This window comes from Treponema sp. OMZ 803 (assembly GCF_024181165.1).
Classification (GTDB): domain Bacteria; phylum Spirochaetota; class Spirochaetia; order Treponematales; family Treponemataceae; genus Treponema.
On sequence record NZ_CP051195.1, the window covers coordinates 749729 to 980414 of the forward strand.

A 230686-nucleotide genomic window follows, 5' to 3' on the forward strand; every position below is an offset into this window, starting at 1 on the left:
TTTTTATTCCCGTGATCCCGTCAAAGCCTTTGCGTATCTTGAACGCTATTTTACGCTCAATATGGGCAGCGGCCGCAGAATGGTGCTTATTATCGATTATGCGGAAACGGTTATCCCTGCGGAGGAAATCGGAAACCTCGATGCGGTTGACCGTTACTGCTTGGTTACCCTGAACCGATGGTCGCATGATCCTCAATTTACCAATGAAGATATTTCGGTTGTCATGCTGACCGAGAACCTTGCCGACGTTAACTCCCGGCTTGTTGCCTCTCCGTCAACAGTAAAAGTTGCTATCCCGCTCCCGTCCGAATCAATCCGTATCCATTTTTTAACGTATTTGCAGAATAAGGAAGAATTGTTGTTGGAGCGGCTTCTCAACGCTGAACGGGTAGGAAAACTGACGTCGGGATTAAATTTATTGAACCTTAATCAGCTGGCAAAAGAGTCGTATAACGAAGACGTACCGATCACGTTTGAATATCTTCGCAAAAAAAAGCAAGAGATTATCGAAAACGAAGCGGGAGGTTTGCTGGAATTTTTGGAAACGGAGCATGACCTCTCGTTTATTGCGGGACATGAATTTGTAAAGAAGCGCTTTAAGTCGATGGCGAAGGCGCTCAAACAAGGAAGAACCGATGTACTTCCGATGGGATATTTAATTTCCGGGCCGATCGGTACGGGGAAGTCCTTCCTTGTTTCGGCATTTGCCGGAGAGATCGGTATCCCGATGGTGCGGCTTAAAAATTTTCATACGCAATGGCAGGGAACAACAGAATCGAACTTGGAAAAAGTGTTGAACATCTTGCGGGCGATGGCACCTGTTGCCGTGATGATCGACGAAGCCGACGCCGTTTTAGGAAACCGTAAAATGCAGGATGGGGCAGGTTCTTCCCGCGTATTTGCGCAAATTGCAAATTTTATGGGCAACACCGATTACCGCGGAAAAATTATCTGGTTTTTGATTACCAGCCGTCCCGATTTGTTGCCGATAGACTTAAAACGGCAGGGGAGAGCAGAGGAGCACTTGGCACTTTTTTACCCCGAAACGCTGGCAGAAAAAGTTGAGATTTTTGAAACGCTGCAACGGAAGCTGAAAATTAAAACAAAAGATATTTCTTTTTCTAATATTATCAACAAAAAACTGAAATTTCCCGTATCCGGTGCGGACATTGAAGCCATTTTGGTTCGGTCGAAAATGAATGCAAGTGCTGACAATCGCATGATGTTGATAACGGAAGATATCGAACAGACAATCGATGATTTTATTCCGCCTTCGTATCCCTATGATATTGAACTACAGAATTTAGTTGCCGTACTCGAATGTACCAGTAAAGAGATGTTACCCAAGCAATATCAAAATATTCCACGTTCAAAACTGGTTGCAGAGATACAGGAATTAAAACAACTCCTTGGAGAAAAATAAAAACCGCTCCGGTCTATTCAAATGGCGAATAGCGTACTCAGAGCGGTTTAAGATGCGTTTCAATAACGCAGCCGTTTGGATTTACATCCAATTATTTACCGGCATTTTGGTCTTCAAGATTCGGCCATGTTAATACTTTTGAACTTAACAATGCGAATTCTTTTGCAGCATTTTTTGCATCGCGAACCGGGATTCCGGCTTCCTTGTTCAATGTCTGTTCAAAGAACAGTTCGATGGATTTAAATACATCCGGGAGTGGGTAAAACAGGAAAGCAAAGTTTATACCTGTAGGTTTTACGATAGTAAATGCAGACAGTGCTTCTTGCGGATCCTTGCTGAAAATAATCTTTGATTGATTCTTTGCAGTGATGATATTTGAATCTTTAAATCGCAGCGGTACCTGAAAGTCACGTTCACGGCAATAGGGTTCCATAGATTTATGCGGATAGTTTTCGGGCTCAACAAACAGGAAAAGCTTTTTCCCGTTTGTTTGGAAAGTTAATCCGTTGCTGGTTAGGTAAATATCCTTTAGGGTCGCATAGGAAACGATCTCGTAAATACTGTACGCAGAATCTTCTTTAAAGAACGATGAAACAATATATCCTTGATCCATCGGTAGCTTCTGTTTTGCATACGCTTCAAAAAGATCCATCGCTTTAACTGTTGCCATACCTGTTCCTCCAAATTATATGCCCTTGTAGATGCAGCATACAATAAAAGTATATGCGATTTTTTTATAAACTGCAACCTTTTGAAAATATGCGATTACGTATCAGACGAGTAAATATAAATCACAAAATCAGGAGATTGGGCAAGCATTTGAACCATCTTCAACTGTTGTACATCCGTATACAACAGTTGAAGGCGAGTTTTGTGAGCGCACAAAACATCGCTGCTACGTGGAACCACCGCCGTCCGTGGCGGTGCTGATACGTTTGTTTTCCTTTCGCACGAAATTTTAGGAAAATTTCGTGCACTTTTATTTCAAAAAAAGGGAAATCGTACCAGACAAATAAAGCAAGAACGCAGAATAATGAGGCTGTGAGACCATTTGAACCGCGAAGAGGTTCAACTCTGGTTGAACAGCCTCATTATTCTGCGGGAATATCAATATAAGCGTCTGGTACGATTTCCCTGTGTTTTACTTCTTCTTCAAATATTTCACGCTGTCGAGGGCGACGGCGGCGATGATGATGAAGCCTTTAAACACGAACTGTAAGTTGGTGTCAATGCCGAGGAAGGTTAAGCAGTACGTTAAACCGGTAAAGATGATAACGCCGAGTACCGCGCCTTCCAGCTTGCCGATACCGCCGTTAAACGAAATACCGCCGACTACGCAGGCCGCGATTGCGTCCAGCTCATACCCCTGTCCGGTACCGGCGCTCGCATTTGCCTTAAACGCCTCGAAGAAAGCTCCGAAGCCGTAGAAAATCCCCGCCATAATAAACACGCTCATCGTTACCTTGAATACACTGATACCGCTCACGCTGGCGGCTTCGGCATTACCGCCGACCGCGTACATATTCTTGCCGAGTACGGTCTTATTCCAGATAAACCACGCAATCGCGATGGCGATAACCGCGGGGATAATCAGCTTGGGGAAGGTTACCAATTCGCCGCCTACAACGCCGAGCTCCCACCGGCCGCCGAAAAAGTCCTTAATACCGGCGTCGATGGAACCGACCGGCGTACCGCTCGTCCCGAAGAACAAAAGACCGTAGATAATCAGCTGCGTCGCGAGCGTCGAAATAAAGGGGTGAATTTTCAGCCATGCCGAAAAGAAGCCCGCAAAGGCGCTGAATATCACGCAGAGGATGATGGAAATTCCGAGCGAAAGCACTACCCGTATCGGCATCGCCAGCGCGGTAAAATCCCACGACCCCATACCGAAGAATGTTACGATGTTCGTTCCCGGATGGAGAATTAAACCGGTAACTACCGCGCCCATCGCGACCATACGCCCGACGCTCAAGTCCGTACCGGCAAGCAAGATAAGTCCCGCAACGCCCAGCGCGTAGAACATACGCACCGAAGATTGCTCCAAAATCGTTAGAATATTGGAAATTGTCAAGAGATTTCCGCTTCCCGACAGCGGAGCCACGATAATACACACCACAAAGAAGATCGCAATCGCAATATACAATCCGTTTGCCAAAAAGAACTGCGCGGGAGTAAACTTATAGGCGTAATCCTTTAAGCCGAGTTTAAAATCCTCGGCAAAATTGGTTTTACTGTTGCGCAAATGGATATTTTTCTGTACCCGATCGACATACACCTGATGTTTTGCCGTTTTACATTTTCCGAGCGCTGCCTCATACTGATTTTTCGCATCAAAAAGCGCGGACTTAAACGCATTGTGTGCAGCGGTCAGTTCCTGCTGCGCTTCCCGCCGTTCTTCCTCGGAGGTTTTGCCCGCAAAAGCGGCGGTAATCTCCTTCTTCTTTTTCTCCGCCGCCTCCGTAATGCTTTGCACCTTCTCCGCGTATTCCTGCTTATACCGCGCCGCCTTTGCATTTTCATTCTTTTTTACTTCCTGCTCAAAGGCATCGGAAAGCGCATTCACCCGCTGTATCGCTTTATGCGTCAGCTCTTTTTCTTCATCTTTATGCCGCGCCGCAACGGTCTTAGCATCTTCAATCTCTTTACGATAGGCTGCAATCCGGGTGCTTTTTTCTTCGGCGCTTATCAATTTATTTTTTCGTACGGCGGCAATTTCCTGCGTCAATGCGGAAACCTGGTTCACTCCGTTTTTGCGCAATGCGTCGAGCCGATCCGTATACTCGGCAAGAACGGCATCTTCCTCCAAGAGCTTTGCCGTATCCGCCTGCGCAATTTGTTCCTGCGTAAACGTGTACTGTGTGCTATTTTCGGGTGTATCTTTCATCCTATCCTCCGGTAAATTTCCGTGTTCAATTATATTTAATGATGTTCAGCTGTCCAATTATAAGTACCGAGCGGAAAGCCGCAGCAGCGCTTCCTGATCGGTGGTAGCGGTATCGACAATACCGGCAAGGCGGTAGTTCGACATAACGGCAATGCGGTTCGTAATGCCTAAGATTTCCGGCATCTCACTCGAAACAACGATAATTGTCTTTCCCGCTTTCGCCATATTGATAATAAGCTGATAAATTTCGTACTTAGCGCCGACGTCGATACCGCGGGTCGGTTCATCCAGCAACAGAATATCGGGCTGGCGTTCAAGCCATTTACCGATAATCACCTTCTGCTGATTCCCCCCGCTCAACGCGCTAATCAGCTCATCCGCAGAAACACACTTTGTGTGCATCGTCTTTATTTCACGGTCGGCGGCCTCCTGCATTTTGCGGTTTGACAGCACACCGAATGTTTTATAGGTTTCAATGTTCGCAATAACGGTATTAAATTTAATGGACGCTTTGGCAAACATCCCGTTGAACTTCCGCTCCTCGGTTACCAGCGCAAAGTTATAGTCCATTGCATCCTTGGAATTGGAAAAATGGAGCTTTTTCCCGGCCAAAAGCATCTCGCCTGATGCAACGGTTCTTAGGCCAAAGATACTTTCCAAAAGCTCGCTCCGTCCCGCACCAACGAGCCCATACAACCCGAAAATTTCTCCCTTTTTTACCGTAAAAGAAATATCCTTTAGCTGAGGTTCATAGCGGGTTGTGATATTCCGCACTTCAAAATAATCCTCCCCAACCTCATTATCCACATCGGGGAAACGCTTTTCCAACGAACGCCCGACCATCGCCGAAATCAATTCATTCATATTCGTGTCATTGATATTCTTTGCCAGCGTCAGCCGCCCGTCACGCAGTACCGCAACCTCGCTGCATATCTGAAAAATCTCATCCATTTTATGAGAGATATATACGAAAGACACACCCTTCTTGCTTAACGACCGTACAATAGAAAACAGTTTAATAACTTCCGGTTCCGTCAAAGAAGAAGTCGGCTCATCCAGCACGATAACCTTCGCGTTATACGAAACAGCCTTCGCAATCTCTACCATCTGCCGCTGCGAAACGGACATTGTACGCATAATCGTGCGTGCATTCACATTCATTTTAAGAGACGCAAACAGCGCATCCGCATCCTTTTGCATCTTCACTTCATTCACCGCACCGAACCGGACAGGATACCTTCCTAAAAAGAGATTATCCATCACAGTACGGTCAAGGCATTGGTTCAGCTCTTGATGCACCATCGCTACGCCGTTTTCCAGCGCATCCTTGGGAGACTTAAAATCGATCAAGTTATTCTCAAGGAAAAAGCGTCCTTCGTCCTTCGCATAAATCCCGAACAGACACTTCATCATCGTCGATTTTCCGGCGCCGTTTTCTCCCATCAGTCCGACAACCGCCCCTCTTTTCACCGTCAAACTGATATTTTCCAACACCTTGTTTTTAGCAAAAGACTTTGAAAGATTTTTAATTTCAAGTACCGTGTCTTCCATAGCTATTCCTTACATGGTTTTTTTCGGTTTCGGAGCGCAAAGCCCCCAGTGCAGTACATTCAACAACTTTTTTCTTCTATATATTTATTAATCTTATTATTTGATAATCTCTGTCAGTACTGATATTCTGTCAGAGAAGTGAGGTTTTGGCTACAGCCAAGCTTACCTGCCCTCCACGGTTTATTTTATTCACTGCAAGGGCATAAAAACAGCGGAGATACTTTATAATGCTTCTACCTCTGCTTTGGAAAGACCAGTCGCTTGGGCAATATTTTCAATGGATAAGCCGAATTGCAGAAGATTCTTTGCTGTCTCGACTTTTGCTTGTCGGGAACCGCGTATTTCGCCTTCAGCAAGTCCGAGGGATTTACCTTCAGCAAGTCCGAGGGATTTACCTTCAGCAAGTCCGAGGGATTTACCTTCAGCAAGTCCATGCGCAACACCCGCTTTCCATCCGTCATTCCGAGCATCTCGTTCAATGGTATTTACTAACATATACTCCCTCCTCAACTCTTCATTTGCTTTTACTTCTTTTATTCGGTGCTCTAACTTTTGGATAAACTCGTCATCGCTGTTCACCTTACCGTTCATGTACTCTAAAAATACTTTCAACTCCTCATTCTTCTCATACGCCGCCGCTTGACTGTTTATAATGATCTTCGTTATTCCATCATCCAATTTTATCAGGTTATCTTCACTACACATCGTTTTAAAGGTATACACCGGTAGCGCTTTTTTGAGATAGTCAAAGGTGCAGAAAAAGAGAATAAACGTATCAGGAAGACTTTCATACGGTTTACTTTTTCCTAATAAGCTCACATCAATCGCTGCTTGGTAGTATCGGATGCGTTTTGCAAGATCTTTTTTATCGAGCGCTTGCATTTCTATGTCATAAATACGTCCGCTGCAATCTTTTGCCCATACGTCAAACCGGACTCCTTTAGCTCGTCCTGCATCGTCAATTGTCTTTTGCAGCTCTATATCGGTGATTGTTTCTACCTTTCCCTGTAACACTCTATTTAACAGCGTCTTACAGATATCCGTGTCTTCCATTACGCGATAGAACATATAGTCATCAGCTATGGTTAGCTCGTCAAAATCTTTTTCCATTGTTTTATTCCCTGTTTTTATTATAGCAAAAAAAGAGGTATGAACAACCTGTCGTGTCCCATTATAAAACAAGTAAGCTGGTCAAAAAACGCTCCTACGCCTTGACTTATCGAGTAATCGTTCCTCCGACTATTTTTACGTCAAGTACCTTGCGCCAGTTTTTTGCAAAACAAAAAAACTCGTGTTCGCCACGGATGCCATCGTTCAGAAACGAACGTCCGTGTACACCTGAAAAGGCCGAGTTTTGGCAAAGCCAAAACTCGCGTCAAAGAATTGACACGGCGGTCAATTCTTTGACAATTATTAATACTTTAGCTTGCCGGTGTAGTCTGCGCCGGAGTTGGTCTTTACCATATTGACGGCGAATGCGTCAAAGTTGTTCAGGTTGGTAAAGCGATCCAGGCAGCTGGACTCGTTTTGTCCGTCGCCCTGTACGATGGTCAGGTCGATGTTCAAAAGCGGAGCGTAGTATTTGAGCGCTGGAACATACGAAGACGAAAGGAAGTTATCGGCAGAGTTGTAGATTGTCAACAATACCTTTTTCTTATCGGCCTGTGTCTGCTTAATGCCCGCATCGCGGCTGCCGCCGGAGTAGTTCTGCCAGTTTTCGGCATTGACGCCTGAGTTTTCCGCCATAACGGCTTTTACGTCTGCCCAGTACTGTACGGGTGCGGTAATCTTATTGCCGTATTTGTCGGCAACGGAGATACCCTTGGTGTATACGTCCTCTCCGGTTAAACCGTCGAGCAAGTTGCGTAATACCTGCAATGTTGCGGTCGCCTGTGCGTCTACGTTCTGAGAAACGGTTCCCGAGAGTTTGCCGTTTCCGATTGCTTCGATCGCGTCTGCGTTTGCATCATAACCGAAAATCGGAACACCTGCCGGGTAGTTTGAAGCCTGTAAACAGCCCATTGCCATACCGTCGTTGTTGGAAACAACCATGTCGATCTGGTCTGCAAATTTGGTTGCCCAGCCGCCCATTGCTTCAGTTGCGGCGTTTGCGTTCCATGTAGAGCCATCGGTTCCGGTCATTGCCTTTCCTTCAAGCTCAACAACTTTTAGGGTCTTTCCTGCGATGGTGATGGAACCTTCCTGCACAACGCCCGGATCGGTGGAACCCGCCCATGTACCGAGTGCCCGTCTGATACCTTCCGTTCTCGCCTTGGAATCGTTATGGCCAACGTCGCCGATGCACAGTACATAGCCTAACACGCCGTCGCCGTTGCGGTCGATCGAAGCGTCAGCCTTTGCAAGAAACTCCACAATCAATGCCCCCTGAACGGCTCCGCCGCCTGCAGCGTCAAAACCGACATAGTAGGTCTTGTCGTTCCAGTTCATCGTCGTCATATCGATTTCACCGGTTGTCGGATCAGACGGCTGCCGGTTAAAGAATACGAGCGGTTTATCCTTGTTGGCAGTAGCAGCGGTTTTTCCGCCGCAGCCTGCAAGAACCAAGAGGCTGCACGCCAGCACAGCCAATACAACTTTGTGAGATACTTTTGAAACATAGTTCATAGATATCTGCCTCCTCAAAATAAGTCGGTATTTAACTTTAACTGTGCTCTTTAAGCAGCAGAAGTTAAATCTCCGTACAATTGCGTATTATACTATATAAGTAGAAAATTTTCAAAACCTTTTTTTTGAAAATAGGCGGGCATCTGCGTTGTCGCTTAACAAAAAACAGTCCTCGACGTACAAAAAGTACGCCTGCGGGTGTTTTTTGTACGCTTCTAGCATCTGCTCCACCTATTTTCAAAAAAGCTAACGGTGAAAGGCTTTTCAGAACGGACAGGGATGTCCGTGAAATTGAGCAGTAGCGAGTTTGCTTGCAAACTCGTAGCCCACAAATGTACACGGATGTACATTCGTGGGCGGGGATGTCGGTGGTTCTAATCAGCAGCGATGTTTTTGCGGCGCAAAAACTCGCGTTCAAAAATTGACAAGGAGGTCAATTTTTGAACGTGCCATGGATGTCGGTGGTTCCCAGCAGAAGCAAGTTTGCTCCTGCAAACTTGTAGCCCAAAAATGAACAAGGATGTTCATTTTTGGGCGTGCCTCGTATCTATCCTGTCTATTTTCAAAAAAGCTAATGGTAAAAGGCTTTTCAGAACCGACAAGGACGTCGGTGGTTCCATACAGAAGCGAGTTTGCTTGCAAACTCGTAGCCCACAAATGTACACGGATGTACATTCGTGGGCGGGGATGTCCGGGGTTCTATACAGTATCGAGTTTTTCGTTTATGAAAAACTCGAAGTTCAGAAATGTACAAGGACGGACATTTCTGAACGATGGCATCCCTGTAGCCCCCTGCTCATGATATTGTCTTTTCTTGTAACTTCTGTCATAGTGCGTATTAAGGAGAAACGCTATGCGTAAGTTTATTACTTTTATAACGGTGATCGGTTTCAGCCTTATCTTTGCCTGTTGTCAGCCGTATGCTGCTGATATTGAGGAGTTTTTAAGTTATTGGTCATCGGAAGCCGCCGTTACCGGTTTTAAGATCAATACGAAATACTATAGAAACGATGTAGGCGTTGCGTGTCTCCCTTCGGATCGTGATGCAACGGTCATACTGACGGTGCGGAATCCCAAAAAATTTAAATTTGTCACGCCGACTACTGTCTTGGATGCGGCAGCCGTTATCCGTTTTCCCGGTCTGCCGTCTCAACCGGTGCCGCGTACGGATTATATACTCAAGCAAAGTGCTCCCGATACCTTGGAGTTGACGTATAAAAGCAGCTTTTTAAAAAAGTATGAATGGGGTACCGCCGATATCGGGCCGGTTATTACGCTAAAAAGCGATGACGGAAGACCGTTCACGCAAACTTTCAAAACAAATATAATGGTCAACACCCTGCCGCCTGAGATTACGAAAATAACCATAGCGAAAACTAAGGGTTCGACCGCATATTATGTCGTGTGCTGTGAAATTGACGGTACCAACATACTTGATCCCGTAAACAGCGGCGACAAGCTGCATGGGGATATCGTTGCGCTTCGCGTTACAAAAGACGGCGGAACGGAAGAGACCATCCCGATAAGCGTAAATGGTACGGGTTTTGACATAACGCATTCAGGCGGAGAACTGTTATCGCGCGCAAACGTCGATCCTTTGTTTTCAGACTCTTCTTACGCGTTGCCATCCCCCGGTTCGAGGTGGGTTGTGTACCTTAAAACGGATATAAAGCCGTATGATCTTACAGCCGCGTCACCGCATACCTACCGCATACGGCTCGCCGATACAAAAAACTTAATGTCGGATGCAAAAGAGACGCGTACGCTCGGATATAGTGTGGACACGAGCGGTTCCTCCAAAGCATGGAAAAAGGTACGGGATGCAGTGGCAAGTGTTGCTGACGGCGGCATGATAACCTTAAGCGGCGGCACTATTAATGCGACAAACGCCCCTGACAACCGTGGACAAATCGAAATATCAAAAAATCTAACCATTCAGGGGGCGCCCGGCAATTCGCCCGTCGTTCTTGACGCGGGGCATCTTGGGCCGACATCGAGTACGAACATTGCAGGTTCGCACCGGATATTCACGGTAAAGGGCGCTGTTGACGTTACACTGCAAAACCTTACGTTAAAGCGCGGCAAGGATGCTGTAGCTGCCAATATAGCGGAATCAGGCGGCGGCGGGATTTGGGCGTCGGCAAACGCAAATCTGACGCTTATCAATGTAACGGTGGAAGACTGTATCAGTAAAGCGCCCGGCGGAGGAATACGATACGACCATGGCACAGGGAACAAGCGCCTTACGATGATAAACTGTATAATCAAAAATAATACCGTTCAAGATGATGGTGACATTGCAGATTCGTCAGGCGGCGGTATCAGTCTGCCGTGGTGCCCCTATACGGCGGTAATCGACGGCGGTACAATCGCTGAGAACATCATCGACATGAGCGGCAAAACCAGTTCGGATTCGCGCTTAGAAGCCAAAGGTTGCGGTTTAGCTTGTAGCGCTACAACCGGCTCTATTACCATTATTAAAGGGCATACGGTAATAGAAAACAATCAATGTGTGCCGTACACGTCGAAATTCTGTGACTGTAAAGGTATGGGTATTTTTTGTGGGGGCGGTCGCTTGACTATCGGAGAAACCGGCAAAAGCGATCCCGAAAGCCCCGAAATACGGTATCATGGAAAACCAATACCCGCAAGAGTAGCTGCTGCCGGAACCGCGTTGTATATAAACGACGGCTATGTTAGCTGGCAGAGAGGCAAGATACACGATAACGGTACCGATCCCAACAATAGTATAAAGAATGTCGGGGGACCCTTTCCAATCTATCGGGAAATAGCCCAAGCTGAACGGGCAGGGATGTCCGTGGGTATAAGCAGTAGCGAGATTTTGCTTTGCAAGAACTCGCCGTTAGCAAATGTACACGGCGGCGTTCATCAAGGTATACTACCAATTGTCGAATATCGTTTACCCCTATAAAGAATCGACACCGATAAAAACACTATGATGCATTTGCTCCCTTATATAACGAAACATCTCGCCGTAAGGCTTTTTGTTGTGGTATACTGCCCCCATGCTGATTGGAGAAATTCAAACGCCCGTGTCAAATCTGTATGGGGCGGGGAAAACAACTGTTGAACAACTGAACCGGCTGGGGGTCTCGACGGTCGGTGATCTACTGCGGCTCTGGCCGCGCGCATGGGAAGATCGCAGCAGGTATAATACGCTCAGCGAATGGAATACATTTCATAAATTGAATGTTCCGGTAACGGTTATGGATCAGCAATGGTTCGGCTACGGGCGTATGAAAACGCTCAAGTTGATTGTCTGCGATTCGGAAGGAACCCGCGGCGAGTTGGCGTGCTTTAATCGACCTTTTTTAGAGAAGTCGTTTCCGGAAGGTACAAAGGCGCTGGTCTACGGAAGTTTTTCCGTTAAATACGGGGCTATCCAATCAAGTTCGTTCGATATAGAACAATACGATACGGCGGAGCGCCGTGTTTTGCCGGTATATCCGCTGACGCAGGGATTAACACAGACAAAACTGCGTAAGCTCATCGAGCAGGCGCTCAATTCGTATGCGCGGGGAATCGATTCCGAGCTTCCCGCCGATGTATTAAACAAATACGGCTACCCCGATAAAAGAACCGTGCTGTTTGCAATGCACCGCCCCGCTTCCATGCAGGAGGCGGAAAACGCCCGCACCGCGCTCATCTTTGAGGAGTTCTTCCTCTACGAAGCGGCTGTCGGTATGCGTGCACTTGAGCGGCGCGGTGTATTGCCGCGTACGCCGGGGGCAAAAGGGCAGGGGAGCGTATTTCCTGCACAGACGGAGAACGGAGACGGTCAAGCAGCAGAAGATGGGCAAGCAACAGCGGTGCAGGCTGGCGCTTCGGAAGGTGCGGTTCAATCGGCGACGGCTCAACCGTCTGCGGAGCCGTTACAGTACACTTACAGCCCGCTGCAAAAGGAGCTGCTCTCGCGTCTGCCGTTTACGCTTACCGCAGACCAGCAAGCCGTTACTGCAGAGATTAACGCCGACCTCGACGGAACGGCGCCCGCCGCCCGCCTTATTCAGGGCGATGTCGGTTCGGGCAAGACCCTTGTTGCATTTTTAGCCTGTTTAAAAGTGATAGAAGGCGGCGGACAGGCGGCGCTGATGGCGCCGACTGAGCTGCTGGCACGGCAGCACGCCGATAACGCAGCAAAGCTTTTGGAACCGCTCGGCGTACGGCTCGCTTTTTTAACCGGCAATCTCAAAGCAGCGGGACGGTCTCAGCTGTTACAGCAGCTTGCTTCCGGTAATATCGACCTCATCATCGGTACGCATGCCCTTTTTTCCGCACAGACGCTGTATAAAAATCTACGGATGGTTGTTATCGACGAACAGCACCGCTTCGGCGTACTCCAGCGCTCTGCAATTATCCAAAAGGGTATCGACAGCGGAAAAAAGGCTCCGCATTTTTTAATGATGAGCGCGACGCCCATTCCGCGGACGCTTGCGCTGTCGATGTTCGGCGACCTCGACATTTCCGTCATCAAAACAATGCCTCCCGGGCGCAAGCCGGTGATTACCTATGTCGCTCCCGAGAGCAAAGCCGAAAAAGTATATTATTTTATCGGACAGGATATCCTTGCCGGGAAGCAAGCCTATTTTGTGTACCCGATTATCGAAGATTCGGAAACGCTCAGCCTTAAATCGGCGGAAGATATGTTCGCGGAGCTGACGCGGGATTTCCCCCATCACCGGCTTGCGCTCCTGCATTCCAAGGTGCCGGAGGACGAAGCGCGGGCTATTATGCAGGAGTTCCGCTCAGGCGCTATTCACATCCTTGTGGCTACCAGCGTTATTGAAGTCGGTGTTGATGTGCCGAACGCGACCTGTATGGTCATCGAACACGCCGACCGCTTCGGCCTTTCGGCGCTGCATCAGCTGCGGGGCAGAATCGGACGGGGCAGCGATCAATCCTATTGTTTTTTGCTCTATGGGAAGAATATTACCGAAACCGGCATGGCGCGGCTCAAGGTGATGGCAAGCACGACTGACGGATTTGTTATTGCGGAAGAAGATTTGAAGCTGCGGGGGCCGGGAGACATCGGCGGCATTGAGCAGTCCGGCTATTGCGGTTTTGAACTTGCCGATCCCATCCGCGACTTTGCGCTATTGGAAAAAGCTCGCATTGCCGCCTTCGAAATGCTTGCCGCGCAGCGCGGATTAACGCAACGGGAAAGCACAAAGACTGCCGAATAAAAAAAGAGCGGCCTTATGGGGACATATAAGACCGCTCAAAAACTTATTTTGGGAGAAATAAATTCCTACTCTTTCTTATTGATAGTCGCAGCTAAAATCAGAGAGTCTGTTCAAAACGTCAGTTTTTGAACAGACCTGTACTTATGTTAGTCTCTCAAAAGTCTGTTTTATATTTAATCGTTCGTTTTAAAGTTATTTTGTCGCTTCTTTTAAAAGCTTACGGCACGTACCGAGTACGCGGGTTGCGACCTGTTCTTCAGAGCTGTCAGCAGGAATACAGGTCGGTTTTGCACCGTCCGTCTTTTCGATTTCGCTCGGTTTCATCCCGTACCACAAATGCATGTGTGCGGGGTTACCGTGCGGTGTTGTCATCGATAAAAAGGCGAATTTTCCCGCTTTCTGCCGGTCGGAAGCAACAAATGCATTTGCCGTAGCGCGCAGTTTATTGGCGCCGTCGCGACTGTAAGCAACTCTCGAAACTTCGGTCATACCCTTCCATACAACCATTTCGTTTTTATCGTTTTCGGTAACGAATTCAAGGTGTGTAAAGTCGGAAGCGGTACCGTAGCTTTTCTTTGCCATCATAATGATTTCTTCTTTGGTAAAGTCGCTGCCGTCTTTCTTGCCGGAAAATTCTTTAATGAGCTTTGCATACGCTTCCTGAACGGCAGGACGAGGATCGTCGTAGATCAGTGCAGTGTTGACCCATTTACCCATATACGGCATAAGGGGCGCTTTCGGCAACATCTCCGCAACTTCCTTAATCGTATCGGTCATTTCTTTTAACAGGCTTTCATGCGAGACTGCCGTATCGGCGTAGGTGGGCCACCAGAGCGGATCGCTTTCTACCAGTGAATTAATGTCTCTGCTACCAAACCGTGCGTGCCAGTGCAATAAGCTGTCTTCGGAATCCCGATGTGGGGGCATGATAATAAGATACTGCGCTTCCGCTAAACCTTGTACCGGTTTTATCGCTTCAAATGCATACCATGAATGGCCTTCAAACCCTTGCATGGGTTTCATTCCGGTATAACGGTATTCGCACGGGATTTGTTTTTCGTTGCCGTCTTTGTCCATTACGGTAAACAGTACGGTGTTGGAACCGTCAAACTTTGCTTTTACGATAGGTGTTGCAAACATATCGGAAACCGCCGCCTTTAATCCGTCTTCGGTATAGTACGGCATCTTTTCCGCCTGCATTCTATATGCGTCGTTCAACTGAGTTGCGCCGGAAATCGCGCTAAAGGATTGCCATTCGCCCTTCCACGCAGAAAGTTCATTTCCCGCTTCGAGCTTTGCAGCTGCGGATGTCGATTTACATCCGGTAAAAAATACGGCAAGCAGCAATACCGCCGCTCCGTATACGATATGTTTTTTAGATAACATCTAAACCTCCTAAAGTTTGCTCATACTGACAAAAATTATCAAAAATGTCAATCTCTTCTAACAATATCTCACGAATAAAATGGGCTATTCTGCCGGTTCCGTTATATTTGGGGCGAGTGTTTCTCCCGTTTCGGGATTGGCAAGTAAAACTATTGCTCTGTGGTTTTCGTACGCACAATGAAACCGCTGCGCAGCGGGATGTTCGTTTCGATAATGCAGGGATGTCCATGGCATACCCAATCGCGGGCGGTGCCGGTTTCGGGGTCGAGCAGGGTGTAATTGCGGTCTTCGATTGCGCAGATGTCGGGGCCGATGTACTCAAGCGGCATATCTGCGGTAATCTTATTCATCGATATGAATTCGTAGCGATTGTTGCCGAGCTCTTTCCCGATGGTACCGGCCATATTATACGGTGACTTGGATTCCCCGCGGGTTGTTTTATTTGCATCATCCTTTGAAAAATAAAAGCCGGTACCGAACGCACGATGCGCCGTATTGTACAACTCTTTCACAAAGGGCTCCGCTTCGGCAGGAGAGATTTTGCCGAATAAGGCGTCGATCCGCTTCCGGTAGGCGCGGGTAACGAGCGCAGTATAATAGAGACTTTTCATTCTTCCTTCTATTTTAAGCGCATCGGCTCCCGCCTTTTTCAGGTCGGTAAGGTAGTCTATCATGCAAAGGTCTTTAGATGAAAAAAGCGCCGTATAGCCGTCGCCCTCTTCTACGGGAAAGTATTCCCCAGGGCGTTCTTTCTCTTCAACGGCAAGCGAATAGTCCCAGCGGCAGGAGTGGGTGCAGGCGCCGGCATTTGCGCTGCGGCCGGTAAGGTATGCACTGATAAGACATCGCCCCGAATACGCAATGCACATCGCGCCGTGCACAAAGCATTCAAGCTCCATCTCCGGTACATGCGCTTTTATTTCGGCAATATCGGCAAGCGAGGCCTCTCTACCGAGTACCACGCGTTTAAACCCCAGATCGCGGTAGATGCGCACCGCTTCATAGTTGATACAGTTTGCCTGTGTACTGAGGTGGAGCGGCGTATCGGGGAAATGTTTGCGCAGTACGGAAACCATTCCGACATCTTGAACAATAAAGGCGTCGATGGGATAAAGCTTAAAATAATCGGCTTCCGCCAAAAAGGCCTTAATGTCTTCATTATGGAAAGAAATATTCAGTGCGCAGAGCAGTTTCTTTGATTTTCCCTGTTTTGCATAATGCTCTTTCAGTGCGCTGATAGTTTTGTATTCGTCGGTAAAAAAATTATCTGCTTTTACCCGTAACGAAAAGTTTTTGAGACCGATATAGGCGGCATCCGCTCCGTATTCCCATGCGTAGTGCAGTTTTTCCAGATTTCCGGCAGGGGCTACCAATTCCATCATTATTCTTCCTCAATAAAAAGAGACTGCACCCATTGCCCCAGTTTTTCTACCGCTAAGTGAGCTTCTTTTGCCTGTGCGTCCATTGCCTGAAAGAAATGCCACATCTCAGGCCATATATCTAACTGCACCTGTCCACCGGCCGCTTCAATCTTCTGTACGAGCGCTTTCGCATCCGCTAAAAAGAGCTCTTTACCGCCGCACTGAATAAAAACCGGCGGAAAATCGGCGAAGGAACCGTACAGCGGGGATACCAGCGGGTTCTGCAAATTATCAGGTGTCGTATAGCGTCCGGCTGCCGCTTGAAACGATTCCTTTAGCAAGAATTTATCGGTTTTCTGTAACGTATGTATTTCTTCGTTTGAGCATGAAACATCCAGCCACGGCGAAATGAGTACGAGTGCGGCAGGCTGCGGCAGTTTTTTCTGTTTTAAATAGTGAACAAGTGCGGCCGCCAAATTTGCTCCCGCCTCGTCCCCTGCAATAACGACCGATTCCGGAGAAAAAGCATATTTTTTCAGCATGCCTCTATATGTAATAAAGATATCTTCCAAACCGGCAGGAAAAGGATATTCCGGCGCACGGCGGTACTCCGGCAAAAACAATGTGCACGCGCATTCATGAGCAAACGAAGCGCAAAAGTTCCTCGAAGCCTTACACGAACCGTTAACAAAAGCACCTCCGTGCGCATAAAGAATGACACGGTTTGCCGCCGCTACCTCCGGCTTTAATATCTCTACCGGCACCGAACCGATTGTCTCGCGTGTTATATCCGTATTGTTTGGTAGATACGGCGTATAAAAAAAGGAGTCGTATTCTTCTCGAATGGTACTCAATGGTATTTTAGGAGAATAAAGAGCCTTTTTGAATGATTTTTGAATCTGTCGCAATGAATTTATCCCATCCATCGGGGTAGTATACAGAATCTTCTTTGATAATGCTAGTCTATATGGCAATTCCTTGGCGTTACTCTGGTTGAACAGCCTCATTATTCTGCGGGATACTCAAAAAAGTGTCTGATGCGTTTGTCTTGGCAGAAAATGTAAAAATATACGGTTTTCCCGGATTTATTGTATAAATATACTTGATATAACGACAAGATTATGTATAATTAAATAATATCACTCACTATAACTTAAAAGGAGAAGTAGAGTATGAAGCACAAGATGATATGCTTATTAGCTGCTTTGATGAGCGTCGCGCTAATTTTAGCAAGCTGCGGCGGTGGGAGCGCTGGACAAAATGCAAGTTCCGGAACCGAGTTTATTATCGGTAACGGCGCAGAGCCGCAGAGCTTGGATCCTGCGAAGATTGAGGGGGTGCCGGAACATCGTATCAATCTGGCCTTGTTTGAAGGTTTGGTAACGTATGACCCCAAAACCGGCAATGCTGTTCCCGGTGTTGCAGAATCGTGGGATATCAGCGAAGACGGTATGACCTATACCTTCCACCTGCGTAAAGCGGAATGGAGTGACGGTACGCCGATTACCGCAAAGACCTTTGTCGATTCATGGCTGCGTACGCTTACCCCTGCGACAGGTTCCCAATATGCCTTTATGATCAATATGGTCATAAAAGGTGCTGAGGATTACAACACCGGTAAAGCGGATGCGTCTGCTGTTGCAATTAAGGCTATCGATGACAACACCTTTGAAGTACAACTGACCGGCCCCGCTCCTTATGCAATCGATGTTATTGCACACTATGCCTTTAATGCCGTACCGCTTCATGTAATTGAAAAATTCGGCACCGACTGGATTAAACCCGGTAACTTCGTCGGAAACGGCCCCTTCGTGCTTGAATCGTGGGTACCGCAGGAGAAAGTTACTGTCGTACCGAACGAAAAGTATTGGAATAAAGAGAACGTCCATCTTTCGCGTATAACATTCTTACCGATCGAAGACAGCAATACGGCGTTTGAAAAGTACAAGGCCGGAGAGATAGATTGGGAAGCCGGTATTCCCGTTCCCCGTATCGATGAAGTAAAGCAGATGCCCGACTATCAGGTTGCGCCTCAGCTTTCTACCTATTACTATATCTTCAACGTAAAGCGCGGCCCGCTGCAGGATGCTCGTGTACGCAAAGCCTTAACGATGGCCTTAGACCGACAGGAATTGGTAGAAAAGGTAACAAAAGGCGGCCAGCTTGCAACCCGATCGATGGTACCTCCGATGGCAGGTTATACACCTGGAGAAGGCGCCGGATTTGATCCTGAACAAGCAAAAAAGCTTCTTGCGGAAGCGGGTTACCCTGACGGAAAAGATTTCCCCGTATTAACGGTTATTTATAACACGCTTGAAGGTCATAAAATGATCGCCGAATATGTGCAGGCGTCATGGAAGCGGAATCTCGGTATCGACATCAAGATTCAGAACTATGAATGGAAAACGTTCCTCGATATGCGTAATCAGCATGATTTCGACATTTCCCGTGCAGGATGGACAGGCGATTATCAGGATCCCAACACTTTCTTGGAGCTCTTTATAACCGGCAGCGGCAATAATGATGGCGAATACAGCAATCCAAAGTTCGATGCATTGATTCGTAAAGCCGCTACAATGAAAGGCGGGGCGGAACGGTTCCAGGTATTGCACGAAGCGGAATCGGTATTCTTGGAAGAAGACCAGGCCATATTGCCGATCTATTCGTATGTCAGCCAGAACCTTATCGATACGGCAAAGTGGGAAGGTTGGTACACCAATCCGCAGAATATTAATCCCTACGTCGGTATCAGAAAAGTAAAATAATGAGACTGTTCTTGGAATCTGAAGTTTCAAGATGTCTCAATAGCATCGGTTGATTTTAGCGGATCATGCCGACGCGGCAGGAGCTTGGGGATGGCGAAAAAGTAAACGACTTTTGAGACATCTCCGAGCTCCTTTAAATTAAAAAATATGAGTGTGGAGTATTGATATCATTCGCAAGGAGACCGGTTTAGCATAATGCATGAAGTAATCGGTGTACTCATTTTTTATCCTATCAATGCTTCCGTAAACATATACAAATTTTGGGGGAAGCATGATTCGATTTATCATACGCCGGTTAATCAGTTTGATACCGACGCTTTTTCTAATTGTAACATTCAGCTTTTTTATCATGAAAGTTGCGCCCGGCGGCCCTTTTTCCGCTGAACGGAATCCTCCGCCTGAGGTGCTCGCAAACATCAATAAAGTCTATCATTTGGATGAACCGCTGCCCAAGCAGTATGTGCGGTATTTGGGGAATATGCTGCGAGGAGACCTCGGCCCGTCGTTCAGATATAAAGATTACACTGTCAATGACTTAATCGGCAACACGATGCCGAATTCGCTTATTCTCGGTATTACCGCTCTTTGCAGCGCTCTTGTGTTCGGCTTGCTGGTAGGACTTGTTTCTGCGGTAAAGCGGAATTCCATTGCCGACTATGCATCGATGTCCATAGCGGTTATCGGTATTTCGGTACCGCTGTTCGTTGTCGGCCCGCTTTTAATGCTCCTTTTTGCAGTAAAACTAAAATGGCTGCCGACTTCCGGTTGGATTACCGGCCGGCAAGGGCTTAAAACGCTTATTATGCCGGCGCTTGCACTGTCATTACCGTATTTTGCATACATTGCCCGCCTTTCCCGCGCCAGCGTGTTGGAGGTACTGCGTTCGGATTATATCCGTACGGCGTATGCAAAGGGACTTTCGTATCCTGTCGTACTCTTTAAGCACGCATTAAAAGGCGCTCTATTGCCGGTTATCAGTTATCTTGGACCGGCTTTTGCGGGTATTATCACCGGTTCCGTTGTTATCGAAAAAATATTCTTGGTTCCCGGACTCGGTACCTTCTTTGTACAGTCAGCGCTTAACCGCGACTATACGCTGATTATGGGAACGGTGGTTATGTATTCCATCATTTTGATTTTGATGAATTTTGTTGTTGATATTCTCTATGCGGTTATCGATCCCCGCATTTCATATAAGTGAGGTTAAGATGGACGTTAAACAAACGGACGGCACAAACCAAACTCAGGAAGCTACACCGGTTAAAACGAAGGGCGGCCTTCCGGTTAATGAATTTAACCAATCGATGAAGCCGATTTCCCTCTGGGATGACGCATGGCGGCGCCTGAAAAAAAATAAAATGGCACTTACCGGATTGTTTATTGTCGGTTTTTATGCAGCGCTTTCGCTTTTAGCGCCGCTTCTGCCGATTTATTCTTATTCCGAACAGACGATTATCCACCAAAACCTGCCGCCTTCTCTTAGTAAGGCCGGGGATACGATGGTGCGCGTCCTTCGTGCGGATATGATGCGTACGGCAAAAAAAGAAGGTCGGGCGGATCTTTCCGAAAAGCAAAAAGAAGAGCTCGCCGCTTTACAGCGGGAAGTAACGAATAATCCGGTACATAACCGCCGCTATCTTTTTGGTACCGATGCACTCGGACGGGATATGTTTGCCCGTGTCGTATACGGCGGACGCATTTCGATTATGATCGGCCTTATCGGTACGATTACCTCGCTTTTTATCGGCGTAATGGTCGGCGCGGTGAGCGGTTATTTCGGCGGCTGGCTCGATAACGTATTGATGCGCTTTGTCGATATTATGTACGGTTTGCCGTATATGCTTGTCGTTATCATTATGATGGCGATCTTGGGGCAAAATATCGTCATCCTGTTTGTCGCAATTGCACTTGTTTCGTGGCTGACCATCGCACGTGTTGTACGCGGGCAGGTTATCAGCTTAAAGAATGCCGAATTCGTCGAAGCCGCCCGTTCGATGGGGGCTTCTACGCCGCGAATTATTTTTAAACATATTTTACCGAACACGCTCGGTATTATCATTATTTACTCGACGCTTTCCATCCCGGGCTTTATTATGAACGAGAGCTTCCTTTCGTTTTTAGGGCTCGGTGTTTCGGCGCCCCGTGCTTCATGGGGTTCGCTTGTGTCCGATGGTGTAAGCGTGATGACGCTCTATCCGTGGCAGCTGTTGGTTCCGGCAATCGCAATGACGGTTTTCTTATTTGCAATGAACTTTCTCGGCGACGGCCTCCGCGATGCCTTCGATCCTCAGAGTAAAAATAGGGTGTAACGATGAATAATCAAAAATCAGACGAGAAGATCTTACAGGTTAAAAATTTACAAACGTGGTTTTGGACTGATGCTGGTATTGTAAAGGCTGTCGACGGCGTTTCTTTCGATTTGCATAAACGCGAAATGCTGGCGATTGTCGGCGAGTCCGGTTCGGGAAAGAGCGTAACCAACTTAGCGATTATGAACCTTATTCCGAATCCTCCGGGGAAAATTATCGGCGGAGAGGTGTGGTTCGGCGGCAAAGACGTGCTCAAAATGGATAAGCAAGAGATTAGGCAGCTGCGGGGAAATAAAATCTCGATGATTTTCCAAGACCCGATGACGAGTCTTAATCCTTTCTTAAAAATCTCGACGCAGATGATAGAAACAATCCGGCTGCATCAGGGCTTATCGAAGAAAGATGCGCGTGACCGGGCAATTGAAATGCTCAAGCTGGTCGGTATCCCCGCAGCGGAGAAGCGGGTTGACTGTTATCCGCACCAGTTTTCCGGCGGTATGCGGCAGCGCGTTATGATTGCGATGGGATTAAGCTGCGACCCTGAGGTACTGATTGCCGACGAGCCGACCAGCGCGTTGGACGTTACCATTCAGGCACAGATTTTGGACTTAATCGGGGACTTGAGCGCCCGGCTCGGCACTGCCGTTATCCTGATTACACACTCGCTCGGATTGGTGGCCGGTATGTGCGACCGCGTATGTGTTATGTATGCGGGGCGTATTGTAGAGCAGGGCGGGGTGGATGAACTGTTTGCAAATCCTGCGCACCCCTATACGCGCGGACTGATTAAATCGGTGCCGCGGATGGACAAGAAAAATACCGGACGACTGTTCTCTATCAGCGGGCAGCCGCCGAATGTTATCGACTTGCCGCCGTGCTGTCCATTCTATCCGCGCTGTAGTGAAGCGATGCCGCAGTGTAAGACGGAGTACCCCGCTTCATACAGTCTTTCGCCCAGTCACCGCACGAGCTGCTGGCTCTATCAGTCGGGAAACAGTGCCAAGGAATCGGCCGCCGTATCGAATAGTGATGCAGCTGAATCTGCGGGAAATAACGAATAGGAGGCGCTTATTATGGAAGAAAAATATAACGAATCGGAAGCATTATTGACCGTCAAGGATTTAAAGATGCATTTTCCGTTTGCGGAAGGCGGCCTCTTCTCACGTAAGAAAGGTGCTATCCGTGCGGTGGATGGTATCAGTTTTTCGGTCAAAAAGGGTGAAACGCTCGGCCTTGTCGGGGAGTCCGGTTGCGGAAAATCAACCGCAGCCCGCGCCATTGCACAGCTGTATACGCCGACGTCGGGTTCCGTCCTGTTTAAGGGGATGGAGCTTGCCGGTTGTTCGCACCATACGCTGATGCAGGCGCGAAAAGATATGCAGATGGTATTTCAAGATCCGTATGCATCGCTGAACCCGCGTATGACGGCAGGAAATATTATCGCAGAGCCGATGCGGATTTTAACGAAGCGCGGCATCCTTTCGTATACTAAAAAAGAAATTGACGACCGTGTCGAGGTGTTAATGGAAAAGGTTGGTCTTTCCCGCTTTTTCCGCAACCGGTACCCGCATGAGTTTTCAGGCGGGCAGCGGCAGCGTATCGGTATTGCCCGTGCGCTTGCGCTTCAGCCGGAGTTAATCCTTGCAGACGAACCGGTCAGTGCGCTCGACGTGTCCATCCAAGCGCAGATTCTTAACCTCTTTAAGGATTTGCAGGATGAGTTCGGGCTTACCTATGTGTTTATCGCGCACGACCTTGCCGTTATCCAGTATATTTCCACGCGGGTTGCGGTTATGTACCTCGGCGTTATCGTAGAAATTGCGAATGCCGAAGAGCTTTACTCAAAGCCGCTGCACCCGTACACGGAAGCGCTCCTCTCCGCAGCGCCCATCCCCGATCCCGAAATTGAACGTAAGCGCAAGCGCATTATCCTGTCGGGTGACGTACCGTCTCCTGCGGAAAAACGCACGGGCTGCTATTTTTACGATCGCTGCCCCAAGCGTATGGAGCACTGCAAAAACACTATCCCGCAGCTGAAAGACAAAGGAAACGGCCACCAAGTTGCTTGCTTCCTCTGCGAATAAGCTGCCGCCGTTTTCGGCGTAGCAGAGCAAGCGCATCAGATGGAATAAATGAGAATCGCAAAATAAATAGGCTGTGAGACCATTTGAACCGCGAAGAAGTTCAATTCCGGTTGAACAGTCTCATTCTTCTGCGGGGTTTTGCAAATCCGTCATGGATGGCGGGGGGATTAAACAGCAGCGAATTTGCTTTATAGCAAATTCGCCATCACTCAATGTACACGGATGTACATTGAGTGATGAAATGTCTGATGCGTTTGCTTGATTTCACTCTTCCGTTGGTGCTTTGATTGGGGTATATACATAAAAGCCTTTTTTTGAGTGCAGTCCGAAAAGCTCGTGCAATACTTGCAGATCGGCGGTTTTATAAAATCGGGCATTTTCTGCGAGCAGCGTTTTTAAGATTTCATCGGCTACGGGCGGCTCTTTATATAAAACCTTTAACGAATACGTTTCTTTTATGCCTGCCTTTGTTGCGGCATAATTGACGGCATCGGTAAAACCACCTAATTCATCAGCGAGCTGCAACTCCTTCGCCTGCGCTCCGGAATAAATTTTCCCTTGAGCTAATTCTTCAACGGTTGCACGCGGGAGATTTCTGCCCTGCGCTACCGTATCTAAAAAGATTGAGTATGTATGCATAACTTCCAATTCCGATTGCGTTTTTTCTGCATCGGTCGGATTGCGGAAAATTGAGTAGGGCATACGGCCGGAAACACTGACTCCGTCTGCGCGGATTCCGAAGTATTCTTGTACCGCTTTTTGAATAGATGGTGAAACGGCAAAGACACCGATTGAACCGGTAATGGTATACGGTGAGCAAAAAATATAGTCGGCGGAAGAAGCAATCCAATATGCTCCCGAGGCTGCTATATCACCCATCGATACAACAACAGGCTTGCCGATTTTTTTCGACAGTCTATCTAAACTTCTCCGTATATCCTCAGAAGCATTCACCTCTCCGCCGCCCGAATCAATCCGTAATACTACTGCTTTAATTGAATCGTCATCAGCAGCTTCGTCGACTAAATCTACGAGGGTAGGACTGTCCGCATTATCGGCAGTATTGCCGGTAGTTCCCGTAATCGAACCGGTTAAATAAATAACCCCGATCCGATTATCCGTTTCTTTCTTTTTAAAAGACTTATTATAGTTATTGTAGTTGATAAAATCCCGTGAAGAAAGGTTGTATGTTTCCTCATCCAATACACCGAGTTCAACGCCGCATTCTTCGTACGTGCCGATATCGGTGATCAGATTTGCATCAAGTGCCGCTTGGGCGCTGTTTCCGTTTACCTTCCGCAGTGCATCGTTATAGTTCACCGTATAGGCTTCAAAGCTATTCGCGTCGGCGGCTCTGTTTGTGGCTATATCCTGTAAGTATGTGTGCCATAAGTCTTTCAGTACGGATAGATTATTGTTACGCACTCCTTCAGACATTTCGGTACGGGTATAAGTTTCCGCCATCGACTTGAAAGCTCCCGCATGGGCAACATTCCATCGAACGCCGAGTTTATGTTCCATTTCTCCGTAGAAAAGCGATTCGGTGTAAAATCCCGATAAGTCTACCTCACCCATAGGATCAAGGTAGATATGGTCGGCAAAAGAGGCAATGTAATAGCGTCCTAATCCGTAGCTTGTTGAAAAAGCATAGAGTGGTTTATTGGACTCTTTATATTCAAGCAATGCCGTCTTTAATTCGGTAAAATGTCCTGTGGAAATACCGTAGAGACCGGTAAGATCGAGTAAAACTCCCGTTATCCGCCGGTCATGTGCGGCGTGGCGTAATGCATCGGTAATATCCGATAATAACACGGCATCGGAAGTTGTGTCTGACAGCAGGTAATTCCGCCAGACAAATTCATCCGGTTTTTCGGTAAGGCGTCCTGCCGGATTAATCAATAAAAGGGAGTCGGCATAAACCGTAATGCGGGTATTTTTTTGTTTCCCCGTGCCGTCATTGTATTTGTAAATACCTGCAATAAATAGAAAAAGCAAAATGAAAAATATAAGATTAAGAATAATGAGGCGAAGAAGATTAAGACCGCGAAAGATCGAACGAAAAAATCCGCGTTTTTTATCTTTCATAGGAAACTCCTTTGATATAGCGCTTTCTAAAAGATTATTTCGGTAAAACTGTATTATCGGTAAAAAAAGCTTATGCGGTGCGGGTTTGAATGAAAAGGGTCATCGGTTATCCGGAGATATCTATTGTATACATTCTGTATCTGACAGAAGGACTGCCCTGGGGGGGACTTGAACCCCCATGCCCGTGAAAGCACTAGTACCTGAAACTAGCGTGTCTACCAATTCCACCACCGGGGCAAAAGCGCATTGCAATGAACACATTATAGATAAAAAGAGGCTTTTGTCAATCGCTTTTTTTTGGTATACTTTCACAAATATGAGTGTATATCCGTCGGACAAACTATTTAAGCTGTTGCGAGGCATTATCATTGTTCTGATTGCGGCTATCATAATCGGAACAGTTATCGCTGTTGTCAAAAAGACAAAAGAACGGGCTTCCGGCCGGCAGGATGAGGAATCGGATGCGGGCGCCGTTTATATTCCTCCTAAGGAATATGCGTTGTATGGAGACCTTGGTCAGCTTCGCGCCGTTACAGCCGATAATCCGCCGATCACTGTTATCCTCAAGCCTTTCCTTGAATATAAGGCTTCGGATACTGCGTTTCAGGAAGAACTGGTTGCACAAAAAGAAGCACTTAAAAAAAGCATACTCGATTGGTTCTCTCTCGAAAGTGCGTATCGGCTCAGCAGTGAATTGCCACAGGATATAAAACGGGCGCTTATGGAACGGATAAATAAGCAGCTCGTATTAGGCTCGATACATAATATCTACTTTGAAGAGTTCGTTATTCTCTATTAGTTAATAAGGAAGGAAGCAGTAAAAATGGTCGCAGTACAGATTATTATCGCCGTTATTCCGATTGTTGGAATTGTGATGGGAAGTGTTTTGGTCTTTTTTTATTTTTTATGGCGGCATAAGCAGATTATGCTTCAAATTAAGACGAACACCTATATCCAACCCGCTGTTAATATCCGCCTTTTTTGCTTGCTGTTAGGTATTATGCTGACCGTTATCGGCAGCGTGTTATTCGGACTATTCTATCTTATTGCCGGTGTCGGTTATATTCTACTTGGCGGGCTTATCCCGCTGGCGCTTGGTATCAGCCTTATTCTTTTTTATACTATTACGCACCGCAGCTGGAATAAAGAAGGGCAAAAATTCGCTGCTTTGCCGGAAGGAAAAACGGAGGGATAGGCGATGAATATGACAACCGATTATGCTGCCGTTTATAAAAAAGAAGGGCTTAATCAAACGCTGCGGGATTACGAGGTGTGCAAAGCGGTATTAAACGGCAATACACAGGCTTTCGCCGTTTTGGCGGCGCAATATCAAAAACGGGTCTATATGCTCGGGTTGAGCTTTTTTGACAACACCGACGATTGTGAAGACTTTGTGCAGGATGTGATGCTAAAGGCATACTCTGCATTGGGAACGTTCCGTGCGGAAGCTTCTTTTGCAACATGGCTGATGCGTATCGCCTATAATACGGCAATTAATTCGGTTAAAAAACGGCGGAGCTATACCTCGCTTGCAGATGGTACTGAAATTGAGTATCGGGGGGATAATCCCGAAGAAAAACATTTGAATGAATGTATTATTTTGTCGGTACGTGAGGCAGTAAGTAATTTACCCGATAGTTACCGTATTTGTATCGACCTCTATTTCTTTTACGATATGAGTTATACCGACATTGCGGCTGTCACCGAACTACCGTTGAACACGATAAAATCCCATATTTTCCGTGCAAAAAAGATTTTACGGGAATATCTTAAAGAAGACCGTGCGGTCTTTGAATACACACATCGGGGATCGAATTTTGCGTATCCGGCCGTTGTACCCCATTAGTAATTATGGATGGAGATTCTATGCATTGTGATATTTTTCAAGATCAGTATCTTTTACTCGATAAACATGAACCGATGCCGACAGGGCTCAAAATGCATCTTTTATGCTGTTCATCGTGTCGGCAAGCCGTTAACCGGATAGCGGCTGCAGAGAATGTTCAACGGCATATACTGCACACACCTATTGCAGCCGATGAGCGGATGCTCAATACTACGATGAGAACAATACACTTGCTGAATAAACAGAGTGCACCGATTGCTGTCCGACAGGAGCAAAACAAAACAATTCTTCCGTGGATCGCGGTTGGCACATTTCTGATACTCGGATTTATTCTCCTTCCATTCAGCGATATGGGTAAAATCGATTTAAGCCAATTCGGCGATTCTTTTTGGATTCCCTTTGCGCTTTTATGTGCCGGCAGTATTGTTACCTATTCTGCAGTATTTCTTGCAAAGAACTTAGTGTTTTTTACCGAAAAATTTACGCCGCAAATCTAAATCAACACCCCCGATGCGAGCGTTGCCGAGGATGACGGGTATTAAACCCTTGCACGAATCAAGTTTCTTTCTGTTCTTCTTTGTATTACCTACAGAGTAGATGTGGTAAGTTGTTGATAATGGGAGAGGTGTTACCCTATCACACTTTTGATGAAAGGCAGTACTGCGATAAACGAAAAAATAAAGATGGCGCTGTAAGCCGCCAGTGAGAGCACTAATGCGGCTGTTTCGGCATATTTTTGCGTTTTGCCGATTCGCTTAAACAAACGCTGCCGTCCCGTCCATGCGAGGTATGCTGCAACGGTGATGGGAATTGCCATGCCCGCCGATATACCGATAACCGCAATGATACCGATACCCGCCGCATCCAACGTAGAAACCAGTACCAGCACGAGTAAGGCTGCGGGGCATGGATACATACCACTGAGTAAAAAAGCACCCCACTGTATATTCCCGGCTGTGTGGCTTTGCGAGCGGTAGTTTTTGTACCGTGCGGAACCGTAGTTGCCTGTGTTATATGCCGGGTTGCTGCTTTGATCGGACGTGAGTGAGCGGCGGCTGAAACGAAGCCGGGGAAACCGATTGGGGAATACACCGGACAACAGATGCAAGATGGAAGCTACGGAAAGCAGCAGCAGAAGAATAAAGGAAAAACCTTCAAGGTAAATTGCTGCAGAGTCGGTATGTGCGGATAACGCGCCGCTCACATTGCGGAAGATTAACAGTAACAAGAGGCTGGTTATGCCGTGCAGTCCCGCTAAGGTGAGGCTGGTTACAGCGGGCTCCCACACGGGGGCTTGCCGAGTCAGATAAAATGAGAACACCAGTGTTTTCCGGTGTCCCGGCCCCAGCGCATGCATAATCCCATAAAAGAAGGCGAGTCCGATAATTGTCCAAAATGCTTGTGCCGAATGTGTCTGCGTCCACTCATAGATGGAATCGCCGAGCTTTGTGTGCAGCTGCGCTTGTCGGTTTACAATAAAATCAGCCGGTTTCTCCGTGCGGACGGGAGCAGGCGTATTTTTTTTGCCGGTAAAGGGGTTTGCCCAGAGAGCGCCGGTTATAATACAGAATACAAACAAGATAACTCCGTATCGCATTCGGTGTTCCTTAGTAGGTAATATGAATTTCTTTTGGGTAGTAGGTTTGCAAACCCGGTTTCCACGAATCATACATGGTTGTCATATCGGCGGTATCGAAAGGGTCGTAGTACACAGGATATTTTTTGTTTTCGGCAATCGTATATCTTGGAGCCGTTTTACCGAAAGACCCGCGAAAGAGTACCGGAGATTTTTCATCATACCGGAAATCACAGAAAAAGCTATAATCGTATACGGCAAAATAAAAATCACCGCTGTATTTTGACAAATCGACATAAAATCGATACGAAGCGATGCCGTCTTTTTGCCATACGGAAAAATCGCTTACCTTTTCGGGGCTATGGCGCTTATCTCCCTGCCGGATAAAGGTAAAATACGAGTAGTTTTTAGTGTTGATAAAAGCATTGTTATAGACATCTTTTGTTTCAGCTTTATCAAAAAGTCCGTCTCGGTTCAGATCATAACCTTGAATAATATCCGCACTGAAAAAACGGTCAAACGTCCATGTTTCATACGCGCCTAAGACTTTTCCTTCATTTAATACAAACTCCGTTTGAGCCGAAATGAAAAGGTGCGGATGGGCTATCAGTTGAAGCGGCGCCGTAAACAGCAAGGTACTTAGCAAAATCGAAATGCATACTATTTTTTTATGTGTATACCGTATCATTCTTTATACCTCAGGTTATATTTTTATACTGGAAAGTCTCACAAAATTTCCATATTTACGTGCTTCTTTTTACACTATAGGGCGGATATAAAAAAAGAGTCCTTACTGAGGACTCTTTTTAGTAAGAATAAAAACGGATATTTAGACTTTCTTAACAACATAGTTGCTCTTTAAGCAGCGGGAACACAGTTTCAATGTTAACGTTCTACCGTCAATTTCCGTTTTTACGTCGATAAGGTTGGGGCGCCATACGCGGCGTTGGTGATTCATTGATTTACTAACCGTATTACCGCTCATCGGCCCTTTCCCACAAATATCGCATCTGCGTGCCATAGTTCACCTTCCTTAGATTTATCTATTCAAAATAAAACGCAGGATAGTATACTGTAAAACGAATGTTATGTCAATCTTGAAACTGAGGGGCAAATGCCGCAACGAACTTAGGTATCAACTGTTCGGCAATCCCTTCTATATAAAGTCCTGCGGCCTGTTTATGCCCGCCGCCGCCGAAAGAGGATGCGATAATACTGACATCGATAGTATCGAGAGATCGGAAGCCGACGCTGCAATGTGTTTCGGTATCCTGCCGTACAATACAAATTGCCTTTACCCCCGCGATGCTCTGAATAAGCTGATATGCCATATCGGAATCCCTGTTCTCGATGCCGATTTCTTGTTTGTCTTGGTACGTTTCATACGAAACGATGAGTCTCCCGTCATAATACGGCTTCATGCGGGCTAATACACGCGAGATAAGTATTCGTGAACCGAAAGATTTACCGCCGTTAATCGCTGCAAATGTATATTTTGGGTTTGCACCTGCCTGTACCAGCCGTGCAGTATGAGCAAAAACCTCGCCGCTCCGTTCATCCAAGTGACGGAAAAAGCCGGTATCGGTACAAAGACCGAAGAACAACATCTCCGCTTCCTCCCGTGTTACGGAGCCGGTCATCTTTTCGATAATTGTTTGGATAATAAATGTTGTTGAAGGAGCTTCCGCATATACAAGCGAGCTTGCTTCATTTGTCGTATTGGTGGCATGATGATCGATACAGATCGAAGGAAAATATGTAAGTTCTTCAGCAATATTGCCCGTTCGGTCTATCCCGGAACAGTCAACAATGATGACACCGGTTTTTTCAGGGTTTTTGATGAGTGATTCCGGCACATGAGCGGAAAAAAGCGGTTCATACATCCGAATTTCCGACCGCTGGAACGGTCCGGCAGAGAGCATCTGCGTCTTTTTTCCCAGTCGTTGTAAAAAAAGTGACATTGCGATACTGCTTCCGATACAATCTCCGTCAGGCTCTTTATGGCCGACTATGAGGAACATCGGATAGAAATGTAAAAAATCGATTAACTTTTGCGGAACGGCAGGTGTAATAATATTATTCATGAATAACCTAAGTTTAAATGGAAAACGGGCACATAGTGTTAAGATGACGGGGAGCTCTGAAAATCAATCGAATTTTTAGAGCTCTTTATGCCCACTTTCGGTATAGATTAGAATTCAAGTGCGAGTGTCTCTACCCCGTCAAATTTATCATTGTACTGTTGGGGATTGGGTAATATACCCCATGTTGAAGTATTTAAATCTTGCCGCGGGGCAGAAATTCTAATGTATTCACATTTTCCGTCACGGATAAAGAAAGACAAATACGGATTAATGCGGGTATTAATGAATGAAATATCCGCTTTGCCTTCTTTCGGGCTAAACCATTCAAACGGGATAAAGGCCTCTCCGGTATTTAAACCTGCTCGCCGATAGATAACATAGTATCCTTTTGGATGGGGAAATATTTTTAAAAGCTGGGTATTAACGTAATACACATCAGCTTCTTTTGATTCGGCAGCAAGCGGAAATACGCTTATAGCTCCAAACAGCAAAACGCAGAGAACAAAATAACGGGATATCTTTTTCATAAGGCTCCTCCACAGAGTATGATGACAAAATTATAGCAACGAACATTAAAAATTGCAAGGCAGCGCATTGCCTCCGACAATTCATACTGTACATATGATACCTTTTGTGATTGTATATTTGTATGAATAAAACCGTTCTCCATAAACCAATAGCACACAACGCCCGCTTCCCTTTTTCATATTCCGGCGGAAACGGCGGGCAAAGGGAAAAAGAGAATCCTAGTATGACAGCCGGAACAAGATGTAAAAAGAAACACAAGCGAGATTTCGAGCGGGAAAAAGTTACAATTCTGTATGAAGATGAGTATCTTGCGGTGATTTACAAGCCGGACGGAATGCTTTCCGTGCCGTATCCGGGGAGCCGTGCGCAGACTGCTCTTGAAATTCTTGAGCGAATAATGCGCAAAAAGGGGACGTATTCTCAAGCTCATAGACCGTTTGCGGTTCACCGCCTTGATCGAGAAACATCAGGGGTAATGATGTTTGCAATGACGGAAAAATCCCAAAAAAAGATTATGGATAATTGGCAGACTCTTGTCACGGGGCGTATTTACCGTGCCGTTGCGGAAAACCCTGCGAAGGAAAATTATGCGCGGAGCACGCTCGGCGTAATTAAGAACAGCGGTACGATTAACGATGAAATTGCATACAATGCGCACAATCGAGGGTTTGTTCCGCATGATAAAGCCCGCTTTAAGACGGTAAGCGCTATAACTCATTACAAAATAATTGAGCGCGGTGTGCATCATACGCTTTTTGAATTAAGCCTTGAAACGGGACGAAAGAATCAAATTCGGGCACATTTGGCATCAAAAGGGTATGTTCTTGCCGGAGATGAAAATTACCGAGCAAAGACCAATCCTTTTGGACGGCTTGCCCTTCATGCGCGGACGCTCGAATTTAATCATCCGTTTACGGGAGAACATTTAACATTTGAAATCCCCGAACCCGAAAAATGGCTTTTATGTGTCAAAAGCGGAGATAGACGTAGTACGGCCAAACGCCCAAGATAAACCGCATCGGAAATATTACCTATAGGGCATTTTTAAGAGCCGTTTTCCGGGCGGCGGCAATGACTTCTTCCGCTTGAGCCTGCGTAATCCGCGCCGCGGCGGCAGCCGCTTCCACGGAAGCGGCCGCAAGCTTTTCAATACTTGAAAAGCTGCGCAGCAAACGCGCAGCCCGTTTTTCCCCGATGTGGGGTAGCTGTTCAAATTGTAAGTGCAGTTCCTCTTTTGAGCGTAACCGGTTGTTGCGAGTGTTGGCAAACCGGTGCGTTTCGTCGCGTACCCGCTGGAGTACCCGTAAGGCTGCGCTCCGCCGCGGCAGTACAATCGGCTTATTGATATGCGGCCGGTAGAGCTCTTCATTTTTTTCTGCAAGTCCCACTAACGGAATGTCAAGCTCCAAGGCATCGAGTACCGCCTTGGCCGCATTGACCTGTCCGATGCCGCCGTCTATCATAATCAGGTCGGGCAGTTCCGCCGCCTCGTTCAGCAAACGGGTATACCGCCGCGCCACCGCTTCCCGCATAGAAGCATAGTCGTCGATAATGCCGTCCGTAGTGCGCAGTCTGAAAATCCGGTAGTTCTTTTTGTCGGGATTGCCGTCCTTAAACGAGATGAGGCTGGCAACGGTGTACTTGCCGTGCAAATGAGCGATATCGAAACCTTCGATGCGGTGGGGAGGCCGGTCAAGCGATAATATTTTTTGGAGCTCTTCCAAGGCGGGGAAGTCTCCCAGCTCCTTTACGCGGCGGGCAGCGTCCTCTTTTGCGTTAAACTGCGCCATTGCAAGCGCCGCTTTATGCCGCCGAAGTATTGCGGCGCCATATACCGGCGTTTTTTCGGCAGCGGCCGTTTCGGTGTTATCAATATGATATGAACGTTCGTTTATAGCGGTGAGGCTTTCCGTATCCGTTGCAGAGGCTTGTTTCCGATCTTCCAACGGAATCGCCGTGATAGTAACTTTGACGCCGAGCTGGTCGGCAAACCATTGCTCTGCGAGTTCATATTCCTGTCCCGCACACACGAAGATATGCGGCGGAGTCTGCTTCGGGTCGGTATAGTATGCGATTAAAAATTCGGGTAATACCTCGGCTTCATCTTTGAGGCTTTCCGTTCGGTATAAGTCCCGTCCGACAACCTTGCCGCCCCGCATTTTAAAAACCGTAAAGGTGATCAGCGCTCCTTCCGCCGCCCAGCCGATATAGTCGCGGGCTTCCGGATCCATATCTTCAACGGAGTTCTGACCTCGAAGCGCCCGTACCGCCTGCATCCCGTCTCTGATACGGGCGGCCTTTTCAAATTCGCGGGCTGCTGCTGCTGCTTTCATTTTTTCCGTTAATTCGGCGAGCGGTTTTTTCAAGTCTCCTTCAAGCAGCAGCGCAATTTCATCAATATCCTTTCGATAGTCGGTTTCGGAAATTTTATCCGCACAGGGCGCACTGCAGCGGCCGATATGGAAATACAGACATGGCTCTCGCTTCTTTAAGCGCTTGCATTGCCGCAGTGTATAGGTCCGTTTAATGAGCGACAAAAAATCATCAACAGCGGGCACATTGGGAAAGGGGCCGAAATATCGGGCGCCGTCGTTTTGTATCCGCCGCGTCCGGTACAGCCGCGGATAGCGTTCATTGGTAATTTTGAGCACGGGATAGGTTTTCCCGTCTTTGAGATTGATATTGTAGCGCGGCTTGTATTTTTTAATCAGATTATTTTCAAGCAGCAGCGCCTCATACTCATTATCGGTTTGAATATACTCGATGCGGCGCGCACGCGAAACGAGGATACGGGTTTTAATATCCCGCTTTGACGCAAAATACGAACTCAACCTATTCTTGAGCGATTTCGCCTTTCCGACATAAATAACGATATCTTTTTCATCCCGCCACAGATACACGCCGCTGGTTTTAGGCGCCGACAGCGCATATTGATGAAGCGCCTCACGCACGTCCGCTTGTTCACTCATATCGTAAGGATAATACTAAGACCGATGCGTAATGGCAATATTGATAGAGCATAACCGGATATTTTTATCATTTATAGACTATGCTAAAGAGTCTGTTAGATTTAATTTAAGAAATGATGAATTTTTCCTGCCATTTTGCTCCAAAAGTCGCATAAGGACTGTAGGAGGTGTGAATGACTAGAAAACCCTTTGAAGAACTAACTATTTCCGATGACTTTATGTTCTGTAAAGTCATGGAACACGAATCGCTGTGCCGGCCGTTTCTTGAAATGCTCTTTAGCGCACAGATCGATAAAATCACATATCTTTCGTCCCAAAATACGGTTACGACTAATTTGGGCGCAAAAACCGTCCGCCTTGATGTACTGGTAAAAGATGAAGACGGTACATCCTACGACATTGAAATGTTTTTTCCGATAGACATCCGTGCCTATCGGAAAAACGAGTTTTGCCTTGTGTCAAAACATCGCTGCTGCATGGAACCAGCGGCATCCGTGCCGCTGCTGAAACAGACTTGTCTAAAAAAGCCTTCGGTTAGCCTTTTGTAAATAGGCGGAGTAGATGCTAGGAGCGTACAAAAAACACCCGCAGGCGTACTTGCTGTACGTCGAGGACTGTTTTTTGTTAAGCGACAACGCAGATACCCGTATATTTTCAAAAGATACAAAAAAGATTATATTGAGAACTCGAAGGCATTTAAAGGAACAGACAATCAAGAGTTACAAGGTTTTTTACAGTATGTGAAAACAGGCAAAGCAACAACCGATTACACGAGGAGGATAGAGCAGATGATACAGACGGTAAAAAGAAACGAATTAGCACGAAAAGAATACCACATATTACCGGCAGCCTTAATGGATGCGATGGATGAAGGTAAATCGCTCGGTCTTGCCGAAGGTTCCCGCCAAAAAGCGCTCGAAACGGCAAAGAACTTATTGCAATTCGGCTTATCCGTACAAAAAATAGCACAGGCAACCGGGCTTACCAAAGAAGATGTTGAAGCACTGTAATCTACCTTTACCTAGTATTGTACATGGCAGCGCGATATTGTAGAGCGGTAATTAAATGTGCTACAATCCGCGGCAACAATTTTTTATAGGAGATGTTATGAAAAAATTGCTCTGTGTTGTATGTGTATCGGCTGCAATGCTGATACCGGTTTTTGCCTCTGCGGGTGCGAAAGAGTATGAATATACCGAACAAGATATATTTATCACCGCAGGAGATCATGAAATTCCTGCTACGCTGACCCTTCCTAAAGGAAAAGCCGACGAAAAGTTTCCCGCAGTGGTGATGCTGCATGGAAACGGTTCAAACCGCCATGAGGCAGGTATGGCCTACGATTACACTGCGCCTGAAATGGCACGTGCCGGTATTGCAACCATTCGGTTCGATTACATTGGAAACGGCGACAGCAAGGGTGATTATATCGACTTTACCTATGATAAAGGCATCGCAGATGCTCTGAGCTGCTATCGATATCTTTGTGCATTGAAGAATATCGATGCAAAAAGAATCGGGATTATGGGATGGAGTCAAGGCGGAAGGCTCGCTCTTTTAGCAGCTGCACGGAATGATGTCTTCAAAAGTGTGCTTACATGGGCAGGTGCCTACGATCAGAAAAGCGGGGAACAAGAACAATACGAAATAGCAAAGAAAAACGGTTATTATGAAGTAACCTATTCATGGCGGCCGCCGCTTAAACAAAGCCCCGCTTATTATGAAAATGCAATGGCAATCAATTATCCGGCGGAACTTGCTGCGATTAAAGCCCCGATTTTAGCCATCGCAGGCTCCAAAGATGATGTAGTGCTGCCTTCCGTAGCACAGACGATAGCAGCCGGCGCCAAGAACAAAAAAAGCCGCGCCCTTATTCTGGAAGGCGCTGATCATACGTTCCTTGTTTTTTCCGGCGACTTAACTATGCTGCATACCCTTACCGGCGAAACGATTGCATGGTTTAAAAAGACTTTATAAACGCATAAAAGCAAAAGGTCGCACAGAATAGGGCAGTCGCATCAGGTAGATTAGATAAGAATCGCAGAATAATTAGGCTGTGAGACCATTTGAACCATCTTCAACGGTTGTACAGCCTCAATTATTCTGCGGGGATATGAAAAACGAGCCTGATGCGGCTGCCCTGTTTGTTAAATGACGGTGTTGTCAGGGATAATTGCGTTTTTGGTGATAACGTAAATGCGGTCAACAACGTGATAATAGCCGTAGTCGCCGTCGGGCGGAATTTCCCCCATACCGATGGATACGTTATGCCCGATTCGTGCATTTTTGTCGATAATCGCTTTTTTAATATGGCAATTTTTCCCGATACCGACACAAGGAATATCGGCTTTTTCATCTCCTGCCTTACTGCTTTCGGATTCGTAGTAGTCCGCTCCCATACAGACAACTCCTTCCAATACGCTGCCGGATTCGATAATGGTTCTAATACCGATTACGGATCGGGTAATTGTCGCATAGGTAATAACACAACCTTCACTACAGGTAACACGATCCAACTGCGCTCCATTAATTTTTGAAGCCGGCAGATTTCGGTAGTGGGTATAAATCGGCGCTTCCGCATCATAAAAGTTAAACTGCGGCGTAATTTCCGTTAAATCGAGGTTTGCTTCGTAGAAGCTGCGAATGGTACCGATGTCTTCCCAATAGCCGTTATGCACAAATGCCGAAACCTTATGATCTTTAATCGAAGCGGGGATAATTTCTTTTCCGAAGTCCGTCATGCTGTTGTTTAAGCAGTCTTCCATCGCCTTTGCATTAAAGATGTAAATACCCATCGAAGCGAGATATTCTTTATCGGGGCTTGCGACCGGAATACCCGACTGTGCAGGAATCTTCCATTCGTCAATATTTTTGTCAGGGCCGGGTTTTTCCATAAAAGCGGTGATATTCGATTGTTTATCGATCTGCATAATACCGAATCCGGAAGCGTCGCGACGGTTGACCGCCGTACACGCGATAGTGATGTCTGCTCCGGAAGCTTCGTGCTGCGCTAAGAAATCTTGTAAATTCATACGATATAATTGATCGCCTGAAAGGATGATATAGTATTTCGGATCTTGCGTTTTAAAGTGCGTAAAATTTTTTCTTACTGCGTCCGCGGTACCTTCGTACCAGCCTGAATGTTCAAACGTTTGCTCTGCAGCAAGAATTTCGACAAAACCGTTTGAAAAACTGTCAAAGCGGTATGCCCGCGCAATGTGCAGATGCAGCGATGCGGAGTTAAATTGAGTCAATACATAAATTTGTCTAAGACCGGAATTGATACAGTTGGAGATAGGTATGTCGACGATACGGTGTTTCCCTCCGAACGGTACGGCCGGCTTTGAACGGGATTGAGTAAGTGGGTATAAACGGGTTCCTTTTCCGCCTCCCAAGATAATCGATAATACTTTCGGCATATATCCTCCTTTTATGATATTTGCAGAGGCGTATTCCGCAAAAACCGAGAGAAGTATCTATGAACACACTGAGATATAAGCGTTGTTCTATTACTATAAGTATAAACGAGGTTTTTATTTTTTGCCATAAAAATAAATAAGAATTATTCTTGGGTATTTTCTAAAAACTTGGTGAGGTTTTTACATGCTGTAACACGCCTGCTTGACAAAGGTCAGAATTGTCAGTATATATTAGGCAATATTTAGTAATATATGCGGTAATCCACCGCTCCCCTAAAAGTCATTTGTAAAAGTAATCGTATAAAAAAAGTTTATCATTAATAACATTAAAGTTCTGAGCTATTGCTGCCGATACGAGAAACGGAATAGCAGAAAGTTGTGCCGGTTATGCGTTACCGTTCAGACGGGAAAGCAAGACGGTGAGGTTCTGCCGCAGAGAAGCGCAGAATAAATTATAGTGCGTTTTTACTACCGGAGTATGTGTGGTAAAAACGCTTGCGAAATGGAGCGGAGAAAAAAGCTTATGAAAAAGATGAATCGCGTAGTATCTGTTGTACTGATTATATTAACTGCTATTGTAGGTTTTACCTGTAAACCGGGCTTAGGCAGCCAAATCGACGTTCTTCCGCCGAGCGGCGAAATCATTTACCCCGATGCGGGCGAAACTCCGATCCGCGGCAGTTTTGTACTCAAGGGAACGGCAAAGGATGACGAGGGTGTACAAGCGGTTTCGATTGTATTTGAAAACATAGAAACGAAAGACCGAACGCGCTCTTATCAGGCGATTCTTACCAAGCCGGGCGCCTACAATACACCGTGGACTGCAGACATAGACAACGAGTCTACGGGGACGGAAGCGCCGCCTCACGAACTCGTAAAGATCTATCCCATCCCCGACGGTGAATATACGGCGATCGTTACCGTTACCGACAACAACGGAAAGACGTCCAAGTTTACAAAGAACTATAAAATCGACAACACGCCTCCCGTGTTCATCGTTTCGCGGCCGTCGACGACTAAACCGGTTTCGACCGATCCTGAAACCGGCGATAAGTACGGGGCGATCTTTTCGGTCGAAGGACAGGCGGGCGAAAGAAACACGGTTTTCAAACTGAGTGTTGAAGTGCCAGAAAAAAGCCTTTCGACAAGCGAAATGTTCGTAGGAAAAAATATCAATGCACAGCTTTTTGCATACGGCGAAGCGGATGCCGCTGCATGGTACGACTATCAAAAAAACGATCTTCACAATAAAGCCATAAAAGCCCAACTGTTTTTGTACGACAATGCGCAGAAATTTTCAGGCGGCGCTCCCGGCACGGAAGGTAATAAATCCGAATTCTTTTATTTACAAGATGATATAAAAAATACCGTTTTAAAAAAAGGTTATATGGAAGAAGTGATCAGCGATTATTTTGCAGGTAAAAGAGGTTCCGATAAAAATGAACACGATAAAAAAATAAAAGCCTTGCGTGAAGACACTATTGCATTAAATGCATTAAAAGAAAACCGCAAAATGATGGACGGTTCTGCAGCGGAACGCAGTACCTTTAAATTGGACCCGAATAAGTCGCCCGGTTATAAAATTATCGGTGTAAAAAATCTTTCAAAAGACGGTTTGGATCTTGCCGCAGCCAGCACAATTGTTTTTAAAAGCGGAAATACCTCCACGCTTTTAGCAGAACTTATTCCCAATAAAGACGGCGACCCTTTGGTTAGTCCTGCTACGGTTGACTCTTATAAAGAAAGCGGCATAAAAATAGTGCTTATGAAATGGGATGGTGCTGTAGGAACAAATGAAACCGACAGTTTTAAAAACGGCACCCATCTTGTGCAAGAAACGGTACTATTGGATTTTGCCAACTTAACTACTCAAGCACAGTTAGACAATGCGGTTACCAAAGAAGGAAGCAATTTACGGGTAAAATTCAATTTACCTACTTCTTTTACCGAAGGAAAACGTGCAATAAAAGTTATCGGCACGGACAGCACAAATCAAGTTTCCAATACCTTTGAAGCGTATGACGATTCGAATTCGGTAAATAACGGTTTATATATTTGTAATTTTATTTCAAGCGGAAGCGGTCCAAGAATCAGACCTGTGCGTATCGAAGGTTTTAAAAATCAAAATTTCGATATTTTTGCCGACATTACCGATTTGGAACCCGGTCATGCATACTATAAAGTGGGCGGTCCCAACGATGAGATAACAATTCCTGATCCTACAAAAGAACTTACAAGACCTGATCCGGTCGGAGCTCCTGCACGATATAAAGCTACCCTTGATATAAGTGCTTTAACTGTGGATAAAGAATATACACTTCACTTTTTGGCTAAAGCAAATAACGGAAGTCAAGATAAAGATAAAATAACTTTTACCGTCGATAAAACACCTCCTACGGTTGCATTAACCTATCCCGAACCTACAGTTGCGCAAGCAGGCGAAGTAAGCTTTACGGGAACTATTTCGGACGCAGGTGCGGGAGTTAAAGCTTCGGCAACCAAGTTTTTAATTGCAAAAAAATCCGTAGGAACGGTAACCCCTGAAACGAGCGGTTGGCAAAACATGGTTACGTCTACGGCGGGCAGTTGGAACTTTAAGTACAACTTCAGTACGATGACTACCCCTTCCGAGTATGGTGATACGAGTACGTCTAACTCCAATTATTTTGACATTCCCATATATATTCTTGCGGAAGACAATATCGGCAACAAAAAAGTACATAAACTTTCTATGATTTTAAATCCTGACGGAACAAAGCCCGTCGTACGTATACTGTCGCCCGTAAACAATGCCGTATTGGGCGGTACTATACAGATTTTCGGTACCACGAGCGTTGCTATCGGTTCTCCGTCAGATATAGGAGAAGCATATATTCAATTTTCCAAAGACGGTTCTTTTAGCGGTACCGCCGATGGAACGTTTAGCGGTATAGACTGGTACAACAGCGGAAACGGTAAAATAGTAGACGATACTACTGCAAACGGTGCGGTACAGTGGACGCAAACGATTAATCAAACCGGATTATTTAATCCTAGTGGAACTAAGTGGACTATATATTTTAGGGTACGTGCCAAGAATAAAAATCCTTTAGTAAACAGACTTGGTGAATGGTCTGAAAAAGTTAAAATCGAAATAGACAAATCTTCGCCGACAATCGGAAGCCCCGAAGCCATTAAAGTAGTTAAAACTGCACCTGCCGTTTCTTTGGACTATGTTCCGCGCATGTGGATAGGTGCCGGTATGGAGCTTACCGGTTCTTTATACGATGAATCAGGGATAAAAAAACTTACTATTTCCGGTGATTTAAAGAACGGAGCGGAATACGATCTTAATCAGGCGCAGACGGCAGGATGGATTACGATAGATACTGCTAATAGCCCTACATCCAGCGAATCCGGAACCGCAAAAAATTATAAGCTTAAAATACCTCTTTCTTTAGATGATTTAAAACCTCAAGCCAAAGCAAAGGGAGAATTTACCGTAAAAATATCTATTACCGAAGATACTGCTAATAATCTGAAGTCCGAAAGAGAATTCACTTTCCGTTTCGATACGGAAAATCCTTCAGGCGGTTTCGGTAACATGCTTTACGTTGCAAATGGTACTTTTGCTGCAACGTCAATTACCGATTCAGCTCTTGCAAATACGATACGAGCAAATCCTGCAGGTTTAAAAATGCTTGTGGGGGGTAAAATCGTAACCGTTCAGAATATTTCAGGCTTTACCGGTAATACGGTAAACTTTACACCTGCTCTTGCTTCTGCAGGAAGATACAATTATGCCGTATACAAACCCGAAATTTTGGTAAAAGCCGTCAGCGGCAACGATTGGGTCGTGCGCGGTGTTGCAAACGACGACGGTTCGGGTGTTAAAGAAGTTACCGCCAAGCTTGAAGTAGGCAGTGCTTCACAAAGCGTAACAATGACCGAGCTTGATCCTTCAAATAAAATATACCGACAGCTGGATGGTTTGTGTAAGTGGGAAGGAAAAATCAATTTATCAAGTATACCTGACGGTAAGGGTAAACTTACCTATACCATAACCGACAACAGCGGTAATGTTTTTAGCGCTCAGGAAGACGTACGGGTAAAAAATAAAGCTTTACGTGTAACCACGGTAAAGCTCAGTACGGATATCGGCGGCACACAAAGCACGTTTGAAAATACAAATGCAAACAATGCACTGGTTGAAACAGTCGATGCAAATTCGGATGCCGGTTTAACTCTTACCAGCAAACGTTTTGCCTTTAAATCTTTGACCGATTCCAAGATCAAAGTGGATTTTACCGGCGGAGAAGAACCGATTAAATATACGCTCAAATATAACGGCAACATATTAACCGGTCACAATATGAAAAATATCAGTTCCGGAGATACTATAGCTTTAACTTCAAGCAATTTGAATACGATAGGCAACAGTACCGGGGGCAACACTAAGGATTTAGTGCTTGAACTGTGGGACAGCGCAGAAGGCTGTACGGCAACGGGAAGTGCTCCTCTTACCAAAAGCTCTTTTGCCGAGGTAACGATCAAAGCCATATTCGATGCCCTGGACGATAAAGTACCTACGGTAGTTATTCTGCCATTCCATTGGAACGGAGAAGGCAAAGACTCAAACAACAATCCGCTGAACTCTCTGTATGAGGGCAGCCGTGCAAACGGGCACGTGGAAATCGCTTCGGTTTCGGGAATGGGCAATACTTATTCTTCCGTTTCGGGCAAGGTAAGCGTAAGCGGTTTTGCGTATGACAATATCAAAATAGATACGCTTGAAGCGAGCCTTCCGAACACAGCGGCGCTTACGGTTAAGGCGACGCGGCAAACTGACGGTACATGGACGTCCGATAAAAATATGGCTTCGCACGGAGCCGTATTGACGGTTGAAACCTTGGGTGCCGACTATCTCGGTTATTACGTCAAATGGCGGCTCGATTGGGATACCGAAAAAGCGGGTGTAGGCGTTGCCAAAAGTATTACGGTAAGCGTTAACGACGGAACGAATACTTCCGCCGCCCTAGACGGCGGTACGTCTCAAAACGCAACGGTAACAAGACAAACGTTAAAGACTGCCGAGGATGCTGTTTTCGCAAATAAAAATCCGGGGCAATTCGTCGTATTCAAAAAGGGCGAAACCCAATACCTTACTCGCATTGAAAGCGTCTCCGGTAACAAGGTAACGCTTGTCGATACCGTTCCCACGGATGCGGACGAAGCGTTTGTGTACGGCTATACCGTAAACAAAGCGAAGATAAATATAAATGTCGTGCCGTATATTACGGGAATAAAGACTGCCTTAACCGGTTCTGCTGGCATTGACTTTGACCGTTCCGCACTCGGTTTTTATCCGGTATATGCGGGTGAAAAGATAATGCTTAAAGGTTTCAATATAGCGTCATCACCGACTGTCAAGCTCGGTACCAAGGATTTGACTTCGAAAGTATCCGCATACAATCAGTCGGACGGTACATTTGCCGTCGAAATTACAGACGCAGCAGATGTTAAAACAGGCAATCTCACGGTAACAGTCGGCACTACGCAGGCGATCAACAACGGCAATAAAAATCCCGTAATCGGTACGGATGGAACGGTTACGGAGGCTGCATACAACTCGTGGAGCAACCGAGCAAATAAACGGCTTGCCGACGATCTCAAGCTTTCGGTATGGAAAGTTGATGCTTTCCATTCAAGTGTTCAAAAAGATATCACGAGCCCGATGCTTAAAATAGCTCCCGACAGTACATGGTATATGAGTTACGGTAACGGTATACCTCACATGGCGGTAAATAAAAATGGAAACCAAACACATGTTGATAAAAGCTTTAACAAGTTCCATAATACTGCTGTTGCGTTTGACTCTACAGGAAATATATATGCTGTAGGAACGAATACAGATCGTATAGACAATAGCTCAGCAAAATTTTCCTTTTATTCACGTGCTGTACCGAAAAGCTCGAGCAATAGTGATTATACAGAAGCATGGACAGGAAAAGCGCGACTGGAAAAGGTACACAATCAAGGTATCTATAATATAAACAGAGTACCACGTCCTAAATTGGTTGTTACCGGAGGTGATAATCCGACGAAAGTGTATATTTCTTACTTTGATGCGAACCATCCCAAAAATCCGGTAAAGTTCCGCTACGGTACAGTTAATAATTCAAATACCTTTACCGACGGTATTGCTGACGGAGGCGGAACTAATACTTCAACAGGGGCGATGGATTCTCTTTCTAACGGTTCAGCCCCCGGCTACCATACTATTGCTGACGATGATTCTCCAAGGTATAAAGGAGGCCCGTATGTCGCGCACGGTGTTACCTCCGGCGGGGTTGCCGTCGTAGCGTGGTATGACGCTACGAATAAATGCCTTGTGTATTCGTACAATACGACACCGCAGACTCCTGCTCAAGGAGGAGTCTGGCAAACCAACGCTCGATTGATCGATGACGATTTTGCCGGCTGGTATGTAGATCTTGCCGTAGATAAAAACAACGGCATACACATAGCATATTACAGCAGCTCCAAAGGCGATCTGAAATACGCTTATCTTCCAAGCTATAACGGTACGCCCACTGTCGTAACGGTCGACAGTTACTTGTCGGTCGGAACGCAGATATCGATTTCAACTCGGGAAGAAAGCGGCAAGATCGTACCGTATATTTCGTACTTCCAGTCCGCATTTACGCAAACGCCGAGTTCCGTACGCGTAGCATGGCGCAACGATTTGACCGGAACGGTAAAAGACGGCGCAAAAGACGAGTTGTTTACCGGTAATTGGGAAGTAATGACCATTCCGATGAAAGGAATTATCCCCAAAGATGAAACCATCTGCAACGGCGTTCCCACTGGCGGAGGTTGGGCAAATACGGTCGTTCTCGGTTTTATGAGCGATAGCGGTTATAAAAAAGCGGTTCTGAAAAAGTAAAAAAAAAGCACAAACAGCCGGTAGGCACTCGCTTGCCGGCTGTTTTTATATGAAAGGTGCGGTGTCCGAGTCGTTCGGATAAAAAGGTTTGCAAAAGTGAAAAAGTAAGGGATAATACAGGGGGGAATATGATAACGGACGGTGTATTGTACTGCGAGGAGAAAAGATGATAGTAAGCGGTAATAATGAGTTACGGGAGGTTTCAGGAATCTCTGCTGATGAAGAAAGAGATATTATAAACTTTCTGCAAGGTGCAGTGTATTGTTGGTGTAAAAATAGAAAAAATGAATGGTTCTCTCTACGTGATTTAATGGGAGGTGATAATTATTACTGGAACGATACACCTATGATTAAATTATGGGAAAAGCATAGTAATTTAAAAAAAGCTGATCCTGTTGATGAAGCCGGAAAAGATGGTGGATGGTTATTAAAAAAAGTAGTGCAGAAAGATAGAAGAAAATTTGAAACAAAAGAAGAAGATAGGATTAGAAAGTATCGGTGGATACAATAAAAAAGCCTCAATACCGATTCAACCTGATGTTAACTTATGGCTTGCTTAGAGAAGATAAGTCTAATCTACCGATTATCTATTTATCCGATTGGTTGTTTTTGATAGAAGCAAAGAGTGTGGCAGGTTGGATGAGAAAATTGGTATGAAATATTGGATGTAACTGCCACAGGGTGGAAAATTAAAACGAAGAAAAGAAATATTGACTTTGTATTTACTATACGCCGATGATTCAGGAGTAACTTCAGACCCAGATGTAAAATACAGTGTTTTGGCAGGTTTTGCAACTTTTGAAAATCAAACATATTGGATTCAGAAAGCTGTAGATGATATTATGCTAAAATATATAGGCAGGGCAGATTTAGAATTACATGCAAGTCCTATAAGAAGCGGAAGAGGGTTTTCCAAAAGAAAATAGAGAATTTGATGCGCCTCATACAAATATTTTAGACTATGAATTAATCTATCATAGGGTAGTAACAGTGATATAATAGTAGCTGAGTTTTTACAGAGATTTAAAAACGACAGAGAATACCTAATAGCAAAGCAAAGTGGCACGGCAACGTATACATCAATACGTGACGTTTGCTCTCATGCAGTATGAACGGCAGCTCCCATCGCTAACCCTACAGTCTTGTTTCCGTATCCCACAGGATAATTGCTTTTACCACAGACTCTTCCGCAGCAATCATACTGTCTTTTGCTTTTCCAGTTAAAAGCTGCATAACGGCTGTTTTTTCTTCCGGGCTATAATCAATTCCTTGTATATAATCTTCAATAGTATGAGTTGTACTGCGGACTTGCTTATCAAACACAACTTCGGGGCAGTAGCCCATAAGCCAGAGTATATTCCACACACCGTAGACATAGTTTTTATCGTTATGCGGTAACCTGAATAATTTCCGCCCAAGGAGCTGCTCTATCGCTTCTTGAACGGAATCTTTTTCATACACAGTCCGCTCCAGCATGCAGTATTTTTTTGAAATCATATTCATCCGCTGTATATGTTCGATGGAGGCGATAGCAGGAGTCATACAGGCGAATACAAAATCGAATTCATTTTCTGTGTTAAAGGTTTCCATCCAGTTTCCATGAATCAGCTTTGCTTGCGGGATATGCTGCAATTTTTCTTGCGCATACGCAAGCATCTTTGAAGAAATATCGATACCGGTAAGGTGCGGAGTATATGCCGCAAATTCAAATAAATGCCGTCCTGTTCCGCAGCCGATATCCAAAATGCGAGTATCCGCTTTGAGCAGTTGCCGGTCTTTTATAAGCCGGAATACAAAACCATTGGCAAACTGTTTTTGTTTTTTTTCGGTGCGTTCATAAAAGTCTTGACTTTTATTATCCCACATCTGTTCGGCACGGGCTTCGTTTTGGTCTTTGTGAATATACTGTTCAAAATCATACATCGTTAGTTCCATAATTATAAATTACACCTTCCTTTCATTAAATTTTTGTAAAAACACCTCAAAATTATGTTTGCGGATTTCTATGTCTTCTTTCCATTCATGTAAATCATCTTTTCCGCTTTGCGTAATCGCATATTTTTTCCGAGCAGCGCCTTCCGGCGGCAATTCCCATTCCATCGTTACCAAGCCTTCTTTTTCCAAACTGCTCAGACAGCGGTACACGGTTGACATATCGATGGTAAAACCGGGAAAATCTTGCAGTAGGATTGAGTGTATATCCCGCGGATTGAGCGGCTGTTTTGCAAGGATAACTAAGATAAATGCCGTCAAATGTTTAAACTTCGATTTTTCATTGATATTCATTCCTCTATGTTCCCCTTGTAGCGGTTACCATCAAACTCAGCAATATACCTCCCCATGATAATCCGCATTATCATTTTTTATAGTGATATCTGAACGAAATAAATACCAGTTGCTTTTCATCCACCTGATACACTATTCGATGTTCCTGATTGATTCTTCTCGACCAATATCCTGATAAAGCATGTTTGAGCGGTTCAGGTTTTCCTTTTCCTGTAAACGGCGTTCGTTCTATTTCTTTTATCAGATCGTTTATTTTTTCCAAAATTTTTTTATCGGTATTAAACCAATAGATATAGTCATTCCATGCTTCATCTGTAAAAAGCTTATTCATTTTCTAAAAGCTCATGGCTGTGCAAATTACCGTTTCTATGCTGTTCAATCGACTTTTTTAGGTGTTCGGCGTTTGCTTCGTTGTGCAGCAGATAATCGGTTTCAACCAGACTGTTGTATTCATGTACCGATAATAGTACAAGATTTTCAGAATTTTTCCGTGCAATCATTAACGGTTCATAATCATAATACACTTTGTCCATATATGTTTTTAAGTTTCGCCGTAAATCGGAATACGTAATAACATCCATAAGTAATGTCTCCTTTATAAGTACAACATATTGTACTTATGGTAAAAAGTCAATTCTCTTTACCAAATACCTTCCTTAAAATGCAACAGTTGAACAAAGTATCAACTTTAGAAACTGTTGCATTAGTGTGCGACAAGCACATACGTCAATAAGCGACGTTTGCGGAAGCAAACTCGCAGTGTTTTTCAGCCGCGTTATTTCAGCGGCTGAAAATAAACCTTCCTTACATTGCCTTCTTCCACAATGCGTCCGGCATCCATACGGTACACATAGTCGGCAACTTTTTTTACAAGATCGATATCGTGTGTAACCAGCAGCATCGAAAAGCCGAGTTCGTATTGCAGCTGTTTTAAAAGCCGCATGATATTCACCTTGGATGAATCGTCGAGCATGGCGTTTATTTCATCTGCAAGCAACAAGACCGGCTGCATCGAAAGCGCTCGTGCAATCGCCGTTTTTTGCCGCTGTCCGCCGGATAGTTCCCGTGCTTTTTTATTCAGCATAGCAGCATCGGCAGGAAGACCGCATAGCTTTGCATACTTCACCGCTGTTTCCGTAAAGGCAGCGGCTCCTTTATGATAGCGGATGACGGAGGGTTCGGCAATAATTTCCTGCACCGTGAGTGCGGTGTTCATTGACGAAAACGCATCCTGTTCTACAATTTGCAGGGCATGTTCCCGTGCAAGCAAATCGTTCTTTTCTATTGCCGTGCCGTTAAACACGATGGAACCTGCATCTTTTTTCAAAAGCCCTGCAATGATATGCAGTACGGTCGTTTTCCCCGATCCGGACTTTCCGAGTAATGCAACGATCTCTCCGTGCCGCACCCGCAGAGAGCAGTCTTTGACGGCTATTGTTTTTTCTTTCCCCGTATCAAACGTCTTTGAAATATTCCGGACGCTTAAAATGGTTTGTATGCCGTTTTTTGCACACGCGCATCCTTCGCTGCATTCCGGCGGTAGATACGGCGTATACGATAAACACTCGCTGCTTTTTTGTGTACACCGCTCATAAAACGGACAGCTTTGGCGTTCATCCGCTTCTTTAATGCCCCACAAATCCTTCCATGGATTTAGATAGGTACTTGATTGCAGCAGCGCAGCGGTGTACGGGTGCTTTGCCTCTTCCAAGATGTTTTTCGTTTTACCTTTTTCGATAATATATCCGTGCAGCAGCACCATCAAATTATCAGTGAGAGTTTCAATCACTTCAAGATCATGGGAAACAATCAGCATTGCCGTACCGTATTCACGGTGAATCCTTTGTAAAAGCTGCAATATCTGTTGCTTTGATGCGGGATCCAACGCGGTTGTCGGCTCGTCGATTAACAGGAGCGGCGGATGCAGACAAATTGCCATTGCGATAAACACCCGCTGCCGCATACCGCCCGAAAGTTCATGCGGATACCGGTTTTTTACACTCGGTTCCAGTCCGACGGAGTGGAGCGTTGCGGCAAGTTCTTGTTCCAGCAGCGTAATATCGGTTATTTCTTTGCGCAGAACTTCGGCAATTTGCTCCCCGACTGTCAGCGCAGGATTGAGCCGCTCATCCTGATTTTGAAAGACCAAACCGATTTCCTTAAAGCGGAGATTCTTCCATTCGGCTTTTCCGGCACTTTGTATTTCCCTGCCGTTATAGATGATCTTGCCCGTTACCTCAGCAGCACTACCGGCGTTGGCAGCTCCGCCGCCGCGCTTTTCTTGCAGTAAGCCCATAATGGCTGAAAGCAATGTGCTTTTCCCGCCGCCGGACTCCCCGATAATGCCGCAAAGTTCTCCCCGCTTTACCGAAAAGCTCACGTTCCGTATGCCGGTTTCGGTTCTATCAGTATCACCGGCGGCAGCCGTTTGTGTCCCCGCCTTGCCTGTATTGCCGGCAGCGTTCGGTTGGTGTGTTTTCCGTTTTGAATCTGCGCTGCGGTATCTTACCGTGAGGTTTTCAACCCTGAGTATTTCGTCCGGTATCATGAGCGGGTACGCCCTCCAATACGCAGCTCCATCCATCTGCCGATTGCAGCAATGGAAAGCACAGTGCATACCATAACAGTAGTGGGGAATACCAGCCACCACTTCCAAAAATCCGTGAGGTAAATATTCGGAAAATCCATTGCGCGGGTAATGGTCATGCCCCAGCTTTTTGACAGCGGATCACCAAGCCCCAAATACGCTAAAGAGGCTTCCGCCAGAATTGCTTTGTTCATAATCTTAATCACGCTCACCAATATAATAGAAAAAAGCGGCTTCCAAAGATGCCACGCAAAGATATGCCAAAAATGTGCGCCGTAGGCGTTTGAAAGCCGGATATAGTTTTCCGTTTTTATTTTCAGCACTTCGCTTCTGACAATTTTCGCAGGCATTATCCACGATACAAGAGAAATAGCAAAGATAATATTCGCCAATCCCGGATCTAAAAAAACGCCGAGCACCACCATGAGCAGCAGATCGGGAATACCGATAAAAAAATCGATGATACTCACGATCAATGTGTCGATAATACCGCCCGCATAGCCTGCAAGCATTCCGATAATACTACCGCCGATTGCTGCAACCACGGCGCTTCCAACCGATAAGAGTAGACTGCTTTTTGCTCCATAACAAACCGATGCAAAAAGATCGATGCCTAAATCATCCGTACCGAACCAATGCTCCTGCGACGGCGGACTGAGTGCTTGTCCGCTGGGTATGGTACCCGATTTCAAAAATGAGAAATGCGGTAAGCAGGCAGCACACACAACGGCACATAAAAAAAGATAGGGCACATACGGCAGTGTATTCCGAGGCTTTCTCACGCTGCGCTCCTGTCAGTCCGCCGGTACACTGCTTCTCCCAATGCACTGATGCACAAAATAAACACGGTAACAACAAAAAAGATGCCTTGCAGCAACAGATAGTCACGGTAAAAGACGGCATCCCTAATCAGTTTGCCGATACCGGGATACTTAAAGACATTTTCTACAATGAGCGCTCCGTTAAACAGCGTTTGCAAGCTGAGTAAGAAACGGGTGATAATCGGATTTGATGCATTCGGTAGGCAGTGTTTTACCGCAATGGTGAAAGCGCCTAAGGATTTTGCCTGCGCGGTTTCTACATATTTTTTTTGTAGCTGCCGCAGCATCGCGCTCCGTGTTACAAAATAAAAATCCGGTGTTTTGAGCAAGGATAAGGTCAGCGCAGGCAGCACGGCGTGTTTGATAATATCAATGATCACAGGCAGGGTAAACTCAAGCGGCAAAAACGGCGTTATACCGCCCGATGTCGGCAATACCCGCCAGCGGATAATAAACAGCATCAGAATAGCGTTTGCCGTTAAGAATGAAGGTATCTCCGATACTGCCGTCATTGTATGATACAAAAAACCGTCAAGCCGCCTTCCGGCAAACCATGCGCTCAGACTTCCCAAACACAGCCCTAACAATAAACTGAACAGCAGGGAAGTACATACAATCCCTGCTGTCCAGATCAGCCGCTTAAAGATAAGGTTGACCACCGAATCCTTAAAATAAATGCTATAGCCTAGATTCCCGGAAGCAATACCGACTAAATACTGCACATACTGCTGCCGCAGCGGCTTGTCTAATCCGTAATACGCTTTATACTTATTGATTTCTTCCTCGCTATAGCTTGCAACCTCCGTTCCGTCTGAGGAGATGAACACAAACGGATCTGCACGCATCAAACGAGGAAGAAAAAAATGAGCCGTAATTAACGCAAAGAATAAAACGGCATATTTTATCCTCATGGACGAATGATATACGAAAGTTTAGGATGATCCAGTTTTGCGTGATCGTACCGTACCGTCCAGCGGTCGTACTTTGCCGGGCGATATACAGTGTTATCCATTTTGCCGTACAACAGCAGCATCGGAATTTCATCCGCTAAGATTTCCTGCACGGAGTATAACAGCTGCTTCCGGGTTTCCGCATTCCGTTCTACCGACTGCCGGTACAATAGGTCATCCAGCTGCGCATTTGCATATCCGGCAAGGTGAGGCTTTTTCATTTTGGAGGAATAAATTTCACGCAGCATATCCGCATCGCCTCCCATACCGCCTGATTCCACAATCGCAGTCTGATAGGTCTTATCCCGGATCATGCCGTCCCGCGCTTTAGAGTCGACACTGACAACATCCAGCGTAATTCCGATATCCGCCAATCTGATTTTAATCAGCTCCGCCATCTTTACCTCTTTGGGTGAACTGCCCACGGTCAGCTGAGCTGAAATCTTTTTGCCCTTCATCAGCTCCTTTGCCTTTTCAGGGTTGAACTCGTACTTAGGAAGATTGGGGTTGTACATCGGGTGCGCAGGGTGCAGATAGCCTTGACTGCCTTCCAGTCCCGAACCGCGTTCAAGTTTTTCAATAAGCTCATGCCGGTCTATAGCATACGCGATTGCCTGACGGACTTCTTTTTCGCGGAAGGCAGGAACCTTATCAAAATTGAAATAGAAACGGAAATCATGTAAACCGAAATTTTTCACGACTTTAAATTCGCTGTTGTTTTCGTAATTTTTTACAAGATCGGCAGGTACGTTGGTAATATCGATTTCGCCATTGTTAAATGCCAAAATAGCATCACTGACAGGAATCCATTCTATTGCGGCAACCGCAGGCTTTAAGCCCCAAAATTCGTCAAACCGTACCATTTTGTACGCGCCCTGTTCGCTCTGATAGGAAGCTAATTTATACGGCCCCGATCCGACAACATCGCCTTCGCCGGAAAATTTTGCAGGGTCTTCGACTTTTTCCCAGACGTGCTTGGGAATGATGCGCATACTGCCGATTTTTTCCAACGCAGTCGGCGTATATTCCGGTATGTGAATTGCAACCGTATTGCCGTTGACGGTAACGGAATCCATCAGATACTTGCCGTGCAGCATCAGCCCTCCGCGCATCGGCGGGTGTGCTTCAAAATACTTGACCGTAAACGCAACGTCTTCCGCCGTCAGCGGCTTTCCGTCATGCCACGTTGCATTATCGACAAGTGTAAACGTATACGTTTGCCCGTCTTCGCTCACCGTCCATTCCTTTGCGAGCCACGGAATAAGTCCTTTTTCATCCTTTTCCAAAAGCGAATCGTAAATCAATTCCATCTTGAAAAAACCAGGCCCGCGGTTTTGGTGCCGGAACGGGTTCGGATAGCCGAAGTCTCCGCCTGCTTCCCGCAGCACAATCTCTGCATCTTGTTTTGCAGCCGGCTTCTGCATAACCTGCATATCCGCACTTTTTTCCTTACTGCACGAAACCGCCAGCATCGCACATAATGCGCACATACCGAGCGTATTGAGTGCACTGAACTTTTTATTCATCGTAACGCCTCCAAATATTCAGTAAGTTAATAATAGCTAACTTCGTCGCGCATATTAGTGCATTATGCACTGGCGTGTCAAGCGATTTTAAATATGTCTTTCAATGTTCTGCTTCATTTTTAGTATCTATTTTAATGCCGTTTTATCTGGGGGGTGTGCAGGGCAACCGCATTAAAAATATTTTTAGCGGTTGCCTTCCTTCTGTGCGAAATTTTGTTTAAAATTTCGCACATTTTTTCTAGCGGACGGGTAAACGCATCAGGTAGAGTAGATAAAAACCGCGGAAAAATTGAGACTGTGAGACCATTTGAACCGCGAAGAGGTTCAACTCTGGTCGAATAGTCTCAATTTTTCCGCGGGGGTGTTAAACAACCGACCTGATGTGTTTACCCTGACTCCTTGGTGCAAAGCTCACTGTAAATGCTTTTCCCAATCGCGCCAACTCACATAGGAAGTACCGTTGATGTCCATACTCATATCGGATAAATAAAACACCGCATTTTTTGCCGTTTCATCATTCAGCAGCTGCAAATATTTTTTTGTGCTGCGCGACAACTTTGCATCCGGGACATTGGAACTTTTTATCTCAATCGCAAAAGTACGGTTCCAATCTGCAATCGTATCTACCTCCAAACCCTTGCTATCCCTAAAAAAGGTCAGATTCGCTTTTTTGCCCTGATTCATGCGATATTTCAGCAATTCCGAAACGGCAAAGGTCTCAACCGCTGCTCCCTTGTATCTGCTCAAGAGTAAATCCTCTTTTGTCTCCAGCCGTAAAAGATGACACATCAGCCCTGAATCAACAAAATAGAGCTTCGGCGTTTTTACAATACTTCTTCCAAGATTATTGGTGTTCGGTTCAAGGAAGTGGATAATAAACGAAGCCTCTAAAATAGAAAGCCAGCTCTTGACCGTCGGTGCGGAAATACCGGTATCCCGCGCAATGCTGTCCATAGAAAGTAGCTGCCCGCTCTGCACCGCGCAGATTTGAACAAACTTCTTAAACAGCGAAATATTACCGGAATTAATCTGATCCCGTATATCCAAGTCCAAGTAGGTATCGATATAATTTTCATACCAATCCTCCGGAATAAAATGCCGGGCAGTATCATAGAGGGGCGGATATTGACCCGAAAAAATCAGCGTATACGGATTGTCCGGCAGCACACCGCCCGTTTGTAACTCGTGAATAGAAAACGGCAACAGCTTCAAAAACGCCGCCCGTCCAGCCAAACTGTCCGTCATATTTGCTTTTAACCGGAGCTGACTGGAACCCGTTACGATAAACGTTCCCGGCGCGCTCTGTTCCCGATCCACATGCAATTTTATCGCATCAAAGATTTCCGGTACTTTCTGCGCCTCATCAATCACCGCACCATCGGGAAACGCCATAATAAAGTCATTCGGATTCGACGCTGCAAGATCCCGCATTGTTCGGTTATCAAACGTCACATATTTTTTATCAGGGAAAACCGCTTTTGCCAGTGTTGATTTCCCGCTCTGCCGCGGCCCGGTTATCCCAATCACCGGAAACTGAGAAGCCAATCGTCGCAACGCCTCTTCCGCTGTCCTTTTAACCATATCGCCGCTCCCTTTTTAATCCGATTACGAGTAAACCTGCTTGCCTCTTCTATTACTGAATAGGTTTAGCATTGCTGGTGATAATCCAAAGTATACTATGGGAGAATCCTAAAGTCAATATTAGGAATAATCCAAAGTTTTATATGGTGATAATCTAAAGTTTTGATAAGTTGTAATCTAAAGTTTTATGTAGTGATAACCTAAGGTCTTGTTTTTATATGGTGGTTCCCTCACTCCGTTCGAGTCGCTACGTTCGCTGTTTCGCTTTCGATCCATTCCTCCGCTTCGTTTCTATACGGACAAGGATGTCCGTGATGTGAATCAGAAGCTCCCATCGCTAATCCTATTGTAGCGGTATACATTATTTCTCTATAGACTAAGGCTATGGGCAGGGGGCGGAACGGTTTGTTACATTATACCGCCCGCCTATGATATTATTTGCTGTACTTTTTTTCTATATCGCCGATCATATTGACGCGTTTTGTGTAGCTGCCGCCTTCAAACTGTGCATCAAAAAAAGCATCGACAATTGCTTTTGCTATTTCAGGACCTACAATACATACCCCCATAGAAACGATATTGATATCACTGTGCTCAACAGCCAATTTTGCGGTGCACGGTTCACTACACGCGGCAGCGCGGATTCCCGGAACCTTATTTGCAGCGAGGGAAATACCGATACCTGATCCGCAGATCAATATGCCTTTTTCAACCTTCTTCGATTTAATTGCCTCAGCAACCTTTAAACCGAATTCGGGATAATCGACCGGAACCTTCGGATCTGTTGTTCCGTAATCGATACATTCATACCCTTTGTTTCGTACATGTTCCATTAAGATATGTTTTAATCCAACCGATGCATGATCGCATCCAAAACCGACCTTCATAGTATGCTCCCTTTGTATCGTAAGATTTTTGATCATTTTCTACAAACCGGAATCTTATAGAAAAGATCGCAATTATTGCAGCTTCTATTGCAGTGCTACAACATAATAACACATTTATAGCGAAAATAAAAATACTATGGATAGGATATCTCTAAAAAACTCACTTAGATTTGTTTCGCGTTCTTCGGAATAGTTCCCTTCATCCCCTTGACACCCACCCCAATCGGTTGTATGTTTATATGCGTTAGCTAACGCTGTACGCAAAAGAAGGAATCCATGCCGAGAGATAAAACCGCCAATCATATAAAAATTATAGCCGCAGCAAAAGCCGAATTTATGGAGATGGGCTTTGATAAGTCTTCTATGCGGAGCATTGCTGAACGCTGCGGTATGACGGCTGCGGGAATATATCGGCATTGTGTGGATAAAGCAGATCTCTTTGATCAAATTGTCGCTCCTGCGGTGGATCGCATAAACGCTTGGTTGGATGCACACGTTGCGCGCTATGTGGATGCAGTTCATCACGAAGAACGTATACAGTGGCGGGATTCTGAAATCGACATGATGCGTGAGATTATCTATCCGAACATGGAAGAATATCATCTATTGCTGGCAAAATCGCGGGGGAGTAAGTACGAGCATTTCCTCCACGATCTTACAGAGGGGCAGCAAGCGCAGCTTTTACAATATATGCCGATGCTGAAAGCGCAGGGCTACGCGGTGAGGGACATTACGTCAAAGGAGCTGCATCTCCTGCTTTCAGCATATACGACCGCGCTCTTTGAACCGGTTATCCATAATTACAGCGTGGAAGAAGCACTCCGCTGCTTAACAACGGTAGAGGCATTCTTTGTTCCGGGCTGGAAGCAGTTATTCGGGTTTTAATAGCTTGCATAATTGAATAGTGTTAAAAGACACACCGCCTCGTGTGTGAAGAGTGGCGATGAGTTTAAGTGAATGTTAGCTAACACTAACTATTATTTGTTAGCTAACAAAAGGAAGTTTGCTTATGAAGGAAAAAGAAAAAAGTCCTTCGCCTATCGCGTGGGCGTTGAGACAAACAGGGGAACACAAAGGACAATATGTTTTGAGTGTTATCCTCGCAGTTATCGGCGTGGCCTTTTCCATCGCACCGTATTTTGTTGTTGCCGGCATCGTACACGGTTTGATGGGCGGAAACAAAGACCTTTCGTATTATATGATACGTTGTCTGATTATCGCAGCGTTCTTGTTTTGCCGTGTACTGTTTCATGCGCTTAGCACATCGACAAGCCATAGGGCAACATTTGCAGTGCTCGCTGAAATCCGAAAACGCTGCACGGAAAAATTGACAAGAATGCCGCTGGGAGCGGTGCTGGAGCAAAGTTCCGGGGCGCTCAAAAATACGCTCATCGAACGTATCGACAGCATTGAAACAACACTGGCGCATATCGTTCCGGAGTTCACCGCAAATTTACTGATCCCCGTCATCATTTTGATCTACATTTTTACCATTGACTGGCGTATGGGATTGGCATCTCTTGGAACGATACCGGTTGGCTTTTTCTGTTACGGTCTTATGATGAAGGGCAGTCCTCAATTCTATCAACGCACGGTTACAGCCACCAAAGCGCTCAATGATACGGCGGTTGAATATATCGGCGGTATTCAAGTCATCAAGGTTTTCGGAAATACAAAAAGTTCCTACGACCGCTTCGTGCATGACGCGTATGAAGCCGCTCACAGCTATATCGATTGGATGCGCTCCTGCATTCTCACCTTTACATTCGCCACCGTAATCATGCCCGCCACAATGGTTTCCGTGCTCCCCATCGGCGGTCTGTTGGTAAAGGGAGGATATCTTTCTCCGCAGAATCTGGTAACAATCATTATTTTGTCTGTCGGCATCATCACACCGCTTATAACCTTGATGAGTTATTCCGACGATTTTCGAACGATGGGAACCATCTTCGGTGAAGTTCAAAGTATTCTGTACGCGCCGGAAATGGAGCGCCCTGTAGACGGAACTGTTCCAAAAGAACACACGCTGAAACTGCAGGATGTTCATTTCTCGTATAAAGAAAAGGAAGTGCTTCACGGCATTTCGATGGAAATCCCGGAGGGCAGCTTTATTGCGCTGGTCGGTCCTTCCGGCAGCGGAAAAAGTACCATTGCGCGCCTCATCGCTTCGCTTTGGGATGTGAGCAGCGGCTCAATTTTGCTGGGGGATACGGACATTCGCGCAATTCCGCAAGAGGCCTATTCGGATAAGATTGCCTTTGTCTCGCAGGACAATTATCTATTCAATATGACGGTCAGGGAAAATATCCGCATTGGACGGGCGGATGCAACTGATGCAGAAGTGGAGGAAGCGGCAAGACACAGCGGTTGCCATGAATTCATTTTGGAGCTGGAGCATGGTTACGATACCGTGGTAGGCACTTCCGGCGGGCATCTTTCCGGCGGCGAGCGGCAGCGTATTTCCATTGCAAGAGCAATGCTGAAAGCGGCACCTATTATCATTTTGGATGAGGCAACCGCATACACCGATCCTGAAAACGAGGCGGTTATTCAGCGCTCTATTTCTAAACTGACGGAGGGGAAGACGCTCATCGTGATTGCGCACCGGCTTTCTACGATTACTGCTGCCGATTGTATTTATGTCATTAAAGACGGTGCCGTTGCAGACAGCGGAACCCATGATGAGCTTCTTTCTCATCACGGGTTATATGAAACGATGTGGAATGCACATATTGAGGTGAAAGATCATGCTTAAAGTTATTAGAAAGTTTTTTGCGTTCTGCGGTGAAGAAAACCGCCGGAAATTTATCACTTCCATTCGGCTCAATGTTATTCAGGCTCTGTTTGAGGCGCTAAAGATTCCGGCGATTGCGGTGATGATTCGGGCGCTGATGAATGGAACGGTAGGCACAAAAGATATCCTGCTCTCGTTAGGGATTATGCTGATCAGCATTGCCGGATCGGGATTGCTAAAATCAAAGGCTGTTATGTTGCAGACCGAAGGAGGCTATGACACTTGTGCGAAAAAACGGGTGGAGATTGCGGAGCATCTGCGGTATCTTCCGATGGGATACTTTAACGCCAACAGCCTCGGGCAGATTACGTCTATCACAACTAATATAATGGAAAGCCTTGAAAATATTGCTACCCGTGTGGTAATGCTTGTCTGCGACGGCTTACTTACAACTTCTCTTATTGTCGTCATGTTGTTTTTCTTCGACTGGAGAATCGCCTGTGTGCTGCTCTGCGGTTTTTCGCTGTTTCTTTTTGCAAATAGCCGTCTCCGGATTGCTTCCGAAAAGGTGTCGGGAAAAAAGATACGCGCAGATGAAAGGCTCGTAGAAAAAGTTCTGGAATACTTGCAAGGGATGACCGAGGTTAAGGCTTACCGGTTGACGGGAGTTAAGAGCAAGGAATTAAATGAGGCAATCGCGGAAAACAGTAAGATCAATATCGATATGGAAATGACACTGGTGCCCCGCATAGCATTGCAGAGTTTTATCGCCAAGCTTACCGGTGTGGCAATGGTAGCTTTTTCATGCGCATTTTATTGTGCCGGAAGTATGGACGCGCTGAATGCTGTTGTCATGGTGATTTCAGCATTTATCATCTATACCAGTTTGGAAACGGCAGGACAATACTCGTCACTGCTGCGCGTGGTTGATATGAGTGTTGACCGGGCGCAGGAAATTCTGAACACGCCGCAGATGGATATATCCGGAGAAAATATTACACCGGCAGTGCGTGATATTACTGCGCAGGATATCGCATTTTCGTATGAGAAGCGAAAAATCATCGACGGGATTTCATTGCATATTCCTGAAAAAACCACGACGGCGATTGTCGGTCCTTCCGGCGGAGGAAAAACCACCTTGGTAAATCTGCTTGCACGGTTCTGGGATGTAGACGGGGGAACCGTTATGCTGGGCGGCCGGAATGTGAAAGATTACGATATGGATTCCTTGATGGCGAATTTCAGCTTTGTGTTCCAATCGGTTTATTTATTCCACGACACCATCGCCAACAATATCCGCTTTGGTCAGCCCGGCGCTCCGATGGAAGATGTAATCGCTGCGGCGAAAAAGGCCTGCTGCCATGACTTTATCTCAAGCCTTCCCCACGGATACGATACGGTAGTCGGTGAAGGCGGCGCAAGTCTTTCCGGCGGAGAAAAGCAGCGTATCTCTATTGCCCGCGCCATGATGAAAAACGCACCGGTCATCTTTTTGGATGAGGCAACTGCCAACATTGATCCCGAAAATGAAAACGAGCTGATGCACGCCATCCAAGCACTCACCGCCGAAAAGACCGTCATCATGATTGCCCATCGGCTGAAAACCGTGGAGAGAGCCGATCAGATCATCGTCGTAGACCACGGCAAGATTGTGCAACACGGCACCCATACCGAATTGGCGAAGCAGGACGGCATATACCGAAACTTTATCGGCGAGCGTCGCGAAGCTGCGAGCTGGAAGGTGCATAAATAATTATATGGAGGAATTTTAAATGAAAAGCGAAAGCAAACTGAAAGGTCGGGATTTGATTAACATCGGAATCTACAGCGCAATTTACTTTGTCATTTTATTTGCGATTGCAATGTTGGGCATGATACCGATATTTTTGCCGCTTCTGTCGGTATTTGTACCGATTATAGGCGGTATTCCTTTTATGCTTTTTTTAACAAAGGTGAAAAAGCCCGGAATGATTTTTATCATGGCTATGATTATGGGAATCTTAATGCTGCTTACCGGTATGGGACCGTGGCCGCTCCTTACCTGCGCAATCGCAGGAGGACTTGCGGAACTGTGTTTTAAGAGCGGAGAATACAAGAACGCCAAAAAAGCGGTTTTCTCTTATGGACTGTTCAGTGTGTGGATTTTCGGAAATTACTTACCGCTGTTTACGGACTACGAGGGATACTTTGCACAGAGAGCGGATTATGGTCAGGCATATATTGATGCGGTTTCAAAACTTATGCCCCTCTGGATGGCGCCGGTACTACTGGCTGCTTGTTTAGTCTGCGGAATTCTCGGAGGGCTTCTTGGCAAGGCTCTTTTGAAAAAGCATTTTGAGAAAGCAGGTCTTGTGTGATAGCATACTCATCCGCACTGTCGCAAGAAAAAAGACGCGGCTTTCTCGACCCTCGCACAAAGCTTGCACTCGTGCTCGTTTTAGCGGTATTTGTTATGGGCGGACTTGGCGGCTCTCAAATGAAATCGATTAAGATAATCTTGTCGGTTCTTCCGTTTTTATTGCTGCTCATAGAACGGCAATGGAAACGGTTTGGACGCGGGGTTATTATGCTTGCGGTCGGTTATGGGCTGCTGATCGCTATGCCGTATTTGCCGGGACTGCTGAACTTCATTGCTTTAATGTGCGGAGGAATTTTAACGCGCTTTGCAGTTACGGTAGTTATGGGCGGATATTTGATTGGAACGACGTCCGTTAGTGAATTTATCTCCGCTATGGAGCGGCTTCATATTCCTCAAGCAATCACCATTCCCATGTCGGTGATGTTCAGGATGTTTCCGACCATTGGAGCGGAATGGAAATCCATCAGACGAGCGATGGGTATGCGCGGAATTCGGTTAGGCGGTGTAAGAGCCGGAGAGGTTGTGGAGTACCAACTGGTTCCTATGATAACTTCAACCGTCCGTATCGGAGAAGACCTATCTGCCGCTGCGTTGACACGCGGATTGGGCGCTCCGATAAAGCGCACTAACATCTGCCGTATCGGATTTCGAGTGCAGGATTTGATATTGCTGATTATCTGCCTCGCCGTTGTTGTCATGTGGATTTTGGAGCTTTGCAGAGTAGCATTATGGTAGAACTTAAAAATGTCAGTTTTCGTTACGGCGCCGGAAATGTTGAGTGCACGTATGCAAGTAGTTTGAAAAATATTGATCTGACGGTAAAAACGGGAGAATGCGTCCTTTTGACGGGCCCGTCAGGGTGCGGAAAGACAACGATATTGCGGCTTATAAACGGTCTGATTCCGCACTTCTATTCCGGAGCACTCAGCGGTGATATCTTCATTGACGGCGACAGTGTTAAGGATCGTGAACTCTATGATACCGCACTCATCATAGGCACCGTTTTCCAAAATCCCAGAACCCAGTTTTACAATGTCGATACCACCGGAGAACTTGCATTCGGATGTGAAAACAGAGGGCTGCCTGAGCAGGAAATCTATACCAGAATCGACCGTACCGTTGCACATTTCCGTATGGCATCTTTGATGGATCGCAATATCTTCCGCCTGTCTGACGGCGAAAAACAAAAAATAGCCTGCGCTTCCGTAAATGTATCCGAACCGAAAATCATACTGCTCGATGAGCCGTCTGCAAATCTTGACTATACGGCAACGCTGATGCTTCGAGAGCTTATCCTGCGCTGGAAGGCAGAGGGAAAAACCATTATCGCGGCGGAGCATCGCATTGCATACCTGTGGGACATCATTGACCGCGCTGTAGTTCTGCGTGACGGAGAGATTGTCGGAGAATTTACCGGAAGCGGGAAAGAGGAGCTTACACAAAATCAGCTTACACAAATGGGGCTTCGTACAACCGTGATGGAATCGCCTGCGGAAATGCAAATGGATTCTTTTCGAGAAGGAGACAGACCAATCACACTGCGAAATTTCCACTTTGCCTATCACGGCGAAAAAAAGAACATTGTGGATATTCCAATACTGCAAATCGCTGCAGGGCAAATTACGGCAATCGTGGGAGCAAACGGCGCAGGCAAGACCAGCTTCCTCAATTGTTTATGCGGACTGGAAAAACGGTGTAAAGGTACCTTGGAGTATGAGGGAAAACTTTACGACAGCAAATCTCGAAAGAAGCTTTGTTTTATGGTTATGCAAGATACCGGCAATCAGCTTTTTACAGAAAGTGTACTGGATGAGGTTCTTATCAGCCTAAAAAAAGGAACAGCAACCGAGAAAGAAACGGCAATGGAAATCATAAGAAATCTTGATTTGGCGGACTTTGCCGATCGTCATCCGCAGAGCCTTTCCGGCGGACAAAAACAGCGGCTCGCCATTGCCTGCGCCCTTGCATCCGGGCGGGACTTACTGCTTCTTGACGAACCGACCAGCGGCCTTGATTATGCGCACATGAAAGAAACCGCCGCATTGCTGGAAAAACTTCGATCGATGGGCACAACAATTCTCGTTGTAACCCACGACGGCGAACTTATCCGCTCCTGCTGCACGAGGCGTATAACCGTATAAGTTTTTTCCGCATCACCACACATACGGAATGATTTTGTATTTTACCTTCTTTTTATATTCGGTGTATCCATCTAAATCTTTTTCAAGCACTGCTTCTTCGTTTATAATTCTTTTTGCAATAATGACAGGATATGCAAGAAAAACGACAAAAGAGATAAGAGAACCCAGTACCAAAGGCATCGACAGAAATAAAAAAATCGTTATGGTATACATAGGATGGCGAACAATCCCATACAATCCGGTATCAACGACCTTTTGCCCCTTTTGGACTTCAACCGTTCGTGATAAGTAGGCATTCTCCTTTAATACTTCCGCATAAAGCATATATGAAAGCAGAAATATAGCGGTACCTGTCCATGACAACCAATCGGGTGCTATTATCCATCCGAAGCGGAAATTCAATCCGGCTAAAACAAATCCCAAAAGAAACATTGCGGCACTTAAGTTTATCACCAGACGTTGTTCCGCTTGCGATTCTTTTGTGTTCAAGCGTTTTTTGAGCAAGTCCGGATTTTTCAACAGTAATACAATTCCTGCGAAGAGCATCGGAATAAATAATATCCCCATCAACAACCATGCTTTCCAATAATGAAAAGTTCCTGCAGGTAAAAACAATAAAATTCCTATGGCCACCACGCCGAGAGAAAACTTTAACAGTGCTTTAAAGCATAAATCTTTTTCCATACAACCTCTTTTATATTCCCCTTCGCTCAGTTCTTTATGAGCTGTATAATTTTTTCACAATGCTTTTCTGTTATTTTTACGGAAACTTATCTACGGTTCTGTATATATTCTTTTCTGAGCTTATCGGCAATACCGCTCTTTTGAATATGGTGAATAAGATTTGCATGCGGAAACGGTATGGTTTTGATATCTTTATCATATTCTGTAATTTTTCCGGTTTCATTAAAAAGCGGACGCCCTTCTATCTTGCCGAACTTAATAAACTGTATCCAGTCCTTTTGAATTGCAATAACGGCAGCCTTATTTTCATCGGTAATGTGTATATTCATGTTATCTATGGTGCCGAAGAAAAATGCAAGTTCCGCCCCATGATATGAGCCGCGAAGTCCATTATATAGATTAGGAATATAATTCATTCTATATCCGTATACGGGAGATTTTTCTCCGATTTTTTCCATGAGGAACAGTGCACTTGAGTGAAATACAAGCAACTCCATGATTTGAATTTGTAAGTCTACGATTCCGTTCGCTTCCGGTTTTAGTTCGGATTCAAGAGAAGCTGCAAATTCTCCGTATTTTTTCAACAGAAATTCTTTTAAATGTTCTTTGTTCTTTGTAATTCCAAGGGCTTTGTAGTACATCGGTAATTCAATCATGGAAAATTCATCTTTATTTGACCCTATCAGTACCGGCATACAAGGGAATGATCCTCGTTCCAACAGATTCATCGGGTGCTCTGTAAAAAACTTGCCGTCAATGATATCATTTTGACCTCCTTTTAGTTTCATCAATTTTTTAGCTGACAATTTTTTCAGGTTTTCAAGTCCGTTTAAATGATTTTTTGACAGCATTTTTTCATATTCATTTTTTGCGAAATCATATTCAGACAGTATCGGGACATTTCCCGCACAAAGCATGAGTTTATGAAACAGTTTATTACTCAGCGGATTTAAATAATGATACAGGGCCGCGACTGCGCCTCCGCAATGCCCCATAAGTGTAATGTTTGTATTATCTCCGCCGAATGAGTTGATATTATTATGAATCCAAGTTAAAGCTGCTTGCTGATCAAGGTAGGAAAGCGACCCTCTTACTTCTCCTTTTTCAAAAACAGGCATATAGCCGAAGTTTCCTATTCGATAAGTAATTGTAACCGCTACAATACCTTGCTCGGCAATATGCGCCATTGTGTATATCGGAACCGTTCCCGATCCTTCTCCTCCGCCGTGTAGAAATACAAGCACCGGTTTCTTTTTCGTAAAATTGTCAGGCGCCCATATATTTACTACAAATGCATTTTCCGTTTGGGTATCTTTTAACGGTTGAAATTCCGGACGCAGCATATGATGTTTCATTAAAATATTTAAAAACAGCGGATATTTTCTCTGCGGAAAGCATACTGTCTCCGTTCGGTTAATTACTGTTTCCGGTGTATAGTCTTTTTTATTAAGAATTTTTGCATATTCAAATCTTTTTCCTTGTGCATAGGGGACGCCCAATATAGAATACACTGTCCTGCCTTCTTCCGTTTTTCCGACTATATCCGCATATACTCTGCCGATTTCTGTCTGTACTGGTTTCATTTTATATCTCCGTTATGCAAATTTTTATCTCTTATATTTATAAATAGCATATCGTTTTTAAGATACATTTTCTATCAGTCGGCAGATCAACGTCGGATTGCCTATATTCTCAATACTTATATTTTTTTGTATAATCGCAGAGTGTCAATTAAAAGAGATTTTTTCAGGGGATTCCGAATAAGTGATAGGGCATCTCGAAAAATTGACTTTGGGCGAATTTGTTCGAGATTTAAAGAAACGATATGAGAGAATCAAATCAATTAAAAGAATGTCAGAAACTTTGGGCAGCACATAAGTATCTCGTTCTCAGCAAGTCCGGCTCTATTTATAACGAGATTCGCGAGTATTTAAAGCGGGAGAATGCACAAGTGCGGCATGTGTTGACTCTCATTGATCAGGCGCGTACTTTACCGGAGAATCGAGGACAAGTCTGCAACGCGTTTCAGCATATCTGGGGCTATTTTAAGAAGCAGGCTACTCAAGATGAAAAGGCGGAGTTTATGTATTGTTTGGAGCAATATCGCAGCGGTCAGGCGGAACAGGAAATTTTGTTGGGCGCTGTGCGCAAGCTCCTTGCAGTCTACCCTAACAAGTATTTGCAGCAATCGCATCTATTATTCGGAGAACAAGATGAGACTGTGGCATCAAGATATGATTAACAAACTCCCGCGTCAACAGCTGTTGAAGCTGAACTCAATAATTGGAACTTAGAAAGCAAAGAAATAAATCAAGTGTATAAGTTGGCGAGTAAATTTATTAGCTGACACATGAGAAGTTGTGGAGGGGTAAACTGGCACGGTATATTATTGTAGTTGCATATGACCCGAGATGGGTTGAGCAATATAATTCAGAAGCATTAAAAATAAAAGGGATCTTGCAAGATAACTGCGTTACAATTCATCATATAGGCAGTACAGCTGTTAAAGGACTTTATGCAAAACCAATCATTGATATTATGCCTGTTGTGCATAGCCTTGAAGAAGTAGATGGGGTCAGCACTGAATTTGAGAAAATCGGCTATGAATATATGGGCGAGTTCGGAATCAAAGGACGACGCTATTTGAGCAAAGGCGGCAACGACAGGACGCATCATATTCATATTTTTCGCGAAGACAATACTGCTGATATAAGCCGCCATTTGGCAGTCAGAGACTATCTCAGAACGCACAAAGATGTTTGCGAAAAGTATTCTGCCTTAAAACGTACGCTTGCCCAAAAATATCCCTATGGTATAGACAGCTACTGCGACGGAAAAGCTTCTTTTGTTCGACAGATGGAAAAGAATGCTTTGGAATGGAAGAATTAGTCTTTGAGCAGCTTTCAGCACAAATTGATATGCTCTCTTACAGCATTCGAGCTCACATATGCCGCTAGCACCGCGGTGTTCCAATTTTCAATCGTCCTCGTCTCTACACTGAAACTCATTACTGCATGGAACCACCGCCGTCCATGGCGGATCGGTGCGGGATTTAGCTTTGTATTATAGCAGTTCTACTTTCCAGTCTCTAATCGTCCGCGTTGCTTCCTCAAATCCTGCACCGATGAGCACAATCTTTTTTCCGTCCGTCTTATACTTTGCAGCGTAGGCGTTCTCTTTGATTTGCTCGAGTGCATCTTCCGCACTGCCGTTACCGCTTAGCTTAAACTCAAATAGATATACTGTATCCGCAGTGCATACTACACAGTCACTGCGTCCTGTCGAACAATGCACTTCCGTTTGTACAAACTGCCCCATCAGCTTAAAGATTAGGTACACCGCAGTCTGGTAGTTTTGCTCCCGCAATTTCAGTTCTTTATTGCTAAAGTTGTCATACGAGATACCGGCAATAAGCGACTGCATCCGTTCCATAAAGCCGTTTACATTCCCCTTGCGGACATCTTCCACAAACTGCCATACTGATTTTCCCGTCTCACTAAACGGTACCGCAGTGTATGCAGGTAATAGATTCTTTAAAAAGCCGTATCGTACCTCATCGTTCGGAAAGCCGAGACGGTACAGCCGAGCTTCTTTGATATACTCTTTAATCGTTAAATACCCTGATTGAAATAAAATAGGAAACGGCTCCTGTGCAGCAGCTCGATACGTTTGCAAGCCTTCTTCATCAAGTTCAATATTTCCATCCAAGTCGGGGATAAAGTAGTGGGCTTCTTTCAGGTAATTGACTAAAAATGTCGGGGTTCCCGTTTCAAACCAGTAACTTCCAAATCTTTCCTTTGCAAACGCATTTAATAAACTAAACGGATTATACATGCCTTCCCCTGCAGGTGCAAAACAGTATCCGTCATACCATTGCTGCAAGGCGGTCAACGTTTCCTGATAGGTTAAGTCTTGACTATCGGCGAGCACTTGTATTTCAGGTTGAAAATTTGCTTCCAATTCTTTTTGGGACATACCGCAAATGCCCGCATAGTGTTTCTCCAGTGATATATCCCGGAGATTATTTAAATCACTGAAAATACTGATCTTGCTGAATTTGGTAACACCGGTGAGAAAGGCAAAGCGGATGTATTCATCACAGGTTTTGATGACGGAGTAAAAAGCTTTGAGTTCGTTTCGGTATTGCTCATTCAAGGCTTCGTTTACACCCATCGTTTGCAGGAGCGGTTTGTCGTATTCGTCAACAAGAATGACTACTTGCTTGCCGGTCTGTTGATAGGCAGCCTTTATCATCCGTTCAAAACGTGAGGCATAAAACGACTCTTCCTCTTTTGCAACGAGTATACCGTATAGGCTTTCCTGTTCCTGTAATAAAGAATCGAGCCGTTCGCTCAAAGCCTCGCTTTTAAGATACTGTCCAATATTAAAATCAAGATAGAATACCGGATATTCCTGCCATGCAGGTCTGTTTTCCAATACTGCTTGTTCTTCTTCAGCCTTTTCAAGATACAAGTCTTTGAAAAGCTCTTTTTGTCCGCGGAAATATGCTGCCAATGTTGAAAGAAAGAGACTTTTCCCAAACCTCCTCGGACGGCTGAGAAAATAAGGACTGGAAGTTTGTACAAGCTTCCAAATAAATGGAGTCTTATCAATATAGAGATATTCATCTCGGCGAAGTTTTTCAAAACTCTGTATACCTATCGGCAATTTTCGTGGAAAACTCATGCAATAAGTATAGCAGGATTTGTCCTATCTGGCAATTTAGCGACTTTTGAAAATATACGGCGTATACACTGCGCAGCATCATTACAAGCGTACGTTATTATCTAACGATTGACAGTTTGCCGCACGTTATGAGAGAATCAAATCAATTAAAAGAATGTCAGAAACTTTGGGCAGCACATAAACGCCTTGCTCTAAGTTATATATTGAGAGAGTTATATGAGACTGTGGCATCAAGATATGATTAACAAACTCCCGCGTCAACAGCTGTTGGGACAACATAGGGAGTGTCTCAAGAATTTAGAAACCAAGGGAATTCATTTGGATTAAGTAGGGTAACATCAAATGTATGGAACTTTGTATGGATAAAAACGAAAAGCTCATTAAATATACACTGTGGGGATCCATAGCCTTAGACATCATTCTTTGTGCGTGCTTTGTTATCGGTTTTTCACTGGGACTTGGAAGTGTGGAGATCGGCTTTTTTATGGTAGGTCTTGTTTTCCGGTACGGGCTAGCCATAGCAATCATCAGCATTTTATTGAAGTTTGCTGTTATTGCTTTGAGTTTTCAAAGAGATACAAATATAAAAAGAAAGGCATTGTCCATCGCTTTTCTTTCTCTGGTAAGGCTGTTGATTATAGGCGGAGTAATCTGGGGAATTTACTTTATCGGTAAAGTGATGACTGTCGTAGGATAACCCATCGCTAACCCTTTTAATATCTTTTTTTGCTCATCTCTTACAGCAACAAAGCTCTTTAAACAGGAATCTATCGAATCAATCTTCTAAACCAAGTATCCAAAAAATTCATTTGTTCTTCAGTATGAAACCAATGTTCTCCATTATCAAAAACCGTTAGGTCCGCATGTATTTTATTCGCAAAATTCGTCATTGTCTCTAAAGAAGTCATATCGTCTTTTTTACCGTAAAGGATGCCGGTAGGAATGTTCCATGCTATAGGATTTTTTCTAACAAAAGAAAGATATTCCCACGATAAAGGTTCGCCAAACGGAATGTTGATGACTTTCTTGATTCTAAGTTCTTCTTCAGATACCTTCGCCCGTTTCATCATGTGTAAAATGATATTTTCCATATCGATAATGGGGGAAATAAACAGTGCTTTTTTGATCGGTTTTTCCGATAAGGACAACATAGAAAAATATGCCCCTATACTGTTTGCAATTAATAGGATTTCATTATAATTCGGAATAATGGAATCAAAGTAGTTTTGAAATTCTTCACCTGCCTGCCAAGGTAATTCCGATTTATAATTAAAACCTAAAAGCTCATAATCATCATTAAAAAACTTTTTATAATAAAGCGCTTTGTCGGCAGAACCGCCTTTTCCGTGTATATATATAACCGCATTTTTCATACAAAATACCTCTACCTCTTTACATACAGGACAATATATTCGATTTTTCATAACGAGCTCAATACTTGTGCGCCTGTTTGTTTGCTGTCGGAATCAGCCCTTTCGTAATATGTCATTAATAATCTAACTTTCCAATATTCTGCCTATGTGGCGTTTTTCAAAGAAGAGATCTTTGTTTGTAAAAACGATAATCGCGGCGGCAATGGTAACGCAGATTGTTTCGACGCATTTTGTCGTTTGGGTCATCGCAATCTTTTCCTGCATGAAGTTTACAAAAAGGTGAAAAATAATGCTTACAAGCATGCTTCGGTTATTTTTTACATACACCCATGTTGTTATAAAACCGAACGGAATAACGGAAATAAAAAAATTGAACATATACAAAACATTTATTTCACGTATTCCAAAATGGTAGGTGCCTGGGATGAAAAACAGCGGTAGGTGCCATAATGCCCAGACAAAGCCGAAGATAATCGATTCTTTGAACCAGCTGCAATATTAAGCGATTGAGTCTTCACCGTAACCGCGCCAACCGACTTCTTCCAAAACCGAAGCAAGCAGTTTCTGATTTTTCTGAAAAGTTCATAATTCATCTCCTTCACGGATGTTCTTCGGCATCCGTAATATTAGACGGATAATAACCTTGCAGCTGCAATTATGAAAGGAATGATACATTACAATCCGAGAAATTTTCGCTACTTATAGTAGCAGGGGATGTCTCAAGACATCAATTTGTTATAAATGGCTTCATCCTGTTTGCTGAATACATTAAACACGATTCTCATTGTGCTGTTGTTTTTTGCTTTCCAGTCTTCAACCGTTGAGACGGCAATCTTCGCTGCTTTTTGAGCAGGGAACCGGAACACACCGGTTGAAATACAGCAAAAGGCGATAGATTCTACACCGTTTTCGGCTGCGAGGTTCAGGCAGGACGTGTAGCAGTTTGCAAGCAGCGTGCAGTCGCGCTCGGTAAGTTGACCGCTGATAATCGGCCCTACGGTATGCAGCACATACTTGCACGGTAAATTGAACGCAGGCGTAATCTTTGCAGTTCCGGTCGGCTCTTCGTGTCCTTGTTTTTGCATGATGCCGGCACACACGGCGCGCAGCTGCACCCCCGCGAAGGTGTGAATACAGTTGTCGATGCACGCATGGCATGGCTGCCAGCATCCGGTCATGCCGCTGTTTGCCGCGTTCACAATCGCATCGACTTTAAGCGTTGTAATATCTCCCCGCCACACATACCAATCTCCGTTGCCCCGTTCGGTAACCGGTTTTAAATCGGCAAGGCCGGTAATGCCGCGCTGCCGGATCGCTTCCTGTAAATAGCTGTCCTGTATGCGCAGGAACTCTTCGCTTGTATGCTGCGGCGGCCGAATGTTCATCAGAGAACGGAGCAGGTTCTTCTGTTCATCCTCATCATCCGGCATCTGCACATCGCGATAGTTGGGATTTTCCCTTAAAAGATATTCGATTAAAAAAATACGCCGGTCATTTTGTGTCATCTTTCCCTTCCATAAAATGCAACAGTTGAACAAAGTTTCAACTTTGGAAACTGTTGCATTGGTACGCGATAGCGTACATACAATAAGTAAGTTTTCGGTAGAAAACTTGACGGTTAACGAGGCTGCGCAATGTTAGCAGCCGAAGTTATACCTTCTGATAAATGCATCAATACTTTAGAAATATACGGCTCGCATTCTACCGCTGCTTACTATCGCCCCATCCGTGCCAATGCCCGTGTATCGGGATCTACATCGCATTGTATTTCTTCATAGAGATTATCGTCAATGCAATGGCGTTCAATCATCTTTTCAACGATTCTGTTGCGGCAGAGGGAGCATTTCATGTTACGATACAGTATCCGGAGAATATCGTTAAACACGGGATCTTCGGCTAACGCCTTTGACTCTAGAGCCGTATATTGTATCTCATGTATATCGAAGATAGTGCACAGCTCAAGCAAGTTAAAAAGCTTGGTCTTTTTGTTTTCAGAGTAATATTTCAAGCAGACTTTTATAAAGGCATTTCTGGTATTGTCGTCATACCGGTCTTTTAAAAAATCATAGACGGCAGGATCATTGAAGGGAACAAGTGCTTCGATAATATCTTGCCGAAATGACTTATTTTCAGTTGCTTCAAAAGAATCGAAGAGTACCTGTGCAGGAATTTTGATTTGCCGTTCGTCGAATAATCGGATAAGTCTTTTTTTTAACGGCAGTTCAGCTTCAAGAAATACATTCGAAAGTTTTTGGATATCGGCTTCGCTTGCACGTCTTCGTACCCATCTCTGAAGGCTGATACGTTCCAGTCGGGTAGGGGATGGTTTTCTTTTCAACAGCGCAATGGCTGTATCCGCCGTATACTGTTTTTGTTTTTTCCTTCGTGTCTTTCGTTTTATGTGCGCGATTGCGAGATAGCGGTCGATTGCCGCATCATGTTCGTTGCGGAGCTTTTCTGTCAGCTCCTTTTCAGTGTATCCGATATCTTCCGCATATATATCGTAAAAAGGAGAGTCGATAAACTCTTCTTGATTATCTTCTGTAATATGGGTACCGAAATAACGAGCGAGGTATACAACCGCCTCATATTTATCGAGCAGTAGTAAATCGCTCAAGCCGATCATGCCATTATACATATCTTCTTCAGCATACTGTTCGAATTTTTTGTACAGCTCGGCCTTATCGAACCGCCTCGACTCGGCGAGCTTCCGTACAAATCCGAATACCTGCAATTCGCCCCAATCTCTATCGTCCATTGTGTTAAAATATGCGATAACGCGCTCGTCGATCTTTTCTCTGTGCGGATATAATTCCAAGAGATCGTACAGATATTCGGTGCGGCTGCCTTCACATTGCGGATCGTAGGCTTTGTTTTCTATAATGTTAGCGTATAAGATTTCTTCAATTTGCTCCGAAGGTTGAATACAGCCTTTTTTCAGCAAAAGATACGGTACACCGGTACCCTTCTCAAGTTCCTGTTCAAAAACGGCAATCATAGTTACTCCTATTTTCAATACTCCAATTGTGTAATAACCCCGACATCAACATTGAGCCCGCGGATTTTCAGCTCATTAAAAATGATATTTTCCACATCTACTGGAATTTTTTGCGTAAAAGCGCAAAAAATTCCAGTAGATGTTTTGCTTATTCTATAAAATCTTTCCCATTTTGTCTCTTTTCTTTCTCAATAAGGCTGAAAAAAAGCCGAAAATCATAAAGACGAGAGTTTATCTATAATTTATCTATATAGAGGCAAATTGGAGGTTCAATACATGCAAGCACTTGATGTCCAGAACGATATGCAGCCGGTCAATTACACGGATGCGGTACAGTCAAGTAATCAGGATAAAAAAAATGCAAAAGAACCTGATGTGAAGGGCTCATCCTTTATCGATATAATAAAAAAGCTGATGGCGGAGGAGACCGACAGCCGTACTGCGGGAGAAGAAAAAATATCCGGCAGCACCGCATTGGCTCAAGAGGCGTCGGAACAGACTGAGCGTAAAAAAAATGCTGCGGCGCAAACCGAATTATCCCGGTTAAAGAACAAAGCCGGGAAACACAGCGATATGCGCGCACAACACCTTGCCGAAGCAGATGCACGGGAAGGGGAAGCTGCCGAAGCGCTTGCAGACGCGGACGTTTTGCTTGCCTTTGAAGACGGGATCGATGTAAAGAATGCGCTTGAAAACGGCGCGGATAAGCAGCTTCAAACTTCGATGTTTGCTCAAGCGGAGCCGGAAATCGGGGCTGAGGGAGCCGCTTTACTATCTGCCGAAGAAGCGCAGCAGTTGAAAAAACAGAAAAACGGCAAAACGGAATCCGGCTTAGCTGTAGGTGCAGCGGCTTCCGGTACGGCAGAGCTGTCCGGAAAGCTGAAGAAAAATGCCGATGAGCCCGCCGCGGATCATTCTCTCGAAAAAAGCACAAAGGCACAGCAGGTAAAACAGCACAAGCCGGTGTTTACCATTATAGATGAGCGCACGGTGAATGCCGCTCCGGTTGTTGCGGACGGTTCCGTACACGAAGCGGGCGTCGCCGTGCGGGTTACCAATGCGCCGTCGGTTGATATGGCGGCAGACTTCCGCAGTATGACGGCTGGTTTTTCTTCCGCTGCGAACGGTACGCAAACTACGCAGGAGAGCGGTGCACCGAGTTTCGCCTCGTTAGTGGCGCAGCAAGTGCAGGATATGGCGCCTGACTTTGTGCAGGCAGGGCGGATTGTGCTGCAGGATAACAACGCAGGCGTCATCCGCTTGCAGATGCAGCCCGCGCATCTCGGCAACGTCAGAATCAATTTGGAATTGGCCGGCGGGAAGAAAATCGTCGGGAAGATTATCACGGGATCAAAAGAAGCATACGAAGCGTTCAAAGAAAGCATTGAACAGCTTGCAAAAGCCTTTGAACAGGGCGGATTCGCGAGTGCGCAATTCGATGTCAGCTGGTCGGGCGAAGGCGGCGGCCGGCAATTTGATGGTGAGAACAGTCAATTTAATGAATTATTTGCACAAAATGACCGGCTTGAGGTAATGCAGGGTAATCGTTATGCCGATACTGAAACTGTCTACGCATTCGGGCAAGATCAAGCGGTGAATGTATTTGCGTAAGCGGAGGTAAGAAACTATGAATATCGGTACGGTAGCGCAGGGAAACGGAATTCCGATGCCTTCTTTTGAAATGAGTCCGGAAGAAAAAGCCCGGCTCAACATGGAAGTAGACACAATCAATAAACAGAATTTTCCGGAGGGGAGAAAGCCGAAGCAGGAGTTGGGAAAAGACGATTTTCTGCAACTACTGGTAGCACAGCTGACCCATCAGGATCCCACCAGCCCGCTGGAGGATACTCAGTTTGTCGCTCAGATGGCGCAGTTCACGTCGCTTGAGCAGCTGACAAATATGAACCAGAGCTTCGGCACACTGAATAGACTGATCGGAGATTCTTCGGCGGTCAATGTGGTCGGTAAGCAGGTGGATATCGAGCAAAGCAGTGGCACCGTTTCGGGAACCATTACGGCTGCAACCCGCGGCGAAAATCCGCAGGTACAGGTTAACGGCAAATGGTATGCATGGTCGGACGTACAAACCGTCTATGCAAATAACTAAACTATATAATAGAAGAGAGGAGATACAGATATGATGCGGTCATTATTTTCCGGTGTTTCCGGAATGCAGAATCACCAAACGAGAATGGATGTTATCGGTAACAATATTGCAAACGTAAACACGACTGGTTTTAAGCGCGGACGGGTCAATTTTCAGGATTTGATTTCTCAGCAGTTGAGCGGCGCTTCCCGTCCGAACGAAGAAGTCGGCGGCGTGAACCCGAAAGAAGTCGGGCTTGGCGTTATGGTTGCCAGCATCGACACCGTGCATACGCAGGGCGCCTTGCAGTCAACCGGTATCAATACCGATATCGCGGTACAGGGAAACGGTTTCTTCGTACTCAAGTCGGGTGAAAAGAGCTTTTACACCCGCGCCGGTGCCTTCGGTGTCGATAAAGACGGCACGATGGTGAACCCCGCAAACGGTATGCGCGTGCAGGGCTGGATGGCACAGGAAGTAGACGGTACCCGCCTTATCAATACCTCCGCACAGACGGAAGACCTCATCATCCCGATCGGGCAGAAGATCGACGCTCGTGCAACCACCTCGGTGAACTATGCCTGTAACCTCGACAAGCGACTGCCGGAGCTTCCCGAAAACGCAAACCGCGCTCAAACCTTGGAATCGACATGGACAACCGAGTTTAAAGTATATGATACCTTCGGTGAAACTCATGAACTGAATTTAAGTTTTTCGCGCGTCCCGGGCACTCAGAACCAGTGGCTCGCAACAGTCAATGTTGACCCTGAAAACGCAGAAGCAACGGCAACGCGCACGGGCGTCGGCACTACCGAAGGAACCGGCAACACGTTCACCGTTACCTTCGATAACTACGGACACCTTGCTTCGGTTACCGATACGGCAGGAAACGCCTCCGCCGCAGCAGGACAAGTGCTCGTGCAAGTTTCATATAACGTTCCCGGTGCGACAGCCGGAGAAGACGGTGCTCCCGTCCGCCACACCTTCGATATCAACTTAGGTGAGATCGGTACCTCCCGCAATACGATTACTCAATTCGCCGAACGCAGCACCACCAAGGCCTACGAGCAGGACGGGTATGCAATGGGGTATCTTGAAAATTTTAAGATTGACCAGAGCGGTATTATCACCGGTGTGTACTCCAACGGCGTAAGCAACGAGATCGGTCAGCTTGCGATGGCGGGCTTTGCAAACCAAGGCGGTTTGGAAAAAGCAGGTGAAAATACCTATATTCAGTCGAATAACTCCGGTATCGCCAATATCACTACTTCGGGCGTTATGGGAAAGGGTAAACTGATTGCCGGTACCCTTGAAATGAGCAATGTCGATTTAACCGATCAGTTTACCGATATGATTATTACGCAGCGCGGATTCCAAGCAGGAGCTAAAACCATCCAAACGTCTGATACAATGCTTGAAACCGTATTGAATTTGAAACGGTAATAAGGTAATATGAAGGATACATTATGATAAAGGTTACGCGGCTTAACGGTACACAGTATTGGATAAATCCCCATCAGATTGAAACGATAGACTGTAACCCCGATGTAACGCTGCACATGCTGTCGGGCAAGAGCTTTGTGATAAAAGAAACGCCTGAGGCCTTGCTCGATGCTATTGTCGCGTACCGCAAATGTATCGGTATCTTTAAAAACGAAATGTAAGGGAGCTGTCTTAAGTTATGGATATAGCATCATTTATAGGTATATTCGGCGGTATTGCTGTCGTTATGTTCGGCGCTTTCATGGGAAGCTCGCTCGGCGGACTTATCGACGTGCCTTCGATGTTCATCACAATCGGCGGTTCGTATATGTGTTTATTCTTAACGTACCCGCTTTCTTATGTTATCGGTATCTTTAAAGTTATGGGCAGGGTGTTTAAAGTTGCCGACTATAAAGAAAAAGAAATGGTGCAAAAACTCGTTGCCTTGTCCGAAAAGAGCCGCCGTACCGGTCTTTTAGCGTTGGAAGAAGAAATCCAGGATTTTGAAGATGACTTTCTTCGCACCGGTTTGCGCAATGTTATCGATGGTATCGACGGAGCAGCTATCCGTGTGTCGATGGAAAACGAATTGACGCAGATGGAAGAGCGGCATAATAAATGGATATCATTAATAAACGCATGGGCAACACTTGCCCCCGGCTTCGGAATGTTGGGAACGGTTATCGGTCTTATCGGTATGTTGCTGAATATCGAAGATAAAAGTTCGTTAGGGCCGAACATGGCAGTTGCGTTGGTTACGACGTTTTACGGCTCTATGATGGCAAACTGGCTGCTTATTCCGATGGCGTCAAAGCTCGCCTATCAGAATAACTTGGAAGTACGGTCAAAGGAAATGATTATAGAGGGAATACTCGGTATTCAATCAGGCGACCACCCACGTATTCTTGCGCAGCGATTGCTTACGTATCTTGATCCGAAGGATCGGAAAGTTTTGGAATCCGAGCTGATAAAGGATTAGCCCATGGCACGGAAAAAGAAAGGCGCGAACGCTCCCGGGAGCGGATGGCTGACAACGTACGGCGATATGGTTACGCTGATGCTTTGCTTCTTCGTTATGTTGTATGAACCGAGCGAAGTCGATATTACCCGTCTGCAGGCATTGTCGGCGTCTATCAGCGGCGACCCTACCGGCGGTTCAATTTCGTTATCGGCGGGGAAACTTGCCGATCTCGGTAATACTATCAGCTCTATGCCGTCGATGGAAAAAGGGAAACTGCTCGGAACCGCTTTAAAAAAAGCTGTGTCGATTTTCACGCCTGAAATAAAGACCACTAAGATCGCCGTTACCAGCGACGAACGGGGGATTGTTATTTCCCTTGCAGCGGATGCCTTTTTTGCACGGAACAGTGCAGAGCTGAATATTGAAGAAAGTCGCGAAACATTGTTGAAAATTGCGCAATTTTTATCCGATAAAGAATTAGCGGCTCGACGTTTCCGTATTGAAGGACATACCGATTCGAGTGATGCGCTTGCCGGAAAGTGGACAAGCAACTGGGAACTATCAGCTGCCCGCGCAATCAACGTATTACATAATTTGACTGACTTTGGTGTACAGGAAGATAAGTTTTCTATTGCCGGCTATGCAGATACTCGTCCTGTCTATTCCAATGAGACTGCAGAAGGGCGTGCCTACAATAGGCGGGTTGATATTATTATTTTGGATGATGCACATTTTTAGTGTGTCCTGAAAGATTTACTAGGAGAAAGAGGAGTAACCACAATGGCTGACGAGCATACAAATTTGACTGATGAGCATGGAATGGATGAAAACATCGGTGTCGATAATCCGGTAAAGGCTAAAAAGGCGGGGCTTATTCCGACGCTTCTTAAATACATTGCCATTACGCTTGCTGCTTTGATTTTTATCGTAACGGTTGTTGTTATTACGGTTAATCTCATGTCAAAGCGAGGGCAATCTCAGTCCGAATACCCCATTGCGGAAGAATACCGCGATTCGCGTGAAATGCTGCAATATTATTCTGCAATCGGTGCTGTAAAAACATTTACCAAGGATGTTACACCGGGCACCGTTGTCGTCAACGTTGAGCTCGGATATCCGCAAAACGACAAGACAACCTCGCAGGAACTGACGGCACGGCTGGTTGAATTAAAGGATTTTCTTCGCGGTTATTTCCAAAGCAAAACGATTGCGGAACTGAAGCAAGAAGAGAAAATTAAAATTGAGATACGCAATCAAATCAATGACAATATACTATCGAAGTCGAAGATAAAAGCGGTCGCTTTTACTCAATATGATATTATAGAACAATAGGGATTGTATGACTGAAGTATTATCGCAGGACGAAATAGACCAGCTTCTCACTGCAATCAGCTCAGGGGATACCGAGGCGGAGGAGTTTAGACCGGTTAACGATACGCGCAAAATCAAAATTTATGATTTTAAGCGTCCGGATAAATTCTCTAAGGAGCAGATGCGTACCGTTTCAATTATGCATGAAACCTTTGCGCGTTTGACTACTACCGCTCTTTCGGCTCAGCTGCGGAGCATGGCTCACGTACACGTTGCCTCCGTTGATCAGCTGACGTATGAAGAGTTTATCCGTTCAATCCCTACGCCGACTACGCTGGCCGTAATTAACATGGATCCGCTGAAGGGAAATGCCGTTTTGGAAATAGACCCTTCCGTTACCTTCTCCATCATCGACCGACTCTTCGGCGGTACGGGACAGGGCACGATGGTGCAGCGAGAATTAACCGACATCGAAGCCTCTGTTATGGAAGGGGTCATCGTGCGTATTTTGGCGAATATGCGCGAGGCATGGACGCAGGTTATCGACTTACGGCCTCGCTTGGGTCAGATTGAAACGAATCCGCAGTTCGCACAGATTGTACCGCCTTCCGAAATGGTTGTTTTGGTAACGCTCGAAACAAAGGTCGGCGAAGAAGAAGGCATGATGAACTTCTGTATTCCCTACATTACAATTGAGCCGATCATTTCAAAACTTTCCAGCCAGTTCTGGTTCTCGTCGGTACGCAGAAGTTCGACAACGCAGTATATGGGCGTACTGAAAGAAAAGCTTTCTACGGTAGATATGGATGTTGTTGCCGAAGTGGGTTCGCTCAAACTGCCGGTACGGGATGTGCTTAATCTTCGTGCAGGCGATGTGGTACGACTGACTGATACGAGAGTGGGGCATCCGTTTACGCTTAGTGTCGGTAGCAGAAAGAAGTTCTGGTGTCAGCCCGGTGTTGTGGGAAATAAGGTTGCCGTACAAATATTGGAAAAGATTGAGGATATCAATCAGGATGAATTTGAAGAGCTAAGTGCTGATCAGGAGGAATTATATGAGTGATGGGTCCATTTCTCAGAACGAAATAGATGCGTTGTTGTCGGGTATGGGTGGTTCCGGCAGTGCGCCTGCGGACGGAGCGTTTACACCGGCACGTCAAGAAGCCTTACAGAAGTTTTTTGACGGGAATGTTCTCGCACTCTCTGCGAATCTGGATTCAATGACCGGCAAAACCGTCTCCGTGTCCAATCCTGTCATCGAACTGAGTGGTCGTGAAGCCTTTTTGCAGAAAGTGCCGGATATGGCGGTCGCCGTTACCATTGATTTTGACGGAGCACTGACGGGCGATCACCTGTTCGTATTGGCTCCCGAATTCGCCGAAAAGCTGGTAGGTCTCGTAAACAATGAGGAGAGCGTTACAATTGACGATATGGCTCTTTCCGTTATCAGTGAAACAATTGCGCAATACGTCGGAAAAGAAATCAGTGCGTTTGACGGTCAAGATATTAAAGGTGTTACTAATATGCCTGCTGAGGCTCATCATGTACCTAAAGCAATGGTACGGCTTTCGCAGGACTTTGCACTTTTAACATATTCGGTTACAATTGATGGGACAGCCTTCAATTTATGGGAGATTATCGCAAAAAAAACAGCGGAACAAATTGCTGATAAATTAAATAAAACGGCAAGTGATCCGCAGGTAGCGCCTGTGCAACCTATTCCGGTACAGGCTACTCCTGAGCAAGGAGGCGCAATGGGGGCAATGAATATGCCGATGAATGGAATGCCACAAATGGGGCAGCAACCGATGGGTATGGGAATGCAAATGCAAAGTAGTGCACAAGCTCAGGGCGGAATGGTGATGCCCGGTATGAATCCGAATGTGCAGTCCGTACAGTTTTCCCCTCTCCTTAATGGGGTAACCGAAGCGGAACAGGGAAATATCGGACTGATTATGGACGTGTTCATGGAGATGACCGTCGAACTCGGGCGTACCCGCAAGATGATTAAAGAAATTTTAAGTATGGGTGAAGGTCATATTATCGAATTGGATAAGCTTGCCGGTGAGCCGGTGGATATCTTAGTGAATCATAAACCGATTGCAAAAGGGGAAGTTGTCGTTATCGATGAAAATTTCGGTGTCCGTGTTACCGAGATTTTGTCACCGGCTGAACGTATCAGCGATACATAGTCGATTTATTGCGAACCTCTAAAAGCAAAGTTTTTAGAGGCTTCCTACTATCTTTCAGAACGAAAGCGGGCATTGGGTGGGGAAAATGCATAAAGATTCGTATAAAGTAATACTCTTCTCTTTTCTTTTGATCTGCGGCGCCGTGCGTGCGTTTGCGGATGATGCCGTTGCGGCGGCCGATAATGATTCATCTGTCACACATGGAGAAACCTCAATCGTGTTGCAGACGGATGAAACGGCGCTGCCGGTACAAGATGTTCCCACGCCGCGTACTTCAAGAAGTTCAACTTTTTCTCTGTTATTGCAGCTCATTATATCCTTAGCAGCTGTGTGTATGCTCATTTACGGAGTGCTGTATTTTATTCGCCGTTCAAAGCAATTTACCGCCGGCGATGATCCTTTTTTAAAAAACGTCGCAAATTTGCCGCTCGCGCCTAATAAAATTCTGTATATTGTAACCCTTATCGATAAAGCCTATTTGATCGGCGCTTCGGATGCTTCATTGTCGCTGATTGCGGAAATCACCGATAAAGAACTGATCGATGCGATGAATCTGCATGCGGCACAAACGGCCGGTCCGAAGCAAAGCTTCAGTTCATTACTCCATACGTTTTTTCCTGCAGCAAAACCAAAGGAAGCCGATACAAATCCCTTCGACTCGTTTTTAGCCAAACAGCGGGGACGTTTGCAAAACTCAAGCGCGGCACAGGAAGGTGAAACTCCGCAAGGAGCGGAATACGACACGGGGAGGGAAGGCCGATGAAAAAACTTGCAATAGGTGTTGCCTGCATCTGCCTGTTTTGTATCCCCGCAACGCTGTCCGCACAGAGTAATACCGGTACTTCACAGACCGGCCGTACCGAAATAGATGCAACGCGTGAGACGACCCGCGTGCCTTTTGTCAATCTGAATATCCGCGAACCTCAGAATAATCGGGAAGTAGCGTTTTCCATTCAGCTGCTCCTTTTAATAACGCTGATTACCCTTGCGCCGAGCATTCTCCTTTTGACGACGTCGTTCTTACGGCTCAGTATTGCGCTTGACTTTATTAAACGCGCGCTGTCGCTGCAGCAGGTGCCGCCTACGCAGGTACTCAACGGCATTGCACTCTTTTTGACGATTTTTATTATGTGGCCGACCTTTACGGACATATACAATAAGTCCTTTAAACCGATGGCGGACGGGCAAATCAATATCGAAACCGCCTATACCGAAGCGGAAAAACCGTTGCGTCTTTTTATGTATAAGCAGATGGCGCATGATCCCTCTCATATCAGACTCTGTATGTCGCTTGCCCGTATGGAGAAGCCTAATACGCTTGCCGACGTTCCTACGCATGTGTTAATTCCCGCATTTATCCTGCACGAGCTGACTGTCGCTTTCCAGATCGGTATATTCCTCTATCTGCCGTTCATCATCATCGACATGGTTGTCGCGAGTATCCTGATGTCGATGGGTATGATTATGTTGCCGCCGGTACAGATTTCAATGCCGTTTAAGCTGATTTTATTTGTGCTGGTGGACGGTTGGAATTTATTGGTAGGCCAGCTCTTTCAGTCGTTCTTGTAGGAGAGTTGGTGCATCCAAAACTCTAACCGGCGTTTTTAGAGACGTTCATTTATAAAAAGGAGGAAAAACGATGAGTATCGGGATGATTGTCAATCTCTTGCGCGAGGGTATTTTTCAGGTATTTATATTAGCCGCCCCCGTTTTGCTGGCGGCATTGGTTGTCGGCTTAATCGTAGCGATTTTTCAGGCGACTACCTCCATTCAGGAACAGACGCTCACCTTTGTGCCGAAGATTTTGACGATTTTGGGTATGCTTGCGCTTTTGGGTGGCTGGATGTTCAGTGTATTACGGGATTATACCGTTCGCCTTTTCGACATTATTCCTCAGCTGGTGCAAGGTTAGGTAACTTATAGGCGGCGCGAGTAATGGATCCTAACCCCTTCTCCTTTTTACTGGTTAAAGCTCCTCTCTTTTTTTTGGTATGCGTGCGGGTATTCGCGATGATTTCCACGACGCCGCTCCTTTCGACGAGGGCGGTACCGCGTATTGCAAAAATTTCGCTGGCGGGACTAATCGGCTTCTTAGTGATGCCGGTCGCCTACGGTTCTCCGCTGGATGTACAGGGCTTTAATCTTGACTATGCGCTGCTGGTTGTCGGCGAAGCGCTGCTCGGAGTGCTGACGGGCTTTTTTATCAGCATTATCTTTGCCTCGTTCAGCACGGCAGGGCAGTTTTTTTCGTATCAGATGGGGTTCGGCGTATCGGAAGTGTATGATGCGCTTGCTCAAATTGAAAACCCGCTGATGGGGCAGTTCTTAAACTTTATCGCTGTGCTGATCTTTTTGCAGATTAAGGGATTCCAGACGCTGTTTTTAGGCGGCGTACTCCGCAGCTTTCAGTCGATCAACTGCTTTATGTTCTTGCAAAAACGAGAATTGATTTCCTCGTTCCTTGTGACGAACCTTAGCAGCCTTTTTTTAAATGCGATGATGATTGCAATGCCGGTGATGGGGACACTCTTTTTAGTGCATGTTTCGATGGGGCTCTTGTCAAAGGCCGCGCCGCAGATGAACCTCTTGTCGGAAGGCTTCCCGATAACGATTTTGCTCACCTTTTTCCTTTTAACCGTGTCGCTGCCGTTTATGGCAAATTTCTTTGTGCGGATTATGGAAAACGGATTTGCGGCCTTTGAAAGCCTGCTTATCCGCGCTGGCGGGGGTATCTAGTATGCGGAAACTCGCGATAGAGGCTGCCAGCGGATATAGTGAGCGGAACTTTTTTATCGACTTGCAGTGGTTTGCCGCAGAGGACGAAGGGCGTACCGAAGATCCAACCGACTATAAAATACGCAAGGCTCGTGAAGAAGGGCGTGTTGCAAAAAGTCAGGATATCAACGCTGCATTGGTACTGCTGTTCCCCGCCGGTGCGCTGATCTTTCTTTCCTCCTTTTTTTTGGAAGAATGTATGGAAATTCTCCGCTTCTTTTTTTTGCGGAGCACACAGGCGGATATCCGAAGCGGTATGTGGTTCGGTATCTTTGTGCAATATTTTTTAAAGCTTGCCCTTCCACTTGCTCTTATCGCTATGATTGCAGGCGTGATTGCCAATGTTCTTCAAAACAACGGTTTTTTATTTTCTACCAAACCTATTCAGCCTCAATTCAACAAGATTGTCCCCGACTTTATCCGTTTTTTTAAACGGGCGCTTTTTTCTACCGAAGGCTTGTTCAATTTTGCGAAGTCGTTGACAAAGGTTGTCGTGCTGGTGTTCGTTGCCTTTTTAATGATACGGGCAAACCTTCCCCATTTTATTGAGCTGTTGACGGTGAGCTTTCCGCAAGCGATCTTTTTTATTGCAGGAGTCGCGGCAAAACTACTTGCAACCGCTGCATTGTTACTGCTGATTCTTGCAATTCCCGATTATTTTTTCCAGCGCAAGCAGTTTATCGATTCGCTGAAGATGACAAAGCAGGAAATAAAAGAAGAATACAAGGAATTGGAAGGAGACCCGCAGGTTAAGGGAAGAATTAGGCAACAAATGCAAGCTATTCTTTCCCAAAATGCCATCCGCAATGTGCCCAAGGCTGATGTCGTTATTACGAACCCGACGCACTTTGCAATCGCAATGCAGTGGGATTCAAAAACGATGGCGGCGCCGATGGTACTGGCAAAGGGGGCCGATGCGATGGCGCAGAAAATAAAGGCGATTGCCCGCGAGTATAATATTCCTTTAATAGAAAACAAACCGCTTGCCCGTGCGCTCTATGCTAAAGTCCAAATCGGTGATATAATACCAGAGGAATATTATCGGGCGCTCTCATTGGTGTTCGCAGAAGTATATACCCTCAACAACAAAAAACAGGAATTTTATAGAAGATAATCATGGCAGCAAAAAAGTATAATATCGATATCGCAGTTGCATTTACCGTCATTCTCATGGTGCTGATGTTTATCATCCCACTTCCCACCGTGCTGCTTGATTTTTTTATGGCGCTGAACCTCACGTTCAGTTTGGTCGTATTGTTGATTGTATTGTTCACTGCGCGCGCTACCGACTTTTCGGTTTTCCCTTCATTATTGCTGCTTAGTACCATCTTCGGATTAGTATTGAACGTATCCTCCACTCGTCTTATCCTTTCCAAGGGGGAAGCCTTTGACGGTGCGATGATACGGGCGTTCAGCTCTTTCGTTATCGGTGCATCGGGTAATCAAGGCCTCGTTATCGGGTTTGTCATCTTTATCATCCTTATTGCAGTGCAGGCCTTTGTTATTACGAAAGGCGCCAAGCGGGTCGCAGAGGTTTCCGCCCGTTTTAAACTCGATTCTCATCCGACCAAGAGTATGTCGATCGATGCCGAATATAACGCAGGCATTATTACCGACGAAGAAGCTCGGCAGAAGAAAGCACAGTTGCAGCGGGAAGATGATTTTTACGGTGCAATGGACGGAGCAAACCAGTTTGTGTCAGGTAACGTAAAAGTCGGTATTTTTATTACGGTTATCAATGTTATTGCCGGTTTGATTATCGGAATGGTGTTCCGGCAGGAGCCTTTTTCCAATGCGCTGCGCACCTATACGACTCTGACGATAGGAGATGGATTGCTGGCGCAGCTGCCTTCGCTCTTTTTGTCGGTAGCGACCGGCTTGCTTGTTACCCGTATGATCGACGAGGGGTCATTCGGGCAGGACATCAAAAAGCAGTTTTCTCAAATCGGTTGGATTTACTTTGTTGCGGCAGGTACACTGGCTATTATGGGTGTGCTCCCCGGCTTTCCCCATGTTGTCTTATTTATTATCGCGTTTGTTTTGGCATTTGTCGGATGGCGAATTCTCAAGGCTGAACAACTGTACAAACAAACTGCAAAAGAAAAACAAGCAACGCAAAAGCAAGGAGGCCAGCAGCGCGGCGGCTCCGGAGGAGAACCTGCGCAGGGAGAAATCGCACCCATTGTACCGCTCGATCCGCTGTCCTTGGAACTGGGCTATGCGTTAATTCCGCTTGTCGATAAGGACAAGGGTGCGGAACTGCTCGAACGTATTACGCGCATTCGTCGGGAAGCTGCGCTTGACCTCGGGTTGGTTGCCCCGCGTATTCGCATTATCGATAATATGCGGCTTGAGCCGAGCGAATACTGCTTTAAAATTAAAGGCGTCGAAGTAGCGCGGGGTAAGATACGCATGGGCTGGTACCTCGGAATAAACCCCGGCGGCGTTTCCGAAGAAATACCCGGCGAACGCACCGTCGACCCAACCTTCGGTTTACCTGCAGTGTGGATATCCGAAGAAAACCGCGACCGAGCAGAGCGCGCCGGCTATACGGTGGTAGATCCGCCTGCGATTATTGCGACGCACCTCACCGAGGTAATTAAAAAGCATGCAGCCGAAATTCTCGGGCGGCAGGAAGTGCAGGGTATTATGGATGCGTTGCGCAAGGATTATCCGGCGGTTATCGATGAAGCGGCAAAAGTGTGCAGCCTTGGCGAGGTACAAAAAGTGCTGCAAGGCCTCTTGCGGGAACAGGTTTCCATCCGCAATACGATCGTTATTTTGGAAACGCTTGCGGATTTCCGACCGATTACTTCCGATGTTTCCCTCCTTGTTGAAAAGGTGCGACAGGCGCTCGGTAGACAGATATGCTTACAGTATGCCGATGAAAATAAAACACTCCATGTGCTGACGATTGAACCGTCACTTGCTCAAAAAATTGTTGAAAGTCGGATAGATACGGTGAACGGACCGATGGCGGCACTTGAACCGTCCGAGCAGCGGATGTGGATACGCTCTCTTATTCAAGCTGTTACAACCGTGCAAAAAAATGGCTTTCTGCCGATTGTATTGGCGCCCGAAGCTTCTGCTCGCATTTTGATTAAAAATTCAACCGATAGGGAGATCCCCGATTTAGTTGTGCTCTCCATTCCCGAGATTTCGAAGGATATACAAGTTGAAGTAATCGGTGAGATTAAGTTGGAACAGGATAAAAACTAATGGAACTTTTTGTTGAGCAAGATTCGACGTATGACAAATGTCTTAAAAAAATTACAAAAAAGCATGGTGATGCCGTTACTATCTGGAGAAGAAAAGATGCCAAGAGCAGTCGACTTTTCGGACTTTTCGAAAAAGATGTAGTTGAAGTAACGTTTACGGTAAACGATAAAATACCTCCGCGGCCATCCCTACTATCGGAACAACAGCCGACGATGAGACCGCCAGCCAGATTGGGCGGTGTGAGTAATCTGAACGATGAAGAAGAACGGCTTAAGATCGTAACGCGATACGCAAATAAAAACCCTGCTGCTGCCGATGAGCTGCGCCAATATGTCGATATAACTTCGAAAAAAAACCTCGGGAAGAAGGCTGCACCCGTTTCTACATCGGATGAGGGGAAATCTGTAGAGAAGCTCGCCGCAACAGTTGAACGCCTCGTTGCGGAAATGAAAAAACAGAATATGTTGCGAGATGATGCCGAGCATGCACATATTGTTAAAGTCCAGAAAATACTTGAAGAAAACGATTTTTCTCCTTCATATATTAAAAAGCTTTCTGCCCGTCTGAAGGATGAGCTGAGCTATACAGAAATCGAAAGCTTTTCGACAGTACAGAAAAAACTCTTTGAACTGCTTGCCGAATCGATCAAAATTAAACCTACCAATAATCAGCCTAAAATGCGGGTGGTTTTATTGGTCGGGCCAACGGGTGTCGGAAAAACGACGACATTAGCTAAAATTGCAGCTCAGTATATCGGTAAAAAATCGGGAAAACCTTTACGAGTTAAGGTTATTACGATCGACAACTGGCGCATAGGAGCTAGCTATCAAATGAATCGCTACTGCGAATTGATGGGGATTCCGCTTACAGTTGCTGCGAGCCCTGACGATGTGCGTAAATGCATGGCGCTGTATCGTGAGGAAGCTGATGTTATTTGTATCGATACCATCGGGCGCAGTCCGAAAGACCGTGAAAAAATTTCGATCATGCAAAACTACTTTACCGAACTGGGCGATGATGCAGAAGTCTATTTGACGGTATGTGCCGGAACTCGAATAAACGACATTCGGGAAATTATGAAAGAGTATGCGGTTTTTAAATATAAATCGCTGATTATTACAAAGTTTGATGAAACCTCATATATCGGCAATTTACTCAGTATCATTTCGGAAACGGATATACCGATAACGTATATAACGGTAGGGCAGGCCGTTCCTCAAGATCTTATGCCCGCAGACATCGGAGCCTTTTTGAGAAAACTGAAGGGTTTTTCAGTCGATGTGGAATATATCAATCAACTTTCTAGTAAAGATAGAAAGTAACTTCCCAAAGTTTCTGCTTTATAGGGGCTCGAAACCTAATCGATTCGATAAAAGCTAAAAGTGTGGAGAAAAAAAATGGGTGATCAAGCTGACGGATTACGTCTCTTAATGAAAGAAATAAATAAAAACGCCGGTAATACCGGAGGCGGCCATGATTCGGCGCAAAAGACTCGGATTATTGCCGTTACTAGCGGCAAAGGCGGAGTAGGAAAGACTAACGTTGCAACCAATATGGGTATTGCGTATGCGCAGATGGGGAAGAAGGTTATCGTTCTTGATGCCGATCTCGGACTCGCGAATGTCAATGTCATTATGAATGTTATTCCGCAGTATAATTTGTATCATGTTATTAAAAAGCAAAAAAAATTGTCGGAAATTATTATCGACACCGAATACGGCATTAAATTGATCGTCGGCGCTTCCGGCTTTGCAAAGATTGCGAATATGGCAGAAGCGGAACGCAATGAATTTATTAACGAAATGTACACGCTTTCCGATGTCGATATTATTATCATCGATACGAGCGCCGGGGTATCCAAGAACGTACTGAGCTTTGTCGCCGCTGCTGACGAAGTGGTTATCATCACAACCTCCGAGCCTACCGCCATCACCGATGCGTACGGTATTATCAAGGTGATTGCAACGGAAGTCGATAACATGAACCTCAACCTCAAGATGATTATCAATAGGGTTGATTCGGCGGCAGAGGGAAAGCGAATTGCAGATCGGATGATCAATATCGCGGCTCAGTTTTTGAATCTTAAAATCGAATATCTCGGTTTTATTTATAATGATCCCTTAGTAACAAAAGCCGTTTTAAAACAGAAGCCCTTCATTATTGCAGAACCGAATGGTAAAGCATCCAGCTGTCTAAAACATATTGTGTCCCGCATGGAAAAAACCGAAATTCCAGAAACCGGCGGTTTTGCCCGTTTTGTAAAAAAGTTATTCGGACGTAGCTGGGAAACGGAATAAGAGAGCGGTATTCATACAAGGGAACCTCTAATGCTCTGCATCGGGGTATGATTGATGGAGATAACACTTATATGACGATGGCTGCGCGGTTTAGGGCAGTGTTTTTCGATAAAAAATTTTTAAGAACATTGTTTACGATTGCCCTACCGATTATGCTGCAAAATTTCCTCAGCGCCTTTGTCAATATCCTTGACACGGTAATGATCGGTAAACTCGGTACCATAGAGCTTGCGGCGGTCGGCTTGGGGAATCAGCTCTTTTTTTTACTCAACTTGATTCTTTATGGCACCGGTTCGGGCAGTATGGTGTTTACGGCGCAGTTCTGGGGCAAAAAAGATTTTAAGGGTTTACAGAAAACGCTCGGCATTTCTATGATAGTGGCTGTGTCGTTCGGTATTTTGTTTACGGTCTGCTGTGTGAGTATGCCGAAAGAAATACTGTCGCTGTATACGAAGGATACTGCCGTTATCGAAACCGGCGTGCAATACCTCAGACTGTCGGCATTGTGCTTTATCCCTTTTGCGATAAATTTTATGCTGATGATTACGCTGCGCTCCATCGAAAAAGTGAAAATCGCGGTCGGTGCTACGCTGGTGTCTTTGGTTGTCAATACGACGCTGAATGCTATTTTAATTTTCGGGTTATTTGGCGCTCCCGCACTGGGTGTGCGCGGAGCAGCTATCGCGACCGTTATTGCCCGCTTTGTCGAGCTCTTTATTACCTTTACGGTAACAAAGTATCGGAAATACCCCGTTTTAGGAACGCTTAAAAATCATTTCAGCTTTGATGCTAAATTTTTAAAAGTGTACCTCTTGATCGTGCTGCCGGTACTGCTCAACGAAACGCTGTGGTCTTTCGGTATCACATTTCATCACAAAATTTTTGCAAGTATTAATACGTTTTCTTATGCCGCATTTAATATTACTAATACTATTTCTCAGTTGACATGGGTTATCTTTATCGGCTTTGGGAATGGTGTGAGCGTTTTAATCGGAAAGAAAATAGGTGAAAAGCATGACAGCGAAGCGCGGCAATATGCTGCTAAAGTTCTGTTGTTTATTCCGATCGTTGCGATCTTTATCGGCGCCGTGCTGGTTCCTATTTCCTATCTTGTACCGTTTATTTTTAATGTGGAGCCGGTTGTATTGTCGACGGTTAAAAAGCTGTTCATTGTATTGGCCTGCTGTTATCCCCTCAAAGCCTGCAACATGTGTATTCTGATAGGGCTGGTGCGGGCGGGCGGCGATACCCGTTTCGGCATGATCTGTGACACCTTTATCATGTGGCTGATCGCTATTCCGCTTGCCTATTCCGTATCGATTCATACCGCGCTTCCGCCGTGGGTTATCTATATGTGCCTCTTTAGCGAAGAGCCGCTCAAATTGCTGCTAGGGCTGTGGCGGATCAAATCCGGTAAATGGCTTCATTCAGTTACCGACTAGTCATTCCTTTTGAAAATAACAAGGCATCTACTGCGTCGTACGGCAAAAAAGTGTCCTCAACGTATCAAAGATACGCCTGCGGTACTTTTTTGCCTATCTCCTTGTATCTACCTCGTTCTTTTCAAAAGGCTTACGGAAGGGCAAACGCATCAGACGAGTAAATATAGATCGCAAAATCAGGAGGTTGTTAAAGATATACTTTCCATTAGCCTTTTGAAATAGACGAAACAGATGCTAGGAGCGCACAAAAAACACCCGCAGGCACGCTGCTTCGTGGAACCACCGCCATCTGTGGCGGTTCTGAAACACCCTTTCCGTAAGCCTTTTGAAATAGACGGCGTAGATACAAGGCGCGAGCGAAAATTAACCGCAGGCGTATCTTTGATACGTTGAGGATTAATTTTCGTGCAGCAACGCAGTAGATACGCCGTATATTTCAAAAGGAATCTGATGCGTTTACCCTGGATTGCTATATTTGCCCTGCTATGATATTCTTTACCGTATGAAAGATATGCGCCGAACGGTTCTTTTTTTACTTTCCTTTTTTTTTATTGTAATTTCCGGTTTTACGGATCCGCTGTCGGAGGGAATGTATACTCGTGAGCGGCTGATGCAGGTGTACCGCAATGAAATAGCGGAGACATCTTCACATGAAATAGCGGCGAGTGAAGTCGGCGAATGGTATGATATTATCGAAACGTCTCTTTTTATGCTGATACGAAGAACCGAACTCTTTCGCGGCTCGATGCGCTTAATCATAACTGACTGGAAAAATGCCCGCTGTATGATGTATCCCGACGGGACGTTTCTTGTAAGTACCGGTCTTTTGGATTATATCGATTCACTCCTTTTTATGGATACATCCGGTTCTACGCGCAAGATACGAAATTTAAACAACGAGCGCGAGAACTTTTTTGCTCCCATTGCTGCAGTGTGTGTGGCGCAGTTTGCGCTCAACTATTACAATACCGCTAAAAACACAGCGCTTTCTCCTGAACAGCTCTACACCGTCGATATAATGGCAAGTGTATTACTCACTATTGCCGGTTATCCTCAAGGGTTATTGGAAACATGGCTCAATCGGCTGGCTGTGCTTTACGCTGATACGGAAACGGCGAAGATATTTGCATCATTCTCAACCGGTTCTGTAAAACCTGCTGCACGGCTTGAGCAGCTGAACGGCAACAGAGATGATATTACGCATCTCTATGAAGAAATTTCCGGGGTGCTGTTTGCATTGCAGAACCGCAGAGGAACTGCTGATGCACGTACCGTGTTGAGTAATTTATTGCAGCTGTTCCCGCAGAGTCTTTATATCAATCGCTTGAATGCTTTGATTGCTCATCAGGCTTGGCTAAACAGCCTTGATAAACGAGATACGGAGATGGCAGCTATTCTTCCTGCTGCAGTGTATGATAATGCATCGGTTTTTACGTTCTTTCAATCGGCTGATTTTATGTTTGAAAATGATGATGATGAACAGTCCGATTACGTTTCAAAGACAATGCCGACACGGAACAACAGCGCTCTATATGAGCAGGCAAAAAAAGCATATAGCGATTATCTTACTATGATATACGAGGCCGGAAGCGCATCGAGTTATGCGTATCTGCTCGCTTCGTCTCCATTGACTCATGAGCGCGATACCGTACTCAGCATTGCGGAACAGGCAGATCTCTTCCATACGGGAGCCGATGATAAAACCGCTCGGGCAAACTATGCTGCGCTGTTGTCTCTACTAAGAAAAGACTATACAAAGGCGCAGCAGCTGCTTGCCGATTGTCTCGATTCATCGGCTCAAAAAACAACCGGTAAAGTGTTGTTTGTAACGACGGGATTTCCTGCTGATGAACGGCTGATCCGCTGTAATTATTTCCGCATCTTAAAAAAATTGAACAACAAAATAGGCGCTGCAAAAGAAAGACAATGGCTAATCGACGTTTTAAAAGCACCGGCAGCTGTTGTCCCGATTGTTCTTCGCAATGTATCTGTTGGCGATACGGTCGATAAACTATTGAGCGCGTGGAACAAACCGTCTACCATTATCTATAATTATTACAGTGAACGTTGGTTGTATCGTCTGCTGAATACCGAGCTCATTATCCGCTCCAAAGATGGGGACGGTACGGTGCTGCAGATGAGTATCGGCTTTCCGTCATCTCTAACTCTTTTTAACGACATCCGCACCGGAGATTCCCGTGAGGCTTTTGAAAAGGTATGTGGAAAACCGATGTACCGCAGCTGCGACGCACTGATATACCACAAACAGGGAAATCTCTTACAGGTGATGTACGGCAATAATAAAATACGAAACATTACAATCCGGAACATAAATGAAAAAAGGTAATCTCGTTCTCTATAAGAATCAGCCCGCACTCATTACCGATGTGCAGGGTGATAAGTTTGAAATTACGCTGGAATCCGGCACAAAGAAAGTACGCGAAAAAGATATTGTGCTGCTTCATAACGGAGAATGCCGAAGTATTAAAGTAGCACTCGATGCCGAAGTACCCGCTGCGGATTTCGGCGAAGCGGCGGATTTCTTTGAAGGGGAAACGCCGTCTTTTGCCGAACTTGCGGAGTTGCTGTGGGGAACGTACACAGCGGAGCAAAGCTGGAAACTCTGGGAAACTCTTTGTGCCTCGCCTTATTTTATCTGTACTTCGCCGGCAGAACCGATCGGTATCCGTACTCAGGCGGAAATAGAACGGCTCAATCAAAAGCAAACGGAAAAAGCGCAGGCTGAAAAACTGCGACAGGATTTTATCGCAGCCCTTCGCGCCTGTATGCAGGGAAAGCCGTTTACAGAAAGTAAAGAATTATATACGCCGTTTTTTCAAGAGCTTGAGGCGCTCGCCTTGGGGAGTTCTTCCGCTTCTAAAATATTAAAAGATGCAAAGTTGGAGCAAACCCCCGAACAGGCACATGATATATTGCTAAAAACAGGTTTTTGGCCTATTGAAAAAAATCCCTATCCGGCACGCTTTGGTCATTCACTCCATTCGTCAAAAGCGGATATTCCCGAGCCGGTGTTGCCCAAAGCGCCGCTCGATTTGACGGCAATCCCTGCCTATGCAATCGACAATTCCAACAGTACCGATCCCGACGATGCGGTTTCTTTTGACGGGACATACTTGTGGATTCACATTGCAAACCCTGCCGACACCATTCAGGCTGATACGCAAAGCGATACCGATGCCTGCGCCCGCGGTGCAACGTTGTACACACCGGAAGGGGCTGCTCGAATGCTCGGCGAAAAAGCGGTTGATTATTTTGCTCTCGGGTTAAAGCCGATATCTTGGGCGCTTTCTTTTAAGCTGCTCCTCGGTGCCGATGGTGCAATCGAAGAAGTAGGTATCCACCGCACGAAGCTTTCGGTTATCAGAATGACGTATGAAGAGGCCGATGCTCAAAAGGACTCGCCCGCATTAGCACCTCTTTTTGCCATAGCGGAGAAAAACCGCATCAGACGGGAGAATGCGGGTGCCGTATCCATCGATTTTCCCGAAGTATCGATTACACTGAAGGAGCAGGACGGCATAAAACGGGTGCAGGTTCAGCCTGTCATCCAGACTGAAGCCGCTGCAATGATTAAAGAAATGATGCTGCTTGCAGGGGAGGCAGCCGCCCGTTTTGCCTTTCAGCACAGTATTCCGTTTCAATACATCAGTCAGGAGGCGCCCGAACTGCCGAATAAGCTGCCGTCCGGCCTTGCCGGGGAATACCGGAAGCGGCGCGCCATGCGTCCGCGCAGCGTGGGCACCATTCCGTCGATGCACGCTGCGCTCGGGCTTGCGATGTACGGACAGGTAACAAGCCCGCTCCGCCGCTACGGGGATTTGGTCAGCCATCGCCAGCTGTTAAACTATATTGACGGTAAATCGCTAACGCCTGCAGCAGATCTCATCCTTAAAATAGCGGCGGGGGATGTGGCGGGGCGCGCCTGCGTTTCTGCGGAACGGGCATCCCGTCAGCATTGGACGCTCGTGTATCTGCTGCAAAATCCCGATTGGCGCGGTACGGCAGTGGTGCTCGAAGCGATGGGCAGAAAGGCTCATATCTTTATTCCCTCGCTTGGATACGAAGGTGATATGACCTTGGACACCGAACCGGAACTTAATCAGGAACTGACCGTAAAGGTACGCCGTATCCGTCTTGCCTATCTGCAAGCTTCGTTTGAACAGGTATGAGCGTTATAGGCTGAACGTTGATTCGTGCGAGGGTTTAATACCCCGACGCTTGCGTCGGGGTATGTTGATTACACGTTCAACAATACTTTTTCAGATTTTTCTGAAATGGCTCCTTTAGGACACCTTATAATTCCATTCCGCAACCTTCCCAAAATCCTAAAAGACAGGTATACTAAAGAAGATAATATAATGAGCCACTCAAGGAGTATAGATATGGCGATGCAGAAACAATATGCCCGTGAACTGATGCGGTTTATCGATAAAAGTCCGTCGGTTTATCATGTTATTAAAAATGCCGGTACAAAACTTGAAGAGGCCGGCTTTACCCATCTTAATCTTTCGGATGCCTTCAATTTAAAGCCCGCAGGAAAATACTTTGTAACTGCAAACGGGAGCGCTCTTATTGCATGGCAGATGAGCCGCGGGAAAAAAGCACGCGGGTTTAAGCTCATCGGTAGTCATAGCGACTCTCCCTGCTTGCGCATAAAGCCGCATCCCGAAGTAACGGTGCAGGATCACTACCTAAAGCTCAATACCGAAGTATACGGCGGGGCGATCCTCTCGACATGGTTTGACCGGCCGCTTTCTGCAGCGGGACGTGTCGTTGTGCGAACTGACGACCCTCTTGCACCAAAGGATATGCTGGTTTCGTTTAAAGGAGCCCCGCTCATTATACCGAATCTTGCGATCCACATGAACCGTGAGGTGAACGACGGATATAAAATCGAACGTCAAAAAGATTTGCTGCCCTTGCTCGGCATCATCAATAAAAAGTTTGAAAAAGATGGCTATCTGGTCAGGCTGTTGGCAAAGCAGCTGGGCGTATCTGCGGATACGATTCTCGATTTTGATCTTTATCTGCACGATACGCAGCCGGGGTGTTTTTGCGGTTACTCCGATGAGTTTTTTTCAACGGGGAAAATCGACAATCTCGGTATGGCCTATGCTTCCCTCGATGCGCTCATTGCTCAAGATACTCCGTTAGACTATGTGAAAGCTGCCTGTGTCTTTGATAATGAAGAAGTCGGATCGGAAACCATGCAAGGAGCAGGAAGTCCGTTTTTTGCGGATACGCTCAAGCGAATTACGATTGCTCAGTGTGATGCAGGAGAGCAATGGTTCGAACTGTTCCAACAGCAGTTGAGTCGCTCTTTTCTGATTTCCGCCGATCAAGCGCATGCTTACCATCCGAATTATCCCGAAAAAAACGATATTACTAACTTTCCACTTGTAAACGGCGGGCCGGTTATAAAACTTGCAGCATCGATGAGCTACGCGAGCGACGGCGTTTCGGCAGGAATATTCAGAGACCTTTGCAAAAGAGCCGGTGTCCCCTGCCAAAACTTTGTCAATCGCTCCGATATAAAAGGCGGTACGACCATCGGGCCGATTACGACAACGAATTTGATGATTAAAACGGTCGATGTCGGCAATCCTATTTTATCGATGCATTCTATTCGCGAATTGGGCGGCGTTGCGGATCAAGAATACATTACACAAGTGTTTAATCAGTATTATAAAGAGTAATCAGGCTCCTCATATTTATAATGAGCTTCTAAGGAGGTATCCGAAAAAGTAGCTGTAACTGCTTTGAGACATCCCCTATACGGAGCTTCCTTAAGATGTATGTTAAAAATGCCGAAATTACAAGAGAAAGGGGCTTTTGTGCGCGCTTATGCCGAATTTAAATGAAATTACAAAGTTTAGAGAAGACCTGAAAAATATTGCTCACGAAGATGCAGTAACTGCTCGGTGGGGCGAACGGGTCTATGATGAACTTCCATTGCCGGATCCGGCGGAAGTTCCCGACATCGATCTTGACGCTTTACTGCCGACTGAGAAACCGGCTGACGTGGCAGGTACTGTTGCTGAATCTTCAGAAACTGAGCCCGTATCAAAACGTACGGAACCTGTCTCCGATATGTTTGATACGGTGCCGGTGACAGATGCGCCCGATATATCGATGGACACCCCTTTCCCCACCGAGCTCGGTAATAGTGACACCGATTCTTTTATAACTTCCGGAGCGGATAAGGCAGCTGGCACAGGAATTGCCCAAGAAAATGCCGAGAGTATTCATACAGACGATGCAGCCACTGCCGATCAGCCTCAATCCGGTCGGTTGAGCGCTAAGCCCGATGAGCCCGAAGTCGTTTCGGGCGATGCATATCCCGTTGACGAAGAAGGAATGCCTGACACCTCCGACATGGATGCGTTCCTCTCTTCTTTTAATTTTGACAATATATCTGGAGACGATGCCGAGGTTTCCGATACGGCTGATCTTGAAACTTCGGAGCAAACACCGGATGAAGGCGACAGCTCTTTTGACTTTAATACCGATTTTGACGATACCGATTTTAAGACCGGCTCGGATCCTTTCGACGGTTTAGGAGAATTGAGCGAACTCGATGTTGATAAATCCGGATCATCTGATGACGATATTTTGAGAGATGTACCGGAGGCGCCCGAAGCAGGTGAACTCCCTGAGGAGCCACATGGCGATACTGCCTTATCCGGCACTGACGACTCGTCTAATTTTGACAATATGCTTTCTTCCTTTGATTTTGACCCGGAACCGATAAAAGTGAATGAACGCGCAAAAACAGATGATACGATTCCGGAAGATGTGGAAACGCTGGATGAACACGATGAAGTTCCGGGAGATGAAGATACGTTCCAAGAAGAACATACCATTCCCGATATTACTGTTCCCGATATCGATTTGTCGACTCTCGATTCTCTTTCTGATGATACTCCAAGCAATGCTGATGATTCCGCCGATTCGGATAAAACGGAGGATGTCTCCCATTTCGATGCCCCTGATATGGGCGATGATGAAGAGGCTGTCCAATTCCCGATATCCGATGAAACACCCGCGTCCAATACCCCTGCTGTTGCCAATGCAGCGGAGGGCGACGGTGATACAGAGGAATCCGGTAGCTTGAGCAATATGGATGAACTTTCGCTCTTCTCCGAAAATAGAGATGATCCTGCCTCGTCTAATACTGAAACATCGGATCCCTCTCTATTTGAATTTAGCATGGATGCTCCGAGCACCGAACCTATCGGGATTCAACCGATTTCCCATACAGATACGGGGTTTGATGGTATCGGTATGCCGGAGCATATAACCGATACCTTTTTTAGTCAGCCGGAGGGAGATAGTGGGGATCAAAACGGGTTTTCTTTGGAAGAAAATCCGCTCGACAGTAACATAACCGAAGTAGTTGACGATCAATTCAACCTTCCGGATAACTTTAAAGATTTCTCGGCTGATGCCCACTCGCAGATGTTCGATTCTGTTATCGCTAAGAGTACCGGTTCTTCGGATAACAGCGATGCTCTAACAATCTCGGATGATGATTATTTCAGTTTTTTAAGCAAGCTTGAAACCTTCCCATTTAATGTGCAGCTTGCTATTCAAGACTATATTGCGAACGGTGACGACCGTCCCGAAAATAAGATGAACTTTATCCGTCTTGTATTGGAAAAAGATTCTCTTAAAAAAGTTGTCAATAAACTCGAAAAGATAACCAATAGATCGATTCCTATCCCACGCGGATTTCAGCGGCAGAGTGTTGAAGACTACGAAAAAGAAAAGCAGACCTTTAAATACTGGTTCGTGCATCGATTCTTGCCTGTCGCGGTTATGTCCGCCATTGCGCTTATTTTGGTGTTATGTATTTCGGTCTTATCATGGCAGTTTATTTATAAACCGGTACGCTCGGAATCCCTCTATAAGACAGGATATTCCTATCTGGAGAACGGCCAGTACGAAACTGCAATAGAAAAATTCAATCGGGCAGGTGAATATAAGCGGAAGAGGAAATGGTATTTCTCGTATGCCCGTGCCTTTAGAGCAAAAAAACAATTTGCTGCTGCAGAAAAAATGTATCTTCGCCTAATTTACGACTTTAATAACGATAAAAAGGGTGGATTGGAATATGCGGACATGTTGAGTACTGATCTGCGTAATTACGAAAAAGCCGAAGCTGTTTTGCGTCGACGCGTCCTTGATCAGCATGTCAACGATAAGGATGGAATGCTCGCCCTTGGTGATGTGTTTATGAATTGGGCGGATGAAGATCCTGAAAAGTACAGCGATGCAGTAAAGATTTACAGTCGGTTGATTGAGCTCTATGGTGAAAATGATACCTTTCTTGTGCGGATGATGCGTTATTTTATCCGTACCGATAATCTGGCAGAAGTGTTGAATCTCAAAGATCATTTTTCTTCCCGTATAACAAAAATCGGTGCGGAAAATCTTACCGAGTTAAGCGGGTATTTGCTTGAGAAACGGTATAATCCCAAGCCACTCGATTCGGAAAAGCTCCGCTCAAAAATTGATGATGTTCGTATGTTGTTGGAAAAAGCTGTGCAGGCGGATAAAATGATGCCGGAAGCATATTATCATTTAGGTCGTTTTTTTATCTACAATAATAAGCAGGACGGTGCAATAGAAAATTTAACAGAATCGATTAAGTTATTTAAAACCGCTGCTCCAATGACTGCACGGCGTATCGGTAATTATATTGATGCGATGCGTCTATTGGGAGAGCAGTTAGTAGATCAAAAAAAATACCTTGAAGCTCAAACTCTTTATGCCGATGCGTTGAATATATATCGCGAATATACTGCATTTAAACCGTTGCCACCGAACAAAGCTATTGGTAGACTCTATGCGGATTACGGCGATATCGACTATTTTATTTCGTATAATTTCGACTCAGCGCTTGACAGTTATCAAAATGCGATAAAGGAATCGTATAATACGCCATCGGTAAATTACCGAATCGGCTATATACATTACCAACAGGAGAATTATCGGCAGGCAATAGAAGCAATGAGTCATGCATATGCGGAAAAAGCACACGATAAGAATTTACTGTATGGCTTTGGAAACGCGTTTTTTAAACGGGGTGACTATTTTGCTGCGTTGGCTGCATACGAAGAACTCTTAGGCTTGTTGAATGCACAGCATGCACGAAAAGAACAGGCTTTATCCAATACTCGGCCTGACGATGCCGCGTTTATTGAGCGTTACATGCATACGGCTAATAATTTGGGTGCGACGCTGAGTAGATTGTCCGAGCGAACGGGCGACTCTCAGAAGAACGGACGTGCGCTTGCACTGTATGCGGAATCTACCCGTGCGTGGGATGCTTTAACCAGAAATCCTCAGACGATGATCCGTGCAAAATCGGTCGGCTTGGCCTATTTGAATACCCAAAATATGCTGAATACAAAGAGTTCGTATCAATCAGAGATTTACACCGATATACCGATGATACTTGAAAACGAGAGAGCGCTGGAACAAAAAGAGGATAAATAGCCTATGGATACCGAGATTTTAAAGTATGTTACAGCCGATACGGCAAACGGTATTACGGGCGTATTATGCACAATTATCGAAGCGCATGGATCTTCGCCGCGGGAAGCCGGGACGTCGATGTGGGTAACTCCGGATCTTGTCCGCGGTACGGTAGGCGGCGGTGTTTCCGAACATGAAGTGATCAAAAAGGCACGTGAAATACTGAAAACGGACGATGCTACCTGTATCATAAAGAAAAATCTTACCGCAGAGGAAGGTCTCGCGTGCGGAGGTTCTATCCAAGTGTATCTTGAAAAGATAGGGAATGATCCTGAACTGTTTATCTTCGGCGGCGGACACGTTGGGCGTGCGCTTGCAAAACTTGCTGCTTTTATCGGATTTCGAGTTACCGTCTGGGATGACCGTGCCGATTGTATTACGGAAGATTTGTTTCCGACAGCGCGGCGGCTCTGTTGTCCGCTGGAACAACTCTTTCTCAAAGAAACGGGTGCATCTATTCAAAATAATAAGGCAGTGCACGATAATTCGCTGTCTTGCGGTAGCACTGAACCGCAGGAATCCCTACAGGTGTCTCATACCGTCCTACAGTTCCATAAAAATGTGTACTGTGTTGCGGTAACCCGCGGGCATCGCTGCGATGCGGATGTGCTGCGGTATCTGTACGGTAAGAAACTTGCCTATATCGGCATGATCGGCTCATTTGAAAAAAATGCTGCGGTGGTAAAAATGCTTGCAGATGAAGGTCTTAGTAAGGAATACCTCGATTCTATCTATAAGCCGATAGGTCTGCCTATCAGAGCGGAAACTCCGGAAGAAATTGCCGTCTCCATCGCCGCCGAGCTTATCGCAGTGAGACACCACGGAAATCCTGCATTATTGCGCAGCGGCTATGCCGACTCCCGACACGGATAGAATTGTAATTAAATGACACGTTAAATTACCCATTACCCACTGGAATCAACCATTACAAATTATCCATTATCAATTAACCGTACCCTTGAACGATACTCGAAAAATAACTAAAATATCTACTTATTATAGAAAATTATAGAAAAACAGAGCTGGAGGCTGGGGGCATGGAAGACCTATTGCACACGATTGAATTGGAAAAAGCATATAATCCTAAGGATTTTGAAGATAGAATCTATGTGGATTGGGAAAAGCAGGGGCGCTTTAAGCCGGTTAAAAAGACCGCTAATGCCGGTAAATATGTCGTAGCCATTCCTCCGCCTAATGTAACCGGTGTTCTCCACATGGGGCACGGCTTAAACAATGTGCTGCAGGATGTCGTTGTCCGCTACCACCGCATGAAGGGTGATGAAACGCTCTGGATACCCGGTACCGATCATGCCGGTATCGCAACGCAAAATGTGGTTGAACGTCAGCTAAAGGCGGAAGGCAAAACACGGCACGACCTCGGACGGGAAGCCTTCCTCAAACGCACGTGGGAGGTCAAAGAAAAACACCATTCGATTATCACCAATCAGCTGCGTAAAATCGGGGCTTCCGTCGATTGGTCTCGGGAACGGTTTACGATGGACGAAGGGCTTTCCCATGCCGTCCGCACAGTATTCGTTACTCTCTATGAACGCGGGCTTATCTATCGCGGCAACTATCTGGTTAACTGGTGTCCTTCCTGCGGTACTGCGCTTGCGGACGATGAAGTTGATCATGAGGAGACCAAAGGGGGAATGTACCATATCCTGTACCCCCTTGCGGATAAAAACGGTGCCCCCTCCGCGTCGGAATATATCGAAATAGCGACAACCCGTCCCGAAACGCTTTTGGGTGATACCGCCGTTGCCGTACACCCCGATGATCCCCGCTATACTCATTTGGTAGGGAAGAAACTCGTGCTTCCGCTGGCCGGCCGCTGTATCCCGATTGTTGCAGATAGCTATGTCGATAAGGAATTCGGGACGGGCGCTGTAAAAATAACCCCTGCCCACGACCCCAACGACTGGGAAGTCGGCAAGCGGCACAATCTCGAAGTTATCAATATATTAAATCCCGACGGTACGCTGAATGCGGCGGTACCCGAAAAATACTGCGGCATGACGGTGAAAGCCGCCCGTGAAGCGGTTATCGCCGATTTGGAGGCAATGGGCTTATTTAAAGAGAAAGAAAATATTAAACATGCCGTAGGGCACTGCTACCGCTGTCACAGCGTCGTAGAGCCGTACCTTTCGGAGCAATGGTTTGTCAAAATGAAGCCGCTTGCAGATAAAGCGCTTGCCGCGTGGAAAAAAGGCGAACTCGTGTTCTATCCGCAAAAATGGGAAAACACCTACAGTCATTGGATGGAAAATATCCGCGATTGGTGTATTTCGCGGCAGCTGTGGTGGGGGCACCGAATTCCGGTGTGGTATTGTAAAGACTGCGGTAAGATGACCGTTTCGGTAAAAGATGTAACCGAATGCCCTCACTGTAAGAGCGCCGCCCTCAAGCAGGATAGCGATGTGCTCGACACGTGGTTTTCCAGCTGGCTGTGGCCGTTCTCGACGCTCGGCTGGCCTGAAAAAACCGAGGATTTGCAGCGCTATTACCCGACCTCCGCCGTCATCACCGCTCATGATATTATCTTCTTCTGGGTTGCCCGTATGATTATGGCGGGGCTTGAATTTACCGGTACCGTTCCATTCCGAGATGTTTATCTGCATGACTTAGTGCGCGATAAACAAGGACGCAAGATGTCCAAATCGCTCGGTAACGGTATTGATCCGCTGAATATTATCGACGAGTACGGCGCCGACGCTCTTAAATTTACGCTTACCTTTATGTGCACGCAGGGGCAGGATATTCTTATCGACAACGAATCCTTTAAACTCGGCTCCCGCTTTGCCAATAAAATCTGGAATGCTTCACGTTATATCTTAGGAAATCTCGAAGGGCGGCGCATTGTTCCCGTTTCCGCCTCTGAATTAACCGAGCTTGACCGATGGATTTACCATACCCTCAACGAAACGGTTAAAAATGTGCGGGCAGCCTTTGAAGGGTACCGCTATAACGAGGTAGGGCATGGCATTTATGAATTCTTCTGGAATAACTTTTGCGACTGGTATGTCGAAGGGACAAAGCTTTCCTATAAGAGCGGCGATGATGCGGAAAAAGACCGGATAACCTCGGTACTGCTTGCCGTTTTGGAAGAATCGCTCCGGCTGCTGCACCCCGTGCTGCCCTTCGTTACTGAAGAAATCTACCGCAAACTTCCCGAACACTGCGCCGCCGGAGCTTCACACCGTGCAGAGGCGCTGATAACCGCCGATTATCCCGTCTATTGCGAAGAGCGTATCGATACGGTAGCCTCCGCACGCTTTACTGCGCTACAAAATATCGTACGGCTTATCCGCACGCTCAGAGCGGAATGCGGTATCGATCCTCAGCTCAAGCTGCATATTGCGCTCTATATCGAAGCAGGTTCTCCCGCAGCGGCTGCGTTTGAGAATATCGATTTAATTAAGTTATTGGCGGGACTCGCTGATATTGCCTTTATCGAGACGCCCGCCGATAAACCTGCAAATTCCATTGGAACGGTAGGGTCGGGCTTTGAAGCCTTTATCATTACCGGAACCGAGGTAGACCGCAGTCAATTGGCTGCACGCTTTACGAAAGAACTCGAAAAAGAAAAACAGGCGGTGTCCCGTTTAGCGGCAAAACTTTCTAATGTGAATTTTACGGCTCATGCCCCGGCCGAGGTTGTCAAAGCAGAAAAAGAAAAGCTGCATGAGGCAGAACGGCGGATTGAAAAATTTACGCTGTATTTGAGTGATCTTGTGTAAAGATTCCTCGGAAGGATAAGAAGATGGAACAACATGAAGTAGCACTGTTAAAAGGGATGTATCTTGCGCCCTATATTCATTTGGCAACCAGTTTACGGGGTAAAGCGCGCCATGCCGGCGGTAATATGTTTCGCCATCAACTCGATACGATGGCTACGCTTATCGACTACGGCTATATCGACAGTATTTTGTTGAAGGCGTCGATCGTCCATGACGTATTGGAGGATGTACCTGATTTTAATGTGAATGAACTATTGTCGATCGATTCGGAATCTTCTGCCGTTTATGAATTGGTTATGGAAGTTACCCGCCGTCCGGGGCAGACAAAGCCTGAATATCTACAGCATATTATCAGGCATGGTTCACAGCGTGCAAAGGTTCTTAAATGTGCCGATCGAATCAGTAATATGATCAGTTTAGGGTTTGTAAACGACCCTGAGTTTATTAAACGGTATTGTAATGAAACGGAGGTGTACGTATTCCCGATTGCGCTTGAAGTGAACTTTGATATGTATAACGAATTGCTATATCTTGTACAGTCCCGCTTGCAATATCTTGCTGATTTTGAATTTCTTCATCAACACCGTAGAGATACCGCGTCTGTTTAAGAGATAAGGTCTATTAGTGTGTACGGAGCTGCCATTTTTCAGCAGCCCCTTTTCCTATTTTCGTAATTTATTCGTCGAAGTCATCCTCAAAACTGTCATCATCGTCATAGGCGTCATCAAAATCGCCATCGTCAAAATCATCATCGAAGTCGTCATCAAAATCATCATCGAAATCATCATCAAAGTCGTCATCGCTAAAATCATCGTCAAAATCATCATTGCCGAAATCATCATCAAAGTCGTCATCGAAATCATCGCCGTCATCGAAAGGAGCGGCCGATAAAAAATGATTTCCGAAAAAGAAAGAAACCTTGTTACTCATAGTGAACCATCCATTGTATTTTTAGAATATCTTATAAAAATGCCTTAGCGGGAAGGCACCGCCGTTCGGTAAACAGCAAAAGCATAATAATAAGAGTATATAGCTCTGTCAACAGGGCGCATTGCAATTTAGCTTAGTCGTGCGAGGCAACGTCGGTATTTATCCGGATTAACTCTAAAAGCAACAATAGGATCGCTGCCTTCTTCGGTGGCCTTGCTGATTGCTGCCGAAGCTTCTTCGATCATGCGGGGGGCAGGAATTAGCCGTCCTGCCCGTGTCGTGAGCCCAATACTGAGTGACTTTTTGGTAGAATCATCCAACACTGTATAGATTTCATCGTAGAGGGTGCTTGCAATTTGCATTGCCTGATCCAGCGGTGCATAAAAGATGATGACGCCGAGAATGTCTTTATTAAAGGCAAACACCTTATGGATACGATCAAGCGTCGAGCGTAGTAGATGAATAATTTGCTGGTTATGAGGTATATCAGTTGCATGAATAAGCAAAAGCGTTAAGTCCTCTTCGGCAACGGCTGTTTCGGTAATCGCAGTTGTTAATTCTTCTATGAGTGTGGCTTGTTCAAGTGAATGGTCTTCGCTGTATGCCTCACCTGAAATCGGTGCATTTTCAAAGGTAGTAACGGATGCTTGTTTTGTATGTTCCTGTGATTCGGTTATAGGTTTCAGTGTTTGTGTGTGATTTTCAAAGGATCCGTAATTTTCTGCACCGAAATTCTGTTTGGTATTCGATTCCGAAGTACCGCTCGTTTTTGAATTATCCGCTTCAACTGTGTTTGAAGATATCGATCGTCCTGCATCGATGCCTTCTTGTTCCTCCGTCACACCGCGTTCGAGCTGTGTGTCTTCTGCGTGTTTCGGATATTCGGGGCGTTTTTGTTGGGATCGTTCATCATCATAGATATGGAGACGGTTGAGCGATTCAAGCTGAACATTTAACGGGAGGGAAGATGTCGTTTCAACCGGTTTCCCGTTATTTTTTTCCGGAGACGGCTGGTCACTGTTATTTTGCATTCTCTTGTGTGGATCAAAATTTTCCCTTTGTTGGAGAGTTGAAGTCTCTGTTCCAGTGAATGGTTTTGCAAACGGTCTGATTGTCTTCTCGTCACTCGTTGCAGTAGAGGGAATTTCGTCAACTTGAACAGCATCGGATTCCGTGGTATCCGTTTTAGAGGTGTGCGCAACACTTTCAAGCACGGTTTTCCTTTCGGAAGGTTTTAGATTTATATATGAGAAGATCAGCACCGAGGCAGTCATCAGTACAATCAATAGAAATAAAAAGAATACTATTTGACCGCGGTTAAAGACCGTTTCAAGCGGAAGCATTTGGAGTGCTGCATGGGCGGTAATAGTGTTACTCGTTTTTTCAATAGGGATATGTATTTGAGCCGCAGTAAAAAAAAGCGGCAGGTTTTTTACTTCGACCATATATTGTTCATTATATGAAAAAATATCGGTATTTTTCGGCCAGATAAACACGATACCGGTACTATCTCTAAGTAAAACCGCTTTTACATACTTGCTGTAGTTACGGCATAGCTGTTCAAGTTGTACTTGTAGTTGGGTTGGGTTACGCTCCTGAGCGGATTCCGACAAAATTCTGCCGGTATGCTGAGCAAACATCTTAAAGTTCTTCAATGCTTCTGTTTTTCCTGCGGTAGAATCACTGTGAAGGGTGAAAACAAACCATAGTAAACTTCCGATAATAACAAGCAATGCGCACACGGCATAGACCGACATCAGTATTTTTTTCATCATAGATCAGTATACTCCGAAATGAATTCCAATACAAGTTCCATATCGGTCAAATTTCCTTTTCTATGAGCTTTACACCATGCAAGCGCGGGAAGGAGAGTCATTACGGCATTCCGATCGTTTTGTCGCAAGCTTTTTGTAAAGGATGCAAGGAATGCCGTATACGGGAATTGCTGAAAGTCGCTCTGTTTCCAAGAGCTGATATGACGTTTTTCCGCTTCAAAAGCTGCTCTGTAAGAATCCAAAAGTGTTGTCCGATAGTTGAGTCCTTGTGCTGTCTGTTCGCTGTAGGTTTCGGTACGGAACATGAGACGGACAAACGAGTGCTCTTGAGGGCAAATACGCATCGCGATGCCGGCATATTGCGCTGAAAGGTAGGTTCCGCGACTATACGCTTTGCCGCCGGTATAAGCAAAGTCCATTCCGCTGCATTCGATATGCCGGTAACCGAGTGCCTGTGCCGCATGGTAGGCTGCGACGGCAACGGTGCCGGAACTCGTAGCAAGCGCCGGGAAAGGGGAAAAAAGTGCGGCTGCTTGGACAAGCGGATGTCCGCCTGCCGTAAAAAAGAAGGCATTACCGTTTTCATAAAAGTGGCGCGCTCCGGTGGTCTGTGCCGAAAGGTCGAAAATACCTGTTGTTTCTTTAGATATGGCGCCGATAGTGTGTTGATATGAGATATGCTGTGGATCAATTGCGATGAAGAATTCCGGTGTAATACCGCTTGCGCATACGGTGGGGAAGGCCGTATCGGTACAAAATACGGTGTACTGCCGCCGCTCTTTTTTCAGCAACGATAAGCCGACTTCCAAGCTTGGACCTGCTCCTAATATGAGTGCCGTTCGAGTGGTATCAGTACGTGGGTAAGCCGGCTTGATAGAACCCGCAAGGCGTAAATTTAGAAAGGTATTGCGCAGCCAGATTTTCCCAAAATGTGCTTGAACTGAAAAGTCAGCTTTGATTTTTTCAAGTGCATGCTCGATCTTCTCCGGTAAATCTTTTACATGAGCTTTATAGTATTCATTCCATGTCCTTAGAATATGATAGCCGAAGGTACCGTGTACAGCCGGTAAATAGGCTGCTGTAAGTGCAATTTCAAAGGTATCATCGGTACATGGTGGCAAAAGAAATACTCTGCTATCGGCGAACAGCTCCGTATAGTCGATGAGCGAAAGTAGTTGTTTGAAGGACTCATAATCGGATTCCGTAATTGCACAAAACGATTGAGGATATTTATTTAAAAAGATTTTGATGTGGATGCCGTTCCCCAAGCCGCAAAAAAGCATAAAACCGGCTCCAGAGGTAATGGTGCGTTCTGCCTCTCGTACAGGATTGTAAAGAGATTGCAGCGCTTGTCCCGATATAAAGAGCGGCACCGGCTCCCCTGTCTTTGCCGGTACGACACCTTTATAGGCAGTGCCTGTATGAGAGCGTTGGAGATTTTCTGCGAGTTCCGGCTGTTTAAGGCGTATTGTCGCGAGGTTCATCTCTAAGACTGTCATGTTTCTATCCTTTTAATGAGTGCGCCGAGTATGCGGCTTACCTGTTCCGCCAAGTTTGTTTGTGCCTTTTTATCTACAGGATTTTTTACCACGTTACAATAAGCGGTATAGTTGCACAAGGCGCATATCTGTTTTTCAAGCGTTGCCGCCTCTTCTGCGAGTCGCGTCGGTTCCGTTGCGATTAATGCAGGCACCTCAGTACGCAGTATGTTTAATAGGGCAAGGGCTATCTGTGTGCGTTCCTGACGGGAAAGCGTGGGGTAAGGGGTTACCGAAAGTCGTGCTTCTGTTTGCACGTTATCGGAGATACCGGTTGGCAGGTCTATGGGTCTGATATTCGCCAGCGGTGCCCCCCCCGTACCGGTGCGAAAAAGTCTCCGGGCGGATTCAGGCGGTAGCTGCAAAAACCATTGTCGGTAGGTTTCAAGTGATTGCGCCGCGAAGTTTTGTACGGCGAGTGCATCAGCAAGCGGATGTACTCTGTTCGTTTCGGCAAACAAGCGTGTGATACTTGCATGCGGCTGTGCATGGATAAAGCCTTTTGCAGCTGTCAAATCGACGCCTGCGAGGATGATATTTCGATTTGTATGCCGCAGCAACAGTTCGCAGGCCGTTCCCGTTACTGTGCCATTTTCACGGGCAACAAGTGGTTGTATATTTGTCGCTGTAAAGAGAGCTGTTTCCAGCGGAGAATTGTAAGAAAGCGGTACACAGAGATGGTTCTCCAGCATTGATGTTGGAACAGCTGCTTCGAGTGGAAAAGTAACGGGAACGCCTTGAGGCAATCGCGTAAAGTGAGACAATGCCCAATAACCGGCATCAGTACCGATGCACAGGTCTATCGGTATATTCCGCGCTGTTAGGGCAGCACATGCCGAGGATACGGCAAGGATAGAGTAGGATGTTGCCTGCACTGCGGTGAGCTGTTCTAAGCTCGGCCCCGCTCCGGCTAAGATAAAATCCTGCGCTCCGAATTGCAACGATGCAGGTTGCTCAAGATTAATAAAGTTACAGATCGTGTTTTTAAGCCACTTATTTCCAAAGAATGAACGGGTATGCATGATGCTCGTCAGCATATCGATTGTATTCCGGATAGTTTTCCAGATTGTATTCGCTGCATCGGGAAAAGCTTTGTCGGCAGCTTTCCAGCTTATAAAACGAGTCCCTGCCAGTTTTTCATCAGGTATATGTGATAGTAAGAAAAAAGGTAAGCTTCCGTTCCCCGGCCGCCAGACAGCATCCCAGAGGTTATCGGAGTCGGAAAAAGCTATTTCGTTGTATCGCACTGCGATACGCTTTGCATATGGAAATTTTGCTTTCAGTACCGATGCAAGGTAGGACTCTCCCGGTTCGGTTATGACGATAATCGACGGATCACCTTCAATAGTGGAAGCAAACTGCTCAGCTTCTTTATTAGGGTTATATTTTGAATGGAGGCGAAAAGGAGACATGGGGTCGGTCGGCCGCTATGCAGAACTCGCATAGCGGCACTGGGAAGATTCTGCTATCAGGAAATGCCTAATTCTTCGAAAAGATGTTTATAAGTTTCAAAATATTCAGATTTGGCAAACTCTTCAATCTTTTTTTCGGGTAAGGCTTCCAGTAATTGATCCATATAGGAAAGAACCGATTTAATCTCGTTTTTCAGTTCTAATGGGATAGAAATGGTTTCCCGCTTTTTGCTTGCAGCTTGCAGCAATGTTTCCTGTTTCGGTTCTTCGAGAACGCTTTCTTTTTCCGACTCAAGTTCGGGAATCGCGTCTTCAGCGATTGCGTCTAATTCTTCGATCGTATCTTCAGAGGCTTCAGATTTAGCTTTTTCGGCTTCCGATTTCATAGCAGGAGCTTCTTCGATAAAAGGTTCTTCGATAATTTCTTCCTTCATCTCCGCTTCTGCGGTACTTGATGAGTCTGCAAACGGATTCGGGAAATCTTCATCATTTTGAAGCTCGTGGATAGTACGCTCTCCTTCCATTTCTTCGGAAGACTGCGTCTCATTGTTAACCGATTCCATTTCTGTCGAAGGAACTTCAATCTCCTGTTCCGAAGGTATATCAAAGGCCTCTATATTTATATCTTCAAAGTCGCTTTCGTCATCTACCGACTCTGCTTCTTCGATATCTTCAAGCTCGTCCGCTTCTTGATGATGTTCCGCATCTCCGTCAATAAGCTCCATATCTTCATCCGTAACTTCCGATTGATCGTCAAGGTAGCTAAGATCTTCGGGCAGCGATGTAATGGGGGCGGGTTCTACATTAAAGACAGGATCTGAGGCAAGAAGCTTTTCCCCTTCTACCTCAGGTTTATAACTGTTATTCGTCTCTTCCGAAGAAGGCTCCGCTATACTATCCTCAAAGGAGTGATCGACAGAAGGCTCTTCTTGAATCTCCGGATCAATATCTTTTGTAAGTACAGGCGGCACTTCATAGGTTTCGGTTGCTTCCTTGGGAGTTCCTTCATCGGTAGATGATCGCTCTCCATCTTCAGCGTTCCGTTCTTCGGTAAAGTCCGCAGTAATAAGGATGTTATTTAGCTCATCACCAGTGAGGGCAATCGTTTCGTCCGTGTCATCATCGCTGAAAAATCCAGAACTTTCCGTGTCGGCAGCTTTGTTTTCTGTATGCGCGGCAGTATCTTTTACCGGTATTTCGGAAATTACTTTTGATTGAGCTGTCATACCAGCTTTTAAGCTATTCAACTCTGCCTTCAGATCACTGATTTCGTGAGCAATTTGCATCAGCAGTTCCGTCGCTTTATCTTGTTCAGGGGCAGTGTGTCGGGATGGTTCGGCTGTTGTGTCCATGGTTTCCTTTGAATCCTTTTCCAGAGCGGGTTCTATCGGTTCTTTTTCAGGTTTGACGGCTTGCCGTGTTGAAAGCAGATCCTCTTTAACAGCTTCAACATCGTCAAAGAAGGTTGTGTCCTCCGCATCGGATGATTCGTTGTTTGTCTCCGTGCCGAAAATCGAAATATCGGCATTATCTTCTACAATTTGTGGAGACAGTTCCGAAAGCGGCTGTCCCTTAGCTGCTTCATCATCGGCCGTAACATCAATATCGAAAGCAGCCTCTTCTTTTTGTTCATTGTGTTTGGATTCTTGCTTTTCAGAAGCATCATCTTTGAGAATATCGTTAAAATCATCGACTACCTCAAAGTCATCATCCGATCCGGAGTTTTCAGCCGGAACGGCGTCTTCAAAATCGTCAAGAGAAATTTCGCTGAAGTTTTCGAGTCCTGCCGGTAGTTCATCATTATTCGAATGTTTTTCCGTATCGTCCGTAATTTCGGTAAAAGCAAGGTCTATTGGCTCTTCTTCAACAAATGTGTCGGAATTTTCTTGATGCGTTTCTTCTGCGGGGATGTCATCCGAGAAAAAATCATCAACATCCAGCGACTCAAAACTGTTTTCGTCAAGCGCGACATTGGGAGAATCACTGTCGGTATGCGATGAAGCGGGTGTTTCCAGTGCTATTTCAGTTGAAGTATTTGTGTCGTCCAATTCTTCAAGTTCGGGTATTTCCGTATCGGCAGCCATATCCGAAAAAGAGAAATCATCATCAAAATTCGTGCTGTCTTGCTCTGGGCCTATGTCGGAATTGCTCGTAAATTGAGAATCGTCTGAATCGAGCGGTTCATTAATATCTTTCTTTTTCTTAAGCCATACACCATACATATCCAATTTTTCCGTACTTTTACTGTTTATAGAAAAATTAGGATCATATAAATCATCGGTTTTGTTAAAATTATCCATAAAAATTTCTCCACAAGGGCGGCGTCATTATATCATGTATCGGCATACCCTGTATATAACATGAGTGGAAGTCGTGCCGAGAGTTTCTAAAAACTCAGTATTTGCAGGTACTTCCCTACCGATTTTGTCGGTGTCTTCAACTTTCTATTGTACCTTATTTCAAATAAAATTCAAGAAAATATTTATTTTGCCGTTATTAAAATCGAGTATGAAATTTTATTTGAAAGCTATTACGCCGATCTTCGTATTTGCGTTTTTTTATAGTTTTTTGAGTATTTGTTTGGGGGCACGCGGTTTTTTTGCACGCCAGCAGCTGAAGCGACAACACGAGGCTCTTGTACGGCATGTGCAGCTTCTGTCTGATATCGGAGAAGATCTGAATATCCGTATCGCGAATTTGTCCTCCGATCCTCAGACCATCGTCGTGTACGCGCATGAATTAGGATATGTTCAAAAAAATGAGCGGCTTATCAAATTGATGAACTTTTCCGGGGCGGCGGAGCGTACCGAGGATGCCGGCGTTGTGTATTTGATAGAGGCTCCTCGCTATTTGCCGGATACTGTATGCAAAACGATTGCAGTTTCCATGAGCATTATCGTAATTATATGCGAGATGATTGGAAGTAAAAAAAATGCGCATTCAAAAAAAAGCTCCTGATTCGATGGATGTTGTTGCCGCGGAACTCAGGCGTGGCAATATTGCGGTTATCCCGACAGATACGATTTACGGTTTTTCCGGTTTGATCGGCAAGACTGCCGAAACAATTGCCCGCATTAAAGGAAGATCGGAAGATAAACCGTTTATTGCCCTCATCGCCGAACCGGCGGATATTTACCGCTATACCGAAATAAAAATTCCCGAACATATTCTGAGCTTGTGGCCTGCGCCGCTGACGCTCATTGTCCCATTAAAAGGGAAAAGACAGGGGACTCAAGCCTTTCGATGTCCTGCGGATGATTGGTTGCGGAGTGTCGTCGCTGCGGCGGGGGATGCGGTGTATTCGACAAGCGTCAACCGTTCGGGAATGCCGCCCCTTACCGACATAGATGCTATTTGCTGCGAATTTGAAGATTCCGTTTCGTTAATTGTCGATGCCGGTAATCTTGAGGGACTCCCTTCTACTCTTGTGGATTTAAGTTCCGGTACTCCCCGCGTGCTCCGCCAAGGTTCTGTCGTTATTGATTAATAAGGATAATCGCATCAAACTGTTTTGCTGTATTTCCCGCAGAATAAATAGGCTATATCTATCCGTGCGGATGGGCTTTGTGGTACAGCTCTTGGAGCTGGGCTGCCGTGATGTGGGTGTACCGTTGGGTAGTCGTGATATTGCTGTGCCCCAACAGTTCCTGTACGACTCGTATGTCCGCTCCGCGGGTGATGAACATCGAAGCAAAGCTGTGCCGGAAGGCATGCGGCGTCAGTTTTTTATAGTTCGGGAGAAGGGCGGTGTACCGGTTGATGATGTACCGGATGCCCTGCGTTGTAAGCGCGCCGCCGCGGCAGTTTAAAAAAAGCGCGTCTTCCGCAACCGTAGTTTTTAAGCCGTCCTGTTCTTTTAGGTAGGCAATCAATTCCGCACGCTCGGTCAAATACCGCTGTACCGCTTCTCGGGCAAAGTCCGCAAAAAATACCTTGCGTTCTTTGCTTCCTTTTCCTTGTACGATTGCCCAGCTGCAATCTCCCTTTAAATCCGTTATTTTGAGCCCTTGCAGCTCCGCCGCGCGGCAGCCGGTAGAGTAGAGTGATGAAAAGATCGCCGCATCGCGGGCGTACCATAAAATACCCGCTTCTTTGGGAAATTCACAGAAGCGTTCCGCTTCGTCGGGAAAGAGGAAGCGGGGCAGCTTGTCCGGCTGTTTGAGGTTGCGGACAACCGCGGCGGGGTTCGTGGTGCAGAGCCCTTTCTGCAGGGCATAGCGGTACAGCCCTCGTACGCAGGAGAGGGTACGGTTAATGCTTGCCGGTGCAAAATGCCGGTTGCCGAGGTCTGCAACAAAGATGCGCACCTGTGTTCTCGTAACCTCGGTAAAGGCAAGCTCATTGTCTGCAAGCCAATCAGAAAAAAGCTTGAGGTCATTCCGGTAGGCTTCAATGGTTTTTTCCGAAAAATGCCGCACCCCTGCGCTGTAGGCGAGGTAGTCTTCAAAGACCGTATCCATCGGCTAGTCGATATCCCGGTCTTCGATGCCTTCGACAACGCTGTGCAGGTAATCGCAGTCGGGGTTTACACAGGCTTTATAGCTTCCGTTCTTTTTATCGTATTTTTCAACCATGAACCAGCCGCATTTGGGACATAGTGCGTTGATAGGCTTAAAATGAGAGATAAAGTTACACTTCGGAAAGTTGGTGCAACCGAAAAATTCTTTGCCTCGTCCTTTTGCCCGTCGGGATACGATATCTCCGCCGCAGCCGGGACGCGGGCATTTAGCCAATGGGATAGATTTGGTATTGCGGCACTCGGGGAAACCCTCGCACGCCAAGAAAAAGCCGAAGCGGCCGAGCTTTTTCATCATTCTTTTGCCGCATTTTTCACACGTAAAGTTTGTCGGCTCATCGAGGCTGCCTTTCAAACTGCCTAAATGCGCCATCACCGAATCCACCTGTGCAATGAACGGGGTGTAGAAGGAACCGATAATCTTTGACCAGTCGGCATTGTGTTCTTCTATTTCGTCCAGTTTTTGTTCCATACCGGCGGTAAAATTGACGTCGATCACATCGTTGAAGTTTGCGACTAGCAGATCATTGATTATTCTGCCGAGCTGGGTGGGAACAAGCTGCTTATTGGAGCGGTTGACATAGTAGCGATCGAGCAGTACCGAAATAATCGGCGCATACGTCGATGGGCGTCCGATGCCTTTTTGTTCCAGCATCTTAACGATACTTGCGTCGGTATAGCGGGCGGGCCCCTGCGTAAAGTGCTGTTCGGGGGTCAGGCTGTCTACCGTCAGGGTGTCGCCGGTTTTTAAGGCCGGTAACGCCTTGCCCTTTTCTTCTTTTGAAAGGAGCAGATTGAGCACGGCGTAGAATCCTTTGTCCGTTACCTTGGTAGAAGCCGTTCTAAAGACCGCATCTCCTGCGGAAATCTCATAGCTGAGCGTTTCGGTCTTTGCGCCGGTCATCTGGCTTGCAACAAAGCGCTCCCAGATAAGTGTATAGAGGCGCAACTGGTCGCGGTTGAGGTAGTCTTTCAGATAGTCGGGCGTATAAGTACAATACGTGGGGCGGATACCTTCGTGGGCGTCCTGTGCTTTTGCTCCGACGCTGTAGAAATTGGGTTTTTCCGGTAAAAAAGCGGGATATTGCTCGCCGATCCAGTTGCGCACTTCCGCAAGGGCAACATCGGAGATACGCACCGAGTCGGTACGCATATAGGTGATTAAACCGACGCGGCTTGAGCCGACGGCGATACCTTCGTATAGCTGTTGGGCAATCTGCATCGTTTTACGGGAGGTAAAGCCGAGCCGATTCGCTGCCGTTTGCTGCATCGTCGAGGTTGTAAACGGAGGCTTGGGATGGATGGTCTTTTGGGTACTTTTGATATCGGTAACCGTTGCTTCTTTTCCATTCAGTACATCGATGATAGCCTGTACTTCCCGCTCGTTTTTAAGCGTCGGTTTTTCTCCTTTATATAACGCGAGCTGGGCATCGAAGGCTGTTTTTCCTTTTTTAAAGGCTCCTTCCAGCGTCCAAAATTCTTCGGGGATAAAATTCTCTACCTCCGCTTCCCGTTCGCAGATGAGGCGCAGCGCAACCGATTGTACCCGCCCTGCGGAAAGCCCGTTCTTTACTTTTTGCCAGAGTAGGGGAGAAAGGTTATAGCCGACAAGTCGATCGAGTACACGGCGGGCTTTTTGCGCATTGACTTTCGCTTCGTCGATATCCATAGGATTTTGCACCGCAGTTTTAATTGCCTGCGGCGTGATTTCGTTAAAGACGATGCGGTTTATCGGAACCTCTTCGCATTTTTCTCGTATCGCATTGCAGAGATGATAGGCAATAGCTTCCCCTTCGCGGTCATTATCACTTGCGAGAAAGACATGCTTGGCGTTCTTTGCATCCTGTTGCAGTTCCTTCAAAAGTTTTGCGCGGCCGCGTACGGTGATATATTCGGGTTGAAAGCCGTGTTCTATATCGATTGCGATACGGGACTTCGGTAAATCGATTAAGTGCCCCATTGAAGCCTTAACCGTATAGCCGCTGCCTAAGTATTTTTCGATTGTTTTTGCTTTTGCCGGCGATTCTACGATAATCAAGTTTGTTTTTTTCGTTTTTGTCGCGGTTTTTTTCGCCATTTATCGTGCTCCTTTCTCAAACAAAGGTAGTTGTATCTGCCCGTCTCTCTGCAAATACTGCAAGGTTGGGTTTGCCCATTCGCGTAAAAGGTCGCCGACATGTTCAACCGGAATTGCTCCGTCCTCAGCGAGCTTTTTGCAGCCGGTATTCTGCACGGAATCCTGTAATCCGGCATATACGCATACGTCGCGTCCTTGCTCGAGGGCAAAGTCCGCAGTAATGAGCGCTCCCGATTTTGCCGGCGCTTCGACGACAACGGTTGCGCGGGCTAATCCCGAAATAATCCGGTTACGCTGCGGAAAGCGATAGGCAAACGGCGGTTCCCCGGGCGCATATTCGCTGAGGATGCACCCGCCCGTTTCGAGTATCCGGCCTGCGAGCCGTGCATTGCTCTGCGGATATAACCGGTCAAGTCCGCATGCCAGTACTGCGGTCGTTAGGCCGCCGCCCTCCAAGGCGCCTCTGTGCGCAAAGGTGTCGATGCCTCGTGCCAGCCCCGAAATAACGGGGATACCGGCGTGCCCGCATTCGGTACCCAGCTGCAGTGCCGCTTTAATACCGTTCCCCGTCGGGCGGCGCGTGCCGACAATTGCCACCGCAGGCGTATCGGCTTGCGGTAAGATGCCGCGGTAGTACAGCAAAAAAGGCGCATCGGGAATTTCCCGTAGCAGGGGAGGGAAGTCGGAATCATCGTAGAACGTCATGTTGATTCGGCAATACTTCATCAGCGCCTCGGCTTTTTCCACTGCCTGCGGCAGTTGTTCCGGTTTATAACTGCGTGTGCGGAGTGTCCGTCGTATCATCCGACTGAGCGTATCTATTGAACTTACTGTAAGTGCTTGTAAAGTGTCAAGCGTGCGGGCAAGTAAAAGGCGCTCGCTCCCCTTTAGAAAAGAGCAGTACGAGAGTGCAATGTAGAGTTTTCGCCGTTCCGAATCGGTTTTTGTGTTCATTATGATAGGTATAGAATCCTATTACCTGCTCAATACATTGCAGTTGCCTAAGCGTTAGCGCCGGGCATTTTCTACAAAGGCCTTGTTTCGTTCGGCATCGGCGCGCTGTTCGGCGCTTCCGCTCGTTTTGATAATACGGTCGTAGGCGGCAATCGCTTTCTCATATTGACCGGTCATGTAATAAGCGCGCCCAAGGATAAATAGGGAATCCAGCGGTTTTTTTTCGCGGGTTGCTACCGGTTCCATAATCGTAATGGCATCTTCCGGCCGATTCAATTCAAAGACATAGAGAACGGACAGTGCATACACCGCCCGCGTATAGGTGGGGTCAAGCTCCACGGCGCGTTTATAGGCGGAAACCGACAAGTCAAAATATGCCCGCCGTTCGTCAAGGCTCATATTCGGGTAATCGAGGGTACTTTTTGCGATGACGGCAGCACATACGCCGATTTGATAAAATACATGCTGATTTTCGGGGAAATATTCCAATGCGCTGCGGAAGGCTTCCAGCGCTTTTTTGTACATCTTTTTATCCATGTACCGGCGGCCGAGAATTTTGTACCAAATGCCGATTCGCTGTTCCATCGTCAGGATATCATTCACCTTCCCCTGATATTTTTGAATTGCCGATTGTAATTCTTCTATAGAAGAGGGATTCTTGACACCCATCTCCATATCCTGCATCCGCCGTATAAAGGCGTTATCTTTACAGGCAACGCAAAGGAAAAGAACGGAACATAATAACCCGATATACGGAACTTTCTTCGATTTCATGTAAACCTTCCATCTTTGTGCGATATTTTAGCTTTGTCAAAATTTGCCGTCAGCTGATGAATAATGCGATTCATCTCTGGTAAACTATTCTTATATATCTTTGTTTGATTGTCAATATTACCGTTGCGGCAAGGTATCTGGCTCTGCTTGGAGATATCTTCTAAAAATCTAACCGAGTTCTTTTTAGATGCCCTTAACTTCTGCGTAAAATATTGCGATTCCTTTTCTTTTTTACTATAATGGACACTCAAAGTAGGGAAACACCGGTTAATCCGAATGCGAATCAACAACCCCGATGTAGGGCATCGGGATATTAAGCTTTCCGCACGAATCAACACGTTATTAGCGCACCCTCTCAAGTACAAAGGAGTTTTTTATGTCTGCTAAGGAAATACCGATTGAAGAAATCGCACTGCAAATTGTCCTTTCCGTCGGAATTATCATTATCGCTGCGAAGTATCTCGGTCTTCTTGCTAAAAAAATCAATATTCCGCAGGTTGCCGGAGAAATCGTTGCAGGGCTTTTCTTACGTTACCTGCCTTTTTTTCATAATTTCGGCGGTTCCGAACCGAATATTATCTACGCCGAAACCAACCAGTTTATCGAGTATATGTCCGAGATCGGTGTCATCTTGATTATGTTCTCTGCCGGTTTGGGGACTAATTTAAAATCGCTTGTTAAATCCGGCATAAAATCCACCGTGATCGCTGCCTGTGGTGTTATCGTACCGTTGATTTTAGGCACGGCTATGGCATTGGGCTTTTGGGGCTTTGACGGATTTGGGACACCTGTATTTTATCAAGCTCTGTTTATCGGAACTATCTTAACGGCAACGTCGGTCAGTATTACCGTTGTGGCCTTAAAAGAACTGGGAAAGATAAATTCGGAAGTCGGGCAAACAATTATCAGCGCTGCAATCATCGATGATGTCTTCGGCATTATTGCATTAACGGTTGTACTCGGTGCCAGTTCCGGCAAAGGCGACTACCTTGGACTTATTATAAAAACGGCAGCTTTCTTTGCCGCTTCGTTAGTTGTAGGTTACCTAATTTATCGAATTTTTAAATGGTATGATAATAGGCATCCGCATACCCACCGTATTCCGATTTACGGACTGGGAGTTGCTTTGATTTTTGCCTATTGTACCGAACGGTTCTTCGGCATCGCGGATATTACCGGTGCGTATGTTGCAGGAGTTGTGTTTTGCAACTTGCATGATGCCTCTTATATGGAACAAAAAATAGACATCAATTCATATATGTTTTTTAGTCCTCTCTTTTTTACTGCCATTGGGCTTAAAACGGACTTAAGCGGTCTGAATATGAGCTTGATATGGTTTTCGATAGCCTTTGTGCTTATCGGCTGCTTGGCAAAGATCATCGGCTGCGGCGGTTCGGCATTGGCTTTGGGCTTTAAGCGACGGGAATCGCTCCAGATAGGGCTGGGAATGATGGTACGCGGCGAGGTAGCCCTCATCGTAGCGCAAAAAGGTCTTGCTGTCGGTATGGTTAAGGCCGAATATTTTGCGCCGGTTATTTTACTGATCATTGTTTCTTCTATGATTGTGCCTATTTTACTCGGAAAAGCATTTTCGGAAAAAAATCTGCCCCCTGCAGGGACACCCGCCGTATAGCACATCAGGACGTATCCCATTTTCCTAATCATCGGGAAATGGGACACATAAGGCTATAGGGCGCAGTTGCTTATCGGCTTTCGTTCACAAAGACACGCGGAACACGCTTGTGAATGCCGCAGGTAATTTCGTAGGGAATAGTGCCTGCAATGTCTGCCAGCGTTTGTGCGCTGTTATCCTGCGGATTCGGGCCGAAAATGCATACTTCGTCCCATCGCTGCACCCATGGGTGCGCGCCGAGGTCAACCATACATTGATCCATACATATTCTACCGACAATGGGGAAAAATTCGTTGCCGATGCGTACCTTCAACCCGGGCGAAAGCGCGCGGCGTAAACCGTCCGCATATCCGATCGGAAGCGTTGCAATATAGGTATCCTGTGGGGCTGTCCAGTTGCGCCCGTAGGAAACGCAGGTGCCGGCGCGTATTTGTTTTATCAGTACCACCTGCGTTACCAGTTCCATAACGGGTTTTACGTCGATAGCTGTTGCTGCGTTCTGTACGGGCAAGTAGCCGTAGGCAAGGAGTCCGGGGCGCACCATATCAAACCGAGCTTCCGGCAACAGCTGTACCGCACCTGAATTGGCAGCATGAACGAGTGGAATGTGTATACCCGTCTGTCTGATTGCTTCAACGGCATCGCTAAAACGTTCGAGCTGACCTTTTGTAAAAGCACGATCGGATTCGGAATCGGAATCCGCAACGGCAAAGTGCGTTGCGACGCCTTGTAGCCGCAAGTGTTTTGCCCGCACAATTTGAGTCGCTAATTTTACAGCTTCCGACGGCCTGCAGCCTATCCTGCTCATGCCGGTGTCCACTTTAAGATGTACCGCGACGGTTTTCTTTTGCACATCGGCTACGCGGTTAAGCTCATTGATAAATTCTTCGTCGATCACGAGCGGTTCCAGTTTATAGTCAATAATGGAGTCTATTTCTTCCAAAATCGGCAGACTGAGCGAAATGATGGGAGCGACAATGCCTGCCTCTCGAAGTTCTATACCTTCCTGCACGGAAGCGACGGCAAGATACGAAACCCCTGCCCGAATAGCTGCAATCGCCGTTCGTACGGCACCGTGTCCGTAGGCATCCGCTTTGACCGGTAAACATATCTTTGTTTCCGGAGCAAGGGTTTGTTTGATTTGGGTAATGTTATGTTTCAGATTATCCAGATGGATAATCGCTTTTGTTGCACGCATGGGCGGCATTGTACTGCAAACGGCAAATAATTGCAATTTATAAAAAAACGCCTTAATACGTTTACCCCGAGGCGCGCCCTTGACATTATTTTTATGAGTGATATACTAGCGGCGTATTTGTAAGTTTTAGCTAATTAGTTGAGGGCTTTATGTATATTACACAGAATAAAAAACATACCTTTGCCGCAATTTTGTTCGCTTTATCGTTCATATTTATTCCGGTTAGCGGACTGTATGCCGCAAATGACGAAGAGGTGCTGGATTCGTGGACAGGAATTGTAAAAAAGATGGAAGTGCATCTCAATAATGCTTACGATCTTTATACTCAAGGAAAATCCAAAGAAGCGTATGACGAAGTGAACGTTGCCTACTTTAGGTTTTATGAATCTAAAGGGATGGAAAAGATAACGATGGGGTACCTTTCTGGTGCCCGCAAAACAACGGTTGAAAATGCGTTTTATGAATATCGTCGAAATGTATACAGCGATAAAGACAGCGAGATGGTAAAAGCGCATAAAGATAAGCTTATTGCAATGCTTTACCATGATGCAGCCGAGCTTGACGGCACGTTGGACGAAAGCGGCAGCGAGACTGCAAATACCGCTCAATCGGCAGTTGTTGCAACGTTTATTTCCTGTTTTGTATTGGTACTCCGCGAAGGCTTGGAAGCAATCCTTGTTATCGCCGCTATTATCGCCTATCTTGTAAAAACGGGAAAAAAGAAATATATCATGTCGGTATATGTCGGTGCGTTGGGCGGTATCTTGGTAAGTATTCTGCTGGCCTTTTTGTTCGGCGCTGTTGCCGGTGCTCAGAGCGGCATCGCTCAGGAAGTTTTTGAAGGCATCGGTATGTTTGTCGCAGTTATCGTGTTGTTCTATGTCAGTAACTGGATGCTTTCAAAGTCCGAAACCGAAGCATGGGAACGGTACATTCATAAGAAGGTTGAAGCATCGGTTTCTACCGGAAATAAATGGGTCTTAATTTTCGCGGCCTTTATTGCAGTTGCGCGTGAAGGTGCCGAGCTTATTCTCTTTTTCCAGGGCGTTCCCATTCATGGAACGAGCGGCCGGAATGCAATGATCTTGGCGATTGTGCTGTCAGCGATTGTACTGATTGCCGTATTCCTAGTATTTAGGTTCTTAACCGTGCGGTTGCCGTTAAAGCCTTTCTTCTTGGTTACCAGTATATTGATGTATGCGATGTGCTTTTCGTTTACCGGAAAAGGTGTGTCGGAACTGCAAGCTGCCGGTGTTGTCAATAAGACCGTTATTCCGTGGATGGGCTTTGAAATGGACTTCCTCGGCATTTATGCAACGTATGAAAGTCTCATTCCGCAGATTATCGTACTCGCGGTGATTATCACAATGTCTGTTGTGTATGCAAAAAAGAATAAACAACAGCGTGCTCAAATTGAAGCTGAAAAGGCGAAGATTGAGCAAAAGTAAAAAGATATAGGCCAATCTCAAAAGCAAAGTTTTTGAGATTGGCGATGACAACTGCTTTTGGGCTGCCGGATTGCGGAAAATAACCGGTGTCCTGCAAGGCTGTAATGAATGTGAAACAAAAAGAAAATAAAGATATTTATAGGAGGATAGTTTCAAAATGAAGAAAACCGTATCTTTTCTTTTTGCACTGATTGCAATCGCTTTTGTGCTTGCATCATGTGAAAAACCTGCGCAAAAGCAGGAAATGGCAAAACCCGCTGCAGAACAAAAAGCTGCGGCTCCTGCACCGACTGAAGAAGAAGCTGCAGGTTTTGATGAGTTCCCAATCGGAGACGAACAGGATGTAGGCCCGCTCCACATCGGTGGCGTTTACTTCCAGCCGGTTGACATGGAACCTGCCGGAAACAGCCTTTCCAAGAACGAAGCTGACTGCCACATCGAAGCGGATATCCACGCAAATGATGAGGGTAAAGCGCTCGGTTACGGCGTAGGCGACTTTGTTCCGTATCTTCATGTTAAGGCTTATGTTCAAAAGCAAGGCTCGAGCAAAGTGCAGGAAGTTGCATTTATGCCGATGAATGCCGATGACGGCCCCCACTACGGTGCAAACATGAAGTTCGAAGAAGGTCTCGGCAAATACAATGTCAAATTCGAAATCAAAGCTCCGGGTAACGATTACCTGTTGCACGTTGACAAAGAAACCGGTGTTACCGGCCGTTTCTGGACGGAACCGCTCGTTGTCGAATGGAAAGATTTTGAATGGAAAGGACCTCAGTGGTAAACAGTATGCAGTTTTAAGGCGGTGCCGGTTCATTTAAATAGTTAATCGGTATGTCTTACAATCAACCTGTTTGGAAACTTCCGTTTCGGGATAGGTTGTCTTGGAAACTGCTTTGCCACACTAAGCGGTAATCGTTATTCTTTCTTTGCAAGATACTCCTATTGAAAGGTATGTTTTGGGAAAGAGTGGCGGTTACCGCCGGTTTTTTCTTGGAGGTGTATCATCTTAAAATTTTATATAAGAGTTTTTGAAGCAGGTATCGCCTTTGCATTGGTGTTAGCCGTTGTATTTGCTTCATTTAAAACTCAAGAGTCCGAGAGAACGGAAGAATCCGAAAAAAAAACGGCTTGTCGTTTTAGCAAGTATGCTGCTGGGCTTTGCCGGCAGTATTGTTTCAGCAATTCTTAGATCAATTCCCAACTATATAAATAGAACACGTTTCGCTTTTTGGTGCATGGTTCCTGTTACCATCGCACTTCTCTTTTTACTCATCCTGCTTTTTATTTCACCCAATCTTAAACGAAAGATAGCGCATATATATGAAAATCTTTTTAGTGCGGCAATTTTCTTGTATGCAGCCTCGATGCTGTTTTACTATCTTCCCGTTATCATCATGCTGGCAACCACATTGGTTAATTACGGCGAAAGCGCGGTAAGTACGATTGTCTTATTCAGACTGATAGGCTATGTACTCGGTATTGTGTGTATGCTGTGCGCCGGTTTAGCGATCTATAAAACGTTGATTAAATTATCGGCCATAGAACTCAAGGTATCGGTTGCCGGAGCGCTTTGCATTTTTGGTGTTACGCAGGTGGTTGTTATTTTACAGCGCCTCTATTCGTTGGGGATTATTCCTCGCAACGACTTTATCTTTGCATTCATTGCCGCGGTCGTAAACCACGGCAATTTCTTTACCTTTGCAATTATCCTATTCATTATGATTCCGCCGATTATCCTCTGGCGGAAGAACCGGACAATTACGGAAACGTATCACAACAATGCAGAACTGCGGAAACTGAAAGCGCAAAAGCGCAACGCACGCCGGTGGGCGAAATTTTCGCTGGTCTTGCTGATCGGTTCGGTTTTATCTCTGTCCGTTTTGCGGCACTATGTCGACCGAGAAGTTCCGCTTTCGCCGCCGGAAAATTATACGATTGCCGACGGTATGGCGATGATTCCTATTTCGGAATTGGAAGATGATAAGCTGCATCGGTATGCGTATAATTCGGAGCAGGGAATTGAAGTCCGGTTTATTGCCATTAAAAAGAGCGAAGGCTCTTATGGCGTAGGGCTTGATGCGTGCGATATCTGCGGTCCTACCGGATATTTTGAACGGAACGGGGAGGTTATCTGTAAACTCTGCGATGTCGTGATGAACAAGGGAACTATCGGCTTCCCGGGCGGATGTAACCCTGTGCCGGTTGCATACATCATCCACGATGAAAAGATCAAGATAAAGATAGCCGATCTCGAAGCGGAAGCGCACCGCTTTAAATAGGAATATCCAGATGGAGGTTCGATAGCAATGTTTTGGAGAATGATAGCCGGTTCCCTCTTCCGTCAGAAAGGGAAGATGGCGATGATTGCGTTTACCATTGCGCTGGGTGCGAGTCTTTCAAGCGCAATGCTCAATACGATGCTCGGAGTAGGGGATAAGGTAAATCAGGAGCTGAAAACCTACGGAGCGAATATCAATGTCGTGCATAAAGAGGCCTCGCTTCTCGATGATATTTACGGAGTAGAGTCGGGGAGTACCAAAAAGTATTTACGCGAGGATGAGCTGTATAAAATTAAGACTATATTTTGGGCGTACAATGTTGTTGACTATGCTCCGTTTTTAAACGTGTCCGTTGAATATAAGGGACAAAATAAGCCCGTCCGCCTGACCGGTACATGGTTCGATTATAAAATAGACTTGCACACCGGACAGGAAGTTATTACCGGTATCCGGCGGATGCGGACGTGGTGGGAAGTAACCGGTGCTTGGGCTTCCGATACCGATGATTCCGCCTGTATGATCGGCAGCCTCTTTGCGGGGAGGAACGCTATTCATGTCGGCGATGTGATCGAAGTAACAGGCCCTGCCGGAAGCGCATCGTTGACTGTTTCCGGCATATTCAATTCGGGCAGCAACGAGGATGAGTACATCTTTACACCCCTTCATACGGCGCAGCGCCTGTTAGGAAAAACCGATGTATGTGAAAGCATTGAGGTAAGTGCGCTTACGACGCCCGATAACGATCTCGCACGAAAGGCCGCGCGGAACCCTTTGAGTTTAACCATCAAAGAGATGGAGGTATGGTACTGCACCGCGTATGTCAGCAGTATCTGCTATCAGATTCAGGAAGTGATTACCGATGCCGTTGCAAAACCGGTGCGGCAGGTCGCCGAATCCGAAGGGGCGATTTTAAATAAGACCACGCTGCTGATGCTCTTAATCACAATTTTGAGCTTGCTCGCTTCCGCATTGGGAATTTCCAACCTTGTAACGGCAAGCGTGATGGATAGACGCGCGGAAATCGGTTTAAAAAAGGCAATCGGCGCGAGCAACACGGCGGTTACCGTATCGGTATTGACGGAGATTATGATTATCGGATTAATCGGCGGAACAATCGGCTACTTTGCCGGATTGGGTTTAACGCAGATTATCGGACGGAGCGTATTCGGTTCGGCTATTCCTCCTGCGCCGATGGTGATTCCGATTGTCGTGCTTATCATCTTTCTTATCACCCTGCTCGGCAGTCTGCCTTCGGTACGGTATTTACTCAAGCTCAATCCTACGGAGGTGCTGCATGGAAAATAAAATGCACGTCGAAAGCGGAAAGAGCGGATACGGGAGTGAAACGCTATGACAAGAAATAGAATGTATTTAAAGATGATTACAAGCTCGCTGATACGCCGCCGTTCGCGGATGCTTGTCGCGTTGTTGGCAATCGCAATCGGCTCTACGGTGCTGTCGGGTTTGTTAACTATTTACTATGATATTCCGCGCCAGATGGGGACAGTGTTCCGGTCGTACGGCGCAAATTTGATATTCCTTCCGGCGGAAAGCGAATCCAAGATTACGCAGGAGCAAATCGGCGCTATTAAGCAGGTGATTGACCCTGAGAAGCTGGTCGGTTTTGCGCCGTACATCTACCAGTCGGCAAAGGTAAACGAACAGCCGTACATGATCGCCGCGACGGATTTGGCAAGCGCAAAAAGCAATAGCCCCTATTGGCTCATTCGCGGGGATTGGCCGCACAATAAAAAGGAAGTGCTGATCGGGCACGAAATAAGCCGCAATATCGAGTTGGCGGTCGGCGATACCTTTATCGTCAATACGCCGAAGCCGAACGGCGATGTTACCGTCAACGAATGTACGGTGTCGGGCATCGTTACCACCGGCGGCGTAGAAGAAGAATTTATTTTTATGAGCCTTGAGGATATCAAAGGGATTATCGGGTATGATGATCAGTTTGATGTTATTGAATGCAGCATCGACGGCAATCAGGAGTACCTTAAATCGATAGCCGACACGGTGTCGAAGCAGGTGAACGGTATTACGCCGCGGCTTGTAAAGCGTGTAACGGAATCTCAGGATGTAGTCTTAAACAAGCTGCAGGCGCTCGTGTGGATTGTTACTATCATCGTGTTGTTCTTAACGATGATCTGCGTAACAACGACGATGATGGCGGTTGTCGCAGAACGTAGAAAAGAAATCGGCCTTAAAAAAGCGCTCGGCGCTTCGAATAGCAGCGTCGTGAAAGACTTTATGGGTGAAGCGGTGATGCTCGGTTTAATCGGCGGTATCTTGGGTGTGGTATTAGGCTATGTGTTTGCGGACAACGTGAGTATCAGCGTATTCGCCCGCGAGGTTTCGTTTCCGGTACAGCTTGCGCCGTTTACGGTCATCGCCTCGATTATTATCACGATTGTTTCCTGTTTATTCCCGGTACGCGCCACGGTAGACATTGACCCCGCTTTGGTTTTACGCGGGGAGTAGCAAAGGAGAATTATATGGATATTTTAACATTGAGCGGAATTTCAAAGATTTACGGCGACTTAAAAGCCTTGGATAATATAAATTTGGCGGTAGAAGAAGGCGAGTGGCTGTCGATTATGGGGCCGTCCGGTTCCGGTAAGACGACGCTGATGAACATCATCGGTTGTATGGATAAGCCGTCGCGCGGCAAGATTGAATTGGCGGGGCAGGATATTTCAAAATTATCATCAAAGGAATTAACGGTCGTACGGCGGGATACCATCGGCTTGGTCTTTCAGCAATTCCACCTCGTCAATTATCTTACCGCGCTTGAAAACGTGATGATGGCGCAGTACTACCACAGTATGCCCGACGAAGAAGAGGCGATGGAAGCGCTTGCGAGCGTCGGCTTAAAGGAGCGGGCAAAGCACCTGCCCAATCAGCTTTCGGGCGGAGAGCAGCAGCGCGTGTGTATTGCCCGCGCGCTCATCAATCACCCCAAGCTCCTGCTTGCGGACGAACCGACCGGCAACCTCGATGAAAAAAACGAACTTTTGGTTATGGAGATTTTCGAAAAGCTGCACAATACCGGCAGTACCATTATCGTCGTTACGCACGATCCGGAGGTCGCCGATCAAGCGGAACGGATGGTTGTACTTGAGCACGGAAAAATCGCGCGCATCGAAAAGATGAGCAGAACGCGGCCTGTGCTGCAAAAATAAGATGCACAGGGAAAAACACATTAGGGGCTTTTTAGATATACTACTGATTAGTATTACTGCCATCTGCGGGGAATATAAAAAAGCGGCCTGTGGCGTGGATTATGGAGTGGTGTAAGCGATTGCACAAAGACTCCAATTATAGTAAACTGGCGCGCATAATCGGAAATCGCTAAAAACTGCTTTTAGCGATTTCCTAAAATGTGGAGAAAGTTATGAAATCCTCTTTATTTTGTGCTACAACCGCTTCACCAGCAGAAAAGATGTTGCGGTATGTTAAACCGTTTCTTTTTATGACGTGCCTTTCAATTTTACTTGTTTGCTCATGTAGTAAAGCAGAACAAAAGCCGCTCACAATGGTTTTTTATCCAAATGAGTCAAGCGAATCCATGAAAGATGCCCGCGCTGCATTCAAAGAAATTTTAAAAGAAGCCGTCGGACGCGATGTTGAAATTTTGACAACGACTGACTATAACATCGCATTGGAAGCGCTCGTTTCCGGTAAGGCTGATATGGCTTATGTCGGTGCCGAAGGGTACCTTACCGCACATAAACGGAACAGCGCCGTTGTTCCCATTGCAACGAATTCGGGACCCAGCGGAACGCTTGAAGATGCAAAGTATTACAGCTTCATTGGTGTACAGCGGAAGGATGCCGATAGCTATAAAAAGGCTGACGGCAGTTTTGACTTAAGCCTATTAAAAGGTAAAAGAATGTCGTTTGTGGCAGCAAGTTCTACCTCTGGGTTTGTTATTCCCGCACGTGTTTTGGCAGCCGCTTTTGCTCTTGATAATACCGACGATCTTATATTGAGCGACAAAGTATTTTCTAAGGTGCTATTTGCCGGTTCCCACCAGGGCTCACAGGTCAACCTTTTTCGCGGCGATGCAGATGCGGCAGCCTTTGCCATCCCACAGACAATCGGCGTGTACGAACTGCTCGAAGGGGAAGCTTATAAAACCGGTGCCGTCTACCGCGTAACCGTAGGAGCTGATGAACCTTTTACCTCCTTTGCAGGAAGTGAAATGACTGTAATCCGTTCCATTCCCGTCTTAAATGCACCGATCACCGTCAACGCAAACACCCTTTCAGCCTCGGACATAAAAAAGATACAGGATGCGCTGACGTCGGATAAGACAGCTAATAATCCCGGAATTTTTAATGTAAAGGATTCCGGTAAAAAAGGTATATATCCTAAGTATTCCGAAAAGACACGGCTGGTTGCTACCGATGATTCCTGGTATGATGAGATCAGGAATTCTACTAGGTAATTATAATATTAACTTATTTCGGCAGAAGCACCGGGGGTAAAATCCTCTGCATGAATAGGGTTTGAATTGTTGATTACCTTTAAAGATGTTTCAAAACAATATACAGGCGGTAGACGCGCATTAGATTCCATCGATCTTACGATTGAACAGGGAACAATAGTTTCTGTTATCGGATCTTCGGGAGCGGGTAAGACAACCTTTATCCGCTGTATTAATCGGCTTATCGATTGCACTGCCGGTACGGTTGAGATCGACGGTGAAGTACTGCAAAAAATGAACAATCGCCGATTGAAACAGCTTCGTAGAAAAATCGGAATGATTTTTCAAAACTATAATTTAGTAGAACGGCTCACCGTTCTTGAAAACACGCTCCACGGCTGTCTCGGTGCTTTGCCGCTGTATCGTAGCCTATTCGGGCTGTATCCGCAGGGCGAGAGGGCGCGGGCTCTAGCAATACTCGAAGAACTCGGCCTTTCGGATTACCTTTATCAGCGGTGTGCAGATTTAAGTGGTGGTCAAAAACAACGTACCGGCATTGCGCGGGCATTGATGCAACGTCCGGAAATACTCTTATGCGATGAACCTGTCTCTTCACTCGATCCGCAAAGCGCACAGGATATCCTTGATTATATTGAAAAGATAGTTAGAGCGCGGAATCTTACTTGCATTATGAATTTGCATCATGTTGAATACGCAAAGCGGTATTCTGACAGGATTATCGGTTTAGGCAACGGAAAAGTGGTCTTTGACGGAAAACCGGAAGAACTCTCGGAAAAAGCGCTGCACACTATTTTTTCTTCCGGAACCCATACCGAAAAGAAAGACGGCCATGAAATTTGATATTCCGATAGGTAGGCAATATCCTGCCTTTGAATCACATCAGCACCGGCAATCGCCTTCTTCAGAGGCTTTCTTCAAGAAAAAAAAACTAAGAACATTGACTATCTTTTTCACGGCTGCCGCGTTATATACAGCTTCGGCAATTATGACGGGGTTTACGGCATGGAATGCACTAACAGGGATTCCACGCGGACTATATTGGCTGGTAAGGAATTTTTTTCCATCGGCACAATCGATTTCTGTGCTGCCACTTATTTTTAAAACTTCGCTGCACACAGCCGTTATCGCGATAACGGCATCAACTACAGCTTTTTGTGTTGCCTGTGTAGCGGCTGTTGCCGGTTCGCAAACAACCGGCCGCTTCCGCGTATTGCGTATTGTCTGTTCCGGTGCCGCATCTTTTTTTAGAAATATACCTCTTCCCGCATGGTCTATTCTATTGCTGTTATCTTTTAAGCAAAATGCCGTAACCGGTTTTTTGGCTCTTTTTTTTATTACCGCAGGACATTTAACCCGAGCTTTTACCGAAATTATCGACTCTCACGCCGAAGAATCGTATACGGCTTTGGAAGCAGCAGGCGTATCGTATATACCGATTATCATTCACGGCGTATTACCAAATGTCCTTCCGCTCTTTATTTCATGGCTACTCTATGCTATAGAAACCAATGTCAGAGATTCGGCATTGATCGGCATTTTGACGGGAACGGGTATCGGCTTCCTTTTTAATCTGTATTTTAAAAGCTTTCGTTATCCCGAAGCAGGTCTTATCATTTGTGTGCTGACGATACTCGTACTTTGCATCGACAGCATTTCCAACAGGGTGCGAAGGATATTACTATGAAAAACCATACCAGTATTGGCCGTTGCCGATTGCCGAGAAAAAAACAATATATGCCCTCTCTTGTATTTGCTGTTTTTTTCGGTGTCAGTATTTGGGGATGTTTTTTGCTTGCGCAGGAAACAATCGATTGGAAGAGTTCATGGCATAATCTGCTTCACTATGGACGCATCCTTTTTTTGCAGCCGAAGCGGTCGGATCATTTACCCATCGGTGAACTTGCGTACTCACTCGGTATCAGTTTTGCACTATCGATTTTAACGACGATCGGTGGTGCCGCTATCGCTTTTTTCTTGGCTCTCGGAGCAGCTCGAAATATCGCTCCTTCGGGTGTCGTAAAAATAATCCGTATTATTACCGCAATTATCCGATCAATTCCCACAATTATTTGGGTACTGGTTTTCTCGGTTACGATTAATATCGGTACCGATGCCGCCGTTATCGGTATGTGCTTCCATAGCATTGCTTATTTGGTAAAAGTGTTTTCGGAAAGCTTTGAACAGATTAACCGCGATACAATTGATGCTTTGCGAGCCTGCGGAGCGGGATTTTCCGGCATTATTACGCAAGCGGTTATCCCGGTTGCTGCAACATCCATTATTTCATGGACATTTTTCCGCTTCGAAATCAATTTTATCAATGCCGTCGCAATCGGCGCCGCCGCAGGATCGGGCGGCATCGGGTATTATTTATTCATGGCAGGCAATCTCTATTATGATATACGGGAAGTCGGCGTTATCACATACACTATTTTCGGTACCGTCATTTTACTGGAGCTGCTCTCTCTGCGTCTGCGGAAAGGAATCAAGCAGCATTAAAAAAATACCGACACTGTATAAGGAACCTCTAAAAACTGCAAACCTATCGGCTTGTTCTGTAAGGAAATGATTTGTCATATCCGCTAAAGCGGATTGCGAATCAGTTTTTAGAGGTTTTCCTTAAATTTAGTTGCGACGTTTAAAATTAAGTTATTATTGGATAAGACTTAATTTTAAACTTGTCGGGCATTTCTAAAAGCTAACCGAGCTTTTAGAAATGCCCATAGGGAGTTTTAAATGAAAAAAAATATAGCGCGTATCTTTGTATGTTTTTCGATGATATACACTGCTGTAGCCTTAGAGGTTAACGTACCTGAATTTAACTTCGGGATATTAGCAGGCAAGCAACCAAGCAGTTCGTCGCAATTCAGTATAGTCCAACAATCATCCATTAATTTCCGTTTACTTCACGGAGAACGTTTTTACAGCGACCTAAACCTTGCGCTCTATGTTCCTGATGTTCTGCGCTTTTTCCATCCGGAACAACTGTCGCGGATACCGGGACAATTTACTTGTGTTGATTTTTCTTTGAACTTTCCGAATTTTATAGGTCAGCCCCTGATTTTATCGGTCTTTACAGGACAACATCAGAGCCTTACGGGTGAACACTATAGCTTTGATTTTCTTAAGCAGCGTATGCGACCGGTAAAAATGTATGAAAACGATATTGCCGCACTTTTTACGCCGCCTCGTCCTCGTGAAGGCTTAGGTGTCAGTGCTGCAGGACTCATTTTAAACACTGGGTATGTAGGAGGCTCTTTCAGCTGGAACGGCGGAATAAAGGATAAACAAGAATACAGCCTATACGCACAGGGCGGTGTTTTCACAAATATTGCACTTATCAATGCAAACTTCTCCTTTCATATTAGTGATAAAGCGGCGAAAGTATCTCTTGCAACATCAGCTTCGGCACTTTTTACCGTTCATGATAATGTCGGTATTTTTACGCAGGTTGGGTTACATAAAACGAATTTCAGAAGCGCAACGCTACGAAAAGATCTTATCGGCAATATCTTTGCATTTTTTGAACCGCGTATCGCACTTGAACGCATGGACTTTGATTTTACATTCTTTATTTCCAAGATCCGAGACACTCAATCCGGCGGGCTTTTTCCTGTTGCACCGCTTATAAAGCCTTTTACTATCATTCATAATGAGCTATACGGCGGATTAAATATGTTCTTCGGTTTCGGAAGGATAGAATTAAATAAAATGCAAGGGGGTTTTCACAGTCTGATTGCACTGCCGATAACACGCCCCACGACTATGCCGCTATTAGTACTCGCCTTTACGCCGTTCTATACCCTGAATATCGGACCTTGCGATCTTGATTTCCGTTTTTCGTTTTACCCGCTCTTTTACGCTGCTCCTGCTTCTATGTTTGAAGCCAAGATAGCCCTGAAACGTAATTTATAAATGCATAAAATGCTACCCTTTATTGTAGAAAAATCATGAGCGGATATAAATGCCATTTTTGTGCCGAATGCGACGGATACGGCTGCCTTGGTGAACTGCCCGGAATGGGCGGCGTATTTCAAAGCGCCAATTTTATCAGCAACTGTTCTGCATGGCAGAAGTATTATAGCGATACCCTGTGCGATGATGTGCTACCTCCCATTAGATTGGCTCCTATTACCGGCGGTGTCGAAAATGTCGGCTATGGAGATGAAGCCGCGTTTTATTTCGATTTAATTGAAGCTTGTGCCGAAGCAGGATTCCTGCTCAGCATTGGAGACGGATACCCCGACGCAAAGATACAGGGAGGTCTTGCAGCCCTGCAGCGATACGGAAAAACCGGAGCGGTGTTCATTAAGCCGTATCCTAATCCCCGTATCTTTGAACGGATAGATTGGGTACGCAGCTCTGCCGATCTGGTAGGGATCGATATCGATTCCTATAATATTGTAACAATGCGTAACCTTGTTCAGCTTGAACAAAAAGATGCACAGAGCCTGAAAGAAATACAGCGGTATGCACAAAAACCTTTTGCAATTAAAGGAATATTTTTACCCGAAAATGTCGAGCTGGTAAAAGAGTTGCGTCCTGATGTTGCCGTTATTTCCAATCACGGTGGCAGGATAGAAACAAGACGCGGCAGTACGGCGGATTTTTTAGCCGAGTACGGCAGTACGCTCCGTAAGTTTGCAGGCGAGGTGTGGGTAGACGGAGGATTGCGGAGTCGCATGGATATAGTTACCGCAAAACGACTCGGTGCGGCACAGGTGATGATCGGTCGCCCCTGCATTACTGCACTGTTGAAAGATAAAGCTCAAGGTGTGCGGGAGCTGTACCGTCGCCTAACTGTAGGTTAAACATATTTGCGGAAAATGCTTGTCAGGATAGATAAAATACTCGCTGCGAACGGATTAGGTTCACGGAAAGATGTACGGCGGCTTTTGCGTAAAGAAGATTTCCGAATCAACGGCACACGGGTAACCGATGCGGGGACGCTGCTTGACCCTGAAAACGATACACTTTCACATAACGGAGAAAAACTGTACCTCCGCACCTGTTGTTACCTTATGCTGAACAAACCGGCTGGGGTTGTTACTTCCACCTCCGATCCGCTGCACCGCACCGTTATGGAGCTGCTGCCGCCGCCTTTTTCTGCAATGAGTCTTTTCCCCATCGGACGGCTCGACCTCGATACCGAAGGGCTGCTCATCATTACCGATGACGGAGAGCTTACTCATCGACTTACTGCCCCGAAATCAGCCTGTATAAAAAGCTATTATCTTGAAACAGCGGTTCCTTTCACCGAAGCCGAGTTTTACGTTGCCAAAACGGCCTGTGCTCAAGGATTATCACTCGGGAAAACTTTCACCTGTCTCCCTGCGATCTTTGAACGTACGGAAGCACAAAACATAAAAACGAAATGGGCATTTTTGATGCATATCTGCGAAGGGAAATATCATCAAGTAAAAAAAATGATAAAAGTGCTTGGAAATGAAGTAATCTACCTCAAACGAATTTCGATGGGGGGCGTTATGCTCGATCCGCAATTATCTGCCGGTTCTTGCCGCGAGCTTACCTCCGATGAAGTTACAGCGCTTAAGAAGATATAAGAATTGTTATTATTGCTGAAAGTGTTACAATCTCTAATTGGTATAAAATAAAAACGCCATAGCAACCGTTGAAAACAACGATAGCATGGCGTTTAATTATGGAACAAGATATTGAAAATTACAAAATGTACCGTTATTCCTCAGGTTCAAAATCGTCGGGAATATCAAGATTTGTGTATACGTTCTGGACATCGTCATCTTCTTCAAGACGCTCGACCATTTTTAATACTTTGCGGATTGTCTCTGCCTCCAAACTCATATACGTTGCAGGGACCATAGAGATTTCTGCAGAAACGGATTCAAATCCTTTTTCCTGTAAAGCTTCAAGCACGGAAGCAAAGTCATTGGGATCGGTTGTTACTGTGATAATACCGCCTTCAGTCTGAATATCTTCCGCCCCGGCTTCCAAGGCTTCTTCCATCAGTTTTTCTTCGCTTACTACTTCGGCATCGTATTCTATAACACCCTTGCGGTTAAACATATAAGCTACCGAACCCGTCGCACCGAGGTTACCCCCGTTTTTAGAAAAGAGGTTACGCACATTGGCTGCAGCCCGATTTTTATTGTCGGTCAGTACCTCTACCAATACCGCAACACCGCCCGGCGCATAGCCTTCGTACAACAGCTCTTCATAACTTGCACCGCCCAATTCGCCGGTACCTTTCTTGATAGCCCGTTCAATATTATCTTTCGGCATGTTAGCCGCACGTGCTTTTAATATCGCAGTTCTTAACCGCGGGTTACCGTTCGGATCCCCGCCGCCCATACGTGCAGCTATAGAAATTTCTTTAATAAACTTTGTAAACATCTGACCGCGTTTTGCGTCAGCGGCTCCTTTTGCGTGTTTAATCGTCGCCCATTTACTGTGTCCGGACATTATATACTCCCTCCGCCTTAAAAGGTTTAAAAACAAAATATGCGCAAAATTTATATCATATAAAGATAACCCTGTCAATTATACCTTTGAACCTTTGAAAATATGCGGGGCATCTACTGCGTCGCATCATTAAAAGTGTACATCCGTGTACACTTTTAATGGCGAATTTCGGCTTTGCCGAAATATCGCTTCTAGTTGAACCAGTGGCATCCGTGCCACTTCTGAAAATACTCAACGTACAAAAAGTACGTCTCCGCTTTATTCGTGCGGAGGGTTTAATACCCCGACGCTCTGCGTCGTAACAAAGGGTATTAAAGCCGACTGCAACCACCTTATGAGAACAACAACCCCGACGCTTGCGTCGGGGTTGTTGATTTTTGCTCGCGCCTTGAAATTACAGAACGGACAAGGATGTCCGTGCTTCCATACAGAAGCGAGTTTGCGCAGCGAAAACTTGTCATCAGAACGCCCAAGGATGGGCGGGGAGCTAATCAGAAGCAAGTTTTGTGTACAAAACTTGTCTTTTACCGACATACACGGATGTATGTCGGTAAAAAGTGTACACGGATGTATAACTGCTCAACAGGTTATTTGCAAAAGCGCTGGAAGGGCGGAAGGGAAACAGATGTCCATTTGCTGACGAGGTATCTACGAGGCCGGCATTAAAACAGTTTTAAAAATGCCTCTTCGGTGATAATCACAGTGCCGAGTTTCTGCGCCTTCTTGTTTTTTGACGAACCGGAATCGGGGGTATTGGTCACGAGGTACGTAAGTCCCTTGGTTACCGACGATTTTACCGTTCCGCCCTTGGCCTGCACCATCGCTTCAGCTTCTTTCCTTTTAAGCGTGTTCAACTCTCCGGTAAAGCAAAAGCTTTTTCCTGCAAGCGGAAGATTTCCTTGAGCGGAGACAGGCGCTTGAATAACGATAATCCCCGAACCGGTAAGGTGCAGCATTTCTTCCTTTGCATCGCGGAGGCCGAGCGTAAGCGTATGGGCAAGGACGCTGCCGAATTGGTACACGGAGGCAAAGTCTTCCTCCGAAGCTGCGAGTAGTTTTTCGAGAGTATCAAAGCCTGCATCAACCAGTTTTTCTACCATAATACGGCCGATGCCTTCAATATCAAAACCGGCAATAAAGGTCGGCAGGGAGATTTCGCGTTTGGCATGAAGCGCTCTGTACACTTTTTCCGCCGACTTTTTTCCCATGCGTTCCAAAGCGGCAAGTTCTTCAACCGTAATGGTGTATAAATCGGAAATAGAGCGGAGACGCTGTGCATCAAAGAGCTGTTTAAGGAGCACCGTCCCAAAGTCTTGAATATCGAGGGTGTTGATCCATTTTTCTATCCGGTGATGAATGAGCTTAGGGCAAGCCGGATTGGGGCAGTACAGGCGGGTGCCTTCATCGCGGAGTTCAGTACCGCAGCTCCCGCATCGGCACGGCTGTTCAATGGGCACACATGACGCAGGGTTTTCGATGAGCGCTTCTATCTTAGGGATAATCTCCCCCCGTTTGGTTACCAGCACTCTACTGCCGATCTTGAGGTTCAGCTCCGCAATCATGTTCGGGTTGCAGAGGTTTGCCCGCTTAACGGTTGTGCCCGCCAACTGTACCGGATCGATGACTGCGATGGGGGTGTAGGTAGCGCCCGACTCGCTCCACTCGACGCTGCGCAATACAGTAACCGCTTCTTCAAGACTGAACTTAAAGGCGATCTGTTTTTCCGGCCGCGCCCTACTGAGGTCTGCAGTATCGATGCGGTCGTTTTTAACGACAAGGCCGTCGATGTCGTAGGGAATAGTGCTACGTATATCCATAACATGGGCGCGGTAGTCGATAACTTCCCGGACGCCGGCGCACCGTGTAACCGGCACCTGTAAGAAACCCTGCGCTTCAAGCCAGTTGAGTTTCTCGGTTTCTGTGGTGAAAGGCGCCGTTTCGGTAAAGGGCTTTCCGACTGTTCCTGCGGCAGCATCGTAGCAAATAATTTCGAGGTGCTCGCTGCCGCTGCCGTCCTTCCGCTTCATCAACCCGTTTGCCGCATTCCGGCAATTTTTTTTATCGGGATAAAAACGGCGTAGCACCTCTTTGGTCATCAGCACTTCGCCGCGGATACCGCCGGAAAAGGGAGCCGTGCCGGTAGGGGCGGAATCGCCTTTCAGTTCAAGTACGACTCCCTGCATCTTTTTAACATTCGCAGTAATATCGTCTCCGATTTTGCCGTCGCCCCGTGTTACTGCCCGAACGAGTCGCCCCTTTTCGTATTGCAGCTCCATACTGGCGCCGTCCAGTTTATATTGTACCAAAAAATCGGAGAACGACATCTTTTCCGCCCATTTTTGGAAACTTTCGGGATCCGCTGCTTTTTCTTGACTCCCCATCGGGATAATGTGTTCCGCCTTCGGGAAGCCGTCAGCGCTGTCCTTAGGTACTGTTGCAAAAAGCGCATTCCGAGGGTCGAGACTGCGCAGCTCGTCCCACAATAAATCAAAATCCGCATCCGAAATTTCCGGTTCCGCGTTATAGTATAAGTCCTGATGCTTTTTTATCAGCGCTTCAAGCTCTTGTATCCGTGTATTCTTTTCCATATTGAAAACATACTATGTACGTAACAAAAATACAACCAACCATCTCTTTTCAAAAGGCTAACGGAAAACTCCTACTGATTAGTATCATTGCCGTTCGTAGCGGATATGAAAAAGCAGCCTAATGCGGTTGCTCTATGTAAGTGCCCCTTTCCAGAAGAATGCATTAGCCGGTCGAATTTTCTGTTCATGGATAAGCTGAGAAATAAGACTGCTAATGTCGCCGGCGCGCCAAAACGGAAGGTTTTCATGCAATATCCGAATAAGTTGCGGAACGGTGAATTTCCGTTTATTGGCTGTCACAAATTTGATCAGCTCCTGCTCGTCTTGCGGATACAGCAACGCGGTTCCGTTACAGATATCGCAACCGGAACAGGCGATACTTTCATCCCCTACATGAAGCGGAACGGCCCGCACTTCTCCAAGTGCTTCGAGCAGAACCTCGCGCCGGCAACGGCCGCTTTCGGCAAAATTGACGAGTATTTCAGCCCGTTTCCGCTGTTTTTCGGGCAACAACACAATCCTCGCTTTGTCTTCGGGGCTCCACAGCAACACGGCTTGCGCGGGGCTTCCATCCCGTCCACCCCTTCCTGCTTCCTGTACATAAGCTTCGGCCGTGGGCGGCGCATTCAGGTGGATCACAGTACGTACGTTCTTTTTATCGACGCCCATGCCCCACGCACAGGTCGTTACCAGTATCGCGCTATCGTGCTGATGAAACCATTGCTCCACCTCATCCTTTTCATTCCGTTGTAAGCCTGCATGATAAAACCGAATTGCCCGATCCCGCAGCGTATACCGTAAAAACGCAGCGGTTTGTTCCGTACCGTTCCGGGTCGCACAGAAAATAACCATCGGCCGCTGTCGCTGCATAACCTCTTGCAGGAGGGCAGGCGCCTTTACACGGCATTGTCGTACGTAATAGGCAATATTGGTACGATCCGATTCTCCACGTACCAGATGCGCCCGGCCGTCAAAGAGAACTTCGCCGATACGCTTTAATACATCGTTGCCTGCTGTTGCGGTAAAAGCGGTAACGGCAGGAGGTTTTAGCGTTTCGATAACCTGCTTGAGCGTTTGATAGGCCGGCCGAAAGCTGTCTCCCCACTCACTGACGCAGTGCGCCTCGTCTATGGCAAGGTGGGCAATGCCGTGCTTTGCAATACGGTTTAACACTTCTTTTTGCATCAGAATTTCGGGATTGGCAATGATGAGTTTTGCAGGAGGTTTTCCGTCCGTACCTTCGAGGCGGGCATACTGCGCGGCTCGTTCCTGTCCGCTTTGGCCGCCGCGGAACAACACCGGTTCAAGATTGCCTTCACACATCCGGCGCATCTGGTCGCTCATCAAGGCTAAAAGCGGATAGATAATGAGTGTCGGTTTATCCAACAGCAGCGCCGGTACCTGAAAACACAGCGATTTTCCCGCGCCGGTCGGTAACAAGACGATCTGCCTGCCCCGCAACACGCCGTCCTCGTCATAAAGCTCGCTTAAAGGTTCCCCCGTACCGGACAAAAAGCAATCCTCTGCTTGCGGTAGCGCGGTTCCGACCGGCGCTGTAGAAATTCCAGCCGGCTCTGTGGCATATTGTCCATATTGCGGTTCGGTGTGCGACGCCGTAATACCGGCCGACGATGTGGCAGCTTCGGCCGCTTCGGCAGCGTGTACGGCATCGAGGATATTGGCAATTACGAGTCGCTGCCATGGGTATAACGTCGGAATCCCGAATACGGTCTGTGCGCAGATAGAAACGGCATCGGCTGTTTTTTCCAAGCTGTATTCGGGATTATCCGATTCAAAAATCATGGGGCAGCTTTCCGTATCGGGCAGCGCCGCCTCCGGTTCAAAAAGGTAGGGAATTTCGCCATCAGGCGTTTTGTTGTTGATGATATTCATACCATATATATGCGTCACCAACAGCAAAATGGCTTACAATTTTGCAAAAAAAGTAGGGAAGGGGTTATCGAAAAAGTAACCGACTTTTGAGACATCCCCGTTCTCTTTCGATTTATATTTATTCGGCGATAATTGCCTCAAGTGCAGTTTGCATCATTGCAGTGAACGATGTCTGACGCTCTTCCGCCGTAGTTTCCTCATTGGTAACCATATTATCGGATATGGTAAGCAGTGCGAGCGCCTGCCGTTTGTACTGTGCGGCAAGGGTATAAAGCTCGGCGGCTTCCATTTCAATCGCCAAAAGACCGTACCGCGACCAGAGTTTCCACGTTTCAAGCTCGTCATAGAACACATCAGACGAAGCGATAGGGCCAACCAAGGGGTTATACCCTAAGCGGACAGCCGCATCATAGGCATGCTTTAAAAGCTTCCAGTCCGCTGTAGGCGCAAACTGGGTTCCGCGGAAACGGAGCGTATTTGAACCTGAATTGGTCGCAGCGCTCATCCCGATAATCAACGAACGAAGCGGAATCTCTTTTTGCAAGGCTCCCGCAGTACCGATACGGATAGCTTTCTGCACGCCGTATTCACGGAAAAGCTCGTTCACATAGATGGAAATAGAAGGCTGTCCCATGCCGGTTCCCTGCACGGAAACCTTTACACCTTTATACGTGCCGGTAAACCCGTACATACCGCGGACTTCATTGTAACAGCGCGCATTTTCTAAAAAATTTTCGGCAACAAATTTTGCTCGCAGCGGGTCGCCCGGCAGTAAAATCCGTTCGGCGATTTCCCCTTGTTTTGCTCCGATATGAATACTCATCATAGACTCCTTATTCGTGCGGAGGGTTTAATACCCCGACGCTTTGCGTCGTAACAAAGGGTATTAAAGCCGACTGCAACCACCTTATAGAACATACAATGCGAAACGTTGAGCATTGTACCCCGACGCTTGCGTCGGGGGTGTTGATTATCAAAACTATCAAAAAAGCGAAGGGATGGGAACTACCCGAAAACTAAAGTTTTTGGATAGTTTCCGCAAAAATTTCAGTTTTTGCAGATGCCCTATAGATACTGTCAAATATCATGAATGCAGCCATCAGTCTTTCCACGGAAAAATAAGATTGCGAATAGATCGGCTACCGACCGTTTCCCGATCTTCCGCCAGTAACTCATCCCACGGTATGTGTTTCCGCGCAGTTTGAATCGGTATTTCGGGATGCTGCTCCATCCAATCGTATTTATACATTCTCAGTCTGAAGGCATTATTCCATGCAAGCAAGAGTCCCGAAAAACCCGGTACCAAAAAAGCTAAGAATGGGGTTATTATGATGAGGACAGCGCTGTACAGCAGCATAAAAAGTGTAAATCCTGTATTATCAAAAAAAACGATAAAGCACTTTTTAAGGCATTTACAAAAATTCGATTCCAACCGGCTCCGTATCGGAAAAAACCATAAAAGCGACAGCTGTATAACCGCAAAAATCCATACAACAGTAACACCGAGAAAAAGGCCGAGAAAATTTTGAAACGAAAAATAATAGGGGACAGCGACTTCGGCAACGATCCAACAAAAACTTTCGATTAGTGCAAACAGAGCACCATGCCGCCATGTGCGTCTGATTTCCCCACCGATTTCTTTAAATGAAAATGATTTATAATCGGCAATATGGGACATCAAATTAGAGACGGTTAAAAGCAGTATGCCTATCAATATGATACAAACAAACAAGCACAATACAGACAACACGAATATTGATGACAGCAGGTATGCCAAGCCGAAAAATAAAAAAACAATCAGTATAACCGCAATATTGAAAAGAGCGAGCAGAAGAAAATTGTCCCACCCGTCAAAAAAATTTTTTTTGAGAAAAAATCCGATCATGCAGCGATAGTAGCACAAAAACCGGAATAATACTATCCATACCGCAGGGGTGTCTCCTCAATTGGTGAGATACCGGCACTGTCCTAAACATGCTCCTTGTGTTATAATCGCTCAGCATAATTTTATAAGGAGCAAGGAGTCTCTAATGAATACACCGGAAATGAAACAATTCACCGACCTTCCCTACACGCGACCCAACATGGAGGCATTAAAAACGGCATTTAAAAAAGCGGAACGGCAATTTGAGGCGGCACATTCGGCAGCAGAGCAGATTGCTCTTATCGACGAAGTGCAAAAACTCAAATCCCATTATCAAACCATGCAAACCCTTGCGGAAATACGGCACAGTATCGACACCCGAGACGGTTTTTACGATACCGAAAATACGTTTTTTGATGAATCAAACCCGTTTTATATCGAAATGACCAATAGCTTTAATAAAAAACTGCTTGCCTCATCGTTCCGTAAAGAGCTGGAAAAAGAACTCGGCTCTCATATCTTTGCAATGACCGAACTTGATATGAAGGTGTTTTCACCCTCTATTATGGAAGATTTAGCGGAAGAAAACAAACTTACCAGCAGCTACGACAAACTGATCGCTTCGGCAGAAATCGAATTTGCAGGAGAAAAACGCACGCTCGCGCAGCTGACTCCTTTTATGCAAGATCAAGACCGTGCAACACGGGAAAAAGCAGCACAGGCCTACTACGGTTTTTTTGCAGAAAATGAGGCAGAATTCGATTCCATCTACGATAATTTAGTCAAAGTGCGTACCCGCATCGCAAAAAAACTCGGGTATAAAAACTTCGTGCAGCTCGGATATGACCGGATGGGCAGGACCGACTACAATGCCGAGATGGTTGCTGCCTATCGGAACCAAATCTACCGTGAAATTGTACCGATAGCCGTTGATTTACGTAAACGGCAGGCAAAGCGCTTGGGATTGAAACAGCTGTACTACTATGATGAACCGCTTGAATATACCACCGGCAATGCGATTCCCCACGGTAATCCGGATTGGATTTTGGCGAATGCTAAAAAGATGTATGCGGAACTTTCCCCCGAAACCGATGAATTTTTTACCTTTATGACTTCGCATAACCTACTCGATGTGCTTGCAAAAAAAGGAAAAGCAGCAGGCGGTTATTGTACCACAATTCCCGATTACAAGGCGCCGTTTATTTTTGCCAACTTTAATAATACGCAGCATGATGTGGAGGTGATGACCCATGAAGCAGGGCACGCATTCCAAGCCTATCAGAGCCGTAACGCCCGCCTTTTGGAATATGTATGGCCGACCTACGAAGCCTGCGAAATTCACTCGATGAGTATGGAATTCTTTACATGGCCGTGGATGAATTTGTTTTTTGAAGAGCAAACCGATAAATTCCGCTTTACCCATCTATCCGGAGCGCTCCTGTTTTTACCCTACGGCGTTACGGTAGACGAGTTCCAGCACTGGGTATATGAGCATCCCGAAGCAAGCCCCGCAGAACGAAAGGCCTCATGGCGCAGCATCGAAAAAAAGTACCTACCTGAACGGGATTACAGTGATAACGATTTCTTAAACCGCGGCGGTTATTGGATGCGCCAGGGACATATCTTCAGCACGCCGTTTTATTATATCGATTACACACTTGCGCAAGTATGTGCGCTGCAGTTCTGGGCAAAAAGCCTTTCCGACCGCAAAACGGCATGGGAAGATTACCTTCGCCTCTGTAAAGCAGGCGGCCGCGACTCATTCCTCCGTCTTGTGGAACTGGCAAATTTAAAGAACCCCTTTAAAGACGGCTGCATTGCTTCTGTTGTACCGGCGTGTACGAAATGGCTAAATAATATCAATGATACCATATTGTAATGGTTGACTCGACAAAAAAACAAATATACGGTATGCTTTTGCATACAAGCTTTATTATTAGGAGAGCATCGTTATGAAAACTTTACATTGCGACATTTGCAAAAAAGAATTGGTTAATCCTATAGCCGGAAGAACCTATTGGCATATCCGCGAATATGATATTTGCGAAGCCTGCAAGGACGCCATCGAAGCAAAGATTCGACCGATTGTCCGCCAGCATGCACCCTATTCCCAAGATTGGTATGAAGATCAACTGATATCACTGATCGAAAAAGGAGTGGCTGCACGCCATCCGTAAGAGGATTTGCGGTGCAACATTGTATTACTGAGAAAATGAACGGGAGGCCATTCAAATCGAATATGATAGAAAGGTTTGAATGCTCTTCTGTTCTACAGTACTATCTCGATAGATTGTAATGTGCAAAATAAGCGTTGTCTATCGTACCATTTTATGGTATCCTAGCTAAATATGGCTGTCTTACTGTTATTTTGTATTCCGCTTGTTTTTTTCTCTTACTCCTTTCAATTAGAGGAAAAAAATAAGCATATCTTTATGTTCTTTGTCGGTATTGCAGCGACAACACTGTTCTCACTGGTTGTGTCTTTTTTTTCTGCAAAAACGGATCACTATATCGGTTCGTTAGGAAGTTATTTCTTTTATTTCTTTTTTGTGGATACCTTTATTCCTTTCTGCATTGTATTATTGATCGCCCTGATCTTTTCCGGTTTTAATGCTTCGGTGACCCCTGCAGCGTTGTTTGGCCTATTTACCGTAAAAATATATCAGCAATTGTTCCTTGCAAGCACACATCTTCGCATCACGCCCATTGTACTTAGCATTATTCTGTATGTAAGTGCCCTTTTTATTCTGGATGCACTCTTACGTTTTTGTGCCGATGTTACTTTCTATTATGCTATCGCCTGCGCCCTCGTCTTTCTTCTATTTATAGGAATCCTTATACTAGGTACTTTTGCACTGGGGTTTTATTATTTTAAAGGAACTCAAATAATCTACGGTTCTATTTTAACGGGTATCGCTTTAATCGGCACGGTACTGCACTTTATAATATACCGGCAGGGAAATGCCGGTTAAACAGTCAGATAAAAAATATAAAAAAAGCGTCTAACCCTTGTATATTTTACTTAGTCCGCCGATACTGTAGACAGAGTTCTTCATCCGCTGCGGAATTGATGCTCTGTTAGGTTTGGGGATTACTGAATTATTTGACAAAGTTTTCTTTTCAGACTATAATGGGTATGATTTCTTAGAATATCGGCGGAAATAAAAGGAGTTGTGAATGAAACAAGGCGTTGTTATTACGGTCTTTGTTCTGATGTTTGCAGTCGTTTGTACTCCATTGGCAGCGCAGGATAGCGGTGTTAATTATCAAACGTACATGGTGGAGACTTTTGACTCCCCTGAATCATCAGAGATAACATGGAATGCTATTGGAAGCAAGTTTATCACCGAAGGTTATCCTATTTTAAAGTATTTTGACGGAATGCCGAACGCTCTGCGGGTTATGCAATCCGATTCCGATAAAGAATACAAATTTTTAGGAATGCAGTTTAAATTTAACCGCCAAGGCGATAACTGGGTCGATCTCTATCCGACAAAAAGCTCAGGCGATAATGCCGCTCCTTATGAAATCCCCTTAAAAGGGGTTGTCCAAAGATTTGATCTTTGGGTCTGGGGCGCAGGCTATGCGTATGATCTTGAAATTCTGGTACGCGATTGCAATGGACGGATACATACATTACCGGTCGGAACATTAAATTACCATGGATGGAGAAATTTAGCGGTTACCGTTCCCACAAATATTCAGCAGCGGTCGCGCTATTTATCACAGCTTAAATATATGAGCTTTGTCGCATTTAGAATCCGCACTCAGCCTACGGAGAACGTTGATGACTTTTATGTTTTCTTTGATGAATTCAAGGCATTAACAAATACTCGTACTGCTTCTTATGACGGCTTTGAGTTAGAGAACGCCAAGTTTGATGATGCCGATTCTAATAAGGAGGGCGGAAAATAATGACAAAAAAATATTTTACCGTAGCAGCATTATTATCAGCATTATCGTTGTTTGCATTTGCCCAGGAGAATACCCGCGATGCATCATCCTTGGATCAAGTAGATCCTTCCCGTATCGGCGTTGAATCTGCAGAGCAGCGCTTAAAGGAAGTGTCAGTCGATAAATTTGAAAATGAAGGTTCTTGGGTTTGCTCCATGTCTTCGGACGAAGGCGTTATTCAAGGCCGTTTGTTTGACGGTGCTCCCAAACAAAAGAAAGCAATTCCGGACGAGGAAAACCTGAATCTCCCTGACAGCAAAGTTTACGGTACAAAGGTGTCCTTCTACCGCCGTGGTTATAACAGCTTTGAAGTCCGTGCCGTCAAACCGATTCCGGTCGAAGGCATTACTAAAACCGTCAGCGTTTGGGTTGTCGGAAGAAGTTATCCGCATGTTTTAAAGCTCATCCTTGAAGACTATATGGGACAGCGCTTTGAACTCTATGTAGGAAAACTGAATCATGCAGGATGGAAATTGATGACCGTTGCGGTTCCCCCACAGAATGCAGCAGGAACGGGAATTGTACAAAAGGATTATCACTACGGCACCAGTATGGGTCTAAAGATTGTAGGCTTCCGTATTGAGTGTAACCCGTGGGAAGCGTATGGAAATTACTACATCTACTTTGATGATCTTCGTGCCGTTACCGACCTTTATGAAGTTGATCTGCGCGACGATGACGATATGAAAGATAGCTGGTAAACCACTGCTTTAACTTGTATTAATCGATTGGAAACCGGTACCTATTCGGTACCGGTTTTTTTATACACATGATAGCGCCCTGCCTTTGTATAAAAGGCTATTTTTTGACATTTTTTTAAAAATGATAAGATATATGATGCATAGACTCCGGTGCCTAATTTCCTTATATCGGTACTGATAAATACATCGGGCAGCTTTGTCATAAACCGAGCAGTCAAGCTATCGATACCGTGAAACTCCTCCTCCCGATGTATCTTTAACAACTTTTTATCGATAATACGTGGCCTTTTATATCTGCTTCGCCCCTTCTTATCATCTATTTTGATAACTTCGCAATCGATATACAAAATCCGTATCGTAAGATTCGGATTATCGAGACAGTGAACGATCCCTAACAGTTCCCTAAAAATCTGATAGAAAGTGCCGTGTTTTGGGCTTTTACGGCAGCTGCGTTTAGAGCCGTCTTCGTTAAGTGTCAGAATATAGGCATTTTGGATGATTGGATACACAATTTGGATAGGATACAGCGGTAAAAGTTTTTCCAATTTAATCCGCAACGCGGAAAGCTTGGAGGTTTGTATTTCTATTATCTCTCCATCGTCGTAAATATCACAGATGAAGCCTTTCAACGAGGTTTCTTGTACGGCACTATCACTGCTATACAAGTCTTTTAGGGTACGGTGCAGGTGCGTTTCATTATAGGTGTTGATCATTCGTTAGACGTATGCACGTAATTCAGCAGCATCCAACTGTTCCAGTGCGTAATAGGTTGCCACAATACCTCTTTCTTCGCGGGTACGTTTTCCGCATACCTGATACACAATCATCTTATTTGTCGGGAGTGGCGGCATTAACCGGTTCCCGTTCATATCGTACAGTGAACCGACCGTTAAAGTACCAAAAATTTCCTGTATATCGCCATCGGGGAATACCATATAATATTCATAAAGTGTCATACCGATACTATAGCAGTTTTTTTTAACACCATACAAGAGCAGAAGTGCGGTCAACTACATTAAAAATTTTATATGCACTTGACGAATATTCGATTAATTTGTATATATAGCGCAATCAAAATATAAAGTTCCCTGATGCGTTGCATCAGTGAATCCCGCATTTTTTTATTATGGAGTCTACTTGTGAAGAAATTTTCAATCATTTTTCTTTCTACCCTGACTGTTCTGTTCTTTTCAGCATGTAATAACAATTATCCCACGACCATCCCTGTTACGGGCATTGCTCTTCGCTCCGGTAAAACTGCTATTTCTGTAGAGAATAGAGGTACCCGTCAAATCGGCGCGTATGTTGTGCCCGAAAACGCAACGAATAAAAATCTTACCTATAGTTCAGATGATGAAATGATTGCGTCTGTAAATGACGAAGGGTTGATTACTACACATAATGAAGGAACTGTAAATATTACCATAACAGCAGTGGATAATCCGGCTGTATCAAAACAAGTGACGCTAACCGTTACAAAAGCTATAGTCCGTGTTACTTCTATTGAGTTCAATCCGCCGCTTCCCGCAGAACCGATTGAGATGTTTCTCAACGAAATGTATAAGTTCGATGCAAAAGCAATGCCTGAGGAAGCTGAGAATAGAAAGCTTAAATTCGATACATCTAATTTCAGAGTAGCATGGGTGGAGGATATACATAAAGGTTGGATAAGAGCTGACGGCGAAGGGGAAGCAACGGTAACTATAATCGCCGATGATAATCCTTTTGTTAAAAGAGAAGTTCGTTTTAAGATGATACGAAAACCTGCCGGTTCTTCAATTAGCATAGAAACACCGCCTAACATAGAAACACTGTCCGTCTTGTGTGAAAGTGATGAAGGAGATGTCTCCTTTACGGTAAAAACGACCAACGGTAAGCTTGCGTATACCCCTGAAGTTGTTGGCGGCGGAAAAGAATGGGTGACCTCTGTTCGTAAAGACAATACAGATGCAAGCACAGATACGGTACACTTGCACCTTAAGAAAAATAAAACCGTGTGGTACAGGGATGCATATATCAAATTTAAAGATACGAGTACACATAAATATGTTAAAGCTGCGGGTAAGGATCTGCAAGTAAAAATCATCCAAAAAAGGAATGAGCACCCGGTTGTAACGATAAAATGGGTACATGGAATAACGCCGCCTCAAGATGCAGAAAAAAGACAGATTGAAATTGGTGGTACGGGAACCTATCACCAGATGCCGTACGTCTTTACTTGGGACGAAACAGCGGGTACCACATTTTTTAACACACGAAAAATTACCCATACGTTTGTTCCCTCCGGGGGGTATCACGGTCCTCGTCCCGATGGTAATCAATGTTGGGCTAAAACTGATGCCAATATGCTGCATTGGTGGTTTGTGCAAAATAAAGACAATATTGAACAGTATAAGATAAAGAAAACCGCAAAAGCTGCTTCTGAGGGAAAGATATTTGACAGTACTCCGTATGAGCCTGTTTATACACGCGGGCTTGCAGATAATCAAGAAGATCAAAAAAGTTCCATAGCGAATCTCTTTCGAGAGAAGTGTAAGAATTCCGGAGGGAATCCTGCTAGAGGGTTGCAGTGGTATCTCTTCGGATTAGATGACTTTGAACTGCTAAGAAATAAAGGCTACTCTCCGGCATTATTTAAAGACGTATTTAATCAAAGTAATACACCTATCGAATTGGTGACTATTCGTACAAAAAAGGAGTTTGAGGATACGCTTAAAGCCGCACTTAATGCTAAAAAAGCTGTTGGGCTGAATAGATATGGGGCTCAGGACAATACCCAACACGCTATAACGCTGTGGGGTGCTGCCTTTGATGAAGATGATAATATTATCGCTATATACGTTGTTGATAATAACGATGTCCCCAATAGAGTGTTTACGTACGGTATACAGTATCAAGACGGGGTAGATATCTATGCAGAGCCTGACTATGAGCACAATGACCGGCTGCGCTATAACCCGTATTTCTTTAATTATAGCAATAATAGCCTGAGCAAAAATCACTGTATCGGCGAAATAATTACTTTGGATAAAGGTGAAGATCAGTGGGCAGAATGGAAGCGTAATAATCCCTAAGCAGCCTTTACAAGTAACAATTCCGCAGTGGTAATAACCAGACCTAAGGGAAACCTCTAAAAAACTGATTTATAGAACAAGCGGTAGGTTTGATGTTTTTAGAGGTTCCCAATTGCTTATATTCCATAATTGCAACTTCCTGCACCGATGTAAAACAATGCGCTTTTCAATTACATGAGAAAAAACCTTAACAACTTTAGCATTGGGAAAAAGTATCGCAGAAATAATGATATTGGTATCTACGAAAACTCTCAACGCGTTTTCCTTAATTCTTTGATGTATGCAACAACATCATCTTCCGTTTGAAAGCCTTCTTTTTCTGCCTCTCTCCTCGCATTTGACTTTGAATATTTGACAAAGTTATTTGAGAAGCATTTGCAATATACACTTTTCCTTTGCTTTCTTCAAAAAAGACTTTATCGCCGCTTTTTAATCCAAGCATATCTCGCATTACAAGAGGAATAGTCATCTGCCCTTTCGATGTTACTTTCGTTATATACTAACGGAGGAAATGCCATCAATCGACTGTTCAGCGGCACGGGCGGAGGCGGATATCCCCTCTCAGGTGCTATACATCCGTGTCGTATTCGATATGCTCCATCAGTCACTTGATGACACAGGTTATATATTGTATCATCAAGATATGATAGGCAAGGAAATTATGAAACACTTAAAACAACATGGGTTGGTTCTTGATAGAATAAAAGGGAGAAATATGACGTACTATTGCACATTAAAACAGGAAGATAATGTCTATCATTTTCCTGACTTACCGGAAGTGTTTATTTGGGAATACTGAAAAAGGAGCCTTGGAGATGGCTGCAGAAGCATTAAATGGAGTCTCGGAAAGTGAGACCTCACGGGGAATATCGATGCCGCTGCCTGTATTTCGTTCGGAATATGCTGTAGAAGTTGAACCGAACATTGCATTTGCTCTTATGCTGCGTAAAAGACGAGGAGAAAAAACTCAAAGCGAAATAGCCGATAAGCTGAATATTTCATATCAGCAATATCAACAATTGGAGAATCCGAGAAAAGCGAACCCGACGTTGCAGACAATAGCAAAGTTACAAAAGATATTCGATTATCAATTTGTAAGTTTTTAAAAATCTTTTTTGGCATGGTGTAGTGGTATATTAATCAATGAGAATTTATCATAAAAGAGAACTAGGTCTATGATTATCGATTGAATGAGAGAGGGCAATAAGTGAATAAACCGTTGAGAATTTGTATCGTATGTATGAGTTGTATAATGCTGTCCGGCTTGATTGGATTGTGTACGAATCTGATTAATGCAGTTATAAGTCCTGAGTATTTTATTAACATAATGCATTGGGAAGAGGTCGAAAATCTCATCAGGTCTGCGGGTGCACAAGGACTATATCAAGGGCTTGGACAGGGGCTGTTTTTTGCATTAGTATTTTCATGTGTGTATATTATCTCCAATAATGCGGAGCTGAATATATCGGCGGTATTAAAGTGGATTGTATGTATGGGTCTCGCTTCTATCGGATTGTGGGTTATCGGGGGGATTATTGCCATAGCGCTATCCGCTTTGAGTCCGGAATTTTATAAACAAACATTCATAGGAGTTCCTGATGGATATGCTGCAATGTTCCGTTATGCTTGGGTAGGCGGTTCAATTTGGGGTATCACCTTCGGTGGTATTATCGTTATGATTATCGGTACGGTACTCTTTAGAAATATGAGCAAGCGCTGTAAAGGAAACCTGAAATGATAAACAGAGCGTCTGCATGACAGTGCTCACATATTGCATACACCGCCATCTGTGATGGTATTAAGTTTATTATATAAAACTATGCAGAAACTAATTGCTTATATTCCTTAATTCTTTGATGTATGCAACAACATCATCTTCTGTGCGACACATAAACTCACGTTCAGCGGATGCCATTTACACAAATCTTTTTACAGGATTGATTAATAATCACCTGTAGTGATAGCTTTCCTTAAAATACTATTTATTTTTGTTTGATAGCCTTTGCCTCCGGATTGAAGTGCTGCAAGAATATCCGCATCGATCTTTATAGAAATTGTTTTTTTAACGGGCGTTACATTCCAATATGCTTCATGCGCCGGTCTGAGTCTGGCTATTTGTGCCTTTGTCAGTTTGGGGCTATTCTCATCATACGATGTAGGGTGATTTTTTATTTCTTCCAATCTTTCAGCCGTTAATTTTGTTGAAATAATCATAATAGTCCTCCCTCAAGTCTTTCTCTGCTTGCCGCGCGGATATTAACTGTATTCTGTCTTTCTTTTCAGCAAAAAAGACCAACATTATCAATATTCCATTCAAATTACCAATTCCGTAGTATCTATCTTCTGTTTCAGAATGCTCAAAATCATATCCGGTTAAAAATGCAGGATCATCAAATACTTCCAATATTTCTTCGAAAGCGATTCCATGTTTTTCAATATTAGCACGATTTTTGTCTTCGTCCCACTCAAAACGATTAATGTAACAAAAAAGTATAGCGAAACAACCGTTGTGCATTCGGTTTCTTTTTCCGTCAGAAAGGGCGAGATATACGGACTGTTGGGAAGAAACGGCGCCGGTAAAACGACGATAATGAAGATGCTGTTAGGGCTTGTAAAACCGACGGAAGGGCACGCCCATATCTTAGGCAATGATACCAATACCGGCGAGGGAAAAGCCATATTACGGAAAGTCGGCTGCATCATAGAAAATCCGGGGTTTTACGCCAATTTAACGGGAACTGAAAATTTGCACATTTTTGCACGGTTAAAAGCGCTTGACGATGAGGCCGTACAAAAAGCTCTGGCGTTGGTCAATTTACCGTATAACGACAAAAAACTCTTTTCAAAATATTCACTGGGAATGAAGCAACGATTGGCGATTGCCAATGCCGTTATGCATAATCCTGAAGTGTTGATACTGGATGAGCCTATTAACGGACTTGATCCTATCGGCATTGCAGAGGTAAGAAAACTGCTTATCGATTTAAAACAATCAGGGGTGAGCATTTTAATATCCAGTCATATATTATCCGAAATTGAAAGTTTGGCAGACCGCATTGGAATTATCAATGACGGAAAATTGATTGACGAGATACATATAGCCGAATGGCAAAATAAAACCGAAGGCATAAAAATTTTTATACAGGATACGGAGCATGTAAAAAAAGTTCTTCTTAAAGAAGGGGTAAAGGAATCGGATATCATCTGTTTAGCGGACGGTATTACGGTAAAAAGCGATATCAGTGTTGCACAGCTTAATACAATTTTTGTCGGTAATGGCATAGAGGTGTCCGGTATTATGAAAGAACGGATGACGCTTGAAGACTATTTTAAAAAGGCTACGGGAGGTCAAGGAATTGGTTAATGTGCTGGTATCCGAAATACGGAAAAATAAAAGATCAAAAGCGCTCGCTATTTCCGCACTATTAATTGTCGTCTATGAAGCGATTACCGTTTTTTATACGGTACGTGCAGTAGGCTTATTTGACAATTTTATGTACTTATATAAATTTGCGTTGAGCTATATGGACTTTCTTATTCTACCGATGATATTGCTGTCGTTTATAACGGCAATTTTTTCTACTGACTATAAAAGCGATACGATAAAATACTTATGGACAATTCCGGTGTCAAAAAAACGGTTTTTCTTTGCGAAAGCCGTATATGTGTTATTGCTGGCATGTATGTTTATGACAGCGGTGTTTGTCATCACCTGCATTGCGGGATACTGCAGCCGGTTTCGATCCGGTATGACGGCGGCACTCGTTTTACGGTTCTTTTTGCTGTGTGTTTTAAGTTCAGTCTTTGTAACGCTGGCTATGCTGCCTGTTTCGCTTATCACCGTTTTTACAAAGGGGAATACCGTTATCACGAATTTAGCGGGAAGTATATATGTAATTGCATCTTTTTTATCGATGAGATATTTACAAGGGATCAGCCCATTGGCAAGTGTGCCGCATATTATCTGGTATAAGAATTTTGAAGGTGTACAAAATAATCCCCATATCGGTTTATTGCTGATCAATGTGATTGCCGTATTTATACTCTACCTGATTGCATCGCTGATCATTCTTGAAAAACAGGAAGTATAGGCTTATGAGAATGATAAGAATGCTGTGCTTTGAATTTAAAAAGCTGAAACGGAAAAAGTTTTTTTGGATACTACTGCTTGTAATTATTATGTCTGCCGTTATACAGGAGCGTATGGGAAAGAGAGTATATAATAATGTTGCGTATGGCGAAACGTTAGGATTTTTCTTGCATAACGGTCTTATCGTAAACAGTTATTATTTGTTCATACCGATTTTTTCGTTGATAGGGATGGAATTATTTTTATTGGAAAGACAAAATAATACGCTTATCAATATATTAACGGTGCCGATAACGAAAAACGTTCTTATTACGATCAAAACCGTTGTGCTCTATGTCATTGCTTTGTTATATACCATGCTGACGTTTCTTTCGATATGTCTGCTGGAAACAGAATTTAACCTGCATAATATCCGAATCAATTTTGTATTGACTCATTTGGCTGTTTATGTCATTCACGGCATCGTGTGTACTGTCATAGCGATGATGATAATCGGCATTATGCTGCATTTTAGGCAGAGTGCGCAGGCAGCTGTAGCGGTAAGTTTTATTGCCTCTTTTGTCGGAGTTTTTATATCTCAAGCACCGATTCCATATCTTTATTGTGTTAATGCAATGTTTTATCTATCCGGCGCCGCTCAATCAACAGGTTTTGAAAAAATGATTGCCGCTATTGTTGTATTGATTGTGTGCGGAGTGACAGGGCTGTTATTTAATACGCTATCAAGGGAAGAATGCTGAGATAAGCGGAAGGGCTGATGTCATTAAGAATATACATTCATGTACATCTGAAGATATAGATGAAAATATCAAACGCAGATGCCCCTCCGGCGCTCTGCATCGGGGTATGCTGGTTTACCTGCGGCATTGCATACCTTACCCAGTTGTTAATAAATTTAAATTCATTATTTGTCAAGGAGAGTATGAAAAAGCTAAAAAGCAATGATCTAGCCTGCTTAATCCTTTAGGCATGTAATCGGAACAACAAACACTCCGTCCTCTCGTTTATAGGCAAATGGAGCAACTCCGCATAAAACCATCAAAAAGGCAGGTTTCTTCATTTTTTCCGTATCAATTTTTGACGTTAATTTCAACAGACTTTCTGCGCCTTCATTGATCGACTGATCCCCTCCCAGTTTTACCTCAACCAAACCATAGCTGCCGTTTCTTAAATGAATGACAGCATCACATTCAAGACCTGTCTTGTCTCTATAATGATATACACTGCCATCCAATGCATCGGCGTATATTCTTAAATCTCTGACACACAAGTTTTCAAATATCAAACCCATAAGCTCCAGATTATTGACCAGATCCGTTGGACCAAGTCCAAGTGCTGCCACAGCTATGGACGGATCCACAAAATACCTAGTATCAGAAGTTCGAATAGCCGTTTTTGATCGCAAATTCGGATTCCATGCAGGAGAATCTTCAATGACAAATATTCTTTTCAAAGCATTCAGGTACCCATAAAGAGCTTCCTTATCAAAGGTTTCTACATCATTACTGATTACATCTGATCTGATTGTTTCCAGAGAAGCTTGTGTTGCAACATTTCTAGCATAGGATTTTAGTATACGTTTTGTTCTTTCAGAATCTCTTTTTACTCTATCGACTCTGGATATATCATCATTTACAACGGCATCATAATAATCAAATGCTTGTTTTAATGCGACTTTCTTAGCATGATTCAGAGCTGCCGGCCATCCTCCCCGGCAAATCAAAAAAGCAATTTCATCAATACTATGATTGTCCACAGTGGATATGTCTTTCTTATTAAACAGATCCATTAATGACACTTGACCGGTGGAATCTTTGGATTCAAACAGAGACATCGGACGCATTTGCATACGCACGATCCGGCCTGTTCCTGTATGCATACTCTCATCTAACGCAGCAGGAACCGAAGAACCTGTAAGAATGAACTGTCCAAATTCTCCTCTCTGGTCAACTTCATACCGTACGGCATTCCAGATATTCGTTGCTATCTGCCATTCATCAATCAAATGAGGAACCTTACCTTCAAGAAGATTCGAGGGGTTTATCCTTGCCATTTGCTGATACTGCTCCGTCATATCCGGACGATCCATCTCTATAACACTTTTGGCTATATGCTTTGCAGAGGTTGTCTTTCCACACCATTTAGCACCCTCTATAAGCACAGCTCCTTTAGATTCTAAATGTTCCAGTAAAACTTTATCCGAAACTCTTTGATAGTATTCTTTCATTGCAAAACCTCCGCCCAGCCTATATTCAGCCGAGTGTTTGGCTTATATAAAACCGAGTATTCGGACGTATTTTAACCGAGTATTTGGCTTCTTGTCAATCCGGCGGACATGAAAATAGCATACACAGTGACGGTATTACGAAAGATTTTGGCGTATGGGATTCTCCAGATGAATTAGTGAAAAATCATCATACGGTTCTGAGCATTTGTTATCTGTCTTGATTGATAAGAATGCTAATTCAGAACCGCCACGGATGCATCGTTCACAAATGTACTTCCTTGTACATTTGTTGCCTAATAATAAAATCACGACCGTTTAATTTGTTTTTCATAAATGAGCTATGAAAAAATTTACGATTCCAAAGGAATGGAGAGCGATTGAATTAACTATCTTTTAGAAGAAACAAGCTTGAGCGTTCAAATGATACAAACCAAAACAATTTCAGCGACGGATGCTATACGGCGTATTTCGATTACAATAAAAATGTCGTAGACTGTTGACCATATCAACGGTAATTTGGATTTTTCTCTTCTTTTTTCCGTAATATAGCCTTAGTGCAATAATAGGCAATAAAACAGCCGCATATATTTAATATTACCGAATCAATATCAAACGGACTATAAAACACAAAAGAGATAATTTCCTGTACAATCGATGTCATAATGATAATCGTATGTGCATTTTTTTGTTTTACCTTCCAGATTCCTAACAGTATTCCCATAGGAACAAGAAAAAGAATATTTCCGAAAAAAAAGCGGTATAGGATTGAAGGGGCATAATGTGTATAATTTTTTATATAATCTTGAATTGTAGTAAAAGGAACAAGGCTGATTAATTTATTTCTTCCCCAGCTTTTCATCAGCATTTTATTTGAATGCATACGCATTGAATAGGGATTAATCTTGATAGCAATCGATAGACTAAGAAAGCAAACATAGGCAATAACTTTTATATATTTTTTCTGAGAAAATACTTGCATATTCCAACCTCTAATAAAATATGGAGAATACGGAGGATCTGAAATCAAACCCTCCGTATTATTGAAATAAACATTAATAGCCAAAAGAATCGGATGATACAGAACCTAAAATATAAAGACCTGTATAAGCATCACCCCCCTCTTTTATAAAAATTATAACTCTCATATTTTCCAAGGTCAACAAGAAAATATAAAAATTTTTCAAACATCTCCGTACAAATCATAGCTACGCCTCTATTTGCGCGTTCCATAATTTTGTGTAATAGCCGGTTTTTTCAAGAAGTTCTGCATGCTTTCCTTTTTCAAGCAAACGATCTTCTTTTAAGTTGTCAAGTTTGTGAAAGAAACTTGACACGAATCCGATACACGGATGTGCACTTTCAGAACGGACACGGATGTCATCGTTAAAGAATGTACGTCCTGTACATTCTTTAACTTCGAGTTTGCACTGCAAACTCGATTTTGCTGTGAACCACTGACCTCCTGTCAGAGCAGTGAGTTTGCAACATGCAAACTCATGTTCAGCGGATGCCATGGATGGCATCCGCTGAACGCGGCACAGGATAGAAGCGGTATCCGCTATCAAGCGTTGTATGTCCATATACAACGCTTGATAGCGAGTTTGACGAAACGTCAAACTCGTTGCTGAGTAGAACCCCGTCCATCCATGGACGACTGTAATGCAGCAGCCTTCGACGTGAGGAGAAGCGCTGCGGGATTTTTGCAGAAGCAAGAAAAAGATACAAGCGGATAGCCTGGTTTTTGCGCTGTTTGAACTTCTTCTGCTACAATGGTTAAAACAGTGCAAAAAGCCGCCCAAATATTGACATAATGACATAAAAAATTGAAACTACACAGATAAATAGATGGGTATCTCTAAACACTCAGGTATAGTTTTTAGAGGTTCTCATATTTGCGTTTTAGTGAAAGAGGGGCATTTCTAAAGATTAAAGTTTTTAGGGGTTCCAGATAACGCCTTTTATAGACAAGGAGTATGAGGTATGTATACACCGGTTGATCCTAAGGTGGATTTCCCGAAGCAGGAAGAAGCGGTTTTGCGCTTTTGGGAAGATCACGACGTTTTTAAAAAGTCTGTTGCGCAGCGTGAGGGGGCTGATGAGTACGTGTTTTTTGACGGCCCGCCTTTTGCAACGGGGCTGCCGCATTTTGGGCATTTTGTGCCGAGTACGATTAAAGATATTATTCCGCGTTATCAGACGATGAAGGGGAAGAAGGTTGAGCGGCGGTTCGGATGGGACTGTCATGGGCTGCCGGTAGAAAACTTGATCGAAAAAGAGCTGGGGCTGAACTCGAAGACCGACATTGAAAAGTACGGTATTGCCAAGTTTAATGAGGCGTGCCGGGCGAGTGTGCTGCGCTATGTGAAGGAGTGGCGGCATACGATTAATCGGCTGGGGCGCTGGGTTGATTTTGATAACGACTATAAGACAATGGAACCCGCGTATATGGAGTCGATTTGGTGGGTGATGAAGCAGCTGTGGGAGAAGGGGCTGTTGTATGAGGGGCATTATATTCTGCCGTATTGTCCGCGCTGTTCCACGGTACTTTCCAATCATGAGCTGAATCTCGGCGGCTATAAGGATGTACACGACCCTGCGATTACCATCCGCTTTAAGGCGCGGTATACGGTTGCGGGAACTCCCGCGGCGAAAACCTTTGCTGCGGAGCCGTTGCCGCCTGAGACATATATTTTGGCGTGGACAACCACCCCGTGGACATTGCCGAGCAACCTTGGGCTTGCACTCGGCGCGGATATAGACTATGTGCTGGTTGCCGATGAGGGTGAGCACTATATTCTTGCCGAATCCCGCTTAGCTGCGTACTACCGCGAACCGGAAAAATGCACTGTTATATGGAAGAAAAAGGGCGCAGAGCTGCAAGGTATTTGCTATGAGCCGCTCTTCCCGTATTTTGCGCATTTGACTGTAAAAGAGGACGGCAGTTCCGATGATGCAGGACGGGGTGCTTTCCAGACTTTGATCGGCGACTTTGTTTCTACGGAAGACGGTACGGGTATTGTTCATACGGCGCCGGGCTTTGGTGAAGAGGATAGCACGCTGTTTAAGGGCAGCGGAATACCGATGATCTGCCCTGTTGACGCTGAATGTAAGTTTACGGCGGAGGTTCCGGACTATCAGGGACGCTTTGTAAAAGATACTGATAAAGATATTATGGATCGGCTGAAGGCTGAGCGGAAACTGGTGAAACGGGATCAAATCCTGCACGCCTATCCGCACTGCTGGCGCTGTTCCAGCCCGCTCATTTACCGTGCCGTCAGCAGCTGGTTTGTTTCGGTGGAAAAGGTAAAGGACGCGATGCTGCGGGCGAATAGCAAAATCAACTGGCAGCCTGCTCATATCAAAGAAGGACGCTTTGGGAAATGGCTTGAAGGCGCCCGCGACTGGGCAATCAGCCGGAACCGGTACTGGGGAAATCCGCTGCCGATCTGGAAGTGTTCCAATCCCGACTGCGGACACTCCCTCTGTGTGGGAAGCCGCGATGAGCTGAAAGAATTGAGCGGTGTTTATCCCGAAGACTTGCACAAGCACTTTGTTGACAAGATTACCATACCGTGTAAGCAGTGCGGCAAAACGATGTACCGAGTCCCTGAAGTGCTGGACTGCTGGTTTGAGTCCGGTTCGATGCCGTATGCACAAGTGCACTATCCCTTTGAGAATAAAAAATACTTTGAAGAGCACTTCCCCGCTCATTTTATTTCCGAAGGGCTGGATCAAACCCGCGGGTGGTTCTATACGCTGACTGTTTTGGCGGCTGCGCTGTTCGACCGCCCTGCCTTTGAAAACTGTATTGTCAATGGGCTGGTGCTGGCAACCGACGGGAAAAAGATGTCTAAGTCGCTGCGGAACTATACTGATCCTAATGAGGTTGTCCGGCAGTTCGGGGCGGATGCGCTGCGCTTGTTCCTGATGCACTCAAATGTGGTTAAGGCGGAGGATCTGAAATACTCCGATGACGGTGTGCGCGATATCCTGAAAGGTATTTTGATTCCACTGTGGAACAGCTACAGCTTCTACGTGACGTATGCGAATATCGATGGTATTACGCCGCCTGCCCATGCGAAACTCGACGGCACGGATGCCCACATCGCCGCCTTTGTGAAAGAGCTGAACAATCCGCTTGACCGCTGGATTCTCTCCGTAACTGAAAAACTCGTGTTTGATGTAACGGCGGCGCTGGACGATTACGACCTTACGAAGGCGATTGACCCGATTGTTGCATATATCGATCAGCTGAACAACTGGTATATCCGCCGTTCCCGCCGCCGCTTCTGGAAGAGCGAAAACGACGGCGATAAGGCGCAAGCCTACGAGACCTTGTACCGCGCGCTCAAGAAGTTTGCACTGGTCGCGGCTCCGGTCGTGCCGTTTATTACCGAATCGATTTGGCAAAACTTGAGAACAGCTGATGATCCCCTTTCCGTACACTTGGCGGATTACCCCGTCTACGCGGAAGCGGCGCGGGATACCGAGCTTGAGTTTAAGATGGAGACGGTGCAAAAAGCCGTGTCGATGGGACGGGCGCTCCGGTATCAATTCAATTTGAAAATTCGCCAGCCGCTGAAAGCTGTGGAAATTGTTACGAAGAATCAGCAGGAGAAGTCGGTCTTACGCGAAATGGAAAGCAGCATTATGGAAGAGCTGAATGTGAAAGAGGTTATCTTCCACGACAAAGAGGATGAGCTGGTTGAGTATTCCGCCAAGGCGAATTTTAAGGTGCTGGGAAAAGAGCTTGGCACAAAGATGAAAACCGCAGCGGCTCAAATTGAAAAACTCTCTTCCGCAGAGATCGAAAGCCTCTTTGACGGCGCAACCTTGAGCATTGATGTTGAGGGGCAAGCTGTTGAGCTGACTTCCGACAAGGTGATCCTGAACCGCATTGAAAAGGCGAACCTCAAGGTGCTGAACGAAGGGACGCTGACGGTTGCGCTTAACACGCAGGTAACCGAGGAGCTGCTGCTGGAAGGCTATATCCGTGACCTTGTCCGCGCGGTGCAGAACTTGCGGAAGGAGTCCGGGCTTGAAGTAACCGACCGGATTACGCTTTCCGTTTCCGGCACTGATACGGACGGGAAGCACCTCTTGCAAAAAGCGTTCGAGGCAAACAAGGACTACCTGATGAACGAGACCTTGGCTGTTGAGGCGGTTTTTGGTGCGCAGCTGCCTGCGGGAAAGGCTGCTACCGAGCTTGACATGGGCGAGGGGCTATGCTGGCACATCGCGCTGGAGAAGGCGAGGGGGTAGGTGGGGCTGGTAGAGCTTCTAAGATTGCAGAGTATGAAAAGAAGGGTACGAAAAACGCTATTGATAATAGCGCTGATATTAAACATAGGTCTCATTCCGCTGCAAGCGCAAGCGACGACAGTCTTTACCTCATTTTATCGAGCGTGTGCAATTACAATAATAGGCGGTGCTGACGGACCGACTTCTATTTATATTGGGCAAGGCGAGCTTCTATCGCTTATTTTCCGAGCAATCATGGTGTGCATACATATTTATACGATCGGTATCCTCATCATGGCGCTTAAAGAATGAACATCGCGTGGTGCGGGAAAGGGCTTGTCCTTTCCTGCACCTGAATAAGACGACGGAAAAAGAGCCGGTTGCAACAACCTGCCCGCCGAGCTTGGCATGGGCGACGGGCTTTGCTGGTGCATCGCGCTGGAGAAGGCGGTGGTGTAGGGGGCGGTAGAGCCCCTGAAATTGCAGAGTATGAAAAGAAGTGTACGGAAAACGCTATTGATAATAGCGCTGATATTAAACATAGGTCTCATTCCGCTGCAAGTGCAAGCGACGACGGTCTTTACCTCATTTTATAGTGCGTGTGCAATTGCAATAATAGGCGGTGCTGACGGACCGACTTCTATTTATATTGGGCAAGGCGAGCTTCTATCGCTTATTTTCCGAGCAATCATGGTGTGCATACATATTTATACGATCGGTATCCTCATCATGGCGCTTAAAGAATGAACATCGCGTGGTGCGGGAAAGGGCTTGTCCTTTTCCCCCACCTGAATGGGACGGCGGAAAAAAGCCGGTTGTAACAACCTGCCCGCCGACTTGGATATGGGCGACGGGCTTTGCTGGCACATCGTGCTGGAGAAGGTGGAGGTGTAGGGGGATAAGTTTTAAGTTTTGAGAAATGGGCGCATCCGGTATAGTAAGGAGGGTGCGCCTGTTGGCTTAAGTATTGAGGAATAATATGAATCTATTTGATGATGCTCAATTGAAAGATATAAAAACTACGGTTTTTCTGGGATTGAAAAGTAGTAAAAATCAAGAACTTAGTACATGGGAAATATCCAGGTATATTTTTGATTTAAATACTTACTATTATAAATATGAGGTTGTTAATTCTATCGCGTTAGCATTATCCACTGGAGTTAAGCCGGAAGATATCATTGTAATTAACGAATCATTTATGTTAAATCATCAATATGCAAAGTTAGATGTTATTGATTTAGCAAGACCGGAACTCAATTTATTGTATTTTTTAGGTTTACCCTATTCAATGTTTCCCTCCCTTTCTATATTTAATATGAGAATTATATTCAAATATTATAGGATAATCAACGAATTTTTGTTTCAAAATAAACTCCAAAGGAATGAAACAAAATGGATCTGTTCATTTTATATTGAATCATTGTTAAGCGGATTAGACAAAGCAATACAAAATATTACTCAGCTAAGTGAAAAAAAGATTATAAATACTAAAAAACATGTTGAACTATTAAATTTATTTACAAAACTCACTAAAAATTTCCAAAAACAGTATAAAAAAGAATTCACTCAACTAGAAAGAGATCTTGTAATAGATATCAAAAATTTAAGAGAAAAGAAAGGTGCTCCTAAAAATTATTCTATTTTCTTTTCGACAATCAATAAACTTCAACGACCAGTAGTACTAGTAATTGATCAGCAGTCAAGTAAAGCTCGTGTTTTATGTCGTGCTCAGTTAAACAAAAAAGCAAAAGATAGGACTACATTTACATTACGTTCAGTTATACAAAATTCTCCCATACAAATGTTAGTTCAAAGTGGTATATCTATACTTACTGCTATTAAGGATGAGGAACGGAAAAAAGAATTGCATGCTATTGAATTGGAATTAAAAAAAGCAGAAATAAAAAAAGTAAAAACAGATGCAGAAATTTCACACATTAAGTTACTAACAGCACAAATTGAACTCATGGAACAAATTGCGCATTTTGAGCAGAATCCAAATTATGCACATATCTCTCGAATAACGATTCCTTATTTAAAGCAACAACTAGGTTTTGCTAATGATAGAATAACTGAAAATTTAAAAACATTAAATAATCGTGTTGGAATAGAAATAGATTATCAAACAACTAAAATTGATATACAAGCATAAAAATAAAAAAAAAGACTGCTGAAATAACATCGGCGGCCTCTTTTTTTGTGGGGTTAGACACTTTTAGGCGGTTCCTGTGTATCGTTTTGCTCTAATTTTTTTTCAACACGGCTCATAAAATGAGTTAGCGACACATCAAATGCTTTTGCAATATTGTTAATAATGGCGAGAGAGGGCAGCTTAATGCCTTTTTCAATTTCAGAAATATATACTTGATGCGAATCAATAGCATCTGCTAATTTTTCTTGAGATAAATGCTTTTCTTTCCGCAGTTCTCGTATGGTATCTCCTACTTCTTTATTCACATAATCAGTATAAGTTTTTATAAGCAAAAATATTACAAGCTATTGCTTATAAATAGAAATATATGCTATAGTTTATAAAATAGGTCGAAAGGGTGTTAGGTTGACCTGCCTAAAGGCAGGCAGGTACGGAACCAATCGAAAACATTTATTTCGATCGAAAAATAAACTTGCAATGGAAAAAGCATTGCGAAAGGAAGGTCGAAATGAAACAGAGAAAAGAAGTTTCAATGATTGGAGCATTAGTTGTAATAATTAGTGCAATAGTATTAATTACTGGTTGCCAACAGGCGAATAGTGGAAAATCCAATGAAAACAGCAAGGGGCTGGAATATATAAGAGGAGACATAGCATTAAAATTCAAAAATGATTCTACAGAAACCTGTTATGTAACAATAAAAGGAAAAACAAAATGGGATGTTGAGAAAACAGGCATATCTGCAGGATCTTTAGATGGAAGTTTTACAAGTGAGTTTCCTTTGCCTGCTAGTCCGAAAACTGAACTAAAGGCTGGTGAAGAAAAACAGATAGTCATAAAAGATGTAGTAACATCATGTAACAGGAACGGAGTGGTAGGAGAATTTTTTCTGTCCTTTGATTCGAATATAGGTGAAACTATATTTGTCAGTGGAAACGAGAGCAGTTCTGTAAAATCAGGTTTATTCAGCAAGCCCGAGGTAAGAAAAGCAGAATATACGACAGGAACATTTCATATAAAAGTAGAGAAAGATACGTATTATGGTAAAGACTATTTTAAAATTGATTTATACAATTAGGAGTGTTACTGTTTATGAGTACGGAAAATAAATCTATAAGACCTTTGGATAATGCGTCAAATATGCAAAATCCGAATAAGGGTACAGCCGGTACAAATCGTCAGTATGACCAAAATCAAGGTAATCGTGGCGAACAGCTTAACCCAAATAAAAAAGGGAAGTAATTTTAGTATATGTAGTAATCAGTTCCGGGATTATTACATATACTATTTATTGGTTAATAATGAATCTAACACCCGCTTCAACGCTGACATTGCCTTTGCGGCAATGCAGGTTAAGCGAGTGTTAGGAAGATTGCCCAGTGGCAACTTTTTTCCTTTTACTATTTGGTTATATTCAAAAATAATGCGATAATAATATCGAAGTATGCATAGATATAGAGGGAGGCTTTCTTCAAGTGCACCGATGGCGGAATAAAGACACAGGCGAATAGGGGTTGCACCACATCAAGTCCTCAATTATTCAGCGTCCTCTCCACGAAGCTGTTTTACGCTCGGGTATTCAGAAGGCAATTGGTTTTCATACTTTTCGCCATTCATTTGCGAGTCATCTATTGGAAGCCGGTTACGATATTTGTATCGTCCAAAAGCTTCTCGACCACAGCGATGTCTCAACCACTATGGTTTACACCCTCGTTCTCAACCGTGGCGGTCTTGCTGTTCCAAGCCCTATGACAGGATGTGATTTTTGCATCAGTTTAGATTGCAAATGGAGGCTTTTTGTGATATTATGAAGAAAGATAGAAAAAAGCGTTAGATGTGTATGCTCACGCATGATGAGATGAAAGGTTGAAAAATGGAAGAAATAGATTATTTTTCAAAAGAAGAGGGTAATAATTTTAATATTTTTAGATTTATATTAAATCTAAATTTCAATATTGATTCAATGGATGTTAATAAATATTCATTGTTTGTGCATGAATATACACATTATTTACAAAGTATATGTACAGTAAGTGGAATTTCTTTACTGTTTAAGTATTTTTCCTTTGTGAAAAATATCTATGCAGACTTAAATGTAAAAATCTGTAATAACAATGAATATGATACAGGTTATTTGTCTTCTTATATCGAAAAATATAATGATTTAATGTACCTATACAATTACAATTTGGACAGAGAAAACCTAGAGCATAGATCAGACTATTTCTTATTGTGCGAAAAAATTCAACATAAAATTTATAAAAAAGAAGTAACAGAATATTTCATAGTCATCAAAGAAAAACAATATCATGTTTCATATAAATGCTTAAGAGAAACAATGGCGATGATGACATTTTTTATAGCAAGAAACTATAAAAAGGAAGATGCTCTTAAATATCTACAAACTTCAAATGTTCTCCCAGTTTATAAAGTATTATTTCTATATTTTAACAAAAACTTTCCTTACATTGATGATTTAATTAGATTTACGTATTTTTTTACCGAAACAGCTTTACAATCAGATTATCCAGGAGAAATTTTAAATTTATTATTTAAAAGACTAAAATCCTGTTCGAAAACATCAATATTATGTACGGAAACATTTTTTCAAATATTTCATAGAGAAAATTCTTATATCTTATCAACACTGTCTCCGCTTGTAGAGAAACTAAAGAAAGATATTCAAAGTCTTAATTCTTTAGGAAAAAATAATGAATATTTCGTTTTTGTTAAAAGTTATTTGCAACGGTGTATAACAGGATTGAATGAATATATAAACAAAAGAACTTTTTTTTATTATTTTCAAGATATTGATAAATTAAAACTATTGGCAAATGTAATATTATCTCCAGTAATCATTCAAACTTGTCAAGATAATACAAAAGTTTCCACTTTGGACGATCAAACAAACTCATATGCATTAGCACTAATTTTCGGTGTAGCTGTATTATTAGACGCATATATAAAAAAAGATTTTACTCCAATGAATGAAAAATGTATTTTTATCGAAAAGATTCCAGTTTGTAAATTTTTCCAAGATGATTTAGCTGATGTAAAAATATGTAATAGAAAGCCATTTAATATAAAACCATTTAAAAATGGAAATTGTATTTTTTACAATGCCAGTCTAATATTAGGTATGCTTCCTGATGAAGAAATTATAAAATATAAAGATAAAAATGTTTCTTTTATAAAGCCTACATGAGCATCTAACACCATTTCAAAAACCGCCAAATGGATAAATCGTTTGCGGTTTAAAACAATGTTATACGGACGCTACGCGTCGGACGACAGACGGAGTTCTGTCGCCTATTATACGCACATGACAGAGGAGACCTGATCAGGGAAAAATGGAAAAAATAGAATTAGAAAAATGTTTAAATATTAATACAAATGCTATTGCTTGGAAATGCCCACATTGTAATTCTTTTTCAACATTGAATAGCAATGATATCGAGATATCAAATAATTTTCATGAGCTAAAAGAACATTGTGGATATAATCTACAAACAAAATTTGTATTTTGCCCTAATCCTGAATGTAAAAAATATACAATTTATGTTTCAGTGTATAAAGCTCAAAAAATCCTTGTTCCTCCTCACGCTTATATAAAAAATATTGAATGTATAGACGGAAAAATGTATTATCCTGACAAAAAAATTAGAAAATTTCCGGATTACATTCCAGAAGTAATTTCAAATGATTATAAAGAAGCTTGTTTAATAGCTGATTTAAGCCCTAAAGCTTCTGCAACAATCTCAAGAAGATGTTTGCAGGGAATAATAAGAGACTTTTGGAAAGTAAAACCTGATAACTTAAATAAAGAAATAGACCAAATAAAAGACAAAATTGATAGATTAACTTATAATGCAATAGATTCTGTTAGAAAAATAGGTAATATTGGTGCTCATATGGAAAAAGATATCAATTTAATTATTGATGTTGATAAAAATGAATCTTTTTTGTTAATAAATCTTCTTGAAATATTAGTTGATAATTGGTATATAGCAAGACATGAGAAAGAGGAAAGATTAGCAAAAATTAAAACAATTGCTGATGACAAAGATAAAATGAAAAAAGCATAACATTTGTTTTCAAACCCGACAGACAATTAAGCCGACGGCGAAACGAAGAAGCCTTACGTCTTTTTTGTTGCTTGTAGCTTATCTGCCGCCTGCTATGTTGTTCCCACACTTGGACATATGTCAATAGAAAAACCATACAAAATATGATATAATCCTTGCATGAATCAGACGCAACAGGCAAAAGCTGCCAAAAAATTTATAGAAAACTGGATAGGGCACGGATACGAAAAGGGTGAAACTCAAAAATTCTGGATAGATTTGCTTACAACCGTGTTCGGCGTAGAAAATATCGCTCAATTCATATTTTTTGAAGAGCAAGTAAAAGATACAATTCAAAACAAAACGGTCACAAACTTTATAGACGCGTATATTCCTTCTACTCGTGTAATGATTGAACAGAAATCGAGTTACAAGAACTTACGCGAGCCAATCAAACAGAGTGACGGCTCTCTTTTAACCCCGTTTCAACAGGCAAAGAAATATGTCGCCGATTTACCATTAAGCCTGCACCCCAAGTGGATTGTCACTTGTAATTTTGATGAGTTTTTAATCTACGATATGGAAAACCCCAACAGCGAGCCTCAACAGGTTTTCTTAAAAGATTTGCAAAAAGACTTTTACCGTCTACAGTTCCTTGTGGATACAAAAACTGAAAATATCAAGCGAGAAGAAGAAATCAGCTTAAAGGCAGGGATACTGGTCGGCAAATTATACAATGCTCTCTACAAAGAGTATATTGCCCCCGACGAAAAAAGTCTCCGTTCGCTCAATATTCTTTGTGTCAGAATCGTGTTCTGTTTATATGCAGAGGACGCAGGCATTTTTGCTACGAAAACCAGCTTTGAAGATTATATAAAAAGTTTCAATCTTCCACATCTTCGCAAGGCGATGATTGAGCTGTTCAAGGGTCTGGATACAAAAATTGAAGACCGTGACAAATACGATGAAAGCCTGAAACCCTTCCCTTATGTGAATGGTGGTTTGTTTAAAGACGAGCAGATTGAGATTCCAAACTTTACAGAGGAGATTGTCGATGTAATTGTAAACCACTGTGCACCGTTCAACTGGTCGGAAATCAGTCCTACGATTTTCGGTGCGGTTTTTGAAAGCACGCTGAACCCCGAAACAAGGCGTAAGGGCGGAATGCATTACACGAGCATCGCGAACATTCACAAGGTAATTGACCCGCTTTTTATGGACGGCTTAAAGCTTGAGTTTACGAACATCATGGGGATATGCCCTGATGAAATAAACTTTGACAAGGCTTATGCCGCTATGAGCCAAAAGCAGAAAAAAGAAATCCAAGCCTTTCAAGAAAAACTCAGTACCCTTACATTCCTTGATCCTGCCTGCGGAAGCGGAAATTTTTTGACCGAAAGCTATCTTTCTCTCCGTCGCCTTGAAAACTGCTGCATCCGTCTTTTGAGCGGCGGACAGACTCTTATGGGCAACCTGTATGACCCGATACAAGTGACGATAAAACAGTTCCATGGTATCGAGATAAACGATTTTGCCGTTACCGTCGCAAAGACTGCACTTTGGATTGCCGAATGTCAGATGATGAAGGAAACTGAAAAGATTGTAAACAAGGATATCGACTTTCTGCCGCTCACTACGAATGCTTTTATTGTGGAAGGTAACGCCCTGCTTATGGACTGGAGCACTTTAAAACTGTCTCGTGAAAATAGCCAGCCGACTGACGGATTGTTTAGCGGATTCACGACGGAAACGGATGGAACAGTGCACCGCTACGACTATATCATGGGAAATCCGCCGTTCGTAGGGAAAAAGGAGCAGTCTAAAATGCAGAAAGAGGAACTTGTTTCTCTGTTTCCCAAAACACTCAAGGGAGTGGGTAATCTTGACTATGTTTCGTGTTGGTATGCAAAGGCGATTGCGCTTATAAAGGACACACAGACAAAATGTGCGTTTGTTTCTACGAATTCAATCACGCAAGGCGAGCAAGTTCCGACTTTATGGAAATACCTTTCAGAGCAGGGACTTTCGATAGATTTTGCGTGGCGTACTTTCCGTTGGGATTCGGAGAGTACGGAAAAGGCTCATGTGCACTGCGTGATAATCGGGTTCTCGCACAAAAATTCCATACAGAAACAAAAATACATCTTTGACGAAGGCGGGAACCGAAAAGAAGCCAAACAGATTAACGGCTATATGATAGACGCAGCTGATGTGTTCATTGAGAACCGCGCAAAGCCCTTATGCCCCGTGCCGGAAATTGTGTACGGAAGCATGCCGATTGATAACGGTCATCTTATCCTTACGAAGGAAGAAGCCGAGGAAATTATTTGCGAGAACAAAGCGAACGCTCAATTCGTGCGGAAATATGTGGGCGGTGATGAGCTGCTGAACAGGGGTGAGCGTTTTTGCCTCTGGCTTCGTGACGCTTCGCCGAAAGAGCTCCGGTCTTCAAAGTTGATTTCTGCACACATAAAGGCGACTGAAATATTCCGAAAATCCTCGACGCGCCCGCAGACGTTGAAGCTTGCCGAAACTCCGTGGCTTTTCGGGGAAATCCGACAGCCGGAAAAGGTCATGCTCGCGATTCCGAAAGTTTCATCTGAGCGGCGGCGGTATATTCCGATGGTGTTCGTAGAACCTGAAACAATCGTGAACGGAAGCACGCTGATTATTCCGAACGCAACGCTGTATGAATTTGGAGTTCTGATGAGCAATGTCCATAATGCATGGATGCGAGTTGTTGCGGGAAGAATGAAAAGCGATTATCAGTATTCAGGTAGTATCGTCTACAATAATTTTCCATGGTGCAATCTGACTGTCGAGCAAAAAGCGAAAATTGAACAGAGTGCACAATCTATTTTGGACGCACGGAAAAAGTTCTCCGATTCCTCACTTGCTGACCTGTATGACGAAAGTTTTATGCCCGCCGAGCTCCGTAAAGCCCACCGAGAAAATGATACAGCTGTCATGCAGGCATACGGCTTTAATATCAAGATGACGGAGAGCGAGTGCGTGGCAGAGTTGTTCAAATTATATGAAAAATTATCGAAAGGAGAGTAATATATGGCAGAACATATCTTTTCTGATGAAGCTGAATTTATCTACAGTTTGCTATTAGAACATTACGATAATCGCGAAATCGATAGCGATTCTGTAATGATAGAATCGGAAGAATACAAGCATACTATTAACATTGACGCATTTGAGTATGGCTTGAATGAATTTCTGAAAAACAATCTTATTTCGAAGTACGAAGGTTATATAGACGGGTCTTTTGGCATAAGGATTCTACGCAAATGCGAAAATATGTTAAAATCAGGACAGAAAACTTTGAATAGTTTACAAGAAAAAGAAACTCGTGACAGCAGTCAAAAAGTCAATATCACAATCAACGGAAATGTGAGCGGTAATAATGCCATTGGGGCATTTCAAAATACTACTGTAAATATGGCAAACAACCAGATCGATTTTGAAAAAGCAGCATCGCTTGTAAAATCGATTTCCGAAAACTTACAGAGCATAGGGCTTACAGAAAGCGAAAAGAAATCTGTATCTGATAGTATTGAGGATATCCGTTCTGCTATAATTCGTCAGGATTCAAATATAATACAAACAGCATTAAAACACATAAGAGATTTGTGCTTCAATGTGGCAGGAAATTTACTCGCTTCCGGAATTGTTCACCAGATTTCAAGTCTGTTGCCATAAAGCAGCTTAAATTATATCGTATATTCTCTTTGCCAATCAGAATAAATAAATTTTTCTCCGTTGTGTTTCTTATTTGACAAAATGTATCAATTATGGTACGTTTTAGGTATGGAAGTCGAAAAGAAAATACAAGCAGATTTTTTCAAAACAGAGCAAAATAATGAACCTGTACGAGATTTCCTGAAGGCTTTATCTCCAGAAGATAAAAAATCTGTCGGTGCGGATATTATGGCAGTAGAAATGTCGTGGCCAATCGGTTATCCAATGGTTAGAAAACTCGACACTGATTTATGGGAAGTAAGAACTGGTATTTCCGACAAAAGAATTTGTAGAATCATGTCCACTGTAAGCGGAAATACAATGATATTGCTCCATGCATTTGTAAAAAAGACACAGAAAACTCCAAAAGAAGATATGGAGTTGGGAAAGAAAAGAAGAAACTTGGTTTTAGGAGGTCAAAAATGAATAATGCTTATGTAGGAAGTTCCTTTAATGATTTTCTCGAAGAAGAGGGTATTGCCACAGATGTACAGAACGAGGCAATTAAGCGGTTGATTTCATATAATTTACTAGAAGAAATGCAGAAACAAAATATCAATAAAACTGAAATGGCTAAGAAAATGTCTACGTCTCGCGCTGCATTGGATAGGCTTCTAAATCCATACAATGATTCCGTGACACTTGCAACGCTCACAAAAGCTGCGAATGTTCTGGGGAAAAAATTAGTATTACAACTACAATAAAAACAAAACCTAATACGGTTTTCAAAGCCGACAAACGGTCAGATCAGTTTGCAGGTTAAAACAATGTTAGAAAGACTAAAGAAATATATAGTTTTTTAGAAGATAAATGAATAAGCATTAATCTATAATTTACAGAATCTCTTTTTATCTTGACTTTATTAATGTGTGCACTTATACTGTGTTGATAAGGAGCATTTATGAAAAATATAACGCTATCAATTGATGAAACTGTTTTACAGGCAGGGCGAGAATATGCAAAGAGACATAATATCTCCTTTAATTTTCTTGTAAGGAAACTTATTGAGCAAACGGTTGTTACCAATAAAGATTACTGGCTTCATGATACTTTTTCACTTATGGATACATTAAATGCGATGTCAAGCGATGAAAAATGGACAAGGGAAGAATTATATCGTGTCTAAAATATTTATTGATACAAACATACTTGTTTATACCCTTGACTCAAAAGATTCATATAAGCAAGCAAAAGCTCGAAAAGTAATAGAGAAAGTTGTAAATTTACATCAGCCGGTAATATCAACACAAGTACTTAAAGAATTCTATGTAGTTGCAACAACAAAATTAAAGGCAGATCGAATAATTGTTAAAAATATTATACACAATTTTTGCAATATGGAAATTGTTCAAAATGACTTAGAGTTGATAGAACAAGCAATAGATATTAGTGTAATTTTACAATTATCATTTTGGGATTCATTGATAGTAGCTGCTGCTGAGAAAGCAAAATGTGAATGCATTATTTCTGAAGATTTAAACCCGGGGCAGACATATCGTGGAGTAATGGTAATCAATCCATTTAAGGAAGAGTCTTTCTAACACCCGCTGCAACGCTGACAACGAGGATAGGCAAGGTTGCCGGTAAAGCGGTGGTTAGTTATGGTGGCAGGTCACTGGCCTGCTTAATTTTACGTTGATAAATAATGTCGCAGGCGTTTTGCTTTATGGATGAAAATTTGTTTATAAGTTTACCGCCTTATGAAGGATTAAAGTCATATCGAATTATAAAATATGGCAATTTTAAAGAAAAATATCTTTGCCATAATAAGCGTTCGTAGTCGACAAGGCAAGTCTTTGCTTGCGTTTCGGTTTATAACCTTATTGGTTTGACAAGATTTAATACAATAAGGAAAAATAAATGTCTAAAATTAAAATAGCTTTACTACAATTAATGCCGGGGAAGTCTCTTGTTGAAAATATGCATATCGGTATATCAGCTTGTCGCAAGGCAAAAAACATTGGGGCAGATATAGCATTGTTTCCTGAAATGTGGAGTATTGGTTACGAAATACCTAAATCTGTCAATGAATTAAAGAGTAAAGCAATTAGTAAAAATGATACGTTTATACGTTCATTCTCGGATTTAGCGAAAGAATTACAAATGGCTATCGGTATAACATTTCTTGAAAAATATGAGCCACTACCAAGAAACAGTATATGTCTGTTTGATAGATTTGGTAAAGAACTATATACCTATGCAAAAGTACATACATGTTCTTTTGGAAATGAAAAAGCTTTAATGCCCGGTAATGATTTTTATGTATCTGTATTAGATACAGAGCATGGTTGTGTGAAAATAGGTTCAATGATTTGTTATGATAGAGAATTTCCTGAGAGCGCACGAATACTCATGCTTAAAGGTGCAGAAATAATACTTGTACCGAATGCATGTCCAATGGAAATTAATAGAATTTCACAATTAAGAGCAAGAGCATTTGAAAATATGGTTGGCATTGCAACTGTTAATTATCCAAAAGGAAAACCTGATTGTAATGGTCATTCTACAGCATTTGACGGCATTGCCTATAACATTGATGAACCATATTCGCGAGATACATTAATAATAGAAGCCGGGGAAGAAGAAGGAATATATATCGCAACTTTTGATATAGAGGAATTAAGAAAGTATAGAAGTAGAGAAGTTCATGGTAACGCATACCGGCAGCCGACAAAATATAAGATTTTATTATCGGAAGAGAAACAAGCACCGTTTATCCGTAAAGATTATAGAAAATCAATAAACTAGCATCCGCTTTAACTTGACATTTCTGTGTAATGCAGGCTTAACAGACGATGGAATATCCGAAACTATCACTCAATTCATATTTTTTTGAAATAACGGAGGTAAAGAAATGTCAAAATCATTTTATTCGTGGTTGTCGCAGTTTAAAAACGACAGTACTTCTGTAGGAGATCTTGCACGAGATGTAAGGTTTGATAAAGAGTTTCCTCGTCATTCCGATTCCCGCAAATACTTAAGAGATTACCTTGAAAGTATGGGGGCATGTGACAGTACAATGAGCATTTTTGAAGAAGCTTTTAGTCACTATGAGCAAGACGCAAAAAAGTAATTTTCCTCATGACATAGCGTACGATTATTCGTACGCTATGTACTCCGATGGAGGTACGTAAATGACAGCAATGACCGCTACGGCAGCGAGGACTAATCTTTATAATCTCATTGACCAAACAAGAGATTGCCATGAACTGATTATCATTTCCGGCAAAAGAAATAATGCGGTTTTAATTTCAGAAGATGACTGAAATGCTATTCAAGAAACCTTGTATTTGTGTTCTATCCCAGGAATGAGAGAATCTATTATTGAAGCAAGTAAAGAGCCATTGGAAGAGAGCATTAAAGAACTTGACTGGTGATGTGGACAGTAGTTTATTTAAAACAGGCGGCAAAAGATAGTAAAAAAATTGAACTGTCAAATCTAAAACCAACAGTAAAGCATTTAATTGAAGTTATAAAGAATAATTCTTTTGAAAATCCTTCGCCTTACGAAAAGTTAGTTGGAGATTTAACGGGAAAATACTCAAGAAGAATTAATATACAGCATCGTTTGGTATATGAAGTTTTTGAAAAAGAACTTATAGACCGTATTCTAAGAATGTGGACTCATTATAAATAAGCCTAACGTCCCCCTGGTTACTGATTTATATGCAGCATTTAAATGTACTGCTTGCGGTTGTGTTTGTGAGTATTGGGATGGAGCTTCATTCAAAGAAAAATTAGGACTTGCGTTTCGTACCTGTCTGGACTGCGGCGGAAAACTAAAATATATAAAAAAAGCTTTTCCTCGCCAGATACTAGGGATAGGGGTCTTCGGCAATATTGAGGAATATGTAGATTTATTCGTGCGAGGGTTTCATACCTGACGTTTTACGTCTGAATCCGTACCGTAACAAAGGATGTTAAAGCTATTTCCCCAAGCATATCGATGGCGAAATAAAAAACAGGCAAACAGGAGTTGCACCATATCGCTCCTTCAATTATTCAGCGCCCTCTCCACGAAGCTGTTTTACGCTCGGGTATTCCGAAGGCAATTGGTTTTCATACTTTTCGCCATTCATTTGCAAGTCATCTATTGGAAGCCGGTTACGATATTTGTATCGTCCAAAAGCTTCTCGGCTACAGCGATGTCTCAACCACTATGGTTTACACCCTCGTTCTCAACCGTGGCGGTCTTGCTGTTCAAAGTCCTATGACAGGATGTGATTTTTATCTCAATTTGGTGAAGATGACCTAATTTACTTGCTGTTTATTTTTCCGGTAGATACTTAGAGTAGAAAGATATGGCAGTTAGAATCTCAGTTTAGATTGCAAATTAGTGGTTTTATGATATTATGAGGAATAGTCGAAAGAGGTTAGCTGGACACACCACTGGAGTGGAAATTTATAGGAAAAAAATATGAAGTTGAAAAACTTAAAAATTATTTTTTGGGGACTATGTATCGCATTTTGTGCTTGCGAAAGCAATAAACTTGAAAACACAAAAGCAACAGATACAAGGTTAGCAGAAACAAAAAAAGTGTTAAAAATTGAAAACTACACTTATGAAGAAAATTCGGAAATAATTGAAATCATCAGTGGAATTGATAATAAGAAAACAATTTATATAAAAACCTATGATGATAATCATAATCTTTTGAAAAACTACTGCAAAACAGATGGATATTTTATTGAATATGAGTATAACCGGAATAACCAAGTCGTATATTCAAAAGATAATGGTGGAGACGGACATGAATACTTTTACGAATATGACTCAAATGGCGATATGACATATTTTCATAGCACGATTGGTGGTGAACCATATTTAAATTACCATGCAGAATATGAAAATCATAAATTAGTTCATAGATATAGTCAGGCAGTACTTGGTGAACATCATGAATGGTGGACATATACAGATGACTTTAGAAAATGTACTTATAAAAATTCTCTAAAAGATGGAGTTACATATTATGAATATGATTCCCATGGAAATAAAATTTATGAAAAAAGTTATTTAGGTGAAAATTTTTATGCATATGATGATAACGGTAATTTAATTTCGAAGAAAACAATCTATGAAGATGGAAAGAACCATACGACAATTTATGAATATGACACTATGGGCAACAAAATCTCTGAAAAAGACGGTCTTTTTGATACTTATTATGAATATGAATTCTATGACAATGGTAAAATAAAAACTATAGTATCATATAGAAAATCATAACACCGTTTTCAAAGCCGATAAAAACTTTGACACCTCGTTATAAAGACTAAAAAAATCATATAGTTTTTTAGAAAATAAATGAATAACCGGTAGCCTATAATTTCAAAAGTTCTCTTTTCATCTTGATCTTTTAATGTGCGCACTTAGTAAATGCAGCGTCAGGCGATGAGAAATGGACAAGGGAAGAATTATGCTGTGTCTAAAATATTTATTGATAGTAGCTGCTGCTGCGAAAGACATAAAATAAAACTCATAACAGATATATGTTTCAACAGGAGTAGTCCGGTATATTTTTAATCTTCGCCAATATTAGAAAATTAATAATATTCTGATGATTTCAAATTGACAGTATGTCCTCGTACGTATTATAGTGGGCTGGGATGGCGAAAAAACAACTAACTTTTGCGTCTTCTTCAAGGTTGAAGCATTCAAGATAAGGGGAATTATATGCAAAAGCTTTACTTTTCTAAAATATTCGGAGTCGGCTGTATTATTGCGGCAATTATACTGGCGAGCAGCTGCGTATCACGTCCTGTTGAATATGATATACGAGCATTCGGTGCTGTTGGATCGGACGCCGATGTGTATATAGTTGCTCCGGTTATCGGGAATGAGTCACTTTTAAAAACTCTGTTTACCGCTTTTGTGCCGGAGAGAACCGCTTTGCAGTATTTGAACCGGACATCGGTACTGTATATCGGTGCAGACTACAGGATGCCGCCATCGGTAACCGTTGTTTCGAGCGGTTCTTATCCTGTCAGTTTGGGAGATTTGCTGTTTTCTAAAAAAGACGGTTGGGAAAAACGCCGCGCGGCAGCACTGAACAATCGCACCTATTATTCTTCTGCAACTGTGGATATAGTGGTTCAAGAAAAAATAGCCTTTATGTGCTTAGGCGACAATCAACGGGATTCGACAGCGTTTTTGCAGCGGATAGCCGAGCCTCAGTCCCTGATATTTCCGCCCCGATTTCAAGCCCTGAGTGAATCCGGTGGGGTAGGGGAAATCGGCTTATATGCCCGTTCGGGAGGCTCCGTAGTATCCGCTTTGTTAGGCTTAGAGGATATTGAACTGCCGATACGGTCGATAGAGCTTTATCTGAAAAAGGATATCAACTCAATGTATCGGTGTTCTGCGATATTTGAGGCAACAGACGCTCGCGCAGCTCTTGTTGTCCGGCTGCTTCTGAGTCATGGTCTGAATGGAGATTTTTCCGTTCAAGACTCTTCTATTTTTGTAGAAAATGCCGATATTACAGAAACAGAGCTCATTACAATGCTACGAGGTATAACTTCGGCTGCTAACATTGCGCAGCCTCGTTAACCGTCAAGTTTTCTACCGAAAACTTACTTATTGTACGCCATTTCTCATTTCATTTTGAAATGGCATAATGCATCGGTTCTCGAGAATTGATATTCTCTCAACCGTTGCATTTTGAAGAAGGTATAACTTCGGCTGCTAACATTGCGCAGCCTCGTTAGCCGTCAAGTTTTCTACCGAAAACTTACTTATTGTACGCCATTTCTCATTTCATTTTGAAATGGCATAATGCATCGGTTCTCGAGAATTGATATTCTCTCAACCGTTGCATTTTGAAGAAGGTATAACTTCGGCTGCTAATAGAGCATTTTAATTACTTGATTGATCTGTGGAGGGCTTATGCCTACGTATGACTATATGTGCGATTCTTGCGGAGCTTCTTTCGAGGTACAGCATAAAATGACCGATACGCCTGCTATAGTTTGTCCGCAATGCGGAGCATCTGCTCATCAAGTATTCTCGGCTGGTTTTGGATTAAATTTTACCGGTAAAGGTTTTTATCAAACCGATGCGCAAAAAACAGTAGCATCTACAGATGTGAAGAAGGCTGATGTGCAGGGTTCCTCTTCGCAAGGGAAAGACAAAACGGCTCATTCGTGCAGTAAAGGCTGCGGATGCTCAGGCGGCTGTTCGTGTTCAAGCTAAGTATATGAATAAACAACCTAAGTTTTTTTGTGAAAATTGTAATGCAGAAGTTCGTCGTGATGCAGTGATCTGTCCTCACTGTGGCCGTTTTTTTGCCTCCGTGCGGTGTCCCAGTTGCGGATTTACCGGAACACATAAAGAGTTTAAAGACGGATGCCCCTCATGCGGCTATGCGTTCACTCCTGATGAGCAAGAGAACAAAAAGAATAATACAAAAAAACTAAAAAAAAAGAAATTCCGTATTGTGCAATACGTCGGACATGAAGCCGATGCCCGCACCGACACCGACCCCTTACCTTTATGGGTATACGGGGTAGTCCTTTTACTGTGTGCCGCTCTCGCTATAATTTTCTTTCTCCTTTAACGAAATTTTATCTAAAATTTTGTACATTTCTTCAAACAGGCTGGCAAACGCATCAGGCAGAGTAGATAAAAAGCGCAGAATCATTGAGGCTGTGAAACCATTTGAACTGCGAGTGGTTCAACTCTAGTTGAATAGTTTCAATGATTCTGCGGGAAACACGAACATTGTACTTCCTTGTACAATATTCGTGTCAAGTTTTTCTAGCGAAAAACTTGCTGCTGATTAGTATCACCGCCGTCCGTGGCGGATATGAAAAAACGGCCTGATGCGATTACCCTGGAAGATGTGAAACTTTTGCTTGACTGTTAGCAATTTCGGTTCTATACTTATAGATAATATAAGTGAGGTAAAATGCGTATAGCTAAAGTTTTTAGTTCCATTTTTACCATAATATGATTGTTTGTTGAAACTTATTGAGGAGGAGTTTTATGAGCAAAGAAACCTTAAACCCGTTGGCGAATGCACAGGCACAAGTAAAAAAAGCGTGCGATGCTTTGGGAGCAGATCCCGCGGTATATGAATTATTGAAGGAACCGCAGCGGATAATCGAAATTTCCATTCCGGTAAAGATGGATAACGGTTCTATCAAAGTATTTAAGGGATATAGAGCTGCGCATAACGATGCGGTCGGCCCCTACAAGGGTGGTATTCGCTTCCATCAAAATGTCAATGCCGATGAAGTAAAAGCTCTTTCTATTTGGATGAGTATTAAATGTCAAGTAACCGGTATACCCTACGGTGGCGGAAAAGGCGGTATCACTGTTGATCCTTCCGAATTATCTCAGCGTGAGTTGGAGCAGTTGTCACGCGGCTGGGTACGCGGTTTGTATAAGTACCTCGGTGAAAAAGTAGATGTGCCTGCTCCGGACGTCAATACCAACGGCCAGATCATGGCGTGGATGCAGGATGAATACAATAAGCTGACCGGCGAGCAGACCATCGGCGTATTTACCGGTAAGCCGCTTACCTACGGTGGTTCCAAGGGAAGAAACGAGGCGACCGGCTTCGGTGTTGCCGTTATTATGCGTGAAGCCTGCAAAGCAATCGGTATGGATTTAAAGAAAGCAACCGTTGCCGTTCAGGGTTTCGGAAACGTCGGAAAGTTCACCGTTAAGAACATCATCAAGCTGGGTGGAAAAGTTGTCGCAGTTGCGGAATTCGACAAGAAAGAAGGTACCTACGCAACCTACAAAGAAAGTGGCTTTACTTTTGAAGAATTGAATGAGGCAAAGACAAAAGACGGCAGTTTACTCCATGTTCCCGGTGCAAAGAAAATTTCCCTCGATGACTTCTGGGCATTGAATGTCGATGTTATCAGTCCCTGCGCAATGGAAAATGCAATCAAAGAGCACGAAGCCAATCTGATCAAGGCAAAGCTGATCTGCGAAGGCGCAAACGGCCCCATTACGTTGGAAGCTGATGAGATCCTGTACAAGAAGGGAATCCTTGTTACTCCTGATATTCTGACCAATGCCGGCGGTGTTACCGTTTCTTACTTTGAATGGGTACAGAACCTCTACGGCTACTATTGGACGGAAAAAGAAGTTGAAGAGAAAGAAGAGCGCGCAATGATCGACGCATTCAACCCGATTTGGGCATTAAAGAAGGAAAAGAACGTTTCGTTCCGCCAAGCAACTTACATGAAATCCATCAAGAGAATTGATGAAGCAATGAAGGTAAGAGGCTGGTATTAATCCCGAACTTCATATCTGCCTGAAAATATATGAGAACCTCTAAAAACTTCCATTTTTAGAGGTTCCTATACGGTTTAGATAAAAGGGTTTAATCTACAAGGCGTATCGGTTCCTTAAAAAGAAGCCGATACGCCTTTTTTTATGCTAGGCATCCCCGCCATTACTGCAATACATCAACCAATCTATTGACAATACGTGTGATACGTGTAATAACGGTAGGCATGAAAGACAGAGACCTTTTAAAATTATTATTAAAAGACGGCTGGGAATTGGTATCAGTGAAAGGCAGCCATCACAAAATTAAGAAAGGTGAAAAAACTGAGATCCTTCCGGTACACGGTACGGACATCAAAAAAGGGCTTTTGTCTGCAATCTTGAAAAGAACCGGATTGGAGGTTAAAAGATGAAAATTATGTATCCTGCTATTTTTCATGCCGAAGCAGACGGCGGTTTTTGGGTGGAGTTTCCCGATCTGCCCGGCTGCTCCACTCAGGGTGATACTGAAACCGAAGTTTATGCGAATGCAGTTGAGGCGATGGAACTTTATTTGCAAGATGATTATACAATCGATACGTTACCCAAGGCATCCGCTGCAAGCAAAATTACAACGGATAAAAATAGTTTTGTATCGTTTATATGCGGTGAATTTAAAGTAAACGAAAAAGCGGTAAAGAAGACGTTGACACTTCCTGCCTGGCTGAATATTCAGGCAGAAAAAGCAGGCGTTAATTTCAGTCAAACGTTACAAGAGGCATTGTATAAGAAATTAGACCTCGTAATGTAGCAGTACCTGCAACTAACGGCGCGGTGCCCGTACCGGTTTAATTATCAATTAGCGCATTACCCATTACCCATTTTTTACTCCGCATCCCCGCCGTCGAGGTCGAGTTCTCCGTTGAAGGTTGTTTCCGAAGCGGGCGGCGCGATGTCTTCTTCATCCTCGCGTGCAACCACATCTAAGCCGATGAGCTGGTCGGGGCTTTCGATATCGAGGATTTTAACACCCTGCGCGGCGCGTCCCATCACGTTAATAGAGGAAACCTGTACTCGGATGGTTTTTCCCTGTCCGGTGATGCACACGATTTCGTCATCGCCAGCGACGGCAAGCAATCCGACCACCTCGCCGGTCTTTTCGGTAATGGTATACACCTTTTGCCCGCCGGTACCGCGCCCATGCGGAGAAAACTCGGAAAAGTCAACCCGCTTGCCGTAGCCGTTCTCGCTCATCACGAGGAGCTTGCCGCCGTTAATCCGAAGCGCGCCGGTCAGCTCATCCCCGCCGGACAGCCGAATACCGATTACCCCATGCGAAGCGCGTCCTTGGTCGCGTATTTCGGTTTCGGAAACGCGGAGCGCCTGGCCGTGCCGAGTTACCAGCATCAGCTCATCTTTACCGGTGGTAAGGATTGCGCTTACCAGCTTGTCCCCTTCATCCAGCTTAATGGCGATAATGCCGCGCGTTTTGGCATTCTGGAAGCTGTCGGTCTGTACCTTCTTTACGATGCCGCCCGCCGTCGCCATCAGCAGGTATGTGTCGCTACTAAACTCTTTTAAGGATACAATCGTGGTAATTTCCTCGTCGGAAGATACGGCGAGCAGCGACTTGATATGAGAACCGCGGCTTGTACGGCTCGCTTCGGGGATTTCGTGTACCTTAACCCAGTACGCCTTCCCCTCATTGGTGATAAACATGATGTAATCGTGCGTGGAAGCGGTAAAAATCTGGTCGATAAAGTCATCTTCAACCAAGGCTGCCGAATTGGAACCCTTGCCGCCGCGGTTCTGCCGCTTGTAGGCGGTAACCGGTACCCGCTTGATGTAGCCGAGGTTGGAAACCAGTACCACCATCTGCTCTTTTTTGATGAGGTCTTCGATGTTGATTTCTTCCACCTCGTCGCTGACAATATCGGTACGGCGGTCGTCGCCGAATTTTTCTGCAAGCTCATCGGTTTCCTGCTTAATGAGCGCAAGAATCTTTTCAGGATGCGCCAAGAGGTCTTTCAAATGTTCAATCAGCAGTTCAAGCTCCTGCAATTCCTTGCGGAGGTCTTCAATTTCGAGGCTGGTGAGGCGTTTGAGCTGCATATCAACGATGGCCTGCGCCTGTATGTCGTCAAACGAAAACCGCTCCATCAGCGCGTTCTTGGCGCTGGCCGTATCGCGGGAGCCGCGGATAATCTTAATCACCTCATCGATGTTGTCGATGGCGATGATAAGAGCGCGTAAAATATGGGCGCGCTCTTCAGCTTTTTTCAGGTCGAAGCGGACGCGGCGGGTAACAACCTCCTGCCGGTGCGCAACAAAGTAGCCGACCAGCTGTTTGAGCGTCAGCGTTTGCGGCCGCCCATCCACCAACGCAAGGTTAATAACGCCGAAGGAGGACTGCAGGGCTGTCTTGGAAAAGAGCTGATTCAGCACCACCTTTGCGATTGCTCCCCGCTTCAACTCGATAACCAGTCGTAAACCGGCGCGGTCTGAGGTTTCGTCATTGACTGCCGCAATCCCTTCTATCACTTTTTCACGGGCAAGTTCACCGATCTTCGCAACAAGCGCCGTGGTGTTTACCTGATAAGGCACTTCGGTAAAGATAATCGTTTCCTTGCCTTTTTTATCAACTTCGATATTGAACCTGCCACGGACTAAAATCTTCCCGCGTCCGGTTTTAAACGCCTGCCGGATGCCCTTTTTACCAAAGATAATGCCGCCGGTCGGAAAGTCCGGCCCTTTGATGTACTTGGCAAGCTCATCAATGGTAATGTCGGGATTGTCGATATAAGCGGACACCGCTTGAGCAATTTCGCGTAGGTTGTGCGGCGGCATATTGGTTGCCATACCGACGGCAATACCGCTTGAACCATTCGCCAATAGGAACGGAAATTTGCCCGGCAGAACGGTCGGCTCCTGCGTAGAATCATCAAAGTTCGGGATAAAATCAACGGTATCTTTTTTGATATCCTCTACCATCGACTCCGCAAGCCGCGCCATCTTTGCTTCCGTATAACGGTAGGCTGCAGGCGGGTCGCCTCCGATGGTACCGAAGTTTCCTTGCGGATGGATTACCGGATACCGGAGAGAAAAATCCTGCCCCAAACGGACAAGTGCATCATATACGGAGGCATCGCCGTGCGGGTGATAGCTTCCCAGTACATCACCGACAATCTTAGCGCATTTGCGCGTCGGCCCCGAATAGCGCAAGTTTTTCTCTTCCATTGAATAGAGGATTCTGCGGTGTACCGGCTTCAAGCCATCTCGCACATCAGGCAGCGCACGGCTCACAATAACCGACATTGAATAGTCTATATATGCACGTTTTACTTCAGTTTCAATCGGAATGGGGATTAACACCCCGCCTTCCGGCGTTTTTATCTCTTCCACGTTTTATGCTCCATTACACATCGAGATTCGCGTACACCGCATTTTCTTCGATAAATTTGCGGCGCGGCTCTACTTCTTCGCCCATCAGTGTGCTGAAAATCCGGTCAGCTTCTACCGCATCGGGCAGGGTTACCCGCATCATCTTGCGGCGGGCGGGATCCATCGTTGTCTCCCAGAGCTGCGTGCCGTCCATTTCACCCAAACCCTTGTATCGCTGCACCGCGGGGTTCACATTCCGCCCAATTTCATTCAAAATGCTGTCCCGCTCACTGTCGTCATACACGTACCATTCTTTCTTATTGTAGGAAATTTTATAGAGCGGCGGCATCGCGAGATACACATAGCCGTGCTCAATCAGTTCCGGCATATAGCGGAAAAAGAAGGTGAGTAAAAGCGTGCGGATATGGGAACCGTCCACGTCGGCATCCGCCATAATGATAATCTTGTGGTAGCGGATTTTATCAAGGTTAAAATCCTCACCGATGCCGGTACCGAGCGTTGCGATAATCGGCTGGAGTTTCTCGTTATTGAGTACCTTGTCGAGCCGAGTTTTTTCGACGTTCAGCATTTTTCCCCACAGCGGCAAAATTGCCTGCGTCTTGCTGTCGCGCCCCTTCTTTGCAGAACCGCCTGCAGAATCACCTTCCACAATGTAGACCTCGCATTTTTCCGGGTCTTTGGAAGAGCAGTCGGCAAGTTTCCCCGGCAGCCCGAAGCTGTCAAGGCCGCTTTTCCGGCGGGTCGCTTCTTTTGCCTTGCGAGCTGCGATACGGGCGGTTGCTTCACCGACTGCTTTTTCGAGGATTTTATCGATTTCGGTCGGATTTTGTTCAAAAAAGAGAGTGAGTTTTTCGTTAATGAAGGTGTCAACGATACTCCGCACATCGCTGTTGCCGAGCTTGGTCTTCGTCTGCCCTTCAAACTGAGGCTCGGGAACTTTGACCGATAGTACCGCCGTTAAACCGGCACGTACGTCTTCGCCCATCAACTTTTCTTCTTTTTCCATCTTTTTAGAAAGCTTGGCATTTTTCTTCAAGAATTCGTTCATCACGCGGGTGAGCGCCGTTTTAAAACCTTCGAGGTGGGTACCGCCCTCGCGCGTGTTAATATCGTTGACAAACGAAAGAACATTTTCTTTATAGCCGTCGTTGTACTGCATTGCCAGCTCGACAACGACATCGCTTTTTTCACCGTCGAAATAAATCGGTTCTTTGGGAAGCACCTGTTTACTTTCGTTCAGGTAGCGCACAAAGTGAGAAATACCGCCGTCAAAGGCAAAGGTTACTTCTTTCGGTGTGGAAAGCCGCTCGTCGCGTAGTGTGATGCTGATGGTATTATTCAAAAAGGCGAGTTCGCGGAGACGAACCGCCAGTACATCAAAGTTATAGGTGGTCGTTTCGGTAAAAATAGTCGGGTCGGCAGTCCAGCGGATGGTAGTGCCGCGCTTTTTCGTCTCTCCCCGTTTGGTAACCGGGCAGAGCGGTTCGCCGAGTGCAAATTTTTGCACATATTCAAAGCCATCCCTGCAAACAATCGCTTCCATATTGGTGGAAAGCGCGTTTACAACAGAAACACCGACACCATGCAAACCGCCGGAAACCTTGTACGAACCCTTGTCGAATTTGCCGCCTGCATGGAGCCGCGTCAAAACCAACTCCAGCGCACTTACGCCCTCTTCTGGGTGAATATCGACGGGAATACCGCGTCCGTTATCTTCTACTCTGACGGTATCGTTTTTTTCCAATACGACCAAAATGGTATCGCAATAGCCCGCCATCGCTTCGTCGATACAGTTGTCGACGACTTCGTACACCAAATGATGCAGCCCGTCAGGACCGGTAGAGCCGATATACATTCCGGGGCGTTTGCGGACGGCGTCCAGCCCCTTTAAAACCGTAATATTTTCCGCTGAATATGAAGGCGTTGTCATGCACTATCCTTAGAGAATAAAATGAAGGGGACCGATAAAAGGGTGATTTTTAGCGGTATCCTATGAATTATGGGGAGCTATAATGGTGATAATAATGGAAGCTCCTATTCTTTATGAAAATCGGGCTATTATACTATTATTAGTGGAAAAAGTAAAGGCAGCAGAAAATTGACAGGCGGCAGAAAATTGAGCGTTTATCCTTCCATGCATGAATAAGTCGTACTATTTTAACGTACCGGCAAAAAGTTTGAGGTACCGATCCACCTGATACCCCGATCTATGAATTGCCGCAGAAAATTCCGCATCAAACCGGCAATACTTTTCTACCGAATCAACAGTTTTCTTCATACATTCAACTTGTTTAGCCGGCCGTGCCGCAGAAAGAAAGAGCATCGCTGCCATATCATCGGCAAGCAATTCAGCTGCTTCACGATTAAACCACTTAATTCCGTCCCATTCGTGAATACCAAGGCGAATAATAACATTGGGATCCTGCACCATCCGGCTGACAATACCGGTTCTGCGGATAGATTTCTTTCCACGGGCATTGTGCACATAATAGAGGTACTTCACCGTATCAGCTTTATTTTCAATAGGATCGATATCAAATCCTCTTGAACGAACCAATGCTGTAAGTTTTTCTTCGAGGTGTAGAAAGGCGTAGAGCCTTCCGATATTTTCTTCCATCTTGTAATAAATGGCAATATCTTCAACCGACATAAGGAACACCGAACCGAACGATACAAAAAGCTGCGAAGCCGTTCCACACATTTTGTGAATAAATACGGTTACGGCAGGGGTCATCGCAGTCAACGGCATTTCTCGTATCAGCAAACCGGAAGCCGATAGGAGGAGGCGGTACATACGTGCCTTGAACAGAGTTGACAACTGCTTTATGGATGTTTTAACTGTCGGCACTTTCTCTTCGAGGAATTGTGCAGTTTGCTCGCTGCGATACGTTTCTTCTAAAGCAGTCAAAAAAGCGACGGCTAACGGTTCAAGCTTGTTGATAAACGAATGTATTTTTGACTCTGTTTCATGCGGACTTTCAGTATGCTTACAATCCTTTACCAGTTGAATACAGTCTTGCAACATCTCTTTTGACATACACGCAGCGAGTGCATCATAGAGCTTCTTAAACTTGATCTCATTGATTCCCATCCCAACATCGGCAATACCGTTGCCGTTAAGCTTTTCGTACAGTTGCCGATATTGCTCATCTTGAGTGTCGGTTACCTCATAGATGTTCAAAAATACTTGCGTTTCAAAACCATTTAGAACGGCGAACAAACCGCGCTCCGCAATCTCGCTGTTTTTTCTGATAAACCATAATTTTGAATGTTGCTCCTGAAAAATGACAAACCGGCTCGAGGTAATTGTCAGCAGTAACCCTTGTGCAAGCGCCCGCTGTACCAACTGTTTTTCATCACCGGAACCTTTAACGGCATAAGCGACGGACATATTAATCCAGCCTGCAGTCTGTTCATATTTGTTGTTGTAGAGGATGAGGGAGCGGGAATCGCCGTACACATTAGACCACGCAAAGACATTCTCGTTCACCTGCCCATCTGTCCGGAAATCATAGAGTAGGAAATTTTCTACGCCGGAGAACAAACGGCGCTGCCTCATCAGTGGGAAAATTTCCCGTTGGTGCCGCTCTACGAGGCCGGTGTTCACCTGCTCATTATAATACGCACGACGGTATTCCATACCGTATTTTTCTTCAAAGCCTTCAATTTGCCCGTGTCCGAACATCGGCAGCCCCGGCATTGCAACCAACATGGTACAGACGCCGAAATACTTATCATCTCGACCGAACTGTGCAACGGCGGTTTCCTCATCAGGATTGTTCATAAAATTGACATAGCGCTTTAATATTTGCGGGTCAAACTCGAGGGTATTCTTGATAGTCAGCCGATACTGGGCGTTATCCTCCCGCTTGAGCATATTCATAAATGCGGAATTATAGACGCGGTGCATTCCGAGTGTGCGGACAAAATACCCTTCCATCATCCAAAAGGCTTCGGCTAATAAAAGGGTATCGGGAGCTTCAACCGCACAGCGGTCTACTACCTCGCGCCAAAATTCTTCGGGGAGCCGCTTTTGAAACTCCTCCGTAGAAAGCGCAAAGCGGGAACGGCTCGCAATATCTCCTCCTCTTCCCGGCTCGGGATACCACAGCCGTCGGATGTGCTTCTTTGCCAGCACCATCGCCGCATCAAATCGAATAATCGGGAAATTCCGAGCAACGTGCAAAATTTTCCGAATAACCTCCTCGCGGGCTTCAGGATTGAGGAAGTCAATTTGAGCGGTATCGTTCCACGGCAGACCCGTACCATCGTTCCCGTGATAAATGTATCGGGTATCGCCGGCATGGTGATCAACCCGTTTAAACACTACTGCGCAATCTGTTTTGGAATAGTAATGATTTTCCAGGTAAATCCCGATACGGGAATCACGGGAAAGGTTTTCCCCGTCAAAATTATAGCTCGGAAACGGACTTTCGCGAGTTTGCATAAAAAGATCCGGCCGCTCCATCACCCACTTTGAATCTATGCCGGTATGATTCGGCACCATATCGGCAGCAAGCCGAATGCCCAGCGCGCCGGTGCGACTACGCAGATTTTCGAGCGCTTCCCATCCGCCGATATCTCCGGCTATCTCATAATCCGTCAAACTGTAGGCGCTCGCTGCCGCCTCTTGGTTCCCGCATATCTGCTTAATCCGCGCACTTGCAGGGGAACGTTCCCATACTCCGATAAGCCACAACGCATTAAAGCCCGCTTCTGCAAGAAAATTAAGCTCCTCATCGGGAATTTGATCAAGGCGAGTGATAGCCCGCTGATACTTTTTACTAAGTTGGTCCAGCCACACCAGCGTGCTTTTTGCAATCATTACGACATTCGGCATCCAGTCACGGTCGGCAGTGAACCGTTCATATTCCTGTGTCAGTTCTTCAAAATGATAGGCATCATGCGTGCCGCCTCCACCGCCGCCCTGCCATGCAGATTTCTCCTCTTCTGAAAGGATATCCTGACTTGTTAAGAGTCTGCCGATAAATTCGCCAAGCAAATCAAGCCAATGCTTTTTGATATATTCAAGCTGTCCTTTCAAACTGAACGGCGCATAAGAAACGGGAGCTTTAAGCAGCGAAATCAGATCAACTTTTTCAGGACCGAATACCTCGTTCCGGAACGACCAGTCGCGAAGGCTATCCCAGAAACAGTTGTATGAAGGGTGTGCCGACAGCTGTTCATCGGTAAAAAGAGGATAAAAAGGTTGGAATGCAGGATTTTCATTTGCAAGCTTACAAAGAATTAATTCTTCAAACGCACGGTATTTATTTTCAATGCCCGATACCGGATCGATATTGCGGAACCAATCTTCGGCGGTCATAGTCCCGCCGTACACCTCCGCAGGAGGAAATTCGGTACAAAATTCGAGTAATAAATCGTCGAGGTCGGGCAAGTGTTCCTTTGCAAGCTCCGCTTGCACAAAGTCATACCCACTGCTAAAAAAATCAGCACGCACATCCCGCCGGTACAGTCGACACATATAATGGAATATTTCATCAATCAACCCCATCGCATTCAGCTGACCTGCTTTTAAATACTGCTCGGCACGTACCGGCATCCCGAATGCACCTGATTCCACGACCTCGTTATACTGGAAAGTAAACACATAAATATCATTAATATTTCGTATTATGACGTTTCCGGTCGATGAAAAGAGTGCTTTTGAAAAATGGCATTTTGTACGTACATCGCGATGGATATGGAATTCCATAGTTTGGAGAAAGCTATCGGCATACACTTTTTGCATAAAATATCCTCGTATGTGCTAATTATATGCCGAAAATCCGATATTGTGAAGCTAGGCTAGCGTTTTTCGCTATCATAGGATATACTGACATCGCATTATCTTGCAGGAGGTTTTACTATGGACAAGCAAAAAATAGAACGGATGCACACCGGAAAGGGATTCATCGCGGCTTTGGATCAGAGCGGTGGCAGTACGCCTAAGGCTCTGGCCGGATACGGTATCGGAAAAGACGCCTATTCAAATGAAAAAGAGATGTTTGATATGGTGCATGCCATGCGCACGCGGATTATCACCAGTAAAGAATTTGACAAAAAGCATATACTCGGTGCTATCCTTTTTGAGCAAACAATGGATCGTGATATAGAGGGTATTCCTACGGCAGACTATCTGTGGGATAAGCGCGGCGTTTTACCGTTTCTAAAGGTTGATAAAGGACTTGCAGACTTAGCCGAAGGTGTTCAGCTGATGAAGCCGATGCCCGATTTGGAAGCATTGCTGCAACGTGCCGTACAGAAGCATATCTTCGGGACAAAGATGCGCTCGGTTATAAAGGAAGCAAATCCTGCCGGTATCAAAAAAGTTATCGATCAGCAGTTTGAAATCGGTCTGCAAATTGCAAAGCACGGATTAGTACCGATTATCGAACCGGAAGTAGATATTCACAGCCCCGATAAATCAAAGTGTGAAGATATCCTAAAAAAAGAAATTCGCGAACACATTGCAAAATTGCCGAAGGATGTGTTGATTATGCTCAAGCTGAGCATCCCGACACAGGCAGACCTGTACAAAGAATTTATCGACAATCCGCAAGTTGTACGCGTTGTTGCGCTTTCGGGCGGGTACAGTAGAGAGGAAGCCAATGCGTTGCTGGCAAAAAACCACGGTATGATCGCCAGCTTCTCCCGTGCCCTCGCAGAAGATTTACGTGCACAGCAGTCGCAAGAAGAATTCGACAAAACCCTTGCCGCTGCAATTAAGAGCATTTACGACGCTTCGATTACATAGTCGACCTGCCCCACAACTAATTCATAGGCATCTCTAAGAACTTGTTTTTTAGAAAAGAAGCAAAAATCTTTTCTATACAAAAGGAGCATATATGAAGGTCGGTTTCGGATGCGATCATGCATCGGTTGTGTTAAAACATATTTTGATGGAACATGTGCAGAACAAAGGGTGGGACGCAATCTTTCATGCTGTGTTAAACTCAATTATGTGAACTTGTAAAAGCTGTTTCTTTCTATTATTACATTGCGCAATTACTCAGGAGGATGAGATGTTTAATTTTGTTTTTGATGTACCGGTAAAGATACTGTTCGGAAAAGGCAGTGCTGAAGGACTTGCCGATGAGATATTAAAATACGGTAATAGAGTACTGCTCTGCTACGGAGGCGGGAGTATCAAGAAAATTGGGCTTTACGATACGATAACGGAGCAATTAAAATCAAAGGGCATCTTTTATGCGGAACTGTCAGGTATTTCTCCCAACCCGCGGATAGAAGAGGTTGAAAAAGGCATCGCGCTGGTACGAGAACACAAGCTTAATTTTATCCTTCCGATCGGTGGCGGAAGCTCTATCGATTGTGCTAAAGCGATCGCTGCCGGTGCGCACTATAACGGTGACCCATGGGACATTATCACGCGGAAGGTCTCTGTTACGGAAGCGATCCCGCTCGGTACGGTTTTGACTCTTGCAGCGACGGGGTCCGAAATGAACTGTGGCGCCGTTATTACCAACTTTAAAACGAAGGAAAAGCTCGGCTTTGAAATTCCGCTTTTGATGCCGAAATTTTCCGTGATGGATCCATGCTACACGTTCTCGGTACCCAAAAAGCATACGGCCGCCGGCACTGCGGATATTATGAGCCATACGTTTGAAAGTTATTTTTCGTTGGACGACGGGGCTTACTTGCAAGACCGGTTCGCCGAAGCGGTACTGAAAACCTGTATCCACTACGGCCCCATTGCGTTGAAGGAACCCGATAATTATGACGCTCGCGCCAATTTGATGTGGGCGGGAACATGGGCGATAAACGGTTTGTTGGGGTGCGGAAAGATGACGATGTGGTCGGCTCACCCGATGGAGCATGAGCTGAGCGCTTTTTACGACATTACGCACGGGGTAGGGCTTGCAATCCTAACCCCTCATTGGATGCGGCATGTACTGAACGACAATACCGTGCATAAGCTTGCCGAGTACGGCGTCAATGTGTGGGGCTTGCCCGCAGACGCGGATGTCTATAAAACGGCAAACGCCGCTATTGATAAGACATCGGAATTTTTTGCATCGCTCGGTATCCCGATGACGCTGCGTGAAGTCGGTATCGGCGAAGAGCATCTTAAAGAGATGGCGGAAGCGGCTGTGATGCACCGGAGCCGCAGCGGAAAAATCCGCGGCTTCCAAACCTTAACGGCAGCCGATGTCCTTGCAATTTATAAAGCTGCGCTGTAAACAAGCTTGAGAATGATTAGAAAAGCCTCTAAAAACTGATTCGCAGTCCGCAGAGCGGACAACTTAATGAATTTCTTTACAGAACAAGCCGGTAGGTTTGCAGTTTTTAGAGGTTCCCATGTGAAATCAAAATGAAAAAGCATAGTTTTTTTTTCTTGTTGGCGCTGCTGCTTGTCTCTTGTAGGCCTGACATCAGAAAGGAAGGCCGTACTGTGTTTGCGCTCGGAACCGTATGCAGTATCCAACTGTTTACCGAAAAGCCTCAGACGGAAGTTGAATTGGTACTGCAGACATGCATTCTTCGGCTTGAAGAATTGGAGCGACATTTAAGTGCAAATGCCGAATCCTCCACGCTTATCGATATCAATAAGGCGTCTGGCGTGTCTGCGGTTAATGTACCGGCGGATATATACCCGTTGTTTGCGCGCGCCGTATTTTTTGCCGAAAAGACGGACGGCGCATTTAATCCCGCTATCGGCGGCGTGGTCAAGCTCTGGAATATCGGTTTTGAAAATGCACGGAAGCCGGAAGATCGGGATATTCAGGTGGCGCTTTCCCGCACCGATTACAAGGATGTACAGCTGGCCGGTACGGCGGTCTTTCTTAAGAAAGAAGGAATGAAGCTTGACTTAGGGGCGATTGCAAAAGGATTCGCTGCCGACGAGCTTACCCGTATTGTAAAGCAGGCTGGGATTATGCACGCTGTGATCGATATCGGTGGTACGATTTCTGCTGTGGGTGTTCGACCGGATGGAAAGCGCTGGAATATCGGTATCCGCGATCCGCGTATCCGGCAGGGACAGCCGATTATCTCCGCCCCGATTGAAAACCGCAGTATTTCCACCTCCGGTAGCTATGAGCGATATTTTGAGCAGGGCGGCATCCGTTATCATCATATTATCGATCCCGCAACGGGGTATCCGGTGCAGAGTAATATGATAGCAGTATCCGTTTTTGCCGATTCTGCAACCGATGCGGATGCTTTGTCGACGGCGTGCTTTGTACTGGGGTATAAGAAAGCTATCAAACTGCTTGACGAACTCCCCAATACGGAGGCGCTTTTTATCTTTGACGATAACAGCGTCCGTACGACTGGGAATCTTAAAAAAAATATCATGATTTTAAATTCTGCATTCCAGTTTACAGATACGGAGTCACTATGAAAACTATAAGACAAAATACCCGCTTGCAAGCTATTCTACAGGCGACAACTCTTTTCGGTTTCGCTTTGTATTTTACCGGTGCAGTTATTTCCGGGGCGGCATACCGCTATGTGCACGAACGGCATATACCCATGCTGTTGTTTTCAGCAGTGGTATTTTTTCTTATCGGTATGCTCAAGCTTAAGAAAGTGATGCAGGAATCGCATTGGCGTACTTCATTGTTTAATAATGGATATACCGGTGTTTTGGGTTATTCCGGAAAGGATGCTCGAAGCGCGCGTGCAGGTGTTTTCAGTATTGTCGTTTTTGCAGTTGCTTTGGTCGGCATGTCGGCGTCTTCGGGAATAGCGGTACGCTTTTCTCAATTTGCATATAGTAATTCGCTGGGCGGGCAGCCTTCGCCTGTTTCCGATCCGCCTTTTGCAGCCGATGCATTTTCTGCCGGAGAATATTCCGCCGCTCCACCGAGCGATGCTGTATCTGATCCTGCATCGACTGTTAGGGTTTCCGGTACGTCGACTACGGCCGGGGCGGAACCGAATATGAAGACTGCGGACAGTGGCATCGTCATGGATAGCGATACTTTTACGCAATGGCTCACAGAGTTGTATACAAAGCCTGATGCATGGGTTGGGAAGAAAATAACAGCGACAGGTTCAGTGTGGAAGGATGGAGAATTGTTTGAAAAGAATGAGTTCGCCTTAGCCCGTATGATGATGATATGCTGCGCTGCCGATATGCAGCCGGTTGGTATCCTTGCACAATGGAGCGATGTTCAGACACTTATCGACGGCGAATGGATTGAAGTTTCCGGTACGCTGTCGAAAAAGCCATATAAGAATAGTTTTGATCCGCTTATTATTGTAGAAACAATAAAAAAGGTAAATCAGCCGCAGCGAGAGTATATTTATCCGTAGATGTGTATTTTTTAAAGCTGTACACGGGCGAGACCTTCCGCCGCCTCTTTATAGTCTTTCCGTATATTAAGTGCCCGTTGGAATGCGTCCCGCGCGCTTTGTTTATAGCCTGTCTGTTCGCGGGCGAGACCGAGCCGATACCACCACAGCGAATTGGACGGTTCCAAATGCACTGCTGCAGAGTAGGCAATGTCAGCTTTTTGATAACGTTTTGTCAAGCGGTAAATGTCGCCGACATAAAAGTAGGCAACGCTTGCGCGCTCTCCTGTCGGAGCCATATCGATATACCGTTCCATTTGGCGGAGAGATTCTTTATAATCGTTTAGATAAAAGTAGGCCTCGCCTAATGTTTCGATAATGCGCACATCCGATGCGATTTTAAGTGCCTCGTTGCAAACGGTTACCGTCTCACGGTATCTATGAAGGCGGAATAGTGACCATGTATAGACGGTGTAGGACTCCATATTGCGCGGGTTTTGGCGGAGTTCGGCAAGGCATACATCGACTGCCGCCATATATGACGTTTTTGCTTCCTCCGTTCTTCCCGCACTATCCAAGCTGCGGCCGGTACGGTATAATTTCAGTGCGTCTGCCTTTTCTTGTGCATAGGTCGCTCCCGATACGCATATTAATATCGCAAAGATCACCATCGTGCGTTTTATAAAATTATACATTTTCTGTTGTGCGCTCATTTTATCAACCTCTCTTTCGTAGGGGATGCCTAACATCTCAGGCAAGTTTTAGAAATTTCCATGCCATGCATCGTTGAACCGCAGTTAAATAATATAATAGAAAGCCTCTAAAAAGTAGTCCTTTCAGAGGCTTGTAATTACATTCCTAGAATGCCGCGACGACTTCTCCGTTAGGATATTTTTCCGTAATATACTTACGTACTTTATCGCTTTGCAGCGCTTTTATCAATGCTTTGATGCGCGGATCGTTCTCATTTCCCTGTTTAACCGAAATAACGTTGGCATAGGGGGAGTCTTTTCCTTCAACAAGCAGACCATCTTTTGCTGCGGAAAGACCTGCCGGAATAGCATAGTTTCCGTTGATAACGGCTCCTTCAACATCTGCAAGCACGCGCGGGAGTGTGGCTGCTTCAATTTCCTTAAACTGTAAGTTGTAGGGGTTTTCAGTAATGTCTTGCGGGGTAGCTGCTAAGCCTGCGCCCTCGCGCAAAGTGATAATATGTGCGGACTCAAGCAATAACAATGCACGCGCTTCGTTTGTCGGGTCATTCGGAATGGCAATGGTATCGCCGCTTTTAAATTCGGAGAGGTTCCCGTATTTTTTTGAATACAGCGCAAGCGGTTCAATATGAACGGTTCCTACACTGACTAGGTGGTACCCATGCTCCTTATTAAAAGTATCCATATAGGGAACGTGTTGGAAGAAGTTTGCGAATTGTTCGCCCGTTTCGACCGCATCGTTGGGGGTTACATAGTCGGTAAACTCGGTAACCTTGAGCGTAATATTTTCTTTTGCAAGGTCATCCGTTACAAGCTCCAAGAGTGCTTTATGGGGTTCCGGACTTGCAGCGACAGTTAAAACATTTTGACTGTCTTCTTTTTTCACGCAGGAAACCGATAAGCTTGCGCAAAGAATTGCACTAAGCAGAAATGCGAGTAGTTTTTTCATAAACTAGTCTCCTTTCCATTGGAATGAACGGTAGATTACTATATATCTTTAAGCTCTGTCTAGGGCTGTCCAAAAGGGAATATATTAGGGAACTCCGAAAAATTTTAGTAGGGTGCCTTTAGGTTAAGCGGTAAAAGCCGCCGTTGTTAAAAAGGAATGCACAAAGAGAGAAAAATCTTGCAGAAACCCGATATTTCGATTATTATCTATAATATAATTGATACAGATACCTGTTAACTTTGGAGGAAAAATAATGACGATAGATACGCTTAAACATACAGAGGCTCGTAAATGGGTTGATGAGGTAACCGCGCTGTGTACACCGGATAGCGTATATGTGTGTGACGGTTCAGCAGCAGAATATGATCGACTGATGAAAAAATTGGTCGATGTAAAGTTGGCAACTCCTTTAAAGAAACGAAAAAACAGCTTTTTATTTCGCTCGGATCCTTCCGATGTTGCTCGTGTGGAAAGCCGAACGTTTATTGCTTCAAAAAAAGAAGAAGATGCCGGCCCTACAAACCACTGGACTGACCCTGTTGAGCTCAAAAAAACGATGAGCGCGCTGTACAATGGTTGCATGAAGGGACGTACTCTGTATGTTATCCCCTTTTCGATGGGTCCCGTAGGTTCCGACATTGCAAAAATCGGTATTGAAATTACCGACTCCGAGTACGTTGTCTGCAATATGCACATTATGACACGGGTAGGCACAAAAGTGCTCGAGGCGCTCGGCTCCGACGGTGCATTTGTTCCATGTCTGCACTCGGTCGGGAAGCCGCTTGAAGCGGGTAAAACCGATAACGGTGTGTGGCCCTGCGCTCCGCTGGAGCATAAATATATTTCTCACTTTCCGGAAGAGCGGCTGGTCTGGTCGTACGGTTCAGGTTACGGCGGAAACGCATTGTTGGGTAAAAAGTGCTTTGCGCTGCGTATTGCTTCCGTGCTTGCACGGGACGAAGGTTGGCTTGCCGAGCACATGCTTATTTTAAAAATTACCAATCCGGAAGGAAAATCAAAATATATTACCGGCGCCTTTCCCTCTGCATGCGGCAAAACGAATCTCGCGATGCTCATTCCAACCATTCCCGGATGGAAGGTTGAAACGGTTGGCGACGACATCGCATGGATGAAGTTCGGTAAGGATGGTCGCTTGTATGCCATTAACCCCGAAGCGGGCTTCTTCGGCGTAGCGCCGGGAACTTCCGACCAATCGAATAAAAATGCAATGGAATCAATAAAAGAAAACACCATCTTTACCAACTGCGCATTGACGGAAGACGGAGATATATGGTGGGAACAGATCGGACATCCTGCAAAGGGAAAACTGGTGGACTGGAAAGGTAATACCCGCGATGCGCTGCCGACGGATAAAAGCCCGAAAGGCGAAGAATTTGCGCACCCGAATGCTCGCTTTACCGCGCCTGCTAGGCAGTGTCCGGCAATTGCGGATGAATGGGAAGATCCCAAAGGCGTGCCCATTTCTGCATTCCTATTCGGCGGCCGCCGTCCGAGTACTATCCCGCTGGTACACCAATCCCGCGATTGGAACCACGGCGTATTTCTCGGCTCGATTGTCGGCTCGGAAATTACCGCCGCAGCGCTCGATTTAAAAGTCGGCAGTATCCGCCGCGACCCGTTCGCCATGCTCCCGTTCTGCGGGTACAACATGGGCGACTACTTTCAACATTGGATCAACATCGGTAAAAAATCGACGGCGGACAAATTACCCAAGATTTTCTACGTCAACTGGTTCCGCAAGGACTTAAACGGTAACTTTATTTGGCCCGGCTATGGGGAAAACAGCCGCGTACTCGCGTGGATATTCGACCGCTGCGACGGTAAAGATAATGCCGTAGAGACCGCTATCGGCTGGATGCCCAAAGAGGGAGCAATCAATACCGGAGGTCTCAATGTGTCGAAGGAACAAATGAAAGAAATCCTTTCGGTAGATGCTGAAGGCTGGAAAAAAGAAATTGCAGATATTCGAGAGAATCACTATCCGAAATTCGGCAATAGGCTGCCCAAAGAACTTACCGAGGCCTTAAATACGCTGGAAAAACGGCTCGGCTAATTATACCGGAATATTGTCGAGCGTTTCTATTTCGAAAGCTGCCACGTGAATTTAATCGAGTTTTTTAACGTCCTGTATTTATTTTGTGAAACTGCCGCTTAAAGGAGGAACCGCAATGCAAATTTTTGATACCCATGCCCACATCGGATTGCTATACAACGATCCTCTTGCGCAGCTGCGCGCTATCCAAGAAGCCAAACGTGCATCCGTGACCAGGATACTCAGTATTTGTAACAGCCTGCATGACTTTTATTCGGTATATGAAACGCTCAAAACCGAACAGTCGGTGTATTATGCTATCGGCGTGTCTCCGTCAGAAGTGGTGGCACCGGGGAGAGACTGGGCTATTCAAGTTGAAAAAGGTCTTCAATTGCCCGGCGTTATTGCCGTCGGAGAAACAGGACTTGATTACTACAAAAAGTACGGGGATCAGCGTTCTCAGATTGAGCTGTTTATTACGCAGCTGGAGATTGCTTCAAAGGCAAAAAAACCGGTTGTTATCCATAATCGGAATGCAGGTAAGGATGTGTTGAATATCCTTTCCGAGCGGATGCCCGAAGCAGGCGGTATCCTGCATTGCTATTCCGAAGACGCCGAGTTTGCGCGGCTAGCACTAAAGCTGCCGCTCTATTTCTCGTTTGCGGGTAATCTTACATACCGGAATGCTCGTAATCTGCACGAAACGGTACAAACGCTGCCGCTTGACCGTATATTGGTTGAGTCCGAAAGCCCGTTTATACCGCCTGCACCGTATCGGAAAGAACGCAATATGCCGGCGAACACTGTTGCTACGGTTGAATTTATGGCCAAACTGTTAAAAATGGATATAGAAACATTGGCGGCTCAGTTGTGGAAGAATAGTTGTAAAGCATTTAATTTGCCGGAATGAGTGAATTGGATGTGCGAGAATTAAATACAATGGAGACTGATAGCCAACTTTACCGGCCGGTAACGATAGGGAATTTAACGCTTCCCGGAAATATTTTTTTGGCGCCGGTTGCGGGTTATTCCGACAGGAGTTTCCGTTCTATTTGTGTTGATTGGGGTGCGGATTTTACCTATACTGAGATGGTTTCATCGGAAGCGTACATCCGTAGTTCGGCGAAAACGGAAAAGCTTATTACTCGTGCGCATAACGAGCGGCGGTATGCGGTACAGATATTCGGGGCAAATCCCGATTTTATGGCAGGGACGGCAGTGCGGATCATCGAACGCTACCACCCTGAATGTATCGACATTAATGCCGGATGCCCTATGCCGAAGATCACTAAAACAGGGGCGGGTTCCGCACTGATGCGGAATCCGGAAAAGCTCTACGCGGTGGTTAAGGCTGTTAAGGACGCAGTAGAGCAAACCGGAGTTGCCGTCCCGGTAACGGTAAAGATACGTTCCGGCTGGTCGCAAACCGAGCTTACTTGGAAGGAGGCCGCAATAGCCGCAGTTGAAGCAGGTGCTGCAGCTCTAACCATTCATCCTCGTACCTGTGCGCAGTGCTACAGCGGAACGGCAAATTGGGATATCACGGCACAGCTTGTGCGGATGATGCGGGGAAAAGTCCCCGTATTCGGATCCGGCGATTTATTCAGCCCTCAGGCCGCGTACGATATGCTTGTGTCGACCGGATGCATAGGTGTTATGTTTGCACGCGGAGCTATGGGTAATCCCTTTATCTTCCGGCAAACACGGGAGCTATTGCAAACCGGTGCTTATTCCGAAATAACTCCTGCGGATAAAATTGAGACGGCAAAAAAAGAACTCATGATGCTGTGTGAAGAAGCCGGAGAGCAGACTGCCTGCCGCGAAATGCGCAAGCGATTTGCCGCTTATACTAAGGGAATTGTAGGCGGAGCAAAGCTCCGCGAACAGCTGGTGCAGGCAAGTTCCATACAGGACTATGAAAGGATTTTAAAGAACTTCTCATTGCAGGCGGTGTATCCGCATACCGATAACAATAGGTGAGGATTATTATGTTTGATTTTATCAATACTCTTATTACGTTAATAAAGGATTTTTTTGAAGGTCTCTTTTTTTCCTCATCACCGGAGTATCAAAAGAAGCGGCAACTTAAAGGGTATGCTGCAGAACTCAAAAAGCTGAATCCGCCGTTATACCATACCGGAAAAATACTACTCCCGGCGTTCGGGTCACTATTGTATCAGCTTTATCATTTTTTACAACCGATAAAAGTTATTCTGGACAAGACTGTTAATTCCCCTGATATACGCGCAGCCGAGAAATATCAGGATCTATTTTTTGAAGCGATATTGTCCGAAGAGCAGGTAAAACAACACCGGAGTTTTACCTTCCAGGCACGGAGCCTGCTCTTATCAAAGTGTAAAAATTATCAGGAAACGGAACATACACTACAAGAACAAATACACAGCTTTAAAAACTTTATACGTCTTTTCCATACGCCTGCGTTTAAAACTCGTGAGCAGGAATTGATAAAACTTTTTTTCCTTTCCGATCTATGCGATTTCGATTACGCGTCTTTTCTCAGTCAATTTAATAACAATTTGCAACTAAATACGGCTGGACCGGCATCGATTTCTCAGGATAATTTTGAAGAAGTATTTGCCGGCGATGTGATAAAGAATTTGTTGGACTTCCAATTTATCGTACGGCATGTTTCTATTACGCAGACGACAATCAACGATGTCATTTTTCTGGCGCGGAGTTTAGGGAATTTTACCGACGAGACAGGAGTAAAACTGGAAAAAACGCTGAATATGGTCGAAAATCTTCTCGCAAATCAGCTGAAGCGGACAACGATACCGATAATGTTGAAATTGATTAAAGAAGATCCCAATTTTAAAGAAAAGGTAACCGTTTCCGAATCAAAACCTCTGCAGGAGTATATTGATCGAAGTAGTGAGATTTTCCAAGCAGATTCAAAACGCCTATTAAAAATCACCAAAGAAAATAATATAACAGGCTTAATAGAAAAATGCTTCGGTAGTGGTCAGTTGAAACCGTTGGAAGGATATAATGATACAGTTAATGACGCTATTCAAAATCTTTCACCGATTTCCTTTGATTGGGTTAAACCGATACAATTATTAAAAGCGTTTACCGAAATGTATTTTGAAGCGCACTACAAAACTTTTTTAAAATCTCTGTTGATTGAAGGCTTTTTTGTGAACAAACAGGTCGAAGGGCAATATGCGGCAATTTATCGTTCCTGCGAAATGCTATCGAGTAAAATAGCTAATTTTGAACAGCTTTTTAAGCCGAAGGGGCAATGTAATCTCCTTGAAATTCAAGGTTATATTGCAGAGATTGAGAAAGGTAAAGATATGAAAAAACAGTTGCAGAAAATCGTTGATATTGCAAATATGCAGGCAAAGACTATCGTACAAAACGGAAGTAAATCCTATGCCGATCTGTATATTTTTACCGAACACTTGCTGGAGGATATAAAAGCGCCTACCTCCGAATTGATTACAAACATAAAAGCTCTTGTCGTCAGTTCTAAAAATAAGGAATCCTTTATTCGTTTGGAACAGGATCGGCACATCTTTGCTATGTTCCTTGAAATAATGAAAAACTATGCGGTATTCGGTTCTATAGAAAAAGGGAAACCGGGAGCGCCTATTCCTACTGCCGCACCGAATGCAGGGGCTGCGGTAAAACCGATGCAGAAATAATGTTTAAACATTTAGTACCGAAAAATTATTAAGTAAAATTATGATATTCAAAACCATGATATTCCGTAAGATATACTCCTTTTTATTTTTGCTCTGTAGTATTCCTTTCTTATATGCTGACAGTTATTCTGGTTCAGGAACAAACGATGCTCTTATTATCCGTGCACCGGTGTGGGTTTTTCTTGAATCTCAGCCGGGGGTGATGGATAACGACACCCAAGGGATGCAGTTGCCCCCCCGGCAAGCGCTCATCGCATTGTCGACAACGGTAATGGAAGGAATGGTCTACGGCTGGAAGTTTTCTTATACTCCCTTTGACAAGCGGAGGGCGGTTGCGGAAGAGTTTGAACTGGAATCGCTTCGATCTATTCCTTCGGGTGACAGTCGTTTATCCGTTACGGAGCTTCGTCCGCAGTATCCATACCTGTATTGCTGGGCGGAATACCGTGTTACCGATGCGATAGCCTTGCATAGAACGGAATGGATACGTATCAATTATATTACCGCCAAAGGTTCCGGCAGCGCAGAACGCAAGTTAGAGATAGACGGGGTGCGGCAGGCTTATCGGTACGCGGCGCTCGCCGCTGTTCGAGGATATTTACGGAAAAACATTAAAAATAAACCTAAGGCTGTTAACGGAAAGATGCTGATTAAGGATAACCCGCGGTTGTATGTGTCAGGTGGAAAATTTACCGCTGAATTGACTGTTTATTTGGAGATTAAAGAGGTTATCCCCTACGAAGTCTTTTGAAAATATACAGCGCATCTACTGCGCCATACGACAAAAAAATATCTCTTGCATAAAAAGGTTTTTATATGTTAAATAGTATCCCTGTATGCTTAGTTATAAAATATCAAAAAAACATATACGTTTGATACGGTCTGCTATTACCAGTGTATACATTTGCCTTACGGTAGCTGTTTATGCCCAAGAAGTTGAGAATGCGCAATCCGCTCTTATTGATGTGCCGGTAGAGGCACCTTTAGCTGATACGACTACCGAAGCACCTCTTGTTCAAAGCTATCGAATAACGGTTGTCAACTATAACATCAAGGGACTGACACAAAAATATCCGCTTTCACAGGCGGTTCCGATCGACACCAGCCGTATTTTTGATTCGGAAGAAGCGATGTTGCGCTATCTCGATAACCTTAAACAACGATTTAAAAATATTCGGGTTATTCACTCAGTTCAAATAGATACGGAATATGGCACGCCTGATAACGAAGCAGTAATACCCGTTACGCTTACTATCGCAATCACCGATACATGGAATTTCATCGTGGTTCCGTACCCTTCTTTTGACTCGAATAGCGGTTTCCAGTTGAAGCTGAAAATGCAGGATTTTAATTTTATAGGGACATTGCAACCCTTAAGAGCTGATGTAGTATACCGTTCAACCGAAACAAACCAGCAGATTTTTTCATCTTCAATCAACTTTGCATTACCGTTTAAAGCGGGTGCATTTAATCTGTTATGGGATAACAGCTTCCAGATTGTTTACGCATACAAAGAAGTTCCTAAAATAAATATCGGTACCGGATTGACGGCATCGGTCAAATTTAATAAGCGGTTGTCCCTTACATTCGGCCTTTTACCTGAATTGGCAATTAACGATCGTACATCAAGTCAGATGTCCATTACGAGCTCATTGAAGATCCCTGGTGTAGAACATACGGAACAAAAGCGACCGGGTGGGTTAGGCTATTTATATCCTTATGACCGATATTACTTTAAAACGACAGCATTTGTACGCGCACCTGTTATGATTACTGAAGTGAAAGGATTCGGTTCGCTCGTATGGACCCCATCTATGAGCCTTGCAGGGAATTGGGCATTTGACGGTATACAGGCAGACAGTCTGCGAACATGGACGTTTAATTGGGGGCATACGCTTTCTCTTTCAAAGGTGAATTGGGAGTTAAATTTTAGGAAAGGTCTTTCATTTTCACTCGGTAATACGTATGCCTATCAATTTTACGACAAACGGAAGATGAGTATCAGCTTTTCCGCCTCTTTAGCCGGATATTACCCATTTATAAACAGAGTTGGTATATATGGTCGGGCGCAGTTTTTTTATCATTTATTCGGAAGTACAAGTACGGAGGCAGGTTCTACGCTTCGTGGCATTTTGAATAAACGAATCGATACGGATACTGCTTTTACCTTTAATCTTGATATCCCTATTCGGATTGCTTCACTGAATTTCCAAACTATTACCGGCGTTGCATGGACGCGGTTTTTTAATTGCGATATTCAGCTTGTCCCTTTCTTGGATATTGCGTTAGTGCACGATAAGCGTACGGGACGATACTATCATCCGGCGGACGGATGGTATGCGGGGGGGCTTGAAGTGATCGTCTATCCTGAAAAAATGCGGAGTATTTACGTCAGGGCAAGCGTCGGTTTTGATTTAACGGAACTGAAAAATCTTTCCGGTTTAAGCGGTCGAGCAAACCGTGATGGGGAATCAATTAGCGAAATATTTATTGGAATCGGTCTACACTATTAAAAGGTTTCGATAAATATTAGCGGGGTTTTTTATACCAATCAGATATCCGTCTGTTGAGTGACAGCGGTTTTTCACTGCCGGAAAACATTCGTGTTTGATCCCGTAAGTATGGAAAGATTATTTCCTTTTTAAGTAGCAGCCAGTTATGGGGTAAGATATGTGGCGCAGAAAAATCATCGGTTTGCGGCGAATGCTTGAGCAAAAGGGGATAATAGACAGGGAAAATATTTTCGGTTACGTTCTTTACAGCAGAAAATCCCCCAGCTAATCCGAAAGAAGGAGCGATCATATTATCGGTTTGAGATCGGGCGAGCATATCTTTTTGACTTTCTTCATTGAAGAACCAAAGCAGAAAAGCCCGTGCCGCTGCTGCATTTTTTGCCTTCTTACAAATTCCTGCATATATAATTTCGTCCTGTACCGGTGTTTTGCCGTTGTAACTCATCCACCGATAATCAAGCGATTTTAATCTTTCGTTATTTAATGCCAACAGTTTATCGCTCGGTAGGTACCAAAATAGGCATCGTTCATTTGTAATCAATGTATATGGCGGATCGTAGAGATATTTAAATTTGAATTCATCTTCAGCTGCAGCGTTTGTATTGACCTCTTCCGACCACCGGCGCGTGTATGTAATCAATTCCTGCAGCATTTTATCGTTCCACGAAAAGAGGTTTTTTGTTTCTTCAAAAGATACATCAAGGCCTTGTGCGGTAACATAGAGAAAATCTGTATCCCAGCGAGGAGAAAACCCCATTTTGGTATATTCCGATCCGTTTTTTGTGTTATACGCTGCCGCAAGTTCCCTCATCTCCTCAAGGGAAAGTGTAAAATTTGTTTTTACTAAATTTTTTTGCGATGCGGAAAAGATAATAGTCGGTAAATTAAAGCTGACCGGTAGGAGGTACTGTGACCCATCAATATTTCCCAATTCAAATAATAACGGATAAAAAATATCCGGATCGATTTTCTTTTTAGAAAGCAGCCCTCCCAATTTAGTGAATTTTGCCCGTGTTTCGTCGCCTCTTAGCCATGGCCCAATAACGATATCAGGCTGTTCTGATGCTGCCATTAAAGCATCAGAAGGAGTTTCTTTATAGCTGACGGTTATTTTGTAACGGCTTTGGGCGTTGTTAAAAGCCTCACAATAAGAGATGAATTCAGTACGGTTAGTCCAAATAACTGCAATTGAGTCTTCGGCATTTTTGCACGCAGATAGCATACAACTTACAAACGCTGCAATAAAAAGGAATTTTTTCATACTCATCCATTATGACTACAATAATCACCTTGTCAATGTGGTTGCTTTCCTTCTGTGCGAAATTTCATAGGTGTAAGGTGAGCGTCTACAATGACGCCGCTCACCTTAACCGTCAAGTTTTCTTTCGAAAACTTGCGTATTGATGTGTGCGCTTTTCGCGCACGAATGCAACAGTTTCCAAAATTCATATTTTGTTCAACTGTTGCATTTTAAGGAAATAAAATTTCGCACATTTTTCGAGTAGACGAGTAAATGTATCAGGCAGGCTAGGCAAAAATCGCAGAATCATTGGGGCTGTGAGACCATTTGAACCATCTTCAACTGTTGTACATCCGTGTACAACAGTTGAAGGCGAGTTTTGTGCGTGCACAAAACATCGCTGCTGTATGGAACCACTGCCATCCTTGGCAGTTCTGGTTGAACGACCTCAATTATTCTGCGGGGCTACTAAAAAACGGACTGATACGTTTACTCTGCGGCAATATCCTTGCGCGGATGCGGTCTTTAAAGTATAATCTTTTCATTCAGGATAATGTGGAAATATATATGAAAAAATTACATCATTTTTACAATACTGCGTCTGCCGTATTCATTTTAGCGCTCTCTTGTTTCGTTATTTTTACGATAACCGGTTGTTCAAAAAAAATCGGTTACGGTGTCGTCAACTGGTCTATCCCCGAATATAATCTAACGGCATCGGATGTAGTGCCGATCCTCGTCCGTTCAAATATCTCGAAGGTGTATATTGCTGAGCTGAATAATCAAAAGATAGAGATTCCGCTCTGGCAGCTCACTTTTTGTTCTTCAAAACGCGAAGCGGAAGCATATATCAAAAAGACTTCCGAGTATCGCTCTGTGTATGCCGCGGTGAAATTGGATGGCTTGCCGCTTCGATCTACTCCCGATAATACGGGCAAGCAGGTATATCGTTTGCGTGAAAGTCAGATTGTAAAGGTTCTTTGGAAAGGAGAAGGCGCTCCGGTCGTTGCACGGGATAAGCCTTTGGAAGGTGATTGGCTCTATGTGATGACCAACGATGGCACTCGCGGTTGGTGTTTTTCCTATAATCTTTTTACGTATGATGAAGGAGAACCTTCTGTCGCACGGCAGACCACGGAAACTGCAGCGGATGAAATTCTTACAAGCATCTTAAAAAGCCGGTGGTATCCCGAATATTACCGCGATATGATTCGAAAAAAACAAATTGATCCCGAGCGGATGACGGAGAACTTCGGCTTTTTTCCCGGTGAAGGAACCGGCATCGCACGTATTATGCTGAAAGATGAGCAGCTTGCTTTCTCTTATACCGGTATCATAAAAAACCGGATGGGTGCCTATCAGTTTGAAGGTTCCCCGCTCCTGTTGCAAATCAGAGACTCGGATACGATTGCCGTCAATTATACTGATGGTAAGGGGCGGGTACAGATACTATATTTTATTACGTTGAAGGAAGATCCTCGGGAACTTGTCCAAGCGGAGGTGGAGCGACGGAATGTTGCGTTGCAGACGCTCGTTACAACCGGTCCCGTATTCAATTCTGTGAATTACGGCGTATTGCAATTTTTAGGCGGAGAGCGATTCCGCTGGAGCGGATATCAAGTGTTATCCCCGACGATTATTCCTAAGGGGGCAGGGGATTCCGGTTCCGTCGCAATCCGCTATTTCATCAGTGCTAAACTCAAGACCGAATATATGGGGATTCTGTCATTCAAATTCGACGGCAGTGCGGATTGGATTGACTTCTTTTACACGGTATCTAAGCAGGGTGTTAAACTTGAATACGTACAGCCTGAAAATATTACCGACGGTGTTGCTGCCGTGCGTAACCTCAATCCCGTTATCCTCTTTTTCGGGACGGAAGGAACGGAAGACTAATGCCGTTTGTCCAGCTTTCAAATATCTCCCTTGCGTTCGGTGATCGCGATATTCTGCAGAATATTACGCTGGTACTGACACAGGGAACAAAGGCGGCGCTTACCGGAGCCAACGGCAGCGGTAAATCCACCTTGATGAAGATTATCGCAGGGGTAATGCAGGCCGATTCCGGTTCCATTTCGATGGAAAAGAACACCCGTGTTGCCTACCTGCCGCAGTCCGGCATTATACACAGGGGTAAAACGCTGGCAGAAGAAGCCGATACCGCCTTTTCCCGCGGAGCGCAGCTGGTAGAACAGCTCGAGGCCGTTGGCAAGCTTATGAGCGAAGAGGCCGATGCGGCAAAGGCGGAGCGACTTGCGCACGATTATCACGCCCTGCAAACCGAGCTTGAGCAATCGGGCTGGTATTTTAGGCAGCGGCTTGCGGATGAAACGCTGCGCGGGCTTGGTTTTACGCCGGAAGATTTTACCCGCCTCACCGATGAGTTTTCAGGCGGATGGCAGATGCGCATTGCACTTGCGAAGATTCTTTTGAGCGGGGCTGACATCATCATTTTGGATGAGCCGACCAACTACCTCGATATCGAAGCGCGCAGCTGGCTTGAACTCTGGCTGAAAAAGTTTACCGGCGGTTTTTTGCTGGTCAGTCACGACCGCTCGTTTTTGGACGCAACGGTTAACGAAACATATGAATTATTCAATGGAACGCTTAAGCGCTATGCAGGAACCTATACCAACTACGAAAAGACGCGGGAGGTAGAGCTTGCCTCTTTGATAAAAGCATACACGCAGCAGCAGCTGGAAATTGCAAAAACAGAAGACTTTATCAGGAAGTTCCGCTACAAGGCGACAAAAGCCGCAGCGGTGCAGGATCGGGTAAAGCGGCTCGAAAAACTTGAGCGTATCGAATTGCCCGAACACTTAAAGAAAATTCATTTCAGCTTTCCACCCGCCCCTCATTCGGGAAATATTGCACTGCAAGCCGAAGGAATTACTAAGGCGTATGGGGAGCGGCTCGTGCTGAAAGACGCGGAACTCACCGTTACCAAGCAGGAACGGCTGGCATTGGCGGGACGGAACGGCGCCGGTAAAACCACTTTTTTGCGGATACTGGCGGGTGAAGATTCCGAGTATACCGGCTCCGTAAAGTACGGGGCGGGCATTATCACCGGTTATTTTTCGCAGGATGAGGCCGAGCGGATTACCGGCAGCGAAACTATCATGCAGCTGATGGAGCGGGAAGCGCCGACCCATCTTATTCCGAAACTCTACGATATGCTCGCCGCCTTTTTGTTCCGCGGCGACGACATCCATAAGCAGCTATCCGTGCTGTCCGGCGGGGAAAAAAGCAGGCTGGCGCTGCTCCGGCTGTTATTGAAGCCGCTCAACCTCCTTATCTTAGACGAGCCGACCAATCACCTTGACCTTCATTCCAAAGATGTGCTGCTTGATGCACTGCAGCGGTTTGAAGGGACGGTTATCTTTGTTTCGCACGATAAGTTCTTTATCCAAGGACTTGCAACCCGCATCCTTGAACTGACAGCTTCGGCAACGCCCGGCACCGGTACCCGTATCAGAAACTTCCCGGGCACCTACGACTATTACCTATACCGGATTGCCGCCGAAGCAGCCGACAGTCCAGCCGAAAAGTCGGGGCAAACGGCAGGATATGTACAGGCTAATAGAAACCAAGGTACCGGCAGCTCCGTCGTCGGCAGCCTAAGCAGGAAAGCAGCGGATTCTTCGGGCGGCGGGAAAACAAGCAGTGCTTTCTCAGGGAATGCATCAGGGATACCTTCCGGTTCACAAGCGGGGATGCCGTTAGGCGGCACCGGCGGCGGAGCTCTTTCTTATGAAGAACAAAAAAGGCTGCGGGCGGAAAAGCGAAAGCGCGAAAAAGAGGAAGAACGTATTTTTGCACAACTTGCCGAAACCGAAAACAAAATAAGAGAACTGGAAGCACAGCTCGCAAACCCCGAAGTATATACTGACGGTGAAAAAGCTCGCAGCATTCTGCAGCAGATTCATGCTTTACAAGCAACCTCCGCTGAACTTACAGAACAGTGGGAAGCACTCGCCCAAGATTCAGGCAGTTGAACCACCGCCGTCCTCGCTCAAGAATGAACCTCCTTGTACATTCTTGGGCTACGAGTTCGCAAGCGAACTCGCTTCTGCGTGGAACTACCGCCGTCCTTGGCGGTTCTGAAATACCATTTGCCGTTAGCCTTTTGAAAATAGCCTGTCCGGAAGTGTACATCCGTGTACACTTCCGGACGCGAGTTTTTGCTGCACAAAAACATCGCTACTGACTAGAACCACGGACATCCCTGTCCGTTCTGAAACTACGAGGCGCGAGCACAAATTAACCGCAGGCGTATCTTTGATACGTTGAGGATTAATTTGTGCGCAGCAACGGCATATCGTAAAACATACTCTCCGTAAGCCTTTTGAAATAGACGATGCAGATGCTAGGAGCGTACAAAAAACACCCGCAGGCGTACTTGATGTACGTCGAGGACTGTTTTTTGTTAAGCGACAACGCAGATGCGTCGTATATTTTCAAAAGGTGAGGGAGAACTCACAGCCGCAGTAATCTTGTCTATACAACCCCAATTCCTTACTAAGCCTAATAGACTCCAGATATCCGTCTTTTTTCTTAAAGTCGCTCGGCAGCCATCGGCACTTATCAGTGGCGAGTTCCATGCCGATTTCGTTGATTTTTGCGGCACTTTTAAGCGGACTGAGCGAAAGTGTCGTACAGAAAAAATCGAAGCCTTGAGCCGCTGCCTCGCGTACCGTTGCTGCTAGCCGGAGCCGATAGCAACGAAAGCATCGCTCTCCGCCTTCAGGGCAATCCGTATAGCCCTCTGCTATTTCAAGGAATTGTTCATGGCTATAGTCCTGTATCGTGTAATCGATTCGGTACGGGAATTCTTTTGATGTATTATACTGTTCGATTAAACGGATTTGTTCGTCCGCCCGTGTACGGTATTCAAGTCGGGTATCAATGTTAGGGTTATAATAGAAGACAGTTAGCTTAAAATGCCCTGCCAGCCGCTTTATTACCGAAGAACTGCATGGGGCGCAGCATGAATGGAGCATAAGACGCGGCGGAGCTTCGGCAGTAAAGAAATCGCCAATATCCGCGATGGTTTGTTCCATCAATAATTGAAAATTTTGCTTCATATCAATAGGTTTTGCTTAATAAATGATTCTATATCTGCGAGTAATGAGTGGAGCAACTTACCGGATTCTCGGGGCAGCCGGAAGGCGATCGCGCCGGGGTGTCCGCCTCCATCAGTAATTTTAAAATAACTCAGAATCGGGTGTAAATCGATGCCTCGCATCGCTTCGCTCGCCCTAATACGGCATTGTATTTTATTGGATTTGCCGGGAGAATCGTAGTAAGCGGAAATTCCTATGCCTTCGACTTTCTCTGCGATGGCATTGGTTGCCTCCTTAATCATACCGGTAAACTGCGTATATTCGATACTTTTCAGGAAAGCATTCGACTCATCTTCCGATAAAATGACCTTCCCGATGCATCCGGTATAACTGGCGCGGTCGATAATGGCATGATAGATTTTCTCAGTCTCAGCATCGGTTGTTTTCATCACATCCAGCAGCCGTTCCATCGACTCGATTTTTTTTGTACGTCCCTCCGAATGGGTACTTATCCGCAACATCAAATTTAAATGCTTGGAAAAATAGTCAAAAACTTCTTTATCATGCGGATTAGAAATATAATTTCCCATTTTTGCATCGCCGAGCATACCGGTCAGCAGCGTCAGTACCAAATTTCTCGAATAGAGTTCTTCAATGCTGTAGCGTTGCCGTAGTTCGGGATGATTGGCCAATTTATAACATATTCTGCATAAAATTTCGCAGGTACTGGAAGCATGGAGGACTAAAGAATAGGCGGGATCTCCGGAATATGCAGCATCGGAATCAAAGTGATGATCTATTTCAATTTTTGGAATAGACGGGGTATTCAGAAAATCATAGATACAGCCGTTTGCTGCTACCATATCGGGCTTTGGCGTATCAAAAATACAGAGAACTTCGACGGAACGGATCGGCGGCATTGTTCCGTAATATATATTGATCTTGTTATATTTGCAGATGGAAGTGAGAAATTTAAGGTTTTCAGACGGTACGGATTCTAAAAAAATGCTGACATGTTTATTAAATTTGCGCAACAATAGTGCGCCCGCTACCGTCGAAGCATAACAATCTTCATCAGGGTTTTCGTGACCGAGAATCAAAAAGGACCGGTGCGTTTTCATAAGATAATAGATATTTTTTATTACCCGGTTTCGTGCCCCGATAGTCATGTTTTGCCTTTTAAAGTGCAAATCGGGCTTAAACCTTTTACCTCTTAAATCCATATCATACTATTATAACACACTTTGTAATAAAGTGTTATCCAAAAACACATTTTTTAGAAAAATGTCTAATGCGGTCAGTGCAGAAGTTGTCAGAAACCTGATGCAGCTGCCTTATGAGCTCTAGGCTTTTTAACGTTTTTTTGATAGAATCGACCGAATTACGGAGAGAATCATGGAGAATGCACTTTGTTTTCATAACGCAACGGTAGTGACCGGTTATTCCTTAATGGAAAACGGCTGCGTCTATGTTAAAGATGGCAAGATTGAAGATGTCTTTAGTGAGCGCCGCTTTTTAAATAAACGCTTTTCTCCGGAAGTACGTATTGTCGATGTCGGTAAAGCGTATATCGCTCCGGGGTTGATTGATACCCACATTCACGGATTTGCAGGATTCGGGACGGAAGACTGCTCTCCCGATTCCATACTTGGTATGTCGAAGGCTCTTGCTGAATATGGCGTAACGGCTTTTAATCCTACACTGTATCCGACCGAACCGGAAAATATGACTGAATGTATCCGCGCCGTTGTCGATGCAATGGGACATGAAGAAGGTGCGACCATCATGGGGTTGCACCTTGAAGGTCCGTTTATTTCGCCGGAAAAACCCGGAGCGTTAAGTCCTTCTGCAATCAGTCCTGTTAATCTGGATTTGATGGATAAGCTTTGGGCTGCGTCGAACGGGAATATTGTCAATATGACTGTAGCTCCGGAGCTTAAAAATATGCGTGAGCTGGCGCTCTATTGCATCAAAAAAAATATTGTGCTGCAAGCGGGGCATACCAATGCGCTTTACGAGAATATGCTTGAGGGAATGCAAGCAGGAATTTTACATTCTACGCATCTTTTTAATGCGATGAGCCAGATGCACCATCGCAACCCGGGCGCCGTCGGTGCGATATTAATCCATCCGGAAATGTCCTGCGAAATTATTGCGGACGGTATCCATGTTCATCCCGACCTTATCCGCTTATTGGCACGGGATAAACCGATCGATAAGATTGTCTTAATAACCGATAGCCTCAAACCGACGGAACAGCGCGAAGGTATGCTGATCGCAAATGGAGAAGAAGTTGTGCTCCAAGGCGGTTGTTTCCATCGTAAGGCTGATGGCGTTATTGCCGGTTCAAGCCTTTCGATGATTCGTGGGGTTAAGAACCTTGTATCCTTCGGCTTTCCGGTAGAAACAGCCGTTCGTTTCGGTTCTGCAAATCCGGCGGAAATTATGCGGTATTCCAAACGAGGTTCCATTATGCCGGGATATGAAGGCGATCTTATCGTATTCGATAAGCAGTTCAATGTGCTTGCAACCGTCATAAAAGGAAATTTGAAAAAAAATTTGTTTTAAGAATAGGGGAAGCTATGCGATTAATTATAAAGTCAGATTATGATGCTTGTTCCGTATGGGCGGCGGATTATATTTGCAAAAAGATCATGGACTTTGCTCCGGCAGCGTCAAAGCCGTTCGTTCTCGGTCTGCCGACGGGGTCTACACCGCTCGGTGTCTACAAAGAATTGATTAAACGGCATCGAGAAGGAAAGATTTCGTTTAAACACGTCGTTACCTTTAATATGGATGAATATGTCGGCTTATCTCCCGATCATCCGCAAAGTTATCACTACTTTATGTATGAAAACTTTTTTAAGCATATCGACATTCCTTCCGCGAACATCCACATTTTAGACGGTATGGCGAAAGATACTGAGACTGAATGCAAAAAATACGAAGCGGCGATTGCTCAATACGGAAAAATTCATTTATTTCTGGGCGGAGTCGGAGCAGACGGGCATATCGCTTTTAATGAACCGGGTTCTTCCCTTTCATCCCGCACACGTCAAAAAACACTAACGCAGGACACCATTGCGATGAATGCCCGCTTTTTTAACGGCGATACGGCGGCGGTTCCCAAGACGGCGCTTACCGTTGGAATCGGCACCATTACCGATGCCGAGGAAGTGATGATCCTTGCAACCGGTTATAACAAAGCGCGGGCAGTACGGCATGCGGTAGAGGGAAGCGTCAATCATATCTGGACAATTTCTGCGCTCCAGTTGCATCCGCACGCAATTATCGTATGCGACGAACCGGCCACCGATGAACTCCGCGTTGGAACCGTCCGGTATTTTAAAGATATCGAATCTTCAATTTCAGCAGGCGGAACAAAATAAGCATGCAGAAATCACTCAAGTTTCAAACCGTTTCTTTTTTTATCATTCTGGCGATTACCGTTGTGCTGGTAGCGCGGGTGTTTTTACCCTACGCGAGTGTACTGCTTTGGTCGGCTATCCTCTATATTATGTTCGGGCCGCTGTATCATAAACTGCTTAAAAAGCTGAATTCTGAGTCCCGATGGTTTAGAATGCAACAGAGAATTATCGCCGCCTCATTTTCAGTCGGTATTATTATACTGGTTGCCGGGGTTCTGTTCTTTTTTGCTATTAAACTGATCGGGCAGGGGCAGATGTTCGTAAAGAAAATGATGAACTTTTTCGTTACGCATCCTCAGCTATTTAGAATGGAAAAAGACGCGCCGCTGAACGAATTGGTCATGCAAATTTCGATGGGAACAATCGATCTTTCGGTATTCGACTTTAAAAGAGAGCTGATGAATTTTTTTATTCAATATGCCGATACGATTGTTCGCTATGCAACGAGTATTGCAAAAAATATCGGTAATTTTGTGCTTTCACTCCTGTTCATGTGTTTTGCGCTTTATTTCCTGTTTATCGACGGGCAATACCTCGCTTCGGTGTTTGTAACGGCTATTCCGATTCAGGTGTCGGAAGGTCAAAAATTGGCGGCAAAGATAAAAGATACTATCACCAATCTTTTTATGGGGTACTTCCTCGTTTCAATATGCCAATTTGCAGCGGCGTTTATTGTGTACACTATTTTTCAGGTAGAAGGTGCACTGCTTTTATCCTTTTTAACTTTTTTCAGCTCATTTTTACCCTTCTTTGGATGCGCGTTGGTGTGGGCGCCGCTTGGGATAGAAATATTGTTAACGGCAGGTTTATTTAAAGGCATTCTCTTCCTCTGTGTCGCAGGTTTTTTTATCAGTTCAATCGATAATTTTTTACGACCGATGTTTTTGCAGAACCGTGTTCAGATACATCCGTTGCTGATTTTCTTTTCGATACTTGGCGGTATCCGTTTTTTTAAGCTGAACGGAATTGTGCTTGGTCCGCTGTTTGTTATCCTCTTGTTTACGCTGATCGATATTGCGCGGACTTCGGACAGTACGGATGCTGAAGTCTAGCCTTGACTATGAATAGCCGCCCGCTGTTATACCATCGGCGTATTGAGCGAATACACCCGTTGATTTCGCCGCAGCAGATGCTTGAAAAAATTCCCGTATCGGAAAAAGCGTGTCAAACAGTGTTGACCGGAAGGAAAGAAGTTGAAGCGATTTTGTCCGGTACTGACAATCGGTTTTTACTGATTGTCGGTCCGTGTTCTATCCACGACCCTGTTTCTGCGGTGGATTATGCCGGCCGATTAATGCGTTTACGGGCAAAATATCGTGATTGCTTTTGTATTATCATGCGGGTGTATTTTGAAAAACCTCGTACCGGTTTGGGCTGGCGCGGTTTAATCGTGGAACCTGCGCTTGATGGGGTTATTAATATTACCGGCGGGCTGGAAACGGCACGTAAAACACTGAGCGCTATAACCGAACTAGGGTTGCCGGTTGCTTCGGAGCTGCTCGACCCTATTGTGCCACAATATACTGCGGATTTTATCAGCTGGGCATCCATCGGTGCGCGCTCCGCCGAAAGTCAGATTCATCGAGAACTCGCTTCGGGGCTGTCGATGCCGGTCGGGTTTAAGAACCCTACCGATGGTGATATCAGTACGGCGATAAACGCGATCGTTTCCGCACGGGAACCGCATGCTTTCCTCGGCATTATGCAGAACGGCAGCCCCGCAGTGATGCATACAAGCGGCAATGAATACGCGCACCTCGTATTGAGGGGCAGCGTACACGGAGCAAACTGTGACAGGGCTTCAATAGAAGAAAGCCGCCGCCTTTTGGCGGAACAGGGCATACGGCCGGTGATCTTGATTGACTGTTCGCACGGTAATTCACAACGTCAGCCCGAAAAGCAGCGGGACATCCTACTCGGAAGCCTCCGGCTGAGACTGGAAACGCCGCAGATTGAAGCAGTCCGCGGCTGTATGCTCGAAAGCTTTATTCAGGCGGGGGCTGTTTCGCCGGAGCATTGCACTGAAAAGAGCGAGTACGGCAAATCAATTACCGACCCCTGCATGAGCTGGGAAATGACCGAATCGCTTCTCACCGAAGCCGCGGATATATGGACAGGGCAACTGCATTAGAAATATTCCAAGCAGTTGCCTTCCTCTTGTATGAAATTTTGTTAAAAATTTCATACATTTTTTTAAGGAAGGACAAGCGCATCAGACAGATAAATAAAAATCGCAGAAGAATGGGTGTCCAGAAGTGTACATCCGTGTACACTTCTGGACGCGAGTTTTTGCTCACGCAAAAACATCGCTTCTGTTTGGAAACACGGACATCCGTGTCCGTTCTGTAGTGTCTGTTTTTTGAAAGTAGATGTACCGTATATTTTCAAAAGGTTGATGCGCTTGTCCTGTACTCGGAGATATTATTATGAAAAAAATTAAATTGTACACCGATGGAGCATGTTCTCAAAATCCCGGCCCGGGCGGCTGGGCATTTGTGATGATTCTCAAAGACGTTCAAGGCGATCAGTCAGAGCAGGAATTGCTGCGAGGATCCGGCGGGGAGAAATTGACTACGAACAATAGAATGGAATTACTCGCCGTTATTCAAGCACTGACTGCCTATCAAGAAAATATATTGCCGTGCTATGCCGACTGTCCGCTAACCCTGCATACGGATTCTCAGTATGTGCAGCAGGGGATCTCTTCGTGGATAAAAAAGTGGAAGCTGAACGGCTGGAAAACAGCTGCCAGAGAGCCGGTAAAGAATCAAGACCTTTGGCAACAGCTCGATGCACTTGCCTCTCAACTCAGTCTTGAATGGATGTGGGTAAAAGGGCATGCAGGAAATCGCTATAACGAACTCTGCGATACCCTCGCCGTAGAAGCAGCTAAAAGAGCAAAGTAATCTAAGATATTTCGATTGTTTTCCGTGACGATTACACAAAAGGGAGGTTTGTATGAAAAACGAAAAAGTATATCGAGAATTAGCGGATCGTATAGCAGCGGCGCAGCACTGTGTTGCCTTTACGGGCGCGGGAGTCAGTACCTTATCCGGCATTCGGGATTTTAGGGGGAAGGACGGACTGTATACGCTGCCTGAAACCGATAAGATGTTCGATATCGAAGTCTTTAGGGAAACGCCGTCGGTATACTATCGGCTTGCAAAGGAATTTATCTACGGGCTACAAGAAAAAGAACCGTCGATTGTGCATCAGGTACTTGCAGGTTTGGAAGCCCGCGGAATGTTAAAGGCACTTATTACGCAAAACATCGACTTATTGCACCAAAAAGCCGGAAGCAAGCACGTTATCGAAGTGCACGGTTCTCCTTCGCGGCATAGCTGTACGCATTGTTCTTATAGTACAACCTTTGAAGATGTCGTCGATGTTGCTCGCAAGGGAGAGGTTCCGCTCTGTCCGAAATGCGGTCATGCATTAAAGCCTGATATTACGTTTTTCGGTGAAGCGCTCCCGTTTGCTGCAATAACGGAGGCTCAACAAGAATGCGGCAGGGCGGATCTATTGCTGGTATTGGGCAGCAGTCTCACCGTGTATCCTGCCGCAGCGCTGCCGCAGCTGACCCTGAAAGCGGGCGGTACGGTGGCTATTGTCAACGAACAGCCGACATATTTTGACGATTACGCAATCCTCCGTTGTACCGACTTGCAGGAGTGTTTTGAATATCTTAAGCATACATTGCTTGAATAACACGGGGACTCCAATAGTAAAATTAAAGTGGGCGTCCCTAAAAATTTAACCATGCTTTTAGGCATGTCAATATTTTGAAAAATTTTACTGGTAAAAAGCGCGAATCAATGATATACTATTTCCAATCTACTATATTTAAAGTTGACAATTGAAAATTCATATCTGAATTGACAGTCGTCTACCTGAGGAGGATCAATGAAAAAAAACATTGCGCTATCGTTCTTATGCTTGTGTACTGTACTTTTTGTACTTACAGGCTGTAAGCCGAAAGAGGATAACGCCGATTCGGATGCGCCGGTAACCCTATCGGTGTATATGCAGATGGATCTCGCTAATCCGCAATCGGCGTATTGGCCCGAGACCGTAGCAGCTTTTGAAAAGCAATACCCGAATATCAAGCTTGAGTTCGAGTATGTGAACGGCGAAGCATTCCATGATAAGTTCCAAATCATGGCTGCTTCGGGGGATATTCCCGATGTATTTACTACGTATGCGGGAGCCCGTTCAGGTTATGTGCTTGATCGCGGTATGGTAAAAGACCTCCGCCCCTACCTGACGGATGATTTGAAAAATCAGTACAATCCTGCTGTTTGGGTGCCCCAGGGACCGAATGGAGAGATCTATATTATTTCGCAGAACCTTGCGGTATGTACGGTCGTTTATGTTAATCCAAAACTACAAAAACAACTTGGCCTGACTACCCCAACAACACTCAAAGAAATGATCGATCAAGTTCCTGCTATCAGAGCAGCCGGTTTAACCCCGCTCGCTTTCGCAAATAAGGGACAGTGGCAGGCTCAGTCGCTCTTATTGTCCATGTTGACCGACCGTATGGCTGGTACCGAGTGGTTTGATAAAGCGATGGTCGGAACGGCAAAGTTCTCTGACAAGCAGTTCGTTGACGCAATCAATGTGATTAAAACGATGACCGATTCAAAGTTATTCCCTCCGGGCGTAAACCAGATGGAGGGTACTGCTTCTTGGGGTGAATTTATTGCAGATAAGGCTGTGTATCTCTTGGATGCAGGCTGGCGTATTTCGGCATTAAAAAAAGCTGCAAAACCCGAAGACTATGCACAGTATCAGCTGATGGCATTTCCTGCTGTTGCAGGGGAAGTTACACATGGCTCCAGTGCTGCGACGATCGGTGAAGCATTCGGTATGAATGCAAAGTTGACAGGTGCAAAAGCCGACGCTGCTTGGAAATTCATTTCCTTTATGTCCGGTAAAGAAGCTTGTGAGATTTTGACAAAGTTCGGAACTATGACTACCTATAAGCTCGACCTTTCAAAATTCGATATTGATCAGCTTACAAAGCAGTATGTTGATCTGATTAATAACCAAAGCATGGGTTATGTTATCGATGCGAAGATGGACAGCGAAGGTGTAAATAGTGTACTCAACCCCGGTATTCAGGCGGTTATGATTGGGCAGAAAACTCCTGCTGAACTTGCGGACGAATACGAAGCATGGGTCGCTGCTAACGATTCCCATCGCAAGAAGTAAAATAAAACTAGAATCCACTGAAGAACGCAGGGAATAATGGGTAATTGGTGATGTTTAATGTACAATTAGAATTGCCACCAATTACCCGTTACTATAATTACACATTATCTATTAAAAACATCGCCGCAGCGATCGGCCTCAGCCATACAGAGATAGAAGCGCTTAACTAATTGAGAACGGATTGTAATTACCCATTACTCATTACCAATTATGAATTATGAATTAAATAGCAAGGCGGTTTACGGTATATGACCTACTTACGGCAAAAGCGGACAAGCTATATTTCTTTTATTTTGCCCGCTTTTATTATTTACATCGGCATTATTATTTTTCCCGTGCTGTTCAGTTTTTATTTAAGTCTGACAAAGTGGAAAGGGTATGGAAAGATGGAGTTTATCGGGCTTGGTAACTATATCAGAATGTTTACCGACCCCGTGTTCTACATCGGCTTGCGGAACAATATCCTCATCGTACTGATTTCAGTATTAGGACAGATCCCGCTCGGACTTCTGCTTGCGTACATGCTCTACCGAAAAATGGTAAAACACGCGAACTTTTTTGAAGTATTGATTTTTTTACCGATAACTATTTCATCTGTTATCGTTGCACAGCTGTGGAACCGGATATTTTCTCCTGTGGGAGTTGTCCCTGCGATTATACGCGATCTAACCGGCAATCCCGACTATATTATGACGATATTTGAAGATAAATATCTTGCAATTGTTCCGATCCTCTTTGTACTGTTGTGGCAGCATACCAGTCTTTATATGGTTATCTTTTTAGCTAACCTGCAGCGGATACCGTATAGCGTTATAGAGGCGGCTCAGCTGGAAGGCGCACGGGAAGGAACAATTTTTGCCCGCCTTATTGCGCCGATGCTGGCAAATGTTATCTTTATCAATACTATTCTGGCAGTTTCGGGCAGTTTTAAGAGTTTTGACCTCATCTATTCGATGACCGGCGGAGGCCCTGCGCACTTTACGGAAGTTATCGCCGTTTATATGTACAATACGACCTTTGTATTCCAGAATTACGGATACGGTAGTGCGCTGGCTGTTATCATTATCATCTTTACCGTTATAGCCCTGATGATAAGCCGAGCCGTAACAAAACGCTTTGATTATTAGGAGGCTGATATGACTATGAAACGAAATATGCTGCAGGAAGCCTCCCACGGTTGGCAAACGAGCGCCTACGTTTTAATGCTGACTTTTGCGGTACTTACGCTGTTCCCGCTTATTTGGCTTTTTTATTCGTCCTTTAAGCTGAATGCGGAAATTATGATTCACCCGTTGGCGCTGCCGAAAGCTCCAACCTTTTTTAACTATACCGAATCGTGGGCAAAGGGTGGATTAGGTATTGCACTGGTAAACAGCTTTATCTATACGATTACGGCGACCGTCTCTACCATGCTGCTTGCAATGGCTGCTGCTTTCGGTTTAACAAAATTCCCTTTCAAATCGTCAAAGGTCTTTACTTCGATTTTTGCCTTTGGTTTAATGATCAGCGTTCATGCAGTTATCATCCCGTTGTTCCAACTGGAAGCAAAACTCGGTATGGTGAATACACGCTTAGGGGTTATCATTCCGTATGTTGCTTTCAACCTTCCGATCTCCATTATGATTGCGATTTCGTATGTTAAGGGGATTCCCAATGCGCTCATTGAATCGGCGGAGATAGACGGCGCAAAGTACCGCTACATATTTTGGATGATGATTATGCCGCTGTCCGTTCCCGTCATCGCAACGATGGTTATTCTGTCTTTCTTACAGCACTGGAATGAATTTTTATTCGTGTTTGTCTTTACAACGAAGGCGACGTTGAAAAGCTTGCCGGTTGCGATTACCCAATTTGCAGGGCGGCTCAACATCGACTACGGTTTACAGTATGCCTCCCTCATTATCGGGGTACTTCCGATGATTGTATTCTATATTGTCTTCCACGCGCAGCTGATTAAGGGTTTTGGGGAAGGGGCTCTAAAAGAATAAAGGTGTTCATATTATTTATTATTGAAGGAGTTTTTTAAATGAATAGAAAAAAGCGAGTGCTTGTGGGCGGAATGCACCATGAGTCCGATACTTTTAATCCGATTACCACCGGACCCGATGATATTTGGGTGTTACGGGGAAAGGATCTTTTAGAGGGAAAGGGGCAAAGTTCCGTTTTCGGTTCGATTGCAACGCTGAAAGAAGCGGGGTACGAGGTTATCCCGACGCTTATTGCACGGGCGGTTCCGAATGGCGAATGGGATAAAGACTACTACCTTTCGTTAAAACAGGAATTCTTGCAGGCGATTAAAGATGCGCTGCCGTTGGATGCGCTGTGTCTTTCCCTGCACGGTTCGATGCGGGTACGTGAAATCGGTGAGGCTGAAGGTGATTTACTGGAAGATATCCGTAAAATCTGCCCCGATATTCCTATTTTGTCATCGCTCGATATGCATGCAACGATTTCGCAGCGAATGCTCGACTATGTAGACGGCTATGTAGGATATAAGTGCGCCCCGCATACAGACACATATGAAATCGGCATTCATGCGGCACGTATGACTATCGAGACATTGGAAAAAGGCATCAGGCCGGTTATGTCGGCGGTTAAGATTCCGTTTCTTATCGCAGGTGAACAATCGGAAACCAGCGTTGAGCCGATGAAAAAATTGACGGCAACGTTACGCGAATACGAGAAACAGCCGCACATTATGGCAGCTTCGTACCTGCTCGGCTTTCCGTGGGCCGATACTGCCGACAACGGTGTTACGGCGATGGTGGTAACCGACGGAGATAAGCAGCTTGCAACCGAAAAGGCGCGGGAGCTTGCGCAGTTATTCTGGGATACCCGAAAAGAATTCTGCTTTTACAACGAAACCCGCGAACCCGCCGACGCCCTTGTCCATGCACGTTCCAGTGTTGAAGCAGGCGTGTATCCGGTAGTGCTCTCCGACTCAGGCGACAATCCGACCGCCGGTTCTTCGCAGGATGTAACCAACTTCTTAAAGGCAATCCTTGCCGATCCCTTCTTAACCTCGTTAAACCCGCCGCTGTGTTATCAGGCTTTTTACGACCCCGCCTTAGTTGCAGCCGCCTTTAAAGTCGGGGAAGGGAATGTCGTAGAGGGAACGCTCGGCGCCACCTTCGATAAAGAAAAGAGTTCACCCATTCAGGTAAAAGCGACGGTAAAAAAACTATGCAAGGCATGGGCAGAGGCTCAGAACAGCGATATGGCGCTTTTGGATGTCGGCGGCGTCGATGTCGTTGTAACTTCAAAGCATGTCGGCTGCTATGACCCCGAAATGATGCGGGCGCTCGGCGTTGAACCTACGGAACGCAAGGTCATCGTCGTCAAGCTTGGTTACCTTGAACCGGAAATCCGCGCCATTGCAAAACGCTCGATGCTCGTGCTCACCGACGGTAGCACCAACGAAGTGTTCTCCCGTCTGCACTATAAATATTTGCCGAGCCCGATGTATCCGATGGATAGGGGTATGGACTGGCACGCCTAGTCCTTTTGAAATATACGGTGTATCTGCGTTGTCGCTACGCCGAAATAAATGCTCGACGTACAAAAAGTACGCCTCCGCTTTATTTCGGCTAGGCTCCTAGCATCTACCCCGTCTATTTCAAAAGGCTGACGGTAAATGGTATTCAGAACGGACAGGATGTCCGTGGTTTCACGCAACGGCGACGTTTTTGCACAGCAAAAACTCGCGTCCAGAAGTGTATACGGATGTACACTTCTGGACAGGCTATTTTCAAAAAGGTTGGTTCCAAATATACGGTGCATCTGCGTTGTCGCATCATTAAAAGTGTACATCCGTGTACACTTTTAATGGCGAGTTTCGCGGAATCGCGAAACATCGCTGCTGGTTAATACGAGCGGCATCCGTGCCGCTTCTGCAATAAATGCTCGACGTACATCAAGTACGCCTCCGCTTTATTTCGGCTAGGCTCCTAGCATCTACATCGTCTATTTCAAAAGGCTAACGGAAAGGGTGCAGCTACTTCGTGCTGCACATAAATTAATCCTCAACGTGGCAGAAGCGGCACGGATGCCGCTGGTTCCATGCAGAAGCGATGTTTTTGCTGGGCAAAAACTCGTAGCCCAAGCCGGTACACGGATGTATCGGCTTGAGCAGTTGTGTTTTTTCATAGTATGTTCCTCCATAGGCATATATAACTACTTATAGAGCACGGATAAAGAAATGGCTAACAAAATGGGGATAATGCATTATTTTTTTGATAAAAACCGAAACTGAGGGAAAAACAATTCAGAATTATGAATATCCGCTAAAGCGGAGGGTATTAAGCTCTCCGCACGAACAAAGTCATACCCGATAGAGTAACCATGGTTCTTTTTAAGCAACTAAGGTTCTTTTTGAGTTAAAAACATTTTTTTATAGAAGATTTTTGCTATTATACCTTAATTTCTTTTGTATCCATTTCTATCTATAATAATAGGGAGCCATTCTATGCGTAAAGCTTTTATCGTTTTAACCGGAATATTGTTTACTCTTTTGTTTGCAACGTGTAAGCAGTTTACCACAGACATAGACGATTACCTCGGCTATTGGTCTTCCGAGGCCTTTATACGAAGCTCGACCATAGACAAGAAAACATACAATGATGCAAACGGTATGGCAAGTGTCGCTTCTGCGGATAAGGTTACCGTTACGCTGAAAATACAGAACCCCAAGTCCTTTCGGTTTGTTATGCCGTCCTCGTCCGAAACAAGAAAGATTGTCGAGTTCGCTCATTTTACCGGGACAGAACCCGCAGCCGGTACCGATTATGAACTGATACAGCCTTCGGCGGATACCTTGCAGCTTGTATATAACAAATCTTTTTTGGAAAAGGCCGAATGGGGAGAAAAAGATATCTCGTCTACCATCACCCTGTATGCCGATGACGGCAGAGAGTTTAAACAAACCTTTACCATTCCCCTTAAAGCGAATACCCCGCCTCCGAAGCCGGGCTATGCCGTTGCAAAAACGACGGGGACGCCCGCTTATTACGTGCTGTGCATCACGGTACCGGATATGGATAAGACAGCAGGGGGAGGGCTTTTGCATAAAGACCTTGACCGTATTGAGATTAACGGAACACCCTATACGTTTTCGGTTAATGAAGCGCAAACCGCGTTTACCAAGCCGGAAGATCCGGTCTTTATTACACATTCCGATGTAGAAAAGCTGAGCAACCAGCCTAACGATGCTATTCCCACCGATAGCAGCTGGGTGCTGTACTATCAAACCAATGTTAAGGTTGAACTCGGCGCCGCAAAAGAAGACTATACGATTAAACTTATAGACAAAAAAGGCTTAGCTTCTGACATAGTGAACGCAAGTACAAAGCCGAATAAACCGAAAGCAGAGGAGATTACCATCACGGAAGGATCAAAGATTTCCGGCAACGGCGGCAGCGAATCCGATCCGACTATCATCGGTACCGATAGCAGCAGAGCGACATTAAGCGTTTCTTCTGCAACGGCAAATACAACAGTGCACTGCACGCTGACTGAAATCGGCAGTTCAACGCCGGCAAAGTATGACGGCAATCCCGTTACCGTACCGCTTCCGTTAAACGGCGCCGGTGAAAAAAAGTACAAGCTGGAGTATTACACGGACGGCGAAGGCTTTGCTGCAACGCCGGTAAAAACGATTTATTATAAGGTTGTGAAGGCCTACACGGTAACCTACCGCGTAGAAATTGTAGACGAAGTAGCGGGAGGAAAGATTAAAGCCGATTCAGGTAGCTTTGTAGAAAGTGGCAGCACATCAGTTGAATACGGCGGAAGTGTAGGCTTTACCGCGGATCCCACCAATATAGACTGGAAAGTTGCAGAATGGAAAAAGGACGATGTCGTAGTAAACGGGACAAGTACAACCTACAGTCTTTCCAACGTAACCGCAGATACAACCGTAACGGTGAAGTTTTACCAGTCGACCTTAAAGAATCCGACGGCAAAATGGCGTGACCTTGCGCGTGCAGTTAAAAGCGCACCCGATAACGCTACCCTTACCATAGACGGCGAAATAAAGGCAACAAATGCCGAGGGAGATAATGGCGTAATTAATACCTACAAAAGACTTACCATAAAGGCAACAACTCTTCCGCTGCTTTGAATGCAGACAGCAAGTCGGGTATCCTTGATGCGCATAACACACTCACCCTTCAAAACATAACGCTTAAAAACGGTAAATGGCTCTCCAACCACTCAGGCGGCGCCGGCGTATACGTAAATTCGGGTGGTACACTCATTATGAAAGGCTCAAGCATTATCGAAAACTGCTCGGCGGATAATTCCGGCGGCGGCGTTTACGTAAGCGGCGGAACCTTTGAAATGCACGACACAAGCAAGATCACCGGCTGCTCGGCGAATAAAGAAGGCGGCGGTGTTTATGTACAACAGGGCGGAACCTTTAAAATGCACAACTCGAGCGCTATCATCAGCTGCTCGGCGAATAAGGGCGGCGCAATCTTTGTGAACGGTGCAACCGTCAACATAACGAACTGCACCCTCAAGGGTAACGAGGCTGTTAGTGACGGCGGTGCAATTTATGCACAAAAAGAAGGCAGCACTGCTTCCACCGTAACAATCAGCGGCGGTACTATCGGCGGCACAGGTACGGACGAGAAAAACAAGGTAACCGGCAAATGGCACTTTGGCGGCGGTATCTTTGTAGATAATGACTGTACCTTAACGCTTGACAGTGTACGGATTATCGGCAACGAGGCATGGAGAGCCGGCGGTGTGCGCGCAAACCGATCAACTGTTACCATGACCGACTGTACTATTAAAAACAACAAGACAACAGGCGACGACGACTCAAACGGCGGCGGCGTATATACCTTTATGGGAAGGCTCACCATGACAGGCTGTACCATTACGGGTAACAAGGCAGATACAAACGGCGGCGGCTTAAATGTTGAGGGTACAACTACTAACATCACAAACTGCACCTTTACGGGGAACACCGCAAAGAACGGCGGCGGTATCTATACGAAAAAGATTGAAAGCACCCCCGCCACCGTAACAATCAGCGGCGGCACTATCGGCGGCACAAGTACGGACGAGGCAAACAAAGCGACCGGAACCGACGGCAACGGCGGCGGCATCTATGTCGGTGAAAACTGCAAGGTAACACTGCAAAATAACGGCTCCACCGGCTGCACAATTACGGGCAACACAGCAGCAAAGCATGGAGGCGGAGTTTATGTAAACGGCAAGACATTTACGATGAGCGGCAATGCAAAAATTGAGGCAGACAACGATGTGTATTTGGAGAGCGAAAAGACGATAACCGTTGACGGAACCTTGTCAAACAACCCAGCCGCACGCATTACGCCGAGAGAGTACAAGGAGAATGTGCCAGTACTTAGGGGCGGTTCAGGCGTAACGCTCGCAGATGAAGTAGGTAAGTTTACGGTAACATCGGATGTCAAAGACGACGGTATTGCACAAGCATGGATAATTGATACTACCGGAAAATTAGAAAAGTCCAATATGGAAGTACGGTATGATAAGCTGGCTAGCTATCTTTCACCATCACCTCATGCGGTCGAGGAGGGGGGCGTATACCGCTTTAAAATAACCGGCACTATACCGTCGAACCACTTACAGAGTGCAGGCTACAATCAGATGGGAAGACTTGCACAAACGATACATAATAGTAATAAAAAGGTTGCTCTTATACTGCCCGACAGTATTCCGGATCTTACCAGTATGAACGAGGGCTTTTATGGATGTGAATACCTCGTTTCTCTAGAGAACATTCCTTCAGGCGTTACGGATATGGAGGGCTGTTTTAAAGGCTGCACAAAGTTAACCCACGCTCCCGCTATTCCTTCAGGCGTTACGACGATGAGGGAGTGTTTTAAAGGCTGCACAGATTTAAGGCGAGCTTCTAATATTCCTTCAACCGTTGGGAATATGAATAAATGTTTTGAAGACTGCAAAAATTTAACCGTTGCCCCCCAAATTGAGTCAGGCGTTACAAATATGGAGAGATCTTTTGCCGGTTGTAAAGCTTTAACCCAAGGTCCCGATATTCCTTCATCGGTTAGTATGATGTATCAGTGTTTTGATGGCTGCAAAAGTTTAAAAGGAGTAAAACTTATGTGTAATTACGACGATTCAGTTAGTCTGTTTCAAGATGTTTTTAAGAACTGCACCGCCTTGGAAGACGGCGGAATAAAGGTTCCTCAAAATCAGCTTCAAGAATATAAAAATCATGCGGGCAAAATGGGGGTAACAGATCCGGATAAGTTTGTCGGATTTTAATGGGGATACTCCATGGTGGCAACCGTATCAAAAGTATTTTGAGCGGTTGCCTTCCTGCTGTGCGGAATTTTACACAAAATTCCGCGCAGTTTTTTCCAGCAGACGGGAAAACGTATCAGGCTGTTTTATCATATCTGCCATAAATGGTAGTAATACTAGTCAGCAGCAATACGGCAGCAAGAAGGATTATGAATTGCCTTGTTGGTTGAATGTATAAAAAACGGATCTTTTGTTTTATTCGTGCGGTTTAATACCCCGACGCTCTGCGTCGTAACAAAAGGGTATTAAAGCCGACTGCAACCACCTTATAGAACATACCGTGCGAAACATTGAGCACTGTGCCCCGACGCTTGCGTCGGGGTTGTTGATTTTTCTTGATTTCCTTAGCCATTTTGCTCCAAAAGTCATATAAGGACTGTAGGAGACAAACATGAGAAGAAAACCATTTGAAGAATTAACTATTTCTGACGACTTCATGTTTTGCAAAGTGATGGAACATGAATCTATCTGTAAAGAATTTCTAGAAATGCTGTTTGCTGTTAAGATCGAGAAAATCACCTATCTGGTATCCCAGAACACCGTTACAACCAATTCTGGATCAAAAACCATCCGGCTTGATGTACTGGTAAAGGACAAGTTCGGTACGTCCTACGATATCGAGATGTTTTTTCCGATAGACATCCCTGTCTATCGGAAAAACGAGTTTTGCCTTGTGGCAAAACATCGCTGCTGCTAGAACCAGCGGCATCCGTGCCGCTACTGAAACACCTTTTGCAAAGAGGCGGAGCAGATGCAAGGAGATAGCCGAAAATAAAGCGGAGGCGTATCGGGTATACGTTGAGCATTTATTTTCGGCGTACGACACAGCAGATGCCCGCATATTTGTAAAAGATGCAAAAAAGATTATACTCAATGCGAACGCATTTAAAGAAGCTGACAGTCAAGAGTTGCAAGGCTTTTTACAGTACGTAAAAACCGGGGAAGTAACGACAAAATACACAGGGAGGATAGAGAAGATGATACAAACAGTAAAACAGAGCGAACTGGCACGAAAAGAATATCGCATATTACCGGCAGCTTTGATGGAGGCGATGGATGAAGGTGAAGCAAGAGGTCTTGAACGCGGTCTTGCAGAAGGTTCTCGCCAAAAAGCGCTTGAAACAGCACGGTTGATGAAACAAGCGAATTGTGAAATCCCATTTATCGAAAAGATGACCGGTCTGAGCAAAGCGGAAGTAGAAGCGATTAAATAATTGGGAATTATGAATTAGTTATCGGGAGCATTGATGTATGAAGAAAAATTGTGTAAAGGCAGCGCTCTGTGCGCTGGCATTTTTGGGCGCTTCCCTTCTTTTTGCTCAAGAGGTTGAGGATGAACCTAAGAGAGAAAAAGACGGCCTTCATTGGTCTTTGGGTCTTTCGGCGGAAGGGAATATGAACATGCCGAAAGGCTATGCCTTGGGCGCAGGGCTGTACGGGATGTTTGTATTGCCTGATTGGGTTAAAACGGGCAGGTTTTCAGCCGGTGTAAAGCTTTTGTATTCGACGGGATTTAAAAGATACAGTCTTCTTGATACGGCTGTTCTGTTCCGCTGGAATTTTTATGATTTTGCAAAGTTTAAAACCTGCGATTCAGGCTTTTTTGTTCAGGTGGAAGGTGGCGTTTCCTTAGGCTGGAACGGAAAGACCGCAAAACCCTTTGTATTCGGTTTGGGAGAAGGAACATTCGGCTACCGCTTTGCAGTAAAAAACTTTTTTATCGAACCGTATATAAGAGGCGGCTATCCGGTAATCTGGGCTGCCGGAGTAAGCGGAGGATTTAGAATATGAAAAAACAGAAAAGTCGGATTTTAGTTTTAATTTTGGCGGTACTTTTGGTATCGGTTTCGGCTTGTAAAAACCCGTTTTTAAAGAAGATGCTGATTGAGGAAGGAGAGGGTGAAAGTTCTGCGGTTCCCAAACACACGGTAACTTTCAGCGTAGAAGGCACCGGCGGAACGCTTAAAGTAAAGGCGGACGGCATAGCGGAAACGGATGTAAGCCCCATAACCGTCGAACAGGGTAAAAAGGGAACTTTTACGGCAGAGCCTGCCGCAGGCTACATGATAAAAGAGTGGAAAGTAGACGGCATCGTTGTTACAGGCAATACGTCCAACACCTATACCCACACCGTAACGGCAGCAGTCGACGTAAAGGTGCGCTTTGATGCCCCCTTTGTCGAAGGCGGCGCATCGCTCATCTTAAGCCCCGATAAGCTCACCATCAGAGTTAAAGCAGTAACCTCGGACGGTTCCGCCGTAGCTGTAGAAGGCTGCACCGAAACAAATCTTGCAAGCGACAACAGCACGTACACGGTGCTGCACGCACAAGGCACAACCGTTATCCTTAAAGGCAATATCACCGAACTGGACTGCAGCGGTACCTACAACGATAACAATAAGCTTACAGCCCTTAACGTACAGGGCTTAACTGCTTTACAAAGGCTGTACTGCGGCTACAATCAGTTTACTGCCTTTGACGTACAGGGGTTAAGTGCTTTGCAATATCTGGACTGCTCCAACAACCGGCTTACAGCCCTTGACGTACAGGGCTGCACCGCTTTGCAAGAGCTGTACTGCGGCTACAATCAGCTTACCACCCTTGACGTACAGGGGTTAAGTGCTTTGCAAAGTCTGGGCTGCATTGCTAATCAGCTTACCGCTCTTAATGTACAAGACTTAACCGCTTTGCAATATCTGAGCTGCGACCGTAATCAGCTTACCGCCCTTGACGTACAGGGCTTAACTGCTTTGCTAAAACTGTTCTGCAGCAACAACCGGTTTACCGCCCTTGACGTACAGGGGTTAAGCACTTTGCAATATCTGGACTGCGACAACAATCAGCTTACCGCCCTTGACGTACAGGGCTTAAGCGCTTTGCAATGGCTGTGGTGCTACAACAACCGGCTTACCGCCCTTAACGTACAAGGCTGCACCGCTTTGGAAGGGTTGTGGTGCTACAACAACCGGCTTACCGCCCTTAACATACAAGGCTGCACCGCTTTGAAAGGGCTGGGTTGCTACAGCAATCAGCTTACCGCCCTTAATGTGCAAGGCTTAAGCGCTTTGGGATGGCTATACTGCGGCAACAATCAACTCACTACACTTAATGTGCAGGGCTTAACTGCTTTGCGAACGCTACGCTGCTACAACAATAAGCTCACCGCACAAGCCTTTACCAAACTCTTTGACGATTTACCGGCGCGGCAGGATAGTTATAAGGGGGAGTGTATTCTTTACACCGAAGAATCCGGCGTTACCGAGGGCAATCACAAAGATTTTAGCACTCCTCCGGATTTAGCCACAGCCTTTAATAATGCTAAAAATAACAAGAAGTGGAAGATGTATAAGAGGAATGGAAGCGGGTCATGGGTTGAGATTTAATGGAAATAGCGGGGAATGAGCAAGGGAGGGAAAGACACTTATCCGGAAAAAAGAGTCTTTCCTTCCCTCTTCTTTTTCGGGAGCCTTCCTATCCTCAAATGCTGTGCGGAATTTCGGAGGTATGGGGGGAGGGGGGCAATTGATAATGGGTAATGGATGATTACAAATTACAAATTACCCATTACAAATTGCTTCGACTTCGTCTGTGGTTAGGCCGGTTGCTTGCGCTATCTTTTCCCGAGAAAGCCCGAATTGCAGAAGATTTTTTGCCGTTTCAAGCGCTTTTTGGTGTGAACCCTCTGAGCGCCCCATATCAAAACTTTCTTCCCGTTGCACTGCTATGTCGGTATCATAATCATACTCACCTATTAACAATGTTTATTACCTCCTTTCTTTTGCAAATAGGCGGTATATCTGCGTTGTCGCATCGTCAAAACTATACATCCTTGTATAGTTTTGACTGTGAGTTTCGCATACAGGCAAAACTTGATAGTAAAAAGGGAAGTTTTTTCAAGGGGTTTACCCCTAA

The 230686-nt window shown here is 45.0% G+C and carries 195 protein-coding genes, 1 tRNA gene and 7 pseudogenes (1 of these 203 only partly in view); 136 read left to right on the forward strand and 67 right to left on the reverse strand.

All coding sequences use genetic code 11. From position 1 onward, the window contains the following. Window positions 1-1423, forward strand: the 3' portion of a protein-coding gene (locus tag ABH09_RS03485) for an ATP-binding protein (protein ID WP_253715207.1). It extends 335 nt beyond the left edge of the window; the window shows 1423 of its 1758 coding nt (coding positions 336-1758); the start codon falls outside the window, past its left edge; it ends in the stop codon at window positions 1421-1423. A 91-nt stretch (window positions 1424-1514) separates the two neighbouring features. Here ABH09_RS03485 and ABH09_RS03490 read toward each other — a convergent pair whose 3' ends face one another. The 5 genes from ABH09_RS03490 to ABH09_RS03510 all read right to left on the reverse strand — a co-directional run bounded on the left by ABH09_RS03490 (window position 1515) and on the right by ABH09_RS03510 (window position 8483). Beyond that, the gene (locus ABH09_RS03490) at window positions 1515-2093 is read right to left on the reverse strand and encodes a hypothetical protein (RefSeq protein WP_253715208.1); all 579 of its coding nucleotides are present in this window, start codon (window positions 2091-2093) and stop codon (window positions 1515-1517) included. A gap of 471 nt (window positions 2094-2564) precedes the next feature. Further along, complete coding sequence (locus tag ABH09_RS03495; RefSeq protein WP_253715209.1) at window positions 2565-4307, reverse strand: ABC transporter permease subunit; 1743 nt, start codon at window positions 4305-4307, stop codon at window positions 2565-2567. Window positions 4308-4364: 57 nt separating this feature from the next. Next, window positions 4365-5858: a sugar ABC transporter ATP-binding protein gene (locus ABH09_RS03500; RefSeq protein ID WP_253715210.1), complete on the reverse strand. Its 1494-nt coding sequence runs from the start codon at window positions 5856-5858 to the stop codon at window positions 4365-4367. A 222-nt stretch (window positions 5859-6080) separates the two neighbouring features. After that, a complete protein-coding gene (locus ABH09_RS03505; protein WP_253715211.1) occupies window positions 6081-6968 on the reverse strand; it encodes an Rpn family recombination-promoting nuclease/putative transposase in 888 nt (295 codons plus the stop codon). A 303-nt stretch (window positions 6969-7271) separates the two neighbouring features. Beyond that, the gene (locus ABH09_RS03510) at window positions 7272-8483 is read right to left on the reverse strand and encodes a substrate-binding domain-containing protein (RefSeq protein ID WP_253715212.1); all 1212 of its coding nucleotides are present in this window, start codon (window positions 8481-8483) and stop codon (window positions 7272-7274) included. Between the two features lie 853 nt (window positions 8484-9336). On the opposite strand from ABH09_RS03510, the gene ABH09_RS03515 reads away from it, so the two are divergent. Together ABH09_RS03515 and recG are read left to right on the forward strand one after the other, a co-directional pair. After that, complete coding sequence (locus tag ABH09_RS03515) at window positions 9337-11415, forward strand: right-handed parallel beta-helix repeat-containing protein (protein ID WP_253715214.1); 2079 nt, start codon at window positions 9337-9339, stop codon at window positions 11413-11415. A 94-nt stretch (window positions 11416-11509) separates the two neighbouring features. Further along, complete coding sequence (gene recG / locus ABH09_RS03520; RefSeq protein WP_253715215.1) at window positions 11510-13687, forward strand: ATP-dependent DNA helicase RecG; 2178 nt, start codon at window positions 11510-11512, stop codon at window positions 13685-13687. Window positions 13688-13879: 192 nt separating this feature from the next. Here recG and ABH09_RS03525 read toward each other — a convergent pair whose 3' ends face one another. From ABH09_RS03525 to ABH09_RS03535, 3 genes are all read right to left on the reverse strand, one after another. Next, on the reverse strand, window positions 13880-15073 hold the full coding sequence (locus ABH09_RS03525; RefSeq protein WP_253715216.1) for a ZinT/AdcA family metal-binding protein: 1194 nt from the start codon (window positions 15071-15073) through the stop codon (window positions 13880-13882). A gap of 149 nt (window positions 15074-15222) precedes the next feature. Continuing rightward, window positions 15223-16452 carry a peptidase U32 family protein gene (locus ABH09_RS03530; RefSeq protein WP_253715725.1) on the reverse strand — a complete coding sequence of 410 codons (1230 nt, stop codon included), beginning with the start codon at window positions 16450-16452 and terminating at the stop codon, window positions 15223-15225. Between the two features lie 2 nt (window positions 16453-16454). After that, a complete protein-coding gene (locus tag ABH09_RS03535; protein WP_253715218.1) occupies window positions 16455-17360 on the reverse strand; it encodes an alpha/beta hydrolase in 906 nt (301 codons plus the stop codon). Between the two features lie 246 nt (window positions 17361-17606). Between ABH09_RS03535 and ABH09_RS03540 the strand changes: the two genes are divergently transcribed. From ABH09_RS03540 to ABH09_RS03560, 5 genes are all read left to right on the forward strand, one after another. Then, entirely contained in the window at window positions 17607-19199 is a 1593-nt protein-coding gene (locus ABH09_RS03540; RefSeq protein WP_253715219.1) for a peptide ABC transporter substrate-binding protein, read from the forward strand. Window positions 19200-19470: 271 nt separating this feature from the next. Then, a complete protein-coding gene (oppB, locus tag ABH09_RS03545) occupies window positions 19471-20400 on the forward strand; it encodes an oligopeptide ABC transporter permease OppB (RefSeq protein ID WP_253715220.1) in 930 nt (309 codons plus the stop codon). Between the two features lie 7 nt (window positions 20401-20407). Beyond that, complete coding sequence (locus ABH09_RS03550; RefSeq protein ID WP_253715221.1) at window positions 20408-21508, forward strand: ABC transporter permease; 1101 nt, start codon at window positions 20408-20410, stop codon at window positions 21506-21508. Between the two features lie 2 nt (window positions 21509-21510). Further along, window positions 21511-22569: an ABC transporter ATP-binding protein gene (locus tag ABH09_RS03555; protein ID WP_253715222.1), complete on the forward strand. Its 1059-nt coding sequence runs from the start codon at window positions 21511-21513 to the stop codon at window positions 22567-22569. Between the two features lie 12 nt (window positions 22570-22581). Then, window positions 22582-23592, forward strand: a complete 1011-nt coding sequence (locus tag ABH09_RS03560; protein ID WP_305880072.1) for an ABC transporter ATP-binding protein — start codon at window positions 22582-22584, stop codon at window positions 23590-23592. A 264-nt stretch (window positions 23593-23856) separates the two neighbouring features. Here the strand turns inward: ABH09_RS03560 and sppA are convergent, their stop codons facing one another. Both sppA and ABH09_RS03570 read right to left on the reverse strand, forming a co-directional pair. Beyond that, window positions 23857-25677, reverse strand: coding sequence for a signal peptide peptidase SppA (gene sppA / locus ABH09_RS03565; protein WP_253715224.1), 1821 nt, complete (start codon window positions 25675-25677; stop codon window positions 23857-23859). A 153-nt stretch (window positions 25678-25830) separates the two neighbouring features. Next, a tRNA-Leu gene (locus ABH09_RS03570) sits at window positions 25831-25914 on the reverse strand. Window positions 25915-25993: 79 nt separating this feature from the next. Between ABH09_RS03570 and ABH09_RS03575 the strand changes: the two genes are divergently transcribed. Genes ABH09_RS03575 through ABH09_RS03590 form a run of 4 tightly spaced genes read left to right on the forward strand, consistent with a single transcriptional unit; the run spans window position 25994 to window position 28020 of the window. Then, window positions 25994-26476 (forward strand): flagellar basal body-associated FliL family protein, encoded by a 483-nt coding sequence (locus ABH09_RS03575; RefSeq protein ID WP_253715225.1) that lies wholly within the window; start codon window positions 25994-25996, stop codon window positions 26474-26476. 24 nt (window positions 26477-26500) lie between these two features. Further along, window positions 26501-26872, forward strand: a complete 372-nt coding sequence (locus ABH09_RS03580) for a hypothetical protein (protein ID WP_162662760.1) — start codon at window positions 26501-26503, stop codon at window positions 26870-26872. Window positions 26873-26875: 3 nt separating this feature from the next. After that, window positions 26876-27523, forward strand: a complete 648-nt coding sequence (locus ABH09_RS03585) for an RNA polymerase sigma factor (protein ID WP_162662762.1) — start codon at window positions 26876-26878, stop codon at window positions 27521-27523. A gap of 20 nt (window positions 27524-27543) precedes the next feature. Continuing rightward, entirely contained in the window at window positions 27544-28020 is a 477-nt protein-coding gene (locus tag ABH09_RS03590) for a hypothetical protein (protein WP_253715226.1), read from the forward strand. Between the two features lie 131 nt (window positions 28021-28151). Here the strand turns inward: ABH09_RS03590 and ABH09_RS03595 are convergent, their stop codons facing one another. The 5 genes from ABH09_RS03595 to ABH09_RS03615 all read right to left on the reverse strand — a co-directional run bounded on the left by ABH09_RS03595 (window position 28152) and on the right by ABH09_RS03615 (window position 31710). Further along, a complete protein-coding gene (locus tag ABH09_RS03595; protein ID WP_253715228.1) occupies window positions 28152-29120 on the reverse strand; it encodes a HoxN/HupN/NixA family nickel/cobalt transporter in 969 nt (322 codons plus the stop codon). Between the two features lie 10 nt (window positions 29121-29130). Then, a complete protein-coding gene (locus tag ABH09_RS03600) occupies window positions 29131-29787 on the reverse strand; it encodes a DUF1007 family protein (RefSeq protein ID WP_253715229.1) in 657 nt (218 codons plus the stop codon). Between the two features lie 141 nt (window positions 29788-29928). Next, window positions 29929-30120 (reverse strand): 50S ribosomal protein L28, encoded by a 192-nt coding sequence (gene rpmB / locus ABH09_RS03605; RefSeq protein WP_006189625.1) that lies wholly within the window; start codon window positions 30118-30120, stop codon window positions 29929-29931. Window positions 30121-30190: 70 nt separating this feature from the next. Then, complete coding sequence (locus ABH09_RS03610) at window positions 30191-31183, reverse strand: DHH family phosphoesterase (RefSeq protein WP_253715231.1); 993 nt, start codon at window positions 31181-31183, stop codon at window positions 30191-30193. 107 nt (window positions 31184-31290) lie between these two features. Beyond that, complete coding sequence (locus ABH09_RS03615) at window positions 31291-31710, reverse strand: hypothetical protein (RefSeq protein WP_253715232.1); 420 nt, start codon at window positions 31708-31710, stop codon at window positions 31291-31293. Window positions 31711-31832: 122 nt separating this feature from the next. Between ABH09_RS03615 and ABH09_RS03620 the strand changes: the two genes are divergently transcribed. Continuing rightward, the gene (locus ABH09_RS03620; RefSeq protein WP_253715233.1) at window positions 31833-32723 is read left to right on the forward strand and encodes an RluA family pseudouridine synthase; all 891 of its coding nucleotides are present in this window, start codon (window positions 31833-31835) and stop codon (window positions 32721-32723) included. Between the two features lie 19 nt (window positions 32724-32742). Here ABH09_RS03620 and uvrC read toward each other — a convergent pair whose 3' ends face one another. Further along, entirely contained in the window at window positions 32743-34680 is a 1938-nt protein-coding gene (gene uvrC / locus ABH09_RS03625) for an excinuclease ABC subunit UvrC (protein WP_253715234.1), read from the reverse strand. 173 nt (window positions 34681-34853) lie between these two features. On the opposite strand from uvrC, the pseudogene ABH09_RS13000 reads away from it, so the two are divergent. Further along, window positions 34854-35690: pseudogene (locus ABH09_RS13000) on the forward strand (hypothetical protein). Window positions 35691-35787: 97 nt separating this feature from the next. Next, on the forward strand, window positions 35788-36657 hold the full coding sequence (locus ABH09_RS03640; RefSeq protein WP_162662778.1) for an alpha/beta hydrolase family protein: 870 nt from the start codon (window positions 35788-35790) through the stop codon (window positions 36655-36657). A 170-nt stretch (window positions 36658-36827) separates the two neighbouring features. On the opposite strand, the gene ABH09_RS03645 is transcribed toward ABH09_RS03640, so the two are convergent. Beyond that, window positions 36828-38099: a glucose-1-phosphate adenylyltransferase gene (locus ABH09_RS03645; RefSeq protein ID WP_162662780.1), complete on the reverse strand. Its 1272-nt coding sequence runs from the start codon at window positions 38097-38099 to the stop codon at window positions 36828-36830. Window positions 38100-38622: 523 nt separating this feature from the next. Between ABH09_RS03645 and ABH09_RS03650 the strand changes: the two genes are divergently transcribed. The 3 genes from ABH09_RS03650 (at window position 38623) to ABH09_RS03660 (ending at window position 45950) form a co-directional block, all read left to right on the forward strand. Then, on the forward strand, window positions 38623-45024 hold the full coding sequence (locus ABH09_RS03650; RefSeq protein WP_253715236.1) for a hypothetical protein: 6402 nt from the start codon (window positions 38623-38625) through the stop codon (window positions 45022-45024). 166 nt (window positions 45025-45190) lie between these two features. After that, complete coding sequence (locus tag ABH09_RS03655; RefSeq protein WP_253715238.1) at window positions 45191-45535, forward strand: hypothetical protein; 345 nt, start codon at window positions 45191-45193, stop codon at window positions 45533-45535. Window positions 45536-45734: 199 nt separating this feature from the next. Next, window positions 45735-45950: a hypothetical protein gene (locus ABH09_RS03660; protein ID WP_253715239.1), complete on the forward strand. Its 216-nt coding sequence runs from the start codon at window positions 45735-45737 to the stop codon at window positions 45948-45950. A gap of 208 nt (window positions 45951-46158) precedes the next feature. Here ABH09_RS03660 and ABH09_RS03665 read toward each other — a convergent pair whose 3' ends face one another. The 10 genes from ABH09_RS03665 to rpiB form a co-directional block, all read right to left on the reverse strand. Next, window positions 46159-46959 (reverse strand): class I SAM-dependent methyltransferase, encoded by an 801-nt coding sequence (locus ABH09_RS03665; RefSeq protein ID WP_253715240.1) that lies wholly within the window; start codon window positions 46957-46959, stop codon window positions 46159-46161. A gap of 9 nt (window positions 46960-46968) precedes the next feature. Continuing rightward, window positions 46969-47310, reverse strand: coding sequence for a PadR family transcriptional regulator (locus tag ABH09_RS03670; RefSeq protein WP_162662790.1), 342 nt, complete (start codon window positions 47308-47310; stop codon window positions 46969-46971). Between the two features lie 70 nt (window positions 47311-47380). Beyond that, a complete protein-coding gene (locus ABH09_RS03675) occupies window positions 47381-47641 on the reverse strand; it encodes a Txe/YoeB family addiction module toxin (protein ID WP_253715242.1) in 261 nt (86 codons plus the stop codon). Further along, window positions 47634-47891 carry a type II toxin-antitoxin system Phd/YefM family antitoxin gene (locus ABH09_RS03680; RefSeq protein ID WP_253715243.1) on the reverse strand — a complete coding sequence of 86 codons (258 nt, stop codon included), beginning with the start codon at window positions 47889-47891 and terminating at the stop codon, window positions 47634-47636. The genes ABH09_RS03675 and ABH09_RS03680 overlap by 8 nt, the downstream gene beginning before the upstream one ends. Window positions 47892-48085: 194 nt before the next feature. Continuing rightward, entirely contained in the window at window positions 48086-49858 is a 1773-nt protein-coding gene (locus ABH09_RS03685; RefSeq protein ID WP_253715245.1) for an ABC transporter ATP-binding protein, read from the reverse strand. Next, window positions 49855-50679: an ABC transporter permease gene (locus ABH09_RS03690; protein ID WP_253715246.1), complete on the reverse strand. Its 825-nt coding sequence runs from the start codon at window positions 50677-50679 to the stop codon at window positions 49855-49857. Before ABH09_RS03690 ends, ABH09_RS03685 begins: the two co-directional genes overlap by 4 nt. Further along, window positions 50676-51629, reverse strand: coding sequence for an ABC transporter permease (locus tag ABH09_RS03695; protein ID WP_253715247.1), 954 nt, complete (start codon window positions 51627-51629; stop codon window positions 50676-50678). Before ABH09_RS03695 ends, ABH09_RS03690 begins: the two co-directional genes overlap by 4 nt. Continuing rightward, window positions 51626-53194, reverse strand: coding sequence for an ABC transporter substrate-binding protein (locus tag ABH09_RS03700; protein WP_253715248.1), 1569 nt, complete (start codon window positions 53192-53194; stop codon window positions 51626-51628). The genes ABH09_RS03695 and ABH09_RS03700 overlap by 4 nt, the downstream gene beginning before the upstream one ends. Before the next feature lie 411 nt (window positions 53195-53605). Beyond that, window positions 53606-54775, reverse strand: coding sequence for an ATP-binding protein (locus ABH09_RS03705; protein ID WP_253715249.1), 1170 nt, complete (start codon window positions 54773-54775; stop codon window positions 53606-53608). Window positions 54776-55209: 434 nt separating this feature from the next. Continuing rightward, a complete protein-coding gene (rpiB, locus tag ABH09_RS03710) occupies window positions 55210-55662 on the reverse strand; it encodes a ribose 5-phosphate isomerase B (RefSeq protein ID WP_253715250.1) in 453 nt (150 codons plus the stop codon). 276 nt (window positions 55663-55938) lie between these two features. On the opposite strand from rpiB, the gene ABH09_RS03715 reads away from it, so the two are divergent. The 6 genes from ABH09_RS03715 (at window position 55939) to ABH09_RS03740 (ending at window position 62896) form a co-directional block, all read left to right on the forward strand. Beyond that, the gene (locus tag ABH09_RS03715) at window positions 55939-56547 is read left to right on the forward strand and encodes a TetR/AcrR family transcriptional regulator (RefSeq protein ID WP_253715251.1); all 609 of its coding nucleotides are present in this window, start codon (window positions 55939-55941) and stop codon (window positions 56545-56547) included. A gap of 124 nt (window positions 56548-56671) precedes the next feature. After that, window positions 56672-58417, forward strand: a complete 1746-nt coding sequence (locus ABH09_RS03720; RefSeq protein ID WP_253715253.1) for an ABC transporter ATP-binding protein — start codon at window positions 56672-56674, stop codon at window positions 58415-58417. After that, window positions 58410-60149 (forward strand): ABC transporter ATP-binding protein, encoded by a 1740-nt coding sequence (locus ABH09_RS03725; protein WP_253715254.1) that lies wholly within the window; start codon window positions 58410-58412, stop codon window positions 60147-60149. The genes ABH09_RS03720 and ABH09_RS03725 overlap by 8 nt, the downstream gene beginning before the upstream one ends. Before the next feature lie 19 nt (window positions 60150-60168). Further along, window positions 60169-60753, forward strand: a complete 585-nt coding sequence (locus ABH09_RS03730) for an MptD family putative ECF transporter S component (protein WP_253715255.1) — start codon at window positions 60169-60171, stop codon at window positions 60751-60753. After that, a complete protein-coding gene (locus ABH09_RS03735) occupies window positions 60750-61490 on the forward strand; it encodes an energy-coupling factor transporter transmembrane component T (protein WP_253715257.1) in 741 nt (246 codons plus the stop codon). The genes ABH09_RS03730 and ABH09_RS03735 overlap by 4 nt, the downstream gene beginning before the upstream one ends. Continuing rightward, window positions 61484-62896 (forward strand): ABC transporter ATP-binding protein, encoded by a 1413-nt coding sequence (locus tag ABH09_RS03740; RefSeq protein ID WP_212566284.1) that lies wholly within the window; start codon window positions 61484-61486, stop codon window positions 62894-62896. The genes ABH09_RS03735 and ABH09_RS03740 overlap by 7 nt, the downstream gene beginning before the upstream one ends. Window positions 62897-62908: 12 nt before the next feature. On the opposite strand, the gene ABH09_RS03745 is transcribed toward ABH09_RS03740, so the two are convergent. Then, entirely contained in the window at window positions 62909-63580 is a 672-nt protein-coding gene (locus tag ABH09_RS03745; RefSeq protein WP_187419608.1) for a methyltransferase family protein, read from the reverse strand. 86 nt (window positions 63581-63666) lie between these two features. Further along, on the reverse strand, window positions 63667-65163 hold the full coding sequence (locus tag ABH09_RS03750) for a carboxylesterase family protein (RefSeq protein ID WP_253715259.1): 1497 nt from the start codon (window positions 65161-65163) through the stop codon (window positions 63667-63669). 242 nt (window positions 65164-65405) lie between these two features. Between ABH09_RS03750 and ABH09_RS03755 the strand changes: the two genes are divergently transcribed. Together ABH09_RS03755 and ABH09_RS03760 are read left to right on the forward strand one after the other, a co-directional pair. Beyond that, the gene (locus ABH09_RS03755; RefSeq protein ID WP_253715260.1) at window positions 65406-65822 is read left to right on the forward strand and encodes a YbgA family protein; all 417 of its coding nucleotides are present in this window, start codon (window positions 65406-65408) and stop codon (window positions 65820-65822) included. A 116-nt stretch (window positions 65823-65938) separates the two neighbouring features. Next, complete coding sequence (locus tag ABH09_RS03760; RefSeq protein ID WP_253715261.1) at window positions 65939-66469, forward strand: GrpB family protein; 531 nt, start codon at window positions 65939-65941, stop codon at window positions 66467-66469. A 174-nt stretch (window positions 66470-66643) separates the two neighbouring features. Here the strand turns inward: ABH09_RS03760 and ABH09_RS03765 are convergent, their stop codons facing one another. Continuing rightward, on the reverse strand, window positions 66644-68266 hold the full coding sequence (locus ABH09_RS03765) for an ATP-binding protein (protein ID WP_253715262.1): 1623 nt from the start codon (window positions 68264-68266) through the stop codon (window positions 66644-66646). 216 nt (window positions 68267-68482) lie between these two features. On the opposite strand from ABH09_RS03765, the pseudogene ABH09_RS13005 reads away from it, so the two are divergent. Further along, a pseudogene (locus tag ABH09_RS13005) lies at window positions 68483-68554 on the forward strand (pyrimidine dimer DNA glycosylase/endonuclease V); the annotation flags it as partial. A 70-nt stretch (window positions 68555-68624) separates the two neighbouring features. Then, a complete protein-coding gene (locus tag ABH09_RS03775) occupies window positions 68625-68963 on the forward strand; it encodes a hypothetical protein (RefSeq protein ID WP_253715263.1) in 339 nt (112 codons plus the stop codon). Window positions 68964-69033: 70 nt separating this feature from the next. On the opposite strand, the gene ABH09_RS03780 is transcribed toward ABH09_RS03775, so the two are convergent. The 4 genes from ABH09_RS03780 to ABH09_RS03795 form a co-directional block, all read right to left on the reverse strand. Next, entirely contained in the window at window positions 69034-69639 is a 606-nt protein-coding gene (locus ABH09_RS03780) for an alpha/beta hydrolase (protein ID WP_253715264.1), read from the reverse strand. A gap of 123 nt (window positions 69640-69762) precedes the next feature. After that, window positions 69763-70113 (reverse strand): CPBP family glutamic-type intramembrane protease, encoded by a 351-nt coding sequence (locus tag ABH09_RS03785; protein ID WP_371922142.1) that lies wholly within the window; start codon window positions 70111-70113, stop codon window positions 69763-69765. A gap of 245 nt (window positions 70114-70358) precedes the next feature. After that, window positions 70359-71144, reverse strand: coding sequence for a protein-ADP-ribose hydrolase (locus ABH09_RS03790; RefSeq protein WP_253715265.1), 786 nt, complete (start codon window positions 71142-71144; stop codon window positions 70359-70361). A 209-nt stretch (window positions 71145-71353) separates the two neighbouring features. Then, complete coding sequence (locus tag ABH09_RS03795; protein ID WP_253715266.1) at window positions 71354-72637, reverse strand: hypothetical protein; 1284 nt, start codon at window positions 72635-72637, stop codon at window positions 71354-71356. Window positions 72638-72913: 276 nt separating this feature from the next. On the opposite strand from ABH09_RS03795, the gene ABH09_RS03800 reads away from it, so the two are divergent. The 25 genes from ABH09_RS03800 to ABH09_RS03920 all read left to right on the forward strand — a co-directional run bounded on the left by ABH09_RS03800 (window position 72914) and on the right by ABH09_RS03920 (window position 104311). Then, on the forward strand, window positions 72914-74248 hold the full coding sequence (locus ABH09_RS03800) for a flagellar hook-length control protein FliK (protein ID WP_253715267.1): 1335 nt from the start codon (window positions 72914-72916) through the stop codon (window positions 74246-74248). A 16-nt stretch (window positions 74249-74264) separates the two neighbouring features. Then, window positions 74265-74744: a flagellar hook assembly protein FlgD gene (flgD, locus tag ABH09_RS03805; protein ID WP_162662827.1), complete on the forward strand. Its 480-nt coding sequence runs from the start codon at window positions 74265-74267 to the stop codon at window positions 74742-74744. A gap of 30 nt (window positions 74745-74774) precedes the next feature. After that, complete coding sequence (gene flgE, locus ABH09_RS03810; protein WP_162662829.1) at window positions 74775-76166, forward strand: flagellar hook protein FlgE; 1392 nt, start codon at window positions 74775-74777, stop codon at window positions 76164-76166. A gap of 23 nt (window positions 76167-76189) precedes the next feature. After that, complete coding sequence (locus ABH09_RS03815; RefSeq protein ID WP_162662830.1) at window positions 76190-76387, forward strand: flagellar FlbD family protein; 198 nt, start codon at window positions 76190-76192, stop codon at window positions 76385-76387. A gap of 17 nt (window positions 76388-76404) precedes the next feature. Continuing rightward, the gene (locus ABH09_RS03820; RefSeq protein ID WP_253715268.1) at window positions 76405-77184 is read left to right on the forward strand and encodes a motility protein A; all 780 of its coding nucleotides are present in this window, start codon (window positions 76405-76407) and stop codon (window positions 77182-77184) included. Between the two features lie 3 nt (window positions 77185-77187). Beyond that, complete coding sequence (motB, locus tag ABH09_RS03825; protein WP_162662832.1) at window positions 77188-77904, forward strand: flagellar motor protein MotB; 717 nt, start codon at window positions 77188-77190, stop codon at window positions 77902-77904. A 42-nt stretch (window positions 77905-77946) separates the two neighbouring features. Beyond that, window positions 77947-78498 (forward strand): flagellar basal body-associated FliL family protein, encoded by a 552-nt coding sequence (locus tag ABH09_RS03830; protein WP_162662834.1) that lies wholly within the window; start codon window positions 77947-77949, stop codon window positions 78496-78498. A gap of 7 nt (window positions 78499-78505) precedes the next feature. Further along, window positions 78506-79540 carry a flagellar motor switch protein FliM gene (gene fliM / locus ABH09_RS03835; protein WP_016523505.1) on the forward strand — a complete coding sequence of 345 codons (1035 nt, stop codon included), beginning with the start codon at window positions 78506-78508 and terminating at the stop codon, window positions 79538-79540. Continuing rightward, window positions 79533-80669, forward strand: a complete 1137-nt coding sequence (gene fliN, locus ABH09_RS03840; protein WP_253715269.1) for a flagellar motor switch protein FliN — start codon at window positions 79533-79535, stop codon at window positions 80667-80669. Before fliM ends, fliN begins: the two co-directional genes overlap by 8 nt. Before the next feature lie 85 nt (window positions 80670-80754). Then, a complete protein-coding gene (locus ABH09_RS03845) occupies window positions 80755-81432 on the forward strand; it encodes a flagellar biosynthetic protein FliO (protein WP_253715270.1) in 678 nt (225 codons plus the stop codon). Then, window positions 81429-82238 (forward strand): flagellar type III secretion system pore protein FliP, encoded by an 810-nt coding sequence (fliP, locus tag ABH09_RS03850; RefSeq protein ID WP_253715271.1) that lies wholly within the window; start codon window positions 81429-81431, stop codon window positions 82236-82238. Before ABH09_RS03845 ends, fliP begins: the two co-directional genes overlap by 4 nt. 70 nt (window positions 82239-82308) lie before the next feature. Next, on the forward strand, window positions 82309-82581 hold the full coding sequence (gene fliQ / locus ABH09_RS03855) for a flagellar biosynthesis protein FliQ (protein WP_162662842.1): 273 nt from the start codon (window positions 82309-82311) through the stop codon (window positions 82579-82581). Window positions 82582-82604: 23 nt separating this feature from the next. Then, window positions 82605-83405, forward strand: coding sequence for a flagellar biosynthetic protein FliR (gene fliR / locus ABH09_RS03860; protein WP_253715272.1), 801 nt, complete (start codon window positions 82605-82607; stop codon window positions 83403-83405). Window position 83406: 1 nt separating this feature from the next. Then, entirely contained in the window at window positions 83407-84558 is a 1152-nt protein-coding gene (flhB, locus tag ABH09_RS03865; protein ID WP_253715273.1) for a flagellar biosynthesis protein FlhB, read from the forward strand. A 2-nt stretch (window positions 84559-84560) separates the two neighbouring features. Beyond that, window positions 84561-86663, forward strand: a complete 2103-nt coding sequence (gene flhA, locus ABH09_RS03870) for a flagellar biosynthesis protein FlhA (RefSeq protein WP_253715274.1) — start codon at window positions 84561-84563, stop codon at window positions 86661-86663. Further along, window positions 86663-87985, forward strand: coding sequence for a flagellar biosynthesis GTPase FlhF (gene flhF, locus ABH09_RS03875; protein WP_253715275.1), 1323 nt, complete (start codon window positions 86663-86665; stop codon window positions 87983-87985). The genes flhA and flhF overlap by 1 nt, the downstream gene beginning before the upstream one ends. 75 nt (window positions 87986-88060) lie before the next feature. Continuing rightward, window positions 88061-88960 (forward strand): MinD/ParA family protein, encoded by a 900-nt coding sequence (locus ABH09_RS03880; protein ID WP_162662850.1) that lies wholly within the window; start codon window positions 88061-88063, stop codon window positions 88958-88960. Window positions 88961-89031: 71 nt separating this feature from the next. Continuing rightward, the gene (locus ABH09_RS03885) at window positions 89032-90402 is read left to right on the forward strand and encodes an MATE family efflux transporter (RefSeq protein WP_371922143.1); all 1371 of its coding nucleotides are present in this window, start codon (window positions 89032-89034) and stop codon (window positions 90400-90402) included. 502 nt (window positions 90403-90904) lie between these two features. Then, the gene (locus ABH09_RS03890; RefSeq protein WP_253715277.1) at window positions 90905-92749 is read left to right on the forward strand and encodes a hypothetical protein; all 1845 of its coding nucleotides are present in this window, start codon (window positions 90905-90907) and stop codon (window positions 92747-92749) included. Next, window positions 92736-94592 (forward strand): RNB domain-containing ribonuclease, encoded by a 1857-nt coding sequence (locus ABH09_RS03895; protein WP_253715279.1) that lies wholly within the window; start codon window positions 92736-92738, stop codon window positions 94590-94592. The genes ABH09_RS03890 and ABH09_RS03895 overlap by 14 nt, the downstream gene beginning before the upstream one ends. Window positions 94593-94805: 213 nt before the next feature. Then, window positions 94806-96119, forward strand: a complete 1314-nt coding sequence (locus ABH09_RS03900; RefSeq protein WP_253715281.1) for a M18 family aminopeptidase — start codon at window positions 94806-94808, stop codon at window positions 96117-96119. Between the two features lie 148 nt (window positions 96120-96267). Next, window positions 96268-99924, forward strand: coding sequence for a periplasmic flagellar collar protein FlcA (flcA, locus tag ABH09_RS03905; RefSeq protein WP_253715283.1), 3657 nt, complete (start codon window positions 96268-96270; stop codon window positions 99922-99924). A gap of 3 nt (window positions 99925-99927) precedes the next feature. Further along, window positions 99928-100836, forward strand: coding sequence for an XdhC family protein (locus tag ABH09_RS03910; RefSeq protein WP_253715284.1), 909 nt, complete (start codon window positions 99928-99930; stop codon window positions 100834-100836). Between the two features lie 164 nt (window positions 100837-101000). Continuing rightward, window positions 101001-103703 (forward strand): valine--tRNA ligase, encoded by a 2703-nt coding sequence (locus ABH09_RS03915; protein WP_253715285.1) that lies wholly within the window; start codon window positions 101001-101003, stop codon window positions 103701-103703. A 23-nt stretch (window positions 103704-103726) separates the two neighbouring features. Beyond that, window positions 103727-104311 carry a hypothetical protein gene (locus ABH09_RS03920; protein ID WP_162662864.1) on the forward strand — a complete coding sequence of 195 codons (585 nt, stop codon included), beginning with the start codon at window positions 103727-103729 and terminating at the stop codon, window positions 104309-104311. 67 nt (window positions 104312-104378) lie between these two features. On the opposite strand, the gene ABH09_RS03925 is transcribed toward ABH09_RS03920, so the two are convergent. The 5 genes from ABH09_RS03925 to ABH09_RS03945 form a co-directional block, all read right to left on the reverse strand. Continuing rightward, window positions 104379-104633, reverse strand: a complete 255-nt coding sequence (locus tag ABH09_RS03925) for a hypothetical protein (RefSeq protein ID WP_162662866.1) — start codon at window positions 104631-104633, stop codon at window positions 104379-104381. Window positions 104634-104761: 128 nt separating this feature from the next. Continuing rightward, on the reverse strand, window positions 104762-106408 hold the full coding sequence (locus ABH09_RS03930; protein ID WP_253715286.1) for a diguanylate cyclase: 1647 nt from the start codon (window positions 106406-106408) through the stop codon (window positions 104762-104764). Further along, window positions 106405-107907, reverse strand: coding sequence for a motility associated factor glycosyltransferase family protein (locus ABH09_RS03935; RefSeq protein ID WP_253715287.1), 1503 nt, complete (start codon window positions 107905-107907; stop codon window positions 106405-106407). The genes ABH09_RS03930 and ABH09_RS03935 overlap by 4 nt, the downstream gene beginning before the upstream one ends. Beyond that, window positions 107904-109358, reverse strand: coding sequence for a 6-hydroxymethylpterin diphosphokinase MptE-like protein (locus tag ABH09_RS03940; protein ID WP_253715288.1), 1455 nt, complete (start codon window positions 109356-109358; stop codon window positions 107904-107906). Before ABH09_RS03940 ends, ABH09_RS03935 begins: the two co-directional genes overlap by 4 nt. Before the next feature lie 56 nt (window positions 109359-109414). Continuing rightward, entirely contained in the window at window positions 109415-111658 is a 2244-nt protein-coding gene (locus tag ABH09_RS03945; RefSeq protein WP_253715289.1) for a hypothetical protein, read from the reverse strand. Window positions 111659-111866: 208 nt separating this feature from the next. On the opposite strand from ABH09_RS03945, the gene ABH09_RS03950 reads away from it, so the two are divergent. After that, window positions 111867-112316, forward strand: coding sequence for a septum formation initiator family protein (locus ABH09_RS03950; RefSeq protein WP_162662876.1), 450 nt, complete (start codon window positions 111867-111869; stop codon window positions 112314-112316). Beyond that, on the forward strand, window positions 112291-112845 hold the full coding sequence (locus ABH09_RS03955) for an L-threonylcarbamoyladenylate synthase (RefSeq protein ID WP_253715290.1): 555 nt from the start codon (window positions 112291-112293) through the stop codon (window positions 112843-112845). The genes ABH09_RS03950 and ABH09_RS03955 overlap by 26 nt, the downstream gene beginning before the upstream one ends. A 58-nt stretch (window positions 112846-112903) precedes the next feature. Here ABH09_RS03955 and ABH09_RS03960 read toward each other — a convergent pair whose 3' ends face one another. From ABH09_RS03960 to ABH09_RS03975, 4 genes are read right to left on the reverse strand one after another with little or no spacing between them, the layout of a single operon-like run. Continuing rightward, complete coding sequence (locus tag ABH09_RS03960) at window positions 112904-113818, reverse strand: tyrosine-type recombinase/integrase (protein WP_253715291.1); 915 nt, start codon at window positions 113816-113818, stop codon at window positions 112904-112906. A gap of 3 nt (window positions 113819-113821) precedes the next feature. After that, window positions 113822-115951, reverse strand: a complete 2130-nt coding sequence (gene topA / locus ABH09_RS03965; protein ID WP_253715292.1) for a type I DNA topoisomerase — start codon at window positions 115949-115951, stop codon at window positions 113822-113824. Further along, complete coding sequence (gene dprA, locus ABH09_RS03970) at window positions 115952-116905, reverse strand: DNA-processing protein DprA (protein ID WP_253715293.1); 954 nt, start codon at window positions 116903-116905, stop codon at window positions 115952-115954. A gap of 54 nt (window positions 116906-116959) precedes the next feature. Then, complete coding sequence (locus ABH09_RS03975; RefSeq protein WP_253715294.1) at window positions 116960-117679, reverse strand: tetratricopeptide repeat protein; 720 nt, start codon at window positions 117677-117679, stop codon at window positions 116960-116962. 376 nt (window positions 117680-118055) lie between these two features. Between ABH09_RS03975 and ABH09_RS03980 the strand changes: the two genes are divergently transcribed. After that, on the forward strand, window positions 118056-119312 hold the full coding sequence (locus tag ABH09_RS03980) for a cation:proton antiporter (protein WP_253715295.1): 1257 nt from the start codon (window positions 118056-118058) through the stop codon (window positions 119310-119312). A 70-nt stretch (window positions 119313-119382) separates the two neighbouring features. Here ABH09_RS03980 and alr read toward each other — a convergent pair whose 3' ends face one another. Further along, window positions 119383-120510: an alanine racemase gene (alr, locus tag ABH09_RS03985; RefSeq protein WP_162662890.1), complete on the reverse strand. Its 1128-nt coding sequence runs from the start codon at window positions 120508-120510 to the stop codon at window positions 119383-119385. A gap of 149 nt (window positions 120511-120659) precedes the next feature. Here alr and ABH09_RS03990 point away from each other — a divergent pair, with 149 nt between their 5' ends. The 13 genes from ABH09_RS03990 to ABH09_RS04050 all read left to right on the forward strand — a co-directional run bounded on the left by ABH09_RS03990 (window position 120660) and on the right by ABH09_RS04050 (window position 134257). After that, window positions 120660-121958 carry an FTR1 family iron permease gene (locus ABH09_RS03990; protein WP_253715296.1) on the forward strand — a complete coding sequence of 433 codons (1299 nt, stop codon included), beginning with the start codon at window positions 120660-120662 and terminating at the stop codon, window positions 121956-121958. 157 nt (window positions 121959-122115) lie between these two features. Next, window positions 122116-122739, forward strand: a complete 624-nt coding sequence (locus ABH09_RS03995; RefSeq protein WP_006190014.1) for an iron transporter — start codon at window positions 122116-122118, stop codon at window positions 122737-122739. A gap of 289 nt (window positions 122740-123028) precedes the next feature. Further along, window positions 123029-124237 carry a Fe-S-containing protein gene (locus ABH09_RS04000; protein ID WP_253715297.1) on the forward strand — a complete coding sequence of 403 codons (1209 nt, stop codon included), beginning with the start codon at window positions 123029-123031 and terminating at the stop codon, window positions 124235-124237. A gap of 27 nt (window positions 124238-124264) precedes the next feature. Further along, window positions 124265-125542, forward strand: coding sequence for an ABC transporter permease (locus ABH09_RS04005; protein ID WP_162662893.1), 1278 nt, complete (start codon window positions 124265-124267; stop codon window positions 125540-125542). 45 nt (window positions 125543-125587) lie between these two features. Beyond that, window positions 125588-126724: an ABC transporter permease gene (locus tag ABH09_RS04010; protein ID WP_253715298.1), complete on the forward strand. Its 1137-nt coding sequence runs from the start codon at window positions 125588-125590 to the stop codon at window positions 126722-126724. 14 nt (window positions 126725-126738) lie between these two features. Continuing rightward, window positions 126739-127425, forward strand: coding sequence for an ABC transporter ATP-binding protein (locus ABH09_RS04015; protein ID WP_253715299.1), 687 nt, complete (start codon window positions 126739-126741; stop codon window positions 127423-127425). 290 nt (window positions 127426-127715) lie between these two features. Then, window positions 127716-128693 (forward strand): phosphate/phosphite/phosphonate ABC transporter substrate-binding protein, encoded by a 978-nt coding sequence (locus ABH09_RS04020; RefSeq protein WP_162664733.1) that lies wholly within the window; start codon window positions 127716-127718, stop codon window positions 128691-128693. 66 nt (window positions 128694-128759) lie between these two features. Next, window positions 128760-129533, forward strand: a complete 774-nt coding sequence (gene phnC, locus ABH09_RS04025; RefSeq protein ID WP_203232443.1) for a phosphonate ABC transporter ATP-binding protein — start codon at window positions 128760-128762, stop codon at window positions 129531-129533. Then, the gene (locus ABH09_RS04030) at window positions 129523-130377 is read left to right on the forward strand and encodes an ABC transporter permease subunit (RefSeq protein ID WP_162662901.1); all 855 of its coding nucleotides are present in this window, start codon (window positions 129523-129525) and stop codon (window positions 130375-130377) included. Before phnC ends, ABH09_RS04030 begins: the two co-directional genes overlap by 11 nt. Further along, window positions 130374-131192 carry a PhnE/PtxC family ABC transporter permease gene (locus ABH09_RS04035; RefSeq protein ID WP_253715300.1) on the forward strand — a complete coding sequence of 273 codons (819 nt, stop codon included), beginning with the start codon at window positions 130374-130376 and terminating at the stop codon, window positions 131190-131192. The genes ABH09_RS04030 and ABH09_RS04035 overlap by 4 nt, the downstream gene beginning before the upstream one ends. Window positions 131193-131429: 237 nt before the next feature. Beyond that, on the forward strand, window positions 131430-132608 hold the full coding sequence (locus tag ABH09_RS04040; RefSeq protein ID WP_253715301.1) for a hypothetical protein: 1179 nt from the start codon (window positions 131430-131432) through the stop codon (window positions 132606-132608). 35 nt (window positions 132609-132643) lie between these two features. Continuing rightward, window positions 132644-133504, forward strand: a complete 861-nt coding sequence (locus ABH09_RS04045) for an alpha-hydroxy-acid oxidizing protein (protein WP_162662907.1) — start codon at window positions 132644-132646, stop codon at window positions 133502-133504. A 15-nt stretch (window positions 133505-133519) separates the two neighbouring features. Then, window positions 133520-134257 carry a 16S rRNA pseudouridine(516) synthase gene (locus ABH09_RS04050; protein ID WP_162662910.1) on the forward strand — a complete coding sequence of 246 codons (738 nt, stop codon included), beginning with the start codon at window positions 133520-133522 and terminating at the stop codon, window positions 134255-134257. A gap of 133 nt (window positions 134258-134390) precedes the next feature. Here the strand turns inward: ABH09_RS04050 and ABH09_RS04055 are convergent, their stop codons facing one another. Next, window positions 134391-135134, reverse strand: a complete 744-nt coding sequence (locus ABH09_RS04055; RefSeq protein ID WP_253715302.1) for a YebC/PmpR family DNA-binding transcriptional regulator — start codon at window positions 135132-135134, stop codon at window positions 134391-134393. A 334-nt stretch (window positions 135135-135468) separates the two neighbouring features. Between ABH09_RS04055 and ABH09_RS04060 the strand changes: the two genes are divergently transcribed. Then, a complete protein-coding gene (locus ABH09_RS04060) occupies window positions 135469-135774 on the forward strand; it encodes a hypothetical protein (protein ID WP_253715303.1) in 306 nt (101 codons plus the stop codon). Between the two features lie 22 nt (window positions 135775-135796). Here the strand turns inward: ABH09_RS04060 and ligA are convergent, their stop codons facing one another. The 4 genes from ligA to ABH09_RS04080 form a co-directional block, all read right to left on the reverse strand. Next, entirely contained in the window at window positions 135797-137722 is a 1926-nt protein-coding gene (gene ligA, locus ABH09_RS04065; RefSeq protein ID WP_253715304.1) for an NAD-dependent DNA ligase LigA, read from the reverse strand. A gap of 132 nt (window positions 137723-137854) precedes the next feature. Continuing rightward, window positions 137855-139615: a RecQ family ATP-dependent DNA helicase gene (locus ABH09_RS04070; RefSeq protein WP_253715305.1), complete on the reverse strand. Its 1761-nt coding sequence runs from the start codon at window positions 139613-139615 to the stop codon at window positions 137855-137857. A gap of 118 nt (window positions 139616-139733) precedes the next feature. Continuing rightward, window positions 139734-140438, reverse strand: a complete 705-nt coding sequence (gene deoD, locus ABH09_RS04075) for a purine-nucleoside phosphorylase (RefSeq protein ID WP_253715731.1) — start codon at window positions 140436-140438, stop codon at window positions 139734-139736. 276 nt (window positions 140439-140714) lie between these two features. Further along, window positions 140715-141500, reverse strand: a complete 786-nt coding sequence (locus tag ABH09_RS04080) for a YesL family protein (RefSeq protein WP_253715306.1) — start codon at window positions 141498-141500, stop codon at window positions 140715-140717. 145 nt (window positions 141501-141645) lie between these two features. On the opposite strand from ABH09_RS04080, the gene ABH09_RS04085 reads away from it, so the two are divergent. From ABH09_RS04085 to ABH09_RS04105, 5 genes are all read left to right on the forward strand, one after another. Beyond that, complete coding sequence (locus ABH09_RS04085) at window positions 141646-143358, forward strand: M3 family oligoendopeptidase (RefSeq protein ID WP_253715307.1); 1713 nt, start codon at window positions 141646-141648, stop codon at window positions 143356-143358. Window positions 143359-143431: 73 nt separating this feature from the next. Next, window positions 143432-143656 carry a hypothetical protein gene (locus ABH09_RS04090; protein WP_162662921.1) on the forward strand — a complete coding sequence of 75 codons (225 nt, stop codon included), beginning with the start codon at window positions 143432-143434 and terminating at the stop codon, window positions 143654-143656. A 171-nt stretch (window positions 143657-143827) separates the two neighbouring features. After that, window positions 143828-144451 carry a hypothetical protein gene (locus ABH09_RS04095; RefSeq protein WP_253715308.1) on the forward strand — a complete coding sequence of 208 codons (624 nt, stop codon included), beginning with the start codon at window positions 143828-143830 and terminating at the stop codon, window positions 144449-144451. Between the two features lie 205 nt (window positions 144452-144656). Further along, entirely contained in the window at window positions 144657-145394 is a 738-nt protein-coding gene (locus ABH09_RS04100; RefSeq protein WP_162662925.1) for a flagellar filament outer layer protein FlaA, read from the forward strand. Continuing rightward, a complete protein-coding gene (locus ABH09_RS04105) occupies window positions 145394-146134 on the forward strand; it encodes a flagellar filament outer layer protein FlaA (RefSeq protein WP_162662927.1) in 741 nt (246 codons plus the stop codon). The genes ABH09_RS04100 and ABH09_RS04105 overlap by 1 nt, the downstream gene beginning before the upstream one ends. 41 nt (window positions 146135-146175) lie before the next feature. On the opposite strand, the gene ABH09_RS04110 is transcribed toward ABH09_RS04105, so the two are convergent. Together ABH09_RS04110 and ABH09_RS04115 are read right to left on the reverse strand one after the other, a co-directional pair. Further along, a complete protein-coding gene (locus ABH09_RS04110; RefSeq protein WP_162662929.1) occupies window positions 146176-146847 on the reverse strand; it encodes a DUF8091 domain-containing protein in 672 nt (223 codons plus the stop codon). A gap of 3 nt (window positions 146848-146850) precedes the next feature. After that, window positions 146851-147090 carry a hypothetical protein gene (locus ABH09_RS04115; RefSeq protein ID WP_162662931.1) on the reverse strand — a complete coding sequence of 80 codons (240 nt, stop codon included), beginning with the start codon at window positions 147088-147090 and terminating at the stop codon, window positions 146851-146853. A 135-nt stretch (window positions 147091-147225) separates the two neighbouring features. Between ABH09_RS04115 and ABH09_RS04120 the strand changes: the two genes are divergently transcribed. Further along, the gene (locus ABH09_RS04120; RefSeq protein ID WP_371922123.1) at window positions 147226-149208 is read left to right on the forward strand and encodes an IdeS/Mac family cysteine endopeptidase; all 1983 of its coding nucleotides are present in this window, start codon (window positions 147226-147228) and stop codon (window positions 149206-149208) included. Window positions 149209-149459: 251 nt separating this feature from the next. On the opposite strand, the pseudogene ABH09_RS04125 reads toward ABH09_RS04120, so the two are convergent. Next, window positions 149460-149677: pseudogene (locus tag ABH09_RS04125) on the reverse strand (AbrB/MazE/SpoVT family DNA-binding domain-containing protein). A 42-nt stretch (window positions 149678-149719) separates the two neighbouring features. On the opposite strand from ABH09_RS04125, the gene ABH09_RS04130 reads away from it, so the two are divergent. The 3 genes from ABH09_RS04130 to ABH09_RS04140 all read left to right on the forward strand — a co-directional run bounded on the left by ABH09_RS04130 (window position 149720) and on the right by ABH09_RS04140 (window position 150946). After that, entirely contained in the window at window positions 149720-150007 is a 288-nt protein-coding gene (locus ABH09_RS04130) for a hypothetical protein (RefSeq protein WP_253715311.1), read from the forward strand. Between the two features lie 16 nt (window positions 150008-150023). Beyond that, window positions 150024-150314 (forward strand): helix-turn-helix transcriptional regulator, encoded by a 291-nt coding sequence (locus tag ABH09_RS04135; protein ID WP_253715312.1) that lies wholly within the window; start codon window positions 150024-150026, stop codon window positions 150312-150314. Window positions 150315-150448: 134 nt separating this feature from the next. After that, a complete protein-coding gene (locus tag ABH09_RS04140; protein WP_253715313.1) occupies window positions 150449-150946 on the forward strand; it encodes a hypothetical protein in 498 nt (165 codons plus the stop codon). A 203-nt stretch (window positions 150947-151149) separates the two neighbouring features. Here the strand turns inward: ABH09_RS04140 and ABH09_RS04145 are convergent, their stop codons facing one another. Further along, window positions 151150-151422, reverse strand: a complete 273-nt coding sequence (locus ABH09_RS04145) for a BrnA antitoxin family protein (protein WP_253715314.1) — start codon at window positions 151420-151422, stop codon at window positions 151150-151152. Then, on the reverse strand, window positions 151394-151723 hold the full coding sequence (locus tag ABH09_RS04150) for a BrnT family toxin (RefSeq protein ID WP_253715315.1): 330 nt from the start codon (window positions 151721-151723) through the stop codon (window positions 151394-151396). Before ABH09_RS04150 ends, ABH09_RS04145 begins: the two co-directional genes overlap by 29 nt. On the opposite strand from ABH09_RS04150, the gene ABH09_RS04155 reads away from it, so the two are divergent. The 3 genes from ABH09_RS04155 to ABH09_RS04165 are packed head-to-tail and all read left to right on the forward strand — an operon-like array spanning window position 151634 to window position 154038. Then, the gene (locus ABH09_RS04155; RefSeq protein ID WP_253715316.1) at window positions 151634-152572 is read left to right on the forward strand and encodes an ABC transporter ATP-binding protein; all 939 of its coding nucleotides are present in this window, start codon (window positions 151634-151636) and stop codon (window positions 152570-152572) included. The genes ABH09_RS04150 and ABH09_RS04155 overlap by 90 nt on opposite strands. 1 nt (window position 152573) lies before the next feature. After that, complete coding sequence (locus ABH09_RS04160) at window positions 152574-153299, forward strand: ABC transporter permease (RefSeq protein ID WP_253715733.1); 726 nt, start codon at window positions 152574-152576, stop codon at window positions 153297-153299. Window positions 153300-153303: 4 nt separating this feature from the next. Continuing rightward, window positions 153304-154038, forward strand: coding sequence for an ABC transporter permease (locus ABH09_RS04165; RefSeq protein ID WP_253715317.1), 735 nt, complete (start codon window positions 153304-153306; stop codon window positions 154036-154038). 215 nt (window positions 154039-154253) lie between these two features. Here ABH09_RS04165 and ABH09_RS04170 read toward each other — a convergent pair whose 3' ends face one another. The 3 genes from ABH09_RS04170 to ABH09_RS04180 all read right to left on the reverse strand — a co-directional run bounded on the left by ABH09_RS04170 (window position 154254) and on the right by ABH09_RS04180 (window position 157105). Further along, window positions 154254-155525 (reverse strand): ATP-binding protein, encoded by a 1272-nt coding sequence (locus ABH09_RS04170; protein ID WP_253715318.1) that lies wholly within the window; start codon window positions 155523-155525, stop codon window positions 154254-154256. 505 nt (window positions 155526-156030) lie between these two features. After that, window positions 156031-156588, reverse strand: coding sequence for a VanZ family protein (locus tag ABH09_RS04175; protein WP_253715319.1), 558 nt, complete (start codon window positions 156586-156588; stop codon window positions 156031-156033). A 142-nt stretch (window positions 156589-156730) separates the two neighbouring features. Continuing rightward, entirely contained in the window at window positions 156731-157105 is a 375-nt protein-coding gene (locus ABH09_RS04180) for a hypothetical protein (RefSeq protein WP_253715320.1), read from the reverse strand. A gap of 400 nt (window positions 157106-157505) precedes the next feature. On the opposite strand from ABH09_RS04180, the gene ileS reads away from it, so the two are divergent. From ileS to ABH09_RS04200, 4 genes are all read left to right on the forward strand, one after another. Beyond that, window positions 157506-160787, forward strand: a complete 3282-nt coding sequence (gene ileS / locus ABH09_RS04185; RefSeq protein WP_253715321.1) for an isoleucine--tRNA ligase — start codon at window positions 157506-157508, stop codon at window positions 160785-160787. A 33-nt stretch (window positions 160788-160820) separates the two neighbouring features. Next, window positions 160821-161078 (forward strand): sodium ion-translocating decarboxylase subunit beta, encoded by a 258-nt coding sequence (locus ABH09_RS04190; protein WP_162662951.1) that lies wholly within the window; start codon window positions 160821-160823, stop codon window positions 161076-161078. Between the two features lie 177 nt (window positions 161079-161255). Beyond that, window positions 161256-161513, forward strand: coding sequence for a sodium ion-translocating decarboxylase subunit beta (locus ABH09_RS04195; RefSeq protein ID WP_253715322.1), 258 nt, complete (start codon window positions 161256-161258; stop codon window positions 161511-161513). A gap of 232 nt (window positions 161514-161745) precedes the next feature. Next, entirely contained in the window at window positions 161746-162918 is a 1173-nt protein-coding gene (locus ABH09_RS04200) for a hypothetical protein (protein WP_162662953.1), read from the forward strand. A gap of 53 nt (window positions 162919-162971) precedes the next feature. Here ABH09_RS04200 and ABH09_RS04205 read toward each other — a convergent pair whose 3' ends face one another. Then, window positions 162972-163223: a helix-turn-helix domain-containing protein gene (locus tag ABH09_RS04205; protein ID WP_253715323.1), complete on the reverse strand. Its 252-nt coding sequence runs from the start codon at window positions 163221-163223 to the stop codon at window positions 162972-162974. 203 nt (window positions 163224-163426) lie between these two features. Between ABH09_RS04205 and ABH09_RS04210 the strand changes: the two genes are divergently transcribed. From ABH09_RS04210 to ABH09_RS04315, 23 genes and pseudogenes are all read left to right on the forward strand, one after another. Further along, a complete protein-coding gene (locus ABH09_RS04210; protein ID WP_253715324.1) occupies window positions 163427-163996 on the forward strand; it encodes a hypothetical protein in 570 nt (189 codons plus the stop codon). Window positions 163997-164010: 14 nt separating this feature from the next. Further along, window positions 164011-164160 carry a hypothetical protein gene (locus ABH09_RS04215; RefSeq protein WP_253715325.1) on the forward strand — a complete coding sequence of 50 codons (150 nt, stop codon included), beginning with the start codon at window positions 164011-164013 and terminating at the stop codon, window positions 164158-164160. A 224-nt stretch (window positions 164161-164384) separates the two neighbouring features. Next, window positions 164385-164729 (forward strand): annotated as a pseudogene (locus ABH09_RS04220) (tyrosine-type recombinase/integrase); the annotation flags it as partial. Window positions 164730-164791: 62 nt separating this feature from the next. Then, window positions 164792-166123 (forward strand): hypothetical protein, encoded by a 1332-nt coding sequence (locus tag ABH09_RS04225; RefSeq protein ID WP_253715326.1) that lies wholly within the window; start codon window positions 164792-164794, stop codon window positions 166121-166123. 145 nt (window positions 166124-166268) lie between these two features. Further along, window positions 166269-167003, forward strand: coding sequence for a DUF4145 domain-containing protein (locus tag ABH09_RS04230; RefSeq protein ID WP_016519365.1), 735 nt, complete (start codon window positions 166269-166271; stop codon window positions 167001-167003). Window positions 167004-167162: 159 nt separating this feature from the next. After that, window positions 167163-170042 carry a DNA methyltransferase gene (locus ABH09_RS04235; RefSeq protein ID WP_253715327.1) on the forward strand — a complete coding sequence of 960 codons (2880 nt, stop codon included), beginning with the start codon at window positions 167163-167165 and terminating at the stop codon, window positions 170040-170042. Window positions 170043-170045: 3 nt separating this feature from the next. After that, on the forward strand, window positions 170046-170690 hold the full coding sequence (locus ABH09_RS04240) for a hypothetical protein (protein ID WP_253715328.1): 645 nt from the start codon (window positions 170046-170048) through the stop codon (window positions 170688-170690). Between the two features lie 108 nt (window positions 170691-170798). Then, window positions 170799-171155: a type II toxin-antitoxin system RelE/ParE family toxin gene (locus ABH09_RS04245; RefSeq protein ID WP_253715329.1), complete on the forward strand. Its 357-nt coding sequence runs from the start codon at window positions 170799-170801 to the stop codon at window positions 171153-171155. Beyond that, the gene (locus tag ABH09_RS04250; protein WP_016519370.1) at window positions 171152-171433 is read left to right on the forward strand and encodes a helix-turn-helix domain-containing protein; all 282 of its coding nucleotides are present in this window, start codon (window positions 171152-171154) and stop codon (window positions 171431-171433) included. Before ABH09_RS04245 ends, ABH09_RS04250 begins: the two co-directional genes overlap by 4 nt. Before the next feature lie 197 nt (window positions 171434-171630). Continuing rightward, complete coding sequence (locus tag ABH09_RS04255) at window positions 171631-171855, forward strand: hypothetical protein (RefSeq protein ID WP_016519371.1); 225 nt, start codon at window positions 171631-171633, stop codon at window positions 171853-171855. Beyond that, window positions 171848-172270 carry a PIN domain-containing protein gene (locus ABH09_RS04260; protein ID WP_253715330.1) on the forward strand — a complete coding sequence of 141 codons (423 nt, stop codon included), beginning with the start codon at window positions 171848-171850 and terminating at the stop codon, window positions 172268-172270. Before ABH09_RS04255 ends, ABH09_RS04260 begins: the two co-directional genes overlap by 8 nt. A gap of 319 nt (window positions 172271-172589) precedes the next feature. Next, window positions 172590-173477: a carbon-nitrogen hydrolase family protein gene (locus ABH09_RS04265; protein WP_253715331.1), complete on the forward strand. Its 888-nt coding sequence runs from the start codon at window positions 172590-172592 to the stop codon at window positions 173475-173477. Between the two features lie 106 nt (window positions 173478-173583). Beyond that, complete coding sequence (locus tag ABH09_RS04270; RefSeq protein ID WP_162662968.1) at window positions 173584-173802, forward strand: sterile alpha motif-like domain-containing protein; 219 nt, start codon at window positions 173584-173586, stop codon at window positions 173800-173802. A 61-nt stretch (window positions 173803-173863) separates the two neighbouring features. After that, window positions 173864-174106 (forward strand): annotated as a pseudogene (locus tag ABH09_RS13010) (type II toxin-antitoxin system Phd/YefM family antitoxin). Then, window positions 174106-174366: a Txe/YoeB family addiction module toxin gene (locus ABH09_RS04280; protein WP_253715333.1), complete on the forward strand. Its 261-nt coding sequence runs from the start codon at window positions 174106-174108 to the stop codon at window positions 174364-174366. Before ABH09_RS13010 ends, ABH09_RS04280 begins: the two are co-directional and overlap by 1 nt. Window positions 174367-174655: 289 nt before the next feature. Continuing rightward, window positions 174656-174984, forward strand: a pseudogene (locus tag ABH09_RS04285) (tyrosine-type recombinase/integrase); the annotation flags it as partial. A 162-nt stretch (window positions 174985-175146) separates the two neighbouring features. Next, window positions 175147-175959 (forward strand): hypothetical protein, encoded by an 813-nt coding sequence (locus ABH09_RS04290; RefSeq protein WP_253715334.1) that lies wholly within the window; start codon window positions 175147-175149, stop codon window positions 175957-175959. A 447-nt stretch (window positions 175960-176406) separates the two neighbouring features. Beyond that, a complete protein-coding gene (locus tag ABH09_RS04295; protein WP_253715335.1) occupies window positions 176407-177282 on the forward strand; it encodes a hypothetical protein in 876 nt (291 codons plus the stop codon). A gap of 336 nt (window positions 177283-177618) precedes the next feature. Next, window positions 177619-177924: an FmdB family zinc ribbon protein gene (locus ABH09_RS04300; RefSeq protein WP_253715336.1), complete on the forward strand. Its 306-nt coding sequence runs from the start codon at window positions 177619-177621 to the stop codon at window positions 177922-177924. Window positions 177925-177928: 4 nt separating this feature from the next. Continuing rightward, entirely contained in the window at window positions 177929-178288 is a 360-nt protein-coding gene (locus ABH09_RS04305) for a double zinc ribbon domain-containing protein (RefSeq protein ID WP_253715337.1), read from the forward strand. Window positions 178289-178716: 428 nt separating this feature from the next. Further along, window positions 178717-179982, forward strand: a complete 1266-nt coding sequence (locus ABH09_RS04310) for a Glu/Leu/Phe/Val family dehydrogenase (protein ID WP_162662979.1) — start codon at window positions 178717-178719, stop codon at window positions 179980-179982. Window positions 179983-180203: 221 nt separating this feature from the next. Continuing rightward, window positions 180204-180389, forward strand: a complete 186-nt coding sequence (locus ABH09_RS13015) for a type II toxin-antitoxin system HicA family toxin (RefSeq protein WP_371922144.1) — start codon at window positions 180204-180206, stop codon at window positions 180387-180389. Further along, window positions 180386-180766, forward strand: coding sequence for a type II toxin-antitoxin system HicB family antitoxin (locus ABH09_RS04315; RefSeq protein WP_253715338.1), 381 nt, complete (start codon window positions 180386-180388; stop codon window positions 180764-180766). Before ABH09_RS13015 ends, ABH09_RS04315 begins: the two co-directional genes overlap by 4 nt. Window positions 180767-180840: 74 nt before the next feature. Here the strand turns inward: ABH09_RS04315 and gyrA are convergent, their stop codons facing one another. The 3 genes from gyrA to ABH09_RS04330 form a co-directional block, all read right to left on the reverse strand. Next, the gene (gyrA, locus tag ABH09_RS04320; protein ID WP_253715339.1) at window positions 180841-183357 is read right to left on the reverse strand and encodes a DNA topoisomerase (ATP-hydrolyzing) subunit A; all 2517 of its coding nucleotides are present in this window, start codon (window positions 183355-183357) and stop codon (window positions 180841-180843) included. Window positions 183358-183370: 13 nt separating this feature from the next. Further along, complete coding sequence (gene gyrB, locus ABH09_RS04325) at window positions 183371-185287, reverse strand: DNA topoisomerase (ATP-hydrolyzing) subunit B (RefSeq protein WP_253715340.1); 1917 nt, start codon at window positions 185285-185287, stop codon at window positions 183371-183373. Window positions 185288-185509: 222 nt separating this feature from the next. Beyond that, window positions 185510-189109 (reverse strand): alpha-amylase family glycosyl hydrolase, encoded by a 3600-nt coding sequence (locus tag ABH09_RS04330; protein WP_253715341.1) that lies wholly within the window; start codon window positions 189107-189109, stop codon window positions 185510-185512. A 117-nt stretch (window positions 189110-189226) separates the two neighbouring features. Between ABH09_RS04330 and ABH09_RS04335 the strand changes: the two genes are divergently transcribed. The 4 genes from ABH09_RS04335 to ABH09_RS04350 all read left to right on the forward strand — a co-directional run bounded on the left by ABH09_RS04335 (window position 189227) and on the right by ABH09_RS04350 (window position 193638). Beyond that, window positions 189227-190114, forward strand: coding sequence for a fructose bisphosphate aldolase (locus ABH09_RS04335; RefSeq protein WP_162662984.1), 888 nt, complete (start codon window positions 189227-189229; stop codon window positions 190112-190114). A gap of 268 nt (window positions 190115-190382) precedes the next feature. Then, the gene (locus tag ABH09_RS04340; RefSeq protein ID WP_253715342.1) at window positions 190383-191558 is read left to right on the forward strand and encodes an iron-containing alcohol dehydrogenase; all 1176 of its coding nucleotides are present in this window, start codon (window positions 190383-190385) and stop codon (window positions 191556-191558) included. A gap of 131 nt (window positions 191559-191689) precedes the next feature. Beyond that, window positions 191690-192721: an FAD:protein FMN transferase gene (locus ABH09_RS04345; protein WP_253715343.1), complete on the forward strand. Its 1032-nt coding sequence runs from the start codon at window positions 191690-191692 to the stop codon at window positions 192719-192721. Next, on the forward strand, window positions 192718-193638 hold the full coding sequence (locus tag ABH09_RS04350; protein ID WP_253715344.1) for a TIGR03943 family putative permease subunit: 921 nt from the start codon (window positions 192718-192720) through the stop codon (window positions 193636-193638). The genes ABH09_RS04345 and ABH09_RS04350 overlap by 4 nt, the downstream gene beginning before the upstream one ends. An 11-nt stretch (window positions 193639-193649) precedes the next feature. Here the strand turns inward: ABH09_RS04350 and ABH09_RS04355 are convergent, their stop codons facing one another. Beyond that, window positions 193650-194330, reverse strand: coding sequence for a tetratricopeptide repeat protein (locus ABH09_RS04355; protein WP_162662989.1), 681 nt, complete (start codon window positions 194328-194330; stop codon window positions 193650-193652). 145 nt (window positions 194331-194475) lie between these two features. Continuing rightward, window positions 194476-195279 carry a MetQ/NlpA family ABC transporter substrate-binding protein gene (locus tag ABH09_RS04360; RefSeq protein WP_253715345.1) on the reverse strand — a complete coding sequence of 268 codons (804 nt, stop codon included), beginning with the start codon at window positions 195277-195279 and terminating at the stop codon, window positions 194476-194478. 253 nt (window positions 195280-195532) lie between these two features. Between ABH09_RS04360 and ABH09_RS04365 the strand changes: the two genes are divergently transcribed. The 6 genes from ABH09_RS04365 (at window position 195533) to ABH09_RS04390 (ending at window position 203513) form a co-directional block, all read left to right on the forward strand. Continuing rightward, complete coding sequence (locus ABH09_RS04365) at window positions 195533-197353, forward strand: phosphoenolpyruvate carboxykinase (GTP) (protein ID WP_253715346.1); 1821 nt, start codon at window positions 195533-195535, stop codon at window positions 197351-197353. Between the two features lie 115 nt (window positions 197354-197468). After that, complete coding sequence (locus ABH09_RS04370) at window positions 197469-198242, forward strand: TatD family hydrolase (protein ID WP_253715347.1); 774 nt, start codon at window positions 197469-197471, stop codon at window positions 198240-198242. Continuing rightward, a complete protein-coding gene (gene dusB / locus ABH09_RS04375; RefSeq protein ID WP_253715348.1) occupies window positions 198239-199312 on the forward strand; it encodes a tRNA dihydrouridine synthase DusB in 1074 nt (357 codons plus the stop codon). Before ABH09_RS04370 ends, dusB begins: the two co-directional genes overlap by 4 nt. 8 nt (window positions 199313-199320) lie before the next feature. Continuing rightward, on the forward strand, window positions 199321-201000 hold the full coding sequence (locus tag ABH09_RS04380) for a DUF5312 family protein (protein WP_253715349.1): 1680 nt from the start codon (window positions 199321-199323) through the stop codon (window positions 200998-201000). Between the two features lie 40 nt (window positions 201001-201040). After that, window positions 201041-201751 (forward strand): hypothetical protein, encoded by a 711-nt coding sequence (locus ABH09_RS04385; protein ID WP_162662997.1) that lies wholly within the window; start codon window positions 201041-201043, stop codon window positions 201749-201751. 121 nt (window positions 201752-201872) lie between these two features. After that, complete coding sequence (locus tag ABH09_RS04390) at window positions 201873-203513, forward strand: BamA/TamA family outer membrane protein (protein WP_253715350.1); 1641 nt, start codon at window positions 201873-201875, stop codon at window positions 203511-203513. 16 nt (window positions 203514-203529) lie between these two features. Here the strand turns inward: ABH09_RS04390 and ABH09_RS04395 are convergent, their stop codons facing one another. Further along, window positions 203530-204774 carry an extracellular solute-binding protein gene (locus ABH09_RS04395; RefSeq protein ID WP_253715351.1) on the reverse strand — a complete coding sequence of 415 codons (1245 nt, stop codon included), beginning with the start codon at window positions 204772-204774 and terminating at the stop codon, window positions 203530-203532. A 360-nt stretch (window positions 204775-205134) separates the two neighbouring features. Here ABH09_RS04395 and ABH09_RS04400 point away from each other — a divergent pair, with 360 nt between their 5' ends. After that, window positions 205135-206649 carry an SH3 domain-containing protein gene (locus ABH09_RS04400; RefSeq protein ID WP_253715352.1) on the forward strand — a complete coding sequence of 505 codons (1515 nt, stop codon included), beginning with the start codon at window positions 205135-205137 and terminating at the stop codon, window positions 206647-206649. Then, entirely contained in the window at window positions 206649-208748 is a 2100-nt protein-coding gene (locus tag ABH09_RS04405) for an ABC-F family ATP-binding cassette domain-containing protein (RefSeq protein ID WP_253715353.1), read from the forward strand. The genes ABH09_RS04400 and ABH09_RS04405 overlap by 1 nt, the downstream gene beginning before the upstream one ends. A 462-nt stretch (window positions 208749-209210) precedes the next feature. On the opposite strand, the gene ABH09_RS04410 is transcribed toward ABH09_RS04405, so the two are convergent. Next, entirely contained in the window at window positions 209211-209837 is a 627-nt protein-coding gene (locus ABH09_RS04410; RefSeq protein WP_253715354.1) for an epoxyqueuosine reductase QueH, read from the reverse strand. After that, window positions 209834-210937 (reverse strand): DHH family phosphoesterase, encoded by a 1104-nt coding sequence (locus ABH09_RS04415; protein ID WP_230978032.1) that lies wholly within the window; start codon window positions 210935-210937, stop codon window positions 209834-209836. Before ABH09_RS04415 ends, ABH09_RS04410 begins: the two co-directional genes overlap by 4 nt. Before the next feature lie 274 nt (window positions 210938-211211). Here ABH09_RS04415 and nagA point away from each other — a divergent pair, with 274 nt between their 5' ends. The 15 genes and pseudogenes from nagA to ABH09_RS04495 all read left to right on the forward strand — a co-directional run bounded on the left by nagA (window position 211212) and on the right by ABH09_RS04495 (window position 230157). Further along, on the forward strand, window positions 211212-212384 hold the full coding sequence (nagA, locus tag ABH09_RS04420; protein ID WP_162663008.1) for an N-acetylglucosamine-6-phosphate deacetylase: 1173 nt from the start codon (window positions 211212-211214) through the stop codon (window positions 212382-212384). 14 nt (window positions 212385-212398) lie between these two features. Next, window positions 212399-213205, forward strand: coding sequence for a glucosamine-6-phosphate deaminase (gene nagB, locus ABH09_RS04425; RefSeq protein WP_253715355.1), 807 nt, complete (start codon window positions 212399-212401; stop codon window positions 213203-213205). Window positions 213206-213207: 2 nt separating this feature from the next. Continuing rightward, window positions 213208-214296, forward strand: coding sequence for an AI-2E family transporter (locus ABH09_RS04430; RefSeq protein ID WP_162663012.1), 1089 nt, complete (start codon window positions 213208-213210; stop codon window positions 214294-214296). 8 nt (window positions 214297-214304) lie between these two features. After that, window positions 214305-215375, forward strand: a complete 1071-nt coding sequence (locus tag ABH09_RS04435) for a 3-deoxy-7-phosphoheptulonate synthase (RefSeq protein ID WP_253715734.1) — start codon at window positions 214305-214307, stop codon at window positions 215373-215375. 295 nt (window positions 215376-215670) lie between these two features. Continuing rightward, the gene (gene rnhA / locus ABH09_RS04440) at window positions 215671-216150 is read left to right on the forward strand and encodes a ribonuclease HI (RefSeq protein ID WP_203232446.1); all 480 of its coding nucleotides are present in this window, start codon (window positions 215671-215673) and stop codon (window positions 216148-216150) included. A 52-nt stretch (window positions 216151-216202) separates the two neighbouring features. Further along, the gene (locus tag ABH09_RS04445; RefSeq protein WP_162663013.1) at window positions 216203-216952 is read left to right on the forward strand and encodes a Sir2 family NAD-dependent protein deacetylase; all 750 of its coding nucleotides are present in this window, start codon (window positions 216203-216205) and stop codon (window positions 216950-216952) included. 195 nt (window positions 216953-217147) lie between these two features. Further along, window positions 217148-218458: an ABC transporter substrate-binding protein gene (locus tag ABH09_RS04450; protein WP_253715356.1), complete on the forward strand. Its 1311-nt coding sequence runs from the start codon at window positions 217148-217150 to the stop codon at window positions 218456-218458. A 248-nt stretch (window positions 218459-218706) separates the two neighbouring features. Continuing rightward, window positions 218707-219585 (forward strand): carbohydrate ABC transporter permease, encoded by an 879-nt coding sequence (locus ABH09_RS04455; protein ID WP_253715357.1) that lies wholly within the window; start codon window positions 218707-218709, stop codon window positions 219583-219585. A gap of 9 nt (window positions 219586-219594) precedes the next feature. Further along, the gene (locus tag ABH09_RS04460) at window positions 219595-220446 is read left to right on the forward strand and encodes a carbohydrate ABC transporter permease (RefSeq protein ID WP_253715358.1); all 852 of its coding nucleotides are present in this window, start codon (window positions 219595-219597) and stop codon (window positions 220444-220446) included. A 38-nt stretch (window positions 220447-220484) separates the two neighbouring features. Next, on the forward strand, window positions 220485-221957 hold the full coding sequence (locus ABH09_RS04465; protein ID WP_253715359.1) for a M81 family metallopeptidase: 1473 nt from the start codon (window positions 220485-220487) through the stop codon (window positions 221955-221957). A gap of 966 nt (window positions 221958-222923) precedes the next feature. Continuing rightward, complete coding sequence (locus ABH09_RS04470; RefSeq protein WP_253715360.1) at window positions 222924-224576, forward strand: hypothetical protein; 1653 nt, start codon at window positions 222924-222926, stop codon at window positions 224574-224576. Next, the gene (locus ABH09_RS04475) at window positions 224573-226735 is read left to right on the forward strand and encodes a right-handed parallel beta-helix repeat-containing protein (RefSeq protein WP_253715361.1); all 2163 of its coding nucleotides are present in this window, start codon (window positions 224573-224575) and stop codon (window positions 226733-226735) included. The genes ABH09_RS04470 and ABH09_RS04475 overlap by 4 nt, the downstream gene beginning before the upstream one ends. A gap of 430 nt (window positions 226736-227165) precedes the next feature. After that, window positions 227166-227988 (forward strand): annotated as a pseudogene (locus ABH09_RS13020) (hypothetical protein). Window positions 227989-228025: 37 nt separating this feature from the next. Further along, on the forward strand, window positions 228026-228565 hold the full coding sequence (locus ABH09_RS04490) for a hypothetical protein (RefSeq protein ID WP_253715362.1): 540 nt from the start codon (window positions 228026-228028) through the stop codon (window positions 228563-228565). Continuing rightward, the gene (locus ABH09_RS04495; RefSeq protein ID WP_253715363.1) at window positions 228562-230157 is read left to right on the forward strand and encodes a leucine-rich repeat domain-containing protein; all 1596 of its coding nucleotides are present in this window, start codon (window positions 228562-228564) and stop codon (window positions 230155-230157) included. Before ABH09_RS04490 ends, ABH09_RS04495 begins: the two co-directional genes overlap by 4 nt. A gap of 174 nt (window positions 230158-230331) precedes the next feature. Here ABH09_RS04495 and ABH09_RS04500 read toward each other — a convergent pair whose 3' ends face one another. Next, window positions 230332-230532 (reverse strand): hypothetical protein, encoded by a 201-nt coding sequence (locus tag ABH09_RS04500; RefSeq protein ID WP_253715364.1) that lies wholly within the window; start codon window positions 230530-230532, stop codon window positions 230332-230334. Between the last annotated feature and the right edge of the window lie 154 nt (window positions 230533-230686).

What these genes read in the sequence shown, in the direction of transcription:
- ABH09_RS03620 (WP_253715233.1), top strand. Translation starts at nt 31,833, where the DNA reads ATGAATAAAACCGTTCTCCATAAACCAATAGCACACAACGCCCGCTTC.
- ABH09_RS03945 (WP_253715289.1), bottom strand. Translation starts at nt 111,658, where the DNA reads ATGGATAATTTTAACAAAACCGATGATTTATATGATCCTAATTTTTCT.
- ABH09_RS03815 (WP_162662830.1), top strand. Translation starts at nt 76,190, where the DNA reads ATGATAAAGGTTACGCGGCTTAACGGTACACAGTATTGGATAAATCCC.
- nagA (WP_162663008.1), top strand. Translation starts at nt 211,212, where the DNA reads ATGGAGAATGCACTTTGTTTTCATAACGCAACGGTAGTGACCGGTTAT.
- ABH09_RS04110 (WP_162662929.1), bottom strand. Translation starts at nt 146,847, where the DNA reads ATGATCAACACCTATAATGAAACGCACCTGCACCGTACCCTAAAAGAC.
- ABH09_RS04365 (WP_253715346.1), top strand. Translation starts at nt 195,533, where the DNA reads ATGACGATAGATACGCTTAAACATACAGAGGCTCGTAAATGGGTTGAT.
- dusB (WP_253715348.1), top strand. Translation starts at nt 198,239, where the DNA reads ATGAGTGAATTGGATGTGCGAGAATTAAATACAATGGAGACTGATAGC.
- ABH09_RS04370 (WP_253715347.1), top strand. Translation starts at nt 197,469, where the DNA reads ATGCAAATTTTTGATACCCATGCCCACATCGGATTGCTATACAACGAT.
- ABH09_RS03915 (WP_253715285.1), top strand. Translation starts at nt 101,001, where the DNA reads ATGGAAGACCTATTGCACACGATTGAATTGGAAAAAGCATATAATCCT.
- ABH09_RS04210 (WP_253715324.1), top strand. Translation starts at nt 163,427, where the DNA reads ATGAAACAGAGAAAAGAAGTTTCAATGATTGGAGCATTAGTTGTAATA.
- flhB (WP_253715273.1), top strand. Translation starts at nt 83,407, where the DNA reads ATGCGGAAACTCGCGATAGAGGCTGCCAGCGGATATAGTGAGCGGAAC.
- ABH09_RS04290 (WP_253715334.1), top strand. Translation starts at nt 175,147, where the DNA reads ATGAAGTTGAAAAACTTAAAAATTATTTTTTGGGGACTATGTATCGCA.
- nagB (WP_253715355.1), top strand. Translation starts at nt 212,399, where the DNA reads ATGCGATTAATTATAAAGTCAGATTATGATGCTTGTTCCGTATGGGCG.
- ABH09_RS04015 (WP_253715299.1), top strand. Translation starts at nt 126,739, where the DNA reads ATGGATATTTTAACATTGAGCGGAATTTCAAAGATTTACGGCGACTTA.
- ABH09_RS03830 (WP_162662834.1), top strand. Translation starts at nt 77,947, where the DNA reads ATGGCTGACGAGCATACAAATTTGACTGATGAGCATGGAATGGATGAA.
- ABH09_RS03600 (WP_253715229.1), bottom strand. Translation starts at nt 29,787, where the DNA reads ATGATACGGTATACACATAAAAAAATAGTATGCATTTCGATTTTGCTA.
- ABH09_RS04180 (WP_253715320.1), bottom strand. Translation starts at nt 157,105, where the DNA reads ATGGACATACAACGCTTGATAGCGGATACCGCTTCTATCCTGTGCCGC.
- ABH09_RS04070 (WP_253715305.1), bottom strand. Translation starts at nt 139,615, where the DNA reads ATGAATATCATCAACAACAAAACGCCTGATGGCGAAATTCCCTACCTT.
- ABH09_RS03510 (WP_253715212.1), bottom strand. Translation starts at nt 8,483, where the DNA reads ATGAACTATGTTTCAAAAGTATCTCACAAAGTTGTATTGGCTGTGCTG.
- ABH09_RS03550 (WP_253715221.1), top strand. Translation starts at nt 20,408, where the DNA reads ATGGACGTTAAACAAACGGACGGCACAAACCAAACTCAGGAAGCTACA.
- ABH09_RS03890 (WP_253715277.1), top strand. Translation starts at nt 90,905, where the DNA reads ATGAAAGATATGCGCCGAACGGTTCTTTTTTTACTTTCCTTTTTTTTT.
- ABH09_RS03665 (WP_253715240.1), bottom strand. Translation starts at nt 46,959, where the DNA reads ATGGAACTAACGATGTATGATTTTGAACAGTATATTCACAAAGACCAA.
- ABH09_RS03670 (WP_162662790.1), bottom strand. Translation starts at nt 47,310, where the DNA reads ATGAATATCAATGAAAAATCGAAGTTTAAACATTTGACGGCATTTATC.
- ABH09_RS13015 (WP_371922144.1), top strand. Translation starts at nt 180,204, where the DNA reads ATGAAAGACAGAGACCTTTTAAAATTATTATTAAAAGACGGCTGGGAA.
- ABH09_RS03715 (WP_253715251.1), top strand. Translation starts at nt 55,939, where the DNA reads ATGCCGAGAGATAAAACCGCCAATCATATAAAAATTATAGCCGCAGCA.
- ABH09_RS03720 (WP_253715253.1), top strand. Translation starts at nt 56,672, where the DNA reads ATGAAGGAAAAAGAAAAAAGTCCTTCGCCTATCGCGTGGGCGTTGAGA.
- ABH09_RS03540 (WP_253715219.1), top strand. Translation starts at nt 17,607, where the DNA reads ATGAAGCACAAGATGATATGCTTATTAGCTGCTTTGATGAGCGTCGCG.
- fliM (WP_016523505.1), top strand. Translation starts at nt 78,506, where the DNA reads ATGACTGAAGTATTATCGCAGGACGAAATAGACCAGCTTCTCACTGCA.
- ABH09_RS03780 (WP_253715264.1), bottom strand. Translation starts at nt 69,639, where the DNA reads ATGAAAAATGCGGTTATATATATACACGGAAAAGGCGGTTCTGCCGAC.
- ABH09_RS03505 (WP_253715211.1), bottom strand. Translation starts at nt 6,968, where the DNA reads ATGGAAAAAGATTTTGACGAGCTAACCATAGCTGATGACTATATGTTC.
- ABH09_RS04010 (WP_253715298.1), top strand. Translation starts at nt 125,588, where the DNA reads ATGACAAGAAATAGAATGTATTTAAAGATGATTACAAGCTCGCTGATA.
- ABH09_RS03845 (WP_253715270.1), top strand. Translation starts at nt 80,755, where the DNA reads ATGCATAAAGATTCGTATAAAGTAATACTCTTCTCTTTTCTTTTGATC.
- ABH09_RS03495 (WP_253715209.1), bottom strand. Translation starts at nt 4,307, where the DNA reads ATGAAAGATACACCCGAAAATAGCACACAGTACACGTTTACGCAGGAA.
- ABH09_RS04115 (WP_162662931.1), bottom strand. Translation starts at nt 147,090, where the DNA reads ATGACACTTTATGAATATTATATGGTATTCCCCGATGGCGATATACAG.
- ABH09_RS03610 (WP_253715231.1), bottom strand. Translation starts at nt 31,183, where the DNA reads ATGAATAATATTATTACACCTGCCGTTCCGCAAAAGTTAATCGATTTT.
- ABH09_RS04085 (WP_253715307.1), top strand. Translation starts at nt 141,646, where the DNA reads ATGAATACACCGGAAATGAAACAATTCACCGACCTTCCCTACACGCGA.
- ABH09_RS03530 (WP_253715725.1), bottom strand. Translation starts at nt 16,452, where the DNA reads ATGGAATTGGTAGCCCCTGCCGGAAATCTGGAAAAACTGCACTACGCA.
- ABH09_RS04470 (WP_253715360.1), top strand. Translation starts at nt 222,924, where the DNA reads ATGCGTAAAGCTTTTATCGTTTTAACCGGAATATTGTTTACTCTTTTG.
- ABH09_RS04190 (WP_162662951.1), top strand. Translation starts at nt 160,821, where the DNA reads ATGAAAAGAAGGGTACGAAAAACGCTATTGATAATAGCGCTGATATTA.
- rpmB (WP_006189625.1), bottom strand. Translation starts at nt 30,120, where the DNA reads ATGGCACGCAGATGCGATATTTGTGGGAAAGGGCCGATGAGCGGTAAT.
- ABH09_RS04360 (WP_253715345.1), bottom strand. Translation starts at nt 195,279, where the DNA reads ATGAAAAAACTACTCGCATTTCTGCTTAGTGCAATTCTTTGCGCAAGC.
- ABH09_RS04270 (WP_162662968.1), top strand. Translation starts at nt 173,584, where the DNA reads ATGTCAAAATCATTTTATTCGTGGTTGTCGCAGTTTAAAAACGACAGT.
- ABH09_RS04240 (WP_253715328.1), top strand. Translation starts at nt 170,046, where the DNA reads ATGGCAGAACATATCTTTTCTGATGAAGCTGAATTTATCTACAGTTTG.
- ABH09_RS03615 (WP_253715232.1), bottom strand. Translation starts at nt 31,710, where the DNA reads ATGAAAAAGATATCCCGTTATTTTGTTCTCTGCGTTTTGCTGTTTGGA.
- ABH09_RS03910 (WP_253715284.1), top strand. Translation starts at nt 99,928, where the DNA reads ATGGATACCGAGATTTTAAAGTATGTTACAGCCGATACGGCAAACGGT.
- ABH09_RS04145 (WP_253715314.1), bottom strand. Translation starts at nt 151,422, where the DNA reads ATGATTATTTCAACAAAATTAACGGCTGAAAGATTGGAAGAAATAAAA.
- ABH09_RS04250 (WP_016519370.1), top strand. Translation starts at nt 171,152, where the DNA reads ATGAATAATGCTTATGTAGGAAGTTCCTTTAATGATTTTCTCGAAGAA.
- ABH09_RS03800 (WP_253715267.1), top strand. Translation starts at nt 72,914, where the DNA reads ATGCAAGCACTTGATGTCCAGAACGATATGCAGCCGGTCAATTACACG.
- ABH09_RS04215 (WP_253715325.1), top strand. Translation starts at nt 164,011, where the DNA reads ATGAGTACGGAAAATAAATCTATAAGACCTTTGGATAATGCGTCAAAT.
- ABH09_RS04405 (WP_253715353.1), top strand. Translation starts at nt 206,649, where the DNA reads ATGCCGTTTGTCCAGCTTTCAAATATCTCCCTTGCGTTCGGTGATCGC.
- ABH09_RS04245 (WP_253715329.1), top strand. Translation starts at nt 170,799, where the DNA reads ATGGAAGTCGAAAAGAAAATACAAGCAGATTTTTTCAAAACAGAGCAA.
- topA (WP_253715292.1), bottom strand. Translation starts at nt 115,951, where the DNA reads ATGGCGAAAAAAACCGCGACAAAAACGAAAAAAACAAACTTGATTATC.
- ABH09_RS04335 (WP_162662984.1), top strand. Translation starts at nt 189,227, where the DNA reads ATGGACAAGCAAAAAATAGAACGGATGCACACCGGAAAGGGATTCATC.
- ABH09_RS04295 (WP_253715335.1), top strand. Translation starts at nt 176,407, where the DNA reads ATGCAAAAGCTTTACTTTTCTAAAATATTCGGAGTCGGCTGTATTATT.
- ABH09_RS04225 (WP_253715326.1), top strand. Translation starts at nt 164,792, where the DNA reads ATGGAAGAAATAGATTATTTTTCAAAAGAAGAGGGTAATAATTTTAAT.
- ABH09_RS03560 (WP_305880072.1), top strand. Translation starts at nt 22,582, where the DNA reads ATGGAAGAAAAATATAACGAATCGGAAGCATTATTGACCGTCAAGGAT.
- flgE (WP_162662829.1), top strand. Translation starts at nt 74,775, where the DNA reads ATGATGCGGTCATTATTTTCCGGTGTTTCCGGAATGCAGAATCACCAA.
- ABH09_RS04100 (WP_162662925.1), top strand. Translation starts at nt 144,657, where the DNA reads ATGAAACAAGGCGTTGTTATTACGGTCTTTGTTCTGATGTTTGCAGTC.
- ABH09_RS03790 (WP_253715265.1), bottom strand. Translation starts at nt 71,144, where the DNA reads ATGACACAAAATGACCGGCGTATTTTTTTAATCGAATATCTTTTAAGG.
- ABH09_RS03795 (WP_253715266.1), bottom strand. Translation starts at nt 72,637, where the DNA reads ATGATTGCCGTTTTTGAACAGGAACTTGAGAAGGGTACCGGTGTACCG.
- ABH09_RS03885 (WP_371922143.1), top strand. Translation starts at nt 89,032, where the DNA reads ATGACGATGGCTGCGCGGTTTAGGGCAGTGTTTTTCGATAAAAAATTT.
- flhF (WP_253715275.1), top strand. Translation starts at nt 86,663, where the DNA reads ATGGAACTTTTTGTTGAGCAAGATTCGACGTATGACAAATGTCTTAAA.
- ABH09_RS04155 (WP_253715316.1), top strand. Translation starts at nt 151,634, where the DNA reads ATGTTTTTCAATATTAGCACGATTTTTGTCTTCGTCCCACTCAAAACG.
- ABH09_RS04050 (WP_162662910.1), top strand. Translation starts at nt 133,520, where the DNA reads ATGCTTGTCAGGATAGATAAAATACTCGCTGCGAACGGATTAGGTTCA.
- fliN (WP_253715269.1), top strand. Translation starts at nt 79,533, where the DNA reads ATGAGTGATGGGTCCATTTCTCAGAACGAAATAGATGCGTTGTTGTCG.
- ABH09_RS04035 (WP_253715300.1), top strand. Translation starts at nt 130,374, where the DNA reads ATGAAAAACCATACCAGTATTGGCCGTTGCCGATTGCCGAGAAAAAAA.
- ABH09_RS03765 (WP_253715262.1), bottom strand. Translation starts at nt 68,266, where the DNA reads ATGAGTTTTCCACGAAAATTGCCGATAGGTATACAGAGTTTTGAAAAA.
- fliR (WP_253715272.1), top strand. Translation starts at nt 82,605, where the DNA reads ATGGATCCTAACCCCTTCTCCTTTTTACTGGTTAAAGCTCCTCTCTTT.
- ABH09_RS03750 (WP_253715259.1), bottom strand. Translation starts at nt 65,163, where the DNA reads ATGAAACCAGTACAGACAGAAATCGGCAGAGTATATGCGGATATAGTC.
- ABH09_RS04435 (WP_253715734.1), top strand. Translation starts at nt 214,305, where the DNA reads ATGAATAGCCGCCCGCTGTTATACCATCGGCGTATTGAGCGAATACAC.
- ABH09_RS04350 (WP_253715344.1), top strand. Translation starts at nt 192,718, where the DNA reads ATGAAAACTATAAGACAAAATACCCGCTTGCAAGCTATTCTACAGGCG.
- flgD (WP_162662827.1), top strand. Translation starts at nt 74,265, where the DNA reads ATGAATATCGGTACGGTAGCGCAGGGAAACGGAATTCCGATGCCTTCT.
- ABH09_RS04255 (WP_016519371.1), top strand. Translation starts at nt 171,631, where the DNA reads ATGAAAAATATAACGCTATCAATTGATGAAACTGTTTTACAGGCAGGG.
- ABH09_RS04090 (WP_162662921.1), top strand. Translation starts at nt 143,432, where the DNA reads ATGAAAACTTTACATTGCGACATTTGCAAAAAAGAATTGGTTAATCCT.
- ABH09_RS03680 (WP_253715243.1), bottom strand. Translation starts at nt 47,891, where the DNA reads ATGGATGTTATTACGTATTCCGATTTACGGCGAAACTTAAAAACATAT.
- dprA (WP_253715293.1), bottom strand. Translation starts at nt 116,905, where the DNA reads ATGAACACAAAAACCGATTCGGAACGGCGAAAACTCTACATTGCACTC.
- ABH09_RS03645 (WP_162662780.1), bottom strand. Translation starts at nt 38,099, where the DNA reads ATGCCGAAAGTATTATCGATTATCTTGGGAGGCGGAAAAGGAACCCGT.
- ABH09_RS04345 (WP_253715343.1), top strand. Translation starts at nt 191,690, where the DNA reads ATGAAAAAGCATAGTTTTTTTTTCTTGTTGGCGCTGCTGCTTGTCTCT.
- sppA (WP_253715224.1), bottom strand. Translation starts at nt 25,677, where the DNA reads ATGAAAGATAAAAAACGCGGATTTTTTCGTTCGATCTTTCGCGGTCTT.
- ABH09_RS03705 (WP_253715249.1), bottom strand. Translation starts at nt 54,775, where the DNA reads ATGGTTAAAAGGACAGCGGAAGAGGCGTTGCGACGATTGGCTTCTCAG.
- ABH09_RS04495 (WP_253715363.1), top strand. Translation starts at nt 228,562, where the DNA reads ATGAAAAAACAGAAAAGTCGGATTTTAGTTTTAATTTTGGCGGTACTT.
- ABH09_RS04095 (WP_253715308.1), top strand. Translation starts at nt 143,828, where the DNA reads ATGGCTGTCTTACTGTTATTTTGTATTCCGCTTGTTTTTTTCTCTTAC.
- ABH09_RS03650 (WP_253715236.1), top strand. Translation starts at nt 38,623, where the DNA reads ATGAAAAAGATGAATCGCGTAGTATCTGTTGTACTGATTATATTAACT.
- fliQ (WP_162662842.1), top strand. Translation starts at nt 82,309, where the DNA reads ATGAGTATCGGGATGATTGTCAATCTCTTGCGCGAGGGTATTTTTCAG.
- ABH09_RS03655 (WP_253715238.1), top strand. Translation starts at nt 45,191, where the DNA reads ATGATAGTAAGCGGTAATAATGAGTTACGGGAGGTTTCAGGAATCTCT.
- ABH09_RS03920 (WP_162662864.1), top strand. Translation starts at nt 103,727, where the DNA reads ATGGAACAACATGAAGTAGCACTGTTAAAAGGGATGTATCTTGCGCCC.
- ABH09_RS03700 (WP_253715248.1), bottom strand. Translation starts at nt 53,194, where the DNA reads ATGAATAAAAAGTTCAGTGCACTCAATACGCTCGGTATGTGCGCATTA.
- ABH09_RS04410 (WP_253715354.1), bottom strand. Translation starts at nt 209,837, where the DNA reads ATGAAGCAAAATTTTCAATTATTGATGGAACAAACCATCGCGGATATT.
- ABH09_RS04450 (WP_253715356.1), top strand. Translation starts at nt 217,148, where the DNA reads ATGAAAAAAAACATTGCGCTATCGTTCTTATGCTTGTGTACTGTACTT.
- ABH09_RS04120 (WP_371922123.1), top strand. Translation starts at nt 147,226, where the DNA reads ATGCGTTGCATCAGTGAATCCCGCATTTTTTTATTATGGAGTCTACTT.
- ABH09_RS04305 (WP_253715337.1), top strand. Translation starts at nt 177,929, where the DNA reads ATGAATAAACAACCTAAGTTTTTTTGTGAAAATTGTAATGCAGAAGTT.
- ABH09_RS03685 (WP_253715245.1), bottom strand. Translation starts at nt 49,858, where the DNA reads ATGATACCGGACGAAATACTCAGGGTTGAAAACCTCACGGTAAGATAC.
- ABH09_RS04265 (WP_253715331.1), top strand. Translation starts at nt 172,590, where the DNA reads ATGTCTAAAATTAAAATAGCTTTACTACAATTAATGCCGGGGAAGTCT.
- ABH09_RS04340 (WP_253715342.1), top strand. Translation starts at nt 190,383, where the DNA reads ATGTTTAATTTTGTTTTTGATGTACCGGTAAAGATACTGTTCGGAAAA.
- oppB (WP_253715220.1), top strand. Translation starts at nt 19,471, where the DNA reads ATGATTCGATTTATCATACGCCGGTTAATCAGTTTGATACCGACGCTT.
- ABH09_RS03725 (WP_253715254.1), top strand. Translation starts at nt 58,410, where the DNA reads ATGCTTAAAGTTATTAGAAAGTTTTTTGCGTTCTGCGGTGAAGAAAAC.
- ABH09_RS03585 (WP_162662762.1), top strand. Translation starts at nt 26,876, where the DNA reads ATGAATATGACAACCGATTATGCTGCCGTTTATAAAAAAGAAGGGCTT.
- ABH09_RS04445 (WP_162663013.1), top strand. Translation starts at nt 216,203, where the DNA reads ATGAAAAACGAAAAAGTATATCGAGAATTAGCGGATCGTATAGCAGCG.
- ABH09_RS04355 (WP_162662989.1), bottom strand. Translation starts at nt 194,330, where the DNA reads ATGAGCGCACAACAGAAAATGTATAATTTTATAAAACGCACGATGGTG.
- ABH09_RS04165 (WP_253715317.1), top strand. Translation starts at nt 153,304, where the DNA reads ATGAGAATGATAAGAATGCTGTGCTTTGAATTTAAAAAGCTGAAACGG.
- ABH09_RS04455 (WP_253715357.1), top strand. Translation starts at nt 218,707, where the DNA reads ATGACCTACTTACGGCAAAAGCGGACAAGCTATATTTCTTTTATTTTG.
- ABH09_RS04385 (WP_162662997.1), top strand. Translation starts at nt 201,041, where the DNA reads ATGATATTCAAAACCATGATATTCCGTAAGATATACTCCTTTTTATTT.
- ABH09_RS04235 (WP_253715327.1), top strand. Translation starts at nt 167,163, where the DNA reads ATGAATCAGACGCAACAGGCAAAAGCTGCCAAAAAATTTATAGAAAAC.
- ABH09_RS03895 (WP_253715279.1), top strand. Translation starts at nt 92,736, where the DNA reads ATGAAAAAAGGTAATCTCGTTCTCTATAAGAATCAGCCCGCACTCATT.
- ABH09_RS03990 (WP_253715296.1), top strand. Translation starts at nt 120,660, where the DNA reads ATGTATATTACACAGAATAAAAAACATACCTTTGCCGCAATTTTGTTC.
- ABH09_RS04020 (WP_162664733.1), top strand. Translation starts at nt 127,716, where the DNA reads ATGACGTGCCTTTCAATTTTACTTGTTTGCTCATGTAGTAAAGCAGAA.
- ABH09_RS04230 (WP_016519365.1), top strand. Translation starts at nt 166,269, where the DNA reads ATGGAAAAAATAGAATTAGAAAAATGTTTAAATATTAATACAAATGCT.
- ABH09_RS03730 (WP_253715255.1), top strand. Translation starts at nt 60,169, where the DNA reads ATGAAAAGCGAAAGCAAACTGAAAGGTCGGGATTTGATTAACATCGGA.
- ABH09_RS03695 (WP_253715247.1), bottom strand. Translation starts at nt 51,629, where the DNA reads ATGAGGATAAAATATGCCGTTTTATTCTTTGCGTTAATTACGGCTCAT.
- ABH09_RS03500 (WP_253715210.1), bottom strand. Translation starts at nt 5,858, where the DNA reads ATGGAAGACACGGTACTTGAAATTAAAAATCTTTCAAAGTCTTTTGCT.
- uvrC (WP_253715234.1), bottom strand. Translation starts at nt 34,680, where the DNA reads ATGAGTGAACAAGCGGACGTGCGTGAGGCGCTTCATCAATATGCGCTG.
- fliP (WP_253715271.1), top strand. Translation starts at nt 81,429, where the DNA reads ATGAAAAAACTTGCAATAGGTGTTGCCTGCATCTGCCTGTTTTGTATC.
- ABH09_RS04490 (WP_253715362.1), top strand. Translation starts at nt 228,026, where the DNA reads ATGAAGAAAAATTGTGTAAAGGCAGCGCTCTGTGCGCTGGCATTTTTG.
- ABH09_RS03975 (WP_253715294.1), bottom strand. Translation starts at nt 117,679, where the DNA reads ATGAAATCGAAGAAAGTTCCGTATATCGGGTTATTATGTTCCGTTCTT.
- ABH09_RS04030 (WP_162662901.1), top strand. Translation starts at nt 129,523, where the DNA reads ATGAAATTTGATATTCCGATAGGTAGGCAATATCCTGCCTTTGAATCA.
- ABH09_RS03935 (WP_253715287.1), bottom strand. Translation starts at nt 107,907, where the DNA reads ATGACAGTCTTAGAGATGAACCTCGCGACAATACGCCTTAAACAGCCG.
- ABH09_RS04460 (WP_253715358.1), top strand. Translation starts at nt 219,595, where the DNA reads ATGACTATGAAACGAAATATGCTGCAGGAAGCCTCCCACGGTTGGCAA.
- ligA (WP_253715304.1), bottom strand. Translation starts at nt 137,722, where the DNA reads ATGGAAAAGAATACACGGATACAAGAGCTTGAAGCGCTGATAAAAAAG.
- ABH09_RS04170 (WP_253715318.1), bottom strand. Translation starts at nt 155,525, where the DNA reads ATGAAAGAATACTATCAAAGAGTTTCGGATAAAGTTTTACTGGAACAT.
- motB (WP_162662832.1), top strand. Translation starts at nt 77,188, where the DNA reads ATGGCACGGAAAAAGAAAGGCGCGAACGCTCCCGGGAGCGGATGGCTG.
- ABH09_RS03820 (WP_253715268.1), top strand. Translation starts at nt 76,405, where the DNA reads ATGGATATAGCATCATTTATAGGTATATTCGGCGGTATTGCTGTCGTT.
- ABH09_RS04310 (WP_162662979.1), top strand. Translation starts at nt 178,717, where the DNA reads ATGAGCAAAGAAACCTTAAACCCGTTGGCGAATGCACAGGCACAAGTA.
- ABH09_RS03755 (WP_253715260.1), top strand. Translation starts at nt 65,406, where the DNA reads ATGAGAGAATCAAATCAATTAAAAGAATGTCAGAAACTTTGGGCAGCA.
- ABH09_RS03535 (WP_253715218.1), bottom strand. Translation starts at nt 17,360, where the DNA reads ATGGATGGGATAAATTCATTGCGACAGATTCAAAAATCATTCAAAAAG.
- ABH09_RS03580 (WP_162662760.1), top strand. Translation starts at nt 26,501, where the DNA reads ATGGTCGCAGTACAGATTATTATCGCCGTTATTCCGATTGTTGGAATT.
- recG (WP_253715215.1), top strand. Translation starts at nt 11,510, where the DNA reads ATGCTGATTGGAGAAATTCAAACGCCCGTGTCAAATCTGTATGGGGCG.
- rnhA (WP_203232446.1), top strand. Translation starts at nt 215,671, where the DNA reads ATGAAAAAAATTAAATTGTACACCGATGGAGCATGTTCTCAAAATCCC.
- rpiB (WP_253715250.1), bottom strand. Translation starts at nt 55,662, where the DNA reads ATGAAGGTCGGTTTTGGATGCGATCATGCATCGGTTGGATTAAAACAT.
- flhA (WP_253715274.1), top strand. Translation starts at nt 84,561, where the DNA reads ATGGCAGCAAAAAAGTATAATATCGATATCGCAGTTGCATTTACCGTC.
- ABH09_RS03960 (WP_253715291.1), bottom strand. Translation starts at nt 113,818, where the DNA reads ATGGATACGGTCTTTGAAGACTACCTCGCCTACAGCGCAGGGGTGCGG.
- ABH09_RS03555 (WP_253715222.1), top strand. Translation starts at nt 21,511, where the DNA reads ATGAATAATCAAAAATCAGACGAGAAGATCTTACAGGTTAAAAATTTA.
- ABH09_RS04040 (WP_253715301.1), top strand. Translation starts at nt 131,430, where the DNA reads ATGAAAAAAAATATAGCGCGTATCTTTGTATGTTTTTCGATGATATAC.
- ABH09_RS03950 (WP_162662876.1), top strand. Translation starts at nt 111,867, where the DNA reads ATGAAATTTTATTTGAAAGCTATTACGCCGATCTTCGTATTTGCGTTT.
- ABH09_RS03900 (WP_253715281.1), top strand. Translation starts at nt 94,806, where the DNA reads ATGGCGATGCAGAAACAATATGCCCGTGAACTGATGCGGTTTATCGAT.
- flcA (WP_253715283.1), top strand. Translation starts at nt 96,268, where the DNA reads ATGCCGAATTTAAATGAAATTACAAAGTTTAGAGAAGACCTGAAAAAT.
- ABH09_RS03515 (WP_253715214.1), top strand. Translation starts at nt 9,337, where the DNA reads ATGCGTAAGTTTATTACTTTTATAACGGTGATCGGTTTCAGCCTTATC.
- ABH09_RS04080 (WP_253715306.1), bottom strand. Translation starts at nt 141,500, where the DNA reads ATGATCGGATTTTTTCTCAAAAAAAATTTTTTTGACGGGTGGGACAAT.
- ABH09_RS04315 (WP_253715338.1), top strand. Translation starts at nt 180,386, where the DNA reads ATGAAAATTATGTATCCTGCTATTTTTCATGCCGAAGCAGACGGCGGT.
- ABH09_RS04280 (WP_253715333.1), top strand. Translation starts at nt 174,106, where the DNA reads ATGTGGACAGTAGTTTATTTAAAACAGGCGGCAAAAGATAGTAAAAAA.
- ABH09_RS03880 (WP_162662850.1), top strand. Translation starts at nt 88,061, where the DNA reads ATGGGTGATCAAGCTGACGGATTACGTCTCTTAATGAAAGAAATAAAT.
- ABH09_RS04430 (WP_162663012.1), top strand. Translation starts at nt 213,208, where the DNA reads ATGCAGAAATCACTCAAGTTTCAAACCGTTTCTTTTTTTATCATTCTG.
- ABH09_RS03575 (WP_253715225.1), top strand. Translation starts at nt 25,994, where the DNA reads ATGAGTGTATATCCGTCGGACAAACTATTTAAGCTGTTGCGAGGCATT.
- ABH09_RS03590 (WP_253715226.1), top strand. Translation starts at nt 27,544, where the DNA reads ATGCATTGTGATATTTTTCAAGATCAGTATCTTTTACTCGATAAACAT.
- ABH09_RS04060 (WP_253715303.1), top strand. Translation starts at nt 135,469, where the DNA reads ATGAGAACAACAACCCCGACGCTTGCGTCGGGGTTGTTGATTTTTGCT.
- ABH09_RS03740 (WP_212566284.1), top strand. Translation starts at nt 61,484, where the DNA reads ATGGTAGAACTTAAAAATGTCAGTTTTCGTTACGGCGCCGGAAATGTT.
- ABH09_RS04150 (WP_253715315.1), bottom strand. Translation starts at nt 151,723, where the DNA reads ATGCACAACGGTTGTTTCGCTATACTTTTTTGTTACATTAATCGTTTT.
- ABH09_RS03980 (WP_253715295.1), top strand. Translation starts at nt 118,056, where the DNA reads ATGTCTGCTAAGGAAATACCGATTGAAGAAATCGCACTGCAAATTGTC.
- ABH09_RS04395 (WP_253715351.1), bottom strand. Translation starts at nt 204,774, where the DNA reads ATGAAAAAATTCCTTTTTATTGCAGCGTTTGTAAGTTGTATGCTATCT.
- ABH09_RS03490 (WP_253715208.1), bottom strand. Translation starts at nt 2,093, where the DNA reads ATGGCAACAGTTAAAGCGATGGATCTTTTTGAAGCGTATGCAAAACAG.
- gyrB (WP_253715340.1), bottom strand. Translation starts at nt 185,287, where the DNA reads ATGACAACGCCTTCATATTCAGCGGAAAATATTACGGTTTTAAAGGGG.
- ABH09_RS04415 (WP_230978032.1), bottom strand. Translation starts at nt 210,937, where the DNA reads ATGAAAACGCACCGGTCCTTTTTGATTCTCGGTCACGAAAACCCTGAT.
- ABH09_RS04330 (WP_253715341.1), bottom strand. Translation starts at nt 189,109, where the DNA reads ATGCAAAAAGTGTATGCCGATAGCTTTCTCCAAACTATGGAATTCCAT.
- ABH09_RS04130 (WP_253715311.1), top strand. Translation starts at nt 149,720, where the DNA reads ATGCCATCAATCGACTGTTCAGCGGCACGGGCGGAGGCGGATATCCCC.
- ABH09_RS03995 (WP_006190014.1), top strand. Translation starts at nt 122,116, where the DNA reads ATGAAGAAAACCGTATCTTTTCTTTTTGCACTGATTGCAATCGCTTTT.
- ABH09_RS03940 (WP_253715288.1), bottom strand. Translation starts at nt 109,358, where the DNA reads ATGTCTCCTTTTCGCCTCCATTCAAAATATAACCCTAATAAAGAAGCT.
- ABH09_RS03640 (WP_162662778.1), top strand. Translation starts at nt 35,788, where the DNA reads ATGAAAAAATTGCTCTGTGTTGTATGTGTATCGGCTGCAATGCTGATA.
- ABH09_RS04465 (WP_253715359.1), top strand. Translation starts at nt 220,485, where the DNA reads ATGAATAGAAAAAAGCGAGTGCTTGTGGGCGGAATGCACCATGAGTCC.
- ABH09_RS03930 (WP_253715286.1), bottom strand. Translation starts at nt 106,408, where the DNA reads ATGATGAAAAAAATACTGATGTCGGTCTATGCCGTGTGCGCATTGCTT.
- ABH09_RS04005 (WP_162662893.1), top strand. Translation starts at nt 124,265, where the DNA reads ATGTTTTGGAGAATGATAGCCGGTTCCCTCTTCCGTCAGAAAGGGAAG.
- ABH09_RS03775 (WP_253715263.1), top strand. Translation starts at nt 68,625, where the DNA reads ATGGATAAAAACGAAAAGCTCATTAAATATACACTGTGGGGATCCATA.
- ABH09_RS03525 (WP_253715216.1), bottom strand. Translation starts at nt 15,073, where the DNA reads ATGTTATCTAAAAAACATATCGTATACGGAGCGGCGGTATTGCTGCTT.
- ABH09_RS04380 (WP_253715349.1), top strand. Translation starts at nt 199,321, where the DNA reads ATGTTTGATTTTATCAATACTCTTATTACGTTAATAAAGGATTTTTTT.
- ABH09_RS04195 (WP_253715322.1), top strand. Translation starts at nt 161,256, where the DNA reads ATGAAAAGAAGTGTACGGAAAACGCTATTGATAATAGCGCTGATATTA.
- ABH09_RS03595 (WP_253715228.1), bottom strand. Translation starts at nt 29,120, where the DNA reads ATGCGATACGGAGTTATCTTGTTTGTATTCTGTATTATAACCGGCGCT.
- ABH09_RS03745 (WP_187419608.1), bottom strand. Translation starts at nt 63,580, where the DNA reads ATGGAAAAAGATTTATGCTTTAAAGCACTGTTAAAGTTTTCTCTCGGC.
- alr (WP_162662890.1), bottom strand. Translation starts at nt 120,510, where the DNA reads ATGCGTGCAACAAAAGCGATTATCCATCTGGATAATCTGAAACATAAC.
- ABH09_RS04045 (WP_162662907.1), top strand. Translation starts at nt 132,644, where the DNA reads ATGAGCGGATATAAATGCCATTTTTGTGCCGAATGCGACGGATACGGC.
- ABH09_RS04200 (WP_162662953.1), top strand. Translation starts at nt 161,746, where the DNA reads ATGAATCTATTTGATGATGCTCAATTGAAAGATATAAAAACTACGGTT.
- ABH09_RS04135 (WP_253715312.1), top strand. Translation starts at nt 150,024, where the DNA reads ATGGCTGCAGAAGCATTAAATGGAGTCTCGGAAAGTGAGACCTCACGG.
- deoD (WP_253715731.1), bottom strand. Translation starts at nt 140,438, where the DNA reads ATGAGTATTCATATCGGAGCAAAACAAGGGGAAATCGCCGAACGGATT.
- ABH09_RS04140 (WP_253715313.1), top strand. Translation starts at nt 150,449, where the DNA reads ATGAGTTGTATAATGCTGTCCGGCTTGATTGGATTGTGTACGAATCTG.
- ABH09_RS04300 (WP_253715336.1), top strand. Translation starts at nt 177,619, where the DNA reads ATGCCTACGTATGACTATATGTGCGATTCTTGCGGAGCTTCTTTCGAG.
- ABH09_RS03925 (WP_162662866.1), bottom strand. Translation starts at nt 104,633, where the DNA reads ATGAGTAACAAGGTTTCTTTCTTTTTCGGAAATCATTTTTTATCGGCC.
- ABH09_RS04055 (WP_253715302.1), bottom strand. Translation starts at nt 135,134, where the DNA reads ATGTCCGGACACAGTAAATGGGCGACGATTAAACACGCAAAAGGAGCC.
- ABH09_RS03675 (WP_253715242.1), bottom strand. Translation starts at nt 47,641, where the DNA reads ATGAATAAGCTTTTTACAGATGAAGCATGGAATGACTATATCTATTGG.
- ileS (WP_253715321.1), top strand. Translation starts at nt 157,506, where the DNA reads ATGTATACACCGGTTGATCCTAAGGTGGATTTCCCGAAGCAGGAAGAA.
- ABH09_RS03955 (WP_253715290.1), top strand. Translation starts at nt 112,291, where the DNA reads ATGCGCATTCAAAAAAAAGCTCCTGATTCGATGGATGTTGTTGCCGCG.
- ABH09_RS04105 (WP_162662927.1), top strand. Translation starts at nt 145,394, where the DNA reads ATGACAAAAAAATATTTTACCGTAGCAGCATTATTATCAGCATTATCG.